We start from the raw sequence: 228909 nt of genomic DNA, 5'->3' as shown, positions 1-228909 counted from the left end.
AAGCATTTGCCAAGCTCTGCCCAAGGAGCTAGCGTGGGGGTCCGACCCCTCGAACGGCTGGTGGAATGACATGGTGGAGCAGCCTGCTTTCGGGCGCCGTCTCAGGGAACTGCGCACGGAACGGGGGCTGTCACAGGCCGCCGTCGCCGGCGATGACATGTCGACCGGATATCTGTCCCGGCTGGAGTCGGGAGCGCGGCAACCGACGGCACGCGTGATCGCCTACCTCGCCGAGCGGCTCCGGGTCGACCCGTCCGAGTTCGACGAACCGAGCGTCGGCTCGGTCGCCGAGGCCCTCGCACTGGCCACGTCCGCCGACGGCGACGAGGCGCTGCAGAAGCTGGCCGCCGCTCTCGAACTGTCGCCCGCGGTGGATCCGACGCTCCGCTGGCAGGCCCTCTGGCTGCTCGCCGCTGCCGCCGCCCGCCGTGGTGCGCGCCAGGAGGAGGTCGACCTCCTGGACGAACTGGTGCACACCTCGGAGGAGTTGATGCTCCCCGAGCTGCAGTGCCGGGCCCGGGCCCAGCTCGCTCGATGTCTGCGCACGCTCGGTGAGATCCCCAGGGCCCTCAAGGCCGGGCAGGAGGCGTGCCGTCTGGCCTACGACCACAAACTGTCGGTCCAGGACACAGGCGCGGCCCTGCTGACGCTGGTGTCGGTGGAGGCCGAGGCCGGCCGGCTCTCCGACGCGCGGGCCCACGCGGACGACCTCGTGGAGCTGGTGCCGGAGCATGCCGGCACGCTGCGGGCCGAAGCCCTGTGGGCGGCAGCTACCGTGCACTTCCGGCAGGGCGACTCGGCCGCCGCCCGCGAACTGCTGGAACGGGCCCTGGCGGAGTTCGACAGCCGTCTCGACCTGGTGCTGTGGATGCGGTTGCGCCTGGCCGCGGCCTCCCTGTACCTCCAGGCCTCGCCCCGCCAGCTCGACGAGTGCCGGCGGCGCCTGGACGAGGCCGAGCCCGCCCTCTCGCTCCTCGGCACCCCGGTGCACCACCAGGAGATGCTGACCCTGCGGGTGCACCTCGCCTTCGAGGAGGGCAGGTATGCCGACGCGCGGGCGGCGCACGACGAGCTCGTCCTCGACGATCTGCGGCTCACCTACCGGGACCGCATCAGGCTCGACATGCTGCACAACCGGCTGCTGATCCTGGAGGGCCACGCGCAGCAGGGCGTCCAGCAGCTTCGGGAGCTCGCCGAACGGGCTCAGCAGACGTCGAACATCGACCTGGCTGCCGAGATCTGGCGAACCCTGGCCGAGACGCCGAAGAGCTGATGTCGTAGGGGTACGGACGCGATCGGGCAGCAGGCGGCGGTGGCCCGTAGGCGGGCCTCAGTCGTCGAACTCCGGGATCAGTTCCCCCACCCGGCGGATGCTGCTCAGCACGCTCTCGTGGGGCAGCGCCCCGACCTGCTGGAAGCACATCAGCCGGTCGATGCCCAGGTCGGCGTAGGCGCGCAGCTTCTTACGGACGGTCTCGGGGCTGCCGACGATGAGGGAGTCCTGCTCGGCGAGGGCGTTGTAGACCTCGTCGTCGGGGACCGTCTCGCCCTGCAGGATGCGCCCGATGACGAGCATGGCGGCGCTCGGCCCGCCCGCTGCCGCCGCTTCCCGGCGCAGGAACTCACCGGCGAGGCCGCCGCCGGCCGGGTCGGCCATGAGCGCACGCTCCCTCTCCATGGTCTCCATGAAGGCGTCGGCCGCCTCGAAGAAGGTGAGCGCGCGGGCCGTGTACCAGGCCGCGGCGGCCGCCGCGCCGCCCCGCATGGCCTCCTCGTCGGTCTCGGCGCAGTGCACGAAGGTGAAGAAGGCCACCTGGTTGTTGACGGACACGCCGACCGGCTCCCGGCACTCCGCCGCGGCGGCCCGGTAGAGCTCGACCAGCCTCGCCACCCGGTCCAGCGGCTCCCACAGGGTCGTCCCCAGCACCCCGACCCCACGCCGCCCCGCCTCCTCGAAGGACGCCGGACTGGACGCCGCCTGCCACAGCGGCGGATGCGGTCGCTGGTACGGCGCCGGCACGACGGGCACTCCGCCGCTCACCGAGGTGTCCCCGGTCCACATCTTCGGTACGGCCTCGAAGGCGTCCCGCGTCCGCTCCCGCACCGTCGCCGGGTCGGCCCCGAAGAGCCGCCACTCGGGTGGGGTCGACCGGGTGAGCCCGATCTCGGCGCGTCCGCCGCTCAACTGGTCCAGCATCGCGGCCCGTTCGGCGATGCGGATGGGGTGGTTGATCTCGCGCGGGGCAAGGACGGCGGCGTGGCCGAGGCGTATGCGCGAGGTCCGCTGGGAGAGCGCGGCGAGGAGCAGTTCGGGCGCGGAGGAGAGGCTGAACTCCTCCGCGCCGTGGTGCTCGACCTGCCACCAGCAGCCGTAGCCCAGCTCGTCGGCGAGCACCGCCTGCTCGATCGCCTGCTGGATGCGGTGGTGTTGGTGGTCGTCGGCGGGCCACGGGCGGGGGTTCTGGATCTCGCTGAAGATGTCGAGTTTCATCGCTGTGGGGCGGCCTTTCGCAATTCGGAGCGTTGGATTCCGAATGTACGGGTTCAGCCCATGAAACGAGTACGAATTGCCTTGCGGCTACCGGCTCTTACCGGTCCTCTCCGCAGAACTCGGCCTCGATCACCGCGTCCGTGTCGCCCGCCCAGTTGCCGTTGAAGTTGAAGGCCAGGGAATGGCGGCCGTCGGCGGTCGTCACGGCCTCGGAGACGGAGCCGAGGATGCCGCCGCTGTGGCCCCAGACGTGGATGCCGCAGCTGAGCCGCCGGTCGATGAGGCCCAGGCCGTAGCCGGCGTGAGGGGCTTCCTCGACCTTCACGGTGGTCTTCATTTCCGCCAACTGGCGTGGCGGTAGCAGCCTGCCGCGCAGCAGGGCCGAGTAGAAGCGGTTCAGGTCGGCCGAGGTGGAGATCAGACCAGGGGCGTACGGCGAAGGTTGAGGAGCCGTACGGCAGTTGAGCGGCATTCAGCCCTTTTTCAGCACCAGCTCCGTGTTGCGGTCCTTCCGGTCGCCCGCCAGCGTCGTGCGGGCGCCGGGGGCGTTGAAGGACAGCTCGCGGTAGAGGGCGGCCAGGCCTGTCTGGGAGAGGTCCGTGAAGTCCGTGGCGTGCGGGGCCGAGGACTCGATCAGGGTGGTGAAGAGCGAGATCGTGCCGTCCTTGTTGTCCACCACCTCGATGATCCGGGCGAGCTGGGGGAAGTCGACGTGGGAGGCGGTGGAGATCTCCCAGAAGGAGCCGCCGTCGGCGCCGGAGCGCGGCGTGATGACGTTCTTGTGGATGTGGCCGTTCACCCAGGCCAGGACGTTGCGGTGACCGGCGAGCAGCTCGACCACCTCGGCGCCGCCCACGCGCCGCTCGTTCGGGCGGGCCGGGTCGCGGCGCAGGTTGTCCATCGTCTCGCTGGTGTGATGGCTGAAGATGATCGCGTACGAGTCCTTGTTGTCGCGCAGCGTGCGGTCCAGCCAGTTGAACTGGGCCGCCCCGATGGACCCTTCGTAGTGGCCGCCCGCGTCGGTGGTGTCGAGGCTGATGCCGATGACGTCGTCGGCGATGCGGAAGCTGTAGTACTGGGTGCCCGCGTCCAGGTTGGCCGTCGAGTAGCCGTGGCCGACCGGGCCGAGGCCCCGGTGGGCCGGGTTCAGGTGGGCCTGCAGATACTCCCTGGGCGTGAACGGGGCCCGGCTCTCGTCCGGCGTGACCGAGCGCATCGAGCGGGCGTGGGCCTTGAGGAACTCCTTGAAGACGGTGCCCCTCGGGTCCTTGTCCTGCTTCAGGGAGTCCTGGAGCTTCTTGGCGTCGGCCGCCGACACGCTCATCAGCTTCTTGCCGCCGACGGCGAGGTCGGTGAGGTAGGAGTCGGCGTGCGAGGCGTAGGTGCCGAGCGGCATCGCGTCGTGGTTGCCGACCGTCGAGTACCAGGGGATGTTCAGCCCGGGGCTGCGCAGTTCGCGGGTCGCGGCGGCGAGGAAGCCGTCGATGTGCGGGAAGCCGAGCTGCTTGTCGGCGTCGCGGACGCTGTCGTCGGCCTGCCAGTACAGCTTCAGACCGCTGTTCTGGACGCCCTCGTAACCGCGCGGGTCACCGGTGTTCGGGGTGACGCGCCCGCCGCTCATCACCGTCAGGAACCACTCCAGCTCGGACTTGCAGTTGTTGTCCGTGTTGTCGCCGGTGGTCATGGCGAAGTGGAACGGGGCGCCGGTGACGGGGGCGCCCCGCAGCGCGTTGATCCGCTCGACGAGCGCGACGGCGCCCGGCACGGTCAGCGCCTCCTGCGGCCGCCAGGCGTGCACATCGGTCGAGCGCAGGTACTCCAGCCGCAGCGGGTGCTGGGCGTCGATCAGGTGCAGGTCGGTGAGCTGCACGAAGGCGGCGAGCGCCGTACGTCGGCTCTCGCGGCCCGACTTGGCCGCCGCCAGGTTCTCGCGGACCACCCGCTTCCAGCCGGGACCGTGGCCGAGCCGACGGTAGCCGGAGGCGCCGCGCGGGGCGGCGACCGAGCTGAGGGTGGTGCCCCGGGTGTACGGCGCGAGCGCGACCGGCAGCTTGCGGGAGGCGCCGACGGGCGCCTCGGCGGCGGCGTTGCCCGCGTCGGCGCCCGGCGCGCCCGCGGGGCCCGTGGTGGTGGCGGCCTGGCTGTCGGTGGGCCGCAGGGCGTAGCCGACGCCCGCGGAGAGGGTCACCGCTCCGGTGGCGGCGAGCAGGGTACGGCGGTGGACCCCCAGCGCGGAGCTGGCGACAGAGCGTATGCGCGACATGGCGCGATCTCCCCGAGTGCGAACGCGTCGGCAGTGGTCGCGGGTGGTCGCCGAGGCGAACCTCCCGCTCACTGTGGATCGTTGGCAGCGGGGATGACCTGCGCATGAACATGACCGCAACGGGCAGCGCCGATCACCGTACGTCGATCTTGGACTACCTTCCGCGTCCACGGCCGCTCCTCGAACGGCCGGGACGCGGTCACTCAGTGTTCATCTTCCGGGGTACTCGTCCCGTCGCCGGGCGCTCACGCCACAGCGCCAGCCCCTTCACGACCATGGGGACCAGGGTCAGTTCGGTCACCGTGTCGAGCGGATGCCAGGCCGCCATGTCCGTGGAGCCGTTCGTCTCGTAGCGGAGTTCACCGCCGGTGATGCGGGCCTCGTACACCAGCCGCAGGCCTTGGTGGTCCACGGCCCGGCGGAGGCGGCGGCCCGGGAAGAGACGGTGGACGGAGTCCATGCCGAGCAGCCCGACCGGCTCGACGAGGTAGCCGGTCTCCTCCTCCACCTCCCGCACGACCGTGTCGTAGGGATCCTCACCGTGCTCCATGCCGCCGCCCGGCAGCACCCACTCGAAGCCGCCGCCGGGTGCCGGTGACCGCGCGAGGAGGAGCTGTCCGTCACGTACGCAAATGGCGTAGGCCGCCACCCTCAACTTCTTCCGCACGTACGGACGTTAGACGGCGGGAGCCACATTCGGCAGGCGATTATTCAGCTTGCGGGCGACTTGCCCCTTTCGCTCCTCACGCCCCAATTGCATAGGGGGTTTCCCCCATCCCTGCATTTCGATTCGGTCAACTCTTCCCAAACATCCTTGCCTTGCGTAAGGCTGTGCGGTCGTCCGGGGTCGCATACCGGACGCCTCATGCTCCTTTACCGACAAGGGATGCCGATGACCCTCACCCCCCAGCGCGAACCGAAGCCGGGCGCGAGACGCGCGGCCCGCATAGCCGTGGCCGCCGGTCTCGTCGCCGCGCTCTCCGCGGCCGGGCCGATACCCATGGCCATAGCCGCGGACCCCGCGCCGGTCGCGACGGACCCGAGCGTCAAGTCCGCGCACGACAAGCTCGGTGCGGACGACGCCGATCTGCTCGCCGAGGCCAAGGCCGACGGCGACAAGAACGTCACGATGATGATCGCGACCGCGCCCGGCCAGACCGAGAAGGTCGCCGAGCAGCTGGACGCGGTCGGCTCTGTGGGCCGTACCTACGACAAGCTCGGCTACGTCCGGGCCACCGTCCCCACCGGCAAGGCCGACTCGGCCGTCGCCGCCGCCGCGAAGCTCTCCTCGGTGCACGGCATCGACCTGCGCGAGGAGATCCCCCTGGACGACCCCGCCGTGGACACCAGGAAGTCGACGGCCGCGGCGACCTCGTACGCCGCCCCGGGCAAGAACACCCCGGCCGAGAACCCGTACAACCCGTCCTTCGAGACGGGCGCCGTCGACTTCGTGGAGGACAACCCGAAGGCGGACGGCCGCGGCATCACCATCGGCATCCTGGACAGCGGTGTGGACCTCGGGCATCCCGCGCTGCAGAAGACCACCACCGGTGAGCGGAAGATCGTCGACTGGGTCACCGCCACCGACCCGCTCCTCGACAGCGACCGCACCTGGCGCCCGATGGTGACCTCGGTCTCCGGGCCCACCTTCACCTACGGCGACAAGTCCTGGGCCGCGCCGGCCGGTTCGTACCAGGTCAGCACCTTCCTGGAGTCGTACACCACCGGCGGCGACGCGGCGGGCGACGCCAACCGCGACGGCGACACGACCGACTCGTGGGGCGTCCTGTACGACGCCGCGAACGGCACGGTCCGGGTCGACCTGAACAACAACAACGACTTCGGTGACGACACCCCGATGAAGCCGTACAAGGACGGCTTCCAGATCGGGTACTTCGGCACCGACAACCCGGCCACCGACGTCGCCGAGCGGCAGCCGTTCGTCGTGCAGATCCGCAAGGACGTGCCGATGGACCCGCTGGGCGGGACCTGGGTCGGCCAGAAGCGCGACTTCGTCAACATCGGCGTCATCGAGTCCGAGCACGGCACCCACGTCGCCGGCATCACCGCCGCGAACGGCCTGTTCGGCGGCAAGATGAACGGCGCGGCCCCGGGCGCCAAGCTCGTCGCGTCCCGTGCCTGCACCTGGACCGGCGGCTGCACCAACGTCGCGCTCACCGAGGGCATGATCGACCTCGTCGTCAACCGCGGCGTCGACATCGTCAACATGTCCATCGGCGGCCTCCCGGCGCTGAACGACGGCAACAACGCCCGCGCCGAGCTGTACACGCGCCTCATCGACACCTACGGCGTCCAGCTCGTCATCTCGGCCGGCAACTCCGGGCCCGGCGCCAACACCATCGGCGACCCGGCCCTGTCCAGCAAGGTCATCTCGGTCGGCGCGACCATCTCCAAGGAGACCTGGGCCGCCAACTACGGCTCGGTCGTGTCCAAGCCGTACGCGATGATGCCGTTCTCCTCGCGCGGCCCGCGTGAGGACGGCGGCTTCACCCCGACGCTGTCCGCGCCGGGCGCCGCGATCAACACCATCCAGACCTGGCTGCCGGGTGCCCCCGTCGCCGAGGCCGGCTACTCGCTGCCGGCCGGCTACGGCATGCTCCAGGGCACGTCGATGGCGTCCCCGCAGGCGGCGGGCGCGTCCGCGCTGCTGCTGAGCGCCGCCAAGCAGAAGGGCATCGCCCTGACGCCGGCGAAGCTGCGCACGGCGCTGACCTCAACCGCCGATCACATCAAGGGTGTTCAGGCGTACGAGGAGGGTGCCGGCCTCATCAACATCGAGGACGCCTGGGACTCGATCCGTGACGGCGCCACCGCCCACGAGTACACGGTGAAGGCGCCGGTCGACACCGCGATCGACCAGCTCCTGAAGACCCCGGGCTTCGGCACGGGCGTCTACGACCGCGAGGGCGGCCTCAAGGCCGGGCAGAAGAAGACGTACGACATCACCCTCACGCGTACGTCCGGCGCGGACAAGGCGATCCGGCACGAGCTGCACCTGGAGAACAACGCCGGTGACACCTTCCGCATCGTCGGCTCCGACGAGATCAGCCTCGGCCTGAACAAGCCGGTCACCGTCCAGGTCGCCGCCAAGCCGTCCTCGGCCGGCATCAAGAGCGCCATCCTGGAGGTCGACGACCCGCGCACCGAGGGCATCGACAAGCAGGTCCTCAACACGGTCGTGGTCGCGGCGCCGCTCAAGTACACCTACTCGGCGTCCGGTTCGGTCCAGCGCAACAGCAACAAGTCGTACTTCGTGACCGTCCCCGAGGGCGCGAAGTCGCTGGAGGTGGCGATCGGCGGGCTGAAGGACAAGAGCCAGACCCGGTTCATCGCCATCCACCCGTACGGCGTCCCGTCCGACCCGACCGGCACGCCGAACTGCTACACCAACTACGGCGACGGCAACGGCAACGGCTGCAAGCCGGACGTGCGCGCCTACGCCGACCCGAAGCCCGGTGTCTGGGAGATCGAGGTCGAGTCGCGCCGTACGTCGCCGCTGCTCGACAACCCGTACACCCTCGACGTCACCGTCCTGGGCGCGGCCTTCGACCCGGAGACCGTGACCGTGCCCGAGGCCAAGGTCGGCACCCCGGCCGCCGCCTCCTGGAAGGTGACCAACAACTACGCCGCGATCGACGGCAAGCTGGCCGGCGGCCCGCTCGGCTCGTCGAAGACGGCGCGTCCGACCATCGCCGAGGGCGCCACCCAGACCACCACGGTCGAGGTGGCCGCGGGCGCCACGTCGCTGGACGTCACCATCGGCAACGTCTCCGACGCGGCCGCCGACCTCGACCTGGTCGTCTACGACGCGGCCGGCACCAAGGTCGGCAGCTCCGCCGACGGTGACTCGGAGGAGTCGGTCAAGATCGCGAAGCCGGCCGCCGGGACGTACAGCATCCAGGTCATCGGCTACTCGGTGCCGGCCGGCTCGACGGCGTACGACTACCTGGACGTGTTCTACTCCACCGCGCTCGGCACCGTCACGGTCGACGAGTCGCCGGTGAAGCTCGGCACGGGTGACTCGACCACCGTCGCGGGCAGCGTCACCGCGCAGGCGGCCGCACCGCAGGGCCGTGAGTTCTTCGGCCAGGTCCAGCTGCTGAACGCGCGCGGCACGGTCGCGGGCCTGGGCAACGTGAAGATCGAGAAGGTCACGCCGTAGTCGTCGGTACGGCTGTGAGGGCGGGCGTCCGGTCCAGTACCGGGCGCCCGCCCTTCGTCATTCGCAGGCCAGTTTGCGCGCCTCGGGCAGCGATGCGGTGATCCAGGCTCGTTCGGGGGCGATGTCCTGCTCGCCGACGACCCAGACGTCCGGACCGGCGGCGTTCTTCGGGATGCCGACCAGGACGTGTTCGCCCTTGTGAACGGAGTCCTCCTCCATCACGAAGGTGACCTCGTCGTCGCTGTTCTCCGGCTGGTAGGACCGGGTCACGCTCAGGGTGATCCGCTCCTGCCCCGTCCCGGGCACCGGCACCACACCGGTGACGTCGCCCTCGGCGACCAACCGGGCGCAGGCGAGGTAGCGAGGGCTGCCGAAGTCGGCGTCGGCCTCCTGCTTGGAACTCGCCGTGTCAGCGCTGCCTCCCGAGGCCAGGCCCCCGTCCCCGGCCTGCGCCAGCAGCCAGCCCAGGCCGGCCACCACCGAGGCGACGGCAGCCACCGCGAGGGTGCCGAAGGCGAGGGTGAACGCACGCCGCCGGATGCGGGAGGGCTGTCGTACGGGAACGGGTTCGGGGGCCTGGGACGGCGGTTCGCCGAGCACCCGTCCGATGATCCCCAGCTGCTCGCGCAGCAGCGCCACATCGGCGACCGCCGCTTGGTGCCCGGCCATGAAGGCGGCGTCCGCGCGGGCCTCGTCCGTGAGCGGCTCGTCGGTGATCGCGGCCATCAGGGCATCGACGCCGTCGCAACCCTTGCGGCCTTCGTTCTCGGCGGTCACGTCACACCACCTCGTCCTCGTGCAGGCGGGCGCGCAGGGCCCGTACCGCCGTGTGCAGCCTGCTCTTGACCGTGCCCTCCGGGATGCCGAGCTCCTCGGCGATCCCGCGCACCGGCAGGTCGGCGTAGAAGCGCAGGACGAGGACCTGGCGCTGGGCGTCGGGCAGTTCGTCCAGGCCCTGGGCGACGGCGAGGGAGAGCAGGCTGGTGTCCTCGCCGGAGGGGTGTTCGAGCTGGCGCAGGGAGGCGAGCCGTTCCCGAGCCGCTCCTGGCGCTTCTTGGCCCGGTGCCAGTCCATGGCGAGGTTGGAGGCGACGACCGCCGCCCACGCCGAGACGTCCCGGGGCGCCTCGCGACCGCTCGCGGCCCGCTCCAGCAACCGCAGGCGGACCTGCTGTACCCCGTCCAGCAGGTCCGTCTGCGGCACCCCGCCCAGCGCGAGCACCGCCCGCACCCGACGCTCCTGGGCCGCGTCCAGAGGATCTCTGTGATCGTCCTCCTGGGCACGGCGGGCCTTTCTGCGCAGCACAAGCCACCCCCCTCACCGCGTTTCTCCTACGACGCCGCAGCGCACGGAAACGTTCGCCCGGGTCGCCGGGATTTTCTGCGAGGCGTACGTCACACCGCCGCGCGGCCGCAGCACAGCTTGCGGAACGAGGGCCTCGTAGGGCCAATTTCTGCAGCTCAGTGCGGGTGTGCACGGGAGTTCCGGTGCCGCCGGACGGGTCGGGGTGTCCCGCTCCTCGGGCATGGAACGCAAAGAATTGGACAGGCGGACCCGGGTCGGCCGCATGATGGAAAGGCCGCAGACATTCAAGAACGCGTAAGGGAGTCGCCGTGAGGGTCGGAATCGTCGGAGCCACCGGGCAGGTCGGCACGGTCATGCGCAGGATCCTCGCGGAGCGTGACTTCCCGCTCACCGAGCTGCGCCTGTTCGCCTCGGCCCGCTCGGCGGGGACGGTCCTGGACGGCGTGACCGTGGAGGACGCGGCCACGGCCGACTACTCCGGCCTGGACATCGTCCTGTTCTCAGCGGGCGGCTCGACCTCGAAGGCCCTGGCGCCGAAGGTCGCCGCGCAGGGCGCCGTCGTGATCGACAACTCCTCGGCCTGGCGCCGCGACCCCGAGGTCCCGCTGGTCGTCTCCGAGGTGAACCCGCACGCGATCGCCGACCGCCCCAAGGGCATCATCGCCAACCCGAACTGCACGACGATGGCCGCGATGCCGGTGCTGAGGCCGCTGCACGCGGAGGCCGGCCTTGAGGCGCTGGTCGTCGCCACCTACCAGGCGGTCTCGGGCTCGGGTCTCGCGGGCGTCGACGAGCTGTTCGACCAGGTCAAGAAGGTCGGCGACGACGCGCCCAAGCTGACCCACGACGGCTCGGCGGCGGAGTTCCCCGCACCGAACAAGTACGTCGCCCCGATCGCCTACAACGTCCTGCCGATGGCCGGCTCGATCGTCGACGACGGCCTGAACGAGACCGACGAGGAGCAGAAGCTCCGCCACGAGTCCCGCAAGATCCTGGAGATCCCCGGGCTGAAGGTCTCCGGCACCTGCGTGCGCGTCCCGGTCTTCTCCGGCCACTCCCTCCAGGTCAACGCCCGCTTCGCCCGCCCGATCAGCGTGGAGCGCGCCAAGGAGCTGCTCGCCGGCGCCCCCGGCGTGGCCCTCACCGACGTCCCGAACCCGCTCCAGGCGGCCGGCCAGGACCCGTCGTACGTCGGCCGCATCCGCACCGACGAGACGGTCGAGCACGGCCTCGCCCTCTTCCTCTCCAACGACAACCTCCGCAAGGGGGCCGCGCTGAACGCGGTGCAGATCGCGGAGCTGGTGGCGGCGGAGCTGAAGCGCTGACGCCCGGACCTACGTCGAAGGGGCGGCCACCGTTGAACGGTGGCCGCCCCTTTGTTGTTGCGGTCCTCGGCTAATCCCTGCGCACCTCGTAGAGGAAACACCCGTATTCCACGGCCCGCACGTGGACGACTGCCACCGCGGGGTCGGCGAACGCCTCCGCGAAAGCCTCCCCCAAGGCCCCCGGCCCGACGAGCCGTCCCCCGAGGATGCGCCCGTCGGCCGAGTAACGGCGGACGGTGCGGTGGGCGTTGGTGAAGGGCAGCGCGTCCCCGTCCGGGCCCCCGCACTCCTCCGCGTGGATGAACACCGGCCCCTGCTCGTCGTACGCCCCCGGATCGGCCCCGCTCTCGGCCGCCCAGCGGCGCAGAGGGGCGTAGGAGACGAGGGCGATCCGCTCGCCGGGCGCGCTGTGGCGCAGGCAGCAGCGCAAGGGCGAACCGCCTTCCTCGTCGGTCACGGGAACCATTCGGCGCCCCGCATCGTCAGCAGAGCGCAACTCCTTCAGGGCTGTCGGAGAGACGGGGCGTGCGAAGTACGTCGTCATGTCCCCAGCCTCACGCGCGTCCGCCCCGCCCACCGGCGGGAGACGGACATCGCGCTCCGTGCAGGTCCCGTGGAAGGATGACGCAACCCACACATATCGAGGAGATGACCGCGTGCCTGGCACAAACCTGACTCGCGAAGAGGCACAGCAGCGGGCGAAGCTGCTCACCGTTGACTCGTACGAGATCGATCTCGACCTCTCCGGCGCGCAGGAGGGCGGCACCTACCGGTCCGTGACCACGGTGCGCTTCGACGTCGCCGAAAACGGCGCCGAATCCTTCATCGACCTGGTGGCCCCGAGCGTCCACGAGGTGACCCTCAACGGTGACGCGCTCGATGCGGCCGAGGTCTTCAAGGACTCCCGGATCGCCCTGTCCGGCCTGCTGGAGGGACCCAACGTCCTGCGGGTCGTGGCCGACTGCGCCTACACCAACACCGGCGAGGGCCTGCACCGCTTCGTCGACCCGGTCGACCAGCAGGCCTACCTCTACACCCAGTTCGAGGTCCCGGACGCCCGCCGCGTCTTCGCGTCCTTCGAGCAGCCCGACCTGAAGGCCACCTTCCAGTTCACCGTGAAGGCGCCGGACGGCTGGACCGTCATCTCCAACTCGCCCACCCCGGAGCCCAAGGACAACATCTGGTCCTTCGAGCCGACGCCGCGCATCTCGACGTACATCACGGCGCTCATCGTCGGCCCGTACCACTCCGTGCACAGCGTCTACGAGAAGGACGGGCAGAGCGTGCCGCTCGGCATCTACTGCCGGCCCTCGCTCGCCGAGTACCTCGACTCGGACGCGATCTTCGAGGTGACCCGGCAGGGCTTCGACTGGTTCCAGGAGAAGTTCGACTACGCGTACCCGTTCAAGAAGTACGACCAGCTGTTCGTGCCGGAGTTCAACGCGGGCGCGATGGAGAACGCGGGCGCGGTGACCATCCGCGACCAGTACGTCTTCCGGTCCAAGGTGACGAACGCGGCGTACGAGACGCGCGCGGAGACCATCCTGCACGAGCTGGCCCACATGTGGTTCGGCGACCTGGTCACCATGGAGTGGTGGAACGACCTGTGGCTGAACGAGTCGTTCGCCACGTACACGTCCATCGCCTGCCAGGCGTACGCGCCCGAGTCGCGCTGGCCGCACTCCTGGACCACCTTCGCCAACCAGATGAAGACGTGGGCGTACCGCCAGGACCAGCTGCCGTCCACCCACCCGATCATGGCCGAGATCCGCGACCTGGACGACGTGCTCGTCAACTTCGACGGCATCACCTACGCCAAGGGCGCCTCCGTCCTCAAGCAGCTCGTCGCCTACGTCGGCATGGACGAGTTCTTCCAGGGCGTCCAGGCGTACTTCAAGCGCCACGCCTTCGGCAACACCCGCCTGTCCGACCTGCTGGGCGCCCTGGAGGAGACCTCCGGCCGCGACCTGAAGGCGTGGTCGAAGCAGTGGCTGGAGACGGCGGGCATCAACATCCTGCGCCCTGAGATCGAGACGGACGCCGACGGCGTGATCACGTCCTTCGCGATCCGCCAGGAGGCCCCCGCACTGCCGACGGGCGCCAAGGGCGAGCCGACGCTGCGCCCGCACCGCATCGCGGTCGGCCTGTACAACCTCGACGACGCGACCGGCAAGCTGCTGCGCGAGGAGCGCATCGAGCTGGACGTGGACGGCGAACTGACCGCCGTACCGCAGCTGTCGGGCACGCGCCGCCCGGACGTGGTCCTCCTCAACGACGACGACCTGTCGTACGCGAAGGTCCGCCTCGACGAGCGGTCCCTGGCCTTCGTCACCGAGCACCTCGGCGACTTCGAGGCCTCCCTCCCGCGGGCCCTGTGCTGGGCGTCGTCCTGGGACATGACGCGCGACGCGGAACTCGCCACCCGCGACTACCTCTCCCTTGTCCTGTCGGGCATCGGCAAGGAGTCCGACATCGGCGTCGTGCAGTCGCTGCAGCGCCAGGTGAAGCTCGCGATCGAGCTGTACGCCGACCCGGCCGCCCGCGAGGCCCTGCTGACCCGCTGGACGGACGCCACGCTGGCCCACCTGCGCTCGGCTGTGGCGGGCAGCGACCACCAGCTGGCGTGGGCGCGGGCCTTCGCTGCGACGGCGCGCACGCCCGAGCAACTCGATCTCCTGGAGGCCCTGCTGGACGGCTCCCAGTCGATCGAGGGCCTGGCCGTCGACACGGAGCTGCGCTGGGCGTTCGTCCAGCGCCTGGCGGCGGTGGGCCGCTTCGACGAGACGGAGATCGCCGGCGAGTACGAGCGGGACAAGACGGCGGCCGGCGAGCGCCACGCCGCCACGGCCCGCGCCGCCCGCCCGACCGCCGAGGCCAAGGCCGAGGCCTGGTCGTCGGTCATCGACTCCGACAAGCTCCCCAACGCCCTCCAGGAAGCGGTCATCGGCGGCTTCGTCCAGACCGACCAGCGCGAACTCCTCGCCCCCTACACGGACAAGTTCTTCGAGGTGGTCAAGGACGTCTGGGACGCCCGCTCCCACGAGATCGCCCAGCAGATCGCGGTCGGCCTGTACCCGACGCTCCAGGTCTCCGAGGAGACCCTGAGCAAGACGGACGCCTGGCTGTCCTCGGCGGAGCCGAACGCGGCCCTGCGACGCCTGATCTCCGAGTCCCGCGCGGGCGTGGAGCGGGCGCTGAAGGCACAGGCGGCGGACGCGGCGGCGGAGCAGTAACGGTCGTCGTACGTACGTCGATGAGGGCGCCCGGCGCAGCTTCACCGGGCGCCCTCGTCCACCTCAGCGCAACGCCGAAGACCTCGTGCCAGTGCTCTCGCTCTTCTTGCCCGCCTCGATCGGGGCGTAGCGCCGCCGTTGAAGCTCATCGCGTTCAGCGTCCGGGATCGTCATCGACTCGGCAAGTACGGCGGCGAGCGCGTCCACTTGGGTGTTGTCGATGTCAGCATGGAAGAGCCACCGGATGCTCTCGTCGCGCGTGATGAGGTCGATCACCAAGCGCGCGCTTCTGTCCTGTGCGGTCGCTGCACGGACATATCGCACTTGGTCGAGAGGGATGACTTGACGAATCTCGCCTTGCTCAAGGAATGCGTTCGTCTTGGCCGTGATGATGCGGCGATCCGTGACAGCGACCAGTGTCTTTGCCCCAGCCTTGTCCATCGCTGCCGCCAACTTCTCCTTCGCTCCGCCGAGGATCGCGGAAATCGGACCGAGGGCATCGAGCTGGTCGGGGAAGCCGAGGACGCGTAGGGTCTCGCCGTCCTCGAGGAACCATCGCAGGACGCGAAGGTTCGGCTCGAGATCCAGCGATTCAGGTGCGCAGACGACGTCCGGAGCCTTGAGCGGAGGGGCCGGCGGACGGAGAGCATCGGCAAGAGGCTCGATCGCCTCCAGAAGACGGGCGGAGGTTTGGCGAGCCGCCTTCGAGTCCCTCCGCTTCCCCGTCAGTGACTGTGCCAGTGTCTCGCGTCCGGGGAGCTCGGCGATGATTCGTAGCTCCCGCGTCAGCGAGGCGACGAGGCTCGTCGTCTCGGCGAGAGCGGAGTCGAGTTCCGCACGAGTGTCACGCGCGATGACGTCGACGAGCCGTGCCTCGTGAGCGTCTTCGCGTCCAGTGGCTCTCGCCCTTCCGGCGCGGAGCGCCTGATACCCGGTCCAGGCCTTGACGGAGGACAGGAGGGCGTAGGCGTCGAAGACGATGGCCTCGGTGTTCGTCTGAAGATACTCACGGTGGCGACGCGTGTCGGGCCGATCGATCTGCCCGACGTGGCGGCGGACGTTCTGTCGGTAGACGTCAAGCTGCTTGTCCAGCGACGCTCCACTACCCGCGACGCTGTCCCACAAGGAAGTGGGGACCGATTCGATCTCTCGCGCCTGGCCGACTGCGCGATCGACGGTGGCAACGAGCCCCGTCAGTTCGGCCCACTGCTCGTGGCGGATGGCTGTGAGTACCTGGCTTGTCAGCGCGATGTTGGTCCTGACAAGGCTCGTGACCTCACTCAGCTGCATCTGGAGGGCGACCATGGCCAGCGCCGGCCCGAGCGCGGCCGCGGTCTGCGCCGCGCTCACCGCAGTCACCGGGATGAAGCGGGCCTGACCAGCGATTCGACCGGAGAGGAACACTGCTCCGAGGTTCGCGCCGTCCTTGACGGCGAGCGTTCCGCCGGCCCTCAGCAGGGCCTGTGTCGCGTCGTTGATCCTGTAGAGCCCCTGCATGCCGGCGAATGCGTTTCCGAGGTTGCCGGCCACGGCCGCCGTGTTTCCGATCGAGGCGAGGACAGTGGAGATCTGCTTGCGGTCGGCGGCCGACACGAGCCCGAAGTCGATCAGATCGGGCTTGAGTTCCGCCGGGACCTCACCGAAGACGACAGCAACTCCTGGGAGCACCTCCGCCAGAACCGTCGATGCCGTCGCCGAGTCGATGTCCGAGTCGGGTGTCGGATCGTCCACAACAGGTGAGTCGGCGGTATCGCTCTGGCCGTTCTCCTCAGGCTCGGCGATCTCCGTCGAGTCCGAAGGGTCCTGCATGCGATCTCCTCCCCGCGAGGCGCACAACGGCCAGTCGGCGTCGGCGTTCACTGCCGAAGTCTAGGGTTCGACACCCTGCGATCCAGTGGGAACCGACATCCCGTCCCGTCGCCCGTGAACGCCAGAACAAGGATCGCCATGCTCGACTAACCGACGGCCGCCCCCCGCAGCGCCTCCAACGCCCTCCCCACCACCGGGGCATCCGCCCCACCCCTACGCACGGCCGCCACCACATGCCGAACGGGCCGCTCTTCCCCCCAGCTCCCGCATCACGACCCCACCGCAACCATCCGCGGCACCAACGCCACCCCCATCCCCGCCTCCACCATCGCCAGGATCGCCGTCCACCCGGCCGCCTCGCACGCGCCCCGGGCGACGTCGGACCACGGCCCGCTTCCGCCGAAGACCCAGTCCTCGGCGGCGAGGTCGTCAAGGACATCTGGGGCTCCCGCTCCGACGAGATCGCCCGGAAGATCGCGATCGGCCTCTACCCGGCGATCCAGGTCTCCGAGGAGACGCTGCGCAAGACGGACGCGTGGCTGTCGTCGGCAGAACCGAACGCGGCCCCGCGACGCCTCGTCTCGGAGTCCTGGGCGGCGTGGAACGGGCGCTGAAGGCGCAGGCCGCGGACGTGGCGGCGGAGCAGTAACGGTCGTCCTACGTACGTCGACAGGGGCGCCCGGTGCTGCTGCGCTGGGCGCCCTCATCGCAAAGGACCCACGTCAGCGCAGCGCCGCAAGTACTCGGCTGCGAAGCGTTTCGTTCTCGATCGTGTCGGCGTGGCGCCAAGCTGCGGCGGAGACTTCCTCGGTTTGCAGTTCGACCACGTCGGCCGAGGTGCGGAAGAGGAACCGGAAGTCGAAGTGCTGGTGATCCGGCTCGCCCTTGGCAGGGTTGGCCGGGATGGGGTGGGCGTCGATGTGGACAAACGGGATGAGTTGCATTGGATGCAACATTCCGTCTAGTGGTGAGGACGCCATTTTGGCTGCTCCGGCGCGTCGATGGAAAGGGAACGGTTGAAGCGGCATGGCCTTGACCTGGGCTGCTGCGTATTGATTCAACAATGATGCACCTGATACAACAGCGGCGTGAGTGCGACAGCGCCGGGTTCGGCCTCCCTTGTCCTCGCCCGGAATGTGGTTCATCTGGACCCGGCGGCCGCGGTGTTCAAGGCCATGCTCGATGGGTGGGCGAGGCAGCAGTCGGCTCGCTTTCTGAAGAGCTCGACGATCGGCCCGCGGCGGCGGCTGATCGAGCGGTTCGAGGAGTTCACCGGGCTCTATCCGTGGCAGTGGACGCCAGCGGAGGGCGAGGCATTCATCGCAGACTTGCGAGGTGGCCAGACGCCGATCCAGATGTCGACCGCCCGCGGCTACGAAGTCATCATCAGTCTCTTCGTCGAGTACCTGAGGGACAGTCGCTACCACTGGCTCAAGGTCTGCGAAGAGCGGTTCGGCGAGGTGCCTCAAGAGGTCTTCCACGAAGGCAACTCGGTGATGCACACGGTCGAGTACGAGGGAGACCCTCGGCGCCGGCCGCTGACCTACGACGAGGTCCAGGCCCTGTTCGACGCCGCTGACGCCCTGCCATCCAAGATCCGGGGACAGGGACGCAAGGGCGCCCTGACAGCGATGCGGGACGCGGCCGTCATCAAAACCGTCTACGCCTTCGGCATACGGCGAACCGAAGCGTCGCGTCTGGACCTCGTGGACCTGCGGCGCAACAGACAAGCGCCGGACTTCGGGAACTTCGGCTCGATGATGGTGCGCTTCGGCAAGTCGTCGAAGGGTGCTCCGCCGAAGCGGCGGATGGTCCTGACCGTCCCGGAGATGGACTGGGTGGTCGAGGTCCTGAAGCACTGGCAGGCCGAGATACGCCCACATCTGGTCCCGGGACGCCACCCGGCACTGTGGGTCACCGAGCGCGCGGGACGCCTGTCGCCTCGGTCGATCAACTCCGCCTTCACCGCCGCGCGCGAGGCGGCCGGGCTGGATCCGGATCTGGACCTGCACTGCCTTCGCCACAGCTACATCACCCATCTCACCGAGTTCGGATATCCGGCACGATTCGTCCAAGAGCAGGTCGGGCACTCTCACGCATCCACGACGGCGATCTATATGGGAGTGTCGAACGAGTACCGCAACAACCTGCTGGAGGCGGCGTTGAAGAACCGGCTGGGCGACGTCTGGGACGTGACCACGTGATCAAGAAGATGGGATACCACTGGCAGCTGCGTCAGCTGATGGCCGAACGCGGCATGTTCCAGACTACCGACCTGGTTCCCCTGCTCGCCGAACGCGGAATCCAGCTCTCGCGCGAACAGGTCTACCGCCTGGTCACCCAGGCCCCGCAGCGCATGAGCATGGACACCCTGGTGGCCCTCTGCGACATCCTCGACTGCACACCCAACGACCTCATCAAGCCCGAAGTCGTCAACGTTCAGGTCCGTAAGACCGCTGGCGGTGACTCCGACGTCGCCCCGCCCACGCAACCGCGCCGGACGGTCGTCCGCCGCCCAGGTACGTGAGCGCTCCAGTGAGCCGGCCCAGCCGGGCCAACACGAGGGTGCGCCGCAACCGGGCCGAACTGGCACGATGCAGAACCGACTTGATAGGACGCGTCCAGGCCGTTGCCGGATCACAACTCACCTCCAGCGACGCTCAGCGCATCCTGGAGACAGCCAACGCCTGGGAGCCTCGACCGGCCCGAGCTTTGGCAGCCCACCTGGCCGAACACCCTGACGCGCTCACCGCACCGAAATCTCACAGCCCGGCAGCTCTTCCCAGGCTCCTGCTGGAACTGGCTGCGGCAGGCTTCGCCGTCACCAGGCTCGCCTGCGCACTCTGCGGACGCACCGACGACCCGTTGCCTCGCAACTCGCCCGTCGGGCGTCTCTGTAACTGGTGCGTCGAACGTGACCGCCTTCAGCAATGCACCCGATGCGAACGTCAAACTCGCATCCACAGTCGTACGGCAGACGGCCCGGTCTGCCGCTCCTGCTTCCAGAAGGACCCCGTCAACCACCGTCAGTGCGACCGCTGCCAGCGACTTCGTCCCACCAGCCGGCGCCCGGACGGCACGAACCTCTGTTCCTCCTGTAGCCCTCGCCCCAAACGCTCCTGCGTCCACTGCGGCACCGTCGCCCGCGCCAGCACCATCACAGACGCCGGCCCGATCTGCCCCCGCTGCTACGAACGGCCGACGCGCCCATGCGGCATCTGCGGACAGACCACCACCATCAAGATCCGTGCCACGGACACGAGCCCCGACATCTGCGAGCCGTGCTCGCGCCATCACATCGCGGTCTGTGAGGCGTGCGGCCATCAACGCCGAGGTGCAGTTCGCAGAGGCGGCACCTTCCTCTGCCACAGCTGCCAGCCACGGACGCCAAGGACCTGCGCTGACTGCGGCAAGTCCAAGCCTGTGACCGCGACCTACCCGGTCGGCGTGCTCTGTAGCACCTGCTACCACCACCGCCGACGCAACCCCCGAACCTGCGTCGAATGCGGCAACACCCGCATAGCCGCGGGACGCACCTCGGAGGGCGGGGGCCTCTGCGGCCCCTGCAGCGGACGCCCTGACCTGCACACGACCTGCAGACAATGTGACTACCCCGGCGACATCTACGCCCACGGCCGATGCACCCGCTGTGCTATCACCGATCGAGTCGCCCAACTTCTCGCAGGGCCCGATGGCACGATCGCCCCGCCGTTTCAGCCCCTTGCCGACGCGCTCACCCGAGCGGAGAAGCCCTGGTCGGTCATGAGCTGGCTGCGGACCAGCGCCGCGGCTGGACTCCTCGATGAACTCACCACGGAGCACACCGAGATCAGTCATGAGCTCCTCGACCGGCTGCCTCAGAGCACGGTCACTCGCAACGTCCGGCACCACCTTGTCGTGACCGGAGCCCTCCCCGAACGCCACGAGACCTTCGCCCGGCTTGAGCTCTGGGCGAGAGCCACTCTCGAAGCCCTGCCCCCACACCAGTCCCGGATTGTCAGCCCCTTCGCGGAATGGCACGTCATCAAGGACGCACGCCGCCGAGCGGAGCGCGGACGCTACACTCCCGGCGCCGCGAAGGCCGACCGTGGCAACATCCGAGCCGCAATCCTGTTGCTGAACTGGCTCGACCAGCACCAGCTCACCCTCCCGGACGTGCACCAAGAGGACCTGGATCTGTGGTTCACGCAGAACCCCACCCGACGGCAAGCTGTCCACTCCTTCGTCCGATGGCTTACGAAGCGAAAGCTGACCCGACCGCTCGATACACAACTCGCCCGCAAGGGATTCCCTGCGAACTTCCAGACGGACGACGAGCACGAGCAACAGCTGCGGAGATGCCTCACAGACGAGGCTCTGCCCCGAGAACTTCGCATCGTGGGAGCCCTGATCCGCCTCTACGCACTCCCCATCTCGCGCATCAAAGAGATCACCACCTCCCAATTCCAACTGAACGACGCCGGCGCCTTCCTCACCATCGATCGCCACCCTGTGCTGCTGCCTCCGACGCTCGCCCGGCTCATCAAGGCCCACATAGCCAGCCCGCGGGCCAGCTCGATGCTCAAGCCCCGCGCGTCTTCCGGGCCCGACTACCTTCTCCCTGGTCGGCACGCAGGTCGCCCCCTGAGCGCCAGCCACCTCATCAAACGGCTGCGGAACCACGATCTCCCCACCCGTGCGGCACGCAACACGGCAATGATCACCGCCATCACCGAACTGCCGCCGATCGTGGTCAGTGACCTCTTCGGCCTCTCGGCCTCCACCGCCTTCCAGTGGGCCAAATTCGCCCAACAGAACTGGACCGACTACCTCGCGCTCCAGGAAGTGCAGGCATCAGACACTGCCCCCCTTCCCCCAGGCAAAAGGACCGACTCAAATTTCGATGCGCCGTTGCCACCAGGGAAGATCCTGTGGAGCGAACGGGTCGTTAACCGTTCTGCCGAGGATCCGGGCGTCGACGGGAGCCAGCGCGGCTCGCAGCTCTCGCCGCGCCCGTGAACGCAGGTTCCGAGCCGTCACTTCCAGCAGTGTGCGGATGTGCCCGGTTGGGACGTCGGAGTACCCGTAGCGCCACTCTTCAGCACTACGGGGTCGCCCGGCACGCAGAGCCCAGCGTCGGAAGGCGAGCGCGACATCGCCCCTCGGCAAGCCTCGCTCGCGCTCGAATGCAGCTATCTGTCGGTTCGCTGACGCTGACAGCCCTCGTATGACGGTTCGCCTGGCGTGCCTTGTGTCCCGAAGCGGCAGCTGAGACCTGATCTCGCCCGGTGTTCGGCGAGGCATGTCGACTTCCTGAAGGTGCTGGTACTGACAAGTCCTCGAACGCTAGCCCAGCCGCCAACGATCCTCAAGGCTCACCCGAGGCATAGGCAGTGAGCTTGTTCCGACCCGAATAGCGCAAGTTTGGAACACTGCCTCTTCCCCAGTCGGGACGATGCCCGGCCGGGATGACGACGGCGGCCGGGATGCCGGTCTCCTCGGACAGTTCCCGTTGTGCGGCGGCGAGGAGGCTGATGTCGTCCGCCTCAAGGTGTCCGCCGGGCAGGAGCCAGCGGTTCAGTGCGACATGCCTGACGTGGAGCACGCGGCCGGCGGGGTCGGCAAGGAGCGCCCCTGCCGTGACGTGCCCCCGGAACTCCTTACGGCTGGTGAGGGCGGCGGAAGCGTCGAGGAGCTCAAGAAGATCGACGAGCCGCCCCTTTTTGTCGCGCGGATGGACGTCGAGGTAGTCGTCGAGGGTCTCGCGGATGTGGTCGGCCGTGACGGTCATGGAGTGTCTCCTCACCGGTTGAAGTAGTCGAGCCAGGTCGCGGCGATGGCAGCACGGTCCGCCGGGCCGATCTCGTGCAGGCCGGGACCGAGTCCGCCGCGGGCCAGTACAGCGGAAGCGGCGAGTATCTCGGCCTGCACGAGGAAGATGAACGGCCCAACGCTGGCGCCGTGCAGGAAGTTGACGGCGTTTCCTCCGTTCAGAAGGTAGAAGTAGTGCCCGGTCGTCAGATACCGGGTGATGTGTCGGCCGACGTGGGCGCGCTCGTACACGTCGGGTAGACCGGCGAGTTCGAGCTCGTCCTCGCTGCTCGTCACGGTGGCGACATATGCGCCGTTGCGTAACCGTCCGAAGTCCTCACCTCGCAGCGAGAGCGCACCCGTGGCGCACAGGACGAGTCCCGCGCCCTCAAGGCCCTCCACGAGTGCACGCGCCACAGCGAAGCCCTGGGAGAGCGCCTGTGTGCGGCGTACCGGGTCGGTGTCGTACACCGTGACACGCACCCCTTTGGCGTGCAGCAGGCGGGCGATGCTCGACCCGAGCTTGCCGAAGCCGATCACCAGTGCCGTACGGCCGTGCAGGATGTCGCCCCGGCTGCGCATGAGTGCCTCGGTGGAGAACACCACCGACTGCCCGACGAGGAAGTCTTCGGGCTCCTTCAGGGGCGAGCGTGCCACCGAGACGACCGGACACGGGAGCTTGTCGAGGCCTGCGTAGCGGCGATGGCCGTTCTCGGTGTCCTCGACCAGGCCGAGGATCCGTCCCGAAAAACGGTCGCACAGTGTTTCGAGCGACGGGGCAAAGTAGCCGCCCACATCGAGCAGTACGACGGGGCGGCCTGCCGCGCGCGCCTCGACATATCCCACCGCCCGATCAGGATCGGCGAACAACTCACGCGACAGCTTGTCGCACACGTACCCGCTGCCCTCGATCTCGCGCAGTGCCTCGGCATGCACGGACTTGGGCTTGGGCAGCACCGCTCGCAGATCCGTCACCGCCGCCACGCCCCGCACGAAGGCGGGTCGCTCGGGTAACAGGTGTGTGATCAGGAGTGCGACCGGAGGCTCGGCCGACGGAGCGAAACGAGAGGCGATCCGACCGAAGTAGGCGTCGAGCCGGGCGCGTTCAGATGCTTCCATCGCAGGGCTCCTCGATCCTCGCGGCGGCAGTCTTGAACACCGACCACACTGTCTTTCCAGGGTTGTGTGCGGTGACTCCGAAGTCATCGGCCAGGGCGGTCACGAGACGAAGCCCCCGCCCCCCGCAGTCGTCGACTCGCCCCTCTGCCACCTCCGGACGCCCGTCCCCGCTGTCCCGGACCTCGACGCGGACCATCGAACCGTCGGTGACAACCGTCAGACAGAACTCACGCCCCGGCGGGACACCGTGCAGCAGGGCGTTCGTCGCGAGCTCCGAGACACAGAGCCGTACATCGTCATGCCGATCGGCGCAGCCCCACTCCGTCAGCGTCTGGAGGGCGAAGGCACGTGCGGCGCTCACGGAGCCGCGGGCGCGAGGAAAACGTCGTTGCCGTGACAAGGGCACGGTGAATCACCGCCTGTTTCGTGGGGTGTACGATCACCGGCGACTGTATCACTATTCGCGAAAAGCAGATAGGTTGGCCCCGCCGTTGGGGAAGCGGGCAATTGTGCGAGTCGCTTAACGTGTAAAGCAGCAAGGTTGGAATCCCGCCCCGCCGGAGGAAACCGTGAGCGACAGCGCGTGGGTCAGCATCTCGATGCCGTACCTGACACCACGGGAGAAGGGGCAGCCCGACGCCTGGGGAGCCGAAGCCGCCAGCCGCGGGGGCAAGGGCAGTCAGCGCATCGCCTTCGCCGGGGAAGTGCCCGCTCCGGACGAAGTCGCTGCCCTCCTCGGCCTGCACACGGGAGAGCCGGTTGTCGTACGCCGACGGATCATCCAACTGGATGGCAAGCCTTGCGAGTTGACGGACACGTACTACCCGCCGAGCATCGCCCGCGGCACCCGTCTCGCCGAGAAGGGAAAGATCCCCGGTGGTGCCGTGACCTTCCTCGCCGAGCTCGGGCACGTCGGCGCACGAGTGCGTGAGGACGTCACCGCGCGTATGCCCGGCAAGGACGAACGCGAGGCTCTTCAATTGGGCGCGGACGAACCAGTCCTCCGGCTGAGCAGGGTCACGCTGGACGGCGACGACAAGCCCATACAGGCCGACCTGATGGTCATGCCGGCCCATCGGCAGCGGCTGCGTTACGAGATCAAGATCGGATGACTGTGTCCACCATCGACAACGACCCCTCGGACCCGCGATCCCTCCATGAGCGTATCGCCGCCGATCTTCGGGACGAGATCATGAGCGGCGACCTGGCGCCGGGCGCCAAGCTGCCCTCCACCGCCCAGCTCAAGGCGAGATTCGACGCCTCCAACGCCACTATTCAGAAGGCACTCCAGGTCCTCAAGGACGAGCGCCTGGTCATCGGCCGCGCCGGAGCGGCGGTCACCGTCCGCGAGCATCGGCAGCGGACCATGCACCCCGCCGCGTTCATGGCTCCGGCCGGGGCGGGTGAGCCTTACCGGTGGCTGACCGAGGCAGCGAAGCACGGAACCCAGGCTCACAGCACGCTGTTGGATGTGGCGGAGGTCCGTCCCCCTGCCGACGTCTCAGCCGCCTTGAACCTCGCCGAGAGCGAGACAGCTCTGCTGCGGCATCAGGTGCTCTCCATCGACCGCGAACCGGTCGAGCTGGTCAAGTCCTACTACCCCATGGCCATCGTCCAAGGGACCGTCATCACGGACAAGCGGAAGATCAAGGGCGGCACTCCGACCCTCCTCGCCGAACTCGGCCACCCCCCGCGCCTCAGCGTGGACCGAGTCTCCGCCAGAGTCCCCACCCAAGAGCAGTACCAGGCCTTGAACCTGCCCAGCGACCTGCCGGTTCTCCGTACGCTGCGCGTCGTGTACAGCGACGAGCAGCGTCCCATCGAAGTCACCGTCATGGTCAAGGCTGGTCATCTCTACGAGCTTCAGTACGAGTTCACGCCTGAGTGACTCTCCATCGCACGCGATCAGCGGGGTCCGGCGTCCCCGCATGCGCGGTGGCAACGGTTCGCAGAGCGTTGAGCACCCTTCCGACCGCCGACCAGTCTTTTCCGCCCTTCCGCACCACCCCCACCACATGCCGAACGGGCCGCTCCTCCTCCAGCTCCCGCATCACGACCCCGCCCCCCACCGCAACCATCCGCGGCACCAACGCCACCCCCATCCCGGCCTCCACCATCGCCAGGATCGCCGTCCACCCGGCCGCGGAGTGGCCCTGCCGAGGGCTGAACCCGGCCGCCTCGCACGCGCCCCGAGTGATGTCGGACCACGGCCCGCTTCCGCCGAAGATCCAGTCCTCGGCGGCGAGGTCGGCCAGCCGCAGCGGTTCGGTGGTCGCCAGCTCGTGCCCCTGGGGAAGGGCGACGTCCAGCTGATCCGCCAAGCAACGGCACCCGTGTGAAGCGCAGGTCCCCCACGGTCGGGGCCTGCGCCGCGAGGGACAATGCGGGGTCCACCTCACCGGCGGCCAGCAGCTCGTACGCCTCTGCGGCCTCGGCCTCCCGCACCCGTACGACCACCCCGGGATGCGCCGCCCGCAGCGCCCGCACGGCCGGTACGACCAGCGCCGGGACCGCCGTGGAGAAGGCGCCCACCCGCACCTCCCCCACCTCGCCGTGCGCGTACGCCGCCAACTCGGCGTCCGCCCGCTCCAGTTGCTCGAACACGGCCTCGGCATGCCGCAGCACGAGCCGTGCCGCGTCCGTCAGCCGTACCCGCCGCCCCTGTGCCTCCAGCAGCGGCACCCCGAGCTGCTTGGCGAGATTCGTCAGCTGCTGCGACACCGCCGACGGCGTCATCCGCAGCGCCTCGGCCGTCGCCGTCACGGTCCCCCGTTCCCGCAGCGTCCGCAGGATCTGAAGCTTCCGGATGTCCCACTCGACCATGGCGGCAACCTACGTCACCGCCGCGCCGTCGCACCGAGGACGACCCCGCCGAGGATCAGCGCCATGCACAGCAACTGCGTCCAGCCAGTCGTCTCGCCGAGGAGCGCCCAGGACAGCAGGGACACGCACACCGGCTGGAGGTAGTAGACGACCCCGGCGCGGCTGGGACCGACCAGCGCGATCGCCCGGTTCCAGGCGAAGAAGGCGACGGCGGAGGAGACGACTCCCACGTACAGGATCGGCAGGACCGTCCCGGGCGTCGGCTCGAAGCCGCCCTGCACCGCCAGGCTGACTCCCTGCGCGGGCAACAGCAGGACCGTGCCCAGCAGGAACGTGGTGAACAGGAAGGCCGCCCCGCCCAGTTCGGCAGGCTTGCGTCGCAACAGACCGCTGTACGACGCGAAGCAGCAGGCCGCGGCCACCATCCACAGGTCCCCTGCCGCGAACCGGGCACCGCCCGCGCCACCTCCGATCAGCAGCACGCCGCCCGCACAGGCCGTCAGCAGACCGGCCACCCGGCGCGCGCCCAGCCGTATCCCCGCGGCCCGTTCGAACACGGCCATCAGGACCGGCGAAGCGGCCATGATCATGCCCATGTTGGCGGCCGGCGTGGTCAACCCGGCCTGGTTGACGAGGGTGTTGTATGCGGTGACGCCGAGGAGTGAGGCGAGGAGTACGAAGCCGAGGTGACGGCGGATCGCCTTCCGCTGCCCCCAGGCCTGCCGGGCGCCGAAGGGAGCCACCGCGACGAGCGCTACCAGCCATCTCCAGAACGCCTGCTGCACCGGCGGCACACTGTCGTGCAGCGTGCGGGAGGTGACGAAGCTGCCCGACCAGACGACGGTGGCGAGGGCGATGCCGAGGGCGGCCGCCCTGGGAAGGGGGGTCGGCGTGGCTGTGGCTGTCCTGGGGAGGACGACAGTCACGGAGATCCTTTCGCTGGTCGGTGATCGGGGTCGATCTACCGTCGCAGCGCCGGACCCGTCAGGTCCATCGAGTCTTTCCGATCTTTCTTTTCAGCAGAACCGAACATTCTCGGGGAAGCCTGTCCGGCCCGGCCCGCCCCGATCTGCCCCACGACCGTCGCCCCGAACGCCAGTGCCATGCCCGCCAGTTGGAGCGGGCTCAACGCCTGCCCCAGCGCGGCCCAGCCGACGACGGCGGCGGTCAGGGGGGACAGCGGGCCGAGGAAGGTGACCTGCGTGGCACTCAGGCGGCCGATGCCACGGAACCAGAGCCAGTACGCGACCGCCGTGTTCGCCAGCGCCAGATAGAGGTAGCCGCCGACCGCCCGGCCGTCGAGCGCGGGCGGGGCGCCCTCGACCAAAAGGGCGAGGGGCGCGATGAGCAGGCCGCCGGCGGTGAGCTGCCAACCGGTGAGGGCGAGCGGGCCGACACCCTCGGGGCGCCCCCACCGCTTGGTCAGTACGGTGCCGGTGGACATGGCCGCCGTGGAGGCCAGCGCCGCCAGCAGCCCGACGGGGTCGAGCGCACCGGCCGCCTTCAGCACCACCAGGCTGACACCGAACGCCGCCACGACCCCGATGAGCACGTTGCGCACTGTGGGCCGTTGCCCGAGAAACAGGGCCGCAAGACCCACGACGAACAGCGGGCCGACCGAGCCGACAACGGCCGCCATGCCCCCGGGCAGCCGGTACGCGGAGAGAAAGAGGAGAGGGAAGAAGGCGCCGATGTTCAGCGCCCCCAGCACCGCAGCCTTCCACCACCAGGCGCCGCGCGGCAGCACCCGGGCGAGGGCGAGCAGCAGCAGACCGGCGGGCAGGGCGCGCATCAGGCCGGTGAACAGGGGGCGGTCGGCCGGCAGGAACTCGGTGGTGACCGCGTAGGTCGTGCCCCAGGAGATGGGCGCGAGGGCGGTGAGGAGTATCAGGGCGGCACGGTTGGCGGCCACGGGATGCACCCTTCGAGTAGGTCGGCCGAGAGCAGGTCAGCGGGAAGTAGGCCAGAGGTGAAGTAGGCGTGAAGTAGGTAAGCAGGAAGTAGCTTAGCGCTAAGTCACTTTCCGTCAAGCTACTTTCTTGCAGGCCAGCATCAGACCGCCGATACTCGACGCATGAGCGAACGCCCGCAGCGCCCACAGCGCAAAGACCCCGTCGACGCGATCATCGACCAGTGGGCGACGGTGCGGCCCGACCTCGACACGAAGGCGATGGAGGTCTTCGGGCGGATCTACCGCCTCTCGCGCACGATGGGCGACCGCATCGAGAAGGCGTACGCGCCCTACGGCATCTCGCGCGGCGAGTTCGACGTCCTGGCGACCCTGCGCCGCTCCGGAGAGCCCTACACCCTCTCGCCCCGCCAGCTCTCGGCGACGCTGATGCTCACCACCGGAGGCATGACAGGCCGGCTCGACAAGCTGGAACGGGCCGGCCTGCTGCGCCGCTCCCCCGACCCGCACGACCGCCGCGGTCTGCAAGTCACGCTCACCGAGAAGGGGTTGACCATCATCGACCAGGCGGTCGGCGCCGGCCTGGCCGTCCAGACGGAGGCGCTGTCCGCCCTCGACGACGCACAGGCCTACCAACTGGCCGACCTGTTGCGGGAGTTGCTCGCGGGGACGCCCGACCACCGGTAGGCGGGGCTCCGCTCACCCCACGTGCGCGGCGACCGCCGCCTCGATCGCCCGCACGTCCGCGGCGTCCGACGCCCACGCCACGTACCCGTCGGGCCGCACCAGCACGGCCGTACGGCGGTCGCTCGCCCAGCGTTCCACGGCCGGCCGGTCCTTGCGGGAGGCTTGGCCCTCGGGCACTTCCGCCGCCTTCGGCGTGATCAGCACGAACCGTCCGCCACGCAGGGCCTCGTAGAGGCGGCCGCTCTCCAGAGCCACGTCCGGAACACGGGTGCCGACCAGGCGGTGGGAGCCGCGCGGGGCGGGGTACCTGTAGCCGATGCCCGAGATCTGGGCCAGCGCCTTCGCCTGGGCGGGCCGGGCCGCGTTGACGAAGGCGGAGACGAGGGCACGTACGGCGCGCAACGCCGGGTTCTGCGCCCTCGCCAGCCGGACCAGCCCGCCGCTGCTGCGCAGCACGGCCCTGCCGACCGGATGGCGTTCGGCCTGGTAGGTGTCCAGGAGCGCCTCGGGCGCCCAGCCCTTGACGACCGCGGCGAGCTTCCAGCCGAGGTTGGCCGCGTCCTGGAGGCCGGTGTTCATGCCCTGGCCGCCGGCCGGCGAGTGGACGTGCGCGGCGTCGCCGGCGAGGAAGACCCGACCGACCCGGTACCGCGGCGCCTGCCGCTCGTCGCTGTGGAAGCGGGAGAGCCAGCGCGCGTCGTGCATGCCGTAGTCGGTGCCCAGGGCGCGGCGGGTGACCTCCTTGACCTCGTCGAGGTCGAGCGGGGCGTCGTCGGGGACCTCGCGGTGGCGGTTCCAGCCCATGACGCGGTACCAGCCGTCACCGAAGGAGGCGATCATCGCGAAGGCGTCACCGGCGCCGTTGACGGTGAGCACACTCTCGGGCCGCTCGGCGAGCCGTACGTCCGCCAGGAAGAGGGACTTGATGACGGAGACGCCGGGGAAGGGCAGGCCGACGGCCTGTCGTACGGCGCTGCGGTGGCCGTCCGCGCCGACGACATAGGCGGCACGGCGCGTGCCGACCGTCCCGTCCGGGCCGCGCACATCGAGGTCGACCCCGCTGTCGTCCTGCCGCAGCCCCACGACCTCGCTCTCGAAGAGGAACTCGACACCGAGCTCACGCGCCCGCCGCTCCAGCAGCCGCTCGACCTCGTACTGCGGGGTGATGAGCAGGAACGGGAAGCGGGACGGCAGCGTGCCGAGATCGAGGGAGAGGCGACGGAAGAGACGCAGCTCGGTGATGGTGCTGCCGGTCGCGAGCAGGTCGTCGGCGAGGCCGCGGGCGTCCAGTTGTTCCAGGGTGCGGGCGTGCACGCCGAAGGCGCGGGAGAGGTTGCTGGTCTTGTGGGGGCGCTTCTCGACGAGGGTGACGGGGACGCCGGCGGCGGCGAGGTCACCGGCCAGGAGGAGACCGGTGGGGCCGGAGCCGACGACGAGCACGGGGTGGGCGGGGTCGGTGCCGGTGCCGGTGCCGTTCGTGGTGGTCATGGTGGCCTCCTGGTTGCCAACACTCGCGGGCCAACAACTGTTGGTCAACAGCCGTTGGTCAACGCTTGTTGGCAACAATAGGGCCGCCCCGAACAAGTCGTCAACGCTTGTAGGCCTACACTTGTTGGCATGACGCAGAGCAGGCTCCCCACTCCCACCCCAGCCCGCCGCTCCGAGGCAACCCGCACGGCGATCCTCGACGCGGCCCGCGAGCGCTTCGCGGCCGACGGTTACGACCGCGCCACCATCCGTGCCATCGCCAAGGACGCGAACATCGATCCGTCGATGGTGATGCGGTACTACGGCAACAAGGAGGGCCTGTTCGCGGCGGCCGTCGCCATAGATCTGAAGCTGCCGGACCCGGCGTCGTTCCCCCGGGACGAGGTCGGCCGGGCGCTGGTGACGCACTTCCTGGCCATGTGGGAGAAGAACGAGGTGCTCACGGCCCTGCTCAGGGTCGGCGCGACCAACCAGGCCGGGGCCGAGCGCATGCGGAGCATCTTCGGGGACCAGCTGCTGCCGGTCGCCCGCCGGGTGTGCCCCGACCCCGAGCAGGCCCCGGCGCGGGCGGCGCTGGTGTCGGCGCAGTTGCTCGGGCTGGCGCTCACGCGCTACGTACTGCGGTTTCCGCCCGCCGTGGACCTGGCCCCCGAGGAGGTCGTGGCATGGCTGGCGCCGACCGTGCAGCGGTATCTGACGGCGCCGTATCCGGCGTGAGTCACGCGTTCGTGAAGGTCACGTTCCTGAAGGTCACGCGTTCGTGAAGCCACGCGTTCGTGAAGGTCACCCGTCCGTGCGGGCCGCCCGCCTGTGAACACACCGAGGGCGCCGGCCTCGTCGTACGTACGGCGGATGCGCATACATACGACGGGGCCGGCGCCCTCGGGGAAGCTGTGACCGGACGGAGCCGCCCTGGTCAGGCCTTCGCCTTGACCTTCGCCTTCGGCTGGCGGTCCGTGGAGCGGTCCAGGACCATCACGAGGCCCGCGATGACCGCGAACAGCACGATCGGAGCCAAGACGAACTGGCCCAGCGTCTCCATGACGCTCAGGCCCGGACCGGGGTCGTCGCCGTCGTCACGCGTGAGCGCGAGCGCAGGGGACGACATGAGCAGCATCATCAGCGTCGTACCGGCAGCCAGGGCGCCGGCGCGCAGGGCGTTCTTCTTGTCCACGGGGCCAAAAGTACCGAACGCCGGGAGGGGCCGCGCGCCCGGGGTGCCGTAGGAGGCGCGGCCTGCCGCGCATGAGGCGCGCCCTGCCCGGCATGAGGCGCGGTCCGCCCGGTGTCACCCCCGCCGGGCCGCCTCGCCCCGCAGCACCTCCACCAGCGCCCGCACCCGAGCCGACGCCGTCAGTTCCTCCAACGCCACCGCCCGGCCCTCCGCGTCCGCGATCGGCAGTCGCCAGTTCGGGTACTGGTCCCAGGTCCCCGGCAGGTTCTGCGGGCGGCGGTCGCCCACGCCGTCCGGGAGCCAGATGCCGACCATGCGGGCCGGGGTGCGCAGCAGGAAGCGGTGGACGGCCTGGATCTCCGCCTCCTCCTCCGAGGTGCAGTGCCCGCCGTGCGTGCCGCGCAGCAGCCCGAGCCGGGAGAGCAGTTCCAGCCACTCGCCCGTGTCCGCCGACGCCGCCGCCTGCTCCTGCTCCAGAGGGCGGGTCAACAGGCCGAGGCTGTCGCGGAGTTGGACGTGTTCGCCGGTGAGGCGGGCCGCGGTGGGCGGCAGGTCGTGGGTGGTGGCGGTGGCGAGGCAGTCGGCGCGCCAGGAGTCAGGCGGCAGGGGGCGGCCGTCGCCGTCCCAGTCCCGCTCGAACCAGAGCACCGAGGTGCCGAGCACGCCCCGCGCGCGCAGCGTCTCGCGCACACCGGGCTCCACCGTGCCGAGATCCTCGCCGATCACCACCGCTCCGGCCCGGGAGGCCTCCAGCACCAGGATCGCGAGCATGGCCTCGGCGTCGTAGCGGACGTATGTCCCCTCGGTCGGCGCGTGCCCCTGCGGCACCCACCACAGCCGGAACAGCCCCATGACGTGGTCGATCCGCAGCGCGCCCGCGTACCGGAACAACGCCTGCAGCAGTCGGCGGTACGGCTCGTACCCGGACTCGGCCAGCCGGTCCGGTCGCCAGGGCGGCAGCCCCCAGTCCTGGCCGCGCGCGTTGAAGGCGTCCGGCGGTGCGCCCACCGACATCCCGGCAGCGAAGTACTCCTGCTGGGCCCAGGCGTCCGCGCCCCCGGGGTGCACCCCGACGGCCAGGTCGTGCACGATCCCGACGGGCATCCCGGACTCCCGCGCGACCCGCTGGGCGGCGGTCAGCTGGCCGTCGGTGAGCCACGCGAGCCGGCAGTGGAGGTCGACCCGGTCCATCAACTCGCCCCGCGCGCGGGCGGTTTCGGGCGACCGTGGATCGCGCAGCCCCTCCGGCCACCGCTGCCAGTCCGAGCCGTGCACCTCGGCCAGCGCGCACCACGTGGCGTGGTCCTCCAGCGCCTGCCCCTCCCGCGCGAGGAAGTCGACGTACGCGGCCCGGCGCCCCGGCCCGAGCGGCACCTCGCGCACCAGCTCCAGCGCCTGGCGCTTCGTCTCCCACACCGCGTCCCGGTCGATCAACTCCCCCTTCTCCAGCACCGCTTCCCGCAGCCGCCCGGCCCGCTCCCGCAGCACCCGCACCCGCTCGCGGTCCTCGACGTACGCGAACTCGGGCACGTCCTCGACCCGCAGGTGCACCGGGTCGGGGAAGCGGCGGGAGGAGGGCCGGTAGGGGGACGGGTCGGTGGGCGCCCCCGGTACGGCCGCGTGCAGCGGGTTGACCTGCACGAATCCGGCGCCGAGCGCCCGGCCGGCCCAGGCGGCGAGTTCGGCGAGGTCGCCGAGGTCGCCCATGCCCCAGGAGCGGCGGGAGAGGAGGGAGTAGAGCTGGACGAGGAGGCCGTACGAGCGTTCGGTGGACGTGGGCAGGCGGGGCGGGGCGACGACCAGATGGCTGGTCGCCGTACGGCCGTCGGGGGCGGTCGCCGTCAAGCGGTGGACGCCGGGCGGGAGTCGGTCGGGAGCGGCGCGGGCCTCGCCCTGTTCGGTCTCGATGTGCAGCCGGGTGCCGGACGGCAGGGAGGCCAGCGCCTCGGGCTCGGCCCCGCTCCAGCACACCACCGTCGGCGGCAGCAGCCGCTCGCGCAGCTCCCGCTCCCGCGCGGCGAGCGCGGCACCGACGGCCCCCGGGGTGCTCGTGTCGATGCCGAGGGCGGCCAGGGCGAGGGTGAGCGCGGTGGCGGAGGCCGTGACCGTACGGTCGGCGGACGGCTGGTAGGAGGTGGCGACGCCGTGCAGCTCGGCGAGCCGGGTCAGGTCGTCGGAGGGCGGGTCCTCGGGACTCCCAGGAGTCTCGGCAGGGGCTTCGGCCGACCGCTCTGCTGTCATCTACGACCTCGGGAAATCCATGTCCATGTCCATACCGGTGTCCATACCCGCATCCCAGACGGCCGCCTCACTGGTCAGTGGCGCGGCGTCGGCGAGCGGCGGTTCGCTGGTGAGGGGCTCGACGTCAGGGAGGGGCGGTTCGCTGGTGAGGGGGGTTGCGAAGCAGGCGCCCTCGGCGCTGAAGACGCAGGCGTGCATCTCGGGTTCGGTGAAGACGCCGTCGTACGTCTCGCGCTCGCTGGGCGCCTCGGGTTTGGACAGGGCCGATGCTGTGGGCACGGGGGCCTCCTCGTCTGGTTCGGCGTGCGGGTTATCGCAGCCCTACCCAGCAGACGCGGGGACAGACGTCCGGAGACAAACAACGTGCCTCTCGTCACATTCTGTTCCGCAGGTCCTGTTCCGCCGCAGAGTTTTCTGCCCGCTCACTATTCACTCAGTACATGTACTCAGTGCATAATGATCGCCATGAGCACCCGCCACATCCTGTTGGGACTGCTCGCCACGGGGCCGAGCCATGGCTACGACCTCAAGCGACGCCACGACGAACGCTTCCCGCAGGCCCGCCCGCTGGCCTACGGGCAGGTCTACACGACCCTGCAGCGGCTGGTCCGCGACGGGCTCGCCGAGATCGACGGCACCGACTCGGACGGCGGCCCGGAGCGCACCACGTACCGCTCGACGGACGACGGAGCGCGTGAACTGGCCAAGTGGGCCGGGGAGATCGCGCCGCCCGCGCCGTTCGTGACGAACGAGATCTTCGCCAAGGTCGTCGTGTCGATCCTGTCCGGCGGCGACCCCGAGGCCTATCTGCGCGCCCAGCGCGCCGCCCACATGGAGCGGATGCGAGAGCTCACGGCCGTCAAGACCGCGCAGGGCACCGATCTCGCGACCGTGCTCTCGGCGGACTACGCCCTCAACCACCTCGACGCCGACCTCCGCTGGATGACAACCACGGCGGCCCGGCTCACCACCCTGACCGCGGAGGTCGACGCAGCATGAGCAACACAGCGGGAAGCACGGTGCCACTGCTGGCGGCCCGTGACCTCGTCAAGGCACACGGCAGGACCGAGGCCCTGCGCGGCGCCTCGATCGAGCTGCGGGCCGGAGAGATCCTCGCCGTCATCGGCGCCAGCGGCAGCGGGAAGTCCACGCTGCTGCACTGCCTGGCCGGCATCGTCCGCCCGGAGACCGGCTCGGTGACGTACGACGGGCAGCGGCTGGACCAGCTGCCGGAGAAACGGTTGAGCGAGCTTCGGCGTACGGAGTTCGGCGTGGTCTTCCAGTTCGGCCAGCTGATCCCCGAGCTGACGGCGCTGGACAACGTCGCGCTGCCGCTGCTGCTCGCCGGTGCCCGCCGGCAGGAGGCGCAGGCGCAGGCCGGTGAGTGGCTGGAGCGGTTCGGGGTGCGCGGACAGGAGGAACTGCGGCCGGGTGAGATGAGCGGCGGCCAGGCGCAGCGGGTGGCCCTGGCCCGGGCCCTGGTCACCGGCCCGAAGATCGTCTTCGCGGACGAGCCGACCGGGGCGCTGGACTCGCTGGCGAGCGAGCAGGTGATGACGGCCCTGGCGCACACGGCCCGCGAGTCGGGTACGGCGGTGCTGCTGATCACGCACGACGCCCAGGTGGCGGCGTACGCGGACCGCGAGGTGCGGTTGAGCGACGGGACCGTGGCCCCGCTGGAGGTGGCCGCATGAGAGCCGATCTTCGGCTGGCCTGGCAGCTCATCCGGGGGTCCGACCGGCGCGAGTGGTGGCGGGTGGGGCTCACCGCACTCGGGGCGGCGCTCGCGACCGGTTTCGCGCTGGCGGGCGTCGCGCTGGCCTCGCTCGACGGGTACAACAGCGTGCCGCTCGCCCACGGCTTGCTGAACACCCCCGGAGGGCGCTCCGGGGTGATCTTCAGCCTGGCGCTCCTCCTCATTCCGGTGCTCGGATTCCTCGGCCAGAGCGCGCGGATCGGCGCCGTCCACCGCGACCGGCGGCTCGCCGGGCTACGACTGGCCGGGGCCACGCCGTGGCAGGTGCGCCGGATCGCCGCACTGGAGGCCGGGCTCGCCTGTCTGCTGGGCTCGGCGCTCGCCAGCGCGGTCGCGGTGCCGGTACTGCTGTCCCTCTGGACCAGTCCGGCCGTCCTCGCCTGGGCGGGGATGGCCCTGGTCGTCCTGGCGGTGCCGGCGCTGGGCGCGGCGGTGTCCGCACTGGCGTTGCGCCGGGTGGTGGCGTCACCGCTCGGCTGGGTGCGCCGGGTGCGGACCGCCCGGCGTCCGGGGCGGGTGTTCCTGGTGGCGACCGGACTGCTCGTGGTGTTGGCGGTACTGACCTTGCTGGCCCCGGTGTACGACAGGCCCCACCGGTTCTCCCCCGTTGCGCTGGTCGTCCTGGCCCTGGCCCTGCTGGTCGGTGCCGCGGCGGTGTGGCTGACCGGCTGGTCCTCCGGCCTGCTGGGCCGCACCCTCGCGGCCCGGGCCCAGCGCCCGGCCCTGCTGATCGCGGCGGAACGGCTGCGCGACGACCCGTGGGCGGCGGCCCGTACCCACGCGGCCGTATTGCTGGTGACCGTCGTCAGCACCGGCTTCGTGGGGGTGCGGCAGGTGTTTCTCGCCGATCTGCACGCCATGCGCCGCCTGGGCCGACTCGGCATGGACATGGAGTTCTATACGACGGGCCTCGATCTGACGGCGGCCGCGATCCTCGTCGCCCTCGGGATCGTCCTGTCGGCTCTCGCTGTCGGCACCGCCGAGTCCCTGGCCACCCGGCGCCGCGGCCTGGCCGTGCAGAACGCGGCCGGGGTGCCGCGCGGGGTGCTGGCCCGGGCGCTGTTCCTCGAGACCGCGCTCCCGCTGGTCCCGGCGGTCGTGGTGGCGGGCTCCGGCGGCATGGCGATCGGCGCCTGGTACGCATCGATCGCCACGGAGTGGACGGTGCCGGACGTGCCGTACGTCTCCCTGCTGGTCCCCCTCGCGGTGTACGCCTGCTGCCTGCTGGCCGCGGCCACCTCACTGCCCCTGCTGCACCGCTCGCTCCGCCCGGCGGAGCTGCGCTACGGGTGAGAACGGCCGGGCGGCGGCGCGACCGTCCGGCCCCGGGGGCACGGGGGACCCCCGGGGCCGGATGCCACACGTACCGGCCGCCAGGTATGCGAAAGCCCGGATCGTCAGGCGGAAATGCCGTCGATCCGGGCCATGGCGTCCTCCGCGCCGAACGGCTGCAAGTACGGCAGCCAGCGCGGGTCCCTATGCCCGGTGCCGATGATGCGCCAGGCGAGACCGGTGGGCGGGGCGGGTTTGTGGCGCAGCCGCCAGCCGATTTCGAACAGGTGTCGGTCGGCCTTCACGTGGTTGCAGCGGCGGCACGAGGCCACCACGTTGTCCCAGACGTGCTTGCCCCCGCGGCTGCGCGGGATGACGTGGTCGACGCTGGTTGCGACGCCACCGCAGTACATGCACCGGCCCCCGTCGCGCGCGAAGAGCGCCCTGCGGGTCAGAGGAACGGGCCCCCGATAGGGAACCCGGACGAATCGCTTGAGCCGGACCACGCTGGGTGCGGGGACTGTGACGGTTGCGCTGTGCATGAAGGCGCCGGACTCCTCGAGGCATACGGCCTTGTTCTCGAGGACGAGGACGAGCGCGCGGCGGAGCGGTACGACGCCGAGCGGCTCGTACGACGCGTTCAGGACCAGGACATGCGGCACGGATGCCTCCTTGGGCGTCGGCGGCGCGTGGCTCGCGCCGGGACGATCTGTAGTCAGTCTCCCCTCTTGCCTGGTGAAAGCGCCACCATGTCCCGGTAACGGGCTGGGAGTGTTTTCGACCACATCTGATTCATCCCCAGGATGGGGAACGGTTCATCCCTCCAGTTCATCCCCACGTGGGCACGGTTCCTCCCTTGAACATGGCGACGATCCACACACGATGCCCCGATAGTGTGGTGGGCCTGCCCCACCGGTGACCTTTTCGTGACCTTGACCGCCTGCCGGTGGGACGGACCGCTGCACCTGGAGGTACCTGCCGTGTCCTTGCCCGCCGACCTACTGGCCGCCGGTTCGTCCCCGTCGCCGTCCCCCTCGGAGACGACGACTCCGGCGGTGCCCTCGATCCAGGACGCCCAGGAGAGCGCGACCCAGGCCGCGAGCTGGTTCGAGGAGAACTGGTCGACCTGGCTCGCCACAGGTCTGAAGATCGTGCTGATCCTGGTGATCGCGGCGGTGCTGAGAATGGCGATCCGGCGGGCGATCACCAAGCTCATAGACCGGATGAACCGCACGGCGCAGGCGGTGGACGGCACGGCCCTCGGCGGCCTGCTGGTCAACGTCGAGCGCCGCCGTCAGCGCTCGCAGGCCATCGGCTCGGTCCTGCGCTCGGTGGCGAGCTTCCTGATCATGGGCACCGCGGCCCTGATGATCCTCTCCACCTTCGACATCAACCTGGCCCCGCTGCTGGCCTCCGCCGGTGTGGCGGGCGTGGCGATCGGCTTCGGCGCCCGCAACCTGGTCACCGACTTCCTCTCCGGCGTCTTCATGATCCTGGAGGACCAGTACGGCGTCGGCGACGCGATCGACGCGGGCGTGGCATCCGGCGAGGTCATCGAGGTCGGCCTGCGCGTGACCAAGCTGCGCGGCGACAACGGCGAGATCTGGTACGTCCGCAACGGCGAGGTCAAGCGGATCGGCAACCTCTCGCAGGGCTGGTCGACGGCCGGCGTGGACGTCACGGTCCGCTCCTCCGAGGACCTGGACAAGGTCAAGCGCAGCATCGGCGAGGTCGCCGAGAAGATGAGCAAGGAGGAGCCCTGGAACGAGCTCCTCTGGGGCCCGATCGAGGTCCTCGGCCTGGACAGCGTGCTGCTGGACTCGATGGTCGTACGGGTGTCCGCGAAGACGATGCCCGGCAAGTCCCTGACGGTGGAACGCGAGCTGCGCTGGCGCATCAAGCGCGCCTTCGACGCCGCGGACATCCCGCTCGTCGGCCGCGCCCCCCTCACCACGGAGGAGGCGGCCGCGACCGACCCGACGGCGGGCATGGCGGCTCCGTCGGCGTACGCCAACACGTCCTCTCCGCAGGCCCAGGCGGCTACGCCGCTGGCGCCGCCGAGCGTGACGAAGTAGGCGGGGGGACGGAAGCGGGGGCAGCCGTACGGCGACGGTCACGCGCGGTCAGCGGGCACGTACCTCAGTCGACCCACTCCCGCCACCGTGGCCAAGGCCGCTCACACCGCCCCTCAGCGATCGCCTTCTCGTACTCCCGCCGGCCGAGTTCCTCCAACTCACGCTCGGTCGCAGGCTTGCTGCCGATGGTGGTGACCTGGGAGAAGACGATCAAGCACTCGCCGTGCGATACGGGCCGTGTCGCCCAGAAGACGAAGGACACGCCCGCGATGATCACGGCGAGCGAGGCGAGGGCGAGCAGCGCACGGCGGCGGTCACGCGTCATCCGCGCAGCCTAGCCGCGCCCGATCACAGCGCCGCCAGAACCGGTCATCGCGCCCAGGGGGGCGTCCTGTACAACCTTTGGTTGTCCAACGTGAGGTGGGGCCGGGCATGGCGGGCAAGGGGTCGTTGGGGCAGGGTTTCGGGTGGCTGTGGGCGGCATACGGGGTCAGTACGTTCGGGACCCGGCTCGCCTTCGACGCGTTCCCGATCATCGCCGTCGTCGTGCTGCACGCCGGGGCGACCGAGGTGGCGCTGCTGGCGGCCTCGGGGCTCGCGGTGGGGGCGGCGATGGCGGTGCCGCTCGGGGCGTGGGTGGAGCTGCGCCGGAAGCGGCCGGTGATGATCGCGGCGGACCTGATCCGGTGCGCGGCGCTGCTGAGCATCCCCGCCGCCTTCGCGCTGGACGGGCTCGGCCTCGGCCAGTTGCTGGTGGTGTCGGTGGTGGTCGCCGCGGCGGACATTACGTTCACCGCGGCGAGCGGGGCGTATCTGAAGTCCCTCGTGGCGCCGGAGGACCTGCTCGTGGCGAACGGCCGCTTCGAGGCCACGACATGGACGGCCACCGCGCTCGGCCCGCCGCTCGGCGGGGTGGCGATCGGTGTCTTCGGCCCCATGGCGACGGTGCTGGCGGACGCGGCCAGCTATCTGCTGTCGGCGCTGGGGATCCGGGCGATCGGCGGTAAGGAAAGGCAACAGACCCGCCCTGACGCGCCCTCGGGCCTGCGGGTGAGCGACCTCCCGGCGGGCTGGCGGCACATCCTCACCCACCCCACACTGCGCCCGCTGTTCCTCAACACGATCCTGGTCAACGCCCTGATCATGGCGCCGGCCCCGGTGCTCGCCGTCCTCATGCTCGGCCAACTCGGCTTCACCCCCTGGCAGTACGGCCTCGCCTTCGCCGTCCCGTGCCTCGGCGGCCTGCTGGGCTCCCGCCTGTCGCGGCGCCTGGTCGCCCGGTGCGGCCGACACCGGGTCCTGCTCACCGCCGGTACCCTGCGCGCCTGCTGGTCCGTCGGCCTGGCCTTCGTCGGGCCGGGCACGTCCGGCCTCCTGCTCGTCATGGTCGTCGAGTTCGGCCTGATCACCTGCGTGGGCGTCTTCAACCCGGTGCTCGCCACCACCCGCCTCGACCGGACCCCGTCGGACCGGATCACCCGCACCTTGTCGGCATGGCAGGTCACGGGCCGGACCACGACCGCGGCCATGACGGCGCTGTGGGGCCTGCTGGCGGCGCTGACCGGCCCCCGCGCCGCGATCGCCCTCGCCGGGGTCCTGCTGCTGGCGACTCCGCTGCTGCTCCCCCGGCACGAGCGCGCACCGCAGCACAGCACCACCGGGTAACGACGGTCACGACGGTCACGACTCGGGTCCTGGTATAGACCTCTCTTGACGCCGCCTTCTCCTCGGGTCTACCTTCCTGGACAACACGATAGGAAACTTTCCTAACAGTGATCCGATGGACTTCCGTCGTAGATCGCTGAGAAGCTGGTCAGCCGAAAGGCAGGTGTCGCCCCCATGGCAGGAACCGCCGGTACGCCGGGCACCCCGCGCGTCCTGCGCGCCATGAACGACCGTGCCGCCCTGGACCTCCTCCTGGAGCACGGGCCGCTGTCCCGCACGCGGATCGGCAAGCTCACCGGCCTCTCCAAGCCGACCGCCTCCCAGCTGCTCGCCCGCCTCGAAGCCGCCGGCCTCGTCCTGGCCACCGGCACCACGGAGGGCCGGCCCGGCCCGGGCGCCCAGCTGTACGAGGTCAATCCGGCCGCCGCGTACGCCGCGGGACTCGACGTCACCCCCGAACGCATCCTCGCCGCCGTCGCCGACATCACCGGCCGCACGGTGGGGTCGTACGAACTGCCCACCCCCGGCAGGCGGCCGACGCAGCCCGTCGTCCGGCAGGTCACCGACGCCCTCGACGGCGCGGTGAAGGCGGCGGGCCTCGCCCGCGACGACGTCCGCCGGCTCGTCATCGGCACCCCCGGCGCCTTCGACCCCAACACGGGCCGGCTGCGCTACGCCTCCCACCTCCCCGGCTGGCACACCCCCGCGCTCCTGGACGAAGTCGCCGCCGCCCTGCCGATGCCGGTCGAGTACGAGAACGACGTCAACCTCGTGGCGGTGGCCGAGCAGCGGCTCGGCGCGGCTCGCGGCCACGAGGACTTCGTGCTGCTGTGGAACGAGGGCGGCCTCGGTGCCGCCCTGGTCCTCGGCGGGCGCCTGCACCGCGGCTGGACCGGTGGCGCGGGCGAGGTGGGTTTCCTGCCGGTTCCGGGCGCACCCCTGGTCCGCCAGGTAACCAAAGCCAACAGTGGCGGCTACCAGGAGCTGGCCGGTTCGCAGGCGATCCCCCGACTCGCACGCGAACTCGGCATGACGAACATCCCGTCGGGGCCGTACACCGAGGCCGCCGCCCAACTCGTCGAACGGGCCGCCGCGGAGGACACCGTCCTGAACCGGCTCCTCCTGGAGACCTACGCGACCCGGCTGGCCACGGGTCTCGCTTCCCTGGTCTCCGTCCTCGACCCCGAACTGGTCGTCCTCAGCGGCGCCTCCCTCACGTCCGGCGGCGAGGTGCTGCGCACCCTCGTCCAGGCCGAACTGGAGGAGCTGGCCGCGTCCCGGCCCCGGCTCGTCGTCGGCGACGTCCGTGAACACCCCGTGTTGCGGGGCGCGTTGGAGAGCGCGCTCGCGACCACGCGTGACGAGGTCTTCGACACCGCACGCTGAGCGCCCGCCCCGCCGGCGCACCTCAACACACCCACCGACCCACCCCCCGCCTTCCTTCACCCACACCTGTCCCGCCTTTGGGAGACCTCGCCATGCCCGGAAAGTCCTGGAAAGTCATACCCTCAGCGTCCCGCAAGGCGGCCACCGCCCTGGCCGCATCCGCCTCCCTGGCCCTCCTGGCAACGGCCTGTACCGGCCAGTCGGCGTCCGGTGCCGACGACGATCCCGACGCCAGGACGACGATCACCTTCTGGCACGGCTGGAGCGCTCCCGCCGAGGTCAAGGCGATCCAGGCGAACGTCGACCGCTTCGAGAAGGACCACCCGAACATCACGGTGAAGGTCGTCGGCAACATCAACGACGACAAGCTCAACCAGGCGCTGCGCGCGGGCGGTTCGAACGGGCCGGACGTGGTGTCGTCGTTCACGACCTCCAACATCGGCAAGTTCTGTTCCTCGGGCGCCTTCCTCGACCTGAAGCCGTTCATCGAGAAGTCGAAGCTCGACCTCGACAAGACCATCCCGAAGCCGATGCTGGACTACACCCAGTTCGAGGGCACCCGCTGCGCCCTGCCCCTGCTGGGCGACGCCTACGGCCTCTACTACAACAAGGACGCCTTCGAGAAGGCCGGCATCAAGTCCCCGCCGAAGACCTGGTCGGAGTTCGCGAAGGTCGCCAAGAAGCTGACGAAGACCAAGGGCGACAGTTACGAGCAGCTCGGGTTCATGCCGACGTACCACGGCTACGAGACGGTCGTCGATCACTACATGTCCCAGTGGGACCACGCCTACTTCGACGCCGACGGCAAGTCCAACATCGCCAAGGACCCGGCCTTCGCCGAGATGTTCACCTACCAGAAGAAGCTCGTCGACGACCTCGGCGGCTTCGCGAAGCTGGAGAAGTACCGCAACACCTTCGGTGACGAGTGGGGCGCCAAGCACCCGTTCCAGACCGGCCAGGTGGCCATGCAGCTCGACGGCGAGTGGCGCCTCGGCATGGCGAAGGACGCAGGCGTCGACTTCGAGATCGGCACCGCCCCGATGCCCGTCGCGGACGACGAGGTCGACGAGTACGGCAAGGGCTTCCTCTCCGGCACGATCATCGGCATCGCCCCGCAGAGCGAGAAGCAGAACGCGGCCTGGGAGCTGGTGAAGTACCTGACGACCGACACCGAGGCCGTCGTGTCCTTCGCCAACGCCATCCACAACGTGCCGTCCACCTTCGCGGCCCTGAAGTCGCCCGACCTGAAGGTGGACCCCGGTTTCAAGACGTTCCTGGAGATCGCCCAGAACCCGCACTCGAACACCCCGCCGGCCTCCGTCAACGGCTCGACGTACCAGACGACGCTCCAGGACTTCGGCTACCAGTACGAGTCGGGCAAGGTGAAGGACCTGAAAGCCGGTCTGGAGAAGACCGCCCGGCAGATCGACACCGACATCGAGCAGGCGAAGTAGCGCCCGATGTCCACGCACACTCTCCGCACTCTCCGCGCGAAGCGCCGCAGGTCGGCGCTTCGGACGGTGGCCTTCCTGTCACCGTGGCTCATCGGGTTCGGCGTCTTCTTCGCCTATCCGCTGGTGTCCACCGTGTACTTCTCGCTGATGAAGTACGACGGTTTCGGCACACCGGCCTTCCGCGGCCTGGGCAACTGGGCCTACGTCTTCGAGGACTACCCGCTGTTCTGGCCGGCGCTGCGCAACACGCTCTGGCTGGTGCTGGTGATGGTGACCTGCCGGGTCGTGTTCGGGCTCGGCATCGGCCTGCTGATCACGAAGATCAAGACCGGCCCGGGGGTCTTCCGCACCCTCTTCTACCTGCCGTACCTCGCCCCGCCGGTCGCCGCGACCCTGGCGTTCGTCTTCCTCCTCAACCCCGGCACCGGCCCCGTCAACTCGGTCCTGGACGGCCTGGGCCTGCCCACACCCGGCTGGTTCACGGACCCCGCCTGGTCCAAGCCGGCCCTCACCGCGCTGGCGCTGTGGGGCGTCGGCGACCTCATGGTCATCTTCATGGCCGCGCTGCTCGACGTGCCGAAGGAGCAGTACGAGGCCGCGGAGCTGGACGGGACGTCGGCCTGGCAGCGGTTCCGGTTCGTCACCCTGCCGAACATCTCGCCGATCGTCATGTTCGCCGTCGTCACGGGCGTGATCCAGACGATGCAGTACTACACACAGCCGCTGGTGGCCGGGAAGGTCGCCTCCGGCATCATCGGCGGCTCCGGCCAGCAGTTCGAGCCGGGCTACCCGGACAAGTCCACGCTGACCCTCCCCCAGCTCGTCTACAACCTCGGCTTCCAGCGCTTCGACTACGGCTCGGCCTGCGTGGTCGCGCTGGTGCTGTTCGCGCTGGCCATGGCGTTCACCGCGCTGCTGATGCGGCGCCGGGGCGGACTGATGCAGGCAGGTGACTGACCATGAGCCAGGTACTGGACAAACCAGTTCAGTTGGGAACCCCAACAGTCGCTGAGCGCACGGCCCGCCGCAGGGCGCTCCTGGAATGGATAGCAATCCATTCCCTCGGCATAGCGGCCGCGCTCTTCTTCACTCTCCCCTTCCTGTTCGTCGTCCTGACCTCGCTGATGAGCGACCAGCAGGCACTCACCCGCGACCTGGTCCCGGACACCTGGGAGTGGGGCAACTACACCAAGGTCTTCGACACACCCGGCTTCCTGACCTGGTGGAAGAACACCCTGGTCTACGCCGGTCTGGGCACGGTCCTCACCGTCGTGTCGTCGGTCCCGGTGGCGTACGCGCTCGCCAAGTTCCGCTTCCGCGGCCGGAACCTGTCCTTGATGCTGGTCATCTCGATGATGATGCTGCCGCCCCAGGTGATCATCATCCCGATGTACCTGTTCTGGGCGAAGCAGCTGGACCTCTCGGGGACCCTCTGGCCCCTGATCATCCCGATGGCGTTCGGAGACGCGTTCTCGATCTTCCTCCTGCGCCAGTTCCTGATGACGATCCCGAACGAGTACCTGGACGCGGCACGGGTCGACGGCTGCGGTGAACTCCGCACACTCCTGCGGGTGGTCCTTCCCATGGCGAAACCGGGCATAGCCGCTGTGGCCCTGTTCCAGTTCTTCTACGCGTGGAACGACTACTTCGGCCCTCAGATCTACGCGTCCGAGAACCCGGGCGCCTGGACGCTCTCCTACGGCCTGGAGTCCTTCAAGGGCGCACACCACACCGACTGGAACCTGACCATGGCCGCGACCGTACTGGTCATGGCCCCCGTGATCCTCGTGTTCTTCTTCGCCCAGAAGGCGTTCGTAGAGGGCGTCACGCTCACCGGAGTAAAGGGTTGAACCACCTATGAAACTCACTGTGGTCGGCGGAGGCTCGACCTACACCCCGAACTCATCGACGGCTTCGCCCGCCTCCGGGACACCCTGCCCATAGAGGAACTGGTCCTGATGGACCCGGCGACGGACCGCCTGGAACTGGTGGGTGGCCTGGCCCGCCGTATCTTCGCCCGCCAGGGTCACAACGGCACGATCACCACCACGACAGACCTGGACGCGGCGGTGGACGGCGCGGACGCGGTCCTCCTCCAGCTCCGCGTGGGCGGCCAGGCGGCCCGCGAGCAGGACGAGACCTGGCCCCTGGACTGCGGCTGCGTGGGCCAGGAGACGACGGGCGCGGGCGGCCTGGCGAAGGCCCTGCGCACCGTGCCCGTGGTCCTCGACATCGCGGACCGGGTCCGCCGTACCAACCCCACCGCATGGATCATCGACTTCACCAACCCGGTCGGCATCGTGACCCGGGCCCTGCTCCAGGCGGGTCACAAGGCGGTCGGCCTGTGCAACGTGGCAATCGGTTTCCAGCGCAAGTTCGCGGCCATGCTCGGCGTGACGCCCGCCGACGTCCACCTCGACCACGTGGGCCTGAACCACCTCACCTGGGAGACCGGGGTACGCCTGGGAGGCCCCGAGGGCGAGAACGTGCTGCCGAAACTGCTGGCCGGCCACGGCGACACCATCGCCGCCGACCTGCACCTCCCCCGCCCCCTCCTGGACCGCCTGGGCGTGGTGCCGTCGTACTACCTGCGTTACTACTACGCCCACGACGAGGTGGTGCGAGAACTGCGCACCAAACCCTCGCGCGCCGCGGAAGTGGCGGAAATGGAAAGAAGGTTGCTCACCCTCTACGCCGACCCCGCCCTCGACGTGAAGCCGGAGCTGCTCTCCAAGAGGGGCGGCGCGTACTACTCGGAGGCCGCGGTGGACCTGGCGGCCGCGCTGCTGAACGGCGCCGGCAGCCCGTACCAGGTGGTCAACACCTACAACAAGGGCACACTCCCCTTCCTCCCCGACGACGCGGTGATCGAGGTACAGGCCGGGGTGGGGCCGAGGGGCGCGCTCCCTCTCCCGATCCCGGCCCTGGACCCCCTGTACGCGGGCCTGATGGCCCAGGTGACGGCCTACGAGGACCTGGCCCTCGACGCGGCCCTGCACGGCGGCCGTACCCGAGTCTTCAAGGCCCTGCTCTCCCACCCCCTGATCGGCCAGTACGCGTACGCGGAGAAGCTCACCGACCAACTGATCGCACACAACCGGGAGCACCTCGCGTGGGCATGACCGCATGTGTCCTCGCCGTGGACGCGGGCAACAGCAAGACCGACGTGGCGGTGGTGGCGGCCGACGGAACCGTGCTGGCCACGGCCCGCGGAGGGGGATTCCGCCCGCCGACAGTAGGCGTGGAGCCGGCGATGGACACCCTCGCCGAAGCGGTGGCAGAGGCCTTCACCGCGGCAGGCGTCACCCGCGCCGACCACGTCTCGGCCTGCCTGGCGAACGCCGACTTCCCGGTGGAGGAGGAGCAACTGGCGACCGCGCTGCACGCACGCGCGTGGGGCGCGACCGTCGACGTCCGCAACGACACCTTCGCCATCCTCCGGGCGGGCGTGCCGGAACCCCGCGGTGTGGCCGTCGTCTGCGGCGCCGGCATCAACTGCGTGGGCATGCGGCCCGACGGCCGTACGGCCCGCTTCCCGGCGCTGGGCCGTATCTCCGGCGACTGGGGCGGCGGCTGGGGGCTGTCGGAGGAGGCCCTGTGGCACGCGGCCCGGGCGGAGGACGGCCGCGGAGGGCCCACGGCGTTGGCACACACCCTCCCCGCCCACTTCGGCCTGCCGACGATGTACGCCCTGATCGAGGCCCTGCACCTCGAACACATCGCCCCCGCCCGCCGCCACGAACTGACCCCGGTCCTGTTCAGCACGGCCGCGGCCGGGGACCCGGTCGCCCGCGAGCTCGTCGACCGCCTGGCCGACGAGGTGGTGACGATGGCAACGGTCGCCCTGACCCGGCTGGACCTGCTGGAGGAGGAGACACCGGTGCTGCTGGGCGGGGGTGTCCTGGCGGCGCGGCACCCCCGACTGATCGACGGCATCCGGGACTTGCTCAACTCCCGAGCCCCCAAGGCGGAACTGGGGGTGGTCACGGCGAGTCCGGTGCTGGGGGCGGCGTTGCTGGGACTGGACCGGGTGGGGGCGGAGGCGGAGGTGCATGAGCGGGTACGCACCCACTTCGAATCCTGAACGCCGGCCCGCATGTCTCGGCCCGTCCGGCGTTTGAGGACAAGGCCCGTTCAGGGCCGAAGCGGGGGTCTGGGGGCCGCAGGCCCCCAGGGGAACCGAACTGATTCCCGCCGCGTGTTCATGGGCAGGGGGTGTGCGGGGATCCCTGCCCAGCCGCCGGCAGGCATTCCGCTGCGATCCGATCAAGATCCAGTGAAGCCCGGTGCGGATGTCAGTCCCGGCAGCGATACTTGCCGCGACGGATGACCACGGGGGAGGTCAGCAGTGACACAGACGCCGAAGAGCGCGGCACCACCACCGGAACACGCCCCGGCGCCCGGCGCGCCCACCCTGACGTCCGTACCGCCACAGCCCGCCCGGCCCGCCACGCCCCCGGCCTCCCCCACCGCACCGGCCGCGGGGCCCCGCCGCACCGCCTTCGCCGAGGGCCTCGACCAGCTCCGCGCGGCCGCCACCACCGAGCCCGGCCGCCTGCGGATCATCGGCGCCCTGCTCGCCCTCCTCGTGGTCGCCTTCGGTGCCGTGGCCGCCTGGCAGATGACCGAGCGGGCGAGCGCCGCCGACGACGTTCTCCACCGCAGCCAGCCCCTCAGCTCGGACGCGGCCGACATCTACCGCTCCCTGGCGGACGCCAACACCGCGGCGGCCAGCGGCTATCTCGCGGGCCTGCAGGAAAAGCCCGCGATGCGCGAGGGCTACGAGAGGGACATCCGCACGGCGGCCTCGAAACTCGTCACCGCCGCCGCCAACTCCGAACCGGGTTCCACCTCGGCCAACACCATCGCCGAACTCAGCAGACTGCTGCCGCAGTACAAGGGCCTGATCGAGACGGCGAGGGCCAACAACCGCCAGGGCTACCCCGTGGGCGGCGCCTATCTGCGCGCGGCGAACGAGATGATGCAGCAGAAGATGCTGCCGGCCGCCGAGAAGCTCCACCAGACGGAGAACCAGCGCCTGCGCGACGACTACGCCGACGCGAAGTCGTTCCCCTGGGCCGCGGCCGGCCTCGGCCTCCTCGCCCTGGCCGCCCTCGCCTGGGCCCAGCGCCGCAACTACCGGCGCACCAACCGGGTCCTGAACCACGGCCTGGTCACCGCCACGGCCGCCTCCACCGTGGTCCTGCTGTGGCTGACCGTGGGCCACACCGTCGCGCGCGCGGGCCTGACCGACTCCTACGACCACGGCGTCCGCTCGCTCAACGTGCTGCACGAGGCCCGCATCGCCTCCCTGACCGCCCGCAGCGACGAGAACCTGAACCTGGTCCGCCGCGGCGCGGACACCACGACGCTCGACGACGGCACGGTGGTGGACGCGTACGAGTGGGGCTACGACCAGGAGATCGAACAGCTCGGCAAGGCGCTCGTCCGCGCCGAGGGCCTCGCCGACGACACGGCGGGGAAGAAGCCCGTTCAGGACGCGAACGGCTTCATGAAGATCTGGAAGGACCGCCACGTCATCGCCCGCGACGACAACAACTCGGGCAACTACCAGGCCGCCCGCGACCGCGTCATCGGTGCCGCGAAGGAGCCGACGAGCGTGTGCTTCGACAATGTCGACAAGGCAATCGCGGCGGCGCTCAAGCACGAGCAGAACGAGTTCAAGCAGGCCGCGAGCGACGGCCGTGACTCGCTGACCGGCCTCCCGACCGGCGCCGCGGTCCTCGCGGTCCTGGGCGCGGCCGGCGCGGTGCTCGGCATCGGTCGCAGGCTCTCGGAGTACCGGTGAAAGGGGGCAGGACGATGAACGTACGCGACGACTCGGTTCGCCTCCGGGGTGCGGGCAGCCCGTGGCGGCGTCTGCGGGCCGGCCTGCGCGGCTGGGGCGGGGTGGGCGCGATGGCGTCCGTCTGCGCCCTGGCGGTGGTCTTCGCGCTGCTGCTGCCCCTGTCCCAGTACGACGGGGACGGCGGTACGGCCCTCGGGGGCCGGGGTGTCGCCCACAGCAGCCAGGTGCGGGCCGGGGACTGCGAGAAGCCGCAGGACAAGAGCCTGTCGCCGTCCGGCGGCGACGGAAAGACCCCGACCGTCGACGCCATCAAGGACCGCAAGGACCGGCGCCTGATCGTCGGCGTCGACACCAACAGCTACCGCTGGGGTTACCTCGACCCGAACAACCCCTCGGGTGAGCTGGAGGGGTTCGACATCGACCTGGTCCACCGGATCGCCCAGGACATCCTCGGCGACCGTGACGCGGTGCGGTTCAAGGCCATCCCGACCAGCCGCCGTGTCGAGGCGATCCAGAAGGGCGAGGTCGACATGGTGGTCCGCACCATGACGATCAACTGCGACCGTATCGAGCAAGTCGCCTTCTCCGCCCCCTACTTCGTGACCGGCCAGCAGGTCCTGGCGCCCAAGACCTCGACCATCACGGGCTACAACGACACTCTCGCCGGCAAGCGCATCTGCTCGGCGACGGGTTCCACGGCGTACGACAACCTCGAAGCGGGCAGGAAGAACCGCGACCTCCCCGCCTCCGCCGACATCAGGACCACCGTCCCCAACCAGCTCGACTGCCTGGTGAAGTTGCAACTCGGCGAGGTCGACGCGGTCGTGACGGACGGTGCGCTCGCCGCGAGTCAGGCCGCGCAGGATCCCACGGTGGAACTCAAGGGCGGACTGTTCACCGACGAGTACTACGGCGTGGCGATGAAACGGGGCTCCGACGATCTGGTACGCCAGGTCAACCGGACCCTGGAGGACTACGTCAAGGACGGCGGCTGGGAGGCGTCGTACGAGAAGTGGCTGCACCCGACGATGGACCAGGGCGACAAGAAGTCGGCGTCGGCGACTCCTCCCACAGCCCGGTACAAGTGACCGATCATCAACTGACGAACTGCCCATGACGAACAACCGATGACGAAGACCGACGAACTGACGCAGACTGACGAAGACCACTGACACAGACCACTGACGGAACACAACGCAGCGAGAGGTGATCGATGGGCGTCACGGACCCCGCCGGGCCGGTGATGGACCGGGACGAGGTGGACCGTGCGCTGGCGCGGCTCGGCGCGGAGCACGAGGCGATCGAGACCTCGCTTCTCGCCCTGCAGGACCACGCGGGCCGCAGACTTCTCGAGGGCGCCGAGCTCACGGGCGTCACCAAAGAGCGCTGGACGGCCGCGGAGGCGTCGATCACGCTGCTGTGGGCGTACTTCGACGCGTACACGGACGCGTTGCGCTCCGCCCGCGAGATCCGCTCCCGGCGCCGCTGGTCCAGCCGCGACGACCTGGTGGAGCTGACGGAACTGCTGCGCGGCGAGTCCGTGACGGTCGCGGGCTCGGCGGGGGCCACGGCGAACGCCCCGACCCTGCACGGCGGTTCGGGCAAGCTCAGCGAACAGTTCACCCTGGTCACCCTGGTGGACCGGATGAACGAGCTGTACGCGACCTCGCTGGACATGGTCGTCGCCGCCGACGCGGTCTGGTCGGCGCTGCCCGCCCGTATCGATTTACTGGCCGCGGAGCTCCAGCGCACCCGCCGGCTCGCGCACTCCGTGGGCGTACGCCCCGGCGAGCACCCGGCGGGCGACGACCTGGAGCGCATCACGCGCACACTCACCCACCTGCGCGCGCAGGTGGTGTCCGACCCGCTCGCCTACTGGGTCCCCACGCAAGGGAGTTCGGCACCCGGCGGGGGCAAGCCGGACACCACGGTCTACGACCGGGAAGCGCGCGCCCTGGAGGACGTACGCCGGGAGATCGACGCCGTCCTGACGGTCCGTCAGGACGCCGAGCAGCGTCTGATCAAACTGCGCGACGTGCTCTCCCGCGCGGACCGCACACTCGCCGAGGCCCGCACCGCGCGCGGCGAGGTGCTGGCGAAGATCGCCGCCACGGAGGTGCCGGTCGTCAGCGGCCCGCCGACCGCGCTGCAGGAGCAGCTGGCGACGGCCGCCGAGTACCGCAGACACGCCCAGTGGCACCGCCTGTCCCCGCTCCTGGAGTCCCTGGAGCAGAAGGCGGAGGACGAACTGCTGCGCGCCCGCGAGTCGTTGACCGCGGTCACCGCGCCCCTGGCGGTCCGCGCCGAGCTGCGCGGCCGCCTCGACGCGTACAAGGCGAAGGTCGCCCGGCACGGCCTGGCGGAGGACCCGTTCCTCATCGAGCGGTACGACGCGGCCCGCCGCATGCTGTGGAGCGCCCCCTGCGACCTGCGCGTCGCCGAACAGGCGGTCCTGCGCTACCAGCAGGCGGCCGCCGAACTGCTCGGCAGCCCGCGCGTGCCGGGTCCGCGCGGGACCGAGGACCGGCAGGGGCCGGGATCATGAGGGGCAGGGGGAACAGGGGGGAGTCGTCGTCATGAGTCAGCCACAACAGACCTGCCAGCGGCCCGACTGCGGCGGGACGTACGAGGACGTGGGCGGCGGCGAGCTGTACTGCGACACCTGCGGCCTCGCCCCGGTCGTCTCGGCGACCGGCATGGTGGGCTCGCCGCCCACCGGGGTGACGGCCGGCGGCAAGGACTCGCGCGGCTCGGCGGGCAGCGGCAGCTCCCGCTCCACCGGCCGCGGCAGTTCGCGTACGTCGTCGCAGTCGTCGAAGTCCCGGCGCTCGGTGTCGGGACGGCTGTCGCGCTCACTGTCGGGCCGTTCCACGAGCCGCTCGGTGTCGGTGCGCAGCTCCGGCTCGACCGCCGGCTCCAGCGGCCGCGGCCGGCTCGGCGTCGGCCTGGTCCAGGTCCCGGACGTGCCGCGGCCCGACCCGCGCGCGATGGTGCTGGAGAACCCGGAGGTGCCCGAGCGCAAGCGGTTCTGCTCCCGCTCGGACTGCGGGGCGCCGGTGGGCCGGGCGCGCGGCGACCGGCCGGGCCGCACGGAGGGCTTCTGCACGAAGTGCGGTCACCCGTATTCCTTCGTCCCGAAGCTGAGGGCCGGCGACATCGTGCACGGCCAGTACGAGGTCGTGGGCTGTCTGGCGCACGGCGGCCTCGGCTGGATCTACCTCGCCGTGGACCGCGCGGTCTCCGACCGCTGGGTGGTGCTCAAGGGCCTGCTCGACACCGGCGACCAGGACGCGATGGCGGCGGCGATCTCCGAGCGGCGCTTCCTCGCGGAGATCGAGCACGCCAACATCGTGCGGATCTACAACTTCGTCGAGCACCTCGACCAGCGCACGGGCTCGCTCGACGGCTACATCGTGATGGAGTACGTCGGCGGCAAGTCGCTGAAGGAGATCGCCAACGGCCGCCGTACGCCCACCGGGAAGCGTGACCCGCTCCCCGTCGAGCAGGCGTGCGCGTACGGCATCGAGGCGCTGGAGGCCCTCGGCCACCTGCACAGCCGCAACCTGCTGTACTGCGACTTCAAGGTCGACAACGCCATCCAGACCGAGGACCAGCTCAAGCTGATCGACATGGGCGCGGTGCGCAGGATGGACGACGACGAGTCGGCCATCTACGGCACGGTGGGCTACCAGGCGCCGGAGGTCGCGGAGGTCGGCCCGTCGGTGGCGTCCGACCTGTACACCGTCGCGCGCACCCTGGCCGTCCTGGCCTTCGACTTCCAGGGCTACACGAACGTCTACGTCGACTCGCTGCCCGACCCCGACAACATCGAGGTCTTCCGCCAGTACGAGTCCTTCTACCGCCTCCTGGTCCGCGCCACCGACCCCGACCCGGCCCGCCGCTTCGCCTCCGCGCAGGAGATGACGGAGCAACTGACCGGCGTGCTGCGGGAGGTCGTGTCCCTGCAGACGGGTCGGGCCAGGCCGTCGCTGTCGACCCTGTTCGGCCCCGAGGTGCGGGTCACGGACACGGAGCTGTTCCCGAAGGCGGCCGGCGAGGTGTCGCGGTTGGGGGCGCGGGTCGTGCGTACCCAGAAGCAGCTCTCCCTCCCTGTGGCCAACCCGCCTGCTGTTTCCGCCGGCATCGTCAAGGTCGTCGACGCCGCCGTCGCCGCCCTCACGCTTCCGGTCCCCCGGGTCGACCCCTCCGACCCCAACGCCGGTTTCCTGGCGGGCCTGATGACCACCGCGCCCGCCGAGTTGCTCGGCGCTCTCGCCGCCGCTGCGGCGCCGTCGACCGAGACGCGGCTGCGGCAGGTGCGGGCCTGGCTGGAGAACGGCGACTCGGGCACCGCGCACGAGGCCCTGCTGAAGCTGGAGGACGAGCGGCCCGACGACTGGCGGGTCGTCTGGTACCGCGGCGTGGCCGCGCTCGTCACCGGCGACCACGAGGGCGCCGCGCTCGCCTTCGACGCGATCTACGACGCCTTCCCCGGCGAGATGGCCCCCAAGCTGGCCCTCGGCCTGTGCGCGGAGGTGCTGGGCCAGCTGGACAACGCCGCCGAGTACTACCGCCTGGTGTGGTCGACCGATCCGAGCTATGTGAGCGCCGCCTTCGGTCTCGCCCGCGTCCAGCTGGCGGCCGGCGACCGCCGTAGCGCCGTACGGACACTGGAGTCGGTTCCGGAGAGCTCCATTCACTACACGGCCGCACGCGTGGCGGCCGTCCGCGCCCGGCTGCGTGGGCGCACGGCGCTCGCCGCTGACGTACCGTTTCTTGACGACCTGACCGCGGCCGCGGGCCAGGTCGAGGCGCTGGACGCGTACGGTCTGGACCCGGCGCGCCGGGAGCAGTTGTCGGCGGAAGTCCTCGGCTGCGCGCTGGACTGGATACTCTCCGGTGGCCAGGGTTCCGCCCCTCCCGCCGCCACCGGAGGACGGACGCTGCTCGGCAGCGGCCTGGACGAGCGGGGACTGCGTTTCGGCCTGGAACGTTCGTACCGCACGCTGGCCCGGCTCGCACAGGGCGGCGAGGAGAGGATCGACCTGGTGGAACGTGCAAACCGTTACCGCCCCCGGACGTGGGTGTAGTTGATGTCGCAGATGCCCCAACTGTCCGCCTGCCCGAGCTGTGAATGGCCGCTCGAGTCGGGTGACCGTTTCTGCGGTGCGTGCGGATACGACCTGTCCGCCGTACCCGTACGGCCGGACGACAACCCGACCATCGTCATGAACGGCTCGGCGCCGCACCCCGCCACGGGCGCGCCCGGCACGGACTGGCCCGGCGCCGCCACGCCGGTCGGCTCCGGCGGACACGAACTGCCCCCGGGCACGCCCCCGCTCCCCCCGTCACCGCCGCACGCCGCACCGATGCCGCCGGCGGCGAGCGGTCCCGACGTGTCGCCCGGCGCCCCGGCCTCCGCCGACCCCGGCCTCCCGGGCGGCTTCCCGGCCCCCGGCCACCACGCACCACCCGGCTTCTCCACCGTCCCGGCCCCGGGCAGCCACGGCGCGCCGGCCGGCCCGGGGACGCCGCCCGCTCCCCACGGCCCGCCCGCCCCGACCGGCTCCCCCGACTCCCCGGCCTCCGGCGTCCGTTTCGACCGTCCTCCCGAGCCCGAGGAGTACCCCTTGCAGGCGCCCGATCCGCGCGTCGTCACCGACCTGCCGACCCCGCCCGAGGGCACCAAGGTGTGCGTGGCCTGCCGTGCGGGCCGCGTCGACCACGACGGGTACTGCGAGAACTGCGGTCACGCCCAGCCGCGCGAACGCGACCACATGGAGCTGGACGCCGGTCCGGTGGCCGCCGTCAGCGACCGCGGTCTGCGCCACCACCGCAACGAGGACGCGTTCACCGTGGCCTGCACCGCGCTGCCCGACGGCCGGCCCGCGGTCCTGGCGATCGTCTGCGACGGAGTGTCCTCGGCGACCCGCCCTGACGACGCGTCGATGGCCGCCTCCCGGACGGCGAGCGAGTCACTGCTGGCCGCCCTGCCGCGCGGCACGCACCCGCAGCAGGCCATGCACGACGCGATCGTCGCCGCCGCGAACGCGGTCAACGCGCTGGCCGCCGAGCCGGCCACGGTCCGCGAGCAGGGCCCGCACCAGAACGCCCCCGCCTGCACGATCGTCGGCTCCGTGGTGACGCCCGAGCTGCTGATCGTCGGCTGGGTCGGCGACAGCCGCGCCTACTGGGTCCCGGTGGACCGCAGCACACCCCCGGCCCGGCTCACCGAGGACGACTCCTGGGCCGCGCAGATGGTCGCCGCCGGCCTGATGAACGAGGCCGAGGCATACGCCGACGAGCGCGCCCACGCGATCACGGGCTGGCTCGGCGCGGACGCCTACGAACTGGAGCCGCACACCGCTTCCTTCAAGCCGGACCGTCCGGGTGTGGTGGTGGTGTGCACGGACGGGCTGTGGAACTACGCGGAGGCGGCCGACGACATGGCCGAGGTCGTGCCCCTCGACGCCGCCGCGCGCCCCCTGCACAGCGCCCAGGTGCTCGTCGGTCACGCCCTCGACGGCGGGGGCCACGACAACGTAACAGTGGCCGTCCTGCCGTTCCCGGCACCGCCGATGGGGGCAGGATCGGCCTGAGGCCGCACCGCGGGGACAGCCTGGACGAACGGCCTCATCGGACCGGAGGGGACCGGTCCGCCGACAGCCATGGCCCCACCACGGGGTTCTTTAGGGGGATTTGAGAACACATGGCCAATTTCTCGAAGTCGAACGTGCCGCAGTTCTCGGTGGACGTGTACCAGAACGAGTACCTGCCGGAGGGCGGTCGCGAGGTCAACGCGATCGTCACGGTGACCTCGACCGGCGGCGGCACGGTCGGGAGCGCGGTCGCCGCGCCCCACCTCTACTCGCCGGGGCAGGGCCCGTCCGCGGCGGTGGCGATCATGGTCGACTGCTCGGGTTCGATGGACTACCCGCCGACCAAGATGCGCAACGCCCGCGACGCCACGGCCGCCGCGATCGACACCCTGCGCGACGGCGTGCACTTCGCGGTGGTCGGCGGCACGCACGTGGCCAAGGAGGTCTATCCCGGCGGCGGCCGCCTGGCCGTGGCCGACGCCACCACCCGCGACCAGGCCAAGCAGGCCCTGCGCAGGCTCAGCGCGTGCGGCGGCACGGCCATCGGCACCTGGCTGCGCCTCGCCGACCGCCTGCTGTCCTCGGCCGACGTCGCCATCCGGCACGGCATCCTGCTCACCGACGGCCGCAATGAACACGAGTCGCCCGAGGACCTCAGGTCCGCGCTCGACGCCTGTGCCGGACGCTTCACCTGTGACGCCCGCGGCGTGGGTACGGACTGGGAAGTGAAAGAAGTCACAGCAATCGCCTCCGCCCTGCTCGGCAGCGCCGACATCGTCGCCGACCCGGCCGGTCTCGCCGCCGACTTCACGCGGATGATGGAGACGGCGATGGGCAAGGAGGTCGCGGACGTCGCGCTGCGCGTGTGGACGCCGGTCGGCACGACCATCAAGTTCGTCAAGCAAGTCGCGCCGACCGTCGAGGAGTTGACCGACCGCCGCACGGAGGCCGGCCCTCGCGCCGGGGACTACCCCACCGGCTCCTGGGGCGACGAGTCCCGCGACTACCACGTATGCGTCGAGGTTCCCGCCGCCGACCTCGGCCGGGAGATGCTCGCCGCCCGGGTCTCCCTGGTCATCCCGCAACCTGACGGCACCGCGCAGAACTTGGGCGCCCAGGGGCTCGTACGGGCCGTATGGACCGACGACATGGTCGCCTCGACGTCGATCAACCCCCAGGTTGCCCACTACACGGGCCAAGCTGAACTGGCACAAGCCATCCAGCAAGGTCTTGATCTACGCAAAGCGGGGGATATGGATGGAGCAACGGCCAAATTGGGCCGCGCCGTTCAGCTCGCCAGCGCCTCCGGAAACGCGGATACGGCGAAACTCCTTGCGAAGGTGGTGGACGTGGTCGATGCCGCGGCAGGTACTGTGCGACTGAAGGCGAAGGTCGCGGAGGCCGATGAGATGACTCTCGAGACACGGTCGACAAAGACTGTTCGTGTAAAGAAGTGACCGAGTAGCGCCCTAGTAGCGCCCTAGTAGCGCCCTAGTAGTGCCCTAGTAGCGCCCTAGTAGTGCCCTAGCAGGACCCTGAAAAGCAGCGAGCCTGACCCCTTGGGGTTGGAGAAAATCCGGTCGAACCGGCCGGAAAGGAGAGGGGGAAGCGCCGACATGCCGACCTGCCCGAACGGACACCAGTCGGGTTCCGACGACTGGTGCGAGGTCTGCGGTCACCGCATGGCCGGTGCCGTACCTCCACCCCCTCCGCCGCCGCCCCCGCCCGGCGGTGGCTACGGCTTCCCGCCACCCGGCGGCCCGTTCGGTGGCCCGAACGGCGGCCCGCCGCCCACGTCCGCCGTACCGGAGCCGGAGCTCTGCCCGCAGTGCCGTACCCCGCGTGAGGGCGGTGCGCCGTTCTGCGAGGAGTGCCGGTGGAACTTCCTGACCAACACGGCGACGTCGTACACGCCCGCCGCCCCGCGCACCCAGGCGCCCGGCGGCCCGGGCCTGCCCTCCCACTTCCAGCAGCAGTCGGCGCCGCCACCGTCGTTCGGCGGCGGTGACTCGTACGAGTACCAGGGCTCGCGCCCGTCCCAGGTGAACCGCCCGGCGGAACCGATCCCGCCGTTCGGCGCGGAGCCGCAGGGGCCGGGTGGCCATGGCGGTCCGGGTGGCCATGGCGGTCCGGGTGGCCATGGCAGTCCGGGTGGTCCGGGTAATCCTGGCGGCCCTGGTCCCGGTGGGTCCGGCGGTCCCGGCGGCCCCGGTCCTGGCCCTGGCCCGGGCGGCTTCGGCGCGGGTCCCGGCGGTCCGGGCAACCCCAACCCCGGCGGCCCTGGTGGCCCTGGCGGCTTCGGCTCAGGCCCCGGCAACCCCAACCCCGGTGGGCCCGGTGGGCCCGGCGGCCCTGGCGGCTTCGGCCCAGGCCCCGGCGGTCCGGGCAACCCCAACCCCGGCGGCCCTGGTGGCCCCGGCGGCTTCGGCGGTGACCCCTCGCGGCCCGTTCCACCGCCACCCGGCCCCACCCCGTCCGGCGGTCCCGGCGCGATCAGTGGTGCTCCGCAGGCGTTCCAGCAGCCCGGGCAGGCAGGCCCCGGCGGCCCGCCCGCCCCGCCCGGCTTCCCGCAGGAGACCCACCGTCCTCCGCAGCAGGGCGGCCCGTCCTTCGGTGGCGGTGACGACTGGGTGATCTCGCCGCCGTCGTCGGGCCCCGGTGGCCCTGGCGGTCCCGGTGGTCCCGGCGGCCCCGGCGGCCCCGCTCAGGGCGGCTACGGCTACCCGCAGCCCGGCTCGCCCCAGGCCCCGCCGCCCCCCGGCCCGGGTTACCCGCAGCAGCCGACGACGCCGACGACCTGGTCGGCGACCATCGGTCCGGACCGCGAGTACTTCATGGCGATGATGCAGCGCTCCGGCCCCGAGGCCGCGGGCCTGAACCTGCCCGCGTACTCGCCCGAGCAGCAGCGCGCCCTCACCGGCAACCAGGTCACCATCGGCCGCCGCCGCCACTCCACCGGCGACACCCCGGACATCGACCTGTCGGTGCCGCCGGAGGACCCGGGCGTCTCGCACCAGCACGCGGTCCTGGTCCAGCAGCCGGACGGCACCTGGGCTGTCGTCGACCAGAACTCGACGAACGGCACGACGGTGAACGGCTCCGAGGACCCGATCCAGCCCTTCGTGCCGGTACCGCTGCAGGACGGCGACCGGGTGCACGTCGGGGCGTGGACGACGATCACGATCCGACGCGGCTAGGTCTTCTCGATACCAGGAGGGGGCGGTCGTACGGCGAGCAAGTGCCGTACGACCGCCCCCTCCCGGTGTTTCAGCCGGGCAGTGCCCATGCGTACGGCCCCTCCGGATCGTCCAGCCACGCCCACTCGTGCTCGCCGCTCACGGTGATCCCGTACCGCTCCCTCTGCGGCTGCCCCTCGCGTTCCCACAGCGCGTACGCCTCCTGCGGATCGAGGCTGCCGCGGGTCAGGGCCAGCAGGAAGCGGAACAGCTCGTGCTCCCTGGCCCGGCGGGGCAGCCCGCCCACGTGAGCGGGCTCCGTTTCGGACAGGGTCCCGCCGCGCAGCGGCACGAAGTAGGCGGGTGTGTACAGGAAGCGCCCCTCGGCGTGCTCGGCGTCGTGCACGACGAGGGCGACCAGGCCGGTGGCGAGCGGAGTCAGGATGCGGGCGCCGGGGCGGCACTGGGCGAGCCAGGCGCGGGGGATCGACCGCAGGGTGCAGGTCGCGATGATCCGGTCGAAGGGGGCGCGTTCGGGTACGCCGCGGGCGCCGTCGCCGGTGACGACGACGGGGTGGTACCCGGCGGCGGCCAGGTGCTGCCGGGCCGACTCGGTGATCTCCGGCTCCAGGTCGACGGTGGTGACGAGGTCGTCGTCGCCGAGCCGGTGGGCGAGCAGGGCGGCGTTGTAGCCCGTGCCCGCGCCGATCTCCAGGACTCTGTTGCCGTCCTCCACCTCCAGCGCGACCAGCATCATCGCCATCAGCGACGGCTGACTGCTGGAGGAGAGCAGCTCGCCGTCGCGCAGCCGGGTGGCCAGCGGGGTGTCGAGGTACGCCCCGCGCCCCCAGCGCTCCCGCGCGGCCGGGTCGGGGCTCTGACCCCAGCGACGCTCGTAGCCGCCGGCGACGCCGACGTAGTAGTACGGCACGAACACATGCCGCGGAACGGCGGCGAAGACCTCCCGCCACACCGGGTCCTCGGCCCACGCCCCGCTCGCCTCGATCTCGCCGACCAGTGCGGCCCGCGCCGAGGCGGCGACGTCGGCGAGCTCCGCTGCCTCCCTGCCGAGCTCCTGCGCGCTCATACGTCCACTGTGCTGCGGCGGGCGGCACGAGGCGAGTGCCGCGGCCTGAATCCATGGCTCGGTGGGGGTGGTCCTAGGCCTTGAGTCCTCGGCCGCCCGGTCTGAGACCATGGGTGACGTACTGCATTTCCCGGGGGACAACCCCGGACCCCCGGCAGAACAGATTCGGGCGGACCGGAACGACACATGCGAGGCAGCCCACAGTGACCGAGATTCGGCGCGGCACGCTTCAGGAGCAGACCTTCTACGAGCAGGTCGGCGGGGAGGAGACCTTCCGCCGACTCGTCCACCGTTTCTACGAGGGTGTCGCCGAGGACCCGCTCCTGCGGCCCATGTACCCCGAGGAGGACCTGGGCCCGGCCGAGGAGCGCCTGACCCTGTTCCTGATCCAGTACTGGGGCGGCCCGACGACGTACAGCGAGAACCGCGGCCACCCCCGGCTGCGGATGCGCCACGCCCCCTTCACCGTCGACCGCGCGGCCCACGACGCCTGGCTGAAGCACATGCGGGTCGCCGTCGACGAGCTCGGCCTCTCCGAGGAGCACGAGCGGACGCTGTGGAACTACCTGACGTACGCGGCGGCGTCGATGGTGAACACGGCGGGCTGATCCTGCCGTATCGGCGTAGCAGCCGGAGCGCTCGTACGGCCGGGCTCAGCGGACGCTGACGTCCAGCGCCCCGAGCCCCGCCCTGCGTACGGCGATCGACCCGTACGGCGTGCGCAGCCGCAGCCACGCGCCCGACGAGAACAGCGCCAGGTGCGCCGCGTCGGGCGCCTGCGTGCCGCCTCGTACGCGCAGGAAGCCCAGCGACTGGGCCGCGTGCAGGGCCCGTACCGGAAGCCGGGTGTCCCCGACCGTCCGGGACCAGATCTCGCGCCCGATCCGGTCGAGTTCGGCCCGGGTACGCTGCTCGGGCGCCAACTCCTGCGTACGGGACCGGAATTCGGCGACCGCCGCGCCGACCATGGCCTGCAGCTCGCCCGGCGCCGGCAGTGCCGCCTCGCGCCGCCAGCCACCGCGCGGCGGCAGCACGCCGGCCCACGGCGGGCCGGTCACCGCGGCCGGGACGACGGCCGTGCCGGCCGCCTCGTCGACGGACTCCAGCAGCTCGCCCGCGGACACGGTCACGTCCAGCGTGACGTCGAGCCCGTTCTCGTACGGCTTCGCCAGTCGCACCGCGCGGATCGCCAGCACCTCGAAGGACGGCGGCCGCCCGAAGACGGCGAGCGCGGTGCCGGCCGCCTGCAGACGCACCGCGGCGGAACGGTCGTAGTGGAGCAGCCGGGAGAGGAAGGCCGCGAGATCCGCCGCCTCCCCCTCGTCGGCGAGGTGGAGCACCGTCATGCGGCGACGGCCTCCTCCTCGCTGTCGTCCCGGTACTCCCGCAGGAACTCCCGCTCCTCCGTGGTGAGCCTGCGCGGGCGCTGCGCCTCGAAGTCGAACGGCACAATCACCGTCGACGCGCACACATAGACGAGATCGTCGTCCTTCACCTCGTAGGTGATGGTGAAGGACGCCGCTCTGATCTCCGTGACCCACAGCTCGATGTCCACGGGGGTGTGCCGGTGGACGAGCTGCCGCTTGTAGTCGATCTCATGGCGCGCCACCACGGACCCCTGCTTGAAGTCCTTCTCCGGGCGGAACAGGAAATCGATACGGGCTTCCTCCAGGTAGCGGAGGAAGACCACGTTGTTGACGTGGCCGTACGCGTCCATGTCCGCCCAGCGCAGCGGGCAGCGGTAGATGTGCCGCAAGATCGATCAGCCCCGGGTCAGCTTCTTGTAGGTGGCGCGGTGCGGACGCGCGGCGTCCGGTCCGAGCCGCTCGATCTTGTTCTTCTCGTACGACTCGAAGTTGCCCTCGAACCAGAACCACTTGGAGTCACCCTCGTAGGCGAGGATGTGGGTGGCGACCCGGTCGAGGAACCACCGGTCGTGGGAGACGACCACGGCCGCGCCCGGGAACTCGAGCAGCGCGTTCTCCAGGGAGCCCAGCGTCTCGACGTCGAGGTCGTTCGTCGGCTCGTCGAGGAGCAGCAGGTTGCCGCCCTGCTTGAGGGTGAGGGCGAGGTTGAGACGGTTGCGCTCACCACCGGAAAGCACACCGGCCGGCTTCTGCTGGTCGGGGCCCTTGAAGCCGAAGGCGGAGACGTAGGCCCGCGACGGCATCTCGACCTGACCCACATTGATGTAGTCGAGCTCGTCGGAGACGACCGCCCACAGGGTCTTCTTCGGGTCGATGTTCGCGCGGCTCTGGTCGACGTACGAGATCTTGACGGTCTCGCCGACCTTGATCTCGCCGGAGTCGGGCGTCTCCAGACCCTGGATCATCTTGAAGAGGGTGGTCTTGCCGGCGCCGTTGGGGCCGATGACACCCACGATGCCGTTGCGCGGCAGCGTGAAGCTGAGGTCGTCGATGAGGACCTTGTCGCCGAAGCCCTTGGTGAGGTTGGAGACCTCGACGACGATGTTGCCGAGCCGCGGGCCCGGCGGGATCTGGATCTCCTCGAAGTCCAGCTTCCGCATCTTGTCGGCCTCGGCCGCCATCTCCTCGTAGCGGGCCAGACGCGCCTTGGACTTGGCCTGCCGCCCCTTGGCGTTCGACCGCACCCACTCCAGCTCTTCCTTGAGCCGCTTGGCGCGCTTGGCGTCCTTCTGACCCTCGACCTTGAGACGGGTCTGCTTGGTCTCCAGGTACTTGGAGTAGTTGCCCTCGTAGCCATGCAGCCGACCGCGGTCGACCTCGCAGATCCAGCCGGCGACGTTGTCGAGGAAGTACCGGTCGTGGGTCACGGCCACGATGGTGCCCTCGTACTTGGCGAGGTGCTGCTCCAGCCAGTTCACCGACTCGGCGTCGAGGTGGTTGGTGGGCTCGTCGAGAAGCAGCAGGTCGGGGGCCTCCAGCAGCAGCTTGCACAGCGCGACGCGGCGCCTCTCACCACCGGAGAGGTTGGTGACGGCCCAGTCGCCGGGCGGGCACCCGAGCGCGTCCATGGCCTGCTCCAGCTGGGCGTCGAGGTCCCAGGCGTTGGCGTGGTCGAGCTCCTCCTGGAGCTTGCCCATCTCGTCGAGCAGCGCGTCGGAGTAGTCGGTCGCCATCAGCTCGGCGATCTCGTTGAAGCGGTCGAGCTTGCCCTTGACCTCGGCGACACCCTCCTGGACGTTCTCCAGGACGGTCTTGTCCTCGCTCAGCGGCGGCTCCTGCAGCAGGATGCCGACGGTGTACCCCGGCGACAGGAAGGCATCGCCGTTCGACGGCTGCTCCAGCCCCGCCATGATCTTCAGAATGGTCGACTTACCGGCACCGTTCGGGCCGACCACACCGATCTTCGCGCCGGGCAGGAAGTTCAGCGAGACGTCGTCAAGGATGACCTTGTCGCCGATTGCCTTACGCGTCTTGCGCATGGTGTAGATGTACTCAGCCAAGAGAAACCGTCCGGCAGCTTGAAATCAGGCAGTGGGCAGATACACCCCATCTTGCCGTACCGCCACCCCTGGGTGGAAACGCGTATGACCGGCGGGCTCTGACCTGGGGATTCGCTGCCTGTGGGGCCTACGCCACGGCAGTCACCCGGCCGCGACCGGCCGGTACCGCACGTTCACCCCGGCCGAGCGGTCGTCGCCGTTGAGCAGCTCCAGCTGTACGGGGAAGCCGCCGGGGTTGTCGAACAGCCGGATCCCGTCGCCGAGGAGCACCGGCGCGATGTGCAGGTCGATCTCGTCGATCAGTCCGCGGTCGAGGAGCCGGCGGCCGATGGTGGGCGAGAACACTTCGCGGTTCTTGCCGCCGGCCGCCTCCAGCCCGATCCGGACGGCGTCGGCCACATGGCAGCTCAAGAACGTCACGCCCTCGGCGGGCTGCGCGTCGTCACCTTGCCGTCCGCGGTCTGTCGTTCCGTGTCGGCGACTCGGCGGGCCGGGTGTGGTGTCGATTCGCTGCGGGCTGTCTGCGGTGGGCATGATCAATCCCTCGGGGCGGGCTTCGAGCGACCGTCGTGCCCATGGACCCGCGGCTTCCGAAACTCATCGAGATCGATGACACACCCACCGCCGGCTCGGCTGCGACGGCCTTGCCGTCACCCCGCTCTGAATCTTGCTGTCCTGCAGGCCGGCTGCCGAGAGCCGCGGAGTCGGTCAGCTGCGGCGGTCAGGTGAGTCGGTCAGCCGACCCGGGCCGCGATGGTGCGCGCACACGCCAAGGACTCGGTGTGCGTCGTGTCCACCTCCACGTCGTAGGCGACGCCCTCGTGAACCACCTCCGCCTGCAGCGCGGCCATCCCCGGGACCCGGTCTCCCCGTGCGATCTCACGGCCCGCGGCGACCGCGCTCTCGCACCTGACGCCGACCCACAGCACGGTCAGTCCGCCGAGAGTCTTCTCCCAGCGCTGCCGGGACGCCGCGCCGCCGAGGAAGACGTCGTCGACGATGATCCTGGCGCCTGCGCGGGCCATCGCCGCGATGCCCTCCATCCAGGCCGCCTGCAGCGCCATGAAGTCCGCTCCGACGCTCACGCCGCCGTCGGCAGCGAACGCGATCCCCGCGTCCGAGGCCTGCATCTTCGCGGGCAGGGCGTCGACGAACGAGTCGACCCCGAACGCCGGCCACGGATCCGGCAGTACGGCCTGCAGGCACCGTACGATCCCGGACTTCCCCGAGCTGGAACCACCGTTGAGGATGATCACCTGAGTCGCCACCGCTCCACAGTAGGGCGCATACCGCTCGGCACGAAGCGAATTTCGGCAGGCGCTCGGGAGCCTGCGCGACAGGCGGCTTCGAGGGGGCCTGGGCCACGGCGGCCCGCGCCCCCTCCGCGAGTTGCCTCGCGCTCATTCGCTGCCGCGCCGATGCTCAGCCCTGCGTCCGCGCTTCCTTCTTCCGTACGAGGACCAGAGCCGCGCCGCCGATCAGGACCAGGCCGATGGCGATGCCCGCGATCAGGGGGGTCATGGCGGAGCCACCGGTCGCGGCGAGGTTGGTGTCGTCGGACGTGGTGCCGACCGTGGCGGGGCTCGGCTCACTGACGGTCTGGGTGACGGCGCCCGCCTGGTCGGCCTCGGTCGCCTGCGTCATGCAGTCCAGCACACCGGTGAAGCGCTGCTCGAAGCCGGCCGGGCCCTGGATGGTGAAGTCGTAGGCCTGGTCCTCCTGGAGCGGAACCGTCACCGTCCGCGATTCACCCGCCGGGATGCTGTACTCGATCCCGAGCAGCTCGAAGGTGAAGGCCTCGTCGCCCTTGTTGGCCGCGGTGATGTCGACACCGCCCTTGGCGCAGTTCTCCGCCGCGGACAGTGCGGGTATCGCACCGGTCCCCGCCCAGGTCGCGCTCGCCGTCGCCGAGACGGTCGACTCGCTGGAGCCGGCCAGGATCTGCGTCTGGCTGCGGCTCTCCGCGGCGAAGGCCCGCCCCACCGGCACGGTCGTCGAGGCCTGCACGGTCAGCTCGGCCTGGCCGTCCGCGGCCTTCTCGGGCACCTCGAAGAACACCTGACCGCCGTCGGCCGCGGAGGTGACGGCCTTGCCGTCCTTGTCCACGATCCGCACCCCGCTGGTGGCGGCGTCCGCGGGCGGCGTCACCGTGACGCTGCCGGCGTTGGTGTGCACTGTCACCGGACCGAGCCGCTCGCCGGGGTGGCCGGAGACCGCGGGCGGGTCGAGCGTCAGCGACGCCTGGGGCTCGGCCACGGCGCGTGCGCTGTGCTCCAGGTAGTCCGCGAGCTTCTCGGCCTGCGGGTCGGCGGCGTCGACGTCCACGCCGTCGGAGTAGCGCCAGATGGCCACCTGGGTGCCGGCCGCCGCGTCCTGCTCGGTGAGGCCGCCCTCGACGCCCGCCTTGCCGGCGAGTGCCGCGAGGTCGTTCACCTGCGGGTAGGAGTTCTGCAGGATCCAGCGGATCCTGCCCGCGTCCTTGTTGGCGCCCAGCGAGGTGCCGCCCCAGGACGTCTCGTGATACTTGGCGTCGCGCTGCGTGGGGTTGTGGATGTCGACGCAGTACGTCTGCAGGGTGCCGCCGCCGTCGACGGACATCTCGAACAGGCCCGCCGAGATCTCCTGGTCGCCGGAGTCGGCGTGGACGACCGCCGCGCCGTATGTCTTCAGGCCGCCTATGGTGGCGGTCGCCCCGCCCTGGCTCCGCGCCGTCGCGTCGGCCGCTGCCGTGCCCGCGCCGGCCATCACCGAGGCGGCGACGAGGCCGGACACCAGGGTCGAGGCGGCGAGGCGGGCAGCCGTCCCTCGTCCGCGCACCGACAGCGCGGAGAACGCAGAAAACACAGAATTCCCCTTCGAGCAGGACCCGTTGACGTGGGGGATAAGGTCCCACCAGCAGAATCAGAAGCCCCTAGAGCTATGTCCGGCATCCTAGGGACGCGCCGCACCACGCTTCCCTGTGATCCCGTCGGAGGGCCGATCCGACTCGGAATCGTTATCGCCAAGATCCGTTCCGAGCAGGGCTTATCGACAAATCCACCGGGGCCGTTCGGAACGCATTCGTCGATAAGCCGCAGTTCGGTCAGCTTCGGCGCCGACGGCCGCGCGTGACTGACGTCACGTCACTGCCGCTGGTTCCGGGGTCTGTTGGGCTTCACCCTCCGAGGGTTGCGTCTCCCAGTCGGGCTCGGGGCGGTCCGGTGCGGCGGCGGCTCCCGCCTCCGGCCTGGGGGTGCGCCGGAAGGCCGAGGTGCCGCGGGCGAGGTCGTGGCCGATCGCCACCGCGTCGATGTCGGCCGAGGTCCAGCTCTGCCCCTCGCGTACGTCCGAACGCACCTTCAGCCTGCCCTGCACCACGACGGGATCGCCCACGTTCAGCGACCCGGCGGCATTGGTGGCGAGCTGCCGATTGGCCCACACCGTGAAGAAGTTGGTGTGCCCGTCGGTCCACTCGTTCTTCCCGCGGTCCAGGTAGCGCGCGGTCACCGCCAGCCGGAAGCGCGCGGACGGTCCCGTCGCCAGTTCCCGGTACACGGGCTGTGTCGCCACGTTGCCCACCGCGCAGACGATCGTCTCGTTCATCTCGAACCCCTCCCTCACCCGGCCGCGCCGGCCGGGCGGATACACGTACGGGCCCGTCCCGTACGGCTGCGTCCGATGTGACGGCCGCGCACCCCGGGCACGTCCCCGGGACGTCTCTCGTACGTCCCCGATACGTCCCCGGTACGTCCCTGCGCCGCCGTCACCGCGATCGACCGCTTCCGTCGCGATCGCCGCGAAGCCAGACTGCCTCCGCCGGGCCGAGCCCGCTGAGCCCTGTGGATCACCGCCCGCCTGTGGATATCTCGGCCACCCGAACGAGTGAGCCACCGGCCCGTGCCCGAGGTCGCCCGGGGCCCGAGCCACCGCGCCCTCAGTTCACCTCGCCGTTGGCCTCGTCGTTCACCTCGTCGCGACCCCCGCCCCCATCACGCGCCCGTACTGCTCCCGAACCTCCCGATAGCGCAACAGCTCCGCCGCCACCGGATCCAGCACCCGGGCCCGCCCGCACCCGGCCGCCGCCTCCCGCAATCGCCGCTCCGCCTCCAAGCCGTACCGCCGTGCCGGTCCCCGTGCCGCGATCCGGCACCCCCACTCGACGAGCGGACCGCCGACGATGCCGGCCACCATCAACAGCACCGGCACGCCCAGGTTGGGCGCCATGACCCCGATGATCTGCCCCACCAGCCAGAGTCCGCCGATGACCTGAAGGATCGTCATGGCGGCCTGCACCAGGACCGCCGCCGGCCACCAGCCCGGCCGCGGCGGCCGCCCCGGCGGCAGTCCGGCCCGCGCGGCCAGGTCGTCCAGCGCCTCGGGCAGCCCCTGGGCCCCCCGTACGGCCGCCTCGCGGACCGCCTGCGCCCAGGCCGTGGGCAGCCCGGCCGACGCGTGGTCGGCGACCGTCCGCACCGCCTGTTCGACGCGCTGGCGCGCGGTGGCCTCCTCGTCCGTCTGACCGCGCAGGGTCAGGCGTCCCGTCGGGGCTTCGCCCCGGTCCTGGTACCAGCGCCACAGCCGCAGCCAGGGCGTCCCGCACGCGCGGTTGGCGTTGCGCAGCCATGCCCGCTCGGCGGCCTCGCCCGCGGCCGTGGCACCGATCGCGTCCGCGAGCCGGGCGGAGAACTCGTCCCGCGCCTCCTCGGTGAGCCCCGTCCGCCGACGCGCCGCGTACGCCGGCCGCAGCCGCCACCCCGCGGCGTCCACGTCGGCCGAGATCCGGCGCGCCGCGGCCCCGCGCTCCGCCACGAACTGGCCGAGCGCCTCGCGCAGGTCACCGACGCCGTCCCCGGTGAGCGCGGACAGCGCCAGCACGGTCGCGCCCGGTTCGCCGTGCTCGCCCAGCGCGATGCCGTCCTCGTCCAGCAGCCGCCGCAGGTCGTCGAGGACCTGGTCGGTGGCCTCCCCGGGCAGCCGGTCGGTCTGGTTCAGGACGACAAACATGATCTCGGCGTGCCCCGCCATGGGCCGCAGATAGCGCTCATGCAGCATGGCGTCGGCGTACTTCTCGGGGTCGACCACCCAGATGACCGCGTCGACGAGCGCCAGGACGCGGTCGACCTGCTCGCGGTGCTGTACGGCCGCCGAGTCGTGGTCGGGCAGGTCGACCAGGACGAGCCCGCGCAGCTGCCCGTCCGCGGTCGCGTTCTGTGCCGGGCGCCGCCGCAGTCGTGGCGGGATGCCGAGCCGGTCGATGAGGCCGGCCGCGCCGTCGCTCCAGCTGCACGCGAGGGGCGCGGCGGTCGTCGGACGCCGTACGCCCGTCTCCGAGATGGTCACTCCGGCGAGCGCGTTGAAGAGCTGCGACTTGCCGCTGCCGGTGGCGCCGGCGATGGCGACGACGGTGTGCTGACCGGAGAGCCTGCGCCGCGAGGCCGCCTCGTCGAGCACCTTGCCCGCCTCGGCGAGCGTCTTGCTGTCGAGCCGGGTGCGGGAGAGCCCGACCAGTTCACGCAGCGCGTCGAGCCGGGACCGCAGCGCCCCGTCGTACGCGAGCGGCGTCACGACCGGCGAGCCGACGGCCCGGGGCTCCACGACGGCGGGCGGCTCGGAGGCGGCGGTCTCGTTCACCCGCCGCGCGATGAGCCCGTCGTCCCAGGGGGCCGCGGATTCCGTACCGGAAGGGGTGTCCGTGCGCGAGGAGGGCTCCGTGCGCGAGGGGGACTCCGTACGGGAGGGCTCCGCGCGAGACGAGGACTCCGCACGCGAGGAGGGCTCCTTGCGCGATGAGGGCTGCGGACGCGAGGAGGGTTCCGTACGAGAGGAGGGTGGCTGCGGACGCGAGGAGGGCGGCGTACGGGACGAGGACGGCTCCTTGCGTGACGAGGGCGGCGTACGACGTGAGGCGTCACCGGCCTCCTGGCCGCCGGCGTCGCGGCCGCCCACGCGCGCGTCGGTGTCACCGTCCCCCACGCGCGCGTGGTCGCCGTCCGGCCGGCCCTCCGCGCGGCCCTCTCCAGGGAGGCCGCGTTCGGAAGGACTCTCTGCGCCGCAAGCGTCCGCGGCGTCGCATGCGCCCGCCGTATCGGAAGCGCCCCCTGAAGAGACGTTCACAGGGATGTCCACAGGGGCGCCTTCAGGGACATGTGCAGGGACGTCGGTTGCGCGTTCGTCGTCCATGGTGACGCCGTCCTCCCGCTGATCGACGTGCTCCGTGTGGTCCTGGTCAGTGACGGCAGTCACCGGTCACCTCTCCTTCAGCAGTACGGACAGCGCGGCGATGAGCTCGGCCTGGGGGTCCGGATGGATCTCCAGGGCGTCGAGGGGAGCGAGCCGGCGCTCGCGTTCGTTGTGCATGACCCGGTCCAGGTGCTCGGCGAGCAGCCGCCCGGCCCGGTCGCGCAGCCGCAGCGCCCCGTGCGCCCCGATCCGCTCGGCGAGCCCCTCCCCCGCGGACCGGGCCCGGCGGGCGCCCAGCAGCGCGGTGGCGACGAGGGCGGTGACGACCTCGGAGTCGGGGACGACGCTGCGGTCGTGGACGCTCACCTCGTCCTCGGCGTACTCCTCGAGCTCCCGCCGCCATCGCCGTACGGCCAGCCCGATGCGGTGCTCGACACTCTCCGGCCTCGGGTCACGGTTGGCCAGTTCGGGGGCGGCGGCGGCCGGTTCGCGCCGCCAGGCGTCGTCGACGCGCTCGTCGGCGGCGGTGACGGCGCACAGCAGGAGGGTGCTCAGGCTGTCCACCAGCGAGTCGAGGAGCTCCCCGGCGGAGCAGTCGAGCGGGAAGGCGCGCCAGCGCTTCAGGGCGTCCCCGGCGAGTACGGCGCCGGCCTGCAGCCGGCTCCGCACGCGCGCGTACTCGCTGTCGTACGCGCTGTCCACGGCGGCGGTGAGCCGCAGCGCGGCCGCGTACTGGGCGGCGGCGGCACTGGCGAGCTCGGGCATGCGGGCCTTGAGGGAGTCGAGAAGCCCGTATGCCGTACGGGCCACGACGTGCTCCCGGGCCGCCGGGTCCTGGGCCTGCTGGATGAGCCAGGTGCGCAGCGCCGCCACCGCGCTGGCCGGCAGCAGTCCGCCTCCCCAGGCCGACTCGGGCAGCTCGGGCACGGTGAAGCGGGGTACCTCGCCGAGGCCGGCCTTGGTGAGGAGCGCGCCGTACTGCCGCGACACCTCGGACACGACCTGATGAGGAACCCTGTCGAGAACGGTCACCAGGGTGGCGTCGTACTCCTTGGCGGTGCGCAGCAGGTGCCAGGGGACGGCGTCGGCGTACCGCGCGGCCGTGGTGACCATGACCCAGATGTCGGCCGCGCAGATCAGTTCCGCGGCGAGGGCGCGGTTGTCGGCGAGCAGGGAGTCGATGTCGGGCGCGTCGAGGAGGGCGAGCCCGGCCGGCAGCGTGTCGGCGGTCTCGACGCGCAGCACGCGCGCGCCGTCCTCGCCGGGCAGCATCAGTTCCTCCGCCGGCTCGTGCTCGGGCTTCCACACGCGTGTGAGGTCGGGCAGTACGCGCATCCCGCTGAACCAGTGATGGTCCTCCGGATGGCAGACGAGCACCGGATTTCGCGTCGTCGGCCGCAGCACGCCCGCCTCGGTCACGCGTCTGCCCACGAGGGAGTTGACGAGCGTCGATTTCCCGGCCCCGGTGGATCCTCCCACCACGGCCAGCAAGGGCGCTTCGGGCTCTCTCAGGCGGGGCACCAAATAGTCGTCGAGCTGCGCGAGCAGTTCGTCGCGGTTGGCACGCGCGCGTGGGGCCCCCGCCAGGGGCAGCGGGAAGCGTGCGGCAGCGACACGGTCGCGCAGGGCGGAGAGTGCGTCGAGCAGCTGAGGCCGTACGTCCAAGGTCACCACATGCGAAGAATGCCCAATTTTAGGGGAATTCTGAAGCATATGAGCATGTCTGCGCGCCGACAGGACACAAGGGACGGAAGGGGCGACTGGGACACAGGCACAGTCCAGGCATAACGAGTGCACAACACCCGGGGCGCAGGAGGCCAAAAGCGGTGCGCGATTCGCACCTGCCTGCGATTATCAGGACCGCTTCACCGAACCTCCACATCGAGCCACGGAGGCGAAGCAACTGGGACATGGACGCGGGAGCCCTATCCTTGTCCCCGGCATCGTCACGGGTCAGCCCACACCCCGGGCACCACGACCGAGGCCACCACAACCGGCCCCCGTAGCTCAGTGGATAGAGCAGGCGCCTTCTAAGCGCTTGGCCGCAGGTTCGAGTCCTGCCGGGGGCGCCCATGCTCCGCCCTCCCATCGGGAGGGCGTTTTTGCTGGTCAGAGGCCGTTTACCGGGCTCGGCGGAGCGGCTTCGCGAATGCGGATGAACCCCTGGCGAAGTCGGCGGGTGGGGCTCATGGCAGCGCACCAGCTCACTCTCTCCGGGGGGCGGGCCTCGCCCGGTGTGCGCCAGGCTGAGACGCAATGATCCTCACGGGTCCCGAGATCACCGCCCCGTCGGCGACATCGGTTCCCACGGCCAGTGGACGCTGATGCTCACGCCCATCCGCCCTCTGCGCGTCTACGCGGGGATGAGGATCGGGCAGATCATGTTCTTCGCCTCCGCCGGCCCCGTCGCGCTGTACCGCGGCAGGCGCGTGGGCGGGATGGTTACGACCGCACGACGACGGCGGCGAGGGGCGCCGCGAGAATCCGGTGTCCCCGCCGAACGCGGCACCTCGTCCTCTCAAGCATCCTCTCAATCGTCCTCTCACCGTAAGTCGTGCGCCTCCGCACCGGCTGCGCTCGCCGGCGGTGCCGGACTCGATACCTCTCGGTAAAGTGCCTGCTCACGTGCCTGCTCACGAGCGCGCCCCTGGGCCTCGGAGCGGCGTAGAGTGAAGCGGACGGGAGCACTTCGCACACCGGCCGCCACGTCGGTGTCGTTCCCGGCGAGCAACAACACCGACCTCCAGGAGGAGGCCGGGGACAGGTCCGCGTCATGACCGCGACCATCGAACCTACGATCGTCAAAGAGCGCCTGCCTTCGGCGTCGGCCAGGCTGTCCCTGGCCCCGGCCGGCTCGGTTCCAGGTCTCCTGGACGGTGCCTGGTGGCCCCGCTCCCGTGATCTCCTCCGGGAGATCCCCACTCTGACGAACGCGCTGGACGCGTGCTGGGGCCGGATCACCCACGTCACCGTGAACCCGGCCCACTGGCCCGTCATCCCGCGCAAGCTCCCCGGCACAGGGCACACGGTGCATTCAGGGCACACGGTGCATGTCGGCTGGTTCGCCGACGAGCAGGACCCGAACAAAGTGATCCTCCTCTCCAGCACGGTGGGCCGCCTGGACCTGCTGGTGATCCCTCCGGAGACGGAGCCGGCCGCCGCCGCCCGGCTGATGGCAGCAGCAACCGTCCCAGGAGGTATCCGCACCGCCAGCGGTCTGATGGCCGACGAGGCCATCGGCCACGACGCGGCGGAGGCTCGGAGCCGGGAAGAGGAATGGGGGACCGACGGCGGAGCCAGTCGCTTCGGCGGCCGGAGCCGCGATCGGGAATCTTGAGTTCCGCCCTGAGGAGGTGAGGACGTGGAGACAGCCGTCACCGTCGCCGTGATCATCTTCGTGATCATCGCGGGAATGTTCCTGATCCACCGGCTCAACGCGCAGCATGACGAAAGGATCGGGGCGTTCCGCTACAGCGACGCCCTACCGGGAATCGGTCGGCGAACCCGTAAGAGTTCACATGCGACCGCACCGAAGGCTCCTCCTGCCGACACCACACGCCGTGAACATCGCGAGGGGAGCCGCTGATGACGCAGACCTGCTTCCAGCCGGGGTGGGCATGGGGCGACGGCCGTCGCACCCACTGACACGTCGCCCCTGATGCACGTGGCCCTGCATGAGCAAGGGGTCACCACGAATTCCCGGAAACTGCCGTCGGCCGGGCACGCGGAGGTTCGTATCGTCGCCGCGGACCCGGAGGCGGCTCGCCATGTCGTGGAGCTTCTCCGCCGTTGTTTCGCCGCCACCGAAGCGCGCAGCAACCCCGCAGGCGCTGGTGGCGGAACACGCCTCCACCTCACCGTGGACACCACGCGCATGGCGGAGCCGGTGCGCTCCTGGCTGCTGACCAGCCAGTCCTCCCGGGACGATCACACACAGCCGGACGAAATCCGAGGAGACGACCCTCAGCGGGGGAAGGTGGATACCGCCCGGACGTCCGGGTTTCCGTCAGTGCCGGCACGAGAGGCAGGCGACCATGGCGACACTGCACGAGCGGCAGCATTACCGCGAGGCGATCATGAAGAGCCTGTACGAGGCCATGGAAGGCAATCGCCTCCTCGGCCTCACCGGGGCGCAGTTGCGCGAGGACCTGGCCATGCCCGAGGAGGACCTGGCCGCCGCCTGCACGTACTTGGCGGCCGAGGGACTGATCCAGGTCGACTGGGCGAGAGGAAACACACCCGCGATGGTCACGCTGAAGCACAAGGGGATCCAGTTCATGGAGACCGAGGAGAAGGACAGCGACTGACACGGCACGGGCCGCCCTCAGGGCTCCGGCCGGTCACGTGACAGCCATTTTCTCCCATGCGACCGATATGACTGAAATGATGCCCCGGCATACCCTGGTGAGTGGGTCCGCGCACTCTCACGTGCAACGACCCGGAAGGGCGGCCCCGGTGTGTATACGCCGGGGCCGTTGCGTCACCGGTACATGCCACCTGGAGAAGGCGTGATCCACTCGGCCGATCTCCGCGAGTGACGCAACTGCGTCGTCGTTGACCGACCGCCCCCTCTGCGTGGGATGTCACCGCCGTCTCTTGGCGCAGTGCCCGACATCGCTCACATGCCACTTGCCTGAGCGAGGTCGGGCATTCGCCGTTAGCGTGAAGGAAAAGGAAGGGGCACGACAGGCTGCCTGTGGCGTCGGAAAGTGGTGACCGAAGATGACGGATACCGGACTGCCGAACCGGCCCGAGACCCCTCGCGCGGGATCATTGGGCGAGCGCGGCGGGAAGAGTGCGGGGGTGCCGCACGGAAGCGATCCGGGGTCGCGCGGCCATACGACCATCGCCGATGGTGTGGTGGCGAAGATCGCCGGGCTGGCGGCCCGGGATGTGCCGGGCGTCCATGCGATGGGCGGTGGGTTCGCCCGTGGCATGGGGGCCATGCGTGAACGTGTGCCCGGTGCCGGCGGGAAGTCCGTCACCAGCGGGGTGAAGGTCGAGGTCGGCGAGGTACAGACCGCGGTCGACCTGGAGCTCGTCGTCGAGTACGGCGTCTCCATCATGGAGGTCGCGGGCGACGTCAGGGAGAACGTGATCGCTGCCATCGAGCGGATGACCGGTCTGGAAGTTGTCGAGGTCAACATCGCGGTCGGCGATGTGCATTTGTTCGACGAGGACGAGGACAAGGACGAGGAACGACCAGAACGGCGGCTCGAGTAATCGCTTGCCGGAGCCAAAGCGAGCGAGGAGCGCGCGATGGGTATATGGCCGCGGTTGGCGGCGGTGAGACGAGCCGCTGCTCGGAGGACGACCGCCGACAGAAGTGAGCCGACGTCCAGGAGCGGTCCGTTCGGCCTCTTCGGGGAGTAGCGTGAATGCATCGGGAGCATTTCGCACACCGGCTCCGATGCCGGTGTCGTTCCCAGTGAGCAACGACACCGGGCAGCTGCACTCGCGCAGAGGTCCGGAGACAGGTTCGCGCGATGTCCGCGACCGCCTCTCCTCCCCCGCTACGGGCCGTTCCCTTCAGGACCCCGACCGCGCGCCTCGCGCTGAAATCCGTGAGTCCTTCACCAGGGCACGTGGAGTTGGACGGCGCCTGGTGGCCTCGGTCACGTGACCTGACACACGAACTCTCCGCTCTGGCGGACGTACTGGATCCGCTGTGGGGACGGATCACCCATATCGCCGTCAACCCGCGCTACTGGCCGACACTCCCGCGCGAGATCCTCGTCAACGGCCATGTGGTGGAGGTCGGTTGGTTCACGTCGGAGCAGGATCCGCACAAGATCCTGCTCCTGTCTTACACCGCGGGCCGCTGGGACCTCCTGGTGATCCCGCCGGAGACGGGCGCCCCCTCGGCCGCCCGGCTGATGGCCGCCGCGAGCGCGAACACCGGCCCGCCGACGACCGCGACCGCCCTCGTGGCGGCGGCACAGGCCGGCGAAACCTCCTCGTCGTGCGAGGCCACCACCCGCCGGCCCGGCCGACTGGTGGTGGGGATGTGACGGTCGTCGTCGCCGAACCCGGCCGTCGGTGCCCTGATGAATTCGCCGGGCAGTCCGTGGTGGGCGGGATCAGTCGTGGCCACTTGCCGCGGCCGCCATGAGCGGTTCCGCGGCTTCCTCGGTCGTATCCGGAGGCAGGACCAGCAGGTCCCAGCGCCCCCGGCCGGGGGCGAGCAGGACGATCGTGTGCGGGGCGGATGCCGCCACGGTCCTGCGCAGTCGTACGACCTGGTTGAAGACGAGCATCCGGCCGGGCACCGCGGACCACGTCGCCCCGTGGACGGTGACGCTGGTGATGTGGCCCCAGGCGCGCGGCAATCCAGCCAGCAGCTGGGGGAGTTCGGCGAGCAGGTCGTGCGAACGGGGCCACCACGCTCCGTCGATGAGCCGGGGCATGCCGCTGCGGGATGCGAGACGCAGCCGGAGGACGGGGCGGGAGGGAGGCGGGGACTGCAGTGCGGTGGCCATGAAGACTCCTGCCAACTGCCTTGAGGATTGAGTGGTCGACGTCAGGCGCGACGGGCCGCGACCCGGTCCGCAGTGGGCCAGCGCACGTCGTGCACCCAGCCGAGGCGTTCGAGGAGGCGGATCACGGCGGCGGAGGGGTCGAGCTGGCCGCGGTCGACGCCGTGGCGCGCGCTGGTGGGGTCGGCGTGGTGGAGGTTGTGCCAGCTCTCGCCGAACGAGAGCAGGGCGAGGGGCCACAGGTTGGTGGCCCGGTCGTGGCGCCGGGTACGGAACGGGCGGTCACCGATCATGTGGCAGAGGGAGTTCACGCTCCAGGTGACGTGGTGGAGCAGCGCGATGCGCACAAGTCCGGCCCACAGCAGGGCGGTTACGCCGTACAGCCACGTACCGCCGATGGCCCAGCCCACCACGAACGGCAGGGCGAGCGTGAGGAGGCACAGTGCCGGGAAGGCGCGCGCGACGGCCCGGATGTCGCGGTCGGCCAGCAGGTCGGGGGCATAGCGCTCCGGCGGCGTACGGTCGTTGCGGAACAGCCAACCGACGTGCGCGTGCAGCAGACCGCGCAACTGGCCGCGCAGATGCGTGCCGTAGCGGTACGGAGAGTGCGGGTCGCCGGGCCGGTCGGTGAAGGCGTGGTGGCGTCGGTGGGTGGCGACCCAGCCGATGACGTCACCCTGGAAACTCATCGATCCGGCCACCGCGAGCGCGATCCGCACGGGACGGACGGCCCGGTAGCCGCCGTGGGTGAGGCCGCGGTGGAAGCCGACCGTGACGCCGAGACCCGTGATCGTGTAGAGGACGAGCGCGAGCACGATGTCGGCGGGATGGATGAGACTGCCCCACAGCAGCCAGCCGGCGAGACCGATCGCCACGAACGGCAGGATGACGATCGCCGCGGTCACTGTGACGTACAGCCGGTCACTGCCGCTACGCGCGGGCGCCGGGCCGTCGGGCGGGAACGGGGACGTCCCGTCGTAGCCCTGGGGCGGCGGGGCGGGGTCCGACGGTGTGACCGTCGGGGACGTGGTGGGACTGAGTCGCATACGTGACTCCTCGGCCTGGATGCGGATGGCGCGGCCGGGGTCACGGGCTGCCCATGGGATGGGGTCGCGAGGAGGGGGCCGGACACCGGCCACGAAGAGCCTCGCTTTCTCCACCGTACTCCCGCACGCTCCGAGACGAGGTGGGCCGGATCGCACGGCGACCGCGTTGACACGGACCGTGGCCGGACGTTGACTGGCAGCACGGTGCAGGGCCATGCCACCCCGGAACACACGGCGAAGCATTCCGCCTTCCCGCCTCGCCCAGACCCCGCGGGAACCCACCTACCGGACCACAGTGAGGCCGGCCATGACCGTTTCACGGACCATCAAGAACCAGGCACAGGCGATGAAGGGCAGGATCACGGAAGAACTCGGCCGAGTCACCCGCAACAGGCGACTGCAGCGCCGAGGCAGGACCGACCGGGTCTCCGGAAGCCTGAAACAGGCCGCGGAGAAGGCCAAGGGCGCCTTCAGGCGGAGTGGAAGCGGCCCCCGATGATGTACGACCAGACGCGCGCCCAGCAGCCCGCGGGCCAGGCCCGGGGCCCCGCCGAGCGACGTACCCCAGGCCCGGAGCCGCTGCTCCCGTCGGACGAACAGGACAAGATCGTCCAGTCCCTCCGGCACGCCCTCAACACCTTCGCCGACACTCCGCTCGAGGCACTGGAAGAGGCCGAGAGCGCCTATGACGAAGCCACCGCCCAGCTCGTGAACGCCCTCGCGGAACGGCGGCGTCTCCTGCGCGCCGGCTGGCAGGACCAGGCCCCCGAGGCACAGTCCGACGGACTCCGGCTCGCGCTGAGGCAGTACCGGGAGATCATCCAGCGACTGCTCCACATCTAGGCAGCCACTACTCCGCGCCGCGGCGTTGCGCGGAGTAGTGTGGACAGCACCGAGGGCATTTCGTACACCGGCTACCATGCCGGGTCGTTCTTGGCGCAAGATGAAACCCGGGCCGCCGCAGAGGCGGCCCGGAGACGGGTCCGCATCATGTCGGCGACCTTGCTTCCACCCCTGCCGCACCCCGAGCCCGTCGCAGCCCCGGCCGCGCGTCTCGCCCTGAAGACCGACGGCACCTCCCGTGGACTCCTGGACGGTGCCTGGTGGCCCCGCTCCCGGGATCTGCTGAGCGAACTGCCGGAACTGACCGACGTGTTGGACCCCTTGTGGGGCCGCATCACCCGCGTCGCCGTCAACCCGGAGCACTGGCCGGTCATCCCCCGCCAGGTTCCCGTGGACGGCCACGTCGTCAAGGTCGGCTGGTTCACCCCGGAAATCGACCCGCACAAGCTGCTGCTGCTCTCCTACGGCACCGGACGCTGGGACCTGCTGGTCATCCCGCCCGAGACCGGCGCGGAGTCGGCGGCCCGTCTGATGGCTGCCGCGTCCGACTACGACGGCCCGCCGCTGACCGCGAGCGCGCTCATCGCCGCGGACGAGGCCCGACACGGCGTTTCCGCGACCGACGGGCCACTGGCCCCGGACGAGGCATGGGAGTACGAGGGCGGCGCCTCCGCGGTGTCCGCGGCCGTTCCGGAACAGACCGGCCCGCCCAGCTGGGCCAGCCACCTGATCAGCGGTATGTGAGGCGGCCGCCATGAACGCCTTCCTGACAGCCGCCGCCTTTGTGGTTCTCATCGCAGTGGCGGCGTACGTGATCCACCGGCTCAACATCCAGCACGCCGAGAGAATCGCCGTGCACCGGTACAGCGCCCCCCTGCCCGGCCGCCGCGGCCGCGCCACACCGGAGCCCCCGGTGGGTCCGGACCGGTCCGAGTCGCCGACCACCGGCGAACGACGGGACCACCGCGACGGGGGCGGCCGGTTCCCGCCGCGCCGCCGCCGCAGCCGTACGACTCACCACAGGTGACCAGGCGGTTTCCGTCGCCGGGCCACTGACTGTGCGAGGAGCGGCCGGCCCCCATGAACCGAGGCGTCATGACTCTTCCGCAGCTGAACATCTACCGGCACGACCGGGGCAGGCGAGCACTGATCACCCTGGCCGGTGAGATCGGCCCGGCCACCGCGCCCCAGGTGCGCGCCGCTCTGGAGCGGTGCCTGCTTGACGGCATCACCACCATCGACGTCGATCTGACCACCGTCGGCCTCTGCGACAACAACGGCCTGAGCGTCTTCCTCGACGCGTCGCGGCACGCCGCCGAGACCCACGCGTGCCTGCGACTGCACCACCCGTCCCCGCAAACCGCACGGCTCCTCGCGGACACCGGCTCCGATCTTCTGCTCCTGTGAGGGCTCCGGGAGAAATGTGGTGCACAACGGGACCCAGAGCCATCTGTTCCGACCGTGTGTGACATGCCACCTCTGGCGTAATGGGCTGTTCGGCGCGGCCCGCCGCGTCACGCTGGGCGGGTTGATCGCGGTCGTGTCAGGAGCCCATGTGTACAGATCACGTGAGCGGGTCGAGCGCATCCGCCGTGACCGCGGGACGGACCGCGCGTGTCGGTGCGGGCGCTGGACTCGCGGCACGAGGTGAGCATGGACACGGCGGCCGAAGCTTCGACGACGCCGGTGCGGGAGTGCGGTTATGGCGGAAGGTGAGCGCCGACCCGACGAGGGCGTGCTGGACCGGTCGGAAGGGTTCGGTGAGCGGCTGCTGGGGGTGCTGCTGGACCGGGCACACGAGATGCCGCCGCAGCTGATCGCCCCGCTGATCGCGGAAGAGGTGGCCAGGGTCGGTGGCCGCGACGTCTCGATCCTGCTGCAGGACTATGGCCAGCTGGTGTTGGTGCCGTTGCCGGGTCAGCGGCTGATGGTCGGCGAGCCTGAGCCGATCGGTGACTCTCCCGCCGGCACAGCCTTTCTGCACGCGACCACTGTCGAGGTGCCGCAGTCCGACGGCGTCCGGATGTACCTGCCGTTGCTGGACGGCAGCGACCAGGTGGGCGTAATGGCCCTCACCCTGGACACCGTCGATGACGACGACCGGCGGCTGCTGCGCAGGCTCGCCGGCCTGGTCGCCGACATGCTGGTCACCAAGCACAGCTACACCGATCAGTTCTTCTTCGCCCGGCGCCGCGAACCGATGAGCTTGGCCGCGGAGATCCAGTGGTCCCTGCTGCCGCCGCTGGCGATGTCCGTCCCGCAGGTCGCGGTTGCCGGAATCCTGGAGCCCGCCTACGACGTCGCAGGCGACAGCTTCGACTACGCCCTCAATGAGGACATCCTGCACGTGGCCATGGTCGATGCGATGGGCCACGGCCTGGACGCCGCCACGATGGCGACCGTCGCCGTCGGGGCCTACCGGCACGCCAGGCGTGCCGGCATCGGCCTGTCCGAGATCTACACGTTCATGGACCGGGCCATCGCCGAGCAGTTCGGGCCCGACCACTTCGTCACCGCCCAGATGATGCGTCTGAACATCACGACGGGCCACCTGCAGTGGGTCAACGCGGGCCACCCCGCACCGCTGCTGATCCGTGACCACAAGGTCGTCCGGCAACTGGGCGGCCCGACCACCTTGCCCGTCGGCTTCGGCGGTGAAGAGCCCCGGATCAGCCGGCAGAGGCTCCAACGCGGCGACCGAGTGCTGTGCTTCACCGACGGCCTGATCGAGGAGCACGAAGCCGGCGAAGAACAATTCGGCGAAGAACAACTCATCCACTGGGTCAACCGCATCGAACACACAGAGAAGGGAGTACGAGCGGTGGTGCGCTCACTCTCCCACGCCCTGAAGCAGCAACGGGGCGGCCGCACCACCGACGACGCGACCCTCTTCCTGATCGAATGGCGAGGGGGCGCCGCCGACCACCTCGTGCTCCTGGAGTGAGCCGGCAACCGCACGACCGGCTCCGTCATGCGAGCCACCGCGTGTTTTGCACCGTCCATATCCTGGGATTGGGCTGCTTCGGACCGTCCGTCACCCGATGCGAGGACTACGCTGCTGTGTAGACGTCCCAGACCCCGGCGGCATGCTGTTGCTGAACACAGATGGCTGCGGGGTGCGGACTCTTCGTCTGTCACCCGGAGCTTCCCCGGAGGGAACCGGGTGGGTCCTCTGTCCTGCTGCGCAGGCTGGGTCGGACCGGCCGATGCTCTGCCTCCGCCGAAAGTACGCCCCTGCCGAGAGCGCGCCCAGGGGGCCGGAACTCCGGCTCACCGTGCCGCTGCCGGATGCTCTTCCGAACCGAGGCGTCATGCCCCTCTCACAGCTCACCGTCCACCGCCATGACCAAGGGAAACAGGCGCTGATCACCCTGTCCGGTGAGATCGACCTCGAATCCGCGCCGTTGGTGCGCGAGTCCCTGGAGCGGTGCCTGCGGGACGGTATCCGCACCATCGACGTCGACCTCACCCCCGTCACCTTCTGCGACTGCAGCGGACTCAACGCGTTCCTCCACGCCGCGCAGCAGACCACCGTGGCCGGTGGGACCCTGCGACTGCACCATCCGCCGACGACACTGGCTCGGATTCTCGACCTCGCCGGCTGCGGGCTCCTGCTCCTCGGCCTTCCGTGCGGCCACCTGCCACCACCTCTCGGCGACACCCCGACCGCGCCCCGTCCAGCCCCGCCGCACCGGTCTCTCCCGCCTGCGCCTGTTCTCTCGGGTGATGTGCGATGACGGCCGAACCCGGGCGGGGACAGTCACGGAAGCCGGGGGACGGCGAGCCGTCCGCCGTGGCTCCGGCGCGGTTGCGTCGGCTGAGCCGTTGGCTGGTGGAGGGCCTGCGTGAGGATCTGGTGGCTCTGTATGTGGAGTCCCGCGCAACGCCGCCGGGTGAGCCATACCGCCGTCCCAGCCGCCAGGACTACCTGAACCGTCTCACCGTGGACATGCGCCGCCCAGGATTCGCCATGGTGATCGCCGAGACGGACAGCCTGACGGGATGCGCCTTCGGATTCCCCGTAGGCGGCGACGGCTCCTGGTGGCTCGGCTTCGACGGAGTTTTGCCGCGCAGCATCGAGCAACTCACAGCGTCCGGCAGTGTCTTCGCGTTCGCCGCCATTCTGATCCGGCCGCATCCGCAGGACCGGGAACTGGCCCGCCGCGTGCAGGAGCGGCTGCTGACGGACCATCAGGCGTCGCTCGGCGCCACCCTGGTGGACCGGGCCGATCGCCCAACCCTCGCTGCGCTCCGCTCCTGGGGGTGGCTGGACATCGGAGAGCTTCGCAGGCCGGCGGGCGCCACCCCATTCCGCGCGCTGGTACTTCCCTTCGGGGAACGCACCACGGCGAGGCTGGAGGGCCTTGTCACGATGCCCGGAGACGGTGGCCCCAGTGGGGCCTGACAGGCGGTCGACCCGCATTCGGATGCTGGTGGCCGAGCAGGCGGTCCGACGAGGTGCCCCGGTGAGTGTGGTGGACGTATGCACCGCGGCCGTGGCCGCGCTGCCGGTCGGCGGGGCCGGGCTGTCGGCGATGTCCCCGACCGCGCCGAGCCATCCGTTGTGCAGCACCGACGACATCAGCGAGCAACTGGAGGAACTCCAGCTCACGCTGGGAGAGGGGCCCTGCGTGGACGCCTTTGTACGCGGCTCGGCCGTCCTGACACCCGATCTGCTCACCACTGAACTTCAGGATCACTGGGCCGTGTTCGCCGATGCGGCCCTGGAAGCCGGAGCCCGCGCGGTGTTCTCGCTGCCCCTGCAGGAGGGGGCGATCAGCCCGGGAGTTCTGGACCTGTACGCCAACATTCCGACCGTACTGGACGCGGAGGAACTGGCCGACGCTATGGCGTTCGCCGATCTCGCGACGCTTCTCCTGCTCGACGCAAGGATCGACGAGGCGGGCGTGTCGGCCGGCGGGCCGATGGCGGACCGCGGCTTCGAGGACCTGGGCGCATACCGAGCGGAGATCGACCAGGCCAGCGGAATGCTCACTACTCAGCTCGGAGTCGGCATCGAAGAAGCCTTCGTCCGGCTCCGTGCCTACGCCTATGCGCAGGGACGCCGGCTCGCGGACGTGGCCGCCGACGTGGTGGCCCGACGGCTTCGTTTCCCCCGGACGGGGAGCCGTATCAGGCCGAGGAGGAAACCTGACGCCTCGGTGCCGGCCGAGGAACGTGCCGTACTTCCCGCCCCTGCGGGCAGGGACTAGTCTCAATCGAGGGTGCCCACGATGGATCAACAGCTTCTGGCCAAGACCTTCGTCGAGTTGGCCGACAATCTGGTCGCCGACTTCGACCTCATCGATTTCCTGCGCCTGCTGACCGATCGCTGTGTCGACATGCTCGACGCGAGCGCCGCCGGGGTGCTGCTCGCCGACCGGGACGGCAAACTCCGCGTCATGGCCGCCTCCGACGAACAGGTGCGCCTGCTGGAGCTCTTCCAGCTCCAGAACGACGAAGGCCCCTGCCTCGAGTGCTTCCGCACCGGTGCACCGGTGATCGTCCCCGACCTCGGTACGGCGACCGCTCGCTGGCCGCGCTTCGCGGTGGCGGCCCAGCGCAGCGGGTTCGGGTCGGTCCAGGCCCTGCCCATGCGTTTGCGGGACGAGATCGTCGGCGCCCTGAACCTCTTCCGCACCGCCTCCGGCCCCTTCGACCCGGCCGCCGCACCCGTCGCCCAGGCCCTGGCCGACGTCGCCACCATCAGCCTGCTGCAACAACGCACCGCTCAGCGCAGCACGGTGCTCAACGAACAACTGCAGACGGCGCTGAACAGCCGGGTACTGATCGAACAGGCCAAGGGGAAGCTCGCCGAACGCCAGGACATCGACATGGAGCAGGCGTTCACCGCGCTGCGCAGCTACGCCCGCGCCCACAACCGGCGCCTGGCGGATGTGGCCCGCGCCCTCATCGACAGCTCCGAACCCCTCACCGGCCTGGGGTCCTGACCCACGCCTTGCCGGAGCCGGCTACTGCTCTGCGTCGAAGCGGTGTTTGAGATCCACGAGGCGGACTACACAACACAGGCGTCCGACGGCCGTCCTGGACGAAGGCACCGGAGAGTTGAGCTCACACCTCCCGGTGCCGTTCGCCGGGTGCGCACGCCGTCATCTCCGGTCCGCCGCGTGGAGGCGCCTCAGTGCTCGGCGAAGCTCCCGCTGTATCGGTTCCGGGAGTATCCGGCCCTTGGTCGTGGCGACCAGGGCCGCGGCCACGTCACGGAGCTTGATGTTGCAGTGCTGCGACACGTCCACCAGCAAGTCCCAGGCCCTCTCGCTGGAACACGGCGCCAGGGCCATCACCATGCCTCGTGCCTGGTCGATGACCGCACGGCTCGCCAGCGCCCGACCCAACTGATCGTTCCTGGCCCGCAGTTCGACGACCTCGGCCAGCAACACCGCGTCCCCCTCAGAGGGCACAGTCCTCAACAGCCGCTGTTCTTCACTGGGCGGGGTCATTCGGTGCATGGTCCGTACCTCACAGGGCAGTCATCCCGTCCGTGGGTGATCAGCGGCGCGCCAGTTGCCGTTCGTCGGCCGCACCGGGCTTGTAGGGCAGTCCGTAGTGCTTGAAGACCGCTTCCTCCTGCTCGGCGGGCAGCACATCGTCGGTACCGATCGAGGGGGCCTCCTTCACCGTCGTGAGTCACCCCCCGTGGTTCTCCGCGTGAAATCGCCGCAGAGCACGCTGCATCCGCATCGGGAGCGACCTGCCCTCCCAGGCGGCGACCAGGGCCCGGCCGCCTCCGAACGCAACCCGTGGCTACCCGGCCACTTCACGGGTACCCGCGGTGTTCGCGGTCCCGACGGTCCTCGCGCCGCCAGCGCGCCCGGTTCTGACGGTTGTAGCGGCGGTCCCAGCGTTCCTGGCGATTCCGGCGCTCCTGGTAGTCCCGGTAGTGCCCGAGATCGGAACTGCCGCTGCGGCTCCGGCCGCCGCCACGATCGCGGCCGTGTCGGGTGGCGGCATAGACCAGCACCGCCGCAGCCACCCACCAAATGGGATCGAGGAAGCCGAAGCCGAACAGGACCGCGATGAGGATGAGGAGCAGGACGAACACGGTGGGCCTCCCCGGGAGCGGGACACAGCATCGATACCGGGGACTGGGGCCTCACCCCACAGCGTAGTCCTGCCCAATGGTTGCGGATAGCGTGCGACGTGAGCGCGTCCTGCCCGGCATGGATGGCTGCTTGAGACCTGTTCGGGAGCTACGGCGAGGTCTAGCGTGCGACATGCCGCCCCTGCCCCCCGGCAGCGACGCGCCGCCAGCGCGCTCTCCAGGGGGCGCACCCTGCGCATCGGTGCCGGAACCCGCCGCGTCACGAGCGAGGCCGGTCCGTACGCGCCCATCGCCACGCGATCCGGTCGCGCCCCGATGCGCCCCGAGCGGGTACCGGTCTGCCGCCCGCCGCGTCGCACGCATCCCCCACCAGGCGGTACACATGTACGCGCTGATCGTTCCCGCTTCGCCCCCCTTCGTCCTCCTGCTCGCCACCGTGATGGCCCTGTCCTGGTGGGAGGACCACACCCTGCCGACGCCGCCGACCGAGTCCGCCGAAGCCCCCGCCGAAGCCCCGTTCACGCCGGCGGCTCCTGCCCGGCTCCCAGAACTCCTCAGTGCCGGCGCTGCGTTGACAACGGACGTTGCCAGCTTTCCCGCTCGCCCGGCCCCCGCGGAATCAAGGAAATCCCCGCTACCTGAAGGCCCGGCAGTGCTCTGGATTCGTCTCCCTCTGGTGATCCTGGTGGCCCTCTGGATCGTCGGCTTCGCAGTGCGTGGAGGCAGCGGTGGCAGGCACCGGTACAGCCGCAGCCGCAGATAATCCACTCCACGCCCCATCCCACGCGGGAACGACCCTGTACGGCGATCACTCGCGGGAGCCCGTCCAGCGGACACGCGGGACCGGCCTGCTCTCCGGAAGCCTGAAACAGGCCGGCGACAAAGCCAAGGACGCGCCCGTGCCCTCGGCCCGTCACGACGGCGATGTCCGGGCAGCACCACTAGGCCGCCATCCAGGAGCAGTTCGTCGGTGCCGGTGGCCCAGGAGCCGCCTCGCATGACCAGTTGCAGGGCCGCACCTCATCTGCGCCGTTTCAGTGCGTGTGCCGTGCGTGGGAGTTCCTCGTACAGCAGTCGGCCGACCAGCGCCCCGCCGAAGACGACGACACCCACGCCGACCAGCCAGGACTGGATGACCAGGACAGTTCCGACAGGTCCGAAGGTGACTGCGTTGGATGCGATCAATGGCGAGAAGACGAGCCTGGAGAAGACCCTCAGGCCGATCAGCCCGATCACGGTGGCCACGGCGCCGGGCAACAGGGCACGCCAGCGGATCCTCCCGCCGAGGAGCAGGCGCTGGGACCACCACAGCAACAGCACGGCACTCAGCGACGCGACGGCCCCACCTGCCAGAGGTTCACGCCGCAGCGTGGTGGTGGCGGAGACGTAGAGGTATCCGGTGAGGACACCGAGCCACACCGCATGCCGCCACCTGGCCCACCAGCGGGCCGGAGGCAGGTCCCAGACCTTCTCATAGCCTGTCTGCACCGCCGCCCCGAAGCTCAGACCGAACACGGCAAGGGCGGCGATACCGAACGCGGTCGTGGTCCGCAGTGCCTGGCCGGGCCGGATGAACAACTGCTCGACCTGCTGCCTGGAGGACGTCGACACGCCAAGCCCTTCCCCCAGCCACTGTGCGAACCCCCGCCCGTGCTCGGGGTCGGCAGAGGAGACAATGATCAGCAGCGGCACCAGCGTGAGAAACCCCAGCGCGGCAAAGCCCAGCGAGCGCGACCACAGCTCCGTTTCCCTGCTCCGCCGCCATCCGCGCCCGACGGGCGAACGGCTGATCATTTGGCGCAGCGGCCCGAACCGAGATGAACGGTCCGCGGCACCGGAAGGCTTCATCGACATGCCTGTCGACTACCACGTTCGGAACCCTTGCCGCGCGAGGGCGCGACGCAGAGATTCCCGGATAACCTGGAAGAACAAAGGGCTACCGGGCTCAGCGGGCTGCGACTGCCCGAGGGGGCGGCTCGCACCGGCCCGGATCAACGGCTCAGGAGGCAAGCCATGATCCATTCAGCCGATATCCGTGAGTGGCGCAACCGCAGCGTCGTCGACCCGAAGGGCCACAAGATCGGCGTGCTCGAAGCGGTCTACGTCGACACCACCACCGACGAACCGGCCATGGCCACGGTCCGCACCGGCCTCCCCACCCGCCACCACCTGGCCTTCGTTCCCCTCGACGAGGCGACCCTCGGACCGGACTACGTCAAGGTCTCCTACACCAAGACGCTGGTGAAGAAAGCGCCCTCGGTCGGCATGGACGACATCCTGCCCGCCGAGTCGGAGGAAGCGATCTTCCAGCACTACCACATGCCCTACCAGGCAGGCGCAGGCGGCGAGCGGCAACTCGCGCGCCGCTGATCCCCCACGCTCAGCCACCCAAGGGAGGTGTACGCGTCATGGCCCTCTTGCTGTTTCTCCTTCTGGTCGCCGTCGTGCTGGGAATCATCGGAGTGGCGGCGGAGGGGCTGGGCTACTTGTTGATCATCGGCATCGTGATCCTTGTGGCTGCGCTGGGCCTCATCGCCGTCCGCTGGTCCCGGCGCACCGGTCACCGCCCCCTCCGATGACGAACGACACCCTGCACTCCATGGAAATGCAGCGAGCCCTGCCGGGGGCGCCCAGTCTCCGCCCTCCCCCAGGGAGGGCGCCCTTTTGCTCTCCGGGTTGCCGTCGTCACAAGTCGGTGCCCCCGCTGACGTCCAGGTACTGACCGGTGATCCAGCGGGAGTCGTCGGAGGCGAGGAACGCCACCACGTCCGCCACGTCGGAGGGCCTGCCGATCCGGTCGAAGACGGACCGTGCGGCCAGGGCGGCCCGCGCCTCGGGCGTGGTTCTGCGCCGGGCGTTCATGTCCGTCTCGATGAAACCCGGCCCGACCGTGTTGACGGTGATGCCGCGACCGCCGAGTTCCTTCGCCAGGCACAGGGTCATCGTGTCCAGCGCGCCCTTGGACATGGCGTACGCGACGGACTCGGGAAAGGCCCGCCGTGAGGCGAGCGAGGAGATGTTGATGATGCGCCCGCCGTCACGCATCCGCGGCAGCGCGCCCTGCACGAGGAAGAACGGCGCCTTGGCATTGACGGCGATCATGCGGTCGAAGACCTCGGGAACCGCCTGACCCACCGGCCCCGAACCGCTCACCCCCGCGTTGTTCACCAGGATGTCGAGCGAGCCCCCGACGCCGGCGCCCACGTCGCTTCCCTCCAACCCGGCGTCGAAGGCCGCGAAGACCGCGGCGGCGTCGCCCGGCACCCCGAGCTCCGCCTCCACCGGGAAGGCACGCCCGCCGTTCTCGCGTATCTCCGCCACGACCTCCTGGGCGGCGGCCGCGCTGTGGCCGTAATGGACGCCGACGAGCGCCCCGTCGTGGGCGAGCCGCCCGGCGATGGCTCTGCCGATCCCCCGGCCGGCCCCGGTGACCAGTGCGATCTTGCCCGTCAGTGTGCGTTGGATATCCACGTGGACCTTGTGTGTCGAAGGAAGAAGAGAACGAAGAGAGACCGTAGAGGGACCGAAGAAGGCTCGAAGAAGGACCGAAGGACGAACAACGAGGAAGGAACAAGGAAGGAACGAAGAAGGAATCAGGGGAGAGAAAGCACGCCCGTCACCGGCCCACGAACTGCCGATACCACAGGGCATGTTCGGCCAGGCTCCGCGCGTACCCCGCTCCGGGATCGGCCCCGACACCGCCCCAGAACCCGTCGTCCGCGAACCAGTGGTCCACGGCGAGCATGCCGAGGTGGTGCAGTGCGCGCGGCTGTCCCGCGAGCCGGGTTCGGGCCTCGTCGATGTCCAGGGGTGCGCCCGGCAGACGCAGGCCGAGTCGGTGGGCCAGCGTGTCCAGGAGTTCCGAACAGTCCACCGGATCCGGGTGGTTGACGTGATGTACGCCCGCCAGGTCCCGGTCCGACAGTCCGGCGGCGACCACCGCGCGCCCCAACGCCCGTACGTCGACCATGGAGTGCCGGGCGGTGCAGCCCTTCAGGCCCGCCGACAGCAGCCCCAGCAGTCGGACCAGCCCGGGCACCACCCATCGGTCGCCGGTCCCGAGCACGAGGTGCGGGCGCAGCACGACTCCGCCGGCGTCCAGCACATGCCGCTCGGCGGCGGCGCGGGAACGGCTGGTCGGCGAGACCGGGGCGAGCGGCAGCCGGCCGGGGAGCGCGGCGGTGAAGGGACCTCGACCGTATACGGCGGCCGTACTCACGTAGACGACACGAGACGCACCCGCGCGCGTCGCCTCCTCGACGAGGGCGCGGGTGCCGTGGTCGTTGACGGTCTCGGTGCGGTGGTCGTCGTCGCCGATGTGGGAGGCGCAGTGCAGTACGACGTCGATGCCGTCGCAGATGCCGCGCAGGGACGCCGGGTCGGCGAGGTCCGCGCGTACGACGTCCGCCGCCGGGGCCCCTGCGCCGGGGCCGCCGCCCGGTGGCAGCTTCCCGGGGTCGCGCAGCAGGAGCCGGATCCGGGACGGCGGCACGTCCTGCGACTCCCCGAGGGCCGCGACGACATGGCCTCCGATGAAGCCGCCGGCACCGGTGACGAGGATGCGTGGTGACAAGGTGAGTTCCTCCCTGCCGGCCGACGGACCGCCTCGGCCGACGAACCGCGCGCAGCGGTCAACGATCGGTGACGGACCCGCTCCAGGGGCCGCCGAGGACGATGGCGGCTACGCCGGGCTCAGGCGCCGTGACCGTCACGGTACTGCGGAAGACCTCGCGCCCGCCCTGCAGGCCCCGTACCCGCACCCGGGCCGGGTCGAGGTCGTCCTTCGCCAGGGCACAGGCCTCGATCCAGCAGGGGCTGTGCACCTGCCGAGCATCTCCACGCCCGCGATGCTGTCCGCGCTGGACCTCTCCCCGGAGCGGGGTGAGCGGGTGTTCCTCGAATGCGAGGCGGACTGCGAGGCGGACTCCGCCGGGGGCGCCGCACCCGTGATGCAGAGTCAGCGAACACCGGCCCGTAACTAAACCGGCCAGTCGGTTTTAACCGCCCCCCACCACGCGACCCACCGCTCCACGCGGCGCCCCTCCGCCCCGCTTCCGTACAGTCGTTCCACCTGGCCATGGAAAGGAACCACCGTGCGGCTGCGCTGTGCTGTGCTCGACGACTTCCAGAACGTGGCGACCGAGGTCGCCGACTTCTCGCCGCTCGCGGACGACGTGGAGGTCGTCCCCTTCACGACCCACTTCCCCGACGAGGACGCCCTCGCCGCGGCCCTGGCCGACTTCGACATCGTCGTCACGCTGCGGGAACGCGTCCCCTTCCCCGCCTCCCTGATCGCCCGTCTCCCCCGGCTGAAGCTGCTGATCGCCTCCGGTATGCGCAACTCGGTCATCGACTACGCCGCCGCCGAGGCGCACGGTGTCACCGTCTGCGGTACGGCGAGCTCCTCGACCCCGCCCGTCGAACTCACCTGGGCCCTGCTGCTCGGCCTCGCCCGCGGCATCGTCCGGGAGAGCAACGCCGTGCGCACCGGCGGCCCCTGGCAGCAGACGGTCGGCGCCGATCTGCACGGGCGCCGCCTGGGACTGCTCGGTCTGGGCAAGATCGGCAGCCGGGTGGCCCGGGTCGGCCTCGCCTTCGGCATGCACGTCGGCGCCTGGAGCCAGAACCTCACCAAGGAGTACGCCGACGAGGTGGGCGTCCATCTGGCCGCGTCCAAGGAGGAGTTGCTCGCCGACAGCGACTTCGTCTCCGTCCACCTGGCCCTGAGCGACCGCACCCGAGGCCTGCTCGGCGCGCCCGAACTCGCCCTGCTCAAGCCGACGGCGTATCTGATCAACACCTCGCGCGCGGCGATCGTCGACCAGGACGCCCTGCTCACCGCCCTGCACGAGGGCCGCATCGCCGGCGCCGGCATCGATGTCTTCGACGTCGAGCCCCTCCCCGCCGACCACCCGATGCGCACGGCCCCGCGCCTGCTCGCCACACCCCACCTGGGCTATGTCTCGCAGGCCAACTACGCGACGTACTACGGCCAGGCGGTCGAGAACATCCAGGCGTACCTGGCGGGTTCACCGGTACGACGGCTGCCCTGACCCGGCGATCCGGCGGCGGTCAGTCGAGGTCGTCGACGTCCTCGCCTCCGGCTGCACGTGCCGACGAGCCCCCGCGCCCGAGCGCCGGGGCTCTTCCCGTGAAGGGCCGGCCTCAGGCGTACCGGTAGATCTCGGACATGTCCTCCAGCTCGTCCGGAGTCACGTCCCACGGCGGCAGCCGCTCGTGCCGGGCGACGATCCGGCCGTACTGCGCGCTGCTGCGGCCGGGTGGCTTCGCCGGCAGGTAGCGGTGTTTGCGGTGGCGCCGCTGCCAGCGTTGCCACTGCATGTCCATGAAGGCGTGGACCAGCCAGAAGACGGGGTCGTTGACGGACGCGCCGCCGAGCATGACTCCCCCGACCCAGCGATGCACCCGGTTGTGGTTGCGCCAGACGACCCGGCCGTTGCCCCACCCCTCCATCTTGTTCCGGAAGCCCTTGGTGACCGTCGAGTCCCACGGGGCGACGTCATAGACGGGGTCCTTCAGCGCCCAGTTCAGATCGTCCCGGGTGGGCAGGTCGATCGGATCGCGCGGGCGGCCCAGGCTCCGGGTGAGGAACTCGACGTTGGTGATGCTCTCTGTGATGGTCCAGTTGCCCGTCCGGTAGGCGAACGGCCCGGTCATCACCTGCCGGTCCACGGGGCGCCCGGTGCCGCCGAGCAGATCGTCGGTCCACGGCACCGAGGTGGTCGAACGGTCCCGGGTCCAGTCCCAGTACGGCACCGTCACCGAGGAGTCGACACGCTGCAGGGCGCTCTCCAGGTCCAGCACGAACCGGCGGTGCCAGGGCAGGAAGGAGGGCGACATATGGGCGGCGCGCAGGCCTCGGTCGCCGTCACCGACGAAGTACTCGATGTGCAGCCGTACGAACTCGTCGTACTCACCGGTGCGTTTGAGTTCGAGCAGCGCCTCGACGAACCGCCGCCGCTCGGTGCGGGTCAGCTTGCTGACGTTCTTACGCACGTACACCATGCTGCGCCTCCATGTGCAGATGCCCGCCGTGGAACGGTCCGGGAGCCAGGTCGAGCAGCCGTCGGCGGGGCCCGAGCTCGTCGACGGCCGCGCGGGTCGCCTCCAGCGGGGTCCGGTACCAGCTGTAGTGGTCGATCATGCTCAGCCAGGTGCCGTCGGCACGGCGCATCAGGTGCAGCGGGCGGCCGTCCACGGTGACGCGCCATTCGGCGCCGAGAGCGCTGAGGCCCTCGAAGGGAAGCGGGGCGCCCTGGATACGGCGGCCGCGGTAGGTCTCGTCGAAAGGGGTGTCGGACTCCCGCTGCCCCTCCACGGACCGCGAGGGCCGGGAGGCGGCGAGCACCGGCGTGAGCGCCACCGCGGCGGAGGCGAGCAGCATCCGCGCCGCCTCCCGCCGTGTCCGCCGCTCCGGCTCCCCGCTCACCGGGGTGCCCGCCCCCTGTACAGCACCCACCGACACTCCGTCTGCGCTGACGGCCATCGCTCACTCCTCGTACGGTTCGGCTGTTCGTACGAGTAACCGTCCAGGACGCCGCACGGTCACCGCCGGAAGCCCATACGGCGGTGTCACCCGGTCGGCCTCAACTCGTCCAGAAGTCCCACCAACGGGTCAGGATCAGCATCCCGACGATCCCGATGTGCAGCAGCGCAAGCACCCAGGTGAACTCCGCGAGGAAGGCCTTCACCGGACCCGGCGCGGGCAGGAAGGAGTTCCGCACGAGGAAGGAGGTGACATACCAGAACAGCGGGATCGTCGCGAGCCAGGCCAGGCAGCACCACAGGCACAGCGCGTTGATCCGGTACAGGGACTCGAACTGCAGCCAGGAGACGAACCCGATCCCGAAGAGACATCCGGCCTCGAAGGTCAGCCAGTACCAGCGCGGGAAGGCGGCCCCGGCCAGCAGGCTCATGCCGACGCAGATCACGATGCCGTAGGCCACCAGGCCCAGCATCGGGTTGGGGAACCCGAAGGCCTCGGCCTGGTCGCTCTCCATCACACTGCCGCAGGACACCACCGGGTTCAGGCTGCAGCCCGGGGTGAAGTCCGGGTCTTCGAGGAGCTTGAACTTGTCGAGGGTGATGACCCAGGAGGCCAGCAGCCCGGCCGCCCCGGTGAGCACCAGCAGCAGGGCGAACGCCCGGCCGCCGCCCACGGCCTGCCGCGTGCCCGGCGCCGGGGTCACCACCGCGCGGCCTCGCGGTGGACGCGGAGGTGGTCGACGCCTAAGGTGATCGGGGCCGAGCCGCAGGGCGCCGGGTGGTACCGGCCGGCGCACACCGACAGGTTGAGGATCAGGTACGCCGACCAGTCGGCGCCGACGCCGGTGCCGTCGGAGAAGACACCCGCGCCATTGACGTACCACTCGACGGAACACGCGCCGTAGCGGGTGCCGATGGTGACCCACCGGTCCGGGGCGATCGCGTCCGCGTCGGTGTAGTACGTCGCACCGCGGTTGACGTGGTTGGACAGCTCCAGCAGGTGCGGATTGTCCGGGTGGTACTCGAAGGAGTCGACCTCGTTCTCGCCGTCCTTCCAAGTCCACAGCGCCGGCCAGGCTCCGGTCCCGGAGGGCAGTCGGACGCGGGTCTCGACGTAGTCGCCGGTCCTCACCCGGAAGCCCTCGTCGGAGTACTCGGTGGTGAGCAGGCCGGTGTGCCAGGCCTGCCGGCCGTTCTCCAGGGTGTGGCCGGACGGTGTGGCGGTGAAGGTCGCCACACCGCCCGAGACGGTCACGCAGCCGGGGGTGAGCCAGTCGAGCTTGTTGTCGTCCGGGTTGTGGTCGCGGTAGCGGTAGGCGCTCGACCGGTCGCCGACCCATTTGGCGCCCCAGGCGATCGGGGCGCTGAACTCCTCCGACCAGATGAGCGACCTGTCGGCGGTCACGGCCGGAGTGGACTTGACGCTGTCGGTGGTCATGGCGCCGAGGGTAATTCCTCTTTCGGATCGCGCAGGCGGTCGACCGAGCCGGACGCACCATACGATCAATGGATTCGTGGACCAGATGCCAATCCCTCCGAATGCCTCTGTGCATTCCATTCTTCACCCCTGCGTTTTTCACGCGTATGGAGCAACGCGTCGCTTTTGCAGCGGTCTTGGACTGCTATGTTCTCCAACCGTTGGATCAGAGGTACTTTCAAGCGAGGTGAATCATGAAGAAGGCAGTTTTCACCACGGCTGCGTTGGCGATCGGTGCGGGTCTTGTGGGTGGCTCCGCCGCTGCGGCGTCGGCCGCCGGGGGATCGGGAATCTCCACCAGCCCGCTCGGCGGGCTCATGTCCCCGACCAAAGTGAGCCCGGCGGTCCTGCCCGCGGCCGATGCCGTGACGCGACTGGCCCGCGAAGGCGGGGTTGCGAAGGGCAGCGCGTTCGACAAGAACAAGTCCGGGGGAATGTCCGGCATTTACCTGGACGGAATGGACCCGAATGCCGCCAAGAAGCCCACGATTCCGGTGAAGAACCCGGCCGGGAGCGGCACGGTCCAGGTGCACCCGCTGCATGCGCCGACCGCCGCGGGCCTCGGCACCTTGCTCCCGAAGAAGTGAAGCCCTTGGTCCCGCCCGTTCGCGGGACAGAGCTGGGCCCGGAATTCTGAGACTCTGATCCGGTTCTCGGGAGCCGGAGACCGACAGCAGGCCCAGACGCTGGATCCGGACCCGCAGCTCCACCTCCGCACACGGCGGGCCCACGGGCCCGCGCCCCCGCGAACCATTCTGTCCGGCCCACCGGCCCTCCCCCTGCCGGTGGGCCGGACGCATGTCGGCCCGCTCTCCGGCCGGCTCCATTCGGCCCAACGCACCGGAATTCCCCCGGAACACCACGCGGATTCCGCCTCGGTTCCGCCCGTCCCGGACCTTCTCGGACCTTCCCGGGAATGAGCGTAAAGCGGGTCGGCGGCTGGGACGCTGCGTTGCGCCATCCGAAGGAATCTGGCCACGTTTGAATGTTCCCGCCGTGACTTATGCATGCATATACGGGTTTCCTTTTCGTAAGCGTGCGCAACCGTGAATTCAGGAAGGAACCGAGTTGCCCAAGAAGTTCGCGGTCATCACGGCCCTCGCCCTCAGCACCGTCGTCGGAACTGCAGGCCTTGCCTCTGCTGGTGAATACGACGGCAACGGCAAGACCACCACCGTCAAGGGCGGTGGCGGATTCTCGACTGCCCCCGTCGTCGTGAACGCGCCCCAGCAGGGCGTTCTCATCGTCAACGGCACCGTCGTCGACGGTCGCTGCCTCGCCCCGTGGTCCAACGGAGCCGTTCTCGGCGGCGTCGTCCCACCGAACTCGCACTACGCCGCCTGCAACACGGCCGAGGTCAACCAGTCGCAGAACGCCCCGTACGCGGGCGGCCTGCTGTTCTGACCTCTGCTGTTCGCAGCACCTGAATCACCCCAACGCAGCCCGAAAGGCGCAACTCATGCGTAAGAAGGTTACGGCCATCTCCGCGCTCGCGGCAGGCATCGCCCTCGCGACCGGCGGCACCGCCGCGGCCGACGCCGACACCACCACCGTCAAGGGCGGTAGCGGCTTCTCGACGTCCCCGGTCGTCGTGAACGAGCCCCAGCAGGGCGCTGTCATCGTGAACGGCACGGCCGTCGACCTGCGCTGTGCCGTGCCGTGGTCCAACGGAGCCGTCCTCGGCGGCGTCGTGGCGCCGAACTCGCACTACGCCGCCTGCAACACGGCCAAGATCGACCAGTCGCAGAACGCCCTGTACAAGGGCGGCCTGCTGTTCTGACTCCTGCTCCGAGCATTCGGAGCAGGTAAATCCCGAACGCAGCCCGGAAAGGCTCAACTTATGCGTAAGAAGGTTACGGCCATCTCCGCCATCGCCGCGGGCATCGTCCTCGCGACCGGCGGCACCGCCGCGGCCGACGGTGACACCACCACGGTCAAGGGCGGTAGCGGCTTCTCGACGTCTCCGGTCGTCGTGAACGAACCCCAGCAGGGGATCGCCGTCGTCAACGGCGCCCTCCTCGACGCTCGCTGCCTCGCCCCGTGGTCCAACGGAGCCGTTCTCGGTGGCGTCGCTGCTCCGAACTCGCACTACGCGGCCTGCAACACGGCCAAGGTCGACCAGGCGCAGAACGCCCCGTACGTGGGCGGCCTGCTGTTCTGAGCAGTGGCTCCAGCCGATGGCGGCCCGCCGGAATCCCGGCCGGCCGCCATCGGCTTTTGTGCGCGGAGATTTTCGGTACCGAGCCGTACCAAGCTCGTGGGCCCTGTCTGCGTCGGTGTGCAGACAGGGCCCGGATGAGGGAGCGCCAACAAGGAGGAATGAGCGCCCATTCGACAGGAACAACGAAGCTGGGCCATCCGTGGTCACCCTGATTCCTTCGTTTGGCCCAATGCGGCAAGCTCCATGCGGCGAAGAGCACGGGTAATTCCCGAACATGCCGAAGGGCCGGCTCCGGGAGAGATGGAGCCGGCCCGGAACGTCGAGCCGATGGGCGACGAAGTCGAGGAAACGAATCGCCTACCTGATCGCCTACCTGATCGGAAGTCCGCCGAGCAGCTGGCCGTCGACGGGGTTCGGCAGGGTGCCGCCGAAGACGGGGGTCTTCACCACGGAGGACTTCTTCACGCCCTGCTTCACGCCGTCCGCCGTGCGCTTCACGTTGTTGCCCACGTAGCCCGTCGGCAGCTTGGCGGCGTTGGGGAGGCTGCGGGCGACGGTCTTCCCGTTGTCGACGAGGCCCGACGCCGGCATGTCCACCGCGGCGGCGGGGCCGGCGACTCCGGCGACAGCGAGGGAGCCGACGACGACGGCAGCAGCCTTCAGGTTCTTCATCATGTTCCTTTCGTGGGGACTCGACTTCCGTAACTCGCGTCCGCCGGAAGGGATTTCGCGCCTGGCGCGTCGCGAGTGACTCGGTCTCGGTTCTCCTGGGCTAACGAGAGGGGATCCCGGTGGAAACTCTGCTGCCGACAAGTTCCAGGAACTCATACGAAAAGACCCGCTGCGCCGCGGGTGCGGGAGTTTCACATCATGTGATCACCCGCCGGTCACCCCGAACGGCCCATGGCCCCAAACGGGTGGTCCCGTACGAGAAACCACTCAGAAAACGCGATCATTCCGACACCGTTGGCCGGTTGGCAGATAAATATGGATAAGTGGCTGGTGCTGCTCGTCCCATGACTCCAGGAAGCCGAACGCGAGCCACACATCGTGTTGCTGGTTCGGACTCTCTCCTTCGGAAGGGCAGCCTCGCTCATGCGCAGTTCCGTGCCGCACATTCTGCATGTCGCCCAGCCCGTCGAGGGCGGAGTCGCGCGGGTCGTGACGGACCTGGCGACGGCACAGCTCGCCGAAGGGCTGCGCGTGACGGTCGCCTGTCCCGAGGGCGGCACGCTGGCGGACGCCCTGCGCGGGCCGGAATGCACGGTGCTCCGCTGGGACGCCACCCGCTCACCGGGGCCCCGGCTTCCGGGCGAGGTGCGGCTGTTGGCGCGGCTGGTGGGCGAGGTGCAGCCGGACCTGGTGCACGCGCACAGCGCGAAGGCCGGGCTCGCGGCCCGGCTCGCGGTGCGCGGCCGCCTTCCGACCGTCTTCCAGCCGCACGCCTGGTCGTTCGAGGCCGCGAACGGTGTCGTGGCGCACCTGGCGCGGGGCTGGGAGCGGCTCGGGGCGCGGTGGGCGACGCGCGTTCTGTGTGTGAGCGAGGCCGAGCGGCGTACCGGGGAGCGGTGCGGGATCAGCGCCGCGTGGCGGGTGGTCCCCAACGGCGTGGACACCCACAGGTTCCGGCCGGAGGGAGCCAGAGCCCGGTCCGGGGCGAGGCCGCTCGTGGTGTGCGTGGGCCGGCTGTGCCGCCAGAAGGGGCAGGACGTGCTGCTGGCGGCCTGGCCCGAAGTGGCACGGCAGGTGACCGGCGCCCGGCTGGTGCTGGTCGGCGACGGTCCGGACGCGGACCGGCTGCGCTCGGGGGCGCCCGCGTCGGTGGAGTTCGCCGGCGCGACGTCCGACGCCGCCCCCTGGTACCGGGCCGCCGACGTGGTGGTCCTGCCGTCCCGCTGGGAGGGCATGGCGCTCGCCCCGCTGGAGGCCATGGCGTGCGGTCGGCCGGTCGTCGTCACGGATGTGGCCGGGGCGCGCGAGAGCCTTCCGCCCGGCCGTCCGCCGTCCTGCCTGGTGCCGCCGGAGGACCCCGGTGCGCTGGCCCGGGCGCTCACGGCACTGCTTGGGGACGAACCGCTGCGCACGGCGCTGGGCGCACGGGGCCGGGCCCATGTGCTCGCTGCCCACGACCTGCGGCGCGCCACGGACGCAGTGACCGATGTGTACCGCGAGCTGCTCGGCTTCGCCACCACGTCGGTCGTCACCGACGAGGGCAGGAAGTACATCACCCCATGACCGCGGACAGCACCGTCGCCTCGCCCGCGGGGCAGCAGCCGGCGCCCGAGGGCGCCGGCTCCGTTCTCGGCCCGCGCGGCCTCGCCGCGGGACCCCGGGCGCCCGCCGGGCGGGGTGCCCGGCGTCCGCGGCGGGTCTCCGGGGCGCTCCTGGGGCTCGTCGACGGCGGCGCCGGCCTGCTGGGCGCCCTGGTCGTGCCCGCGCCGCACAGGTATCCGCTGGTCTTCGCGCTGCTGGCCCTCGGTGTGATCGGTCTGAACCGGCGGGCCTCGTTGTACGACACCTCGGTCGTCCCCGGCGTGTTCGACGAACTCCCGGCCGTCTGTGGCCGGATCGCCGTCGGCTGGGCGGCCGTCGTGGCGCTGTCGCCGCTGCGGTCGCTGTCGATGACCGTGCTGGTCGTCGCGGTCACCGTGCACTGCGTGGCGGCCTGCGCGGGCCGTGCGGCGGTGCACGGCGGTCGGCGCCGGGCACTGCGGCGCAGGCCCTGTCCCGCCCTGGTGGTCGGGCCGGTCACGGAGGCCCGGCGGGTCGCGGCCGCGTTGTTGCGCCGACCGGACTGCGGGGTACGGCCGGTGGGTGTCGTGGCCGACACCCCGGAAGTCCTCGGTGCCATGGACGACGAGCCCGGTCTGCCGGTACTCACCACGGCGCAGGACGCGCGTCGGGCGCTCGTCCAGAACGGTGTGGAGACGGTGCTCGTCGTGGGGGCCGCGACCCGGGTGGAGAAGGCCGCTGTGCTGCGGGGGCTGGCCGCGTACGGATGTGTGCTGTGGGAGCTGGACGCCGACTCCCCCTGGTACGGACTCGGCGGGGGCCGCCAGGGGGTGGGGCATCTGGCCGGTTTCTCGCGGAGGTTGCTGTGGCCGAGGGGCGGACGGCGGCGCGGCAGCGTGGGCAAGCGGGCGCTGGACGTGGTGCTCTCGGGCTCGCTGCTGGTGCTGGCCGGCCCGGTGCTGCTGGTGTGCGGGGTCGTGCTGCGGGTCATGGAGGGGCCGGGCGTGGTGTTCCGGCAGGAGCGGATCGGCAAGGACGGGCGGCCGTTCACGATGCTGAAGCTGCGCACCCACCGGCCCGCCAGCGCGCACGAGGCGGCGACCCGCTGGAGTGTGGCCAACGAGCAGGACATGAGCCGTTTCTGCCACTTCCTGCGCCGGACCTCGCTGGACGAGCTGCTGCAGCTGTGGAACGTCTTCCGCGGTGACATGAGCCTGGTCGGCCCGAGGCCCGAACGGCCCTATTTCGTCGCCAAGTTCAGCCAGGCCCATCCGGGCTACCCGGCCCGCCACCGGATGCGCACCGGGATGACCGGGCTCGCCCAGATCCACGGGCTGCGCGGCGACACCTCGATCGAGGACCGGTGCCGCTACGACAACGCCTACATCGACAACTGGTCGCTGTGGCAGGACGTCTGCATCCTGTTGCGCACGGCGGCACAGTTCGTACGGCCGACGGGGAGCTGAGCACCGGTGAGTACTTCCTCGGCGGCCTCTCCCCCGCTCGCACCGCCGCTGCCGGCGCCGCCGCCGTCGCCGTCGCGGCGGGCCGGATCCGTCGTGTCCGTCCTGCCGGTCGTGGCGGTCGTCGTCCTGCTGGGGCTGCCGGTCGCACCGGACAGCGCCGCCACACCCGCCGACGCGGCCTCGGGGCTGCTCGTGCTGTGGGCGGTCGTGGACACCGTACGGCGGGCGCGGCGCCCGCTGACGCGGACGGCGGCTGTCGTGCTGGGGCTGCCCGTGGTGGGTATCGCGGTCGCCGCGGCGGGGGCCTTGACCACCGGCGACGCGATTGCGGGACTGGGTCGTTACCTGCAGGTGTTCGTGCTCGTCCCGGTCGCGGTGGTGCTGCTGGTGCGTGACCGGCGGGGCGCGCGGCTGGTGCTGTGGTCCCTGGTCGGCCTCGCGCTGTGGCAGGGCGCGGTCGGGGTGCGCCAGTACCTCACCGGGACCGGGGCCTTGTACCAGGGAGCGGACATCCGGGCGGTGGGCACGTTCGGGCCGTCCGACGTGATGGGGATGGCGAGCGTCGTCGCCTGCGGCGTGGTGGCGGCGACCGGTCTCGCCCTCGGGACGCGGGCGCGGCGGCAGCGGGCCGTGGCGGTCGGATGTGCGCTGGTGCTGCTCGTGCCGCTCGCGCTGTCCTTCAGCCGGGGTGCCTGGATCGCCACGGCGGTCGCCTGCGGGGCGCAGCTGGTGCTGGCCGGGGTGCGGCTCGCGGTGAAGGTGTTCGCGGCGGCGGTGGCGGCCTCGGTGGTGCTGGTGGGAGGGCTCGGCGTGGGCGCCGCGGCGTTGCAGGAGCGGCTGACCAGCATCACGCAGGTCGCCGAGGCGCCGGACCAGTCGGTCGTCGACCGGTACACCATGTGGGCGGCGGCCGCCGACATGTGGCGCGGGCACCCGGTGACGGGCGTGGGGCTGAAGGCCTTTCCCGCACACCGGGACGGCCATGCCTCGCTGGCGCTGTCGTCGGGCAGCGACACTCAGGGAGCGGGCCAGGCCTTCCGGCGCCAGCCCCTGCTGTCCCCGCACAACATGTACCTGCTGCTGCTCAGCGAGCAGGGCCTGCTGGGGCTGCTCACGGTGGCGGGCGGCTGGCTGGCCCTGCTGGTGTGCGCACTGCGCCGGCTGCGGCGGAGCGGACGCGTGGGCCGGGACTGCGCGCTCCCGGCCTGCGGGCTGCTGCTGTGGCAGCTCGTCAACTTCCTGTACGCCGACATCGGCGGGCCCTCCACCGTCCTTACGGCGATCTGCTTCGGCCTCGCCGCCTGGTGGGCGCTGGCACGCGACGCGACGACGCCCCCGGCCGCGGAAGCGGGCCCGCGATGAGGCTCCGCCCGGTGCCGCCCGGCGACGCTCCCGGCATGGACGCCGGGCTCCTCGACGGAGGCAAGGGCGATACGGCAGGGCCCCGCCCCGGGGCGGCCCCCTCGGGGCGCTTTCTCGCCAGGGCGACCTTGTTGTCCGCCGCGCTGTCGATGGTCGGGGCGCTGCTGGGGCTGGGGCGGGATCAGGCGCTGGCGCACCTCTTCGGGGCCGGGGCGGACACCGACGCGTTTCTGGTGGCCTGGACGTTGCCGGAGATGGCGTCGACGCTGCTGATCGAGGACGGTATGGCGTTCGTGCTCGTACCGGCGTTCAGCATGGCGCTGGCCCGGCGGGCGGGCGGCATCGGCGCCCCCGACCCCGTGCAGGCCCTGGTCGCCGCCACGCTGCCGCGGCTGTGCCTCGCCCTCGCCGGCGCGGCCGCCCTGCTCGCGGCCGGGGCGCCGCTGCTGGTCTCCGTCCTCGCGCCCGGGCTGCCCGACCCGTCCCTGGCCGTGTCCTGCACCCGGCTGACCGCGACCTGCGTGCTGAGTTTCGGGCTGGCCGGGTACTGCAGCGCGGCGCTGCGGGCGCACCGCAGCTATTTCGCGCCGGGCTCGATCTACATCGCGTACAACGCCGCGATCATCGCCACGATGGTCGTGCTCGCCGCCCGCTGGGGCGTGCGCTCCGCCGCTCTCGGGGTCGCGCTCGGCGGGTGCCTCATGGCCGCCGTACAGGCACCGTCGCTGTGGCGGCGGATCGCCGGGCGGCTTGGCCGGTCCGCGTCCGGGGCGCCGTACGACGGGGACGGGGGTCGGCGGCTCGCGGTCGGCCTCGTCTGCGCGGTCCTGCTCTTCGCCCTGTGCCGGCAGTCGCAGGTCCTCATCGAGCGCTACTTCGCTTCCGGGCTGCCCGCCGGTGCCATCTCGCACCTCAACTACGCCCAGAAGGTCGCCCAGTTGCCGATGTCGCTGTCGCTGATGGTGTGCGTCGTCACCTTCCCGGTGGTGGCGCGGGCCCTCGCCGACGGCGACACGCGGCGGGCCAGGGACCGGGTCGAGCGGGACCTGGTGCTGACGGCCTGTCTGGTGCTGCTCGGCGCCGCCGTGGTCGTGGCCTGCGCGCCGCAGATCACCCAACTCCTGTTCCAGCGCGGCGCGTTCACGGCCCAGGACACCGCCGCGACCGCCGCCGTCATGCGGGTGTACGCGGTCGGGCTGCTCGGGCACACGCTGGTGGGGGCGCTCGTCCAGTCGTACTTCTCGACCGGCCGTACCACCTGGTACCCGCTGGGCGCGATGGGCGCGGGCACGCTCGCCACCGTCGTCCTCAGTGTCTGGGCCGTGGGTCCCTGGGGGGCGCGCGGCATCGCCGGGGCCAACGCGGCCGGCATCACCCTCACCGCGCTGCTCCTGCTGCACGGCCTGGGCCCGCGCACCGTGCCCGTGCGCGTGCGCCGGGTCGTCGCCGGACTGGCCGGACCGGTGTACGCGGCCGTGTGCGCCACCGGAGCCGGGCTGGTCTGCGCGGGGATGTTCGCCTCGCCCGTGGCGGCCGTCGCCGTCTGCGGCACCTGCGTGACCGCCGTCTTCCTGCTGCTGACCTGGATCCTCGACACGGCCGACGCCCGGTCCCTGCTCCTTTCCGTCGCACGTTCCGTCGCGCATTCGTTCCGTCGCTCCGTCACACGAAAGCCCCGCCATGGTCACTGACATCTCCGCCGCGCCACGCGCGGACGAGCCCGCTCCCCCACCGATCGCGGAAGGACGCCGAAAGCGGCGCCCCGCCGCCTGGGTGGCCATGTACCACTCCGTCTCGGACTGCCGGGACGACCCGTACAACGTCACCGTCACGCCCGCGCGCCTGGAGCGGCAGCTCACCTGGATGGCCCGCCGCGGCCTGCGCGGGGTGAGCGTCCGTGAGCTGCTCGCGGCGCGCGCCCGTGGCGCCGAGGGCGGGCTGGTGGGGCTCACCTTCGACGACGGGTACACCGACTTCGTCACCGCCGCCCTGCCCGTGCTGCGCCGCCGGGGTTTCACGGCGACCGTGTTCGTGCTGCCCGGGCGGCTCGGCGGCGCGAACGCGTGGGAGCCGACCGGCCCGCGCAAGCCGCTGCTCGACGCCGACGGCATCCGCCGAGCCGTGGCCGCGGGCATGGAGATCGCCTCGCACGGCCTGACCCACGTCGATCTGACCGAGGCCACCGACCAGGTGCTGCACAGCGAGGTCAACGACAGCCGGAACCGGCTCGCCGGGATCGTCGGCGAGGACATCGAGGGGTTCTGCTACCCGTACGGCCGTCTCGACGAGCGTGCCGCCGACGCCGTACGCCGGGCCGGTTACCGCTACGCCTGCGCGATCGACCCCGGCCCGGCCGGCTCCGGCGACTTCGCGCTGCCCCGCATCCACCTCGGGGAGGCGGACACCTCGGTGCGGCTGGAGCTGAAGCGGCGCCTGGCCCGGTTCTACGGCCGTGCCCTGGAGGCCGTGTGAGGGCCCTGCACATCATCACCGGCCTCGGCGTGGGCGGGGCGGAACAGCAACTGCGGCTCCTGCTGCGGCATCTCCCCGCGCAGTGCGACGTGGTGGCGCTGACCAACCCCGGCCCGGTCGCCGCGGGCCTGGCCGCCGACGGCGTCCACGTCACCCACCTCGGGATGGACGGCAACCGCGACCTGCGCGCACTGCCGCGCCTGGCCCGGCTGATCCGCGCCGGCGGCTACGACCTCGTCCACACCCACCTGTACCGGGCCTGCCTCTACGGCCGGATCGCGGCGCGGCTCGCGGGAGTCCGGACCGTCGTGGCCACCGAGCACTCCATCGGCGCCACCCGGCTGGAGGGCCGGCCGCTGACCGGGGGCGTCCGCGCGCTGTACCTGGCCGGCGAGCGCCTCGGCCGCGCCACGGTCGCCGTCTCGCCGACGGTGGCGCAGCGGCTGCGGCACTGGGGTGTGCCCGGACCGCGCATCCGGGTCATCCCGAACGGCATCGACGCGCCCCGGTTCCGCTTCGACGAGGCGCGCCGCAGGGAGGCACGGGCGTTCTACGGGCTGCCGGACGACGCGTACGTCGTCGGGGGTGTGGGGCGCCTCGCCCCCGGCAAGCACTTCGACGTACTCGTCCGGGCTCTCACCCAACTCCCGGGTGATGTGAGGCTGTTGCTGGTCGGCGACGGCCCCGCTCAGTGGCCGCTGCGGCGCATCGCCCTGGGGCTGGGGGTCGCGGACCGCTTGGTGCTGACCGGCGAGCGGCCGTATCTGCCCGACCCCGGTGACGACGCACCCGACCTGGTCGCCCTGCTGTCCGCGATGGACGTGCTCGCCTCGCCGTCGCCGGAGGAGTGCTTCGGCCTGGCCGTGGTGGAGGCCCTGGCGGCCGGGCTCCCCGTGCTGTACGCGAGCTGCCCCGCCGTCGAGGACCTGCCGCCGGACGCGGCACCCGGTGCCCGGCGCGTCACGGGCGGCACCGAAGCGTACGTACGTGAACTGCTGCGGCTGCGAGCGGCAGGGCCGGGCGAGCGGACCGCCCCGGACGTCGTACGCCGCTACGACATCGCGTGCACCGCCCGGCAGCTGATGGATCTGTACACGGCCGCTCTGTCCGGCTCGACCCTGGAAGTGAGTTCCTGATGACCGACAACCCCGATCAGCGTGCCCCGCTGTCCGACCGTACGGGCACCTCTGTGAAGCGGCGGCCCTCGTGGTGGCTGCTGCCCGCCGGCGCGCTGCTCGGTGCCGTGGCCGGCGGCGCGTACGGCCAGCTGAGGCCGCCGCAGTACACGGCGACCAGCTCCGTCGTCGCGGTGGCGACCGGCGAGACCGAGGCCGACTGCACCGATGCGCTCGGCTTCGCACAGGCGTACGGCCGGGTGGCCCCCCAGCTCGCGGTGCTCGGGGACGCCCAGATGTGGGCGGGCGTTCCGGTCGCGACGCTGCGCGAGAGCGTGCAGGTCGCGACGTCGCCGGACGCGCCGATGGTCGCGGTCTCGGCGACCTCGTCGAAGCCCGCCCAGGCCGTCGACATGGCCAACGCCGTGTCCCGCGCGCTGGTGACGCAGGCGGACCACACCAAGGCCGACACCGGCATCAAGCTGGAGCGCCTCGCCCGTGCCCTGAAGCCCACCGAGCCGTCGTCCGCGTCACCGGCGCTGACCTCGCTCGTCGGCGCGAGCGCCGGAGGTCTGCTGGGCGGCCTCGCGCTGCTGGCCCGGCCGCGGCGGCCCGCCGAGGACGACGACCGGTGCGTGGCCTCCGTACCCGGCCCGGCCAACGCCGCCGAAGCCCGCGGGACGCTTGGATGACCGCCTCCGGCCGTGCGCTGTCGGTGGAGGTGTGCACCGAGGAGCGCGCCTTCGCGGAGCTGGCCGGGGAGTGGGACCGCCTGTACCGGGCGTGCCCGTCGGCGACGCCGTTCCAGAGCCATGCCTGGCTGCACTCGTGGTGGCTGTCGTACGGCAGCCCCGGCAGGCTGCGGCTCGTCCTGGTGCGCAGGGGCGGTGAACTGGTGGCGGTGGCCCCGCTGATGCGGGTGCGTCGCCCGCTGCCGGCGCTGGTGCCGATCGGCGGTGCCATCACCGACTTCTGCGATGTGCTCATCGACGCGGCGGCGGCCCCTCAGGGCGCCGGGGCGCTGGCGGACGCCCTGGCCGACATGGCGCGCACCGCCCTGATCGACTTCCGTGAGGTGCGGCCGGGCGGTGCGATGGAGCGGGTCTACCTGTGCTGGCGCGGCCCGCGTCACCGGGTGCGCGACTCCGTGTGCCTGGAGTTGCCGGCCGTCCCCATGGGCGAGTTGGTCGAGCGGCTGTCGTCGCGGCACGCCCAGCGGGTCCGCAACAAGGTGAACCGGCTCGCCCGGCTCGGCGTCGAGTGGCACGACGTGAGCCCCGACGACGCCGGGGACGCGCTGCGCCGGCTCCTCGCACTGCACCGACTGCAGTGGCAGGGCCGGGGGATGTCGCCGGAGCACGCCCGGCCGCGGTTCCTGGAGCACCTGGTCCGCTCGGTGGTCCCCATGGCCCGGTCCGGCGAGGCGGCGGTGACGCAGTTCCGGCTCGACGGGGAGGTGGTGGCGGTCAATCTGAACGTGGTGTCAGGACGGCTGGCGGGCACGTACCTGTACGGCTTTCACCCGCGGTTGCGGGAGGAGCGGAAGGTGGACGTGACGGCGATGCTGCTGCACGCGTCCACCGAGCGCCTCGCGTCCGGCGGCGGGCCCCGGGTGCTGAGCCTGTTGCGCGGCGACGAACCGTACAAGTACCGCTGGCACCCCGAGACGGTCCCCAACCAGCGTTTTCTGCTGGCCCGGCGCCGCACCGTCCCGCTGCTGGCGGCCGCGGCCGGCGAGGCGGCCGCGCGGCACCGGGCCAAGCAGGTCCTGCGCCCGAACGCCGGTCCGCCCGGTCGCCGTTAGCGCTCCGCCCCCTGCAGGCAGGCGGTGGGTCTGCCGCCGATCTGCTGCCCGGACCACTGCGCGAGGTCCAGCGGCGTGCAGTAGGGCAGCTTGGAGGGCATCGGTGTGGGCGTCGTGGGCGCGGTCGGGACGGGGGCCGACGGTTCCGGTTCCGGTTCCGGCCGCGGTCGCGGCCCCGGTTCCGGGTGTGGTTCCGGCTCCGGGACGAAGGGGCTGGACAGCAGCAGGCGGTACAGGGCGGAGGCGCGGGGATTGTCGGAGCACAGCCAGACGCCGTGCGGGCAGTAGTCGGTGATCGTGTTGTACAGCGGTTTGTGCTCGTCCATCCACGCGAGCATGCGCAGCATCCACCTGATGTTGTCGCCGTTGCGGAACAGGCCCCATTCGGGATACGAGATCGGCTTGTCGTGCGCCCGCGCGAAGTCCACGTGGTGCTGCAGGCCGTAGGGCTCGGACACCTGCTCGTCGAAGCTGAGTCCGCGTGGCTGGTCGTAGGCGTCCATGCCGACGATGTCGACGAAGTCGTCGCCGGGATAGCACTGGGTCCAGGGAATGGCGTCCCTGCCCCGGCTCGGGGCGAAGTCGAACCTGAAGTCCTGTCCGGGGACCGAGCGCATGACGGTGACGATGCGCCTCCAGTACTCCTTCCAGCTCTCCGGGTCGGGGGCGCAGCGATGGGTGTAGGTGACGCCGTTCATCTCCCAGCCGAGCACGATGACCGTGTCCTGCACACCGAGATCGACCAGCCGCTCGGCGAGCACCTCGAAGTGGTCGTCGAACTCGCCGTCCGCGGCGCGCCGCAGCAGGTGCCTGACCTCCGCGTCGGGGACGTTCTCCTCGTTGCGTTCCATCATCGGGACGTTGAGCACGAGCATCCGGTCGGCCTTGTCCTGCCGCCACTCGGCCCAGCTGTCGAGGAAGCCGTGTCCGCCCTCGATGTTGCGCCACAGGTCCCCCGGCAGATACGTGTGCCCCACGCGCGGTTCGTGGCCGCCCAGCCAGCGGCCGAGCTCCTTCATGCGCTCCAGTCCGGCGGGCCCGTAGTGGAGGTACGCGCCGAACGCGGGCAGGCGCGCGATCCTTTCCTCAGGCGAGTGCCCGGCGTCCGGCGCGGGGCGCGGCGGGTCGGGGTGGGATGCGGCCCCGGCGGGGAAGGCGGGGCCCGGAACGAGAACCGCCGACACGGCCATCGCGGCGGTGATGGACGCCAGCCGCCTGACGACGGACCGGCGGTGGTCAGGGGCCATGCATCCTCCCTCGGGCGGCTCCTCCCTCATTGATGACTCATGGGCATATATACGCTTATTCCACCGATTGAGTACGGTGGCTTGGCAGGGATCGCCCGCACGAGTGACCCGGCGAGCGCCGGGGGTGTGTGCCGCTGAGGGGCCCTCAGTTGCCGTACAGCTCCTCGATCTCCCGCGCGTACGCCGCCGTCACCGCGTGCCGTTTGACCTTCAGGGACGGGGTGAGCATGCCGTTGTCCTCGGTGAACTCGCCCTCGACCAGGGTGAACGCGCGGATCGACTCGGCCCGGGAGACGGCCTCGTTGGCGTAGTCGACGGCCTTCTGGACGTCGGCGCGCATCCGGGGGTCCTGGATCACCTCGGCGAGCGGGGTGTCGGTGGGCATCTTGCGTACGGCGAGCCAGTGGGTCACCGCGTCCGGGTCGAGGGTGATCAGGGCGGCGACGAAGGGGCGGTTGTCGCCGACGACGACGCACTGGCCGACGGGCGGGCGGCTGCGCAGGCGGTCCTCCAGGACGGCCGGGGAGACGTTCTTGCCGCCGGAGGTGACGAGGATGTCCTTCTTGCGGCCGGTGATGGTGAGGTAGCCGTCCTCGTCGAGGGAGCCGAGGTCGCCGGTGGCGAACCAGTCGTCCCGCAGGACGGCGTCGGTGGCGGCCGGGTTGTTCCAGTACGAGCCGAAGACGATGCCGCCCTTGATGAGCACCTCGCCGTCGTCGGCGATGCGGACGGCGGCGCCGGGGCAGCTAAACGCGAAGACTCGGGTTTTCCATGTTCGAATATGGAGATATGAAAGGCCGGGTAGCATCGCGGGTGTGAAGCTGGTTGTGCAGGTAAAGCTGCTGTTGAAACCCGTTCAGGCGACGGCGCTTCAGGCGACCCTGCGCGCCTGCAATGAGGCGGCGACGTGGGCCAGCCAGATCGCCTTCGAAAAGGATGTGAAGAATAACTTCGCGCTTCGCAGGCTCACCTACGACGAAGCGAAGGCGCGTTGGGGGCTGGGGGCGCAGGCGGCCCAGCATGTGATCAAGAAGACGTGTGACGCGTACGCCACTCTCAAGGCGAATCTGAGGGCCGGGAACCTGGGCATGCCCGGCTCCAAGCGGTACCGGAAGGCCAACGAGAAGCCTGTCGCTTTCCGACCTGAGAGCGCACAGCCGTACGACGACCGGATGCTGTCCTGGCAGATCACGGAGCGCCGGGTGTCGATCTGGACCGTGTACGGCCGGGTGAAGGACGTGGCGTTCACCGCCGGCCCAGAGCAATTGGCCACACTGGCGCTGTATCGCAAGGGCGAGTCCGATCTCGTGTGCCGGGACGGCATGTGGTTTCTGCTGGCCACCTGTGAGGTTCCCGAAGTGCCGCCGAGCACTGAGCCGGTGGACTTCCTTGGAGTCGACCTGGGCATCGCGCTGCAGAAGAGGAACACTCCGTCCGCCAAACGGCGTCTGAAGAAGCGACGACGCAAGGAGGCACGGCGGGCGAAGGACATCAACCACAAGATCGCGAAACATGTGGTGGCCGAGGCAGAACGCACCGGTCGCGGAATCGCCCTGGAAAACCTCACAGGGATCCGCGAGCGGGTACGGCTTCGCAAGCCCCAACGGGCCACCCACTCCAGCTGGTCGTTCGCCCAGCTGGGGCAGTTCATCGCGTACAAAGCCCGCCGAGCGGGAGTGCCGTTGGTGTACGTCGATCCGGCGTACACCTCCCGCACCTGCGCCGAGTGCGGCCACATCGACAAGGCGAACCGGGTCTCCCAGGCCTGGTTCGCGTGCCGGTCCTGCGGCGTCGTTGCGCACGCGGACCGGAACGGCTCCCGCAACATCCGCGCCCGCGCGTGGGAGTTGTGGCGACGCGGGGCCGAGTCAACGGCCCCTGCCCCACCGGAGGGCACACGCCCGGGCGGGGTTGGACGCGAACGCAGCATCACCGCCAGTGATGCCCGTTGCGCAAGCCCGCTGACTTAGCAGGCGGTTGACGTCCTTGCGTACGCCCATGACGGCTCCCGGTGCCCGGTCAAACCTACCGAGAGGTCAACTTCCTCGTGCGTAACGGAAGGTCAATGGGTCGGGACGTCGCAAAGGAGTGGGCATCTGTACATTGCTGTACGCCCCCCACGGAAGGAACCCCTGTGCAGTCCCCGATGCACTCCCGACGTCTCCGGTCCGCCCTGGTCGCCGTCTGCGCCGTCGCGGCCGTGTCCCTCGCCGGCGCCGCACCGGCCGCCGCCCACACCTCGCCTCCGGTTCGCGCGGCCGCCGTCGCCCCCGGACTCACCCCGCTGACCGACCTGTTCGCCGAGCGGCTGCTGGTCGCCGACAAGGTGGCCGCCGCCAAGTACGGCACGGACAAGCCGATCGACGACCCGGTGCGCGAGCAGCAGATCCTGGACGACGTCGGCGCGCGGGCGACCGGGCTCGGGCTGGACCCGGAGGCGGTGCGGGCCGTCTTCCGGGACCAGATCGAGGCGAACAAGCTGGTGCAGCGCGGGCTGTACGCGCGCTGGGACGCGCATCCCGAGGAGCGGCCCACCGAGCGACCGGACCTGGTCAAGGAGGTGCGCCCGGTGCTCGACCGCATCACCACGCAGGTGCTGGACGCCCTGAAGGACACCCGGCGGCTGCGGACGTCGCCGTCGTGCGAGCCTCGGCTGGGGGTCGCCGCCGTCCGGTCCGCGTACGGCCATGAGCTGGACGCGCTGCACGAGGAGGGGCTCGTGCGGGCGCTGCCCTCGGTCTGCGCGGGCTGAACCGCCGGCGCGTGCCTCAGTCCATCGCCCGGTCCGCCCGGCCGATGGTCTCGGCGAGCCGGCGCACCGCGCCGTCCTCCGTCTTCTTCGCCAGGTCCTCGGCGGTCTCCTTGAGTTCGCGGAGGGACGGGGCACCGGGCAGGGAGCTGCGGGGGTCGTCGCCGTCGCGCAGGACGTCGGCGAAATAGGCGGCGGTCGCGGTCACCTGGAACCTCGGGGAGGCGTCGCCCAGGGAGTCGTGCAGGGCGCCGGTCTCCAGGCGGCCCGACTCCTCGTGCGGGGCGCGGGTCTTCGGGTCGAGCCAGCGGACGCTCGCCGTGGCGAGGTGGCCTGAGGTGCCGGGCCTGGTGTGGACGGCGTAGAGGGCGGTGACCGTGTGGCCGGGGCCGATCTCGCCGCCGTCGACGCTGTCGTCACGGAAGTCCTCGTCGGCGACCTGGCGGTTGTCGTAGCCGATGAGGCGGAAGTCGGAGACGGTGGCCTGGTCGAACGCGACCTGGGCCTTGGCGTCGCGGGCGGTCAGGTCGATGTTGCGGGGGAGGTCGTCGCAGAAGACCTTCCGGGCGTCGTCCTCGTCGGAGACGTAGACCGTGTGGCCGTCGCCCTTGTCGGCCAGGCGTTCCATGAGGGCGTCGCCGTAGTCGCTGCCGACCCCGACGCCGAAGAGGGTGATGCCGTGTTCGCGGCGTTCGGAGGCGATGCGTTCGAGGATGGTGTCCGCGTCGGTGTCGCCGGTGTTGGCCAGGGCGTCGGAGACGAGTACGACGCGGTTCGTGGCGCCCTCTCGAAGACCCTCCTCGGCCGTTTCGTAGCCCGTCTCCATGCCCGCTCCCAGGTTGGTGGAGTCGGTGGGCTCCAGGCTGTCGATCGCGTCGTGGATGTCGTCGCGGTTGCCGTCGAGGCGGGTCATCGGCAGGACCGTCTCGGCCTCGTCGCTGAAGGTGACGATGGCGACCGAGTCGTCGTCGCGGAGTCGGTTCGTCATGACGCCGAGGGAGTCCTTGGCGAGGTCGAGGCGGCCCGGTTCGGCCATGGAGCCGGAGATGTCGATGACGAAGGTGAGGGCGGCGGGCGGGCGTTCCCCGGCGTCGGCGGCGGGGCGGGTGGCCAGGCCCACGCGGACCAGGGACCAGTCCTCGCGGTCGGTGCGGGCGCCGTCGACGGTGACCGTGAAGCCGTTGCCGTCGGGGCGGTCGTAGTCCTGGCGGAAGCTGTTGACGAACTCCTCGGGGCGGACCGTCGACGGGTCGGGCAGCCGGCCCTCGGCGAGGGTGCGGCGGGCGTAGCCGTAGGAGGCGGTGTCGACGTCCAGGGCGAAGGTGGAGAGGTAGTCGGGGGCGGGCGCGAACTCGCGGGAGTCCGGGTCGTCGGTGTCGTCGGAGCCGTCGGTGTCCTTCTGCTCGCCCGTTCCGCCGCCGCTGTCGTAGTCGGGGGCGGGGAAGGCGCCGTTGCTGCCGTCCTCCGCCTGGTGGCCCCCGCTGTCGCTGCCCTCTCCGGCGCCGCAGCCGGTGAGCAGCAGGCCGCCTGCCGCGGTGAGTGCGAGCAGGGCGGCGCGCAGCCTTCGTATGCGGTACCGCTCCATCATCCGTGCTCCCTTGGTCCGTTGACGTCGACTTCTGTGACTGTGACGGGCCAGGGGGCCGGAACGTGCGCTACGGAGCGTTGCGGATGAGTCTCGAAGAGGGCACGGAGGCCGCCTGTCGAGACCGGTGGGTGATCTTCCGTTGACCTACGACACGATGTCCTTGCGGGCGAAACCGCGGAAGGCCAGCGCGAACAGCACGAGGGCGTACGTTACCGACAGGGACGTGCCCTGGATCATGTCGGACCAGTCCAGTTGGGGCCGCACGGCGTCGAGCCAGGCGTACTGCCAGTGCGCGGGCAGGAAGTGGCGCCAGTCGCCGAGGGCCGTCACCTCGTCGAGGACGTTGCCGATGATGGTCAGGAACACCGCGCCGCCGACCGCGCCGAGCGGTGCGTCCGTCCGGGTCGACAGCCAGAACGCCAGGGCGGCGGTGACCAGTTGGGACACCATGATGTAGGCGACGACGATCAGCAGGCGCTGCGCCGCGGTGCCGGTGTCCAGGGCGCCGCCGGTGGGCAGCTGGAGCGGGCCCCAGCCGTAGGCCGCCGTGCCGACGGCGAGGGCGACGACCGGGAGCAGGACGAGCGCGGCCAGGCTGAGGCTCAGTCCGACGGCGAGCTTGGACCACAGCAGCCGGCCCCGGGGCACGGGCGCCGCGAGCAGATAGCGCAGGGACGACCAGCTCGCCTCCGAGGCGACCGTGTCCCCGCAGAACAGCGCCACGGGGATGACGAGCAGGAAGCCCGCGGAGGCGAAGAGGTTGACGGCCGCGAAGTTGGCCCCGGACACCGTGGCCGTGTCCATGAGGTTCGTGCGGGCGTTGCCCTGGCCCGGCTCGCCGCCCACCTGGAAGGCGACGAGCAGGACGATCGGCAGGGCGAACAGGATGCCGCCCATGACGAGCGTGCGGCGCCGCTTCAGCTGCCGGACCAGCTCGACCCGCACGGGCAGGGTGCGGCCCGCGCGGTAGCCGTCGGCGACCTCGACGGGCGGCTCGGCGAGCTTGCTCATGCTTCGGCTCCGATCAGGGTGAGGAAGGCGTCCTCCAGGCGGCGGTGCGGGCCGACCGACCGCACGGGCACGTCCAGTCGTACGAGGTCGGCGACCAGGCGTTGCGGGGTGCCGTCGGCGTCGAGCTGGACCAGCAGGCCCTCGTCGGCGCGCACGGCGGAGGCGACGCCGGGCAGGGCGGCGACCTTCTCCAGGACGGGCTCCTCCACGGGCGTGGCGGTGCCCACGAGGAGGGTGTCGCCCGAGCCGACGATGTCCTCGACCGGGCCCGCCTGGACGAGCTGTCCGTGGTCCATCACGACCAGGTGGGTGCAGGTCTGCTCGACCTCCGCGAGGAGGTGGCTGGAGACGATGACCGTGCGCCCGGCGGCGGCGTAGCGGATCATTACCTCGCGCATCTCGCGGATCTGCGGCGGGTCGAGCCCGTTGGTGGGTTCGTCGAGGATGAGCAGGTCCGGCAGGCCGAGCATGGCCTGGGCGATGGCGAGGCGCTGGCGCATGCCCTGCGAGTAGGTGCGCACCGCGCGGGCGAGCGCGTCGCCGAGTCCCGCTATCTGCAGGGCCTCGTCCAGGTGGGCGTCCTCGGGCGGGCGGCCGGTGGCACGCCAGTACAGGTCCAGGTTCTCCCGGCCGGACAGGTGCGGGAGGAAGCCCGCGCCCTCGACGAAGGCGCCGACGCGGGAGAGCACGGGGGCGCCCGGCGCGATCGCGTGGCCGAAGACGCGGATCTCGCCGCCGTCCGGCTTGATCAGGCCCATCAGCATGCGCAGGGTCGTCGTCTTGCCAGCGCCGTTCGGGCCGAGCAGGCCGAGCACCTGGCCCTTCTCCACCCGGAAGGACAGGTCCTTGACGGCGTAACGGTCGGCGGACTTGGCGTAGCGCTTGCTCAGGTCCGTGATCTGGAGCGGCACTTCGGCCAGTTCCGGGTCGGGCGCGGCGGGTGCCGCGGTCCGGCGGCGTCCGGTCACCAGCAGTGCGAGCGCGATCAGGGCGCCGGTGAGCGGCAGCCACCACACCCAGGCGGGCAGCGACGCCGGCCCGTTCGTGTCGCCGAGCGACGTCGGCACCTTCAGGTCGCCCTTGAGGGAGACGGTGTACGTCGCCGGGGCCGCCGGTGAGGCGTAGCCGAGGTCGGTGGAGGCGAGGACCAGGCGCAGGCGGTGGCCGTCGTCGACCTCGTGGTCGATCGCCGGGAGGGTGATCGTGACGTCCTTGCCGGCCTTCGCGCCCTCGACGCGGATGGGCTCGACGAGCTGCGAGGGCAGCACCTGCGCGCCCTGGCCGCCCGGGCCGACGTCGTACACCTTGGCGAAGAGCACCGCGTCGTCGCTGGTGGACCTCACATGGACGGTGACCTTGGGCGACCCGGTGATCTGCACGTCCTCCTGGACGGGCGCCGACTCGAACGCGGCGAACTGGCCCGGGAAGTCGAGGGAGACGCCGATGCCGAGCGAGGACAGCTGGGCGAGGCCGCCGGCGCTGCCGAATCCGGGCAGGGCCGACACGGCGGGCGGGTTGGCGCCGGCCGGGTTGGCGAAGCTCTGCTCCCGCCCGGTGAGGGCGATCGAGCGCGCGCTGCCCTCCAGGCCGGGGTACTCGTCCTCGCTCACGCCGCTCAGCCGGGTCTCGCCGTCTCCGGTACCGGCGCCGAGGGTGCGGGTGACGCGGAAGGCGGGGCCGGTGTCGACGCTCTTGTCGTCCTTGAGGTAGCGGTCGAACCAGGAGTTCACGCGCTCCTGGATCCGGCCCGTCTCCATGTCGCCGCCGTCGTGCCCGCCCGCGATCCAGTCGACGTCCACGGGCGCGCCGTTGGCGCGGATCGCCTTCGCGGCGGCGTCGGCCTGGTCCAGCGGGAAGAGGGAGTCGGTCTGGCCCTGCATCAGCAGGGTGGGCACGTCGATGCGGTCGCCGACCGCGGACGGCGAGCGCTCCTCCAGCATGGTGCGGGCCTCGGCGTCCGGGGTGCCGGACTCGGCGACCCGGTCGTACATCTCGCAGATCCGCGTCTCGAACTTGTCGCAGCCGCCGCCGGAGTTGACGAAGATGCCCGCCCAGAGCTTCTTGAAGACGCCGTTCGGGAACAGGGCGTCCGCGAGGTTCCAGTACGTGATCGCCGGGGCGATGGCGTCCACCCGGGCGTCGTGGCCGGCGGCGAGCAGCGCGATGGCGCCGCCGTAGGAGCCGCCCGCCATGCCGACCCGCGGGTCGCCGGTCTTGTCGAGTTCGACCTGGGGCTGCTTCGCCAGCCAGTCGAGCAGCTTGGAGACGTCGGCGACCTCGCCCTTGGGGTCGTTCAGCCCGATCTTGCCGGTGGACTTCCCGAAGCCGCGGGCCGACCAGGTCAGTACGGCGTAGCCGTCCCGGGCGAGGTCCTCCGCCTGCTGCCGTGCGTCGTCCTTGCTGCCGCCGAAGCCGTGTCCCAGCAGGACGGCCGGGCGGCGTCCGGAGGGACCCGACGTGAAGTACGAGGTGTCGACGCGTACCCCGTCTCCCATGTCCATGACCCGGTCGGCGCGGCGCACCTGTGGCGCGTCGTCGTCGGCGACGGCCGTCCATGTACCGGCGCCGGCGAGGACGACGACGGAGGCCGCGGCGGCGAGCCACCGTCGCGGCCTCCGTACGCGCCCTCGCAGGGCGGGCAGTCGAAGATCCATGCTTCAACCGTACGGGGTGAACCTGTCGGACAGTTATCGACCGGGGGCTGAATCCCGGGCCCTTCCGTGGGGGTACGGCGGGGGATTTGTCTACCGCGTTCGTGGTAGCGCGGGGGAGAGCTCGGGCCGTCCTGTGGTCTGCCGGGTGCGGGTTCGTCGGGGCTTGTCGCGCCCACGCGGCGGAGCCGCAAATCGGTACAGCCCCGCGCCCCTATGGGGCGCGCTCACGCCTCCGGGATCGATACCAACCAGCGGGTTTCCCTACGGGGGCGGAGGTACAGCGCCCAGTACAGGGTCGCTGCGGCCGTTATGCCGCCCGTCCACAGCAGGTAACTCGTCTCCTGCCGGCTCAGGATGTACACCAGCACCACGATCAGCAGCACCGGCATCGCCGGCCACAGCGGCATACGCCAGGCGGACGTGTGCTGGTGGGCGCCTCGGCGGGACAGCAGTGCGGCGATGGCGACGAGCAGGTACATGCCCGTCACCGAGACGCCCGTGATGCCGTACAGGGTGTCGAGGTTCACGAAGCACAGGGCGGCGCCGGGGACGCCGACCGTGAGGGTGGCGACCCACGGGGAGCCGAAGCGGCCGAGCTTGGCGAGGACGTTGTTGACCGGCTCGGGCCAGGCCTTGTCGCGGGCCGAGGCGAACAGGACGCGGGAGTTCTGGATGACCATGACGATGCCCGCGTTGATGATCGCGAGGGCCACGCAGAGGCTGACGAAGGTGCCGACGGCGGAGTTGGACCAGGCGGTGACCATGGTGCTGATGTCGCCGCCGGTCAGTTCGTCGAGGTTCGACGCGCCCAGGGTGATGGCGGCGACCGGGACCAGGATGATCACGGCGGAGATGCCGAGGGTGGCGAGGACCGTGCGGGCGACGTTGCGGCGCGGGTTCTCCATTTCCTCGGAGAGGTAGACGGCGGTCGAGAAGCCCTGCGTGACGAAGAGGGCGATCGCGAGGCCGGAGACGATCAGCAGCGCCGTCACGGTGTCGGTACGGCCGTCCGCGCCGGCCACCTCCATCGAGACCAGGCTGCCGGGGCCGCGCTCGGCGTGCGCGAAGCCCAGCACCGCCACGACGGCCGCCGCGATGACCTCCAGGACCAGGAAGACGCCGGTGATCCAGGCGTTGGCGCGCAGGTCGAGCAGGCCGGCGAGGGTGGCGAGCAGCATGACGCCGGCACCGGCCATGGACGGGTCGAGGTGGACGATCGGGGCGAGGTAGTCGGCCGTGCCCATCGCGATCACCGGCGGGACGATCATGACGACCAGCAGGGAGAGCACGAAGACCAGCCAGCCCGCGAGCCGTCCGGCCAGCGTGGAGACCATCGCGTACTCGCCGCCCGCGCTGGGGATCAGGGTGCCCAGCTCCGAGTAGCAGAACGCCACGGCGATACAGAGCAGGGAGCCGATGGCGATCGTCAGGGCGGTGGCGGTGCCGAGCGAGCCGAACAGGTCGGGGACGACCACGAAGAGGGTGGAGGCGGGGGTCACGCAGGAGAGCGTGAGCAGGGTGCCGCCGATGACGCCGATCGAGCGCTTGAGCTTCTGAGGGCTGTCCGACGCCTCGACGACGGCGCCCTCGACTGGGGTGAGGGTGTCGGTCACGAGGGGGATGCAACATCGACGGAAACCGTCACGTCAATGGGTGTTTACCTACGGAATTCGTTGCTGGAGATCGACTTTACGCGCGTTAGCGTCGCATCAAGGCCACCCTCAGGGCGACTTCCGGACGTGCGGGAACCGCAGCGCGTGCCCGCAGAAAAATGGGGCCGTCCGCGATGCGGACGGCCCCGGACGCCGGCGCCGGTAGCGACGCTCGGTGTCAGTGGTTGCGCGGGAAGCCCAGGTCGACGCCGGAGGGGGCGTCCGCCGGGTCCGGCCAGCGGGTGGTGACGACCTTGCCGCGGGTGTAGAAGTGCGTGCCGTCGTTGCCGTAGATGTGGTGGTCGCCGAAGAGCGAGTCCTTCCAGCCACCGAAGCTGTGGTAGCCGACGGGGACCGGGATCGGGACGTTCACGCCGACCATGCCCGCCTCGATCTCCAGCTGGAAGCGACGGGCGGCGCCGCCGTCCCGGGTGAAGATCGCGGTGCCGTTGCCGAACGGCGAGCTGTTGATCAGCGCCACGCCGTCCTCGTACGTCTCGGCGCGCAGCACGCACAGGACCGGGCCGAAGATCTCGTCCTGGTACGCCTTCGCGCTGGTCGGCACCTTGTCGAGGAGCGAGATGCCGATCCAGTGGCCGTCCTCGAAGCCGTCGACCGTGTAGCCGGTGCCGTCGAGGATCACCTCGGCTCCCTCGGCCGCCGCGCCCGTGACATAGGAGGCCACCTTGTCACGGTGCGCGGCGGTGATCAGGGGACCCATCTCGGAGGTCGGGTCGTTGCCGGGGCCGATCTTGATCTTCTCGGCGCGCTCGCGGATCTTCTCCACCAGCTCGTCGCCGATGGCGCCGACCGCGACGACGGCGGAGATGGCCATGCAGCGCTCGCCCGCGGAGCCGTAAGCGGCCGATACGGCGGCGTCGGCGGCCGCGTCCAGGTCGGCGTCCGGCAGGACCAGCATGTGGTTCTTGGCGCCGCCCAGGGCCTGGACGCGCTTGCCGTTGGCGGAGGCGGTGGTGTGGATGTAGCGGGCGATCGGGGTCGAGCCGACGAACGACACCGCCTTGACGTCCGGGTGCTCAAGGAGGCGGTCGACGGCCACCTTGTCACCGTGGACGACGTTGAAGACGCCGTCCGGCAGGCCGGCCTCGGCCAGCAGCTCGGCGATCTTGATGGAGGCCGACGGGTCCTTCTCGCTCGGCTTCAGCACGAAGGTGTTGCCGCACGCAATGGCCATCGGGAACATCCACATCGGCACCATCGCCGGGAAGTTGAACGGCGTGATGCCCGCGACGACACCCAGCGGCTGCCGGATCGACGAGACGTCCACCCGGCTCGCGACCTGCGTCGACAGCTCGCCCTTCAGCTGCACGCTGATGCCACAGGCCAGGTCGACGATCTCCAGACCGCGCGCCACCTCACCGAGGGCGTCGGAGTGCACCTTGCCGTGCTCGGCGGTGATCAGCTCGGCGATCGCGTCCCGGTTGGCGTCCAGCAGCGCGCGGAACTTGAACAGGATCGAGGTGCGCTGGGCCAGCGAGGACTGGCCCCAGGTCACGTAGGCCTCCTTGGCGGCCGCGACCGCCGCGTCCACCTCGTCGACCGAGGCGAACGCGACCTTCGTGGTGACCGCGCCGGTCGCCGGGTCGGTGACCGGCCCGAACGTGCCCGACGCGCCTTCGGCGGTCTTGCCGCCGATCCAGTGGTTGACGATCTTCGTCATGCCCAGATACTCCTTCACTCAGGTGTGCCTCGCGATGTCCGCGCCGGTCACGGCGGCCAACCTGCTTTTCTGCTGGGGGTCCGGGGGCCGCGCGGCGGTAGCCGCACATCGAATGCAGCCCCCGGGAGATTCAGCACAGATGGCGGCGTCGGGTCGAGACGTGCCGTTCGTACAGCTCACGCGCCTTGACCGCCGACGCTCGGGTCGCGGTCTCGGCCACAGGAACATCCCACCAGGCCTGCGCGGGCGGCGGGCCCGACACAGTGTCTGCCGTTTCGGTCTCGACGTAGACACATGTGGGAGTGTCGGCCGCGCGGGCCTGAGCGAGCGCCTCGCGCAGGTCCCGTACGGTCTTCGCGCGCAGCACCCGCATGCCGAGGCTCGCGGCGTTGGCGGCCAGGTCGACGGGGAGCGGGGCGCCCGTGAAGGCACCGTCCTCCGCGCGATACCGGTACGCCGTACCGAAGCGCTCGGCGCCCGTCTCCTCCGACAGTCCGCCGATGGACGCGTACCCGTGGTTCTGCACGAGCAACACCTTGATCGCGACGCCCTCCTGCACGGCCGTCACGATCTCCGTCGGCATCATCAGATAGGTGCCGTCGCCGACCAGCGCCCACACGGGCCGCTCCGGGGCGGCCATCTTCACGCCGATGGCGGCCGGGATCTCGTAGCCCATGCAGGAGTAGCCGTACTCCAGGTGGTACTGGTCCCGCGAGCGCGCCCGCCAGAGTTTGTGCAGGTCGCCGGGGAGGGAACCGGCCGCGTTGATGATCACGTCCGACTCGTCGACGATCGCGTCCAGCGCGCCCAGGACCTGCGGCTGGGTCGGGCGTACGTCGGGCTCGTCCGCCTCGTAGCAGGCGTCGACGCGGTGCTCCCAGCGGTCCTTGTCCTCGGTGTACTCGGTGACGTAGGAGTCGGCGACCCGGTGGCCGTGCATCTCCAGCCTCCCGGTCAGCTCCTCCAGGCCGGTGCGGGCGTCCGCGATCAGCGGCATCCCGGCGAGCTTGTGGCCGTCGAAGGGCGCGATGTTGAGGTTGAGGAAGCGGACGTCCGGGTTGCTGAACAGGGTGCCGGAGGCGGTGGTGAAGTCGGTGTACCTGGTCCCCACGCCGATCACCAGGTCGGCGGTGCGGGCGAGTTCGTCGGCGGTGGCGGTGCCGGTGTGGCCGACTCCGCCGACGTCCTGGGGGTGGTCGAAGCGCAGGGAGCCCTTTCCGGCCTGGGTGGAGGCGACCGGGATGCGGGTGACCTCCGCGAACTCGGCGAGCGCTTCCTCGGCGCGGCTGTGGTGGACGCCGCCGCCCGCGACGACCAGGGGCCTGCGGGCGGACCTGATCGCCCGGACGGCCTGGGCGAGTTCTGTCGGGTCGGCGCCCGGCCGGCGGACCACCCAGGTGCGCTCGGCGAAGAACTCGTCCGGCCAGTCGTACGCCTCGGCCTGCACGTCCTGCGGGAGCGCCAGCGTCACGGCGCCGGTCTCGACGGGGTCCGTCAGCACGCGCATGGCGTTCAGGGCGGAGGGGATCAGGGCTTCCGGCCGGGTGATCCGGTCGAAGTACTTCGACACCGGGCGCAGACAGTCGTTGACCGACACATCGCCCGCGTACGGCACTTCGAGCTGCTGCAGGACCGGGTCGGCGGGGCGGGTGGCGAAGATGTCGCCGGGGAGGAGCAGGACCGGGAGGTGGTTGATGGTCGCGAGCGCGGCGCCGGTGACGAGGTTGGTCGCGCCGGGGCCGATGGAGGTGGTCACGGCGTGGGTGGAGAGACGGTTGGACTGGCGGGCGTAACCGACGGCCGCGTGCACCATGGCCTGTTCGTTACGGCCCTGGTGGTACGGCATCTCATCGCCGTACTCGATCAGCGCCTGGCCGATCCCGGCCACGTTGCCGTGGCCGAAGATGCCCCAGGTGGCGCCGATCAGGCGCTGTCGTACGCCGTCGCGCTCGGTGTACTGGGCGGACAGGAAGCGGACGAGCGCCTGTGCGACCGTGAGCCTCGTCGTTGAGGTCATCGATAACCCCCTGTGCCTTCTACGTGGGCCGGATGGAAGCAGATCCACCACTCCCGTACGGCTCCACCGCCCCGTACGACTCGACGGACCTCCGGCGCGGGGCCGTAGCGGGCGGGGAGTCTTCGCTCGCACTTCGCTCCTGCCAAAGCAAAGCGGCCACCCGCGCCGGAGGCGATCTGTGCGCCGGCGCTCCGCGGGGAGAGCCGACGGGGAACTACGCGTCGTGCATGTACGGGTCGTTCTTGGTCGAACGTACGGCTCGTGGACATGGGGACCTCACAGCAGTCCTACGGCAGTGTCCACCGCGGCGACAACGTCCCCGTCCGCCGGGTAGAGCAGTGAACGGCCGACCACCAGGCCCCGCACGGTGGGCAGTTGGAGAGCGCCCCGCCACTTCTCGTATGCCCCGTCCTGGTCGTCGCCGACCTCGCCGCCCAGCAGCACGGCCGGGAGCGTCGAGGTCGCCATGACCTCGGCCATGTCGTCGGGGTTGTCGGTGACCGGCACCTTCAGCCAGGTGTAGGCGGAGGTGCCGCCCAGGCCGGAGGAGATGGCGATGGATTTGGTGACCGCCTCGGCGGCCAGGTCGTTGACGACCTTGCCCTCCGGGGTGCGGCGGCTGATGAACGGCTCGACGAAGACCGGGAGCCTGCGTGCGGCCATCTCGTCGATGGCGCGGGCGGTGGACTCCATGGTGGTGAGGGAGCCCGGGTCGTCGTAGTCGATGCGCAGGAGCAGCTTGCCGGCGTCGAAGCCGAGGCGCTGGATGTCCTCGGGGCGGTGGCCCGTGAAGCGGTCGTCGAGTTCGAAGCTCGCGCCCTGGAGGCCGCCGCGGTTCATGGAGCCCATGACGACCTTGCCGTCGAGGGCGCCGAGCAGCAGCAGGTCGTCGAGGATGTCGGCGGTCGCGAGAACGCCGTCGACACCGGGGCGGGCCAGCGCGAGGCAGAGGCGTTCGAGCAGGTCGGCGCGGTTGGCCATGGCGAGCCGCCGGTCGCCGACGCCGAGGGCGCCGCGGGCCGGGTGGTCGGCGGCGACGATCATCAGCCGGCCGGAGTCGCCGAGGAGGGACCGCCGGGTGCGGCGGGCGGCGGCCTCCGCGATCGCCTCGGGGCGCTGGGTGCGGAGACGGACGAGTTCCGCGATGTCGACGGTCACTTGACGGCCCCCGCGGCGATGGCGGCCTCGATCTCGTCCGGCGTCGGCATCGCGGAGGAGCACTCCAGGCGGGAGGCGACGATGGCGCCGGCGGCGTTGGCGTGCCGCATGATCTTCTCCAGGTCCCAGCCCTCCAGCAGGCCGTGGCAGAGCGAGCCGCCGAAGGCGTCACCGGCGCCGAGGCCGTTGAGGACGTTCACGGGGAGGGGCGGGACCTCGGCCTGGTCGCCCTTGCTGTTGACGGCGAGGACACCCTTCGGGCCCTGCTTGACGACGGCGATCTCGACGCCGGCGTCGAGGAGCGCGCGGGCGGCGGCATGGGGCTCGCGCACGCCGGTCGCGACCTCCACCTCGTCGAGGTTGCCGACGGCGACGGTGGTGTGCTTCAGGGCCTCGGCGTAGAAGGGGCGGGCCGCGTCCGGGTCGCTCCAGAACATGGGGCGCCAGTCGAGGTCGAAGACCGTCGTACCGGACTTGGCTCGGTGGGCGAGGGCCGCGAGCGTCGCCGTACGGCTGGGCTCCTCGCTCAGACCGGTGCCGGTGATCCAGAAGATACGGGCGTCGCGGATGGCGTCCAGGTCGAGCTCGTGGGCGTCGATCTCCAGGTCCGGGGCCTTGGGCCGCCGGTAGAAGTACAGCGGGAAGTCGTCCGGCGGGAAGACCTCGCAGAAGGTGACCGGGGTGGGCAGGCCCGGGACCGGGGTGACCCAGCGGTCGTCGACGCCGAAGCCCTGGAGGGCCTCGTGCAGGTAGGTGCCGAAGGGGTCGTCGCCGGTGCGGGTGATCACCGCGGTACGCCGTCCCAGGCGGGCCGCGGCGACCGCGACGTTCGTCGCCGAGCCGCCGAGGAACTTGCCGAAGGACGTGACCTGCGGCAGCGGGACGCCGGTCTGCAGCGGGTAGAGGTCCACTCCGATCCGCCCCATGGTGATCAGGTCGTAGGCCATCGCGTTCCCTTCGTATCGGCTCTCCCGGCTTTGTAGTCCGCCGCACACAGCCCTGTCAATGTTTTGTCCAGACATTCGGACCAGACCTTTGGGGTGCGTGGTCCGGCCGGGGCGGCGTCTGCCAAAACGCCGCACCCTCGCGCCCGCGTGCATTTGCGGCAGCTGTGTCACAAACGCACCTTTCCTGTCACGCATGTCGCAAGTACGCGGGTCTTGTGTCACACCCGGCGCACAGGCCCTTGCTCCTCCTCACGCCGCGTCGTTTCACGGGACACAGGCTTTGTGATCGCCAGCGCAGCGCCCGGTACCCCCGACGACCGCTCCTGGTCGCCGCCGCGGCGCGCGCAGGGAGGTGCAACTGATGACCGACCGAAGGCTCTGGTCCTACAAGGAGATCGCGGCGCACATCAAGGTGCAGCCGGACACCGTGCGGTCGTACCGCAAGCACGGGCTGCTGCCGCCGCCGGACCACGTGGAGGGCGGCAAGCCCTTCTGGTACGCCGACACGGTCCGGGCCTGGGTGGCGTCCCGGCCGGGAAACCGAGGGCGCAGATCGGACTGACCTCCCGGAAAAACCAGCTGTGCCCCACCGGCCGTGTGGGGCACAGTCGCCCGATGGACTTCTCCGTCAAACCCACGCTCACCGGCGACAAGACCGTCCTCCGGCCGTTCACGGAGGCCGACGCCGACGTCATGTGGGAGATCATCGAAGACCCCGAGGTCATCCGCCTCACCGGCGAGCCCTCCCGTGAACTCACCCCGGCTCGGGTGCGTTCCTGGTACGGCTCCCGGTCCGACCAGCCCGACCGCCTCGACCTCGCCGTCACCGACCGCGCCACCGGCGAACTCGTCGGCGAGGTCGTCCTGCACGAGTGGGACCCTCAGACGCGCGGTTGTACGTTCCGCACGCTCATCGGACCCAGGGGGCGCGACCGGGGACTCGGCACCGAGGCCACCCGCCTCATCGTCGGCCACGGATTCGAGCAACTCGGGCTGCACCGCATCGAGTTGGAGGCGTACAGCTACAACCACCGCGCCCTGCGGGTGTACGAGAAGGTCGGTTTCGTGGTGGAGGGGGTTCGGCGGGAAGCCGAGTTGAGGGACGGCGAGTGGGTCGACTCGGTGGTCATGGCCATACTCGACCGCGAGTGGGCGGCCCTGCCCCGGCGGTGAGGGAGCCTCAGCTCCACGGCTCGATCACCGTCACCCCCGCCCCCGGTGCCGTCCCGATCGCCGTCAACGCCTGCGGCACCGCCTCCAGCGGGATCGTCGACGTCACCAGCAGATCCGGCCGCAGCACACCCGCCCGTACCAGCTCCAGCATCGGCGGGTAGGTGTGCGCCGCCATGCCGTGGCTGCCCAGGAGTTCCAGTTCGAGGGCGATCGCGCGGGCCATGGGGACGGGGGTCGTGCCGGACGTCGAGGGCAGCAGGCCCACCTGGACGTGCCGGCCCCGGCGGCGCAGGGCGCCCACCGACGCGGCGCAGGTGGCGGGTGAACCGAGGGCGTCCAGGGAGAGGTGGGCGCCGCCGCCGGTCAGGGCGTGGATCGCCGCCGCCGTGTCCGGCGTGCTCGACGCGTCCAGGCGCTCGGCCGCCCCGAACTTCCGGGCCAGGTCCAGGGCCTGTGGTGAGACGTCCACCGCGACGACCCTCGCCCCCGACGCCGCCGCGATCATCACCGCCGACAGGCCCACCCCGCCGCAGCCGTGGACCGCGACCCACTCCCCCGCCGCCACCCGGCCCTGCTGCACGACCGCCCGGAACGCGGTGGCGAACCGGCAGCCGAGCGAGGCGGCGGTCGCGAAGGACATCTCCTCGGGAACGGCGACCAGGTTGACGTCGGCGTGGTCCAGCGCCACGTACTGGGCGAAGGAGCCCCAGTGGGTGAAGCCGGGCTGGGTCTGGCGCTCACACACCTGCTGGTCGCCCGCAGCGCACGCCCCACAGCTGCCGCAGGCGCACACGAAGGGCACGGTGACCCGGTCGCCGGGGGCCCAGCGCGTCACCCGGTCGCCCACCGCCTCGACGACACCGGCGAGTTCATGACCCGGCACATGCGGCAGCGTGATGTCCGGGTCGTGGCCCTGCCAGCCGTGCCAGTCGCTGCGGCACAGCCCCGTCGCCTCGACGCGCACGGTCACTCCGTGGGGGGCGGGGTGGGGGTCGGGCACCTCACGCACCTCGGCCTGTTCCCCGAACCGCTCGAACACCACTGCCCGCATCCCCGTCTCCTTTCGACCGCGCCCCTTGCACGGAGATCATCGCGAACGCTAGACGCTCCGCCCGGCCTGCGGCACGGCACGCGTGCCCTGCCGGCCCGGGCCGACCGGCAGGCCCGGGCCGACCGGCAGGGCAGGGCTGACCGGCCGGGGTGAGCTGCCGGGGTGAGCTGCCACCGGGTGCGCCCACGCGGCGAAGCCGCGAGTCGACACAGCCCCGCCCGCCTGACTTCCCCCGTCCTCCGGGGAGGTCAGCCGTGCGCGCTCACCTTGTCCCGCTCCTGTGCGGGCTCGGCTGCCGGGGCCGCCGCCGGCTCGCCCTCGCTGAGGCCGAAGCGGCTGTGGAACCGGCGCAGCGGGCCCGGGGCCCACCAGGTCGCCCGGCCCGTGAGGCGCATGACCGCCGGGACCAGGAGGCTGCGGACGATCATCGCGTCCATCAGTACCGCCAGGGCGATACCGAGGCCGAGCATCTTGGTGTTGGTCACCCGGGAGGTGCCTATCGCGACCATCACCACCGCGAGGATCACGGCGGCCGCGGTGATCAGCCCGCCCGTGCGCTGAAGGCCGTACCGGACCGCCTGGTCGTGGTCGCCGGTCGCGTCGTACTCCTCCTTGATGCGGGACAGCAGGAAGACGCCGTAGTCCATGGACAGGCCGAAGGCGACACAGAACATCAGCACCGGGAGGGTCGTCTCGATCGAGCCGGGGCTGGTGAAGCCGAGCAGGCCGGACAGATGGCCGTCCTGGAAGACCCAGACCACCGCGCCGAACATCGCCGTCAGGCTGAGCGCGTTGAGCACCACCGCCTGGATCGGGATCAGCACGCTGCCCGTCAGCAGAAACACCAGCAGCAGGGTGACGATCGCTATGAAGGCGGCCGCCAGGGGCAGGCGTTCGGCTATCGCGTCCTTGGAGTCGACCAGGACCGCCGCGGCGCCGGTCACCTTGGTGTCGAACGGGGCCTGCGCGGCGCGCAGTTCATCCACCAGGCCCTGGGCCGGGTCGTCCACCACCTCGCCTTTCGGCAGCACCGTGAAGTACGCCGACTCGCCCTGCACCAGTGGCCCGTCGACCCGCAGCACTTCCGGCAGGGCGGCGATCCGCTCCTTGTACGCGGCGTACTGCGCCGGCGTGGCCCGGCCCTCGGCGAGCACCTCCAGGCCGCCGCCGGGGCTGCCCGGGAAGCCGTCGCGGATGTGCTGCTGCACGACATGGGACTCGGCGCTCGACGGCAGCTGGCGGTCGTCGGCGGTACCGAACTTCACGCCCAGGAAGGGCAGTCCGAGCAGGACCAGGACGGCGGTGGTGCCCAGGGCGAAGAAGGGGGCGCGGCGCATCACGAGGCTCGCGGTGCGGGTCCAGGCCCTGCCCTCCGTCGTACCGGACACGTCAGCGGACGGCTCATCGGACGGCTCATCGGACGCCTCGTCGAACGCCTCGTCGAACGCCTCGTCGGACGCCTCGTCGGACGGTTTCGGCCGCCCGCGGCGGAACAGGCGGCGCAGATCCAGGGAGTTGACCCGGTGGCCGAGCAGGATCAGTGCCGCCGGGAGCAGGATCAGCGCCGCCGCCGCGGCCAGCAGCACCACGGCGATCCCGGCGTAGGCGAAGGACCGCAGGAAGTACTGCGGGAAGAGCAGCATCGCCGCGAGGGACACCGCGACCGTGAGGGCCGAGAACAGGACCGTACGGCCGGCCGTGCGCAGGGTCGTGCCGACCGCGGTCAACGGTTCGGCGCCGGTGGCGAGTTCCTCGCGGAAGCGGCGCACGATGAACAGGGCGTAGTCGACGGCGAGACCGAGGCCCAGGGCCGTGGTGAGGTTCATCGCGAAGACGGACACGTCGGCGAACTCGGTCAGGCCGCGCAGCACCGCGTTCGTGCCGAGGATCGCGACGATGCCGATGCCGAGCGGCAGCAGGGCCGCGACCGCGCTGCCGAAGACCATGACCAGCAGCACCAGGGTGACCGGCAGGGCGATCACCTCGGCGCGGACCAGGTCCTCCTGGATGATCGTCTGCATCTCGTGCCGCACGGCGACCGGACCGCCGACGCCGACCTCCACCGGGCCGTGCGCGCCCCGGAACTCGGGCGCGATGCGGTCCAGGGTCTCCCCCGCCCGCTTCTCATCGCCGGTGATGCGGGCGGCGATCAGCGCCTCATGACCGTCCTCGGCACGCAGGGCGGGAGCCGTCGAGGCGTCCGCCTGCCAGTAGGAGCCGACCCCTGTGACGCCCTTCTCTCCGGCCAGCCGCGCCGCGAGCCGCTGGGCCTCGGCGGCGACCGCGGGATCGTCCACGGAGGCGCTGCCCGCGTCCACGAGGAGCAGGAGGTTGGGCTGGGACGCGGGGAACTCCCGCTCCAGCGCCTTGGTCGCGTAGGTCGACTCGGCCTGTGGGTCTTCCCAGCCGCCACTGCCCAGGCGGTCGGCGACCCCGCTGCCGGCCAGCACGGCGAGCGCGGTGATCACCAGGGCCACGAGCAGCGACAACCGGGGGCGGGCCGTCACGAAGCGGGTCCAGCCTCCGACCCGGGGCGGCCTGTTGACTTCGGTCATGGTGCGGTGTCCCCTTCAGCCTGATCCATGCTGTGCGCGGTCGGGCAGCATGAAGCCGTCACTGCCATAGACTGACAAACACGAGCCATCGCTCGCGTTTCTCCAGAATGCGAGCGACCACTCGTGTTTGTCAATCGCGTTCGGAGAACTGGGGATAACGCGTGCCCGCCAACCGGGAGAAGGACAACCAGGACCAGCAGGAGAAGGACCAGCCGCGCCGCCGACAGGCCCGCGGCGAGCGCCGTATCGCCCAGCTGCTCGAGGCCGCGGCCGCCGTCTTCACCACCACCGGCTACACGGCCGCCAGCACCAACGCCATCGCCCGCGAGGCGGGCGTCTCACCGGGCACGCTGTACCAGTTCTTCCCGAACAAGGAAGCGATCGCCATCGAGCTGGGCGACCGGCTCATGCACGAGATGCGCGAGACGTACGGCGAGGCACTCACCCCGGTCGACCCCACGACTCCCCTGGAGGAGGCCGTCGGCGCGGCCGTGGACCGGTTCATCGCCTTCAACTGCGAGCACCCGGTGTTCTTCGCGCTGATGCACGGCCCCGACATCCCCGGCCGCATCACCGAGGAGCACGACGCCCTGCACGCGACGCTGCTGTCCCGGATCGAGGGCCTGCTCGCCTCACTCCTGCCCGATGCCACCCCGGCCGACCTCACCCGGACCGCCCACATGTGCCTGGGCCTGTACAAGGCGGGCCTGGAACTGGTTCTCGCCCATGAGGGCGCCGAGCGCGAGGCCTACGTCCAGGAGCTGAAGAACGCCCTGTTCCGTTACCTCGACCCACTGGTGGGCACCCGACTCGGACGCGGCGACACGACGCGAACTGCAACCTGACGCACATCGCCTTCCGCAAGGGGCGCATGAATCAGCTCCCGGGTTCGAGGCAACCCCACCGCGATCCACTCTCCACCGCCGGGCACAGCCCCGCATCTCAAGCTTGGAGAAATACCCCGTGGGGGTATAGCGTGGTAGTAGAGGGACCCCCCTGGTCCCGTCGGCCCCACATGCCGCGGCCCCGCGCGCCTCGACCCCACATGCCTCGACGAGGAGAACGACATGACCGCCCAGACCGACACCACCCCGGGTTCCGCCACCGCCGTCTACAAGGTGAGCGGCATGAGCTGCGGTCACTGCGAGGGTGCCGTCTCCGGCGAGATCTCCGAGCTCCCCGGTGTGAGCTCGGTGAAGGCCGTAGCGGCGACGGGTGAGGTCACCGTCGTCTCCGCGGCCCCGCTGGACGAGGAAGCCGTGCGCGCGGCCGTCGACGAGGCCGGCTTCGAACTGGTCGGCACGGTCTGAGCCTGGCCATGACCCGCACCACCGAAGAACCGCCGATAGCCGAGACGGCCGAGACGGCCGACACGACCGGCGCGACCGGCGCAACCGGCACGACCGGCACCTCCCAAGTGGAGCTGCTCATCGGCGGGATGACCTGCGCCTCCTGCGCGGCCCGCGTCGAGAAGAAGCTCAACCGCATGGACGGCGTGACCGCCACGGTGAACTACGCGACGGAGAAGGCGAAGGTCAGCTACCCCGCGGGCATCCGGGTCGCCGACCTGATCGCCACCGTGGTGAAGACGGGCTACACGGCCGCGGAGCCGGCGCCGCCGGAACCCGCGCCGCAAGCGGCGCCGGAAGAACCCGAACTGCCGGAAGACCCCGAACCGGTGGGGCTACCGCCGGCGCCATTGCCCGCGCCAAGGAGGAGGCCGAGAGGGACGGTCGTACGGCCGTCGTGGTCGGGTGGGACGGAGCGGCACGCGGTGTCGTCGCCGTCGCGGACGCGGTGAAGGAGACCAGCGCCGAGGCGGTGCGCGAGTTGCGCGCGCTGGGGCTCGCTCCGGTGCTGCTGAGCGGGGACAACCGGGCGGTCGCCGAAGCGCTGGCGGACGCGGTCGGTATCGGTCAGGTGATCGCTGAGGCCCTGCCCGAGGACAAGGTCGAAGCGGTACGGCGACTGCGGCGCGAGGGGCGGTGCGTCGCCATGGTCGGCGACGGCGTCAACGACGCGGCCGCGCTCGCCACCGCCGATCTGGGTCTCGCCATGGGGACCGGGACTGACGCGGCGATCGAGGCGGGCGATCTGACGCTGGTGCGCGGGGATCTGCGGGTGGCGGCGGACGCGATCCGGCTGTCCCGGAAGACGCTGGCCACGATCAAGGGCAACCTCGTGTGGGCCTTCGGGTACAACGTCGCCGCGTTGCCGCTGGCCGCGGCGGGGTTGCCGAACCCGATGATCGCGGGGGCCGCGATGGCCTTCTCGTCGGTGTTCGTGGTGACGAACAGCTTGCGGCTGAGGACGTTCCGGTGAATTCGTAGTAAGAACCCCACTGGGCCCCTCTGGAGTCCGACGCCCAGCTCACATAAGCTCTTCACAAGGCTCACGCATCATCCTTACGCTTGGGTCCCGATCGCCGTATCGGGGCTCTTGCGCATCTAACGGACATATGCAAGAGACGCAGATCACAGTGATGTGAAGGTAACCATCGAAGGGGTTCGAAGGTCTAAGTTGACGATGTCAGGCGGCGTCTTGGGGGGCACTTCCTGGCATCTGGGGATGTCTTGGGGGACTTCCTCAGAGTTGCGTTGCCGGGGCACGCACTTCGGGAAGCTTTGAGCGGCCCTCCCGAGTGTGCGCTGTCCCGGCAGACCGCACACCCATGAGTACGACGAGTTTTGCTCGTTCTGCTCAACGGCAGTACCGAAAGACAGCGATTCAGGCGTTGGTCTCTCAGACGCCCGGCCGGATCCCGTGGGGGGAATCCGCACCGGGACATGGGAAGGCGCCCTGGACGTCGGCCCGTGGGGGGACCGCCGCCAGGGCGCCTTCTGCTATCCGCGCATATCCGCCGGCCGCACATGCACAAGAGCCCCACACCCGGCCGAAGCCGTGCGCGGGGCTCTCTACGCGAAACCCGAGAAGCGGGGGCCCAAAACGCGGGGACGATCCCGCCCACGGGGCGCCAGTGACCCGGCGCCCCTCACCGGCAGGTGTCAGCGCTCCTCGACCGGCACGAAGTCGCGCTCCACGACGCCCGTGTAGATCTGGCGCGGGCGGCCGATGCGGGAGCCCGGCTCCTTGATCATCTCGTGCCACTGGGCGATCCAGCCCGGGAGGCGGCCGAGGGCGAACAGGACCGTGAACATCTCGGTCGGGAAGCCCATGGCCCGGTAGATCAGGCCGGTGTAGAAGTCGACGTTCGGGTAGAGGCTGCGCGAGACGAAGTAGTCGTCGGAGAGCGCGTGCTCCTCCAGCTTCAGGGCGATGTCCAGCAGCTCGTCGGACTTGCCGAGGGCCGAGAGGACGTCGTGCGCGGCGGCCTTGATGATCTTGGCGCGCGGGTCGAAGTTCTTGTAGACCCGGTGGCCGAAGCCCATCAGGCGGACGCCGTCCTCCTTGTTCTTCACCTTGCGGATGAAGGAGTCGACGTCGCCGCCCGCGTCGCGGATGCCCTCGAGCATCTCCAGCACGGACTGGTTGGCGCCGCCGTGCAGCGGGCCCCACAGCGCGTTGATGCCGGCCGAGATCGACGCGAACATGTTGGCCTGGGACGAGCCGACCAGGCGGACCGTGGACGTCGAACAGTTCTGCTCGTGGTCCGCGTGCAGAATCAGCAGCTTGTCCAGGGCGGAGACGACGATCGGGTCGAGGTCGTACTCCTGCGCCGGCACCGAGAACGTCATGCGCAGGAAGTTCTCGACGTAACCGAGGTCGTTGCGCGGGTAGACGAACGGGTGGCCGATCGACTTCTTGTACGCGTACGCGGCGATCGTCGGAAGCTTGGCGAGCAGCCGGATCGTCGAGAGGTTGCGCTGCGTCTCGTCGAACGGGTTGTGGCTGTCCTGGTAGAACGTGGACAGCGCGGAGACGACCGACGACAGCATGGCCATCGGGTGGGCGTCGCGCGGGAAGCCCTTGTAGAAGTTCTTGACGTCCTCGTGCAGCAGGGTGTGCTGCGTGATGTCGTTCTTGAAGGTCGAGAGCTCGTCGACGGTGGGCAGCTCACCGTTGATCAGCAGGTAGGCCACCTCCAGGAAGGTGGAGCGCTCGGCCAGCTGCTCGATCGGGTAGCCGCGGTAGCGGAGGATGCCCGCCTCGCCGTCGAGGTAGGTGACGGCGGATTTATAGGCGGCGGTGTTGCCGTAGCCGCTGTCCAGCGTCACCAGACCGGTCTGGGCGCGCAGCTTGCCGATGTCGAAGCCCTTGTCGCCGACGGTGCTGTCAATCACCGGGTAGGTGTACTCGCCGTCGCCGTACCGCAGTACTACAGAGTTGTCGCTCACGTCTTCCCTCACCGACGTTGTGCCTCATCTTCGAGGTTGCCCTGACTGTCTCTACCCTCCCCCATTCGGCTCAGGAGAGTGCACTCGGGGTCGACCATTGGGCCTATTGGCGGCACTGAGTGCCGCCAACTTGTCATCCTGCCCCCTGTTTTCCCCATCCGGAAGTGCTCTGTGACCTTCACGACTCGTTTGATCGATCATTTTTTTCGATGCCTCACGAACCGCCAGGTCAGAAGGGGGCCCGCCGACGGGCCGGACAGGGTCAGGAGCCCGCGAGGCGGAAGTCGAGCGCCGTGCAGCGCCGCCCCGCCGACACCGTGCGCACCGCCTGGCCGATCGCCTTGCGTGAACCCACGAGGACGACCAGTTGCTTGGCGCGGGTCACCGCCGTGTACAGCAGGTTCCGCTGGAGCATCATCCATGCTCCGGTGGTGACGGGGATCACCACGGCGGGATATTCACTTCCCTGTGAACGGTGGATCGTCACCGCGTACGCGTGCACCAGTTCGTCCAGTTCATCGAATTCGTACGGAACCTCCTCGTCCTCGTCCGTCAGCACCGTCAGGCGCTGGTCGACCGGGTCGAGCGAGGTGACCACGCCCACGGTGCCGTTGAAGACCCCGTTCTTCCCCTTCTCGTAATTGTTGCGAACCTGGGTGACCTTGTCGCCGACGCGGAAGACCCGCCCGCCCAACCGCTTCTCCGGCAGATCGGGGCGCCCGGGGGTGACGGCCTGCTGGAGCAGGCCGTTCAGGGTGCCCGCGCCGGCGGGCCCGCGGTGCATGGGAGCCAGGACCTGGACGTCCCGGCGCGGGTCGAGGCCGAACTTGGCCGGAATGCGACGGGCCGCCACGTCCACCGTGAGCCGTCCGGCCGCCTCCGTGTCGTCCTCGACGAAGAGGAAGAAGTCCTTCATGCCGTCCGTGACCGGGTGCTGCCCGGCGTTGATCCGGTGCGCGTTGGTCACCACGCCGGATTGCTGGGCCTGGCGGAAGACCCGGGTCAGCCGCACGGCCGGGATCGGGCTGCCGTCCGCCAGGAGGTCCCTCAGCACCTCCCCCGCGCCGACGCTCGGCAACTGGTCCACGTCCCCCACGAAGAGCAGATGGGCACCGGGCGGTACGGCTTTGACCAGCTTGTTGGCGAGCAACAGGTCCAGCATGGACGCCTCGTCGACCACCACCAGGTCGGCCTGGAGCGGACGGTCCTTGTCGTACGCCGCGTCGCCGCCGGGCTTGAGCTCCAGGAGGCGGTGGACGGTGGAGGCCTCGGCGCCGGTGAGCTCGGCGAGGCGCTTGGCGGCGCGGCCGGTGGGGGCGGCCAGCACGACCCTGGCCTTCTTGGCGCGGGCCAGCTCCACGATCGACCGGACCGTGAACGACTTTCCGCAGCCGGGCCCTCCGGTGAGGACGGCGACCTTCTCGGTGAGCGCGAGGCGGACGGCCTGCTCCTGCTCGGGGGCGAGGTCGACGCCGGTACGGCCCTTCAGCCAGCCCAGCGCCTTGTCCCAGGCCACGTCACGGAAGCCCGGCATCCGGTCCCCGTCGGTGCGCAGCAGGCGCAACAGCTGGGCGGAGAGGGAGAGTTCGGCCCGGTGGAAGGGGACGAGGTAGACGGCGGTGACGGGCTCGCCCGAGCCGCCGTCGGGACCGGGGACCTTCTCCCGTACGACACCGGGGTCGCCGCCCTCCTCCGGCACCTGGGCCAGCTCCGCCAGGCACTCGATGACGAGCCCGGTGTCGACCTGGAGCAGCTTCACCGCGTCCGCGATCAACCGCTCCTCGGGGAGGTAGCAGTTGCCCTGGTCGGTGGCCTGCGACAGCGCGTACTGCAGGCCCGCCTTCACGCGCTCCGGACTGTCGTGCGGGATGCCGACGGACTGGGCGATCTTGTCGGCGGTGAGGAAGCCGATGCCCCAGACGTCGGCCGCCAACCGGTACGGCTGGTTCTTCACGACGGAGATCGAGGCGTCGCCGTACTTCTTGTAGATGCGCACCGCGATCGACGTCGAGACCTCGACCGTCTGGAGGAAGAGCATGACCTCCTTGATCGCCTTCTGCTCCTCCCAGGCGTCGGCGATCTTCTTCGTCCGCTTGGGGCCGAGGCCGGGGACCTCGACGAGCCGCTGGGGCTCCTCCTCGATGATCTTCAGGGTGTCCAGGCCGAAGTGCTGGGTGATGCGGTCGGCGAAGACCGGCCCGATGCCCTTGACCAGCCCGGAGCCGAGGTAGCGGCGAATGCCCTGGACGGTGGCCGGGAGGACGGTCGTGTAGTTCTCCACGGTGAACTGCTTGCCGTACTGCGGGTGGGAGCCCCAACGGCCCTCCATCCGCAGCGACTCGCCGACCTGGGCGCCGAGCAGCGCGCCGACGACCGTGAGGAGGTCGCCGCCGCCGCGCCCCGTGTCGACGCGGGCGACCGTGTAGCCGTTCTCCTCGTTGGCGTACGTGATCCGCTCCAGGACGCCTTCGAGTACCGCAAGCCGCCGTTCGCCCGTGGAAGCCCCCGCCTGATTGGACATGATCCGACGGTACCGCCCGGCACCGACAGGACCCCGCGGCCCGTGCCGCCGGCGGTCGTAGGGTGGCCCGGTGTTCGATCGGCTGGAGATCAGGGTGTTGCCACCGGGGCCCCGGTGGGGTGCCCAGCTTCGGTTCCGGGTCAACGGCGAGGAAGTGGTGGCGGGCGCGACCGGCGTGGGGGGCCGCGGGCCGCTCGTGGCGGACGTACTGTTGTCCGCCGGCGGCCCCAGCCCGCTGCGGGGAACCGGCGAGGGCGGCCGTGTGGAGCTGGGGGAACCCGAGTGCACAGGCGGCTGCTGCGGCTTCCTGTCCGTGGTCGTACAGCGCGTCGGGGACACCGTGCAGTGGACGGACTGGCAGGTTCCGCACCTGGCGGCCGCTCCACCGGAGTTTCGCTTCGAAGCCCGCCGGTACGACGCCGAACTGGCGCGCGTGGAGGGGGACCAGGGCGGACGGGGCCACCCGCCGGCCGTCACCCCGCCTGCGCCGTGATGTGGTCGATCACCTGCTGGAAGTCCTCGGTCGGCGAGAACTCCACGAACTCGGTGTCCTCCAGGGCCACGGGGACATGGCCGGGCGCCCAGTAGTACGTCTGTCCCGCCTCGTAGTACTCCTCGCCCTCGGCCGTCAGCACCCGCAGCCGGCCCTTCAACAGCAGGCCCCAGTGCGGGCACTGGCAGGCGTCGCCGTCGAGGCCCTTGAGGGCGGGGCCCATGTCCGTGCCCTCGGGCAGGCGGATGTAGCCGACGGACATGCCGCCGCCCATGGGCTTGGTGCGCACCTCCACGCCGTCACCGGCGAGGGCGACGGGTACGTCGTCGCGCGTCGCTGCCGTCATGACTCCTCCGCTCCGGCCCGCACGGGGCCCTGAGGAAACGATCCCCGCACGTCCAGCCTGGACCGGCACGGAGTGCGCCGCGACATCACGATCCGGTCTCGGGATGTGGTTGAGGGCTTGATTAACCCCGGTGTAATCGATTCCAATCCTCCGTACACGTCGATGTAATCGATTCCACGAGGCCCATCGACCATCGGTTTCCACGAACGATCGAACGATCCACAAGGAGGTGGAGCGGCGATGGCGAGCATCAAGGACGTCGCTGCCGAGGCGGGCGTCTCCGTCGCCACGGTCTCGCGCGTCCTGAACGACCATCCGTCGGTCAGCGCCGAGGCACGCACGCGCGTGCTGGCCGCCGTCGAGACCCTGGGCTACCGCCCGAACGCCGTCGCCCGCTCCCTGCGCACCGACCAGACCCACACCCTCGGCCTGGTCATCAGCGACGTGTTGAACCCCTACTTCACCGAGCTGGCCCGCTCCGTCGAGGAGGAGGCCCGTGCGCTCGGCTACAGCGTCATCATCGGCAACGCCGACGAGCGGCCCGATCTCCAGGACCACCACGTACGGAACCTGCTGGACCGCCGTATCGACGGCCTGCTGGTCTCCCCCACCGACGGCGGCTCGCCGCTGATGCTGGACGCCGCGCGCGCGGGGACGCCGATGGTCTTCGTGGACCGGTGGATCCCGGGCGTGGACGTGCCGGTGGTGCGATCGGACGGGCGGGCGGCCGTACGGGATCTCGTCGCGCATCTGCACGGGCTGGGGCATCGCAGGCTCGCCATCATCGCGGGCCCCGCGGCCACCACCACCGGGCGGGAGCGTGTCGAGGCCTTCCGGGAGGCGCTCGGCACCTACGGACTCGAACTCCCCGACGCCTACATAGGGCAGGGCGACTTCCAGGCCGAGAGCGGGCGCCGGGTCACCGAGGGCTTCCTCGACCTGCCCGAGCCGCCCGAGGTCGTCTTCGCGGCCGACAACCTGATGGCGCTCGGCGCGCTGGACGCCGTACGCGCGCGTGGGCTGCGCGTGCCGGACGACCTCGCGCTGGCGGCGTTCGACGACATCCGGTGGTTCGTGCACACCGATCCGCCGATCACCGCGATCGCCCAGCCGACGGACGAGCTGGGCCGGGCCGCCGTACGGGCCCTGGTCGACCGCATCGAGGGCCGGCCCGGCGAGTCGGTCACCCTCCCCACCCGTCTCGTCGTACGCCGCTCCTGCGGCGAACCACCGGCTTCGTCGGAGCCGTCCCCCGTAACGAACAGGAGCCAGTCGTGAGCAACGCGGACGAGTTGCTGCGCATCGAGGGCATACGCAAGACCTTCCCGGGCGTGGTCGCGCTGGACGGCGTCGACTTCGATCTGCGCCGGGGCGAGGTGCATGTGCTGCTCGGCGAGAACGGCGCGGGCAAGAGCACCCTCATCAAGATGCTCTCCGGCGCCTACACGCCCGACGCCGGGCGGATCCTGGTCCGCGGCGAGGAGACACGCATCCATGGTGCGCAGGACTCCGAGCGCCTCGGGATCGCCACCATCTACCAGGAGTTCAACCTCGTTCCCGATCTGACGGTCGCCGAGAACATCTTCCTGGGGCGCCAGCCGCGCCGTTTCGGGATGATCGACCGGAAGCGGATGGAGGCCGACGCCGAGGTCCTCCTCGCGCGCGTGGGCGTGAACGTGTCGCCACGCGCGCGTGTCCGCGAACTCGGCATCGCCCGCCTCCAGATGGTCGAGATCGCGAAGGCGCTCAGCCTGAACGCGCGTGTGCTGATCATGGACGAGCCCACCGCCGTGCTCACCTCCGAGGAGGTCGAGAAGCTCTTCGGAATCGTGCGCAAGCTGCGCGAGGACGGCGTCGGGATCGTCTTCATCACGCACCACCTGGAGGAGATCGCCGCGCTGGGCGACCGGGTGACGGTCATCCGGGACGGCAGGAGCGTCGGGCAGGTCCCGGCCGCCACGCCGGAGGACGAGCTCGTACGGCTCATGGTGGGGCGCTCCATCGAGCAGCAGTACCCGCGTGAACGGGCCGACCGCGGTGCCGCGTTGCTGTCGGTCGAGGGGCTGACCCGGGACGGCGTCTTCCACGACGTCAGCTTCGAGGTGCACGCCGGTGAGGTGGTCGGTATCGCTGGGCTCGTCGGCGCCGGCCGTACCGAGGTCGTGCGGGCCGTGTTCGGGGCGGACCCGTACGACAAGGGGGCCGTGAAGGTCGGCGGTTCCTCCCTCCCCAAGTACGACGTCAACGCGGCGATGACCGCGGGCATCGGGCTGATCCCGGAGGACCGCAAGGGCCAGGGCCTGGTGCTGGACGCGTCGGTCGAGGAGAACCTCGGCCTGGTGACGCTGCGTTCGGCCACGCGCGCGGGGCTCGTCGACCTCAAGGGCCAGCGCGAGGCGGCGGCGCGGATCGCGGGGCAGCTCGGCGTGCGGATGGCGGGCCTCGGTCAGCACGTGCGCACGCTCTCCGGCGGCAACCAGCAGAAGGTCGTCATCGGCAAGTGGCTGCTCGCCGACACCAAGGTGCTGATCCTCGACGAGCCGACGCGCGGCATCGACGTCGGCGCCAAGGTCGAGATCTACCAGCTCATCAACGAACTCACCGCTCAGGGCGCCGCCGTCCTGATGATCTCCAGTGATCTGCCGGAGGTCCTCGGCATGAGCGACCGGGTCCTGGTGATGGCCCAGGGCCGGATCGCGGGCGAACTCCCGGCAGCCGAGGCCACCCAGGACGCCGTGATGGCGCTCGCCGTCAGCAACCCCACCACTGAGAAGAACTCTGAGAAGAACTCCGAGAAGACCGGAACGGAGGCCTCCCGTGGCCACTGACACGCTCAAGAGCACGACGGGCGCGAGTGGCGCCTCGGGGCTTCGCCGCCTCCTCCTCGACAACGGCGCGCTGACCGCGCTGATCGTCCTCGTCATCGCCATGTCGGCGCTGTCCGGCGACTTCATGACGACGGACAACCTCCTCAACGTCGGCGTCCAGGCGGCCGTGACCGCCATCCTCGCCTTCGGCGTGACCTTCGTGATCGTCTCGGCGGGCATCGACCTGTCCGTCGGCTCGGTCGCCGCCCTGTCGGCCACCGTCCTCGCCTGGAGCGCGACTTCGCAGGGCATGCCGGTCGTCCTGGCGGTCGTCCTCGCGATCGCGACCGGCATAGCGTGCGGCCTGGTCAACGGCATCCTGATCTCGTACGGCAAACTCCCGCCGTTCATCGCGACGCTCGCCATGCTGTCGGTGGCCCGTGGCCTGTCCCTGGTGATCTCGCAGGGCTCCCCCATCGCCTTCCCCGACTCGGTCTCGCACCTCGGCGACACGCTCGGCGGCTGGCTGCCGGTGCCGGTGCTCGTGATGGTCGGCATGGGTCTGATCACGGCGTTCGTGCTGGGGCGGACGTACATCGGCCGCTCGATGTACGCGATCGGCGGCAACGAGGAGGCGGCCCGGCTCTCCGGTCTGCGGGTGAAGAAGCAGAAGCTCGCGATCTACGCCTTCTCCGGGCTGTTCGCCGCCGCCGCGGGCGTCGTGCTCGCCGCCCGCCTCTCCTCCGCGCAGCCGCAGGCCGCGCAGGGCTACGAGCTCGACGCCATCGCGGCGGTCGTCATCGGCGGCGCCTCGCTGGCCGGCGGCACGGGCAAGGCGTCCGGGACGCTGATCGGCGCGCTGATCCTGGCGGTGCTGCGCAACGGCCTCAACCTCCTCTCGGTGTCCGCGTTCTGGCAGCAGGTCGTCATCGGTGTCGTGATCGCGCTGGCGGTGCTGCTGGACACGGTGCGGCGCAAGGCGGGGGCGACTCCCGTGGCGGCCGGTACCGGGGGCAACAAGGGCAAGCAGGCGGCAACCTATCTGCTCGCGGCCGTCGTCGCGGCGGCGATCGTCGGCGCCACCTCCTTCCTGCACAGCGGCACGTCGGAGGCGAAGAGCCAGAAGATCGGGCTGTCGCTGTCGACCCTCAACAACCCGTTCTTCGTGCAGATCCGGGCGGGTGCGCAGGCCGAGGCGAAGAAGCTGGGCGTGGACCTGACCGTCACCGACGCGCAGAACGACGCCTCGCAGCAGGCCAACCAGCTGCAGAACTTCACCAGTGAGGGCCTCGGCACGATCATCGTCAACCCGGTGGACTCCGACGCGGTGACCCCGGCGGCGAAGGCCGTCAACAAGTCGGACATCCCGCTCGTCGCCGTCGACCGCTCGGTCAACAACGCCGCCACCGCCGCGCTCGTCGCCTCCGACAACGTCACCGGCGGCAAGCTCGCCGCCAAGTCGCTCGCCGAGAAGCTGGGCGGCAAGGGCAAGATCGTGATCCTGCAGGGCCAGGCGGGCACCTCCGCCAGCCGTGAGCGCGGCTCCGGCTTCGCCGAGGGCCTGAAGGCCTACCCGGACATCGAGGTCGTCGCCAAGCAGCCCGCCGACTGGGACCGCACCAAGGGCCTGGACGTCATGACGAACCTGCTCCAGGCCAACCCCGACATCGACGGCGTCTTCGCGGAGAACGACGAGATGGCGCTCGGCGCGATCAAGGCGCTCGGCTCCAAGGCCGGCAAGTCCGTCCAGGTCATCGGCTTCGACGGAACCGCGGACGGTCTCAAGGCCGTCGAGGCGGGCACGCTCTACGCGTCGGTGGCGCAGCAGCCGACGGAGCTCGGCAGGATCGCCGTCCAGAACGCGGTGAAGGCCGCCGCGGGCGACAAGGTCGAGAAGTCGGTGATGGTGCCGGTGAAGGTGGTCACGAAGGAGAACGTGGCCGGCTTCACGGGCTGAGACGAACGGGCGGGCGGTGCTTGCGGAGGACGATCGTTTCCTTCCGGCACCGCCCGCCTGAAGTCACTTACGGGGACCGCTACTAGGGGAGCAATCTCATGTACGACTACGACCTTCTGGTCGTGGGGTCGGCCAACGCCGACCTGGTGATCGGCGTCGAGCGTCGGCCGGGGGCCGGCGAGACCGTGCTCGGCTCCGATCTGGCCGTCCACCCGGGCGGCAAGGGCGCGAACCAGGCGGTCGCGGCCGCCCGGCTCGGTGCCCGTACGGCCCTCCTGGCCCGCGTCGGCGACGACGCGTACGGCCGGCTGCTGCTCGACTCGCAGCGGGCGGCCGGCGTCGACACGGTGGGCGTCCTGGTCGGCGGCCCGCCGACCGGGGTCGCGCTGATCACGGTGGACCCGTCCGGGGACAACAGCATCGTGGTCTCGCCCGGCGCCAATGCACGGCTCACGCCGCAGGACGTACGGGCCGCCGCGAGCCTCTTCCAGGCGTCGCGGGTGGTGTCGGCCCAGCTGGAGATCCCGCTGGAGACGGTCGTCGAGGCCGTACGCAGCCTGGCGGACGACAGCCGCTTCGTCCTCAACCCCTCTCCGCCCCGCCCGCTGCCGGCCGAGGTGCTGGCGGCCTGCGACCCGCTGATCGTGAACGAGCACGAGGCGAAGGTGATCCTCGGCGACTCCGCGGTCGGCGACACCCCCGAGGACTGGGCGCGGATCCTGCTCGCCAAGGGCCCTCGCTCGGTGGTCGTGACCCTGGGCGCGGAGGGTGCGCTGGTGGCCTCCGCGGACGGTGTGACGCGGGTTGCCTCCGTGAGGGTGGACGCGGTGGACACGACAGGCGCGGGCGACGCGTTCACGGCCGCGCTGGCCTGGAAGCTCGGGACGGGCTCGTCCCTGGCGGAGGCGGCGGCGTACGCGGCCCGGGTCGGGGCGGCGGCGGTCACGAAGGAGGGCGCGCAGGAGTCGTTCCCGGCGGCGGCGGAGGTCGAGGCGCTGTGCTGTGCCAATCCGGGGGACGCCCCCCGGACCCCCGGCAGAGGGTCGGCCGGCGCACCCGGCGCGTCGGGGCAAGGTGAGGCGCTGTGAAGAAGGCCGGAATCCTGAACCGTCACCTCTCCGGCGCCCTGGCCGAGCTGGGCCACGGCGACGGGGTGCTGGTGTGCGACGCCGGCATGCCGATACCCGACGGTCCGCGAGTGGTCGACCTGGCGTTCCGGGCCGGGGTGCCGTCGTTCGCCGAGGTGCTGGACGGTCTGCTGGCCGAGCTGGCGGTGGAGGGCGCGACGGCGGCGCGGGAGGTGCGCGAGGCCAATCCGGCGGCGGCCGCGCTGCTGGCGGGCGAGTTTCCCGAGCTGGAGCTGGTCACGCACGAGCGGCTCAAGGAGCTGTCGGCCGGGGCGCGGCTGGTCGTACGGACCGGGGAGGCACGGCCGTACGCGAATGTGCTGCTGCGCTGCGGGGTCTTCTTCTGAGGGGCCGGCGTACGAACGTTTCGAGGGGCCCGGTCCGTCGACCGAGCCCCTCGGGGTTTCCCCTCCCCATCAGAACCCCCGCGATCCCCCCGGATCCCCCTCCAAGAGTCCTGATGCCAAGTACGACCGGCGGGGTGGAGGAAGGGTTGTACGGTCTCCGCGGATTTTTTTCCGGCGCGTCCCGCCACCTTCGGCATGCCCGGAAATACGAACAGACGTAGCGTTTCAGATATGTCAGAAGTAGACGCAAACCCCCTCACATCTCTCCAGAACGACGTACTCGACGAGCTCGGTGACGACCGGATCGGCGACATCGCGGGGCTGCTGGGCACCGACGAGCCGGGTGCCCGGCAGATGGTGTGTACGACGGTGTCGGCGCTGTCCGGCGAGGCGGAGGCCGTGGCGACCCCGCACGACGCCCCGCTCACCGGCGTGGCCACCGTGGGCGGCTTCGCGACGGGCGGCCTGATGGCCGGGCTGCTGGCCGAGGAGGCCAAACCGGTCGCGCATGCGGTGGCCCGGAAAACGGGGCTGGCGCCCGGTGCCGTGTCCCGAGTGGTGGAGATGGTGATCCCGGTGGTGCTGACGGTGCTCACGAAGCGGGCGGCCGGGAAGTAGTGGCGTCCACGGCCGCTTCGGCGAACGGGCGTCAGCAGCGCGGAATCCTCGCTGGTGTGTCGGCGTTGTAGCACAGGTTGCCGTTGTCCACGGGGTCGGTCAGAAGTTCTCGCCTAGTCCCCGGCGGCCGGCCGGTAGACGCACACCTGTACGCCCGTCTTCCCGGTGACCGTGGACACGAGCTCGAACGGCCGCTTCCCGCCGTCCTCGGGGAAGATCGACTTGCCGCCGCCCAGCAGCACCGGCATCACGATCAGCTGGAGCTCGTCGACCAGACCCTCCTGGATGAGGGTCCGCACGAGGGTGGGGCTGCCCATCATCGCCAGGTCGCCGCCCTCGCGCTCACGCAGCTCACGGATCCGCGCGACGGCCTCGCCGCCCGCTATGCGGGTGGTGTTGTTCCAGGTCAGCTCGTCGTCACCGAGGGTGTCGGTCACGACGTACTTCTTCAGGGAGGTCAGCCGGTCGGCGAAGGGGTCACCGGCCCGCTCGGGCCAGGCCCCCGCCATCGTCAGATACGTACGGCGCCCGTACAGCAGCGCCTCGGCCTTCTCCAGCCCCTCGCTGAACGCGGCGCCGAGCACCTCCGGGTCGAAGTACGGGTGCGACCAGCCACCGTGCGCGAAGCCGCCGTCGGTGTCCTCCTCGGGGCCGCCGGGGGCCTGGACGACGCCGTCGAGGCTGATGAACTCGGTGATCACGATGCGCATGGAAGACACTCCTGGTTCTTGCGCTCGGGTGCCGCTCGGAAGCTGCTCGGGTGATTACGGCGATGGAGACCGGAGCGGGGCCCGGAAATCATCGGTGGGGCCAGTGATAGACGCGGAACGGGGGATTCGGCAGGGGGTGCGCACCTCAAGTGGCCGTTGGGCAGGTGCTCAGCGGAACGCTGGTCACGTCGTCGCCGTATTCGCCGCCGAGGTCCCGGACGAACCGGTAGCACTGCTTGGCTGGGGCGTGCGCCTCCGCCCCGTATTTGTCTTCGATCAGGACGGTGACGGTGGCGGTACGTCCCCTGCGCTCGGCGCTCCTGACGTCGAAATGGCCGAGTTTGCCGGTGGGGTCGAGAGCGCGCTGTACTCCGGTGGGTGTCAGCTCCATGGTGCTCATCTCCGCGATGCGGCTCCGCGCGGTGTCGGCCCAGCTGCCGATCCGCGTGCCCGGCAGGCACTCGTCGTAGTTCCGCACGGCGACGGCGGACGTCCAGGCCGCACCGGAGCCGCGAGTGAAGGTGAAACGCAGGCAGCGTGCGACCTGAACAGAGCCGCTCCCCAGAATCACCCCCTCGCTCTCGTAGAAGTCGGTCCTGCGCGCGGTGGCGGTGAACCGGTGACGTGCCGGGTCGTAGCTGATGAGCGGCGTTTCGCTGTGCCGCCAGATCACCCCGGTCAGCGTGTCGGCATCGGCGCCGAAGCCGCTCTCGGTGAGCGCACGGCTGGTGTCGTCCGCCTGCTCATGGGCGCGCCGGAGAAGGGAGTTCAGGGCGTCCTGCCGGCGCTCGCTGTTCACCTGGTCGGCGTGCCAGACCGTGTACCAGAAGTACGCGACCAGGGCGGTCGGAATCATCAGCAGCACGAGACAGCAGGTGGCCGCACGCCGGGTTATGGGTCCGGCACCCTCTGGTCTTCCCCCGTTGCTCATCCGGATGATGTACCAGCCGCCGTCGGCACCGGGGAAGTCACCGGCCCGGAAAAGACGGTGACGGCGCATCACCTCCATGGCCAGACTGACCCGATGACGACCGGATCGGACCCCAAGGCGGACCTCCGCCGCTGCCTCCAGGACGCGCGCGACGTCCTCCTCTGGAAGCTCGAAGGCCTCTCGGAGTACGACATTCGCCGCCCGCTGACCCCCACCGGCACCAACCTGCTGGGCCTGGTCAAGCACGTGACCGGCGCGGAGGCGTTCTACTTCGGCGACACCTTCGGCCGCCCCTGCCCGGCACCCCCGCTCTGGATCACCGGCGACGCTCCCGAGCCGAACGCCGACCTGTGGGCGACCGCCGACGAGACGCGCGAGCGGATAGTCGACGACTACCGCCGGGTCTGCGCCCACGCCGACGAGACGATCGAGACCCTGCCTCTGGACGCGGTCGGCCGAATCCCCGGGGACCCGCCCATCGACCTCACGCTCCACCGCGTCCTCGTCCACATGATCGGCGAGACCCATCGGCACGCCGGCCACGCGGACATCGTGCGCGAACTCGTCGACGGGGCCACGGGGTTGCGCACCGGGGACTCCAACATGGCGCCGGGGGACGTGACGTGGTGGGAGAAGCACCGGGAGCGGGTGGAGGAGGCGGCTCTTGCGGCCGAGGGGGTGCAGGGGGTGGAGGAGGCGGAGCACACCGGGAACCGGCTGCGCTGAGCGACGCGTCGTCGCAGCAGGAGTCACTGGCCCTCGTCAGGGCGACTGCAGTCCTCGGGCCAGGCGCGCGAGCGTCTCGGGGACCCTGCGCACGGTCATGCTCTGTCGCAGGAGTTCCAGGTCGGCGCCGTGAGCGCCGAGGTGGGTCAGTAGCGGCTGGTACCGGTCAGGGCGATCGCGGAGGGACTCGGTGGTCAGCCGGAGCTCCAGCCGCACGCATTCGATGCGGTGCCCGCCGCAGTCCACGGTGACGTAGTGCCTCCAGGGGCCGGGGCCCTGGCACTCCCATCCGTCCTCGCCGCACGGTACTTCCACGGTGCTGACGCTGAATCCGACGCCGTCCAGGCTGTGGCAGGCGAAGTACTGCGGGGCCGATGCGAGCCATTGCGGAGCGGTCACACACGGCAAGTCCGCCAGTGCTTCGGCAACGGCGTCGACGTCGTCGCGTCGGTCGACGAGGATGTCGCCATCGCCCACCGGCAGATCGACGCCCTGCGGGCAGGCCGCTGCCGTGCCGACGAGCCGGTACCGCAGTCCCGGAGCGACAGTCCTGATCCGGTCAAATCCGGTGCGCAGCACCGCGTCCAGTTCGTGGCGATCGCGCAGCGGCCGAGTTTTCGATCCTCTCCATGGTCGACAGGATGCCCGTCGGGTCTGACATCCTCGCTCCCGCCGACGAGCCAGGCATAAGCGATGGCGCTCCCAACGCCTCGACGGCAGCCTTGACTTCATGCCCCCGCATCCCGCTGCCGCCCCACCCGACGACTCCTGGCTCGGCCCTCCCATAGACGCCCGCCCCCTCTTCGCCCCCGAGCACACCGCCCTGATCGCCACCCTGCGCGCACTGGCCCCGGCCGACTGGGCCCGGGAGGCGGTGCCCGGCTGGAGCGTGCGTGATGTCGCCGCGCACGTGCTGGGCGACTGCTACGGGCGCCTCGCCCGGCACCGCGACGGGTACCGGCAAGGGCCCGCCTTCGCGCCCGGCGAGACCCTGGAGGCGTACATCCACCGCATCAATCAAGAGTGGGTCGACGCCCACAGCCGCGTGAGCCCCACCGCGCTCGCCGACACCCTGGAGCTCGTCGGCGGGCAGGTCGCCCGCCTCTTCGAGGGCGCCGACCCGGCGGCCCCCTCGCTCGGGGTCTCCTGGGCCGGCGTCGATCCGGCGCCGATGTGGCTGGACAGCGCACGGGAGCTGACCGAGTACTGGACACACCGCCAGCAGATCCGTCACGCCACCGGCCAGGGCACCGACCCCGACCCGAGGCACCTCTCCGTGGTCCTGGACACCTTTCTGCGCGCCCTGCCGCACACCCTGCGCGACACCACCGCGCCCGTCGGCACCCAGGTCCAGGTCCACGTGGACAGCCCCGCCGGCGGCATCTGGACAGCCACCGCCACTACCGCCGAAGGCAACTGGTCCCTGGCCGAACCGCCCACCGGCAGCCCCGCCGCGCTCCTCCGCCTCGACGCGGAGAGCGCCTGGCGCCTGTGCGTCCGCGGCATCGAACCGGCCGACGCGCTCACCCGTGCCCACATCGACGGCGACGCCCGACTCGCGGAAGCCGCCTGCCAGATCGTGTCCATCGTGTACTGACGGGCCAGCCTCGCCTCACCGGGGCGCGCCGCGCAGGAACCGCAGGAACCGCAGGAACCACAGGAACCGCAGGAACCGCAGGAACCGCAGGATCGCGTCCTACCGGGCTACTCCCGAGGCCCCCCGGAAGAACCCCGAACCATCAGCTCCCCCGGATCGTCGCGATCCCCCCGGGCGGCGGCTCCTCCCGCCCCATCGCGATCCGCCCGGCCCGCGCCCCCGCGTCCGACAGCGGCAACCGCACCGTCGTAAGAGAAGGCACCGCATCGATGCTGAACGGAAGGTCGTCGAAGCCCGCCACCGACACGTCGTCCGGAATCCGCAACCCCGAATCCCGCAGCGCCGCACAGGCCCCCAGCGCGACGGAGTCGTTCGCCGCGACCACGGCCGTCAGCGACGGGTCCCGGCGCAGCAGCTCCAGCGTCGCCTCGTAGCCCGACTGCCGGTCGTACCGGCCGTAGACCGTCCAGCGCGGGTCCTCCTCGATGCCGTGCGCCTCCAGCGCCGCCCGGTGGCCCTCCAGCCGGTGCCGGGTCGTCGTCCGCTCCTCCGGACCCGCGATGTAGCCCAGCCGCCGATGGCCCAGGCCGATCAGGTGCTCGGTCAGTTCGCGTCCGCCCCCGCGGTTGTCGAAGGTCAGCGCGATCGCGCCGGTGTCCGGCGCCGGCGGCCGACCGCACAGCACCACGCGCGTCCCGGCGTCGGCCAGCTTCCGCAGCTTCGCCGCGACCGCCGCCGCGTGCGGGGCGTCCTCGACGGCGCCGCCGGTCAGGACGACCGCGGCCGCCCGCTGCCGCTGGAGCAGGGTCAGGTAGGTCAGCTCGCGCTCGGGCGAACCTCCCGTGTTGCAGACGACGGCCAGCCGTTCGCCGCCCGCCCGGCCGCCCGGGCCCCCGATCTCCAGCTGGATCGCGCTCGCCATGATCCCGAAGAAGGGGTCGGCGATGTCGTTGACCAGGATGCCGACCAGGTCGGACGTGGCCGCGGCCAGCGCGCTCGCGGGACCGTTCAGGACGTAGTCCAGCTCGTCCACGGCCCGCAGCACCCGCTCGCGGGTGGAGGCCGCCACGGGATAGTTCCCGTTCAGCACGCGCGACACCGTCGCGGGGGAGACCTGGGCGCGGGCCGCCACGTCCGCCAGGGTCACCGTCATCTCGTCGTCCTCCGGTCGCGCATCTCGTCGTACCACCTCGTACGTAGTCACCACGTGCTCACAGGACAGGGCCTGCGTCCTCGTAGACAGGCCGCCAGTGGCCACGGTTCCGTGTATGTCGAGCAGACCTTACGGCCAACAACCCCGCTTGTTCGTCCCCTCGAACAACTCAACCCCGTCACGGTCTTGTCTGCACCGCTGCTCAGAGGCTAGCTTCTCATCAGATAGAAAGCGCTTGCTGTGACGCTCAACAGGGTAGGGCGTACGCGGCGCGCACAACCGCGTACGAAGCGCGCACAAACGCTGCGCAGACACCTACGAAGGGAACGACGTGACACGCAAGACGGTGCGTATCGCCATGAACGGTGTGACCGGGCGCATGGGCTACCGCCAGCACCTGGTCCGCTCCATCCTGGCCATCCGGGAGCAGGGCGGCCTCGACCTCGGCGACGGCACCGTGCTGTGGCCGGAGCCGATCCTGGTCGGCCGCCGCGAGCACGCCCTGAAGGCGCTCGCCGAGCAGCACGGCCTGGGCCTGGAGAACATCTCGACCGACGTCGACGCGGTCCTCGCCGACCCGACCGTGGACATCTACTTCGACGCCCAGGTCACCTCCGCCCGTGAGGAGGCGATCCGGAAGGCGATCGCCGCGGGCAAGCACATCTACACCGAGAAGCCGACGGCCACGGGGCTGGAGGGCGCCCTGGAGCTCGCGCGCCTGGCCGCCGACGCCGGCATCAAGCACGGCGTCGTCCAGGACAAGCTCTTCCTCCCGGGCCTGCTGAAGCTGAAGCGCCTCATCGACGGGGGCTTCTTCGGGCAGATCCTCTCCATCCGCGGTGAGTTCGGCTACTGGGTCTTCGAGGGCGACTGGCAGGACGCGCAGCGCCCGTCGTGGAACTACCGCGCCGAGGACGGCGGTGGCATCGTTGTCGACATGTTCCCGCACTGGGAGTACGTGCTGCACGAGCTGTTCGGCCGCGTGAAGTCCGTCCAGGCCATCGCCACCACCCACATCCCGCAGCGCTGGGACGAGAACGGCAAGCCGTACGACGCCACGGCCGACGACGCCGCGTACGGCATCTTCGAGCTCGACGGCGGCGCCATCGCCCAGATCAACTCCTCCTGGGCCGTGCGCGTCAACCGCGACGAGCTCGTCGAGTTCCAGGTCGACGGCACGGAGGGTTCCGCGGTCGCGGGTCTGCGCAACTGCCGCGTCCAGCACCGCTCCCTCACCCCCAAGCCGGTCTGGAACCCGGACATCCCGGCCACCTACTCCTTCCGCGACCAGTGGCAGGAGGTGCCGGACAACGCCGACTTCGACAACGGCTTCAAGGCCCAGTGGGAGCTGTTCCTCAAGCACGTCTACGCCGACGCGCCCTACCACTGGGACCTCCTCGCCGGTGCCCGCGGCGTCCAGCTCGCCGAGCTGGGCCTGAAGTCCTCGGCCGAGGGCCGCCGTCTCGACGTCCCGGAGATCGCGCTGTGACCATCCGACTGCCTGACTTCAAGGGCGGCTTGCGGGCGTACGAGTCCCGCACCGAGCCGCTCGCCCTCACTCCGGGCGCGCCCCTCACCTCCCGTACGGTCTTCTCGGCGGCGCACGTCGTCGCCGACCCGTACGCCGATGTGTCGCCCGACTCGGCCGCCGCCGTGGACTGGGACGCCACCCTCGCCTTCCGCCGGCACCTGTGGTCCCACGGGCTCGGTGTCGCCGAGGCCATGGACACCGCGCAGCGCGGGATGGGCCTGGACTGGGCGGGCGCGGCCGAGCTGATCCGGCGCAGCGCCGCCGAGGCCAAGTCGGTCGGCGGGCTGATCGCCTGCGGTGTCGGCACCGACCAGCTCACCGGCCCGGCGTCCCTGGCCGAGGTCCGGGCGGCCTACGAGGAGCAGCTCGCCCTCGTCGAGGAGTCCGGCGCCCAGGCCATCCTGATGGCGTCCCGGGCGCTGGCCGCCGCGGCTTCCGGGCCCGAGGACTACCTGGAGCTCTACGGCCACCTCCTCCGCCAGTCCGCCGAGCCCGTGATCCTGCACTGGCTGGGCCCGATGTTCGACCCGGCGCTGGAGGGCTACTGGGGGTCGAGCGACCTCGACGCGGCCACCGACACCTTCCTGGAGGTCATCGCCGCGCACCCCGACAAGGTGGACGGCATCAAGGTGTCGCTGCTGGAGGCCCAGCGGGAGATCGACATCCGCCGCCGCCTGCCCCAGGGCGTGCGCTGCTACACGGGCGACGACTTCAACTACCCCGAGCTGATCGCGGGCGACGAGAAGGGCTTCAGCCACGCCCTGCTCGGCATCTTCGACCCGCTGGGGCCGCTGGCGGCCGAGGCGGTGCGGGTGCTGGACACGGGGAATGTGGCCGGCTTCCGGGGGCTGTTGGACCCGACGGTCGAGTTGTCCCGCCACCTCTTCCAGGCGCCGACCCGCTTCTACAAGACGGGCGTGGTCTTCCTCGCCTGGCTGGCCGGCCACCAGTCGCACTTCACCATGGTCGGCGGCCTGCAGTCGGCCCGCTCCCTCCCGCACTTCGCCCGCGCCTACGAACTCGCCGACGGACTGGGCCTCTTCCCGGACCCGAAGCTGGCCGAGGAGCGGATGAAGAACCTGCTCGCCCTGTACGGAGTGGCCCAGTGAGCACCGGACTTGAACGCTTCTCCATCAACCAGATGACGGTGAAGCAGCTGAGCATGCCCGAACTGGTCGAGGCGTGCGGCGAGTTGGACGTGGCGAACGTCGGCCTGTGGCGCGAACCCGTCCAGATGTACGGCCTGGAGGCGACGGCCAAGCTGGTGCGCGACGCCGGTCTGACGGTCACCACCCTGTGCCGCGGCGGCTTCTTCACGGCGATCGACCCGCAGGAGCGGGCCACGGCGCTGGACGACAACCGCCGAGCGGTCGACGAGGCGGCGACGCTGGGCACGGACGTGCTGGTGCTGGTGTCCGGCGGGCTGCCCGCCGGGTCCAAGGACCTGCACGGCGCGCGGGAGCGGATCGCCGACGCGCTCGGCGAGTTGGGCCCGTACGCCGAGGAGCGCGGCGTGAAGCTGGCCATCGAGCCACTGCACCCGATGTACGCCGCCGACCGCTGCGTGGTGTCGACCCTGGCCCAGGCCCTGGACCTCGCGGAACGCTTCCCGGCCCACCAGGTCGGCGTCACGGTGGACACGTACCACATCTGGTGGGACGACACGGCGCCGGAGCAGATCGCACGGGCGGGGGCGGGTGGCCGTATCCACACCTTCCAGCTCGCCGACTGGACGACGCCGTTGCCGGAGGGCGTCCTGACCGGCCGCGGTCAGATCGGCGACGGTGCGATCGACATGCGGGAGTGGAAGGGGTACGTGGAGGCGGCCGGGTACACGGGCGCCATCGAGGTCGAGCTGTTCAACGACGGGCTGTGGGCGCGGGACGGGCGGGAGGTGCTCGCCGAGACGGCGCGGCGCTTCGTGGAGCACGCCGCGTAACGAGGCGGGGTGGTCCGCCCCCGCCGGGAGGGCGGACCACCTCGTGCCCCGGTCGCCGGTGCGGGTCAGGCGCGGCAGCGCAGCATCTCCAGTGGGGGGTTGGCGAGGTAGTCCGCCCAGAAGTCCGCGCCGAACTCGCGCACGCCGGCGTCGGAGACCTCCAGCGGGACCCAGGTCAGGTCGCTGAATCCGGCCGCCCGCAGGGAGGCTTCGTAGACCTCGCGGCGCGGGGCGGCGGCGAGGATGCTGATCGGCGGGTCGAGCAGCGCCGTGACCCGGAAGCGCGGCCCGGTCTCGGCCTCCTCACCGGTCGGCTCGCAACGGAAGCCGTACTTCTCCAGGGACGGCCCGTCGGTACGGTAGTCGGGTGACTGGGCGAGCAGGAAGAACTCGGCGCCGGGTGCCAGGCTCCGGTGCGTGTTGCGGCACATGCGCTCCATGTCGGCGATGTCCCGGGCGTAGTTGAGCATCTGGACTCCCGTCGCGACATCGAAGCGCCGCTCCAGCGGCCGCAGTTGGGACACGTCGCCCACCTCGTAGCGCACACCCAGCGGACTGCCCTCCTCCGACTTCCGTGCGGCGGCGATCATTTCGCCGGAGATGTCGATACCGAGCACCTCCGTGGCGCCGCGCCGCTTGAACTCCCGGCTGTAGAAGCCGGTGCCGCAGGCGAGGTCGAGGACCGCCTTGCCGCGCACGTCCCCGACCATGGCCAGGAAGCCGGGCACCTCCGTGTACCGCGTCAGCGGCAGGGACTTGAAGCCTTCGAACGCCTCACCGATCTCGTCGTACTGCTGCACGCTCATCGTGGTGTCCTCCCCTGTGCTTCGTCATGTCCTTGGCCGCGTCCGCCCGTCCCCGGGCGACACCGCGGCCTCCGGCGGGCAGTCTGGTCGCACCCCGGGAGAGGGGCGTACTGGCAGAAGCCACGAAGATGCGGGCACCGCCCCGGCCTCCCGTACGAACGGCCCACCGCGTACAGGTGCGCGTCTACCGGCCCGCCGCCGAGGGGCAGCCGCGCGGGCGCGGGTGTCCTAGGCCCTGTCGTCAAGTTCCCGTCGTCCGCCCGAAGGGCGGGCCGCGCGGCGTCAGGTGCGTGCTCTCGGCGTGCCGCGTACCGACGCGGCCGATCTGCGCGCCGAACTCTCGCTGGACGCCGGGCACTTGAGCCGGATTCCGAACAAGTTCGAGCAGGACGGGCTCATCGAGCGCACGGCCTCCCGGGAGGACCCCCGGCGCCGTCGCGTCACGCTCACGGCACGCGGCCGGGAGACCGGCAAGCTGCTGGAGGAGCGGGCGACCGAGTCGGTCGGCTCGCTGCTGTCGACCGTGCCGGCCGCCGAACGACCGCTGCTCGCCGAGGCGATGACGACCGTCCGTACGATCCTGTCCCACGGCCGCCCTCCCCGCCGCGAGGACGTCCTGCTGCGCGAGCCCGGCCCCGGCGACCTCGGCTGGATCGTGCAGCGCAACGCCGCGCTGTACGCCGCCGAGTACGGCTTCAACGCCGACTACGAGGGGCTGGTGGCGAGGATCGTCGCGGACTTCGCGGAGGACCACGATCCGCATCTGGAGCGGGTGTGGATCGCCGAGCTGGACGGGCGGCCGGTGGGCTGCGTGATGTGCGTACGGGACGAGGCGCCCGCCACGGCCCGGCTGCGGCTGCTGCTGGTCGAGCCGGACGCGCGCGGCCTCGGCATCGGCGACCGGCTCGTCGCGGCCGTCGTCGACTTCGCCCGCGAGGTCGGCTACCGCGAGCTCGTGCTCTGGACCAACGACATCCTGGCCGCCGCATCTACCAGCGCCACGGCTTCGTCCTGGCCGCCGAGAAACCGCACCGCTCCTTCGGCAAGGATCTGAACGGCCAGGACTGGCGGCTTGATCTGTACGGCACGCAGGAGTGAGGCGACGACCGGCCCGGGGCACCCCGGGCCCGCCTGCCGGATGGGCTTGCCCTCGTTTTCTGGCAAGGTGGGATGCATGAAACTGGCGTTCTCCACCCTCGGCGTCCCCGGTCTTCCGCTCCCCGACGTGCTGCGGCTCGCGACCACGCACGGCTATCACGGTGTCGAGTTGCGCACGCACCCCGAGGAGCCGGTGCACACCGGCCTGGATGCCGCCCAGCGGGCGGACGTGGTGGGCGAGTTCAAGGCGGCCGGCATCGAACTGCTCGGCCTCGCCGGGTACGCGCGCGTGGCCGCGCCGGGAGACGACGAGCCCGTGATCGAGGAGATCCGCACCCTCCTCGACCTCGCCCACGACCTCGGCGCCGGCTTCGTCCGCGTCTTCCCCGGCGCCGACCCCGAGCAGAGCCGGCAGGAGGCGGACGCGACCGCCGCGCGGCGCCTGGGTACGGCCGCGGAGTACGCCGCCGACATCGGCGTACGGATCCTGCTGGAGACCCACGACTCGCACCGCACCGGCGCCGACGCGATCCGCGTCCTCGGCCTGGTCGGCCACCGCCACGTCGGCTCGCTGTGGGACGTCATGCACACCTGGCTGGGCGGCGAGCAGCCCTCCGAGAGCTACGCGGCCCTCGCCCCGTACCTCGGCTACGTCCAGGTCAAGGACATCGCCTCCGCCGACGACACGACCCCGCTGCCGCTCGGCGCGGGGGTGCTGCCGCTCGCCGAGTGCGTGGAGGTGCTCTCCCGGCACGGCTGGGACGGCTGGCTGTGCTGGGAGTACGAGAAGCGGTGGTACGAGGAGGCCGCGCCGCTCGACGGACTGCTGGCCGCCGGCCGCGAACACCTCTCACGGCTGCTGAACGAGTCGGCCTAGGCCCGGCCGGAGCCGTAATTCGGTGGCCCGGCACGAGGGCCGCCGTATAACGTCCCCCCTCGTGCCCGAACCCATTCCGCGCCCCGCCATGCCCTCATGAGCCTCGCCCGTACGTTGATGGACGTACGGCCGCTGCGTACCTCCCCGGTCTTCCGGCGGCTGCTGATCGGGCGGGCGGTGTCCGTGCTCGGCAGCTTCATGACCATGGTGACCGTCCTGTTCCAGGTCTGGGACATGACGCACAGCGCGGTCTGGAGCGGTGCGGTCGGTCTGGCGCAGGCGCTGCCCATGGTGGGTGTGGGTCTGTTCGCCGGGTCGTGGGTGGACCGGGGCGACCGGCGGCGGATCTTCCTGGTCGCCACCGTCGGGCAGGCGGTGTGCGTGCTGCTCCTCGCGGTGCAGGGCTTCACCGGAGGTGTGCCGGTGGCCGGGATCCTCGCCCTGGTGGCGGCCGGCTCCTGCTTCGGCGCGGTCGGCGGCCCGGCGGCGGGCGTGTTCGTGCCGCGGCTGCTGCCCAAGGAGCAGGTGGCGGCCGGGCTGGCCCTCAACCAGGTCACGGGCCAGGCGATGATGCTGCTCGGCCCGGCGCTGGGCGGACTGTTCCTCGGCTGGTTCGGCATCGGCGTCTGCTATCTGCTGGACGCCCTGAGCTTCGGTCTCGCCTTCTACGGCGCCTTCGGCCTGCCCGCGCTGCCGCCCGAGGGCGAGCCGTCGCGGGCCGGGCTGCACGGCGTCCTGGACGGGCTGCGCTTCCTGGCCGGCAACCGGGTGGTGCGCGGCGCGCTGATCACCGACCTCGCCGCCACGGTCCTCTCCATGCCGGTCAGCCTCTTCCCCCTGATCAACGCCGAACGCTTCGGGGGCAACCCGCGCACCCTCGGCCTGTTCCTTTCGGCCGTCGCGGTGGGCGGCGTCACGGCGACGGCCCTGTCGGGCTCGGTCACCCGCCTGGGCCGCCCCGGCCTCGTGATGCTGTGCGGGGCGGCGACGTGGGGCGTGGCGCTGGCGTTGTTCGGCCTGACGACCAGCCCGTGGGTGGGGCTGGGGCTGCTGGTGGTGGCGGGTGCCGCCGACGCCCTGTCGGTTGTCTCGCGCGCCACGATCGTCCAGACCCGCACCCCTGACGCCCTGCTCGGCCGTGTGACGGCCGCCGAGCAGATCGTCGGCCAGGGAGGCCCGCACCTCGGCAATCTGCGCGCCGGCCTGGTCGCCGGCTGGTCGTCCGGCGCGACCGCCCTCGTCACGGGCGGGCTGCTGTGCGTGCTGGCGGTGGCCTACGTCGGTGCGAGCACGCCGGAACTGCGGGACGGCACGGCTACTCCGGACGGGCCATGAGCGGCACGGTGGGGTCCAGGCACCATCCCAGGACGGCGGGCCACAGCCCGTAACCGGCGTCCAGGTCGAGGTGGGCGGCGCCGGGGAGGATGTCGGTCGGGAGGGCGAGGGGGTGGCCGTAGAGGGTGTCGGCGCCCTCCTCGCAGTACGGGTCGTCGTCGCCGGCGACCAGGCGGGTGGGGCCGGGGAGGGGGAAGTCCAGGGGTGGCGGGGCGAATCGGGCGACCTCCGGGTGGCGGGCGAGCACGGTGCCGGACGGCGGGGCGACGAGCAGCACCCGGTTCACGGCGTCGAGGCCCGGCAGCCCGCGCGCGGCAGCGTGCAGCCACAGCACGGCGGACAGGCTGTGCGCGACGACGACCCGCTCCGACGCCGTGCCGAGCTTGCCGAGGTGCCGGGCCAACTCCTCCAGCCAGACCTCGAGTTCGGGGTCGTCGGGGTCGGGCAGCTGCGGGTAGACGACCTGGTGGCCGAGGTCGGTGAGACGGTCGGCGAGCCAGTGCTGCCAGTGGTCCTTGGGGCGGTGGTTCTGCCAGCCGTGGAGGATGAGGTAGGCGGTCATGGCCGCGATGGTTTCCGATCATCGCCGCCCCGGTCCAGTGGTCTTTCGCCCCCGCCGCCCCTACCCGTCCCATCCCGAAGGGGCTCCGCCCCCTTCCACCCCGCCAGGGGGCTGCCGCCCCCTGGACCCCCGCTTCGGCCCTGAACGGGCCTCGTCCTCAAACGCCGGACGGGCTGGAGATGCGGGCCGTCTCGCCAACTGTCGTCCCCGGCCAGGAAGTTGGTGTCACGCGCGGCAAGAGCGCGAGGCCACCCGCTTCTCCAGCCGGCCCCGGCACTGCGGCCACTCCTCCGCCGTGATCGAGAAGATCGCGGAGTCACGCAGCCGCCCCTCCTCCCCCGGCGCCCAGGAACGGGACCAGTTGCGCAGCACCCCCTCGAAGCGGGCCCCCACACTCTCGATGGCCGCGCGGGAGCGCTCGTTGCGGGCGTCCGTCTTCAGGTCCACCCGGGACACGCCCCACTCCTCGAAGGCGTGCCGGAAGAGGAGCAGCTTGGCCTCGGCGTTCACGCCCGTGCCCTGCGCCGAGCGGGCGAGCCAGGTGAAGCCGACCTCTATGGCGTCGAGTCGGTCGTCGGAGAGCCAGTGGCGCGGCTCCCAGTAGGAGGTGGCGCCCACCGCCCGGCCCGAGGCGACGGAGACCTGCGCGTAGGGCGCCAGCCGCCCCGTCGCCGCGCGGGCGAGTTGCGCGTCGACGTAGTCGCCGACCTCATGGGCCCTAGGCACCCACGTGAACGCGTAGGTGCCCCGGTCCTCCTCCGCCGCCACCGCCAGATCCGCCGCATGCCGATGCCCCAGCGGCTCCAGGCGCACCAGCGCGCCCTCCAGGACCGGCCCCACCAGCTTGAAGCTCACCCGACAACCTCCGTCACAACCTCGCGCGCAGCGCCCCGAACTCCTCGTGGAAGCCCGGGAAAGTCTTCCGTACGCACCCGGGGTCGTCGAACGAAATACCGGGCACCCGCAGCCCGGTCACCGCGAAGGACATGACGATGCGGTGGTCGCCGTACGACTTGATCCGCGCCCCGCTCGCGGCAGGCGTACCCGGCTGGATCTCGATCCAGTCCGGGCCCGTCGCCACCTGCACCCCCAGCCGCCGCAGATTCTCCGCGCACGCCTCCAGCCGGTCGCACTCCTTCACCCGGGTGTTCGCCACGTCCTCGATCCGCACCGGCCCGGAGGCGAAGGGCGCGAGGGCGGCGAGTGTCGGCATCGTGTCGGAGATGTCCCGCATGTTGACCGTGATGCCGCGCAGTTCGCCGGTTCCGCGGACCGTCGTGCCGTCCGCGCCGCTCTCGACTTCCGCGCCCATGCGCCGCAGTACGTCCACGAAGCCCAGGTCCCCCTGCAGGGCGCCCTCGCCCAGCCCGCGGACCGTCACCTCGCCGCCCGTGACAGCCGCCGCCGCGAAGAAGTAGCTCGCGGTCGACGCGTCCGGCTCCACCGCGTAGGTCGTGGCGCGGTAGCCGCCCGGCGGCACCACGAAGACGTCCCCCTCCCGCCGTACCTCCACCCCGAACGCCCGCATCATCGCGATGGTGATCTCCACGTACGGCACCGAGACGAGGTCGGTGACGGTGATGCGCAGGCCCTTCCGGGTCAACGGCCCGAGCAGCAACAGCGCCGTCAGGTACTGCGACGACTGTCCCGCGTCCAGCGTCACCTCCCCGCCCTCGACGCCGGCCGCCGTGACCGTCAGCGGGTGGTGGCCCTCCTTCTCCTCGTGCCGCAGGTCCACGCCCAGGTCGCGCAGGGCCGAACTCAAAGGTCCCAGGGGGCGGCGGCGCATCTGGGGCGAGGCGTCGAAGCGGTAGGTGCCGTGGCCGGTCGCGGCCAGCGTCGGCAGGAAGCGGGCCGTCGTCGCGCCGTCGCGGCAGTAGACGTCCGCCTCCGCGACCGCGGGGCCCTGCGGGCGGCCGTCGACCTGCCAGGTGTCCGGGGTCCGGCCCACGCGGTAGCCGAGCCGGGTCAGCCCCTCGGCGAAGCCCTCCGTGTCGTCGGAGCGCAGCGGCCTTACGAGGGTGGTGACACCGTCGGCCGCGGCGGCCAGGAAGAGGGCGCGGGCGGTGATGGACTTGGAACCGGGGATGTCGACTGCGGACATGGCCTCATGATCACCCGGGCGTCGGCCTCGGCGCCGCGACGTCCACGGGATGGACCCGCGCGGGGCCTCTCCTGTTGCCCCCGCGTCACGCGCACGCCCCTGCCCACGCGTCACGTGGAACCCGGCGATCCCGCGCCTACCGACTTCGCGGATTCCGGCCACCCCCGGGAACCCAGCCCCACCCCCGACCGTCCAACCCGCGAGCTGTCGGAGAGTCACCACGGTGCGGTGTCGGCCCTCGCTGCTGGCTGCGATCGCTGACCACCCTCTCCGCCGTACCGCGGCCGGCAGCACGCCGTCATCGGCGCGCCCCCTCCAACTGCGCCGATGGCGGCCCCTCTGCTCTCTGCTTCCCGTCTTCTTCCCGTCTTCGGTTGCGGCCCGTTCCCTTGACCGGCAGAAACTTCCCGGTTATTGGTGACTTCTCGGAAGTTTCCTTCAGCGCACCACCTCCGGAAGGAGCGCACGTGCCCGACACCAGCACGGGGAGCACAGGAAGCACGGGAAACACCGCGACCCCTTCAAGACGTACGGTCCTCGCGGCCACCGCCGGCGTCACCACCGCCCTGGCCGTCGGCGGCACCGCCCACGCCGGCGCCCCGGACGACAGGAAACTGCGCGCCCTCATCGCCCGGATGACCCTGCCGGAGAAGGTCGGCCAGCTCTTCGTCACGCGGGTCTACGGCCACTCCGCGACCGCCCCCGACCAGGCCGACATCGACGCCAACCTCAAGGAGCTCGGCGTCCGCACAGCCGCCGAGCTGATCGCCGGATACCGCGTGGGCGGCATCATCTACTTCACCTGGGCGCACAACACCCGCGACCCCCATCAGATCGCCGACCTCTCCAACGGCATCCAGAAGGCGTCCCTCACCCAGCCCCGCGGCCTGCCGGTCCTCGTCTCCACCGACCAGGAGCACGGCATCGTCTGCCGCGTCGGTGAGCCCGCCACCCTCTTCCCGGGCGCCATGGCCATCGGTGCGGGCGGCTCGCGCGCCGACGCCCGCACCCTCGGCCGGATCGCCGGTCGGGAACTCGAAGCGCTCGGCATCCGGCAGAACTACTCCCCCGTGGCCGACGTGAACGTCAACCCCGCCAACCCCGTCATCGGCGTCCGCTCCTTCGGCGCCGAACCGGCCGCGGTGGCCGGCCTGGTCGCCGCCGAGGTGGCCGGATACCAGCGGTCGCGGCAAGTGGCCGCCACCGCCAAGCACTTCCCGGGCCACGGCGACACCGCCGTCGACAGCCACTACGGCTTCCCGGTCATCACGCACACCCGCGAGCAGTGGGACGAGCTGGACGCGCCGCCCTTCCGGGCCGCCGTCCGTGCCGGCATCGACTCGATCATGACCGCGCACATCATGGTCCCGGCCCTCGACGACTCCGGCGACCCGGCCACCCTCTCCCACCCGATCCTCACCGGCATCCTGCGCGAGGAACTGGGCTACGACGGGGTCGTGGTGACCGACTCACTCGGCATGGAGGGCGTACGGACGAAGTACGGCGACGACCGCGTTCCCGTCCTCGCGCTCAAGGCGGGCGTGGACCAGCTCCTCAACCCGCCCTCCCTCGACATCGCGTGGAACGCGGTCCTGAAGGCCGTCCAGGGCGGCGAGTTGACCGAGGCGCGGCTCGACGAGTCGATCCTGCGGATCCTGCGGCTGAAGGCGAAGCTGCGGCTGTTCGAGGAGCCGTACGTCAGCCAGGACGGGGTCGACCGCAACGTCGGCACCCCGTCCCACCTGGCGACCGCCGACCGCATCGCCGAGCGGACGACGACCCTGCTGGTCAACGAGGGCTCAGTGCTCCCGCTGTCACGCCGGGCCCACCCCAAGGTCCTCGTCGTCGGCGCCGACCCGGCCTCCCCGTCCGGCACGACGGGACCACCGACCGGCGTGCTCGCCGCCGCCCTCACCGACCTGGGCTTCACGGCGACCGCCCTGTCCACGGGTACGGCGCCCTCCGCCGACACCATCGCCCGGGCCGTGACGGCGGCCCGGGCGGCGGACGCGGTGGTGGTCGGGACGTACAACGTCACGGCGAGCAGTACGCAGAAGACGCTGGTCGGGCAACTCCTCGCGACGGGGCGGCCGGTGGTGGCGGTCGCGATCCGCAACCCGTACGACGTCGCCCATCTGCCCGCAGTCCCCGCCTACTTGGCCGCGTACTCCTGGACCGACGTCGAGCTGCGGGCGGCCGCGCGGGTGATCGCCGGACGGGTGGCACCGCGCGGGAGGCTGCCGGTGCCGGTGCAGCGGGCGGACGATCCGACGCGGGTGCTGTACCCGATCGGACACGGGCTGTCGTACGGGAGCGGCTGGCGGCCGTAGCACTTCGGACGTAGTACCCGTACGCCATATACCGCCCCCACTCACCCCTGACCGGCGCAAAGGACCCCACATGTCTGGCGTGCGCCCGTGGTCGCGGGCCACGCTGGACGGGGGTACCGGGGGGAGTGCAATGCGTGGGAGAAGTGCCGTGGGGGTGGCCTGTGCGTTGCTGGGGCTGCTCAGCACGCTGTTGACGGGCTGTCAGAGTCCGTCAGGGGCGGCGCAGGAGGAGGACGGGCGGCTCGACAGGACCGCGAGCGAGCAGCAGGTGACGCCGACCCGGCCCGCCGGATACGGCGCCGTGTTCCTCGGCGTCGACGAGTGCAGTTCCTTCGGGACGTCGAGCTTCACCGAGGTGTCCTGCACCAGTGAGCGGGCGGCGGCGCGGGTCGTGGCGCGGCACGACGGCAAGGTGGGCGACGGACCGCTGTGTCCCGGGACCACGGACTTCGTCCTCCACATCAGCGAACAGAGCCGCACGTCCGACGAGGACGGCGACGGCGCCGTTCCGCAGGGCTACGCCTGTATGCGCAACCTGACGTCGCCCCACCCCGGTGATCCCGGCGGCGGAGGCGGCCCCCGCACGATCGTCGGCGATTGCGTCTACGGCTCCGGCGACGGCCAGGTCCGCGAGACGTCCTGCGACGGCGAGGGCAAGCGGAAGCCGCAGTACAAGGTGACCAAGTCCGTCGGCGAACGGGCCGACTGCCCCCTGTCGACGGCCCTGTACGTCCAACTGGGCGGCGAGAAGCCGGTGGGGTGCGCGCGGCCGGTGTGAGCGGTCAGCAGAGGATCCAGCCCTTGCTCACCGACCCGCTGCCCACCCGCCCCTTCACCCACACACACCGCTGCCCGGCATGCACCGTCACCGGTCCCGCCCGGTGGCTGTAGTACCACTCGTCGACGACCGCGTTGGCGCGGCGGGCCTGCACGCTGACCATCATCCACTGCTCGCGGCCGGGATCCTTGGGCTTGGTGATGGCGCAGACGTAGCCGCCCCGCTTGTAGACGTACAGCGTGCCGGTGGAGAACGGGTACGTCTTGACCTTGCGCCCCTCGCAGCGCGTGGGGGCGGCGGCCTGCGCCTCGGCCGGGGCCGCGACCGCGAGCAGTCCGGACGCGGTCAGCAACGCCAGGCCGACCGCCAGTCGTCGGCGTATCGCACCTCTGTCCACAGTGTTGTCCTCCCCGTACACCGGCAATGAGCGTACTGGTGTACGGACGCACGGCGTATGCCGGATGGTTGCACGACCGTCACGCGGACACGTTCACGGGACCTATCGGGACGCCCCGACCGGCTCCTCCGGCTCGGACTGCCCCACGAACACCCGCCACAACCGCGCATACCGCCCGCCCCGCGCCAACAACTCCTCGTGCGTACCGTCCTCGGCGACCTCACCGTGGTCCATCACGACGACCCGGTCCGCCCGCGCGGCCGTGGTCAGACGGTGGGCGACCACCAGTGTCGTCCGGCGGCCCGCGAGCCGGTCCGTGGCCTGGTTGACCTGGGCCTCCGTGGCCAGGTCCAGCGCGGCCGTCGCCTCGTCGAGGAGCAGGATGTCGGGGTCGACCAACTCGGCGCGGGCCAGGGCGATCAGCTGGCGTTGCCCGGCGGAGAGGTTGCGGCCGCGCTCGGCGACCTCGTGGAGGTAGCCGCCGTCGAGGGTCGCGATCATCTCGTGGGCGCCCACCGCCCGGGCGGCGGCCTCGACCTCGGCGTCCGTCGCGTCCGGGCGGCCGTAGGCGATGGCGTCCCGGACGGTGCCCTGGAAGAGGTACGCCTCCTGCGGGACGACGCCGAGCCGGTGCCGGTACGACGTGAGGTCCAGGGAGCGCAGGTCCGTGCCGTCGACGGTGACCCGTCCGCCGGTCGGGTCGTAGAAGCGGGCGACCAGCTTGACGAGGGTCGACTTGCCCGCGCCGGTCTCGCCGACGAAGGCCACCGTCTGCCCGGCGGGTATGCGCAGGTCGATGCCGCTGAGTGCCTCCTCCTCGTCGCCGTACTTGAAGTGCACGTCCTCGAAGGCGACTTCGCCCCGCAGCGACAGCACCTCCAGCGGCTCGTCGGCCGCCTTCGTCGACGTCGGCTCCCGGAGCAGTTCCTGGATCCGGCCGAGCGAGACCGTGGCCTGCTGGTAGCCGTCGAAGACCTGGGAGAGCTGCTGGACCGGGGCGAAGAACAGGTCGATGTAGAGCAGGTACGCCACCAGCGCACCGGTCGTCAGCGTCGCGTCGTCGATCCGGGCCCCGCCCGCGATCAGCACCGCCGCCGCGGCCGCCGACGACAGGAACTGCACGAAGGGGAAGTAGATCGAGATCAGCCACTGGCCCCGGATACGGGCCTGGCGGTAGCTGTCGCTGCGCTCGGCGAACCGCGCGCCGCCGTCCCGCTCGCGCCGGAAGGCCTGCACGATCCGCAGCCCCGACACCGACTCCTGCAGGTCGGCGTTGACCAACGACACACGCTCCCGGGCGAGTTCGTACGCCTTCACGCTCGCCCGACGGAAGAAGTACGTCGCGACGATCAGCGGCGGCAGCGTCGCGAAGACGACGAGCGCGAGCTGAAGGTCGAGCACCAGCAGGGCGACCATGATGCCGAAGAAGGTGACGACGGAGACGAAGGCGGTGACCAGGCCCGTCTGAAGGAAGGTCGACAGCGCGTCGACGTCCGTCGTCATCCTCGTCATGATCCGGCCGGTCAACTCCCGCTCGTAGTAGTCGAGTCCGAGCCGCTGGAGCTGGGCGAAGATCTTCAGACGGAGGGAGTACAGGACGCGCTCGCCGGTGCGCCCGGTCATGCGGGTCTCGCCGACCTGCGCCGCCCACTGGGCCGTGACGGCGAGCAGGGCGAGCAGGGAGGCCGCCCAGACCGCGCCGAGGGCGGCCTGCGTGACGCCCGAGTCGATGCCGTGCCGGATCAGGATCGGGAGCAGCAGTCCCATGCCGGCGTCCACGGCGACGAGGCCGAGGCTGATCAGCAGCGGGCGCCCGAAGCCCCGTAGCAGCCGTTTCAGGCCGTACGACTCCTCCGGCCGGACCGCACCGGCCTCGTCGATGTCGGGGGTGTCGGCCGCCGGGGGCAACGCCTCCACCTGGGCGAGGAGCTCGGGGGTGGCCGGGGACTCGGTCAGCGCCAGGTCCTTGCGCTCGCGGTCGCCGGTCCACAGCCTCGGCGTCACCCCGCGTTCGGCGTCGAACTCGGCGTCCAGTTCGTCGCGTACGGAGCTGTCCTCCCGGGGGGAGGCGGGCTGGACGTGGCCGGGTGAGACGCCGCCGAGTTCGTCGGGGTCGGTGAGGAGGCGGCGGTAGAGGGCGGACCGCTCCTGGAGTTCCTCGTGCGTGCCGATGTCGGCGAGGCGGCCGGCGTCGAGGACGGCGATGCGGTCGGCGAGGTTGAGGGTGGAGCGCCGGTGGGCGATCAGCAGAGTCGTCCGGCCCTCCATGACGTGCCTCAGCGCCTCGTGGATCTCGTGCTCGACCCGGGCGTCCACCGCCGAGGTCGCGTCGTCGAGGACGAGGAGTCGGGGGTCGGTGAGGATCGCGCGGGCGAGCGCGACGCGCTGACGCTGGCCTCCGGAGAGGGTGAGGCCGTGCTCGCCGACCTTGGTGTCGTAACCGTCGGGGAGCTCGGCGATGAAGCGGTCGGCCTGGGCGGCGCCGGCGGCTTTACGGATCTCCTCCTCGGTCGCGTCGGGGCGGCCGTACGCGATGTTGTTGCGGACCGTGTCCGAGAAGAGGAAGGAGTCCTCGGGCACCAGCCCGATCGCGGCCCGCAGCGAGTCGAAGGTCAGCTCGCGGACGTCGTGGCCGCCGACGAGGACGGCGCCGCGCGTGACGTCGTAGAAGCGCGGGAGGAGGAGGGAGACGGTGGACTTGCCGGAGCCGGAGGAGCCGACGACGGCGAGGGTCTCGCCGGGCTGGATCACGAAGGAGAGCCCGTCGAGGACGGGACGGGTCTTGCCGGAGGCGTCGTCGTATCCGAACGAAACGTCGTCGAACTCGACGGTCGCGGGCGCGTCGGCGGGCAGCGTCTTGGTGCCGTCCTTGATCGACGGCTCGGTGTCGATCAGTTCGAGGACGCGCTCGGTGCCCGCGCGGGCCTGCTGCCCCACCGTGAGGACCAGGGCGAGCATCCGGACCGGCCCGACCAGCTGGGCGAGGTAGGTGGAGAAGGCGACGAAAGTGCCCAGGGTGATGTGCCCGCGGACCGCCAGCCACCCGCCGAGCGCGAGCATGGCGACCTGGCCGAGCGCCGGCACGGCCTGGAGCGCCGGGGTGTACCTGGAGTTGAACCGGATGGTGCGCAGCCGCCCCGCGAAGAGCCGCCGGCTGACCTCCCTGAGCTTCCCGGTCTCCTGCTCCTCCTGACCGAACCCCTTCACCACGCGCACGCCGCTGACGGCCCCGTCGACCACGCCGGCGACGGCGGCGGCCTGGGCCTGGGCGTACCAGGTGGCCGGGTGCAGCTTGGTGCGGCTGCGCCCCGCGATCCACCACAGCGCGGGTGCCACGGCGAGGGCGACGAGCGTGAGCGGCAGCGACAGCCACGCCATGACGACCAGGGATATCAGGAAGAGCGCGAAGTTCCCGATGGTCATCGGGAGCATGAAGAGCAGGCCCTGGATCAGCTGGAGGTCGCTGGTGGCCCGCCCGACGACCTGCCCGGTGGACAGCTCGTCCTGCCGCCGCCCGTCGAGCCGGGTGATCGTCCCGAACATCTCCGTGCGCAGATCGTGCTGGACGTCGAGGGCGAGGCGGCCGCCGTAGTAGCGGCGGATGTAGGTGAGGACGTAGACAGCGAGCGCGGCGGCGATCAGCAGGCCCGCCCAGACGGCCATGCTGCGGCTGTGGTCGCCGATGACGTCGTCGATGATCACCTTCGTGATCAGCGGGACGATCGCCATCACGGCCATACCGCCGAGCGAGGAGCCGAGGGCGAGGATCACATCCTTGGGGTAGCGCCACGCGTAGCCCCACAGTCGTCTCGCCCACCCCTGCTGCGCTGCCACGCCGGTGCCCTCCGTTCGCCCTGATCTACCGGAAGGCACCAACACGGACAGAGGCGGATTTCATCCCGCTGTAACGATCGGCGACCGATCAGATACGGACACGCAGGGAGTAGAACCGTGTGGTCTGTACGGCGTTCTGGTTGTCGTCGCTGACCAGGAGCACCTTCAGGCGAGCGTTCGTACGGCCCGTGATCGTCATCCCCTCGATGTTGTCGAGGAGCGGGTTCGGCTGGGGCTGCTTGGCCGTGGCGCCCAGGGACGGGCACGCGGCGATGTCCGCCAGGAGGGTCTTCTTGATCAGACGTACGCCGTCCTGACCCGTGGGGTCCGTGAGGTTCTCGACGCCGCTCGTGTCCGTCGCGCGGCGCGGGTCGGCCAGGTAAAGGCGGACCGTGTTGCCGACACCGGAGGTGAAGCCGCGCTCCAGGACGAGGAGGCGGCCGTCGGGGGTCGCCTGGACCTCGGGGACGCCGAGACCGGTGTCGGTGCGGTAGGCGTACTGGGCGCCGAGCTCGAAGTGGCCGCCCGCCGTCCGGGTCCGCTGCCAGGTCTGGAAGCGGACGAGACCGGCGCTGTCGCCGTTCAGCGCGTACTCCATCGACGCGAGCAGGGTGCGGCCGCCGGGGAGCAGGGTCAGCCCCTCGAAGGTGCCGTTGGAGACGGCGCGGCCCGCCGGGGCGACCAACAGCTCGTCCGGCACGGGGAGGCGGTCGAGGATCTTGCCGTCGCGGGAGTAGCGGCGTACGGAGGGCTCGGTCTCGGACGAGATCAACCGCGTCCCGTCCCGGTCGACGACGAGCCCCTCGGAGTCGAGGGCGGCACCGCTCTCGTCGGCGAGCGGGACGACGGCCCGCGGCGCGAGCGTCTCCCGGTCGAGGCTGAAGAGGGCCGAGCGGTCGGAGACGGCGGCGAGCGAACCGTCGCGGTCGACGGCGAGCGCGGAGAAGTTGCCGACGAAGGTGCCCTCGTAGGTCGTCTTGTCGAGCGCGTCGGAGAAGCGGTCGATGGAGACGGAGGGCGAACAGGCGTTGCTCTGCCCGGCGTTGGCGGGCCCGGCGGCAGACAGGCAGGTGGCCGCCGCCAGGGACGCGGTGACGGTCGCGAGTACGGTTCTCAGGCGCATGGCCGTCACCGTAGGACGACACGGTGACGGACGGGAGGCTGCCACGTGAAACGTCAGCTTGCCGCCAGGTCCCGGTGGATGACCTTGGCGACGCCCTGGATGGTCGCGATGCCGTAGTTCATGGTGCTGTTGCCGTGCGTGAGGACCGTGATCATGTAGTCGTGGCCGCCGCCCTTGAAGGCGCCGACACTGTGCACCCGCCAGCCGTGGGTGGACCGTGACAGCCAGCCGTTCTTGACGGCCACGGTGACACCGGACGGCACTCCGTACGGCGTCCCCCAGCGCTGCGAGGAGATGACCTGGCCCATCAGCTTCAGGATGTAGGCGCGGGCGTTGTCGCTGAGCACCGTGTTCTTGGCGGTGATGAGCTTGAGCAGCTTCTGCTCGTCCGTGACGGTGATCTGGGTCAGGCCCCAGTAGCCGTTCGCGCCGGGCTTGGTCTGGGTCATGCCGGCGGCCGTGAGGAAGCCCTTGATCTTCGTCAGACCGAGCTGCTTCCAGAGCGTGCTGGTCGCCGCGTTGTCCGACTTGGTGATCATGGCCTTGGCGAGGGACACCTCACGGTCGGTGAGATACCGGTTGTGCTTCTTCGCGTCCCACAGCAGCGCGGCGAGGACGGTGACCTTGACGACGCTGGCGGAGTCGTAGGCACTGGAGGCCCTGAGCGCGCAGGTGGTGTTCGTGGAACGGTCGTACAGGCCGACCGCGATGGTCCCCCTGCGGTTGGCCAGGGCGGCGGTGATGTCCTTCTTCAGCTTGTCGGCCAGGCCGGCCTTGGCGGACGTGCAGCTGACGGTGGGTGTGGTCGCCGCGGCGGCGGGCGAGGCGGCCGCGACGCCCGTTATGAGCACGCCGGCACCCACGCCGGCCGCGACGAGCGCTCTGGCCCGCCTGGAAAGGTCTCTCGGCTTCTTGCTCGATGTCCCGCTCGATGTCTCGTGAGTCATGCCCCTCTTGACTCGCGAGGCCGAGAGAAAGGTTGTACGGGCGTGAGAGGTTGTGAGAGTGATGACAGCTGACGACGTGTTGACCGTCCTGACCTTGCTGCGCGAGGCGGAGACCGACATCTGGGTCGGCGGCGGCTGGGGCATCGACGCCCTGCTCGGCGAGCAGACCCGCGACCACCGGGACCTGGACCTGATGCACCGCAAGGAACAGGAGGCGGCGGTGGTGGCGGCCCTGGCGGACGCGGGTTTCGCGGAGACCGTGGACTGGCGTCCCGTCCGTTTCGTGGTCACGGCGCCGGACGGCCGGGAGATCGATCTGCATCCGCTGGTCTTCGCCGAGGACGGCTCGGCGGTGCAGGCGTCACTGGAGCCGTCGCGGCCGTTCGTCTACCCCGCGTCGGCCTTCGTGACGGGCGCCCTCGGCGGGACGCCGGTCCCGTGCCTGTCCGCCGAGCAACAGGTCCACTTCCACCAGGGCTACGAGCCGTCGGACCGTGACCGGCACGACATGGCTCAGTTGCGGCGGGTGTTCGGGATCGCCACGCACTTCTGATCCTGGTCGGGCTCGTCGCAGGGAGGTACGGGGAGACGCGCGCCCCGGCTCTCCGCGATCCGACGGACATCGCTCAGCGCCTCGCTCATCCGGGCCAGCAGGAACCGGAGCTGTGCGGGTGTCGGCGGCGTCCGGCGGTCGGCGAGCATGTCGGCCACGTGGTCGAGGAGGTCGCCGGCCATCCCGAGCTGTACGCGCTCGATGGTGTCGGCCACGCGGGAGACGTGGCCGGTACCGTCGGTGTCGAGGTAGCACGGCTTGCCGCCTTCGCCGGTCCAGGGAAGCAGGCGAACGTCGTTCATCGAGTGACCACCATGCACGACGCGGGGATGCCGCAGGACCCGACACCGACGCCGGGTACGGCGACCAGGGGTGCCGCCTCCTTCGGCGTGTGGACGCCGGTTTGGCGGACGGTCGGGCCGTCGAGAACGCGCCTTCGCTTCCGGACCGGGCAGCCCAGAAGACGTAGCAGCGGCGCGCAGAGAAGGGCGATACGGTGACTCATGTCGTCGGCTCCTAGCGATTGTTGATGACCACGCCCCCGGACCGGTTGGACGGTCGCGGGGGTATCGCGTTCTGTAGCGATCAACTCACAGACTGAGACGGATCGGGCTAGCCTCGCCAGAGGGAAGCGTGTGACAGAGCATTTGTCACAAGGGGGTTGATCCAATGGGCACGATGTACGGCGACTGGCTCAAGGCGCGACGCGAGGCGGCAGGGCTGACGCAGCAACAGTTGGCGGACCAGGCGGTCATGACGCGTTCGCACATCGCGCATATCGAGGCGGGGCGGCGGGTGCCGTCCAAGGAGGATGCTCGGCGGCTGGATACGGCTCTGGGCACGGGGGATGTGCTGAGCAGCTTTCTGCCGCAGGACGACGAGAAGTCGATCGCCGAGTACTTCGAGAAGGTGCTCGTACTCGAACAGCAGGCAGTGACGATCCGCGAGTTCGCCTTGGCGTACTTCCCGGGCATCCTCCAGACGAAGAGGTACGCGCGTGCGGTTCTGGGCGCGGCGTACCCCCCGGTGAGTGAAGAGGAATGTGACAGGCGCGTTGTCACACGCCTTGAGCGGGCGAAGATCCTCGAAGACCCGTTGACGCCCGTAGTGTGGGCGCTGCTGGACGAGACACTGTTGCGACGCCCGGTGGCCGGCGGGGACGTCATGACGGAGCAGATCATGCACGTCGTTCAGCTCGCCGAGACTGGACGTATCCGCGTGCATGTGCTGCCGTTTGACGTGGGCCATCATCCGCTGATGACCAGCATGATCACGCTGATGTGGTTCGAGGACCAGCCGCCGCTGGCATACACCGAGGGCGGGCACGTGGGAAAGCTGCACGATTCCCCGTCCATGGTCCGGAAGTTGCAGCACCGCTACGATCTCGCGATGAGCGACGCACTGCCGCTGAAGGAGTCACTGGCCCTGCTCAGGGCCACTGCGAAGGGGTACGGGCACCATGACTGAGCGCACCATCCCGGACGCGGCCACGCTGAGCGGCTGGCGCAAGTCGTCGCACAGCGATGACAACGCCGGGAGCTGCCTCGAAGTCCTCGACAACCACCCCTCCGGCATCCCCGTCCGCGACTCCAAGGCCCCGCACGGCCCGGCGCTGGTCTTCTCCGCCGCCGACTGGTCTGCCTTCGTCACGTCCATCAAGGCATCTCAGCCCTGAGGACGGCAAGGTGGCGGGGTACGGCACGCCGCCCCCGCCCACCGTCCGCAACAGTCGGCGATCAATACTCGATCTGTCCCATGAAGTTGTCTTCGCCATCCACCTCGAAGGTGCTTTCGTACTGACGGGTGTTCCAGTAGAAGCAGCCGGAAGAGAAGCCCATGGACTTCTTGCTGCTGTCCTTGCCGGCCACGTACTTCTCACCCCGTTCGGTGCCGCCACCTCCCTGGTTGGCGGAGGCTATGTGGCGCGTGCCGTCACCGTCGGGCCACTTGTCGAGGTAGAACTTCACCGGATCCGTGGCACACCGCCGATTGCTGTAGTGCGACCAATCGTCGTCGTACAGCAGCCCGGAGAATCGCTCCACAGTCAGCGCCGCGGACGCCGGGGAGGAGGTCAGCACGACGGCAGCGAGGGCACAGACGGCCCCTGTGACCAGTCGGCCGGTTACTGTCTTGGTTCGCATATATTCGATCTCTCATTTCCGGGCACGACTCGCCGTCACGTGCGAATCGCGCGAATGATGTCCAGCCGCGCGGCGCGCAGGGCCGGTACCAGCGCCGAGACGACGCCGATGAGAATGGCGGCCGCACTTCCGATGAGGGCCGCCGTGACGGGGAATTGAATTCCGCCGGAGAAGTCCGGCACCATGAACAGGGCGGCGTTGAATACGCCTGCCGACAGGAGCGTTCCAAGCAGGGACGAGACCGCCGTGAGGATGACGGATTCCCACAGGATGATGGCGAAGATGTGGGACTGGGACGCGCCGAACGCGCGGCGCACTCCGAACTCGTGGACACGCGACTGTATTTGCGAAAGCGTCAGGTTCATCAGGCCGATTCCGCCGGTGACGAGCGAGATTCCCGCAATGGCTCCGAGTACAGCCTGCAGGAGTTTGAGGATTCGCTCGTACGCGGAGAAATCGTCCACCCGCTGGACTCGTTCGCTGCCTGTAAGGCCAGCCGATGCCAGGTGGTGCAGAACAGCGGAGGTCACGTACTCGGCCTCCGACGGCGCGACGGTCAGAAGGATCTCGGCCGTCTCGGGAGCCGTGGACTCCGAGTACCACTTCCGCAGCGACCGGATGTCCGTGTAGGCGACCGGCTCGTTGCGGGAGTCGTCGACAACGCCGAGGACGATTCCCCGGGTCGGGGTGTCCGCCTCGATCGAGAGGCGGGAGCCCAGGGCGTTGTGGTCGACACCGAAGTGTTCGGCTGCCTCGGCGTTGAGGTAGAGCGGCGGAGCCCAGGGCTCTGCCTTCCTTTCCGGGAGCCACTGCCCGGCGAGGAGGTCCATGCGCTTGACGGACCCATAGGCCCCGTCGACACCCATGACCGTCACGCCGAGCGGCGGGACCGGAGAGGACGACACCGCATCGAGTTGCGCCTGGCGCACCTCCACACGTGATAGCGCCCGTACCCCCAGCTGCCTGATCCACGCCGCGTTGCGGTCCACCGATGGCCTGGACGCGGTCTGCTCTCCATCCGCCGTCAGATGGACCGAGAGGGTCGCGGGACGGCCGACCGTACGCTCCACCTGCTCCTGGACAGCGGCCCGTCCGAGGTCTCCCATGGCGACGACGGCCACCAGGGCCGCAACTCCGATCACCACGCTCAGCCCTGCGAGGAGCGAACGCACCCGGTGCACCCGCAACTCCTGCCAGGCGGAGGAGAGTAGGGGAAGGACACTGTTCACCGCATCTTCCCCTCCGGCACCAGAGGTGCCAACGTTCCTTCGTCGAGCCTGAGTTGTCGTTCGGTTGCGGTGGCATGCTGGGCGTCGTGGGTCACCAGGACGAGCCCGGCCCGCTGGGAGCGGGCCACGTCGAGGAGCAGGTCCATGACACTGTGGGCGGTCTCACCGTCCAGCGCCCCGGTGGGCTCGTCGGCGAGGACGTACCGCGGCCGGTGGACCAGCGCGCGAGCAATGGCCACTCGCTGCTGTTCACCACCGGAGAGGGTCTCCGGCATCGCGTCTTCCTTGCCGGTCAGGCCGACCCGGGCCAGCGCCTCGGCAGCCAGTTCACGGCGCTGCCGCCACAGTGCGCGGTCCCGAATGTGAGCGAGGGGCGTCCACACGTTCTCCAGCGCGGTCCGTCTGGGCAGCAGGTGGAACTGCTGGAAGATGAACGAGATGTGCCGTCCCCGGATCGTCGAGAGCTTGCGGTCGGGCAGGCCGAGCAGGCTCTGGCCGTCGAGTTCCACCTGTCCGCTCGTCGGCCGGTCGAGCAGTCCCAGGATGTTCAGGAGGCTGCTCTTGCCGCTGCCGGAGCGGCCCACGACGGACACCGAGTCACCCGGCGCCAGGTCGAAGTCCAGGTCCCTGATGAGATCGACGTGCCGCCCGTCGCCGAGGGGGATTGTCTTGGTGACACCCCGCAGAGACAGCGTCACCCGCTCTCCCCCACACCGGCGCCGACCAAGGCGTCCGCCACTGGATCCTGCACCTTCTCGCCGGCTTCGAGTCCCTTGGTCACCTGGGCCACGACACCGTTGACGACACCGACGACGACCTGCCGCTGCTTGCGGCCGCCCTGGTCGTCGACGACTGTGACGTGAGCCGATCCCACTGTTCCGGACAGCGCGCTGACCGGCACCGTAACCGCGTTGTCGGCGTGCCCGGTGGCCACCGCCACCTTGATCGGGAGCCCGGTGAACACCTTGACGGACGTGGGCACGGTGCAAGTGAACAGGACGTCACCGGAGGGGTCGGACGGGTCAGCGCCGACGGTGACGTCACCACAGGTGAAGGCCTCGGGACCATCCACGATCTTCACCTTGGCGGTACGCGGGGTGTCGATGAAGCGGTACAGGTGGGCCGGCGCGACAGTGGCCTGTGCGACATGGCGCCCGGACTCCTTCGCGATCCGACCCTCCATGGTGAGCACGCTGGTGACGTCGGCCGTACGGACCGTCACCACGGCGGGCTCGACATGGTTTTCGCCCTGTTCCTGGACAGGTACGCTCGCCTGGCCCTGCTGGGCCGTGCCCAACAAGGCCCAGGACGCAATGCCACCGATCACACCGAACAGCGCGGCCACGGCGGCGGGGCCGAGGCCGATGCGCCGCAGCCTCACTGGTAGTCGCTGCCTTCCTGCATGCCCTCGCAGTTGTCCCGGACGAATCCCTGGACTCCGCTCGGGTCACCCAGTTCCGCCGCGTCCTCGACGGACTGCACGACTTCCCGGTACGACTTGTCGTTGGCTTTGTAGGCCGGCATGTCATGCAGGACGACGAAGTGCTTCAGTGCCGTCGCCGCGGCCTTGTCGTCGGACGACTCGGTGCGATCGAGCCAGTACGCGTACCACTCGCACTGTGCCTCGTCCAGGACGAGGGCATCGGCCGATCCCGTCTGGTAGTGGTCGTCGTCCGAGCCCGACACCTCCGCGTTCCACTTGCCGCCGGGAGGCAGTTCGGTGTCCGCACGAAGCTTCTTGACCTCGGCGGTCACCTCCTGCTTGCTCTCCCAGCCGTCGGAAGCCTCAGACGTGCCGCCACAGGCGGAGAGTGCGGGGCCCATCACCAGGAGACAGGACAGGAGTACGTACTGGCGCGTTTTCATGCTTGCTCCACGCTGATCGTTCAGGCCGGGGCTGTCAGTAGTCGATCTCCCCGTACCAGACGTCCTCCCAGTCCGTTTCGATGAGGCCCTCCTCTTGGCGGGAGTTCCAGTAGAAGCAGCCGGAGCGGAGCCCCATGTACTTGGCCCCGGTGAACTCGTCGACCTGCTTGGTGCCGTAGGACCCGCCACCACCCTGACTCTTGGACGCGTAGTGGTACATGTCGTCGTCGTCAGGCGAACTCTGCACATCGAGAACGACGTCGCGCTGTGCGCACCGCTTGATCTTGTAGTGGGACCAGCCGTCGTCGTACACGGTGCCCGAGATCTTCTCGTCGATCACAGCCGAGGCCGGGGCCGCGCCGAACGTCAGCGTGGCGAGGAAGGCCGCACCGGCTGCGGCCATGGCAAAGGTAGCGCGCTTGCGCATGATTCCCCCTGCATGTGGTGGAACCGAGTGGTCACATCGGTTCACTTGGTGCGGCCGTGATCATGACACGAGGGAGTCTTTACTTCAACTCTCAATCTTCTGGCTCCTCTTCAGCACCCCATTGCGGACTACTTTGAGTTTTCACAGCCAGCCGCCAGGTCCGGCACAGCCCGCACCCACCCCCACCTCACACGATGCCCGGGTGACAGCAGCCACCGATCCCCACGCCCACCCGACCGTGCCCCCCGACGTGCCACCGCAGGCCCCACCGGCGGCCCCGCCCGCCGCACCCCCGGACAAGGCCCCCCGCTGGTCGCTCCCCGCGCTGATCGCGATCCTGATCCTGGCGGCGGTGCTGTACTCCTGGAACCTCTCCGGGTCCAGCCTGAACAGCTTCTACAGCGCGGCCGTCCTGAGCGGCACGCAGAGCTGGAAGGCGTGGTTCTTCGGGTCGCTGGACGCGGGGAACTTCCTCACCGTCGACAAGCCGCCGTTCGCCCTGATGGTCATGGGACTGTCGTGCCGGGTCTTCGGCTACGGCACCTGGCAGATGATGCTGCCGATGATCCTGGTCGCGCTGGCGACGATCTGGATCGTGCACGCCTCGGTGAAGCGGGTGTGGGGCCACGGCGCGGCGACGGTCGCCGCCCTGGTACTGGCCCTGACGCCGATCACCGTCGCCATCAACCGTGACAACAACCCCGACACCCTGCTGGTGTTCCTGATGACCGGCGGCGCGGCGCTCGCCCTGCGGGCCGTGCACAACGGCAAGTTGCTGCCGCTGGTCGGCTCCGCGGTGTGCTTCGGCCTCGCGTTCAACACGAAGATGCTCCAGGGCTACATCGCGCTGCCCGCCGTCTTCGCGGTCTACCTGTACGCGGCCAGGCCCAAGCTCGTGAAGCGGATCGTGAACCTGCTGATCGCGGGGGTGGCACTCGCCGTCTCCAGCTTCTGGTGGGCGGCGGCCGTCTCCCTCGTGCCCGCCGACGAGCGCCCGTACATCGGCGGTTCGACGGACGGCACGGCCTGGGACCTGATCATGGGCTACAACGGCCTCGGCCGGATCCTCGGCGGCGAGGGCAACGGCGGAGGCGGCGGTGGCGGAGGCGGAGGCGGAGGATTCTCCGGGACCGCCGGGATCGGGCGTCTCTTCAACGACATCCTCGGCGGCCAGATCTCCTGGCTGATCCCCTTCGCGGCCATCGCCTGCATCGGTGGTCTCATCCTGCGCGGGCGCGCCCCGCGCACCGACCTCACCCGCGCCGCACTGCTCCTCTGGGGCGGCTGGACCGCGCTGCACTACCTGACCTTCGCCATGGCCGAGGGCACGATGCACCCGTACTACACGACCGCGCTCGCCCCGGGCATCGCGGCTCTGTGCGGAGGCGGCGGCGTGATGCTGCTGCGCGCGTTCCGCGCCGACAAGCGGTGGGCGTGGGTGCTGCCGGCGGGCCTCGCGGTCACCGCGATCTGGGCCGTCGTACTCCTGCGGCGGGCCTCCGGCTGGAACACCTGGCTGTGGCCGGCGATCGCCGTCGTCATGGCGCCGGCGATCGTGGGGCTGCTCGTCTTCCGGTCCGCGTCCGGGAACCGGCTGCGGCTGCTGGCGGCCTCCGTGACGGCGGCGGTCGTCGCCGCGGTGGCGGGTCCGGCGGCGTACGCCTGGTCGGTGCCGTCCGGTTCGGGCGGCGGCATGGGCGGTACGAACCCGACGGCCGGGCCCTCGACGGGGAGCGGCTTCGGCGGCGGTCCCGGTGGGGGCGGTGGCGGCGGCCGGGGTGGCTTCGATGGCGGTGACGGTCAGATGCCGGGGGGCGGCACTCAGCAGGGCGGGCAGAACACCCAGGCCGGCGGCCAGAACGGGCAAGCCGGTGGTCAGTACGGCCAGAACGGCCAGGCTCCCGGCGGCACCGGCGAGATGGGCGGTACGCCCCCGAACGGCACCGGCAACAGCGGCATCGCCCCCGGCGAGACGGGCACCGGCAACAGCGGGGGAGGCAGGGCCCTGCGGGGCGGCATGGGCGGAGGCGGCTTCGGCGGAGGCGGCGGTATGGGCGGCGGCGCGAGCAGCGAGCTCGTCACGTACCTCAAGAAGCACCAGGACGGCGCCAAGTGGCTGCTGGCGGTGTCGAGTTCGCAGAGCGCGGCCCAGCTGATCCTGAGCAGCGGCGAACCCGTCATCTCCATGTGGGGCTGGTCCGGCTCCGACAACGCGATGACCCTGGCCAAGCTCAAGGAGCTGGTGAAGAAGGGCGAGTTGCACTACATCCAGCTCGGTGGCGGCGGCAGGGGCGGCGGCCCCGGCGGCGGCAGCGTCAGCTCCGAGGTCACGGAGTGGGTGCAGAAGAACGGGACGGCGGTGAAGGAGAGCGAGTACAGCTCGACTGCCGGCTCGGACACGGACGCGGAATCCGACTCCGGCTCGGACAACTCCTCGCAGACCAACCAGTCGACCGTCTACCGTCTGGACCCGTCGGACGTGAACTGACACCGGCCGACTCCACGCCCAACGGCCCCCGACCCTCCCGTCGGGGGCCGTTTCGCGCCCTCGACCGCCCCCACGGGGTGCGTCAACTCGCGTAGACAAGCCCCGATTTGCCGTTTCCCGTCACCCAATGGACACGCGCAAGCTCTCGACACGCCCGCATGTCCATGCCACTCTCCCGTTTGCCGCCTCCATTCAACCCGCGTAGATGGGACACCCCACATGCTGGCGACACGCACACGCCCCCGCTGGAAGTCAGTGGCACTGACGACGGCCGCCGTCCTGGTCGCTCTCACCCCGGCGCTGACGGCGACCCCGGCCGCGGCGACGACGACCGAGTACGACGACACGTACTACGCCGACGCGATCGGCAAGTCCGGCACGGCCCTGAAGGACTCGCTGCACACGATCATCAGCGACCAGACGACGATCTCGTACTCGGCCGTCTGGAACGCCCTGAAGGTCACCGACCAGGACCCGAACAACAGCAGCAACGTGAAGCTGCTCTACTCGGGCATCTCCCGCAGCAAGTCCCTCAACGGTGGCAGCACCGGCAACTGGAACCGCGAGCACGTGTGGGCCCAGTCCCACGGCGACTTCGGCACCTCGGCCGGCCCGGGCACCGACCTGCACCACCTCCGCCCCGAGGACGTGCAGGTCAACAGCATCCGCGGCAACAAGGACTTCGACAACGGCGGCAGCAGCTTCACCAACTCCGGTGGCAGCCTGACCGACTCCAACTCCTTCGAGCCCCGTGACGCCGTCAAGGGCGACGTGGCCCGCATGATCCTCTACATGGCCGTCCGCTACGAGGGCGACGACAGCTGGCCCGACCTGGAGCCCAACGACGCCGTCACCAACGGCAGCGTCCCCCTCCACGGCCGCCTCTCGGTCCTGAAGGCCTGGAACGACGAGGACCCGCCGGACGCCTTCGAAGAGCGCCGCAACGAGGTCATCTACGACAGCTACCAGGGCAACCGCAACCCGTTCATCGACCACCCGGAGTGGGTCGAGGCGATCTGGTAGGCGACCGAACCCTGTTCAGTCGCCGTAGCGCGCCAGGGGCCTCGTCGGCCCCTGGCGCTCTCGGTCACCACCTGTACAGCGGAATGACCTGCGCCGATCCGATGCCGTTGACCCGGCTATGAAGAAGATCAGCGCGCTCGCCGCGCTCACCATGGCAGCCCTCGTACTCGCCACCCCGGCCCACGCCGACGACGGCGACCGGGGCCGTATCAACATCGCCGGCTACTCCGCCGCCAACCTCTGCAGGCAGGCACTCGCGCTCGTCCCGGCAGCCGCACCGTGGACCGGCCCCGCGGTGGACGACGCCTGCTACGACCGCGACCACATCCACGACACGCGTGACCAGGGCCTCTGAGGTATCACCTCGTGAGGTGCGTCGGCGCGAACATCCGCAGCACCGCCGGGAGTACGACCACCGAAGGCCCCGGCTCGGACAGCGCCTTCGCCAGGTCGGCCTCCAGTGTCTCCGGGGTCGTACGCACCCCGGGGACGCCGAAGGACTCGGCGAGGGCCGCATAGTCCGGCCGCGTCAGCTCCGTCGCCGCCGCCGTCGCCTCGCCGAACGCGTCCGTCATGTACTCGCGCAGGATGCCGTAGCCGCCGTCGTCGACGATGAGCCAGGTGACGTTCAGGTCGTACTGGCGGGCCGTGGCGAGCTCGGCGATCGAGTACAGGGCCCCTCCGTCGCCGGACACCGCGAGCACCGGGCGGGTCGGGTCCGCGACCGCCGCGCCGAGCGCCGCCGGGAAGCCGTAGCCGAGGCCGCCGGCGCCCTGGGCGGAGTGCATGTGGTTGGGGCCCTTGGCGTCGAAGGCCGACCAGGCCCAGTAGGCGAGGATCGTCATGTCCCAGAAGGACGGGGAGTCGGCGGGGAGGGCACGGCGTACGGACGCCAACACCGCCTGCTCCAGGGTGAGTTCCTGGGCGGCGATGCGGTCGGCGACCTTGGCGAGCACCTCACGTACGCGTTCCCCGGCCCCCGGGTCCTCCCGCTCCGTCACCGTCTCCAGCAGCGCCTGCAACGCCGGCCGCGCGTCCGCGTGGATGCCCAGCGCGGGGTGGTTGGACTCCAGCTTGCCGAGGTCGGCCTCGATCTGGATGACCCGGCCGCGCGGCTTGAACGTGTGGTAGTTCGAGGAGAGTTCGCCCAGACCCGAGCCGACCACGAGGAGTACGTCGGCGTCCTCCAGGAAGTCCGTCGTGTGCCGGTCCTCGATCCACGACTGGAGGGACAGGGGGTGCTTCCAGGGGAACGCCCCCTTGCCGCCGGGCGTCGTGACGACCGGTGCCTGGAGCGCCTCCGCCAGCTGCCTCAGCTTGCCCGAGGCGTCCGCCCGTACCACTCCCCCGCCCGCGATGATCGCCGGGCGGGCGGCTCGCGACAGCAGGTCGGCCGCCACCGCCGTCAGTTCGGGGCGTGGCGGCAGCTCCTCGGGGAAGGCGTCGCCGCCCGTCACGACCGGGATCGACGTCTCGGCCAGCAGTACGTCCTGCGGGATCTCCACCCACACCGGGCCGTGCGGGGCCGTCAGCGCCGACTTCCAGGCCGCCTCGATGGCGGAGGGGATCTGGGACTGGGTGCGGACCGTGTGGACGGACTTCACCACGCCCCTGAACGATGCCGCCTGGTCCGGGAGTTCGTGCACATACCCATGCCTGCCACCACCCAGTCCCGCCGTCGGGACCTGGCTGCTGATCGCCAGGACGGGGGCCGACGCCGCGGCCGCCTCCTGCAGCGCCGCCAGCGAGGTCAGCGCCCCCGGGCCCGTCGACAGCAGCAGCGGGGCCGCCTCGCCCGTGATCCGGCCGTACGCGTCCGCCGCGAACCCGGCGTTGTTCTCCACCCGCAGGCCGATGTACCGCAGGTCGGAGCGCCGTAGCGCGTCGAACATGCCCAGCGCGTGCTGGCCGGGCAGCCCGAAGACCGTCGTCGCGCCGAGCGCCGCCAGCGTCTCCACGACCAGGTCCCCGCCGTTGCGGCCGGCGGGAGGGTTCAGAGCGGCGGCGATCTGCGCCTGCGTCGGGCGGAGCACCAGGTCGTGGTCGTGGGTCACTTGCCGTCGTTCTCCCTCCGGGCCGCCGCGATCTGGCGGGACATGATGGTGGTCAGTTCGTACGCCGTGTGGGACGCGGCCACCGACGTGATCTCGGCGTGATCGTACGCGGGCGCCACCTCGACGACATCCGCCGAGACCAGGTTGCAGGACGCGAGGCCGCGCAGGATCTCCAGCAGCTCGCGGGAGGTCATGCCGCCCGCCTCGGGGGTGCCGGTGCCGGGGGCGTGCGCCGGGTCGAGGCAGTCGATGTCGATGGAGATGTACAGGGGCCGGTCGCCGATGCGCTGGCGCAGCTGGTCGGCGACCTCGTCGGCGCCGCGGCGGTAGACGTCCGACGACGTGACGATGCCGAAGCCCATCTTCTCGTCGTCGGTCAGGTCCTGCTTGCCGTACAGCGGGCCGCGGATGCCGACGTGGGAGAGCGCCTCGGTGTCGAGGACGCCCTCCTCCACCGCGCGGCGGAACGGGGTGCCGTGCGTGTACTCGGCGCCGAAGTACGTGTCCCAGGTGTCGAGGTGGGCGTCGAAGTGGAGCAGGGCGACCGGGCCGTGCTTCTTGGCGACCGAGCGGAGCAGCGGGAGGGCGATGGTGTGGTCGCCGCCCAGGGTCATCAGGCGGGCGCCGGTGCCGATCAGGTCGTCGGCGGCGGCCTCGACGGTCTCGACGGCCTCGTTGATGTTGAACGGGTTGACCGCGATGTCGCCGCCGTCCGCCACCTGGGCGAGGGCGAAGGGCGAGGCGTCCTGTGCCGGGTTGTACGGGCGCAGCAGCCGGGAGGCCTCGCGGATCGCGTTGCCGCCGAAGCGGGCGCCGGGCCGGTACGAGACTCCTGAGTCGAACGGCACGCCGACCACGGCCACGTCGGCGCGGCCGACCTCGTCGAGGCGGGGCAGCCGGGCGAAGGTCGCGGGTCCGGCGTACCGCGGGATGCGGGAGGAGTCGACGGGGCCGCGGGGCGTCTCGTTGCCAGTCACTGTGAAATGCCTTCTTTTCTAAGCTTCCATCGCGTATGCGGGTTTTATGCCTACGCCTACGACTCTACGGGTGAGCCGGCACCGGTTCCGATGCGAGTCCGGGAGCCAACCTAGGTGTCCGGAAGGCGGCTGCGAAGTGTACGTTTCATCCATCCCGGGACGACTGGACGGAGGGAACGTACATATGCCGGAGCCGACCGTTCCCCCCACCCCGCCCGTAACGCTCTCGGCCCTCCTGGCCCGCGAGGACCTGGCCCTGCGCCAGATCGCCGGACCGACGGACGCGGACACGGTGATCCACTGGGCCCACACTTCGGAGATGGCCGACCCGTACCCCTACCTGCTGGGCGGCGAACTGCTGCTGACGGCGGGCGTGCACATCCCCGAGGCGGCGGGCTCGGGCACGTACTTCGACGACTACGTGTCCAGGATCGTGGCGGCGGGCGGCGCGGCGCTCGGCTTCGGGCTCGCCCCCGTGCACGACACGGTGCCGCGCGCCCTGGTGGCGGCGTGCGACGCGTACGGCCTCCCGCTGGTGGAGGTCCCGCCCCGGACGACCTTCTCGGGCGTGGCCCGCGCGGTCTGGCAGCTCATGGCCCAGGCCCGGCACGCCGAACTGCGCCGTGTGACGGAGGCCCAGCAGAGCCTGGCCGCGGCGGCCTCGCGCCCGGATCCGGTACGGGCGGTCCTGCGGCAGCTGGCTCAGCGGGTGGGGGGCTGGGCGGTGCTGTACGGGTCGGAGGGGGCGGTGGTCGCGGCGGCGGGGCGGGGGCCGCAGGAGGCGGTGACCGGGTCGCTGGCCGAACTCGCGGAGGTCGTACGTCCCTCGGGTCCGGGGACGCCCGCCTCCGCCACCGACACCGCCTCCGGCACCCACCTCGCCGCCTACGCCCTCGGCGCCGAGCAGGGCTTCGTCCTCGGCGTCGCCGCCCCGCACCGCGACCCCGGCGACCACACCATCGCCTCCGTCGCCGCCGTGCTCCTCTCCCTGCTCACCGGCGAGCACCAGAGCGGCTCGGGGACGGCCCGCTCGTCGGCGCTCGTACGGCTGCTGCTGGGCGCCGAGCCGCAGGCGGTGGCCCCGCTGCTGGGTGCCGACCGGTGGCTCGTGGTACACGGCCGCCCCGACACCCAGCCCTGCGACCCCGTGGCGGCCTCTGCGCTGGGCGCGGCGCTCGGCTCCCCGCTGGTCGACCTGGCGCGGGACGTCGTACGCGTCCTCGTCCCGGCGGACCGCGAACCGTCCCCGCTGCCCGGCTGGACCCTGGGCGTCAGCGCTCCCGCGACCGCCCAGGACTGGCCGGCGGCCGACACCCAGGCGGCCCGTGCCCTGTCCCGGGCGAGGGCCACCCGCACGCCCCTGTTCCGGCACGGCACCCACCGCCCGGCCCTGGTGGACCTGCTCTCCCCCGACGAGGCGCAGGCCCACGCCCGCACCCTCCTCGCGCCCCTCACCACGCCCCTCACCGAGACGCTGCGCACCTGGCTCTCCCTGCACGGCAGTTGGGACCGCACAGCCGTCGCCCTCTCCGTGCACCGCAACACCGTCCGGCAACGGATCGCCCGTTGCGCGGCGCTTCTCGGCACGGACCTGGACGACCCGGACGTACGGATGGAACTCTGGTTCGCCCTGCGGCACATCGAGCGGTGATCCGCACAGTGACCCGCGTCGCACGCGCACCGGACGCGGGCGTTCCCACAGTTGTCTGCCTCACAATGGGGACCATGCCGATACCCGGGACACCCAGCCGCGCCGAGCTCGTCGACCACCTCGTCAGAACCCGTATCGCGGGCGACGTCGCCACTCCCCGCGAGAACAACCTCTCCCACTACCGCAAGCTGGCGAACGGCGACCGCCACTACTGGCTCGGCCTGGAACTCGGCGACCGCTGGAGTGACGAGCAGGACGTCCTCGCGGTGATGGCGGAGCGCGTCGGGGTGAACGACGACGCGGAGCACCGCCACGGCCAGGACACCATCGACCCCGAGCTGACGGTGGCCGCGCTGGAGCGCATGGCGGCCCGCCTGCGCAAGGCGGCCGACGGGCAGCAGCGGGTGCTGTTCGCGACCGGCCACCCGGGCGGCCTGCTGGACGTCCACCACGCGACGGCGGCGGCGTTGCGCGCGGCGGGCTGCGAGATCGTCGTCATCCCGGAGGGCCTGCAGACGGACGAGGGCTACGTCATGCAGTTCGCCGACGTGGCGGTCCTGGAACACGGCGCCACCCTGTGGCACACCCACTCCGGCGAGCCGATGAAGGCCATCCTGACGGGCCTCGAACGCGAGGGACGCCCGCTGCCGGACCTGGTGGTCGCCGACCACGGCTGGGCGGGGTACGCCGGGCAGCACGGGGTGGACTCCGTCGGGTACGCCGACTGCAACGACCCGGCACTGTTCCTCGCGGAGGCGGAGGGGACCGTCCAGGTCGTGGTGCCGCTGGACGACCACGTCATCAGCCCGCGCTACTACGACCCGATGACGGCCTTCCTGCTGAGCGAGGCGGGTCTGGTCGAGTAGGGGTCGAGCAAGGGGTCGAGTAGAGGGTTGTGCTCGACCGCGTTGACCGGACACGTCCTTCGCGCGCCCGCGGAACGCGCGTGGGTGACTTTCCGGCCCCGAGATCAGTGAGCCGTCACCGCGGAATCCGGACCACGCCCTCCTGGATCACCGACACCGCCAGCTGCCCGTCCTGCGTGTAGATGCGGGCCTGTCCGAGGCCGCGTCCGCCGTGCGCCGACGGCGACTCCTGGTCGTACAGCAGCCACTCGTCCGCCCGGAACGGCCGGTGGAACCACATCGCGTGGTCCAGGGAGGCACCGACCACGTCTCCGACGGCCCAGCCGCCCCGCCCGTGCGCCAGCAGCACCGAGTCGAGGAGGGTCATGTCCGAGACGTACGTGGCGAGTACGACGTGCAGGAGCGGTTCGTCAACGGCGCCGTCCAGCTTGCCGTTGGTGCGGAACCAGACCTGGGAGTGCGGATCGCGGGGCTCGCCGAACCTGCCGTACGGCGGCTCGTCGACGTAGCGCAGGTCGACCGACTGGCGGGCCTCCAGGAACCGCTCCACCACCACCGGGTCGAGATGGTCGTAGTCGCGCAGCCGTTCCTCGGAGGTGGGAAGCGTCTCCGGGTCCGGCGCGGGCGGCATGACGGCCTGGTGGTCCATCCCCTCCTCGTGGACCTGGAAGGAGGCCGACAGGGCGAAGATCGGCTTGCCGTGCTGGACGGCGACGACGCGGCGGGTGGTGAAGGAGCGGCCGTCGCGCATGCGCTCCACGTTGTAGACGATGGGCGCGCCCGGGTCGCCCATGCGCAGGAAGTACGCGTGAAGGGAGTGGGCGTGGCGGTCCTCGGGGACCGTACGCCCGGCGGCGACCAGCGCCTGGGCCGCGACCTGACCGCCGAAGACACGCGGGACGACGGCGGAGCGGGACTGGCCGCGGAAGATGTTCTCCTCGATCTGCTCGAGGTCGAGCAGATCGAGGAGACCCTGTAGTGCCTGGTTCATGGCACCTTTTCTACTGACTGGTAATTTCGCGGTCCTTACGGACCCGTGTCCTACAGGCCCATGTCCTTCGCGATGATCGACTTCATGATCTCGCTGGTACCGCCGTAGATGCGGTTGACGCGGTTGTCCGCGTACAGGCGGGCGATCGGGTACTCGTTCATGAAGCCGTAGCCGCCGTGCAGCTGCAGGCAGCGGTCGATCACGCGGTGCGCGACCTCGGTGCAGAAGAGCTTCGCGGACGCGGCCTCGGCCGGGGTCAGCTCACCGGCGTCGAGGGCCTCCAGCGCGCGGTCGGCGACGGCCTCGGCCGCGTCGACCTCGGCCTGGCAGGCGGCCAGCTCGAACTTGGTGTTCTGGAAGGCGGCGACCGGCTTGCCGAAGACGGTGCGGTCCTGGACGTACTCCTTGGCGAACCGCACGGCGGCCTTGGCCTGCGCATAGGCGCCGAACGCGATGCCCCAGCGCTCGGAGGCCAGGTTGTGGCCGAGGTAGTAGAAGCCCTTGTTCTCCTCGCCGAGCAGGTCCTCGACCGGGACCTTCACATCGACGAACGCCAGCTCGGCGGTGTCGGAGGTCTTCAGGCCGAGCTTGTCGAGCTTGCGGCCGACGGAGTAGCCCTCGGACTTGGTGTCCACGGCGAACAGCGAGATGCCGTGGCGGCGGTCCTCGGCGCTGGGCGCGTCGGTGCGGGCACAGACGATCACGCGGTCGGCGTGGACGCCGCCGGTGATGAAGGTCTTGGCGCCGTTGAGGACGTAGTGCGTGCCGTCCTCGGAGAGCTTGGCGGTGGTCTTCATGCCCGCGAGGTCGGAGCCGGTGCCCGGCTCGGTCATCGCCAGCGCCCACATCTCCTCACCGGAGACGAACTTCGGCAGGAACCGCTTCTTCTGCTCGTCGGTGGCGAGCATCTTGATGTACGGCAGACCGAGCAGCACGTGCACGCCGGAGCCGCCGAACTGGACGCCCGCGCGAGCGGTCTCCTCGTACATGACGGCCTCGAACTTGTACGACTCGATGCCCGCGCCGCCGTACTCCTCGTCGACGCGGATACCGAAGACGCCGAGCTCGGCGAGCTTGTAGTAGAAGTCGCGCGGCGCCTGGCCGGCAGCGAACCACTCGTCGTAGACCGGGACGACCTCGGCCTCGATGAAGGCGCGGATGGTCTCCCGGAACGCCTCGTGATCCTCGTTGAACACCGTACGGCGCACCGCCGCCACCTCCATACGTCCATGTCTAAGCGCTTGCTCACTCAACCGTACCGGCGAGTATCCACAGGCGTCCAGAGGTCAAGGTCCGTAACGCTCGTCACGCTCGACACGCTCAGAGCCGCACCTCCTCCTCGCTCCGCCGGACCGCTCGCCGCCGCTCTCCACGCCCCGCCCGCAGCAGCCGTACGCCCACGAAGGCCAGGCCCGCCACGGCCACGGTCGCCAGGATCACCTTGGAGTAGAGGCCCACCAGGTCGGTGACCTCGTGCCAGCGGGCGCCCAGTGCGTAGCCGGCCGCGATGAAGGCGGTGTTCCAGATGAGGCTGCCGGCCGCGGTGAGGGCGAGGAACAGGGGGAGCCGCATGCGTTCGACTCCGGCCGGTATCGAGATCAGGCTGCGGAAGATGGGCACGAAGCGGCCGAAGAACACGGCCTTGGTGCCGTGCCGGACGAACCACGCCTCGGTCCGCTCCACGTCCGCGACCTTCACCAGCGGCAGCCGCGCCGCCGCCGCGATCAGCCGGTCCCGGCCGAAGAGCGCACCGATCAGATACAGGGCCAGTGCGCCCACCACCGAACCCGCCGTCGTCCAGACGACGGCACCGACGACGTCCATCCGGCCCTGGCTCGCCGTGAACCCCGCCAGCGGCAGGATCACCTCGCTCGGCAACGGCGGAAAGAGGTTCTCCAGGGCGACGGCCAGCCCGGCGCCGGGACCGCCCAGGTTCTCCATCAGGCCGGAGGCCCAGCCGGCGACTCCACCGACGGGCGCTTCGGAAGCGGCAGCGATGATCATGCGCGTCATTTTACGAAGTCTTGACCTAAAGGCGGAGTGAGGAGGGCCGCCCCGTCGTGACCGGACTCACCGAGCGCACGCCGACTCCGCCTCACCACCGGACCGCTGCCGGACCGCCGCGGTCGGCGGGATGCGCAGGGTGTCGAGTCCGGCGACCCAACGCCCGCCGTCCACCCCCGCGAGCGCGCTACGGCACCCGCCTGTACGGCTCACGCCACCCCGGCCGCCCCGAACGCCCCCCGCGCCATCCGGTGCAGCAACTCCGCCGTGACCCCCCGCCCCGGCAGCGACCCCGGCCGCCCGAGGTGTGGCGTCGAGTTGAGCAGCCCGAACACCGAGTGCACCGCCGAGCGGGCCGTCGGTTCCGTCAGTTCCGGGTAGACCTTGCGGACCACCTCCACCCACAGCTCGACGTACTGCCGCTGGAGCTGCCGCACCAGCTTGCGGTCGCTGTCGCGCAGGCGGTCCAGCTCGCGGTCGTGCAGGGTGATGAGGGGCCGGTCGTCGAGGGCGAAGTCGATGTGGCCCTCGATGAGGGAGTCGAGAACCGCCTCGGCCGGCACCCCGTCGGCCTCCGCCAGGCGCCGCTTCGCGCCCGTCAGCAGCTGGCCGCTGATGCCGACCAGCAGCTCGGCGAGCATCGCGTCCTTGCCGGCGAAGTGCCGGTAGAGACCGGGGCCGCTGATGCCCACGGCGGCGCCTATCTCGTCGACACCGACGCCGTGGAAACCGCGCTCGGCGAAGAGCCGCGCGGCCTCCTTGAGGATCTGTTCGCGGCGGGTGGGGGCGTCGGTTCTGGTGGCCATGGAAGCAATTCTAGACAGGGAGGTTAGCGGTCGTTAACCTGGAGGAAATGCGTTAACGCTCATTAACTGGTGGACCACTGGTGAGGGGACCGCAGGATGCACGAGGCACCGGAGCTTGCGAGCGCGGCAGATCCCGCGTCTCAGGCCTGGCGGGCCAACGAGGAGGCCCATCGGGCGTTGGTGGAGGAGCTGCGCGGCAAGCTCGCCGCCGCCCGGCTGGGAGGCGGCGGGAAGGCGCGCGCCCGGCACACCGCGCGCGGCAAGCTGCTGCCCAGGGACCGGGTCGACACCCTCCTCGACCCGGGCTCGCCCTTCCTGGAGCTCGCTCCCCTCGCCGCCGACGGCATGTACGACGGCCAGGCCCCGGCCGCCGGTGTCATCGCCGGGATCGGGCGGGTCAGCGGGCGCGAGTGCGTGATCGTCGCCAATGACGCCACGGTCAAGGGCGGGACGTACTACCCGATGACCGTGAAGAAGCACCTGCGCGCGCAGGAGGTGGCCCTGGAGAACCGCCTGCCGTGTCTGTATCTGGTCGACTCCGGGGGCGCCTTCCTGCCCATGCAGGACGAGGTCTTCCCGGACCGGGAGCACTTCGGGCGGATCTTCTACAACCAGGCCCGGATGTCGGGCGCCGGGATCCCGCAGATCGCGGCCGTGCTCGGCTCGTGCACCGCCGGCGGCGCCTACGTCCCCGCCATGAGCGACGAGGCCGTCATCGTCCGCGACCAGGGCACGATCTTCCTCGGCGGCCCCCCGCTGGTGAAGGCCGCGACCGGTGAGGTCGTCACGGCGGAGGAGCTCGGCGGCGGTGACGTCCACGCGCGCGTGTCCGGCGTGACCGACCACCTCGCCGAGGACGACGCGCATGCCCTGCGGATCGTGCGGAACATCGTCGCCACGCTCCCCGCGCGCGGGGCCCTGCCGTGGGAGGTCCAGCCGGCCATCGAGCCCAAGGTCGACCCCTACGGTCTCTACGGCGCCGTCCCCGTCGACTCCCGCACCCCCTACGACGTACGCGAGATCATCGCGCGCGTGGTCGACGGCTCCCGTTTCGCGGAGTTCAAGGCCGAGTTCGGGCAGACCCTGGTCACCGGCTTCGCCCGCGTCCACGGCCACCCGGTCGGCATCGTCGCCAACAACGGCATCCTGTTCTCCGAGTCCGCCCAGAAGGGCGCCCACTTCATCGAGCTGTGCGACCAGCGCGGGATCCCGCTGGTCTTCCTGCAGAACATCTCCGGGTTCATGGTCGGCAAGGACTACGAGGCCGGCGGCATCGCCAAGCACGGCGCCAAGATGGTCACGGCGGTGGCCTGCACGCGCGTGCCGAAGCTGACGGTGGTGGTCGGCGGTTCGTACGGCGCCGGGAACTACTCCATGTGCGGGCGCGCGTACTCGCCCCGCTTCCTGTGGATGTGGCCGGGCGCCAAGATCTCCGTCATGGGCGGCGAGCAGGCCGCCTCGGTCCTCGCGACCGTCAAGCGGGACCAGTTGGAGGCGCGGGGCGAGGACTGGCCGACGGAGGACGAGGAGTCCTTCAAGGCGCCGATCCGTGAGCAGTACGAGCGCCAGGGGAACGCCTATTACGCGACGGCCCGCCTCTGGGACGACGGTGTGATCGACCCGCTGGAGACCCGCCAGGTGCTGGGCCTCGCCCTGACCGCCTGTGCCAACGCGCCCCTGGGTGAGCCCCAGTTCGGCGTCTTCCGGATGTGAGGGGGACTGTGACGATGACGACGACAATGACGATGCCGCAGACCATGTTCGACACGGTCCTCGTGGCCAACCGGGGCGAGATCGCCGTCCGCGTGATCCGCACGCTCCGCTCGCTGGGCGTGCGCTCGGTGGCCGTCTTCTCCGAGGCGGACGCCGACGCGCGGCATGTGCGGGAGGCCGACACGGCGGTACGGATCGGTCCGGCGCCGGCGACCGAGAGCTATCTGTCCGTGGAGCGACTGCTTCAGGCGGCGGCCCGCACCGGCGCCCAGGCCGTCCACCCCGGCTACGGCTTCCTCGCGGAGAACGCCGGCTTCGCGCGCGCGTGCGCCGACGCCGGGCTCGTCTTCATCGGGCCGCCCGCGGACGCCATCTCCCTGATGGGCGACAAGATCCGGGCCAAGGAGACGGTGAAGGCCGCCGGGGTGCCGGTCGTTCCGGGCTCCAGTGGCAGTGGGCTCACGGACGGCCAACTCGCCGACGCCGCCCGCGAGATCGGCATGCCCGTGCTGCTCAAGCCCTCCGCCGGTGGAGGCGGCAAGGGCATGCGGCTGGTGCGGGACGCGGCCGTGCTGGACGACGAGATCGCCGCCGCCCGCCGCGAGGCCCGCGCCTCCTTCGGCGACGACACGCTCCTCGTCGAGCGGTGGATCGACCGGCCCCGGCACATCGAGATCCAGGTGCTGGCCGACGGCCACGGGAACGTCGTCCACCTCGGCGAGCGCGAGTGCTCCCTCCAGCGCCGGCACCAGAAGATCATCGAGGAGGCACCGAGTGTGCTGCTCGATGAGCAGACCCGGGCGGCGATGGGCGAGGCGGCCGTGCAGGCGGCGCGCTCGTGCGGCTACCGGGGCGCGGGCACGGTGGAGTTCATCGTGCCGGGCGGCGACCCTTCCTCGTACTACTTCATGGAGATGAACACCCGCCTCCAGGTGGAGCACCCGGTCACCGAGCTGATCACAGGGCTGGATCTGGTGGAGTGGCAGCTGCGGGTGGCGGCGGGTGAACAACTGCCGTACCAGCAGGACGACATCACGCTCACCGGGCACGCCATCGAGGCCCGTATCTGCGCCGAAGACCCCTCCCGCGGGTTCCTGCCGTCCGGCGGCACGGTCCGCAAGCTCCGCGAACCCCAGGGCGACGGCATCCGCACCGACTCCGGGCTCAGCGAGGGCACGGAGGTCGGCAGCCTGTACGACCCGATGCTGTCCAAGGTGATCGCGTACGGCCCCGACCGCGCCACCGCGCTCCGCAAGCTCCGGGCGGCCCTCGCGGAGACGGTCACGCTGGGCGTGCAGACGAACGCCGGGTTCCTGCGGCGGCTGCTCGCGCATCCGGCGGTCGTGGCGGGCGAGTTGGACACGGGGCTGGTCGAGCGCGCGGTGGAGGACCTGGTCTCCACCGACGTACCGGACGAGGTGTACGAGGCGGCGGCGGCCGTACGGCTGGAGGCGCTGCGACCGAAGGGCGACGGCTGGACGGACCCGTTCTCGGTGCCCAGCGGCTGGCGGCTGGGGGGTGTCGCGAAGCCCGTCGCCTTCCCGCTGCGGGTGCAGGAGCCGGTGGAGTACGTCCCGCGCGGCGCGCACACCGTCACCCCGGACGACGTGTCCGTCACGCTCGACGGCGTCCGCCACACCTTCCACCGGGCCGGCGACTGGCTGGGCCGGGACGGCGAGGCGTGGCACGTACGCGACCACGACCCGGTGGCCGCGTCGCTGACCGGTGCCGCCCACGCGGGCGCCGACTCCCTGACCGCACCGATGCCCGGCACGGTGACCGTCGTGAAGGTCGCCGTCGGCGACGAGGTGACCGCCGGTCAGAGCCTGCTGGTGGTGGAGGCGATGAAGATGGAGCACGTCATCTCCGCCCCGCACGCCGGCACGGTCGCCGAACTGGACGTCACGCCCGGCACGACGGTCGCCATGGACCAGGTCCTGGCGGTCGTCACCCCGGCGGAGGAGGAGCAATGACGTTGCCCATGGCCGTATCGGCACCGAACCTGCCCGCCCGCGTCCGTATCCACGAGGTCGGCGCGCGCGACGGCCTGCAGAACGAGAAGTCGACCGTGCCGACGGAGGTCAAGGCGGAGTTCATCCGCCGGCTCGCCGACGCGGGTATGACGACGATCGAGGCCACGAGCTTCGTGCACCCCAAGTGGGTGCCCCAACTCGCCGACGCGGAGCAGCTGTTCCCGCTCGTCGCCGGTCTGCCGGGCGTGCACCTGCCCGTCCTGGTCCCCAACAACCGCGGCCTGGACCGCGCCCTGGCCCTCGGCGCCCGCCGTGTCGCCGTCTTCGCCAGTGCCACGGAGTCCTTCGCGAAGGCCAACCTCAACCGGACGCTGGACGAGTCGCTGGCGGTGTTCGACCCGGTCGTGAAGCGGGCGAAGGACGAGAACCTCCATGTCCGCGGCTATGTCTCCATGTGCTTCGGCGACCCCTGGGAGGGCGCGGTCCCGATCCACCAGGTGGTGCGCGTCTGCAAGTCGCTGAGGGACATGGGCTGCGACGAGCTGAGCCTGGGCGACACGATCGGTGTCGCGACGCCCGGCCATGTGCGGGAGCTCCTCTCCATGCTCAACGAGGAGGGCGTACCGACGAACGTCATCGGCGTCCACTTCCACGACACCTACGGCCAGGCACTGGCCAACACCTACGCCGCCCTCGAACACGGCGTCACCACCATCGACGCCTCCGCCGGCGGCCTCGGCGGCTGCCCCTACGCCAAGTCCGCCACCGGCAACCTCGCCACCGAAGACCTCGTGTGGATGCTGCGGGGCCTCGGCATCGACACCGGGGTCGACCTCGACCGCCTCGTCGCCACGAGCGCGTGGATGGCCGGACAACTGGGCCGTCCCAGCCCGTCCCGCACCGTACGAGCCCTCTCCCACAAGGAGCAGTGAACAGCCATGGACCACCGTCTCTCTTCCGAGCTGGAGGAACTCCGCCGCACGGTGGAGGAGTTCGCCCACGATGTCGTGGCGCCCAAGATCGGCGACTTCTACGAGCGTCATGAGTTCCCGTACGAGATCGTGCGGGAGATGGGCCGCATGGGCCTGTTCGGCCTGCCGTTCCCGGAGGAGTACGGCGGCATGGGCGGCGACTATCTGGCGCTGGGCATCGCGCTGGAGGAGCTGGCCCGGGTGGACTCCTCGGTCGCCATCACCCTCGAAGCGGGCGTCTCGCTCGGCGCCATGCCGATCCATCTCTTCGGCACGGAGGAGCAGAAGCGGCAGTGGCTGCCGCGCCTGTGCGCCGGCGAGATGCTGGGCGCGTTCGGCCTCACCGAGCCGGACGGCGGCAGCGACGCGGGCGCGACCCGCACGACGGCCCGTCTCGACCCGGAGACGGACGAATGGGTGATCAACGGCTCCAAGTGCTTCATCACCAACTCGGGTACGGACATCACGGGCCTGGTCACGGTCACGGCGGTCACCGGCCGGGGGCCGGACGGCAGGCCGCGGATCTCCGCGATCATCGTCCCGTCCGGCACCCCGGGCTTCACGGTCGCGGCCCCGTACTCCAAGGTCGGCTGGAACGCCTCCGACACCCGCGAGCTGTCCTTCGCGGACGTCCGCGTCCCGGCGGCCAACCTGCTGGGCGAGGAGGGCCGCGGCTACGCCCAGTTCCTGCGCATCCTGGACGAGGGCCGCATCGCCATCGCGGCGCTGGCGACGGGCCTGGCGCAGGGCTGCGTCGACGAGTCGGTGAAGTACGCCAAGGAACGCCACGCGTTCGGCCGCCCCATCGGCGCCAACCAGGCCATCCAGTTCAAGATCGCCGACATGGAGATGAAGGCCCACACGGCCCGCCTGGCCTGGCGCGACGCGGCATCGCGCCTGGTGGCCGGTGAGCCCTTCAAGAAGGAGGCGGCGCTGGCGAAGCTGTACTCGTCGACGATCGCGGTGGACAACGCCCGCGACGCGACGCAGATCCACGGCGGCTACGGCTTCATGAACGAGTACCCGGTCGCCCGCATGTGGCGGGACTCCAAGATCCTGGAGATCGGCGAGGGCACGAGCGAGGTGCAGCGGATGTTGATCGCCCGGGAGTTGGGGCTGGCGGGCTGATGGCTCGGGAAGGTGCACTCGGGGTCGACCGGAAGAAGGTCGGCCCCATGTGCCCGCTTCTTCACCACATGGTCACCGCGCGCCACCCGAGGCTCAACTTCGCTCGATTGCAAGGAAGTTAGGACTCACCGGCCGAGCGCCGGCGCTCCACAGGGTGCCCACAGCTTGGAAAGCAAGGCCCCCACCCCTGGACATCAGCTCAGGTTAGGCTAACCTACCTTCGAATTGTCCGGCGGGTGATCCGCCCTGTTCGAAAGCAGCGTACCCATGCCCAACGCCAGAGCCACCCACCTCACCCGCCGCGGCATCCTCGCCGCGGGCGGCGCCCTCGGCCTCGGTGCCGCGCTCGCAGCCTGCGGAGACGACAACGCGAACAGCGAGGGCTCCAGCGAGGCCACGACCGCTGCCAAGTCCGGCCCCTGGACGTTCAAGGACGACCGCGGCACCACGGTGAAGCTCGACAAGGTGCCCACGAAGATCGTCGCCTTCGTCGGTGTCGCCGCGGCCCTCTACGACTACGGCATCGAGATCAAGGGCGTCTTCGGCCCGACCAAGACGCAGGACGACAAGGCCGACGTCCAGGCCGGCGACATGGACGTCAGCAAGCTGACCGTCTTCGGCAACGTCTGGGACCAGTTCAACGTCGAGAAGTACGCCGCGTTCGCCCCCGAGGTCCTCATCTCCACGACCTTCGACAGCGCCGGCACCCTCTGGTACGTCCCCGAGGCCTCCAAGGACAAGATCGCCAAGCTTGCCCCGAGTGCCGCCATCTCCGTCTACGACCGCCAGCTGACCAAGCCGCTGGAGCGGATGTGGGAGCTGGCCGAGTCGCTCGGCGCGGACATGAAGGCCGACAAGGTCACCCAGGCCAAGAAGGACTTCGAGGCGGCCGCCGAGCGGCTGCGCAAGGCCGCGAAGGCTCGTCCCGAGATCAAGGTGATGGCCGGCTCCGCCAGCCAGGACCTGTTCTACGTCTCCGGCACCAACCTCTCCATCGACCTTGAGTACTTCAAGGCCCTCGGCGTGAACTTCGTCGAGCCGCCGGAGAGCGCCAAGAAGCAGGGTGGCGGCTGGTTCGAGTCGCTGAGCTGGGAGAACGTCGACAAGTACCCGGCCGACGTCATCATGATGGACGACCGGTCCTCGACGATTCAGCCGGCCGACATCACCGAGGCCACCTGGAAGAAGCTGCCCGCGGTGAAGGCCGGGCAGGTCATCGCCCGGTCGCCCGAGCCGATTCTGTCGTACGACAAGTGCACGCCGCTGCTGACCAGCCTTGCCGAGGCCATCGAGAAGGCCAAGAAGGTCAGCTAGCCGGCTCAGCGCCGTGGGGCGTCGCTCAGTGGGTGACTGCGGGCCCGTCGTGGCTTGTCGCGCAGTTCCCCGCGCCCCTGAGGGGCGCGCCGGCCCCGCCCCCCGATCAGGACCCAGGAGCCCACATGACTACGGCCGTAGCCGCCCCGTTCCGCTTCTTCTCCCTGCAAGTCGTACGGACGAGGCGGATCGGTCCGTCCATGGTCCGGGTCACCTTCGGCGGTGAGGATCTGGAGTACTTCTTCTCCGACGGGCATGACCAGTCCCTGTCGCTCTTCCTCCCCCACCCCGGCCAGAGCGAGCCGCAGGTTCCCCTTGAGCTCGGTGACGGCTGGTGGCAGGGGTGGCGTGAACTGCCGGACGACGTGCGGGCCGTGATGCGGTCGTACACGCTGCGGGCGCTGCGCCGGAACCCCGACGAGATCGACGTCGACTTCGTCCTGCACACCCCGGCGGGCCCCGCCTCCCGCTGGGCCTCCCGCGCCGCCGCCGGTGACCGGGTCCTGCTGCTCGGGCCGGCCATCGCCGACAACCGGGCGATACGGTTCCGGCCGTCCGAGGACACCGACCTCGTGGTGATCTGGGGCGACGAGACCGCCGTACCCGCCGTCTCCGCCATCCTCGAGTCCCTGCCCGCCGGCACCCGCGCCCGGGTGTGGCTGGAGGTGCACGACGCCGGGGACATCCAGGACCTGGTGACCGAGGCCGACGCAGAGATCACCTGGCTCGTTCAGGAGGGGACGCACGCCGAGGGGTCTCCCCTGGCCCTCGACGCCATCCGGGCCGCCGAACTCCCCGCCGCCGAGCGCCCGTACGTCTGGATCGCGGGCGAGTCCGGCTGCGTCAAGGCGCTGCGCCGGCACTTCGTCGGCGAGCGCGGTGTCGACCGCCGCCGGGTCACCTTCGTGGGGTACTGGAGGCAGGGGCTGAGCGAGGAGCAGCTGCGCGAGCAGGAGTGACAGCCCCTCAGCGGTAACAGCCCCTGAAAGCAAGGCGATCGGGCGGCGACTGCGACCCAAGTGATCGTAGTCACCCTTGATGCTGCCCTGATTCCAAGGAACTTAGGTTAGGCTAACCTAAGTTGCACCGCCGGATCCCCGCACTTCACGGCCCGTCCCCACCGGAGGACCTCCCCATGCGCTCGCACCTGCTCAACGACACGACCGCGGAGCAGTACCGCCGCTCCGTGACCGAAGGAATCGAGCGGGTGGCCGCCAAACTCGCCGCCACCGACCGTCCGTTCACCGGCGTCACGGTCGACGCCCTCGCTCCCGCCATCGACGCGATCGACCTCGACAAGCCGCTGCTGGACACCGCCGCGGTCCTGGACGAGTTGGAGGACGTCTACCTCCGGGACGCGATCTACTTCCACCACCCCCGCTACCTCGCCCACCTCAACTGCCCGGTCGTCATCCCGGCCGTGCTCGGCGAGGCGATCCTCTCCGCCGTCAACTCCTCCCTGGACACCTGGGACCAGTCGGCCGGCGGCACCCTGATCGAGCGCAAGCTCATCGACTGGACGACCGCGCGAATAGGCCTCGGGGAGAACGCCGACGGTGTCTTCACCTCCGGCGGCACCCAGTCCAACCTGCAGGCCCTGCTCCTCGCCCGCGAGGAGGCCAAGTCCGACAGCCTGGCCGAACTGCGCATCTTCGCCTCCGAGGTCAGCCACTTCAGCGTGAAGAAGTCGGCGAAACTGCTGGGCCTCGGCCAGGACGCCGTGGTCTCCGTTCCCGTCGACCACGACAAGCGCATGCAGACCGTCGCCCTCGCCCACGAGCTGGAGCGCTGCAAGAAGGACGGCCTGGTCCCCATGGCCGTCGTCGCCACCGCCGGCACCACCGACTTCGGCTCCATCGACCCGCTGCCCGAGATCGCCGAGCTGTGCGAGCAGTTCGGCGCCTGGATGCACGTCGACGCCGCCTACGGCTGCGGGCTGCTCGCCTCCGTGAAGTACCGGGGCCGCATCGACGGCATCGAGCGCGCCGACTCGGTCACCGTCGACTACCACAAGTCCTTCTTCCAGCCGGTGAGTTCCTCCGCCGTGCTGGTCCGCGACGCCTCGACCCTGCGCCACGCGACCTACCACGCCGAGTACCTCAACCCCAAGCGCATGGTCACCGAGCGCATCCCCAACCAGGTCGACAAGTCCCTGCAGACCACCCGCCGCTTCGACGCCCTCAAGCTGTGGATGAGCCTGCGGGTGATGGGCGCCGACGGCATCGGGCAGCTCTTCGACGAGGTCTGCGACCTGGCGGTGGAGGGCTGGCAGCTGCTGGCCGCCGACCCGCGCTACGACGTCGTGGTCGAGCCGACCCTGTCCACCCTGGTCTTCCGCTACATCCCCGCGGCCGTCACCGACCCCGCCGAGATCGACCGCGCCAACCTCTACGCCCGCAAGGCCCTGTTCGCCTCCGGCGACGCGGTGGTCGCGGGCACCAAGGTGGGCGGCCGTCACTACCTGAAGTTCACCCTGCTCAACCCCGAGACGACGACCGAAGACATCGCCGCCGTCCTCGACCTGATCGCCGGCCACGCCGAGCAGTACCTGGGAGAGTCCCTTGACCGCGCGTCCTGAAAACCCGACCAAAACCCATGATTTCGTGGGGATCGGGCTCGGCCCGTTCAACCTCGGCCTGGCCTGCCTGACCGAGCCGATCGACGAGCTCGACGGTGTCTTCCTGGAGTCGAAGCCGGACTTCGAGTGGCACGCGGGCATGTTCCTGGACGGCGCCCACCTCCAGACCCCGTTCATGTCGGACCTGGTCACCCTCGCCGACCCCACCTCGCCGTACTCCTTCCTCAACTACCTGAAGGAGAAGGGCCGGCTGTACTCGTTCTACATCCGTGAGAACTTCTACCCGCTGCGGGTCGAGTACGACGACTACTGCCGCTGGGCCGCGAACAAGCTGAGCAGCGTCCGCTTCAGCACGACGGTCACCGAGGTGACGTACGACGAAGGGGCCGAGCTGTACGTCGTGCGGACGGCCGCCGGTGACACCTACCGCGCCCGTCACCTCGTCCTCGGCACCGGCACCCCGCCCTACATACCCGAGGCCTGCCAGGGCCTGGGCGGCGACTTCATCCACAACTCCCGTTATCTGCAGCACAAGCAGGAGTTGCAGAAGAAGGACTCGATCACGCTGGTCGGCTCGGGCCAGTCGGCCGCCGAGATCTACTACGACCTGCTCAGCGAGATCGACGTCCACGGCTACCGGCTGAACTGGGTCACCCGCTCCCCGCGCTTCTTCCCGCTGGAGTACACCAAGCTCACGCTGGAGATGACGTCCCCGGAGTACGTCGACTACTTCCGCGAGCTGCCGGAGGCGACCCGCTACCGCCTCACCGCCGAGCAGAAGGGCCTGTTCAAGGGCATCGACGGCGACCTGATCAACGAGATCTTCGACCTGCTCTACCAGAAGAACCTTGGCGGCCCGGTCCCCACCCGTCTGCTCACCAACTCCTCGCTGAACGGCGCGCGGTACGAGAACGGCACGTACACCCTCTCCTTCCGCCAGGAGGAGCAGGAGAAGGACTTCGAGCTCGACTCGCAGGGCCTGGTCCTGGCCACCGGCTACAAGTACGCCGAGCCGGAGTTCCTGAGGCCCGTGCGCGACCGCCTGGTCTACGACTCCCGGGGCAACTACGACGTCGCCCGCAACTACGCCATCGACGTCACCGGCCGCGGTGTCTTCCTCCAGAACGCCGGCGTCCACACGCACAGCATCACCAGCCCCGACCTGGGGATGGGCCCGTACCGGAACGCGTACATCATCCGCGAGCTGCTCGGCACCGAGTACTACCCGGTCGAGAAGACGATCGCGTTCCAGGAGTTCGCCGTATGAGCACCACCGACACAGGCACCTTCACCTTCCGCCCGCTCGACCCCCTGAAGGACGCCGAGCTGCTGCACCGCTGGGTCACCCACCCCAAGGCGGCCTTCTGGATGATGCAGGACGCGAGCCTGGTGGACGTCGAGCGCGCCTACATGGAGATCGCGGCGGACGAGCACCACCACGCGCTGCTCGGACTCCAGGACGGCGAACCGGCCTTCCTGATGGAGTACTACGACCCCGCCCACCGCGAACTGGTCGGCCTGTACGAGCCGCAGCCGGGCGACATCGGCATGCACTTCCTCACGCCGCCCACCGACAAGCCCGTCCGCGGCTTCACCCGGTCCGTCATCACCGCCGTGATGGCGCATCTCTTCGAGGACCCGGCGGTCGAGCGCGTCGTCGTCGAGCCGGACGTGGCCAACAAGGCCGTGCACGCCCTGAACGAGGCCGTCGGGTTCGTGCCCGAACGGGAAATCCAGAAGCCGGAGAAGACGGCGCTGCTGAGCTTCTGCACGCGCCAGCAGTTCTTGGCCGCCCGAGGAGTAGCCGTATGACCCTGTCCGACGCCGTAGCGCACCTGTCCCCCCACCGCTGGGCGCGGGCCAACCGCCTCCTGATCCGCAAGGCACTCGCCGAGTTCGCGCACGAGCGCCTCATCACACCGGAGGCCACCGGCGACGGCACGTACGTCGTCCGCAGCGACGACGGCCTGACCCGGTACACCTTCACGGCCGTGCTCCGCGCCCTCGACCACTGGCAGGTCGACGCCGACTCGATCACCCGCCACCGCGACGGCGCCGAACTCCCGCTCGCCGCCCTGGACTTCTTCATCGATCTGCAGAAGTCCCTGGGCCTGAGCGACGAGGTCCTGCCGGTCTACCTGGAGGAGATCTCCTCCACCCTCTCCGGCACCTGCTACAAGCTCACCAAGCCGCAGACCCCGGTCGCCGAACTCGTCAAAAGCGATTTCCAGGCCATCGAGACCGGCATGACCGAGGGCCACCCCTGCTTCGTCGCCAACAACGGGCGGCTCGGCTTCGGCATCCACGAGTACCTGTCGTACGCCCCGGAGACCGCGAGCCCGGTCCGGCTGGTGTGGCTGGCGGCGCACAAGTCGCGCGCCGCGTTCACGGCGGGTGTCGGCATCGAGTACGAGTCCTTCGTACGGGACGAGCTGGGCGAGGAGACCGTCGAGCGCTTCCACGGCGTCCTGCGCGAGCAGGACCTGGACCCCGCCGACTACCTCTTCATCCCCGTCCACCCCTGGCAGTGGTGGAACAAGCTCACCGTCACCTTCGCCGCCGAGGTCGCCCAGAAGCACCTGGTCTGCCTGGGCGAGGGCGACGACGAGTACCTGGCCCAGCAGTCCATCCGGACCTTCTTCAACCAGTCCAGCCCCGAGAAGCACTACGTGAAGACGGCCCTGTCCGTCCTCAACATGGGCTTCATGCGCGGACTCTCGGCCGCCTACATGGAGGCCACCCCCGCCATCAACGACTGGCTGGCCCAGCTCATCGACAACGACCCGGTGCTGAAGTCGACGGGCCTGTCGATCATCCGCGAGCGCGCGGCCGTCGGCTACCGGCACCTGGAGTACGAGAAGGCGACGGACCGCTACTCGCCGTACCGCAAGATGCTGGCGGCCCTGTGGCGCGAGAGCCCGGTGTCGTCGCTGCGGGACGGCGAGTCGCTGGCCACCATGGCCTCCCTCGTCCACGTCGACCACGAGGGCGCGTCCTTCGCGGGCGCGCTGATCGAGCAGTCGGACCTGCCCCCGACGGAGTGGCTGCGCCGCTACCTGCGGGCGTACTTCACCCCGCTCCTCCACAGCTTCTACGCCTACGACCTGGTCTTCATGCCGCACGGCGAGAACGTCATCCTGGTCCTGAAGGACGGCGTCGTGGAGCGCGCGATCTACAAGGACATCGCCGAGGAGATCGCCGTCATGGACCCGAACGCGGTGCTGCCGCCGACGGTCGAGCGGCTGCGCGTGGAGGTCCCGGAGGACAAGAAGCTCCTGTCCGTCTTCACGGACGTCTTCGACTGCTTCTTCCGCTTCCTCGCCGCGAACCTCGCCACCGAGGGAATCCTGGAGGAGGACGACTTCTGGCGCACGGTCGCCGAGGTCACCCGGGACTACCAGCACTCGGTGCCCGAACTCGCCGACAAGTTCAAGCAGTACGACATGTTCGCCCCCGAGTTCGCGCTGTCCTGCCTCAACCGCCTCCAGCTGCGCAACAACAAGCAAATGGTCGACCTGGCGGACCCGGCCGGCGCCCTCCAACTGGTCGGCAACCTGAAGAACCCCATCGCGGGGCTGTAGCCACGACCCCCACACAGACGGGCGGGCAGCCCCGGAGTACGGTCCTCCGGGGGTGCCCGTCTTCTTTTGCTCGGCCGTCTCCGGCCCTGCGACATGTGTACTTCATGTCGAGTTGCAGCTCTCTCCGACGCTCGGCCGGAGACTCTCCCCTGGATCGCTCCGGTGAGTTGGACGGCACGTGCGTCCGCCTGACGACTGCCCTGCCGGCAACCGGGACGGGTCAGGGACCCCTCCGAGGCGTCCGCCAACTTGGTTGTCGCCAGCGGACTTTCGCCACACTAGGCGCTGCCTGCCGCATCCGTGCCGCTTTCCCGACGATACGCCCACCTCTCACCCGTACGAGTGATGCGCCCACGGACTCACCGTCCCCGTAGGTGGGCCGGGGACAGGTTGACCCCCGTCCCGTTCTGCGCCGCCTTGGCAACCTGCGCCTTCTCCTCCGCACCGGTGTCATCGAGCCCCCAGTACTGCGCCAGAGCCCCCCGCGAGGGGTTCGCCCCGGTCAGCTGATGCCAGCCGACCACCGTCTTGCCGTACTCGGCGACGATCGGCTGCACCCGGTCCATGAACCGCACATAGTCCTCGTGGCTGGTGGAGTGCGCCTCGTCGCCCCCGATGTGAAGGTACTTGCCCGGCGTGAGCGCGGCGAGTTCCCGGATCACGTCGTCCACGAAGTCGTACGTGATCTCCTTGCCGACGCACAGCGAACTGAAGCCGACCTCGGTGCCGGTGTAGAGCGGGGGTGCCACGCCGTCGCAGTTGAGCTCGGCGTACGAGGCCAACGCCGCGTTGGTGTGGCCCGGCATGTCGATCTCGGGGACGACCTCCAGGAAGCGGGAGGACGCGTACCGGACGATCTCCTGGTAGTCGGCCTTGGTGTAGTAGCCACCGGGGCCGCCCCCGACCTGCGTCGAGCCTCCGTACGTCGCGAGGCGCGGCCAGGAGTCGAGGGCGATGCGCCAGCCCTGGTCGTCGCTGAGGTGCAGATGCAGCTTGTTGATCTTGTACAGGGCGAGTTGGTCGATGTAGCGCTTGACCTGGTCGACGGTGAAGAAGTGCCGGGACACGTCGAGCATCGCGCCCCGCCAGCCGTAGCGCGGGTTGTCCTTGATCGTGCCGCCCGCGACCAGCCAGGGGCCGGGCTGGACGGAGTCCTTCTCGACGGCCGCCGGGAGGAGTTGGCGCAGGGTCTGCACGCCGTGGAAGAGGCCGGCGGGCCCCGCCGCCGTGATGGTGACGCCGGTACGGCCGCTGTCGAGGCGGTAGCCCTCCGCGCCGAACGGGCCCTGCGCCAGGCGCGATCGGAGGCCACCCCGGCCGTGCGAGGTGACCGGCAGGGGGTACCCGGTGGACGGCCGCAGGACGCCCGCGAGGTACTCGCCGACGCGCCGGGCCTCCCGGGAGTCGTCGACGAGGATGCGGGTGCCGTCGGTGATGCGGTACGGGGATCCGCCCGGCGCCACCGACGCGGGTGCCGGGACCACCCGGCCCAGGGGTATGGGCTCGCCGGACGCCGGTGCCGCGCCGGCCGTGAACGCGCCGACCGCCGCCACCAGCAGCAGGGATCCGAGGATCCGGGTCATACGGGTCATACGGGGAGTCGTTCTGTGGTGCCGTCTCACATGCGCTCCCTTCAGGATTGGTAGAGACCACTCTCCCGCAGAACCGATGAAACAATCCCCCCATGGCGGAAATCATCCAGAAGGACGGCACGTGGGTCTTCGACGGCGACGCCCTGCGGCTGACCCCCGGACGGGACAAGAACGTCAGCCTTTTCCGCAAGACGCTGGGTGAACTGGTCGTCCCCCTGGGGGCGTTGGCGGGGGTCTCCTTCGAGCAGGGCAAGAAGGCCGGGCGGCTGCGGCTGCGCCTGCGCGACGGCGCCGACCCGCTGCTGCACGCCACGGGCGGTCGGCTCACCGAGCCCAACGACCCGTACCAGCTGATCGTCGAGTCCGACCGGTACGGCGTCGCCGAGTACTTCGTGGACAAGGTACGCAACGCCCTGCTGCTGGACGAGGTGCCGGGCGACCCGGTCGACGAGTACCTGCTGCCGGGGCCCTCCCTGCCCCTGTCGGTCTCCGCCGGTGACGGCACCGCGACCTTCGACGGCGAACACATCCGCCTGGAGTGGAACTGGAAGACGGAGGACGCCAAGGCCGCCGCCGGCATCCGCTCCCTCGCGCTGACCGACATCGCGGCCGTGGAGTGGCATCCGGCGGCGGGCCTGGAGAACGGCTGCCTCCGCTTCACCGTCAGGAACGCGCCCACCAAGGCCCCGCCCAAGTACGACGCCAACTCCGTGGAGCTGTGGGGCTTCAAGAAGGACCCGCTGATGGCCCTGGTCGCGGCGGCGGTCCAGGCCCGCCTCCCGCATCCGGCCAGGGCCGGCGCCACGGACGTACAGGGCGCGCGACCGGAACTGCCTTCCTCTCCGGTCGCGTCCGCCGAGGACGACCACGACGCCCTCCTGCGCCGCCTGCGCGAACTCGGCGAGCTGCACCGCACGGGCGTGCTCACGGACGAGGAGTTCACGATGGCCAAGCAGGCGGTGCTCAAGCGGATGTAGTGGGCCTACTTGGCCCGGCGGGCCACCGTGAAGTGGTCGATCCGGTCACCCGTCTCGGCGATGCCCTGGACCTTCAGCGTGGCGTAGTGGCCCCTCGGCGCGGGCTGGACGTCGACACGCAGGAACGAGTAGTTGAGGTAGCGCACCCGGGACCAGGCGACCGTCTCGTTCTGCTTGCCGTCCTTGACGTTGACGAACGAGGCCACGGACTCCTGCTCGTGCTCGTGCCCCTCGTAGGAGTCCGGCGCGCTGAACGCGTACAGGCTGCGGCCCGCCGCCCCCGCCGTCACGTACACCACGCCCTCGGTCTCGGGGTACGCCGTGCCGCCGATCGGCAGCTTCTTGGCGACCTCGTTCCCCTTGATCACATCCGTCCGCTCGTACTGGTGGTTGTGCCCGTTGATGACGAGGTCGACCGTGTACTTCTCGAACAGCGGCACCCACTCCTGGCGCACGCCGCCTTCCGAGGCGTGCGCCGTGGAGGTGCAGTACGCGCAGTGGTGGAAGAACACGACGATGAAGTCGATGTCCTGCGCGGCCCGGTACTTCTTCAGCTGCGCCTCGAACCACTTGGTCTGGGTGCCGCCGGAGAGGCCGAGGTTGGCCGGGATCTCGAAGGAGACGTCGTTGGGGTCCAGCGAGATGATCGCCGTGTTGCCGTGGACGAAGGAGTAGACGCCCGGCAGGTGCTTCTTGTCCGGCCCGTTGTCGGGGAGCGTGAAACGGGCCTCCTCGCCGCCGTAGCCGTTGGGCGAGTACCAGGCCTCCATGTCGTGGTTGCCGTACGACACCATCCACGGCACGGACTTGGCGACCGACTCGGTCTGGGCGAGGAACTGGTCCCAGGTGCGCGCGTCGAAGCCGGTGTCGGAGGCCTTGCCCTGGCCGGTGGGGTCGCCGTACGCGATGTCACCGGCGTGCAGGTGGAAGACCGGGTTCTGGCCGAGGATCAGGCTGTCGTTGGCGAGCGCGTGGTAGCTGACGCCCTGGTCGCCGAAGGCCGTGAAGGTGAAGGGGACCTTGTGGGCGGGGGCGGTGGTGAAGGTGCCGAGGGTGCCGAGGAGGTGCGGCTCGGCGGGGTCGAAGCCCTGGTGGCCGACGCCGTAGTAGTACGTCCGGCCGGGGCGCAGCTGGGTCAGCTTGGCGTGGACGTAGTACTGGGTGTGGTCGGCGCTCGCGCCGACGCCGGCCGGGGTGTAGAGGGTGCGCACCTCGGCCTCGATCTTGCGGGAGAGGTCCCAGGGGTGCGCGCCGATGCGGATGAACGGCTTCTGCACGGCGACCGGGACTTGCCAGGAGACGGTCATCTCGGTGCGCGGGTCGTTGCCGTAGGCGAGGTGGCGGCCGAAGGGGGCGACGAGGGCCCCGTCGACGGCCTCGGTGGCCGCGGCGGTGCGCTGCGTCGGTACGGCGGCGGCCTGGGCGGTGGCGCCCGGCACGAACGCCCCACCCGCGACGGCGCCCAGCGTGACGGCGCCGCCCCTGATCATCGTGCGCCGCGAGAATCTGGCGCGCAGGTACTCGTACTGCTCGGCCATGCTCATACGCTCGGCGAGCCGCGGGGGTACTCCCATGCGAGGAATGTCCATGGCGTCCGAAACTCGTCCCCTCAGGCAACGGGATGCGAGCCGACGCATGGACAGCTCCGGAACGGGCCCCCATGAGACCCCCAATGTTCTTCCAAGAGTTTCAACAGCGGGTTGCCGGCCAGTTGCCCGAAATCGGGCAGGATTCTTGCGGACGAGTCTCCGATAACCCAGGATCTACCGAGTGCACGACGACCTTGTTGATCATCTGACCCGCACCACGCCCCTCAACCGGGGCGAGGCGCTGCGGGTGATCCAGGATGTGCTCGCCTACTTCGACGAGACGACCGAGGAGTACGTCCGTCGCCGCCACCGCGAGCTGCAGGCCCAGGGCCTGGTGAACGCGACGATCTTCGAACAGATCGAGGCGGACCTGAAATACCGGGCAGTGGCCCCGGCGGAGCTCACCCTCCGCCAGCTGCGCCGGATCGTCTACGGCTAGGGATACATATATATGTGCGGAATCGTCGGATACATCGGGAAGCGTGACGTGGCTCCCCTGCTGCTGGAGGGTCTGCAGCGCCTGGAGTACCGCGGCTACGACTCGGCGGGCATCGTCGTCACGTCCCCGAAGGCGGCGGGCCTGAAGACGGTCAAGGCCAAGGGCCGCGTCCGCGACCTCGAAGCCAAGGTCCCGGCGCGCTTCAAGGGCACGACCGGCATCGCCCACACCCGCTGGGCCACCCACGGCGCCCCCTCCGACGTGAACGCCCACCCGCACCTGGACGCCGAGGGCAAGGTCGCCGTCGTCCACAACGGCATCATCGACAACGCCTCCGACCTGCGCCGCAAGCTGGAGGCGGACGGCGTCGAGTTCCTCTCCGAGACCGACACCGAGGTCCTCGTCCACCTCATCGCCCGCTCGCAGGCGGAGAAGCTGGAGGACAAGGTCCGCGAGACCCTGCGCCTCATCGAGGGCACGTACGGCATCGCGGTCCTGCACGCCGACTTCCCGGACCGCATCGTCGTGGCCCGCAACGGCTCGCCGGTCGTCCTCGGCATCGGCGAGAAGGAGATGTTCGTAGCCTCGGACATCGCGGCTCTGGTGACCCACACACGCCAGATAGTGACGCTGGACGACGGCGAGATGGCGACGCTGAAGGCCGACGACTTCCGCACCTACACGACGGAGGGCACCCGTACGACGGCGGAGCCCACGACCGTCGAGTGGGAGGCGGCGTCGTACGACATGGGCGGCCACGACACCTACATGCACAAGGAGATCCACGAGCAGGCCGACGCCGTGGACCGCGTCCTGCGCGGCCGCATCGACGACCGCTTCTCCACCGTGCACCTCGGCGGCCTCAACCTGGACGCCCGCGAGGCCCGCCAGATCCGCCGCGTGAAGATCCTCGGCTGCGGCACCTCGTACCACGCGGGCATGATCGGCGCCCAGATGATCGAGGAGCTGGCCCGCATCCCCGCGGACGCCGAGCCGGCGTCGGAGTTCCGCTACCGCAACGCTGTCGTGGACCCCGACACCCTCTACATCGCCGTCTCCCAGTCCGGTGAGACGTACGACGTCCTCGCGGCCGTCCAGGAGCTGAAGCGCAAGGGCGCGCGGGTGCTGGGCATCGTGAACGTCGTGGGCTCCGCGATCGCCCGCGAAGCCGACGGCGGCATCTACGTCCACGCGGGCCCCGAGGTCTGCGTGGTCTCGACGAAGTGCTTCACGAACACCACGGTGGCCTTCGCGCTCCTCGCCCTGCACCTGGGCCGCACCCGCGACCTCTCCGTCCGCGACGGCAAGCGCATCATCGAGGGCCTGCGCAAGCTGCCCGCCCAGATCTCCGAGATCATGGAGCAGGAGGCGGAGATCGAGAAACTGGCCCAGCAGTACGCCGAGGCCCGCTCGATGCTCTTCATCGGCCGCGTCCGGGGCTACCCGGTGGCCCGTGAGGCCTCCCTCAAGCTCAAGGAGGTCTCCTACATCCACGCCGAGGCCTACCCCGCCTCCGAGCTCAAGCACGGCCCGCTGGCCCTGATCGAGCCCGCCCTCCCGACGGTCGCCATCGTCCCCGACGACGACCTCCTGGAGAAGAACCGCGCCGCCATGGAGGAGATCAAGGCCCGCAGCGGCAAGATCCTCGCGGTCGCCCACCAGCCCCAGGAAAAGGCCGACCAGACGATCGTCGTCCCCAAGAACGAGGACGAACTCGACCCGATCCTGATGGGCATCCCCCTCCAACTCCTCGCCTACCACACGGCCTTGTCCCTGGGCAGGGACATCGACAAGCCGAGGAACCTCGCCAAGTCGGTAACGGTGGAGTAGTCGCCCTGCTTTCAAGGGCGCAGCCCCTGGTCTTTCAGGGGCGCGGGGAACTGCGCGACCAGCCCCCACGCACCCGCAGCGGCCACACAACGCGACGGACCCCCACGTGATGCCACCATTCACGGGGGGTCCGTTTTCAACGCCGGGGGCCGCCCAACCCCCAGCCGGCGCAGCTAACCGGTGGCCGTCACGCCCCGGCCCGCAGCGCGTCGCGGAAGCGCGGTCGGCCAGTGAGCCAACGCCGCAGTCGCCGCATACCAAGCCACCGCACCCGCGGCGACGGCGAACCAGCCACCCACCTTGGTGAGCCCGTCATTGCCCGTGAAGGCGGCGATCGCCATGAGCACCAGGGACACGAAGAACAACCCGTACGCCCCCTGCCCGAGCTGATCCCCACCCGCGAGCGTGAGGGACAGCGCCACAAGGGCGAACAGCAGCAGGAACAGTCCCGCCGCATTGTCGGAGACGGCCGCGTCGACAGAGGCCGCCCAGGTGAACCAGAGGGCACCGAGCGTCACGAACGCGGTCCCGTTCGCGGAGTCACGGTCGCGCAGGGCCATCAGCCCGGCGACGAAGAGGGCAATTCCGCCCACGTACTGGGCGATTGATACGGCGTCAGCGGCTGACACACCGTCGATCACGTCGGTGTACCCCAGCCCGAAGGCCAACAGGGTGATTCCGAGGGCGAGTCGGCCGACCACGGTAGTGGTTCCGCTTCCCGCAGAGACGTCGTTGTCCACGGCGGGCTCCCTTCATGCATGTGCAGTTGTGCGGTGAGCGTTATATGCCCTTCACAAGGGCACAAACACCTCTACGCGCGAGTAAGTTCACACACCGCAAGAAGGAGGCAAGAGGGAGAGCGACGCCCCGAACGGCTCATCTCACCTGGGGCAACGGCGAGTTAGGGAATAACAACTCACGGGATGACAACGACGGGACGCTTGGCCCGCTTGGCGAGCCGCCCCGCGACCGACCCGAAGATCCGCCCGACGATGCCGTGCGTGGAGCCGACGACGATGGCGTCCGCCTCGTACTCCCGCCCGACCTCTTCGAGCTCGTGGCAGATGTCACCGCCGCGCTCGACGAGGATCCACGGCACCTCGGCGAGATAGTCGGCACAGGCGAGTTCGAGGCCGAGCACCTCGGTGCGGTGGTCCGGGACGTCCACGAAGACCGGCGGCTCGCAGCCGGCCCACACCGTGGTGGGCAGCCGGTTGGCGACGTGGACGATGATCAGGCCCGACCCGGAGCGATGGGCCATGCCGATGGCGTACGCGAGGGCGCGCTCACTGGAAGTGGAGCCGTCGAAGCCGACGACCACGCCGTGCTTGAAGGCGGGGTCGCAGGCTTGGCGGGACTCGTCCGCCGCCAGGGGATCGGCCGCAGTCGGGTCGGCGACCTGGCGCTTGCGGTCCGCGGGTTCGAAGAATTCGTGACCGGCCATGGCTGTCTCGGCGTATTGATCCTTTATGGGTGGGCCCGCGAGCGGAGCTCGATGCAGCAGTGTGCGGCGGAGCTGTGTCCGGGAATGGTCTTCCCAACCCCATACCCCCAAGGGTACGGCGGCACGCCTCCTTAGCCCAGATCCCCGCTCACGGTCGTACGGGTTCCAGGGAGCATGCACGAGTAGACGCCCGTAACGCAATGGTTGCTGCGGTGTACAGGCGGTTTGCACAGGGTTCACCTGTGCCCATAGCCGGAACGTTCCCGCGCCAGTGACCGACCGCTCGAACAGGCGTTGAACCCCCTGAGCCACCACCCCAGGGAACCCAGGAGTACCCACCCATGCCCGGACCCCGCACGCCCTCCGACGACAGCGCCACCGACGTGGTCCGCTGGGCGGCCTTCAGCTGCGTCCTGGTCCCCGTGGTCCTCCTCTGGTACGGCACCTCCCTCGCCGGCGCCGCGGGCACGGCCTTCGGCCTCGCCGCCGTGACGGCCGTCTGCCGTCTGCTGCTGCGCCAGTCGGAACGCGGCGCGGCACGCCTGAAGGACGAGGAGCGCACCACTCCGTCACCCTCCCGTCGCGGACGCCACCACAGGACGGGAACCGGGGCCCACAGAGGCGGACGTCACACTGGTTGAAATACACCGGTCGGCTGACCGGTTTCCGCGCACGGGCACGCTGCTTTTCAGCCAACTTCTGGCGCGCATGCATCCCCTGCCCAGAACACCCCCCAACCCCCGTTCCACCTGCACGGAAAGGGCCTCAGGGGCCCTGCGCACCCTACGTGGATTGGCCACTGCGACAAGGCGCACTTCCCTGCACGGCCCGTGAGTGCAACGCTTCGTGATCGAATGCTTCACGCCAAGTTGCCAAGTCGACAATGTGCCGAGTGCCGAACCGGCCACTGCGGCGCGACGCGACACAGTAGATTCGATCTTGACTGTCTACGGCGGGGGACTCGTGCAGGACCGAGGGGAAACGTGCAGGAGCGACACAACCGAGGAGCCGCGACCACCGAGGGGGGCTTAGCAGTATGAGCCACGACTCCACTGCCGCGCCGGAAGCCGCGGCCCGGAAACTTTCCGGGCGACGCCGCAAGGAGATCGTCGCGGTGCTGCTGTTCAGCGGCGGCCCCATCTTCGAGAGTTCCATACCGCTGTCGGTGTTCGGGATCGACCGCCAGGACGCCGGCGTGCCGCGCTACCGCTTGCTGGTGTGCGGCGGCGAGGAAGGCCCGCTGCGGACCACAGGGGGCCTGGAACTCACCGCGCCACATGGCCTGGAGGCGATCTCACGGGCGGGCACGGTTGTCGTGCCGGCCTGGCGTTCGATCACCTCTCCACCGCCCGAGGACGCGCTCGACGCACTGCGCCGGGCGCACGAGGAAGGCGCCCGCATAGTCGGGCTGTGCACCGGTGCCTTCGTCCTCGCCGCGGCGGGCCTGCTGGACAGCCGCCCCGCGACAACGCACTGGATGTACGCACCGACGCTGGCCAAGCGCTACCCGTCGGTGCACGTCGATCCGAGAGAGCTGTTCGTCGACGACGGCGACGTCCTGACGTCGGCGGGTACGGCGGCCGGAATCGATCTCTGTCTCCACATCGTGCGGACGGACCACGGCAACGAGGCGGCAGGGGCCCTGGCCCGCCGTCTGGTGGTCCCGCCGCGCCGATCCGGCGGCCAGGAGCGCTACCTCGATCGATCTTTACCGGAGGAGATCGGCGCCGACCCGCTGGCCGAGGTCGTCGCCTGGGCGCTGGAGCACCTCCACGAGCAGTTCGACGTGGAGACGCTGGCGGCACGCGCGTACATGAGCCGCCGCACCTTCGACCGCCGCTTCCGCTCGCTGACGGGCAGCGCCCCGCTTCAGTGGCTGATCACCCAGCGGGTCCTGCAGGCACAGCGCCTGCTGGAGACGTCGGACTATTCGGTGGACGAGGTGGCGGGCCGCTGCGGCTTCCGCTCGCCGGTGGCGCTGCGCGGCCACTTCCGCCGCCAGCTCGGCTCGTCGCCGGCCGCCTACCGGGCGGCGTACCGTGCTCGGCGCCCCCAGAGCGAAAGGCCGACGGACGCGGAGCCCCCGACGGGCCCCGCGCTCCAGCAGGGCCCACCGCCCGCCCCGTACCCGGAGAGCGGCCCGGTCCCGCTGCAGACCCGCCGCACCCCGGCGCCCGTCGGCACGTCCGCGCCCTCGGAGAACGGGCGCGAGCTGTACGTCGGCGGCCGGGCGACCCTGCCGGGGCAGCGCAGCGGAGCATGACCTCGTAACGCCGGACGGGCGCATTTCAGCCCGTCCGGCGTTTGAGGACGAGGAACCGGGGCGCCCCAACAGAGGACGTCAGCCGTAGGGTGTTCGCATGAACGATCGCATGGTGTGGATCGACTGCGAGATGACCGGCCTCTCGCTGTCCGACGACGCGCTCATCGAGGTTGCCGCCCTCGTCACCGACTCCGAGCTGAACGTACTCGGCGAAGGAGTGGACATCGTCATCCGCCCGCCGGACGCGGCGCTGGAGACGATGCCGGAGGTGGTGCGTCAGATGCACACCGCGTCCGGACTCCTCGACGAACTGGCCGGCGGCACGACGCTGGCCGACGCCGAGGAGCAGGTCCTGGCGTACGTACGCGAGCACGTGAAGGAACCCGGCAAGGCCCCGCTGTGCGGCAACTCCGTCGGCACGGACCGCGGCTTCCTGCTGCGCGACATGCCGACACTGGAGGACTACCTCCACTACCGCATCGTCGACGTCTCGTCGGTCAAGGAGCTGGCCCGCCGCTGGTACCCGCGCGCCTACTTCAACAGCCCCGAGAAGAACGGCAACCACCGCGCCCTCGCCGACATCCGCGAGTCCATCGCCGAACTCCGCTACTACCGCGAGGCCATCTTCGTACCGCAGCCCGGCCCGGACTCGGACACCGCGAAGTCGATCGCCGCGAAGCACGTTCTGCCTGCTCAGTAGGCGTACGCGCGGGATTACCCGGGGGCGCCGCAAAAGCTGTGCGCGAGCACCCCTTCGGACCCTGTACACTTTTTCTCGGCCGGTCGGGGACTTCCCAGAAGTCGATCGCCGGTCATGGTGGGTGTAGCTCAGCTGGTAGAGCACCTGGTTGTGGTCCAGGATGCCGCGGGTTCGAGTCCCGTCACTCACCCTGGTCTTCAGCCGGTGACTTCGCGAACGAGGTCACCGGCTGAAGCTTTTTCTGCGGCGCCGTAGGCTGCGCACGATGTCCGAGCCCCGCGTACCCGCCGAGCCCCTCACCACCGCACGCCTCGACCTCCTCCCGCTGCGCGTCGAGCACGCCGAGGAGATGGCCGTCGTCCTGTCGGACCCGGCGCTGCACACCTACATCGGCGGCACGCCCCACTCCCCCGGCGAACTGCGCGCCCGCTACGAGCGGCTCGTCGCCGGGTGCCCCGCCCCGGGTGTCTCCTGGTGCAACTGGGTACTGCGGCTGCGCGCGGAGTCCTGTCTCGTGGGCACCGTCCAGGCCACGGTCACCGGGGACCACAGCGCCGAGATCGCCTGGGTGGTCGGCACACCCTGGCAGGGGCAGGGGTTCGCGTCCGAGGCGGCGCGGGGGCTGGTCGCCTGGCTCGGGCGACGGTCCGTGCGTACGGTCGTCGCACACATCCACCCCGACCACCCGGCCTCGGCGGCGGTCGCCGCGGCGGCCGGGCTCGCCCCGACCGAGGAGGCGCAGGACGGGGAGAGGCGGTGGCGGCTGGCGCTACCCCGCTGACGTCGCCTCCCGCCACGCCCGCACCAACTCCCGTACGCTCCCGAAGCGTTCGCCGGGGTCGGCGCGGGTGGCCCGGTCGAGCACCGCCAGCTGGGCCGGCGTCCCCCGCCAGGCCCGCTCCTCGTCGCCGGCGTCCAGCAGGAGGCGGGTGGCGCGGCCGAGGGCGTGGACCGTGGTGCGGAGGTCGATCAGCGCGCCGCGGCGGAACTCCTCCGGGGCCATGAAGCGGCGTGAGCCGGGGAGCCGGTCCGCGTCCAGTGTGAACGGGCCGGGGCGGTATTCGTCCAGGTCGATCAGGCGGAGTTCGTCGCCCTCGAAGTCGTACAGGAACGCGCCGTCGTAGAGGTCCACGGCGACGTGTCCCGCGGCCTCCACCGCCAGGTGGGCGTCCAGTACGCGGTCCACGGCACGGTGGACCCGGTCGAGCGGCAGGGAGCGGAAGCGGGCCAGGGGGCTGTCGGGGTGGGCGCGGCCGCCGTGGGTGCGGAGGGTGGGGTGGTAGAGGACCTCGCCGGCGTGCCACGGCATCACCACCGCCGTACCAGCACCGCCCCGCACTCCGAACCGGTGCAGCTGCGGGACGATCACGGGATGGCGTACCGCCCGGTGGAACGCCCAGGCCCGGTCCAGGGAGCGCCGGGCCGGTTCCGTCGCCGCCTCCTTCACGAACCAGCGGTCGCCGTCCGGGAGTCGGACGCCGTACGACACACAGCCCGAGTCCTGGTCGCGGAAGGCACGCAGCACCTCGCCCACGGAACGCAGGTACGGCTCGACCTCGCCGACCTCGGTGAGGTCCAGCAGGGCGTGGCCGCTCACGACGACGCCCGCACCGCCAGTTCCGTCGCCAGCACCATCTGCGGGCGTTCCAGTCCCCGCGACACCGCCGGCCGGCGATCCGCGATCTCGGCGAGGAGGAGGTCCAGCATCCGGCGGCCCATCTCCTCGATCGGCTGGCGGACGCTGGTGAGGGGCGGGTCCATGTGGCGGGCGATGGCCGAGTCGTCGTAGCCGACGAGGGCCACGTCGTCGGGGATACGGCGACCCGCCTCGCGCAGGGTCTGGCGGGCGCCCGCCGCCGTCACGTCCGACGCCGCGAAGACCGCGTCCAGGTCGGGGCGGCGCTCCAGGAGTACCTTCATCGCCCGAACACCGCCCTCCTCCGTGAAGTCGCCCGCCTCGATCAGCCCCTCGTCCACCTCGTGCCCCGCGTCACGCAGGGCGTCGCGGTAGCCGTCGACGCGGCGCTGGGCACCGTAGACGTCGAGGCGGCCGGTGATGTGGGCGATCCGCGTGCGACCTCGGGACAGCAGGTGCTCGACGGCCGAGCGGGCGCCGCCGTAGTTGTCGGAGTCCACCGAGGTCAGGGTCTCCGCGGCGGAGCGAGGGCCGCTGATCACCGCCGGGATCTCCAGCTGGGCCAGCAGGTCCGGCAGGGGGTCGTCCGCGTGGACCGAGACCAGCAGGACGCCGTCGACGCGGTGGGCCGCCAGGTACTGGGCCAGGCGGCGCCGTTCCCGGTCGCTGCCCGCGAAGATCAGCAGCAGCTGCATCTCCGTCTCGGAGAGCTCGGCGCCCACGCCCTTGAGCATGTCCGAGAAGTACGGTTCCGCGAAGAACCGCGTCTCGGGCTCGGGCACGACCAGCGCGATCGCGTCCGTGCGGTTCGCCGCCAGGGCTCGGGCCGCCGTGTTCGGGACGTAGCCGAGCTCCGTCACCGCCGCCTCCACCGCCGCGCGGGTCGCGTCACTGACCCGGGGCGAGCCGTTGATCACCCGGGAGACGGTGCCCCGGCCCACGCCGGCGCGGGCCGCCACCTCTTCGAGGGTGGGCCGACCGCCACTTCGGCCCCGCGCTCCGTGGGTTGCCATGGGCTCCGCCTTCCCGCCGATCCTTACGCCGGCCCTGGAATCTAACAGTCCCGTCTGTTGCACTGACCCCACCCGGGGGCTGCCGCCCCCGGACCCCCACTTCGGCCTGAACGGCCTCGTCCTCAAACGCCGGACGGGCTCAGGTGGGTCCAGTTAACAGCCCGATAACTGAACGCATCTCTCCGCTCCGAGTCCCTTGACACCCCCGCCCGGACCGACGAACCTTCAACTCATCACCTGTGGGAGCGCTCCCACAGTACCTGACACATACACATCCCGCACGTTCCCCGCCCGAGCCGCAGCGAGTTCAACGAACGGGCCCAACAGTGCAGTTGGCCGGGGGGTCGGCACGTCAGGCAACAGGAGGACGCAATGCGCACGAGTACCCGCGGGTCCCGCAGGCTGATGGCCCTCGCGGCCGTCGCCGCGCTGACGACAGGGCTGCTCGCCGGCTGCGCCGAGGACTCGGACGACGGCTCTTCGGGGGAGGGCGGTGGCAACGGCGGCGGTGGCAAGACAACCCTGACCGTCGGCACCTTCGGCACCTTCGGCTACAAGCAGGCCGGCCTCTACGACGAGTACATGAAGCTCAACCCCGACATCACCATCAAGGAGAACGTCACCACCCGTACCGACGTCTACTGGCCGAAGGTCCTCACCCGGCTGCAGGCCGGCGCGGGTGCCGACGACATCCAGGCGATCGAGGTCATGAACATCACCGAGGCCGTGCAGACGCAGGCCGACAAGTTCGTCGACCTCGGCAAGGAGGTCGACAAGTCCCAGTGGCTGGACTGGAAGAACGCCCAGGCCACCACCGAGGACGGCAAGCTGATCGGACTCGGTACCGACATCGGCCCGATGGCGATCTGCTACCGCAAGGACCTGTTCCAGAAGGCCGGCCTGGAGACCGACCGCACCAAGCTCGCCGCGCAGTGGAAGGGCGACTGGGGCAAGTACGTCGACCTGGGCAAGGAGTACATGAAGAAGGCGCCGAGCGGCACCAAGTTCGTGGACTCGGCCTCCTCCGTCTACAACGCGGCCCTCGGCGGCGAGCCCGAGCGCTACTACCAGACGGACGGCACCGTCACCTGGGACAAGTCGGACAGCGTCAAGACGGCCTGGGACGTCGCCATGGACGTGGCGACCAGCGACATGTCGGCGAAGCTGAAGCAGTTCGACAAGCCGTGGGACCAGGGCTACGCGAACGGCACCTTCGCCACGGTGGCCTGCCCGGCCTGGATGATGGGCTACATCCTGGAGAAGTCCGGTGAGTCGGGCAAGGGCCAGTGGGACGTGGCGGCGGCGCCGACCGCGGCCAACTGGGGCGGTTCGTTCATCGGCGTGCCGACGGCGAGCAAGCACCAGAAGGAGGCCATCGCGCTGGCGAAGTGGCTGACCGCGCCCGAGCAGCAGGCGAAGGTCTTCGCCAAGCAGGCCAGCTTCCCGTCGACCCCGTCGGCGTACTCGACGCTGAAGCCGGCGGCCGCCACCACGGAGTACTTCTCGAACGCGCCGATCACCCAGGTCTTCTCCGACTCGGCGAAGACCATCCCGAGCCAGTACTTCGGCATCAAGGACCAGGCGATCAACACCGCGCTGACCGACGTCGGCATCCTCCAGGTCGAGCAGAAGGGCAAGAGCCCTGACGAGGGCTGGGACGCGGCCTCCGAAGAGATCAAGGACGTGCTCGGCCAGTGAGCAGTTCCAAGGAGGCCCTCGCGCATCCCGCGTCGAGCGCCGACGCCGCGCCCGGTGACAAGCCGGGCGCGGCCGGCCGCGCTCACGGTCGCGGTACGCCGCCGCCGGGCAACGGTTCCTGGCGCAGCCGGCTGTACCGCTGGGACATGAAGGCGTCGCCGTACGCGTTCATCGCCCCCTTCTTCATCGTCTTCGGGGCGTTCTCGCTGGTCCCGCTGCTGTACACCGCGTGGTACTCACTCCACAACGTGCAACTGTCCAACCTGGACGGCCAGACCTGGACCGGCCTGGACAACTACCAGAACCTGCTGTCCTCGGACTTCTTCTGGAACGCGCTGTGGAACACCTTCACCATCGGCGTGATCTCCACGGTGCCGCAGCTGCTGATGGCGATCGCTCTGGCGCACCTGCTCAACTACAAGCTGCGCGGCTCGACCGTGTGGCGGGTCGTGATGCTCACCCCGTACGCCACGTCGGTGGCGGCGGCGACGCTGGTGTTCGTGCTGCTGTACTCGTGGGACGGCGGCATGATCAACTGGCTGCTGGAGTTCGTCGGCATCGACCCGGTCAACTGGCGTGAGTCCGACTGGGGTTCGCAGTTCGCGGTGTCGTCGATCGTGATCTGGCGCTGGACCGGCTACAACGCGCTGATCTACCTGGCGGCGATGCAGGCGATCCCGGCCGACCTCTACGAGTCCGCGGCGATCGACGGTGCCAACCGCTGGCAGCAGTTCCTGCATGTGACGGTCCCGCAGCTGCGGCCGACGATCCTGTTCACGGTGGTCGTCTCGACGATCGGCGCGACCCAGCTCTTCGGTGAGCCCCTGCTGTTCGGCGGAGTGAGCGGTTCGAAGGGCGGCTCCGAGCACCAGTACCAGACGCTCGGCCTGTACATGTACGACCAGGGCTGGATCATCGGCAACCTCGGCAAGGCGTCCGCGATCGCCTGGTCGATGTTCCTGATCCTGCTGATCGTCGCCGTGATCCAACTGCTGGTGACCCGACGGCTGAGGAAGTCCCTATGAGCACAAGCGAACTGACGTCTCCTCAGACCTCCAAGGCTTCGAAGGACGCGAAGGACTCGAAGCCGCGGCGCGAACGGTCCCGGGTCATGGGCGCCGGCAAGCAGCTGCACGCCGGCCCGCTCACCTACGTCGTCCTGTCCGTCTTCGCCCTGGTCTCGCTGGCCCCGCTGGTGTGGACGGCGATCGCGGCCTCGCGCACCGACCGGCGGCTCGCGGAGACCCCGCCGCCGCTGTGGTTCGGCGGGAACCTGTTCAAGAACATGGACCGGGCGTGGGAGGAGGCCGGGCTCGGAAAGGCGATGTTCAACACCACGTTCGTGGCGGGCACGATCACCATCAGCACGGTGCTGTTCGCCACGCTCGCCGGTTTCGCCTTCGCCAAGCTGCGGTTCCGGTTCTCCGGCGTCCTGTTGATGCTGACGATCGGCACGATGATGATCCCGCCGCAGCTGGCGGTCGTACCGCTGTATCTGTGGATGGCGGACCTCGGCTGGTCGAACCAGCTCCAGACGGTCATCCTGCCGACGCTGTGCACGGCCTTCGGTACGTTCTTCATGCGGCAGTACCTGCTGCAGGCGCTGCCGAGCGAGCTGATCGAGGCGGCGCGGGTGGACGGTGCGAGCAGTCTGCGGGTCGTCTGGCACGTGGTCTTCCCGGCGGCGCGGCCCGCGATGGCCGTCCTCGGCCTGCTGACCTTCGTGTTCGCCTGGAACGACTTCCTGTGGCCGATCATCGCCCTCAACCAGGAGAACCCGACCGTGCAGGTCGCTCTCAACTCCCTCGGCACCGGCTATGTCCCCGACCAAGCGGTGATCATGGCGGGCGCCCTGCTCGGCACGCTGCCGCTGCTGATCGCGTTCCTGCTGTTCGGCAAGCAGATCGTGGGCGGCATCATGCAGGGCGCGATCAAGGGTTGACGCCCACTCCTTCGCCTCGGCCGCATCAGTCGTACGTCCGCGGGGGCCGGGTCACCGCCGCCCCGGCTCCCGCGCACCACCTTCCCCCCTCCTCTACACCCGTCGGTCTCCACGACCCCCTATGGGAGCGCTTCCATGCCTGAACCCATGTCCTCCGTGTCCTTTCCCCCCGCCTTCCTCTGGGGCGCGGCGACGTCCGCGTACCAGATCGAGGGGGCGGTGCGGGAGGACGGCCGTACCCCGTCCATCTGGGACACCTTCAGCCATACGCCGGGCCGGACCGCCGGCGGCGAGCACGGTGACATCGCTGTCGACCACTACCACCGCTACCGCGAGGACGTGGCGCTGATGGCCGAGCTGGGGCTGTCGGCGTACCGCTTCTCGATCTCCTGGTCGCGGGTGCAGCCGACGGGCCGGGGCCCGGCGGTGCAGCGGGGCCTGGACTTCTACCGCCGCCTGGTGGACGAGCTGCTCGCGCACGGCATCAAGCCCGCCGTCACCCTCTACCACTGGGACCTCCCCCAGGAGCTGGAGGACGCGGGCGGCTGGCCGGAGCGCGACACCGCGTACCGGTTCGCCGAGTACGCGCAGATCGTCGGCGAGGCGCTCGGCGACCGCGTGGAGCAGTGGATCACGCTCAACGAGCCGTGGTGCAGCGCGTTCCTGGGCTACGGGTCGGGGGTGCACGCGCCGGGCCGCACCGAGCCGGCGGCGACGCTGCGGGCGTCCCACCACCTCAACCTGGCGCACGGGCTCGGCACGTCGGCCCTGCGCTCGGTGATGCCGGCCCGCAACTCGGTGGCCCTCAGCCTCAACTCCTCGGTGGTGCGGCCGGTTTCGCAGGACCCCGCGGATCTGGCGGCGGCCCGGAAGATCGACGACCTGGCCAACGGGATCTTCCACGGCCCGATCCTGCACGGCGCGTACCCGGAGAGCCTGTACGCGGCGACGGAACTGGTGACCGACTGGTCGTACGTCCTGGAGGGCGACCTGGCGGCGATCAACCAGCCGTTGGACGCGCTGGGGTTGAACTACTACACCCCGACGCTCGTCTCGGCGGCCGAGACCGAGGTCAACGGCCCGCGCGCGGACGGCCACGGGGCGAGCGAACACTCCCCGTGGCCCAGCGCGGACGACGTGCTCTTCCACCAGACCCCGGGCGACCGCACGGAGATGGGCTGGACGATCGACCCGACCGGCCTGCACGAGCTGATCATGCGGTACACGCGCGAGGCACCGGGCCTGCCGCTGTACATCACCGAGAACGGCGCGGCCTACGACGACAAGCCGGACCCCGACGGCCGCGTCCACGACCCGGAGCGCATCGCCTACCTGCACGGCCACCTCTCCGAGGTCCGCCGCGCGATCGCCGACGGCGCCGATGTCCGGGGCTACTACCTGTGGTCCCTGCTGGACAACTTCGAGTGGGCGTACGGCTACGGGAAGCGGTTCGGGGCGGTCTACGTCGACTACTCGACGCTCGCCCGCACGCCGAAGTCGAGCGCGTACTGGTACGGGAAGGCGGCGCGGACCGGGGTGTTGCCGGCGGTGGAGACGCAGGTCTAGCGGAGGACAGCCGGCCGGGGGCGGGGCGTGGCACGCGGAGGGGACGTGCCGCGCCTCGCGGTTTCTCGGTCACGGAGACGGACGACGGCGCGCAGTGGCCGGCCTACGCGCTGATCGCCCTGGGCTGGGTGCTGACGACGGCCGTCACGCGGGAGTGACCCGCACCCCGCGGAAGAGCTGAGCGGGCCCCGCCTGCCCTCACCTGCCGTAGGCCGCGAACGCCTTCGAGAACGCGAACTTCTCCTGGAGGATCGAGCTGCACGTCGCGTCCGCCGCCGGCTTCTCGCCTCCCGCGCACTGCTTGTCGCGGGTCGCCGACCACATCGACAGCCGGCCGAGCCCCTTGGATTTGGCGAAGTTCACCAGCTGGGTGGCGTCGTCGACCTTGAAGATCTCGGTCGTGACGTCGTTGACGCCGATCATCGGGGTGCCGGCGACCGTCTTCCAGGCCGCGCTGTCGGAGAGGCCGAGCACGCTCTTGACCTGCGCCTGGGTGGCGGTGGCCGCCTGCTCGGCGTACGTGCCCATGTCGCCGCTGTACGCGGGGCCGTAGTCCATCGCCATGATGTTGACGGTGCCGATCTTGACGCCGTTGCGCTTGGCGTCGGCGAGGAGGTCGACGCCCGGCTGGGTGAGGCCCTCCGGCATGACGGGGAGGGTGAAGGAGACGTCCAGGCCGGGGTGGGCCGCCTGGAGCTTGGCTATCGCCTGGGCGCGGCGAGTGTTGGCCGCCGTGTCCGGCAGTGCGCCGCCCTCGACGTCGAAGTCGACCTTGGTCAGCTGGTACGCGTCCACGACCTTGCCGTACGCCGCCGCCGGCGCGTCCGCCGAGGAGCAGGTCGTCGCCAGCTCGCTGCCGGCCGCGCCGCCGAAGGAGACGCGGACGTCGCCGCCCTTGGCGCGCAGGTCGACGATCTGCGCGCCACCGCGTCACCGCCGAGGTCCGTGACGCCGCCCCACTTCGGGGTGCAGCCGCCGCCGTCGGTGACGAAGGCGAGGTTGTAGTCCTTCACACCGGTCGCCTCGGCGCTCGCCGGCAGGTCGAAGGCCGGGGAGAGGGAGGTGTCGATGTACGGGGCGAAGCCGGCGGTGTCTCCGGTGCCGGTGCCGGGGCTCTCCGAGGGCTTGGTGGTGGGGGTCGCGCTCTGGGTCGGGGTCCCCGTCGGCGTCGGGGTCGGGGTCGGGGTGGCGGGTGCGGTGGACGTCGGGCGGCCGCTGGGCTCGGGCGTCGCGCTGTCGTCCGTGGAGCAGTTCACGTCGCCGATCAGACAACCCGTCGGCGCGCCCGTGCCGTTGACCACGAAGCCGACCGTCACCGACTCACCGGCGGCCAGCCCGTCCGTGTCCCACTTCGGCGGCGTGACGGTGACGTGCTGCCCGCTCACACTCGACTCGGCGTTCCACAGGGAGCTCAGCTTCGAACCCGACGGCAGGTCGAACTCCAGCGTCCAGTCCTTCTCCGCCCCGGCGTTGTTGTTGGTGACGACGTACTGCGCGGTGTAACCAGTCGACCAGTCACTGGTCTTCGCGTACGCCGCTCCGATCCCGGCCGCCTGGGCAGTACCCGTGAACAGGATCGCGCCACCGCCGGCCACGGCCGCGGTCACCAGGCCGCCCATCGCCTTGTTCCTGCCACTGACCGTGCGCCGGTGGGTGCTCATTGGCGTGCCTGCCTTCACTGCTCAGGGGTGGGGTGCGGCAGCACGCTGGCGATTCGGAATCGGGCAAAGTGCCTGATCCGGACGGTGGTTGGGGACCTTGGGGTGCGCTTAAGGAAGGGATCGGGGACGGTTAAAGGTCGAGACCAATCTGCCGGGACGGCGTCTTCGGACCGCCCCGCGATGCCCCCTTCGCACGGGCGCCCGCTCGCCCAGCTGGATCCAGATCCGCACCTCGGTCCCGCCGAGCACCGACGACCCGATCCGCACGTCGCCGCCCGTCGACTCCGCGAGCCGCCGCACGATGTCGAGCCCGAGGCCGGTCGAACCGGCGTTGCCCGAACCCCGTCCGCGCGCCATCGCCGCCTCGGGGTCGGATATGCCGGGCCCCGCGTCCGAGACGAGCACGATCACCGCGTCCTCGCCGTTGTGCACGTCGACCGCGAAGGCCGTGCCCTCGGGCGTGTGCCGGAAGACGTTGCCGAGCAGGGCGTCCAGCGCGGCGGCCAGATCCGCCCGGGCCACCGGTATCCGCACCGGTCGGTCCACGCCGGCCACCCGCACCTTGCGGCCCTCGTCCTCCGCCAGCGCCGACCAGAACGCCATGCGCTCGCGCACCACCTCGGCCGCGTCGCACCCGGCGCCGGGACCGGCCGCCACCGTCTGCGGCTTGGCGTCCCGGGCCGTACGGATGATCGTGTCGACCTCGCGCTCCAGCTGGGCGACGGCGGCCCGGGTCTGCTCGGCGGCCGGACCGTCCCCGAGCGAGGCCGCGTTCAGGCGCAGCACGGTCAAAGGAGTACGGAGGCGATGGGACAGGTCGGCCGCCAACTCCCGCTCGTTCGCGAGGAGTTGCACCACTTGGTCGGCCATCGAGTTGAACGCGACCGCCGCCAGCCGCAGTTCGTTCGGCCCCTCCTCCGGCACCCGGGCGCCCAGCTTGCCCTCCCCCAGCTCGTGCGCGCCCTCGACCAGGCGCTGCGCGGGTCGCACCATCCGCACCCCCAGCCGGTCGGCGACCGCCACCGACCCGACGATCAGCGCGATACCGACCCCGGCGAGCACCGCCCAGGCCGTGGTGAGGCCGTTGGTGACCTCCGCGTCGGGGACGTACACCTCGACGACGGCGATCTCGCCGGAGCTCAGCGCGACCGGCTGGAGCAGGGTGGACCCGCCGGGCACCTCGCTGGTCGAGGCACGCCCCAGCCGCCGTACCGTCGCGATGTCGTCGGCGGCGGCGCGCTGCCGGCCGAGGTCGACGGCGGCCGTGTCACCGGAGGCCGGTATGTGCACGGCCATGCCCGCGTCCGAGCCGGCCGAGGCGACGACCCGCTCCAGCTGGTCCCGGTCGGTGGTGATGGACAGCGCCGGGGCGACCGCCGCTGCCTCCCGCTCGGCGTTGGAGAAGGCGCGGTCGCGGGCCATCTCCCGGATGACGAGTCCGAGCGGGACGGCGAAGGCGACCACGACCATGGTGGTGACCGCCAGACAGACCTTGACCAGTGCCCACCTCATCGCGGTGGCTCCCCCACGGGCGGTTCCAGCTTCACGCCGACGCCCCGCAGGGTGTGCAGATAGCGCGGGTTGGCGGCCGTCTCGCCCAGTTTGCGGCGCAGCCAGGACAGATGGACGTCGATGGTCTGGTCGTCGCCGTACGACTGCTGCCACACCTCGGCGAGCAGTTCCTTGCGCGGGACGACGACCCCCGGCCGCCCGGCCAGGAAGGCGAGCAGGTCGAACTCGCGGCGGGTGAGGTCCAGGCGCACGCCGTCCAACTCGGCCTGGCGGCTCAGCGGGTCGACGGTCAGGCCGCCGACGCGGAGCACGCTGGAGGGGGCGGCCTCCCCGCTGCCCGACCGGGCCCGGCGCAGGACGGCGGCCATCCGGGCCGACAGGTGCTCGACCGAGAACGGCTTGGTCAGATAGTCGTCCGCCCCGGCGTTCAGCAGCCGGACGATCTCCGCCTCGTCGTCCCGTGCCGTGGCGATGATCACCGGCACGTCCGTGATGCCGCGCAGCATCTTCAGGGCCTCGGAGCCGTCCAGGTCGGGCAGTCCGAGGTCCAGGATCACCACGTCGAAACGGAAATGGGCGACCTCGCGCAGCGCCTCCAGTGCCGTGCCGACACTGCGCACCGTGTGGGCGGCGTCGGTCAGGTGCCGGATGAGCGCCGAGCGTACGAACTGGTCGTCCTCGACCACGAGCACACTTGCCATGCGCCGCACCGTACGCCATGCGAGCGAGCCGGGCCGGGGCCTGTGGACAACTCACCAGCTGTGGACAACCGCACCCCTGTGGGCAACTCCACCCCCACGCACAACCGCGCGACACGCCCGGGACGCGTGAGGCAGTATGGCCCGCGATGCGCAGAGGACTCGTACACGTACTCGCTTGGTCGCTCGCCACGGGCGCGGCGGTCACGCTGTCGTGGTGGGGCGTCCACACGGTGATGGCGGGCACGGCGTACGACCCACCGCGCGCCCTGCCCATCACGGCGGCCGACGCGACCACACAGGAGTCGAAGCCACTGGCCTCGTCGACGCAGCGGCCGACCCCGTCGGGGAGTCCCTCACCGAAGCCGAGCAGGACGCCGCGGACCACCCCGCCCCCCTCGAAGACGCCCCCGAGAACCGCCAGTCCCTCCCCGACCCCCACCGCCTCCGGCCAGGTCAAGGGCTACGACACCGACGGCGGCCGCGTGGTCTTCGACATCGGCGAGACCTCCGCGACCCTCGTCTCCGCCACTCCGGGCGCGGGCTGGTCGATGCAGGTGTGGAAGACGGAGACGTGGATCCGGGTGGAGTTCGGCTCGGGCGCGGACCGGGTGTCGGTGTTCTGTACGTGGCACGACGGGCCGCCGCGGGTGGAGATCGGGAACTACTGACTCACCCGAAGGACGCCGAACTACCTGAAAACTGAAGGCGGCGGCGCCGGTGACGCGACCGCGGCCGCGTCCGTGACCGGTACGGCGCCACCCGTGAAGTCGGTGAGGGACCTGCCGTGTTCGACCCGGCCGGGGTGCGGGTCGGACGCGGCGCGGCGGGTCAGTTCCGCGACCGGGAGCGGCAGGTCGGCGGCGAGGAGGACGGCGTTGCCGAAGCGTTTGCCGCGCAGCACGGTCGGGTCGGCGACCAGTGCCAGTTCGGCGAACCGGGCGGCGGCGGTGGCGATCTGGCCGCGCAGATGCGCCAGCGGCGGCCCGTCGGCGAGGTTGGCGGCGTACCAACCGCCGGGTTTCAGCGTCCGGCGGACCTCGTCGAGGAACTCGGTCGAGGTGAGGTGGGCCGGGGTGCGGGCTCCGCTGAAGACGTCGGCGATGACGAGGTCGGCCCATCCGTCGGGCACCTTGGCGAGCCCTTCGCGCGCGTCGACGGATCGCACCCGGATGCGGGCGCCGCGGTCCAACGGCAGCTCGCGGCGGACCAGTTGGACGAGGGGCGCGTCGCGTTCGACGACCTGCTGGGTGGAGCGGGGGCGGGTGGCGGCGACGTAACGGGCGAGGGTGAGGGCGCCACCGCCGAGGTGTACGGCCTGTACGGGTTTGCCGGGCGGGGCGACGAGGTCGATGACGTGGCCGAGGCGGCGCTGGTACTCGAAGGAGAGGTAGGCGGGGTCGTCGAGGTCGACGTGCGACTGCGGGGCCCCGTCGATCAGCAGCGTCCAGGCCCGTGCCCGGTCCCGGTCGGGTATGAGCTCGGCGAGCCCGCCGTCGACGGTCTCGACGACGGAGGCGACGGCCGCGCCGGAGCGCCTCGGGTTCCTGGACTTTCCCACGAGGCCATTATCAGGGGGTACGGGCGCTCCCACCCGCCGTCGGGCCGTGCCTCACCGGCGGCCACGCGTCACCGGCAGTTGTCGGCCGCCTCGATCAGCCGCGCCGCCTCGCCCAGCGCCGCCCGCAGCACCGCGGGGTCGGTCGCCAGGTCCGCCTCACCGGGCGGCAGGAGCCAGTCCGAGCCCTCGACGGGCGGCTCGGGGTTCAGGTTCAGGCTGAGTCCCCGGCCGTCGGTCTCGGTGCAGGTGCTGCCGGGCACGTCCCAGGCGGCCGCCGTGCCCGGCGGGACGACGAAGCCCAGTGTGTCGCTGCCGTCGTCGTGCAGCACGGGCCCGACCCCGTCGCAGGCGCCCCGTCGCAGGATGTCGACCGCCTCCAGGCCCTGCCGCGCCGGAACCGTGACCACGTCGCAGCCCACCTCCGGCGGCTCGCTGAACTCTGCTGTCGGCGCGTGCCCGGCCGTTGTCGACGGCGTACGAGGAACGACGCTCTGGCTGGTCTCCATCTCGACCTCCACCACGGAACCCCTTGTGCAGTCCGAAGAGTTCAACGCGTCGTGACGTCAACGGCTACGGCGGAAGTCCGCCGCAAAGGATGGCAGTTCATGGCAGATCACGTATGAGATATCCGGTTTGTAGCCAAACACAGCGTGGCGGGTCCGCTACAGCAGGTACGTTCTTGCCCGCCGGAGACAAGGGCACCACACGGATATTCGGTTCAACTCGTCCTCGTTCCGGCATGGTTCGACGGTTCGCACGGGAGGACCCGGCCATGGCGTTGTCAGAGCTGACCTCGTCCCAGCAGTACCCCAGACCACCGCGGCCGAATCTCACGTTCCGGGAGTTGCGCGGACAGCGCTCGCCGGCCGAGTTCGCCGCGGCGGTACGACGGGCCGCCCGCGAGATCGGCGAGCGGGTCAGCTGTGACGCGCGTTATGTCGGACGGGTCGAGGCCGGTGAGATCCGGTGTCCCAACTATGCGTACGAACGGGTGTTCCTGCACATGTTCCCCGACCGCACGCTCACCGACCTCGGCTTCGCGCCCCGCTCGTCCGTACGCGGACGCCGGGCGCGCACCGACGAGGACGCGCCCCTCGTGCACACCACGAGCCCGGCGCACACCACGAGTGAGAAGTGGGGGGCCGACGAGCCGTATGTCCCACGAGACCCGCAGGACCCGTACGAGCCGTACGAGCCGTACGAGCCGTACGAGCCGTACGGCGCACAGCAGAACCACGAGAACGACGAGATCCACGAGGAGAGCGACGTGCTGCGTCGCGCATTCATGACCGGCGGGGGCGCCACGGTGGCCGCCGCCTCGCTGGGCCCCTTGGGGCTCACCTTCGACGCCGCGGCCGCGGCGCGTCCCGTCAGGCGTGCCGGGGGGCACGAGGCGGACGCGCTCGAGGAAGCCGTACGCCGCATCCGGGTGCTCGACGACCGGCACGGCGCCGACGGCCTCTACCGGCGGGCGGCCGCCCCGCTGCGCGCCGCCTACGCACTGCTCGACGCCGCCACGACCCGGCAGGCGATCGGCGACCGGCTCCACTCGGGCGCGGGTGAACTGGCCATCTCGGTGGGGTGGCTGGCGCACGACTCGGGGCGGTTCGACGACGCGCGCTCGCACTACGCGGAGGCGTTGGCGACCGCCCGGATGGCGGGCGACCCGGCGCTGGAGGCGCACGCCTTCTGCAACACGTCGTTCCTCGCGCGGGACGCGGGACGGCCACGCGAGGCGGTCCGGGCGGCGCAGGCCGCGCAACGCGTCGCGCGCCCCCTGGGCTCCCCCCGTCTGATGTCGCTGCTCGCGCTGCGTGAGGCGGGCGGCTGGGCGGGGCTCGCCGACCGCACCGGCTGCGAACAGGCCCTCGCCCGCGCGGTGGCCTTCTTCGAGCGGGGCCGCTCGGACGCCGACCCCGAGTGGATGAGCTTCTACGGAGAAGCCGAGCTGGAGGCCCTGGAGGCGCAGTGCTGGTCGACGCTGGGCAACTGGCGGCGGGCGGCGCGGCACGCCGGGCGCGCGGCCCAGCTCCAGGATCCGCACTTCACGCGCAACATCGCGCTGTACACGGCGGAACTGGCGGACGACCTGGCCCGCGGGGGCCTTCCCGACGAGGCCGCCGCGGCCGGGATGCGGGTGCTGGACCTGCTGGACCTGGTGCAGTCCTCGCGGGTGCAGACGATGCTGGCGGGAACGGCACGGGTGCTGCTGCCGCACCGTCGGGCCAGTGGGGTGTCGGTCTTCCTGGAGAGGCACGCGAGCGTGCCGCGCACGGCATAGCCGACGGCCCCCTGTCGGCACCCGGCCCCCTTTACGCTTACGCCGCCAAGTGCCCCAGGTCGTTCCAGCTCTCGATCGCCGGCTCCCCGTACGCCCATCCCAGCACCGACAGCGACGTCGGGTTGAGCCGGATGCGCGCCGCGAAGTCGAGCGGCAGGCCCAGCCAGCGCGCGCCTATGGAGCGGAGTATGTGCCCGTGCGCGAACACCAGCACGTCCCGGTCCGCCTCGCGCGCCCACGTCACCACCTCGTCGGCCCGGGCGGTCACCTCGGCGAGGCTCTCGCCCTCGGGCACGCCGTCGCGCCAGATGAGCCAGCCGGGCCGTACGGCCTGGATGTCCGCCGGGGTCATGCCCTCGTACGCGCCGTAGTCCCACTCCATGAGCGTGTCCCAGGTACGCGCGCGTTCGCCGAAGCCGGCGAGTTCGCACGTCTCACGCGCGCGTGACAGGGGGCTGGTGCGGACCTCGATCCCTGCCAGCCCGTCGAACGGGGGCCGGTGCAGGCGTTCGCCCAGCAGCTTCGCGCCCCTGCGGCCCTCCTCCAGGAGCGGCACATCGGTCCTGCCCGTGTGCTTGCCGGCCAGCGACCATGCCGTCTGTCCGTGCCGGGCCAGCAGGATGCGCGGTGCCATGGAGCGGCCTTCCGGGAGAAATGAGAGGCGGAACCCGTCCATCATCGCGCACGCTGTGCGCGGGCAACCCGGGGGGCGATCTTTGCGTCTTGAGGTCCGGGGCGCCCGAAGGAGGCGCACGCGTACACCGTAAAGTGGTTCGACCGGTCCACCGGGCGCCGCGACAAGAAGGGGGAGGCGATCGGATGCCACACGCCGAGACAGCTGGCGTGGAGGCGACGCCGCGGACCCGCCTGCGCTGGTGGACCGAGCTGCCGCTGATACTGCTGGTCTACGCCTGCTATTCGGCGGGCCGGCTCCTGGCCCGGGGTGATGTCAGCACGGCCGTCGACCACGGTCTGGCGATCCTGGACATCGAGAAGGCTCTGTACCTCAACGCGGAGCACCCCCTCAACCGCCTCTTCACCCGAGAGCCCTGGCTCGGCGTCCCGGCCGACTTCTGGTACGCGTCGCTGCACTACCTGGTCACACCCGTGCTCCTGGTCTGGATCTTCAGGTCCCGCACCGTGCACTACCGCGCGGCCCGCACCTGGCTGATGACGTCGACCTTCATAGGTCTGATCGGCTTCACCCTGCTGCCCACCTGCCCGCCCCGGCTGCTCGCCGAGAGCCACGGGTTCGTGGACACGATGGCCCAGTACAGCTCGTACGGCTGGTGGGGCGGCGCGGCGAGCGCGCCGAAGGGCATGGGCGGCATGACGAACCAGTACGCGGCCATGCCGAGTCTGCACGTCGGCTGGGCGCTGTGGTGCGGGGTGATGCTGTGGCGGTACGGCGGGACGCGCCTCACGAAGGTGGCGGCCGTCGCCTACCCGCTGATCACCACGATCGTGGTGATGGGCACCGCCAACCACTACTTCCTCGACGCGGCCGCGGGCGCCGCCGTGATGGGCGTCGGGCTGCTGCTGGCGCCGTACGTCATGCGGACCGCGGACCGGGTCCGGGCGCGGTTCGGGGCGGAGGTCGCACCCGTCGCGACGGCCTCCGGCGGCACGGTCGCAATCGGTACGCGCGAGACCGTCACCGTGGCCTCCGACGACGCTTCTTCCTCAATTGTCAGTGGCGGATGCCAGACTTCCGCGGGTGAGCGAATTCCACGGCAGCGCGAGTCCCGGTTCGGATCGGGAGCCGAGCCGAGTGCCTCTCCCCAGGACGCGGGGGACGGCGCTCCGGCACCGGCTCGCTGAGCTGCGCGGTCCCGACGTACCGGCCAAGGCGCTGGACGCGCGCGCCCTGGCCGCCCTCGCCGCCAACCCCGGCTGCAAGCGGCGCGCGATCCTGGACGGCGCCGGGGTGAACAAGGCGGCACTGGCGAGCGCGCTGGGCTCGCCGTCGGTGTTCGGGCAGTCGCAGTTCGCCTTCACGCGCGGCAACGCCTTCGAGGCCAAGGTCAAGGCGGACGGCGGCGCGGAGCTGCTGCGGCTGGTCCACGAGAGACTGGACCGCTCGGCCGAACCGCCCGCCCACGCGCGCGTGCCCGAGCTCACCGCGACCGGCCCCGAGGGCCGCACCGCCCGTACGGCACTGGCGCTGCGGGAGGCCACCGAGGCGCGCGGCGAGTGGACCCTGCTCGACCATCCGATGCTCGCGCTGGACGTCGCCGGCTCGCCCGCCTTCCTGGAGCCGGACGCGGTGGTCGTGCACCCGGACGGCAGCTGGACGGTCGTGGAGATCAAGTCCTTCCCGATGCTGGACGGTTCGGCGGACCCCGCCAAGGTGGGCGCGGCCGCCCGGCAGTCGGCGGTGTACGTGCTGGCACTGGAGCGGATCGCCGCCCGGCTGGACCCCTCTCCGCGCGTGCGCCACCGCGTCCTCCTCGTCTGCCCCAAGGACTTCTCCAACCTCCCCACCGCCTCGGCCGTGGACGTCCGCAAGCAGCGTGCGGTGACCTCGCGCCAGCTGGCCCGGCTCACCCGCATCGAGGACATCGCCGACACCCTCCCCGCCGGTACCTGCTTCTCCCCCGACCTGCCCACCGCCGACCTGACGGCAGCCGTCGAGTCGGTCCCGGCGACCTACGCGCCCGAGTGCCTGTCCGC

Annotated in this window: 206 protein-coding genes, 2 tRNA genes and 15 pseudogenes (1 of these 223 cut by a window edge); 123 read left to right on the top strand and 100 right to left on the bottom strand. The window is 70.7% G+C overall.

The features are described 5' to 3' along the window. The first annotated feature begins 70 nt into the window (after positions 1-70). The gene (locus tag QQM39_RS30125) at positions 71-1273 is read left to right on the top strand and encodes a helix-turn-helix domain-containing protein (protein WP_302000690.1); all 1203 of its coding nucleotides are present in this window, start codon (positions 71-73) and stop codon (positions 1271-1273) included. A gap of 57 nt (positions 1274-1330) precedes the next feature. On the opposite strand, the gene QQM39_RS30120 is transcribed toward QQM39_RS30125, so the two are convergent. The 4 genes and pseudogenes from QQM39_RS30120 to QQM39_RS30105 form a co-directional block, all read right to left on the bottom strand. After that, complete coding sequence (locus tag QQM39_RS30120; RefSeq protein ID WP_302000689.1) at positions 1331-2491, bottom strand: LLM class flavin-dependent oxidoreductase; 1161 nt, start codon at positions 2489-2491, stop codon at positions 1331-1333. A gap of 97 nt (positions 2492-2588) precedes the next feature. Further along, positions 2589-2912: pseudogene (locus QQM39_RS30115) on the bottom strand (peptidase); the annotation flags it as partial. A gap of 51 nt (positions 2913-2963) precedes the next feature. Continuing rightward, positions 2964-4754 carry a TIGR03767 family metallophosphoesterase gene (locus QQM39_RS30110; RefSeq protein WP_302000688.1) on the bottom strand — a complete coding sequence of 597 codons (1791 nt, stop codon included), beginning with the start codon at positions 4752-4754 and terminating at the stop codon, positions 2964-2966. A 199-nt stretch (positions 4755-4953) separates the two neighbouring features. After that, positions 4954-5421: an NUDIX hydrolase gene (locus QQM39_RS30105; RefSeq protein WP_302000687.1), complete on the bottom strand. Its 468-nt coding sequence runs from the start codon at positions 5419-5421 to the stop codon at positions 4954-4956. A 225-nt stretch (positions 5422-5646) separates the two neighbouring features. Between QQM39_RS30105 and QQM39_RS30100 the strand changes: the two genes are divergently transcribed. Further along, a complete protein-coding gene (locus QQM39_RS30100) occupies positions 5647-8937 on the top strand; it encodes a S8 family serine peptidase (protein ID WP_302000686.1) in 3291 nt (1096 codons plus the stop codon). Between the two features lie 57 nt (positions 8938-8994). Here QQM39_RS30100 and QQM39_RS30095 read toward each other — a convergent pair whose 3' ends face one another. Beyond that, the gene (locus QQM39_RS30095; protein WP_302000685.1) at positions 8995-9714 is read right to left on the bottom strand and encodes a hypothetical protein; all 720 of its coding nucleotides are present in this window, start codon (positions 9712-9714) and stop codon (positions 8995-8997) included. A 1-nt stretch (position 9715) separates the two neighbouring features. Continuing rightward, positions 9716-10242: pseudogene (locus tag QQM39_RS30090) on the bottom strand (RNA polymerase sigma factor). Positions 10243-10550: 308 nt separating this feature from the next. On the opposite strand from QQM39_RS30090, the gene QQM39_RS30085 reads away from it, so the two are divergent. Next, positions 10551-11567, top strand: coding sequence for an aspartate-semialdehyde dehydrogenase (locus QQM39_RS30085; RefSeq protein WP_302000684.1), 1017 nt, complete (start codon positions 10551-10553; stop codon positions 11565-11567). 70 nt (positions 11568-11637) lie between these two features. Here QQM39_RS30085 and QQM39_RS30080 read toward each other — a convergent pair whose 3' ends face one another. Next, on the bottom strand, positions 11638-12111 hold the full coding sequence (locus QQM39_RS30080) for a DUF1203 domain-containing protein (RefSeq protein WP_302000683.1): 474 nt from the start codon (positions 12109-12111) through the stop codon (positions 11638-11640). A 112-nt stretch (positions 12112-12223) separates the two neighbouring features. Here QQM39_RS30080 and pepN point away from each other — a divergent pair, with 112 nt between their 5' ends. Next, complete coding sequence (pepN, locus tag QQM39_RS30075; protein ID WP_302000682.1) at positions 12224-14800, top strand: aminopeptidase N; 2577 nt, start codon at positions 12224-12226, stop codon at positions 14798-14800. A 63-nt stretch (positions 14801-14863) separates the two neighbouring features. Here pepN and QQM39_RS30070 read toward each other — a convergent pair whose 3' ends face one another. The 3 genes and pseudogenes from QQM39_RS30070 to QQM39_RS46295 form a co-directional block, all read right to left on the bottom strand. After that, positions 14864-16660, bottom strand: a complete 1797-nt coding sequence (locus tag QQM39_RS30070) for a hypothetical protein (protein ID WP_302000681.1) — start codon at positions 16658-16660, stop codon at positions 14864-14866. Positions 16661-16755: 95 nt separating this feature from the next. Next, positions 16756-17061: pseudogene (locus QQM39_RS30065) on the bottom strand (LysR substrate-binding domain-containing protein); the annotation flags it as partial. A gap of 270 nt (positions 17062-17331) precedes the next feature. Beyond that, entirely contained in the window at positions 17332-17670 is a 339-nt protein-coding gene (locus QQM39_RS46295) for a hypothetical protein (RefSeq protein WP_367669237.1), read from the bottom strand. Positions 17671-17784: 114 nt separating this feature from the next. Between QQM39_RS46295 and QQM39_RS30055 the strand changes: the two genes are divergently transcribed. The 3 genes from QQM39_RS30055 (at position 17785) to QQM39_RS30045 (ending at position 21607) form a co-directional block, all read left to right on the top strand. Then, on the top strand, positions 17785-18813 hold the full coding sequence (locus QQM39_RS30055) for a tyrosine-type recombinase/integrase (protein WP_302003776.1): 1029 nt from the start codon (positions 17785-17787) through the stop codon (positions 18811-18813). Continuing rightward, complete coding sequence (locus tag QQM39_RS30050; protein ID WP_302000680.1) at positions 18810-19136, top strand: helix-turn-helix transcriptional regulator; 327 nt, start codon at positions 18810-18812, stop codon at positions 19134-19136. The genes QQM39_RS30055 and QQM39_RS30050 overlap by 4 nt, the downstream gene beginning before the upstream one ends. Positions 19137-20371: 1235 nt before the next feature. Next, positions 20372-21607 carry a hypothetical protein gene (locus tag QQM39_RS30045; RefSeq protein ID WP_302000679.1) on the top strand — a complete coding sequence of 412 codons (1236 nt, stop codon included), beginning with the start codon at positions 20372-20374 and terminating at the stop codon, positions 21605-21607. Positions 21608-21956: 349 nt separating this feature from the next. Here QQM39_RS30045 and QQM39_RS30040 read toward each other — a convergent pair whose 3' ends face one another. The 3 genes from QQM39_RS30040 to QQM39_RS30030 are packed head-to-tail and all read right to left on the bottom strand — an operon-like array spanning position 21957 to position 23879. Continuing rightward, the gene (locus QQM39_RS30040) at positions 21957-22379 is read right to left on the bottom strand and encodes an NUDIX domain-containing protein (RefSeq protein WP_302000678.1); all 423 of its coding nucleotides are present in this window, start codon (positions 22377-22379) and stop codon (positions 21957-21959) included. Between the two features lie 11 nt (positions 22380-22390). After that, entirely contained in the window at positions 22391-23518 is a 1128-nt protein-coding gene (locus QQM39_RS30035; protein ID WP_302000677.1) for an adenosylhomocysteinase, read from the bottom strand. Next, positions 23505-23879, bottom strand: a complete 375-nt coding sequence (locus tag QQM39_RS30030; RefSeq protein ID WP_302000676.1) for an ATP-binding protein — start codon at positions 23877-23879, stop codon at positions 23505-23507. Before QQM39_RS30030 ends, QQM39_RS30035 begins: the two co-directional genes overlap by 14 nt. A gap of 208 nt (positions 23880-24087) precedes the next feature. Between QQM39_RS30030 and QQM39_RS30025 the strand changes: the two genes are divergently transcribed. Both QQM39_RS30025 and QQM39_RS30020 read left to right on the top strand, forming a co-directional pair. After that, complete coding sequence (locus QQM39_RS30025) at positions 24088-24630, top strand: GntR family transcriptional regulator (protein WP_302000675.1); 543 nt, start codon at positions 24088-24090, stop codon at positions 24628-24630. Then, positions 24627-25406, top strand: coding sequence for a GntR family transcriptional regulator (locus QQM39_RS30020; RefSeq protein WP_302000674.1), 780 nt, complete (start codon positions 24627-24629; stop codon positions 25404-25406). Before QQM39_RS30025 ends, QQM39_RS30020 begins: the two co-directional genes overlap by 4 nt. Here QQM39_RS30020 and QQM39_RS30015 read toward each other — a convergent pair. The 3 genes and pseudogenes from QQM39_RS30015 to QQM39_RS30005 all read right to left on the bottom strand — a co-directional run bounded on the left by QQM39_RS30015 (position 25393) and on the right by QQM39_RS30005 (position 28253). Continuing rightward, positions 25393-26341: pseudogene (locus QQM39_RS30015) on the bottom strand (LysR family transcriptional regulator). The gene QQM39_RS30020 and the pseudogene QQM39_RS30015 overlap by 14 nt on opposite strands. 14 nt (positions 26342-26355) lie before the next feature. Then, entirely contained in the window at positions 26356-27267 is a 912-nt protein-coding gene (locus QQM39_RS30010) for a DMT family transporter (protein ID WP_302000673.1), read from the bottom strand. A 35-nt stretch (positions 27268-27302) separates the two neighbouring features. Then, entirely contained in the window at positions 27303-28253 is a 951-nt protein-coding gene (locus tag QQM39_RS30005) for an EamA family transporter (protein ID WP_302000672.1), read from the bottom strand. 162 nt (positions 28254-28415) lie between these two features. Between QQM39_RS30005 and QQM39_RS30000 the strand changes: the two genes are divergently transcribed. Next, a complete protein-coding gene (locus QQM39_RS30000) occupies positions 28416-28937 on the top strand; it encodes a MarR family winged helix-turn-helix transcriptional regulator (RefSeq protein ID WP_302000671.1) in 522 nt (173 codons plus the stop codon). A 12-nt stretch (positions 28938-28949) separates the two neighbouring features. On the opposite strand, the gene QQM39_RS29995 is transcribed toward QQM39_RS30000, so the two are convergent. Beyond that, on the bottom strand, positions 28950-30425 hold the full coding sequence (locus QQM39_RS29995; RefSeq protein WP_302000670.1) for an FAD-dependent monooxygenase: 1476 nt from the start codon (positions 30423-30425) through the stop codon (positions 28950-28952). A gap of 129 nt (positions 30426-30554) precedes the next feature. Here QQM39_RS29995 and QQM39_RS29990 point away from each other — a divergent pair, with 129 nt between their 5' ends. After that, positions 30555-31142 carry a TetR family transcriptional regulator gene (locus QQM39_RS29990; protein ID WP_302000669.1) on the top strand — a complete coding sequence of 196 codons (588 nt, stop codon included), beginning with the start codon at positions 30555-30557 and terminating at the stop codon, positions 31140-31142. A 199-nt stretch (positions 31143-31341) separates the two neighbouring features. Here QQM39_RS29990 and QQM39_RS29985 read toward each other — a convergent pair whose 3' ends face one another. The 3 genes from QQM39_RS29985 to QQM39_RS29975 form a co-directional block, all read right to left on the bottom strand. Then, the gene (locus QQM39_RS29985) at positions 31342-31599 is read right to left on the bottom strand and encodes a hypothetical protein (protein ID WP_302000668.1); all 258 of its coding nucleotides are present in this window, start codon (positions 31597-31599) and stop codon (positions 31342-31344) included. Positions 31600-31713: 114 nt separating this feature from the next. After that, positions 31714-33840, bottom strand: coding sequence for a 4-alpha-glucanotransferase (malQ, locus tag QQM39_RS29980; RefSeq protein ID WP_302000667.1), 2127 nt, complete (start codon positions 33838-33840; stop codon positions 31714-31716). After that, entirely contained in the window at positions 33841-34119 is a 279-nt protein-coding gene (locus QQM39_RS29975; protein ID WP_302000666.1) for a hypothetical protein, read from the bottom strand. 186 nt (positions 34120-34305) lie between these two features. On the opposite strand from QQM39_RS29975, the gene QQM39_RS29970 reads away from it, so the two are divergent. The 3 genes from QQM39_RS29970 to QQM39_RS29960 are packed head-to-tail and all read left to right on the top strand — an operon-like array spanning position 34306 to position 36889. Continuing rightward, positions 34306-34839 (top strand): PadR family transcriptional regulator, encoded by a 534-nt coding sequence (locus QQM39_RS29970; protein WP_302000665.1) that lies wholly within the window; start codon positions 34306-34308, stop codon positions 34837-34839. Beyond that, positions 34836-35534: an ABC transporter ATP-binding protein gene (locus tag QQM39_RS29965; protein ID WP_302000664.1), complete on the top strand. Its 699-nt coding sequence runs from the start codon at positions 34836-34838 to the stop codon at positions 35532-35534. Before QQM39_RS29970 ends, QQM39_RS29965 begins: the two co-directional genes overlap by 4 nt. Continuing rightward, entirely contained in the window at positions 35531-36889 is a 1359-nt protein-coding gene (locus QQM39_RS29960; RefSeq protein ID WP_302000663.1) for an FtsX-like permease family protein, read from the top strand. The genes QQM39_RS29965 and QQM39_RS29960 overlap by 4 nt, the downstream gene beginning before the upstream one ends. A gap of 104 nt (positions 36890-36993) precedes the next feature. On the opposite strand, the gene QQM39_RS29955 is transcribed toward QQM39_RS29960, so the two are convergent. After that, positions 36994-37530: an HNH endonuclease gene (locus QQM39_RS29955; RefSeq protein ID WP_030049754.1), complete on the bottom strand. Its 537-nt coding sequence runs from the start codon at positions 37528-37530 to the stop codon at positions 36994-36996. A 318-nt stretch (positions 37531-37848) separates the two neighbouring features. On the opposite strand from QQM39_RS29955, the gene QQM39_RS29950 reads away from it, so the two are divergent. Continuing rightward, a complete protein-coding gene (locus QQM39_RS29950) occupies positions 37849-38943 on the top strand; it encodes a mechanosensitive ion channel family protein (protein WP_302000662.1) in 1095 nt (364 codons plus the stop codon). Positions 38944-39007: 64 nt separating this feature from the next. Here QQM39_RS29950 and QQM39_RS29945 read toward each other — a convergent pair whose 3' ends face one another. After that, complete coding sequence (locus QQM39_RS29945; protein WP_302000661.1) at positions 39008-39268, bottom strand: hypothetical protein; 261 nt, start codon at positions 39266-39268, stop codon at positions 39008-39010. Positions 39269-39375: 107 nt separating this feature from the next. Between QQM39_RS29945 and QQM39_RS29940 the strand changes: the two genes are divergently transcribed. The 14 genes and pseudogenes from QQM39_RS29940 (at position 39376) to QQM39_RS29875 (ending at position 59053) form a co-directional block, all read left to right on the top strand. Then, positions 39376-40608: an MFS transporter gene (locus QQM39_RS29940; RefSeq protein WP_302000660.1), complete on the top strand. Its 1233-nt coding sequence runs from the start codon at positions 39376-39378 to the stop codon at positions 40606-40608. A 174-nt stretch (positions 40609-40782) separates the two neighbouring features. Beyond that, positions 40783-41994, top strand: a complete 1212-nt coding sequence (locus QQM39_RS29935) for an ROK family transcriptional regulator (RefSeq protein ID WP_302000659.1) — start codon at positions 40783-40785, stop codon at positions 41992-41994. Between the two features lie 116 nt (positions 41995-42110). Beyond that, complete coding sequence (locus tag QQM39_RS29930; protein ID WP_302003775.1) at positions 42111-43448, top strand: ABC transporter substrate-binding protein; 1338 nt, start codon at positions 42111-42113, stop codon at positions 43446-43448. Between the two features lie 6 nt (positions 43449-43454). Continuing rightward, complete coding sequence (locus tag QQM39_RS29925; protein WP_302000658.1) at positions 43455-44405, top strand: carbohydrate ABC transporter permease; 951 nt, start codon at positions 43455-43457, stop codon at positions 44403-44405. A 2-nt stretch (positions 44406-44407) separates the two neighbouring features. After that, on the top strand, positions 44408-45298 hold the full coding sequence (locus QQM39_RS29920; protein ID WP_302000657.1) for a carbohydrate ABC transporter permease: 891 nt from the start codon (positions 44408-44410) through the stop codon (positions 45296-45298). Between the two features lie 7 nt (positions 45299-45305). Continuing rightward, a pseudogene (locus QQM39_RS29915) lies at positions 45306-46570 on the top strand (6-phospho-beta-glucosidase). Further along, on the top strand, positions 46561-47532 hold the full coding sequence (locus QQM39_RS29910; protein ID WP_302000656.1) for an N-acetylglucosamine kinase: 972 nt from the start codon (positions 46561-46563) through the stop codon (positions 47530-47532). The pseudogene QQM39_RS29915 and the gene QQM39_RS29910 overlap by 10 nt, the downstream one beginning before the upstream one ends. A gap of 264 nt (positions 47533-47796) precedes the next feature. Then, positions 47797-49257 carry a hypothetical protein gene (locus tag QQM39_RS29905; protein ID WP_302000655.1) on the top strand — a complete coding sequence of 487 codons (1461 nt, stop codon included), beginning with the start codon at positions 47797-47799 and terminating at the stop codon, positions 49255-49257. A gap of 14 nt (positions 49258-49271) precedes the next feature. Next, entirely contained in the window at positions 49272-50345 is a 1074-nt protein-coding gene (locus QQM39_RS29900; protein ID WP_302000654.1) for a glutamate ABC transporter substrate-binding protein, read from the top strand. Between the two features lie 125 nt (positions 50346-50470). Then, positions 50471-51802, top strand: a complete 1332-nt coding sequence (locus QQM39_RS29895; protein WP_302000653.1) for a hypothetical protein — start codon at positions 50471-50473, stop codon at positions 51800-51802. A 31-nt stretch (positions 51803-51833) separates the two neighbouring features. Next, positions 51834-54347: a serine/threonine-protein kinase gene (locus tag QQM39_RS29890; RefSeq protein WP_302000652.1), complete on the top strand. Its 2514-nt coding sequence runs from the start codon at positions 51834-51836 to the stop codon at positions 54345-54347. A gap of 3 nt (positions 54348-54350) precedes the next feature. After that, complete coding sequence (locus QQM39_RS29885; RefSeq protein WP_302000651.1) at positions 54351-55856, top strand: PP2C family serine/threonine-protein phosphatase; 1506 nt, start codon at positions 54351-54353, stop codon at positions 55854-55856. Positions 55857-55966: 110 nt separating this feature from the next. Then, on the top strand, positions 55967-57313 hold the full coding sequence (locus tag QQM39_RS29880; protein WP_302000650.1) for a VWA domain-containing protein: 1347 nt from the start codon (positions 55967-55969) through the stop codon (positions 57311-57313). 159 nt (positions 57314-57472) lie between these two features. Further along, the gene (locus QQM39_RS29875) at positions 57473-59053 is read left to right on the top strand and encodes an FHA domain-containing protein (RefSeq protein WP_302000649.1); all 1581 of its coding nucleotides are present in this window, start codon (positions 57473-57475) and stop codon (positions 59051-59053) included. A 70-nt stretch (positions 59054-59123) separates the two neighbouring features. On the opposite strand, the gene QQM39_RS29870 is transcribed toward QQM39_RS29875, so the two are convergent. Continuing rightward, positions 59124-60119, bottom strand: a complete 996-nt coding sequence (locus QQM39_RS29870; protein WP_302000648.1) for a methyltransferase domain-containing protein — start codon at positions 60117-60119, stop codon at positions 59124-59126. Positions 60120-60322: 203 nt separating this feature from the next. Between QQM39_RS29870 and QQM39_RS29865 the strand changes: the two genes are divergently transcribed. After that, positions 60323-60727, top strand: coding sequence for a globin (locus QQM39_RS29865; RefSeq protein WP_031476728.1), 405 nt, complete (start codon positions 60323-60325; stop codon positions 60725-60727). Positions 60728-60772: 45 nt separating this feature from the next. Here the strand turns inward: QQM39_RS29865 and QQM39_RS29860 are convergent, their stop codons facing one another. From QQM39_RS29860 to QQM39_RS29820, 9 genes are all read right to left on the bottom strand, one after another. After that, on the bottom strand, positions 60773-61465 hold the full coding sequence (locus QQM39_RS29860; RefSeq protein WP_302000647.1) for a hypothetical protein: 693 nt from the start codon (positions 61463-61465) through the stop codon (positions 60773-60775). Beyond that, entirely contained in the window at positions 61462-61875 is a 414-nt protein-coding gene (locus QQM39_RS29855; protein WP_302000646.1) for a thioesterase family protein, read from the bottom strand. The genes QQM39_RS29860 and QQM39_RS29855 overlap by 4 nt, the downstream gene beginning before the upstream one ends. A gap of 6 nt (positions 61876-61881) precedes the next feature. Beyond that, positions 61882-63546 carry an energy-dependent translational throttle protein EttA gene (gene ettA / locus QQM39_RS29850; RefSeq protein WP_302000645.1) on the bottom strand — a complete coding sequence of 555 codons (1665 nt, stop codon included), beginning with the start codon at positions 63544-63546 and terminating at the stop codon, positions 61882-61884. 141 nt (positions 63547-63687) lie between these two features. Further along, positions 63688-64080, bottom strand: a complete 393-nt coding sequence (locus tag QQM39_RS29845) for a dihydrofolate reductase family protein (protein WP_302000644.1) — start codon at positions 64078-64080, stop codon at positions 63688-63690. Between the two features lie 200 nt (positions 64081-64280). Then, positions 64281-64814 (bottom strand): chloramphenicol phosphotransferase CPT, encoded by a 534-nt coding sequence (gene cpt / locus QQM39_RS29840; protein ID WP_302000643.1) that lies wholly within the window; start codon positions 64812-64814, stop codon positions 64281-64283. A 154-nt stretch (positions 64815-64968) separates the two neighbouring features. Next, positions 64969-66390, bottom strand: a complete 1422-nt coding sequence (locus QQM39_RS29835) for a Cys-Gln thioester bond-forming surface protein (RefSeq protein ID WP_302000642.1) — start codon at positions 66388-66390, stop codon at positions 64969-64971. A 273-nt stretch (positions 66391-66663) separates the two neighbouring features. After that, entirely contained in the window at positions 66664-67128 is a 465-nt protein-coding gene (locus tag QQM39_RS29830; RefSeq protein WP_302000641.1) for a single-stranded DNA-binding protein, read from the bottom strand. A 360-nt stretch (positions 67129-67488) separates the two neighbouring features. Beyond that, entirely contained in the window at positions 67489-69768 is a 2280-nt protein-coding gene (locus tag QQM39_RS29825) for a YfjP family GTPase (RefSeq protein WP_302000640.1), read from the bottom strand. A 3-nt stretch (positions 69769-69771) separates the two neighbouring features. Further along, positions 69772-71379, bottom strand: a complete 1608-nt coding sequence (locus QQM39_RS29820) for a dynamin family protein (protein WP_302000639.1) — start codon at positions 71377-71379, stop codon at positions 69772-69774. 322 nt (positions 71380-71701) lie between these two features. Between QQM39_RS29820 and QQM39_RS29815 the strand changes: the two genes are divergently transcribed. From QQM39_RS29815 to QQM39_RS29780, 8 genes and pseudogenes are all read left to right on the top strand, one after another. Beyond that, positions 71702-71774: transfer RNA gene (locus tag QQM39_RS29815), tRNA-Arg, on the top strand. 216 nt (positions 71775-71990) lie between these two features. Next, a pseudogene (locus QQM39_RS29810) lies at positions 71991-72131 on the top strand (dCTP deaminase); the annotation flags it as partial. Between the two features lie 347 nt (positions 72132-72478). After that, positions 72479-73042, top strand: coding sequence for a DUF5994 family protein (locus QQM39_RS29805; protein WP_302000638.1), 564 nt, complete (start codon positions 72479-72481; stop codon positions 73040-73042). A gap of 24 nt (positions 73043-73066) precedes the next feature. Next, positions 73067-73291: a hypothetical protein gene (locus QQM39_RS29800; RefSeq protein WP_302000637.1), complete on the top strand. Its 225-nt coding sequence runs from the start codon at positions 73067-73069 to the stop codon at positions 73289-73291. 72 nt (positions 73292-73363) lie between these two features. After that, positions 73364-73633 (top strand): annotated as a pseudogene (locus QQM39_RS29795) (hypothetical protein); the annotation flags it as partial. A gap of 106 nt (positions 73634-73739) precedes the next feature. Next, positions 73740-74012, top strand: coding sequence for a hypothetical protein (locus QQM39_RS29790; protein ID WP_302000636.1), 273 nt, complete (start codon positions 73740-73742; stop codon positions 74010-74012). Positions 74013-74427: 415 nt separating this feature from the next. After that, a complete protein-coding gene (locus tag QQM39_RS29785; protein WP_302000635.1) occupies positions 74428-74928 on the top strand; it encodes an Asp23/Gls24 family envelope stress response protein in 501 nt (166 codons plus the stop codon). A 341-nt stretch (positions 74929-75269) separates the two neighbouring features. After that, positions 75270-75716, top strand: a complete 447-nt coding sequence (locus QQM39_RS29780) for a DUF5994 family protein (protein ID WP_367669225.1) — start codon at positions 75270-75272, stop codon at positions 75714-75716. 69 nt (positions 75717-75785) lie between these two features. On the opposite strand, the gene QQM39_RS29775 is transcribed toward QQM39_RS29780, so the two are convergent. Together QQM39_RS29775 and QQM39_RS29770 are read right to left on the bottom strand one after the other, a co-directional pair. After that, on the bottom strand, positions 75786-76184 hold the full coding sequence (locus tag QQM39_RS29775; protein ID WP_302000634.1) for a DUF5994 family protein: 399 nt from the start codon (positions 76182-76184) through the stop codon (positions 75786-75788). A gap of 41 nt (positions 76185-76225) precedes the next feature. Continuing rightward, a complete protein-coding gene (locus tag QQM39_RS29770) occupies positions 76226-77227 on the bottom strand; it encodes an acyl-CoA desaturase (protein ID WP_302000633.1) in 1002 nt (333 codons plus the stop codon). A 307-nt stretch (positions 77228-77534) separates the two neighbouring features. On the opposite strand from QQM39_RS29770, the gene QQM39_RS29765 reads away from it, so the two are divergent. The 10 genes from QQM39_RS29765 (at position 77535) to QQM39_RS29720 (ending at position 84021) form a co-directional block, all read left to right on the top strand. Beyond that, complete coding sequence (locus QQM39_RS29765; RefSeq protein WP_302000632.1) at positions 77535-77726, top strand: CsbD family protein; 192 nt, start codon at positions 77535-77537, stop codon at positions 77724-77726. Then, positions 77723-78070 (top strand): hypothetical protein, encoded by a 348-nt coding sequence (locus QQM39_RS29760; RefSeq protein WP_302000631.1) that lies wholly within the window; start codon positions 77723-77725, stop codon positions 78068-78070. Before QQM39_RS29765 ends, QQM39_RS29760 begins: the two co-directional genes overlap by 4 nt. Positions 78071-78109: 39 nt before the next feature. After that, positions 78110-78814, top strand: coding sequence for a DUF5994 family protein (locus QQM39_RS29755; RefSeq protein ID WP_302000630.1), 705 nt, complete (start codon positions 78110-78112; stop codon positions 78812-78814). A gap of 10 nt (positions 78815-78824) precedes the next feature. After that, the gene (locus QQM39_RS29750; protein ID WP_302000629.1) at positions 78825-79097 is read left to right on the top strand and encodes a hypothetical protein; all 273 of its coding nucleotides are present in this window, start codon (positions 78825-78827) and stop codon (positions 79095-79097) included. A 68-nt stretch (positions 79098-79165) separates the two neighbouring features. Next, positions 79166-79477, top strand: coding sequence for an STAS domain-containing protein (locus QQM39_RS29745; protein WP_302000628.1), 312 nt, complete (start codon positions 79166-79168; stop codon positions 79475-79477). Between the two features lie 295 nt (positions 79478-79772). After that, entirely contained in the window at positions 79773-81014 is a 1242-nt protein-coding gene (locus tag QQM39_RS29740) for a PP2C family protein-serine/threonine phosphatase (RefSeq protein WP_302000627.1), read from the top strand. Between the two features lie 367 nt (positions 81015-81381). After that, on the top strand, positions 81382-81807 hold the full coding sequence (locus QQM39_RS29735) for an STAS domain-containing protein (RefSeq protein ID WP_302000626.1): 426 nt from the start codon (positions 81382-81384) through the stop codon (positions 81805-81807). Next, positions 81804-82475 carry a hypothetical protein gene (locus tag QQM39_RS29730; protein WP_302000625.1) on the top strand — a complete coding sequence of 224 codons (672 nt, stop codon included), beginning with the start codon at positions 81804-81806 and terminating at the stop codon, positions 82473-82475. The genes QQM39_RS29735 and QQM39_RS29730 overlap by 4 nt, the downstream gene beginning before the upstream one ends. A 61-nt stretch (positions 82476-82536) precedes the next feature. Further along, entirely contained in the window at positions 82537-83283 is a 747-nt protein-coding gene (locus QQM39_RS29725; RefSeq protein WP_302000624.1) for a GAF and ANTAR domain-containing protein, read from the top strand. 21 nt (positions 83284-83304) lie between these two features. Beyond that, positions 83305-84021 (top strand): GAF and ANTAR domain-containing protein, encoded by a 717-nt coding sequence (locus QQM39_RS29720; RefSeq protein ID WP_302000623.1) that lies wholly within the window; start codon positions 83305-83307, stop codon positions 84019-84021. A 159-nt stretch (positions 84022-84180) separates the two neighbouring features. On the opposite strand, the gene QQM39_RS29715 is transcribed toward QQM39_RS29720, so the two are convergent. The 4 genes and pseudogenes from QQM39_RS29715 to QQM39_RS29700 form a co-directional block, all read right to left on the bottom strand. Then, entirely contained in the window at positions 84181-84531 is a 351-nt protein-coding gene (locus QQM39_RS29715) for an ANTAR domain-containing protein (protein ID WP_302000622.1), read from the bottom strand. A 49-nt stretch (positions 84532-84580) separates the two neighbouring features. Next, positions 84581-84709 (bottom strand): annotated as a pseudogene (locus QQM39_RS29710) (PRC-barrel domain containing protein); the annotation flags it as partial. A gap of 139 nt (positions 84710-84848) precedes the next feature. Further along, the gene (locus QQM39_RS29705; protein ID WP_302000621.1) at positions 84849-85133 is read right to left on the bottom strand and encodes a hypothetical protein; all 285 of its coding nucleotides are present in this window, start codon (positions 85131-85133) and stop codon (positions 84849-84851) included. Between the two features lie 1020 nt (positions 85134-86153). Further along, entirely contained in the window at positions 86154-86927 is a 774-nt protein-coding gene (locus QQM39_RS29700) for a ribonuclease BN (protein WP_302000620.1), read from the bottom strand. A gap of 219 nt (positions 86928-87146) precedes the next feature. Between QQM39_RS29700 and QQM39_RS29695 the strand changes: the two genes are divergently transcribed. Together QQM39_RS29695 and QQM39_RS29690 are read left to right on the top strand one after the other, a co-directional pair. Then, positions 87147-87503 (top strand): PRC-barrel domain-containing protein, encoded by a 357-nt coding sequence (locus QQM39_RS29695; RefSeq protein WP_302000619.1) that lies wholly within the window; start codon positions 87147-87149, stop codon positions 87501-87503. A 38-nt stretch (positions 87504-87541) separates the two neighbouring features. After that, a complete protein-coding gene (locus QQM39_RS29690; RefSeq protein ID WP_302000618.1) occupies positions 87542-87712 on the top strand; it encodes a hypothetical protein in 171 nt (56 codons plus the stop codon). Positions 87713-87818: 106 nt separating this feature from the next. On the opposite strand, the gene QQM39_RS29685 is transcribed toward QQM39_RS29690, so the two are convergent. From QQM39_RS29685 to QQM39_RS29675, 3 genes are all read right to left on the bottom strand, one after another. Then, on the bottom strand, positions 87819-88604 hold the full coding sequence (locus tag QQM39_RS29685; protein ID WP_302000617.1) for an SDR family NAD(P)-dependent oxidoreductase: 786 nt from the start codon (positions 88602-88604) through the stop codon (positions 87819-87821). Positions 88605-88749: 145 nt separating this feature from the next. Beyond that, on the bottom strand, positions 88750-89706 hold the full coding sequence (locus QQM39_RS29680) for an NAD(P)-dependent oxidoreductase (RefSeq protein ID WP_302000616.1): 957 nt from the start codon (positions 89704-89706) through the stop codon (positions 88750-88752). Positions 89707-89764: 58 nt separating this feature from the next. Beyond that, positions 89765-89956, bottom strand: coding sequence for a hypothetical protein (locus QQM39_RS29675; RefSeq protein ID WP_302000615.1), 192 nt, complete (start codon positions 89954-89956; stop codon positions 89765-89767). Between QQM39_RS29675 and QQM39_RS29670 the strand changes: the two genes are divergently transcribed. Both QQM39_RS29670 and QQM39_RS29665 read left to right on the top strand, forming a co-directional pair. Next, positions 89951-90115, top strand: coding sequence for a hypothetical protein (locus tag QQM39_RS29670; RefSeq protein WP_302000614.1), 165 nt, complete (start codon positions 89951-89953; stop codon positions 90113-90115). The genes QQM39_RS29675 and QQM39_RS29670 overlap by 6 nt on opposite strands. 111 nt (positions 90116-90226) lie before the next feature. Further along, positions 90227-91186, top strand: a complete 960-nt coding sequence (locus tag QQM39_RS29665; RefSeq protein WP_302000613.1) for a D-2-hydroxyacid dehydrogenase family protein — start codon at positions 90227-90229, stop codon at positions 91184-91186. 112 nt (positions 91187-91298) lie between these two features. Here the strand turns inward: QQM39_RS29665 and QQM39_RS29660 are convergent, their stop codons facing one another. From QQM39_RS29660 to QQM39_RS29645, 4 genes are all read right to left on the bottom strand, one after another. Then, the gene (locus QQM39_RS29660; RefSeq protein ID WP_302000612.1) at positions 91299-92159 is read right to left on the bottom strand and encodes a tyrosinase family protein; all 861 of its coding nucleotides are present in this window, start codon (positions 92157-92159) and stop codon (positions 91299-91301) included. Continuing rightward, the gene (locus tag QQM39_RS29655; RefSeq protein ID WP_302000611.1) at positions 92143-92640 is read right to left on the bottom strand and encodes a tyrosinase cofactor; all 498 of its coding nucleotides are present in this window, start codon (positions 92638-92640) and stop codon (positions 92143-92145) included. Before QQM39_RS29655 ends, QQM39_RS29660 begins: the two co-directional genes overlap by 17 nt. 100 nt (positions 92641-92740) lie before the next feature. Next, positions 92741-93343 (bottom strand): vitamin K epoxide reductase family protein, encoded by a 603-nt coding sequence (locus QQM39_RS29650; protein WP_302000610.1) that lies wholly within the window; start codon positions 93341-93343, stop codon positions 92741-92743. Then, positions 93340-94077: a beta-glucanase gene (locus QQM39_RS29645; RefSeq protein WP_302000609.1), complete on the bottom strand. Its 738-nt coding sequence runs from the start codon at positions 94075-94077 to the stop codon at positions 93340-93342. Before QQM39_RS29645 ends, QQM39_RS29650 begins: the two co-directional genes overlap by 4 nt. Before the next feature lie 233 nt (positions 94078-94310). On the opposite strand from QQM39_RS29645, the gene QQM39_RS29640 reads away from it, so the two are divergent. From QQM39_RS29640 to QQM39_RS29625, 4 genes are all read left to right on the top strand, one after another. Further along, entirely contained in the window at positions 94311-94703 is a 393-nt protein-coding gene (locus QQM39_RS29640; protein WP_302000608.1) for a hypothetical protein, read from the top strand. A gap of 481 nt (positions 94704-95184) precedes the next feature. Further along, positions 95185-95520 (top strand): hypothetical protein, encoded by a 336-nt coding sequence (locus tag QQM39_RS29635; protein ID WP_302000607.1) that lies wholly within the window; start codon positions 95185-95187, stop codon positions 95518-95520. 55 nt (positions 95521-95575) lie between these two features. Next, on the top strand, positions 95576-95896 hold the full coding sequence (locus QQM39_RS29630; protein WP_302000606.1) for a hypothetical protein: 321 nt from the start codon (positions 95576-95578) through the stop codon (positions 95894-95896). Between the two features lie 60 nt (positions 95897-95956). Continuing rightward, positions 95957-96277, top strand: coding sequence for a hypothetical protein (locus tag QQM39_RS29625; protein ID WP_062714413.1), 321 nt, complete (start codon positions 95957-95959; stop codon positions 96275-96277). 369 nt (positions 96278-96646) lie between these two features. Here the strand turns inward: QQM39_RS29625 and QQM39_RS29620 are convergent, their stop codons facing one another. Beyond that, positions 96647-96949 (bottom strand): hypothetical protein, encoded by a 303-nt coding sequence (locus tag QQM39_RS29620; RefSeq protein ID WP_367669705.1) that lies wholly within the window; start codon positions 96947-96949, stop codon positions 96647-96649. A gap of 423 nt (positions 96950-97372) precedes the next feature. Between QQM39_RS29620 and QQM39_RS29615 the strand changes: the two genes are divergently transcribed. The 8 genes from QQM39_RS29615 to QQM39_RS29580 all read left to right on the top strand — a co-directional run bounded on the left by QQM39_RS29615 (position 97373) and on the right by QQM39_RS29580 (position 106728). Continuing rightward, positions 97373-98512 (top strand): glycosyltransferase, encoded by a 1140-nt coding sequence (locus tag QQM39_RS29615; protein WP_302000604.1) that lies wholly within the window; start codon positions 97373-97375, stop codon positions 98510-98512. Further along, positions 98509-99975 (top strand): sugar transferase, encoded by a 1467-nt coding sequence (locus tag QQM39_RS29610; protein ID WP_302000603.1) that lies wholly within the window; start codon positions 98509-98511, stop codon positions 99973-99975. The genes QQM39_RS29615 and QQM39_RS29610 overlap by 4 nt, the downstream gene beginning before the upstream one ends. A gap of 48 nt (positions 99976-100023) precedes the next feature. Beyond that, entirely contained in the window at positions 100024-101337 is a 1314-nt protein-coding gene (locus QQM39_RS29605; RefSeq protein WP_302003774.1) for an O-antigen ligase, read from the top strand. A 35-nt stretch (positions 101338-101372) separates the two neighbouring features. Then, entirely contained in the window at positions 101373-103028 is a 1656-nt protein-coding gene (gene murJ, locus QQM39_RS29600; RefSeq protein ID WP_302000602.1) for a murein biosynthesis integral membrane protein MurJ, read from the top strand. 88 nt (positions 103029-103116) lie between these two features. After that, positions 103117-103809, top strand: a complete 693-nt coding sequence (locus tag QQM39_RS29595; protein ID WP_302003772.1) for a polysaccharide deacetylase family protein — start codon at positions 103117-103119, stop codon at positions 103807-103809. Then, on the top strand, positions 103806-104945 hold the full coding sequence (locus QQM39_RS29590; RefSeq protein ID WP_302000601.1) for a glycosyltransferase: 1140 nt from the start codon (positions 103806-103808) through the stop codon (positions 104943-104945). Before QQM39_RS29595 ends, QQM39_RS29590 begins: the two co-directional genes overlap by 4 nt. Beyond that, entirely contained in the window at positions 104945-105616 is a 672-nt protein-coding gene (locus tag QQM39_RS29585) for a lipopolysaccharide biosynthesis protein (RefSeq protein WP_302000600.1), read from the top strand. Before QQM39_RS29590 ends, QQM39_RS29585 begins: the two co-directional genes overlap by 1 nt. Beyond that, on the top strand, positions 105613-106728 hold the full coding sequence (locus tag QQM39_RS29580; protein ID WP_302000599.1) for a GNAT family N-acetyltransferase: 1116 nt from the start codon (positions 105613-105615) through the stop codon (positions 106726-106728). Before QQM39_RS29585 ends, QQM39_RS29580 begins: the two co-directional genes overlap by 4 nt. On the opposite strand, the gene QQM39_RS29575 is transcribed toward QQM39_RS29580, so the two are convergent. Together QQM39_RS29575 and QQM39_RS29570 are read right to left on the bottom strand one after the other, a co-directional pair. Continuing rightward, entirely contained in the window at positions 106725-107975 is a 1251-nt protein-coding gene (locus QQM39_RS29575; protein WP_302000598.1) for a glycoside hydrolase family 26 protein, read from the bottom strand. The genes QQM39_RS29580 and QQM39_RS29575 overlap by 4 nt on opposite strands. A 145-nt stretch (positions 107976-108120) precedes the next feature. After that, positions 108121-108717, bottom strand: a pseudogene (locus QQM39_RS29570) (long-chain fatty acid--CoA ligase); the annotation flags it as partial. Between the two features lie 73 nt (positions 108718-108790). Between QQM39_RS29570 and QQM39_RS29565 the strand changes: the two are divergent. Next, positions 108791-109945, top strand: coding sequence for a transposase (locus tag QQM39_RS29565; protein ID WP_302000597.1), 1155 nt, complete (start codon positions 108791-108793; stop codon positions 109943-109945). A 176-nt stretch (positions 109946-110121) separates the two neighbouring features. Beyond that, a complete protein-coding gene (locus QQM39_RS29560) occupies positions 110122-110727 on the top strand; it encodes a chorismate mutase (protein WP_302003771.1) in 606 nt (201 codons plus the stop codon). A gap of 16 nt (positions 110728-110743) precedes the next feature. Here QQM39_RS29560 and QQM39_RS29555 read toward each other — a convergent pair whose 3' ends face one another. The 9 genes and pseudogenes from QQM39_RS29555 to iolC all read right to left on the bottom strand — a co-directional run bounded on the left by QQM39_RS29555 (position 110744) and on the right by iolC (position 123432). Continuing rightward, positions 110744-112309 (bottom strand): VWA domain-containing protein, encoded by a 1566-nt coding sequence (locus QQM39_RS29555; RefSeq protein ID WP_302003770.1) that lies wholly within the window; start codon positions 112307-112309, stop codon positions 110744-110746. A 147-nt stretch (positions 112310-112456) separates the two neighbouring features. Then, positions 112457-113323, bottom strand: a complete 867-nt coding sequence (locus tag QQM39_RS29550; RefSeq protein WP_302000596.1) for an ABC transporter permease — start codon at positions 113321-113323, stop codon at positions 112457-112459. Continuing rightward, positions 113320-115977, bottom strand: coding sequence for a CocE/NonD family hydrolase (locus tag QQM39_RS29545; RefSeq protein WP_302000595.1), 2658 nt, complete (start codon positions 115975-115977; stop codon positions 113320-113322). Before QQM39_RS29545 ends, QQM39_RS29550 begins: the two co-directional genes overlap by 4 nt. Before the next feature lie 224 nt (positions 115978-116201). Further along, positions 116202-117590 carry an APC family permease gene (locus QQM39_RS29540; RefSeq protein WP_302000594.1) on the bottom strand — a complete coding sequence of 463 codons (1389 nt, stop codon included), beginning with the start codon at positions 117588-117590 and terminating at the stop codon, positions 116202-116204. A 217-nt stretch (positions 117591-117807) separates the two neighbouring features. Continuing rightward, the gene (gene mmsA, locus QQM39_RS29535; protein ID WP_302000593.1) at positions 117808-119310 is read right to left on the bottom strand and encodes a CoA-acylating methylmalonate-semialdehyde dehydrogenase; all 1503 of its coding nucleotides are present in this window, start codon (positions 119308-119310) and stop codon (positions 117808-117810) included. 130 nt (positions 119311-119440) lie between these two features. Further along, positions 119441-121327, bottom strand: coding sequence for a 3D-(3,5/4)-trihydroxycyclohexane-1,2-dione acylhydrolase (decyclizing) (gene iolD / locus QQM39_RS29530; RefSeq protein ID WP_302000592.1), 1887 nt, complete (start codon positions 121325-121327; stop codon positions 119441-119443). Between the two features lie 62 nt (positions 121328-121389). Continuing rightward, a pseudogene (locus tag QQM39_RS29525) lies at positions 121390-121524 on the bottom strand (5-deoxy-glucuronate isomerase); the annotation flags it as partial. Positions 121525-121603: 79 nt separating this feature from the next. Next, positions 121604-122485: a deoxyribose-phosphate aldolase gene (locus tag QQM39_RS29520; protein ID WP_302000591.1), complete on the bottom strand. Its 882-nt coding sequence runs from the start codon at positions 122483-122485 to the stop codon at positions 121604-121606. Next, positions 122482-123432 carry a 5-dehydro-2-deoxygluconokinase gene (gene iolC / locus QQM39_RS29515; protein WP_302000590.1) on the bottom strand — a complete coding sequence of 317 codons (951 nt, stop codon included), beginning with the start codon at positions 123430-123432 and terminating at the stop codon, positions 122482-122484. The genes QQM39_RS29520 and iolC overlap by 4 nt, the downstream gene beginning before the upstream one ends. A 361-nt stretch (positions 123433-123793) precedes the next feature. Here iolC and QQM39_RS29510 point away from each other — a divergent pair, with 361 nt between their 5' ends. Beyond that, positions 123794-123994 carry an AlpA family transcriptional regulator gene (locus QQM39_RS29510; RefSeq protein WP_302000589.1) on the top strand — a complete coding sequence of 67 codons (201 nt, stop codon included), beginning with the start codon at positions 123794-123796 and terminating at the stop codon, positions 123992-123994. Between the two features lie 53 nt (positions 123995-124047). Then, positions 124048-124605, top strand: coding sequence for a GNAT family N-acetyltransferase (locus tag QQM39_RS29505; RefSeq protein ID WP_302000588.1), 558 nt, complete (start codon positions 124048-124050; stop codon positions 124603-124605). 7 nt (positions 124606-124612) lie between these two features. On the opposite strand, the gene QQM39_RS29500 is transcribed toward QQM39_RS29505, so the two are convergent. Both QQM39_RS29500 and QQM39_RS29495 read right to left on the bottom strand, forming a co-directional pair. After that, the gene (locus QQM39_RS29500) at positions 124613-125656 is read right to left on the bottom strand and encodes a zinc-dependent alcohol dehydrogenase family protein (protein ID WP_302000587.1); all 1044 of its coding nucleotides are present in this window, start codon (positions 125654-125656) and stop codon (positions 124613-124615) included. 248 nt (positions 125657-125904) lie between these two features. Beyond that, positions 125905-128211, bottom strand: coding sequence for an MMPL family transporter (locus QQM39_RS29495; protein ID WP_302000586.1), 2307 nt, complete (start codon positions 128209-128211; stop codon positions 125905-125907). 161 nt (positions 128212-128372) lie between these two features. Between QQM39_RS29495 and QQM39_RS29490 the strand changes: the two genes are divergently transcribed. From QQM39_RS29490 to QQM39_RS29475, 4 genes and pseudogenes are all read left to right on the top strand, one after another. Next, on the top strand, positions 128373-129056 hold the full coding sequence (locus QQM39_RS29490; RefSeq protein WP_302000585.1) for a TetR/AcrR family transcriptional regulator: 684 nt from the start codon (positions 128373-128375) through the stop codon (positions 129054-129056). 222 nt (positions 129057-129278) lie between these two features. Then, positions 129279-129521 (top strand): heavy-metal-associated domain-containing protein, encoded by a 243-nt coding sequence (locus QQM39_RS29485; protein ID WP_302000584.1) that lies wholly within the window; start codon positions 129279-129281, stop codon positions 129519-129521. A gap of 8 nt (positions 129522-129529) precedes the next feature. Further along, entirely contained in the window at positions 129530-130012 is a 483-nt protein-coding gene (locus tag QQM39_RS29480) for a cation transporter (protein ID WP_367669218.1), read from the top strand. Beyond that, positions 129910-130533 (top strand): annotated as a pseudogene (locus QQM39_RS29475) (HAD-IC family P-type ATPase); the annotation flags it as partial. The gene QQM39_RS29480 and the pseudogene QQM39_RS29475, both read left to right, overlap by 103 nt. A 683-nt stretch (positions 130534-131216) precedes the next feature. Here the strand turns inward: QQM39_RS29475 and QQM39_RS29470 are convergent. Together QQM39_RS29470 and QQM39_RS29465 are read right to left on the bottom strand one after the other, a co-directional pair. Then, a complete protein-coding gene (locus QQM39_RS29470) occupies positions 131217-132506 on the bottom strand; it encodes a citrate synthase (protein WP_302000583.1) in 1290 nt (429 codons plus the stop codon). Between the two features lie 262 nt (positions 132507-132768). Next, complete coding sequence (locus QQM39_RS29465) at positions 132769-135027, bottom strand: ATP-dependent RecD-like DNA helicase (protein WP_302000582.1); 2259 nt, start codon at positions 135025-135027, stop codon at positions 132769-132771. Positions 135028-135097: 70 nt separating this feature from the next. On the opposite strand from QQM39_RS29465, the gene QQM39_RS29460 reads away from it, so the two are divergent. Further along, positions 135098-135520: a hypothetical protein gene (locus QQM39_RS29460; protein ID WP_302000581.1), complete on the top strand. Its 423-nt coding sequence runs from the start codon at positions 135098-135100 to the stop codon at positions 135518-135520. Here QQM39_RS29460 and QQM39_RS29455 read toward each other — a convergent pair. Continuing rightward, entirely contained in the window at positions 135501-135866 is a 366-nt protein-coding gene (locus QQM39_RS29455) for a hypothetical protein (RefSeq protein WP_302000580.1), read from the bottom strand. The two genes, QQM39_RS29460 and QQM39_RS29455, sit on opposite strands and share 20 nt — an antisense overlap. 240 nt (positions 135867-136106) lie before the next feature. Between QQM39_RS29455 and QQM39_RS29450 the strand changes: the two genes are divergently transcribed. The 6 genes from QQM39_RS29450 to QQM39_RS29425 all read left to right on the top strand — a co-directional run bounded on the left by QQM39_RS29450 (position 136107) and on the right by QQM39_RS29425 (position 142722). Then, complete coding sequence (locus QQM39_RS29450) at positions 136107-137144, top strand: LacI family DNA-binding transcriptional regulator (protein ID WP_302000579.1); 1038 nt, start codon at positions 136107-136109, stop codon at positions 137142-137144. Further along, the gene (locus QQM39_RS29445; RefSeq protein ID WP_302000578.1) at positions 137141-138694 is read left to right on the top strand and encodes a sugar ABC transporter ATP-binding protein; all 1554 of its coding nucleotides are present in this window, start codon (positions 137141-137143) and stop codon (positions 138692-138694) included. The genes QQM39_RS29450 and QQM39_RS29445 overlap by 4 nt, the downstream gene beginning before the upstream one ends. Further along, positions 138684-140630, top strand: coding sequence for a substrate-binding domain-containing protein (locus QQM39_RS29440; RefSeq protein WP_302000577.1), 1947 nt, complete (start codon positions 138684-138686; stop codon positions 140628-140630). The genes QQM39_RS29445 and QQM39_RS29440 overlap by 11 nt, the downstream gene beginning before the upstream one ends. A gap of 98 nt (positions 140631-140728) precedes the next feature. Beyond that, positions 140729-141718: a ribokinase gene (locus QQM39_RS29435; protein WP_302000576.1), complete on the top strand. Its 990-nt coding sequence runs from the start codon at positions 140729-140731 to the stop codon at positions 141716-141718. Beyond that, positions 141715-142104 carry a D-ribose pyranase gene (rbsD, locus tag QQM39_RS29430; protein ID WP_302000575.1) on the top strand — a complete coding sequence of 130 codons (390 nt, stop codon included), beginning with the start codon at positions 141715-141717 and terminating at the stop codon, positions 142102-142104. Before QQM39_RS29435 ends, rbsD begins: the two co-directional genes overlap by 4 nt. Before the next feature lie 231 nt (positions 142105-142335). Beyond that, entirely contained in the window at positions 142336-142722 is a 387-nt protein-coding gene (locus tag QQM39_RS29425; protein ID WP_302000574.1) for a DUF937 domain-containing protein, read from the top strand. 113 nt (positions 142723-142835) lie between these two features. On the opposite strand, the gene QQM39_RS29420 is transcribed toward QQM39_RS29425, so the two are convergent. Both QQM39_RS29420 and QQM39_RS29415 read right to left on the bottom strand, forming a co-directional pair. Further along, a complete protein-coding gene (locus QQM39_RS29420; RefSeq protein WP_302000573.1) occupies positions 142836-143432 on the bottom strand; it encodes a dihydrofolate reductase family protein in 597 nt (198 codons plus the stop codon). Positions 143433-143577: 145 nt separating this feature from the next. Further along, positions 143578-144432 carry a hypothetical protein gene (locus tag QQM39_RS29415; RefSeq protein ID WP_302000572.1) on the bottom strand — a complete coding sequence of 285 codons (855 nt, stop codon included), beginning with the start codon at positions 144430-144432 and terminating at the stop codon, positions 143578-143580. A gap of 24 nt (positions 144433-144456) precedes the next feature. Here QQM39_RS29415 and QQM39_RS29410 point away from each other — a divergent pair, with 24 nt between their 5' ends. Next, entirely contained in the window at positions 144457-145089 is a 633-nt protein-coding gene (locus tag QQM39_RS29410) for a DinB family protein (protein WP_302000571.1), read from the top strand. A 36-nt stretch (positions 145090-145125) separates the two neighbouring features. Here the strand turns inward: QQM39_RS29410 and QQM39_RS29405 are convergent, their stop codons facing one another. Continuing rightward, a complete protein-coding gene (locus tag QQM39_RS29405) occupies positions 145126-145668 on the bottom strand; it encodes a hypothetical protein (RefSeq protein WP_302000570.1) in 543 nt (180 codons plus the stop codon). Positions 145669-145819: 151 nt separating this feature from the next. Between QQM39_RS29405 and QQM39_RS29400 the strand changes: the two genes are divergently transcribed. Further along, positions 145820-146686 (top strand): maleylpyruvate isomerase family mycothiol-dependent enzyme, encoded by an 867-nt coding sequence (locus QQM39_RS29400; RefSeq protein ID WP_302000569.1) that lies wholly within the window; start codon positions 145820-145822, stop codon positions 146684-146686. 107 nt (positions 146687-146793) lie between these two features. Here the strand turns inward: QQM39_RS29400 and QQM39_RS29395 are convergent. Next, positions 146794-147839 (bottom strand): annotated as a pseudogene (locus QQM39_RS29395) (LacI family DNA-binding transcriptional regulator). A gap of 331 nt (positions 147840-148170) precedes the next feature. On the opposite strand from QQM39_RS29395, the gene QQM39_RS29390 reads away from it, so the two are divergent. From QQM39_RS29390 to QQM39_RS29380, 3 genes are read left to right on the top strand one after another with little or no spacing between them, the layout of a single operon-like run. Continuing rightward, a complete protein-coding gene (locus tag QQM39_RS29390; RefSeq protein WP_302000568.1) occupies positions 148171-149328 on the top strand; it encodes a Gfo/Idh/MocA family protein in 1158 nt (385 codons plus the stop codon). Next, positions 149325-150479 (top strand): dihydrodipicolinate synthase family protein, encoded by a 1155-nt coding sequence (locus tag QQM39_RS29385; RefSeq protein ID WP_302000567.1) that lies wholly within the window; start codon positions 149325-149327, stop codon positions 150477-150479. The genes QQM39_RS29390 and QQM39_RS29385 overlap by 4 nt, the downstream gene beginning before the upstream one ends. A gap of 32 nt (positions 150480-150511) precedes the next feature. After that, the gene (locus tag QQM39_RS29380) at positions 150512-151309 is read left to right on the top strand and encodes a sugar phosphate isomerase/epimerase (RefSeq protein WP_302003767.1); all 798 of its coding nucleotides are present in this window, start codon (positions 150512-150514) and stop codon (positions 151307-151309) included. A 65-nt stretch (positions 151310-151374) separates the two neighbouring features. Here the strand turns inward: QQM39_RS29380 and QQM39_RS29375 are convergent, their stop codons facing one another. Next, positions 151375-152115: a class I SAM-dependent methyltransferase gene (locus QQM39_RS29375; RefSeq protein ID WP_302000566.1), complete on the bottom strand. Its 741-nt coding sequence runs from the start codon at positions 152113-152115 to the stop codon at positions 151375-151377. Positions 152116-152419: 304 nt separating this feature from the next. On the opposite strand from QQM39_RS29375, the pseudogene QQM39_RS29370 reads away from it, so the two are divergent. The 3 genes and pseudogenes from QQM39_RS29370 to QQM39_RS29360 all read left to right on the top strand — a co-directional run. Next, positions 152420-153213 (top strand): annotated as a pseudogene (locus QQM39_RS29370) (GNAT family N-acetyltransferase); the annotation flags it as partial. Between the two features lie 76 nt (positions 153214-153289). Further along, positions 153290-154090 carry a sugar phosphate isomerase/epimerase gene (locus QQM39_RS29365; RefSeq protein WP_302000565.1) on the top strand — a complete coding sequence of 267 codons (801 nt, stop codon included), beginning with the start codon at positions 153290-153292 and terminating at the stop codon, positions 154088-154090. A 96-nt stretch (positions 154091-154186) separates the two neighbouring features. Next, positions 154187-155425: an MFS transporter gene (locus QQM39_RS29360; RefSeq protein ID WP_302000564.1), complete on the top strand. Its 1239-nt coding sequence runs from the start codon at positions 154187-154189 to the stop codon at positions 155423-155425. Here QQM39_RS29360 and QQM39_RS29355 read toward each other — a convergent pair. The 3 genes from QQM39_RS29355 to aroA all read right to left on the bottom strand — a co-directional run bounded on the left by QQM39_RS29355 (position 155406) and on the right by aroA (position 158091). Next, positions 155406-155987: an alpha/beta hydrolase gene (locus tag QQM39_RS29355; protein WP_302000563.1), complete on the bottom strand. Its 582-nt coding sequence runs from the start codon at positions 155985-155987 to the stop codon at positions 155406-155408. The genes QQM39_RS29360 and QQM39_RS29355 overlap by 20 nt on opposite strands. A gap of 225 nt (positions 155988-156212) precedes the next feature. Then, on the bottom strand, positions 156213-156842 hold the full coding sequence (locus QQM39_RS29350) for a GNAT family N-acetyltransferase (RefSeq protein ID WP_302000562.1): 630 nt from the start codon (positions 156840-156842) through the stop codon (positions 156213-156215). 13 nt (positions 156843-156855) lie between these two features. Next, positions 156856-158091 (bottom strand): 3-phosphoshikimate 1-carboxyvinyltransferase, encoded by a 1236-nt coding sequence (gene aroA, locus QQM39_RS29345; protein WP_302000561.1) that lies wholly within the window; start codon positions 158089-158091, stop codon positions 156856-156858. 467 nt (positions 158092-158558) lie between these two features. Here aroA and QQM39_RS29340 point away from each other — a divergent pair, with 467 nt between their 5' ends. Together QQM39_RS29340 and QQM39_RS29335 are read left to right on the top strand one after the other, a co-directional pair. Next, entirely contained in the window at positions 158559-160421 is a 1863-nt protein-coding gene (locus tag QQM39_RS29340) for a glycoside hydrolase family 3 protein (RefSeq protein WP_302000560.1), read from the top strand. Positions 160422-160551: 130 nt separating this feature from the next. Beyond that, complete coding sequence (locus tag QQM39_RS29335; protein WP_302000559.1) at positions 160552-161199, top strand: hypothetical protein; 648 nt, start codon at positions 160552-160554, stop codon at positions 161197-161199. Between the two features lie 4 nt (positions 161200-161203). Here the strand turns inward: QQM39_RS29335 and QQM39_RS29330 are convergent, their stop codons facing one another. The 4 genes from QQM39_RS29330 to QQM39_RS29315 all read right to left on the bottom strand — a co-directional run bounded on the left by QQM39_RS29330 (position 161204) and on the right by QQM39_RS29315 (position 167500). Then, entirely contained in the window at positions 161204-161596 is a 393-nt protein-coding gene (locus QQM39_RS29330; protein WP_302000558.1) for a hypothetical protein, read from the bottom strand. A 102-nt stretch (positions 161597-161698) separates the two neighbouring features. After that, positions 161699-165430 (bottom strand): ABC transporter ATP-binding protein, encoded by a 3732-nt coding sequence (locus tag QQM39_RS29325; RefSeq protein ID WP_302000557.1) that lies wholly within the window; start codon positions 165428-165430, stop codon positions 161699-161701. Positions 165431-165518: 88 nt separating this feature from the next. Next, complete coding sequence (locus QQM39_RS29320) at positions 165519-166553, bottom strand: esterase-like activity of phytase family protein (protein ID WP_302000556.1); 1035 nt, start codon at positions 166551-166553, stop codon at positions 165519-165521. 53 nt (positions 166554-166606) lie between these two features. Next, on the bottom strand, positions 166607-167500 hold the full coding sequence (locus QQM39_RS29315) for a serine hydrolase (protein ID WP_302000555.1): 894 nt from the start codon (positions 167498-167500) through the stop codon (positions 166607-166609). A gap of 61 nt (positions 167501-167561) precedes the next feature. Between QQM39_RS29315 and QQM39_RS29310 the strand changes: the two genes are divergently transcribed. After that, positions 167562-168053 (top strand): amino acid transporter, encoded by a 492-nt coding sequence (locus QQM39_RS29310; protein ID WP_302000554.1) that lies wholly within the window; start codon positions 167562-167564, stop codon positions 168051-168053. Here QQM39_RS29310 and QQM39_RS29305 read toward each other — a convergent pair. Next, positions 168014-168355: a hypothetical protein gene (locus QQM39_RS29305; RefSeq protein ID WP_302000553.1), complete on the bottom strand. Its 342-nt coding sequence runs from the start codon at positions 168353-168355 to the stop codon at positions 168014-168016. The genes QQM39_RS29310 and QQM39_RS29305 overlap by 40 nt on opposite strands. A gap of 367 nt (positions 168356-168722) precedes the next feature. Here QQM39_RS29305 and QQM39_RS29300 point away from each other — a divergent pair, with 367 nt between their 5' ends. Further along, positions 168723-169520 (top strand): helix-turn-helix transcriptional regulator, encoded by a 798-nt coding sequence (locus QQM39_RS29300; RefSeq protein ID WP_302000552.1) that lies wholly within the window; start codon positions 168723-168725, stop codon positions 169518-169520. After that, positions 169513-169728: a DUF397 domain-containing protein gene (locus tag QQM39_RS29295; protein WP_302000551.1), complete on the top strand. Its 216-nt coding sequence runs from the start codon at positions 169513-169515 to the stop codon at positions 169726-169728. The genes QQM39_RS29300 and QQM39_RS29295 overlap by 8 nt, the downstream gene beginning before the upstream one ends. Positions 169729-169789: 61 nt before the next feature. Here the strand turns inward: QQM39_RS29295 and QQM39_RS29290 are convergent, their stop codons facing one another. Genes QQM39_RS29290 through QQM39_RS29265 form a run of 6 tightly spaced genes read right to left on the bottom strand, consistent with a single transcriptional unit; the run spans position 169790 to position 173716 of the window. Beyond that, positions 169790-170194, bottom strand: a complete 405-nt coding sequence (locus QQM39_RS29290; RefSeq protein ID WP_302000550.1) for a hypothetical protein — start codon at positions 170192-170194, stop codon at positions 169790-169792. 35 nt (positions 170195-170229) lie between these two features. Then, complete coding sequence (locus QQM39_RS29285; protein WP_302003764.1) at positions 170230-171366, bottom strand: ABC transporter permease; 1137 nt, start codon at positions 171364-171366, stop codon at positions 170230-170232. 53 nt (positions 171367-171419) lie between these two features. Next, positions 171420-172121: an ABC transporter ATP-binding protein gene (locus tag QQM39_RS29280; RefSeq protein WP_302000549.1), complete on the bottom strand. Its 702-nt coding sequence runs from the start codon at positions 172119-172121 to the stop codon at positions 171420-171422. Further along, positions 172118-172804: a hypothetical protein gene (locus QQM39_RS29275; protein WP_302000548.1), complete on the bottom strand. Its 687-nt coding sequence runs from the start codon at positions 172802-172804 to the stop codon at positions 172118-172120. Before QQM39_RS29275 ends, QQM39_RS29280 begins: the two co-directional genes overlap by 4 nt. Then, positions 172801-173289: a hypothetical protein gene (locus tag QQM39_RS29270; RefSeq protein ID WP_302000547.1), complete on the bottom strand. Its 489-nt coding sequence runs from the start codon at positions 173287-173289 to the stop codon at positions 172801-172803. The genes QQM39_RS29275 and QQM39_RS29270 overlap by 4 nt, the downstream gene beginning before the upstream one ends. Before the next feature lie 34 nt (positions 173290-173323). Further along, entirely contained in the window at positions 173324-173716 is a 393-nt protein-coding gene (locus QQM39_RS29265; RefSeq protein WP_274239138.1) for a hypothetical protein, read from the bottom strand. A 202-nt stretch (positions 173717-173918) separates the two neighbouring features. On the opposite strand from QQM39_RS29265, the gene QQM39_RS29260 reads away from it, so the two are divergent. The 3 genes from QQM39_RS29260 (at position 173919) to QQM39_RS29250 (ending at position 177582) form a co-directional block, all read left to right on the top strand. Then, entirely contained in the window at positions 173919-176204 is a 2286-nt protein-coding gene (locus QQM39_RS29260; RefSeq protein WP_302000546.1) for a glycosyltransferase family 39 protein, read from the top strand. Positions 176205-176423: 219 nt separating this feature from the next. Then, complete coding sequence (locus tag QQM39_RS29255; RefSeq protein WP_302000545.1) at positions 176424-177227, top strand: endonuclease I family protein; 804 nt, start codon at positions 176424-176426, stop codon at positions 177225-177227. A 118-nt stretch (positions 177228-177345) separates the two neighbouring features. Then, entirely contained in the window at positions 177346-177582 is a 237-nt protein-coding gene (locus QQM39_RS29250) for a hypothetical protein (protein WP_302000544.1), read from the top strand. A 4-nt stretch (positions 177583-177586) separates the two neighbouring features. Here QQM39_RS29250 and QQM39_RS29245 read toward each other — a convergent pair whose 3' ends face one another. Continuing rightward, entirely contained in the window at positions 177587-179281 is a 1695-nt protein-coding gene (locus QQM39_RS29245) for a thiamine pyrophosphate-binding protein (RefSeq protein WP_302000543.1), read from the bottom strand. Further along, on the bottom strand, positions 179278-180258 hold the full coding sequence (gene speB / locus QQM39_RS29240) for an agmatinase (RefSeq protein WP_302000542.1): 981 nt from the start codon (positions 180256-180258) through the stop codon (positions 179278-179280). Before speB ends, QQM39_RS29245 begins: the two co-directional genes overlap by 4 nt. A 184-nt stretch (positions 180259-180442) precedes the next feature. Between speB and QQM39_RS29235 the strand changes: the two genes are divergently transcribed. Both QQM39_RS29235 and QQM39_RS29230 read left to right on the top strand, forming a co-directional pair. Then, on the top strand, positions 180443-181909 hold the full coding sequence (locus QQM39_RS29235; RefSeq protein ID WP_302000541.1) for a PucR family transcriptional regulator: 1467 nt from the start codon (positions 180443-180445) through the stop codon (positions 181907-181909). A gap of 74 nt (positions 181910-181983) precedes the next feature. Then, positions 181984-182775 (top strand): phosphatase, encoded by a 792-nt coding sequence (locus QQM39_RS29230; RefSeq protein ID WP_302000540.1) that lies wholly within the window; start codon positions 181984-181986, stop codon positions 182773-182775. Positions 182776-182890: 115 nt separating this feature from the next. On the opposite strand, the gene QQM39_RS29225 is transcribed toward QQM39_RS29230, so the two are convergent. From QQM39_RS29225 to QQM39_RS29205, 5 genes are all read right to left on the bottom strand, one after another. Next, complete coding sequence (locus QQM39_RS29225) at positions 182891-183766, bottom strand: acyl-CoA thioesterase II (protein ID WP_302000539.1); 876 nt, start codon at positions 183764-183766, stop codon at positions 182891-182893. Between the two features lie 50 nt (positions 183767-183816). After that, entirely contained in the window at positions 183817-184974 is a 1158-nt protein-coding gene (locus QQM39_RS29220; protein WP_062703099.1) for an acyl-CoA dehydrogenase family protein, read from the bottom strand. A gap of 112 nt (positions 184975-185086) precedes the next feature. Continuing rightward, positions 185087-185707 (bottom strand): DedA family protein, encoded by a 621-nt coding sequence (locus tag QQM39_RS29215; RefSeq protein ID WP_302003763.1) that lies wholly within the window; start codon positions 185705-185707, stop codon positions 185087-185089. Positions 185708-185836: 129 nt separating this feature from the next. Then, positions 185837-185983, bottom strand: coding sequence for a hypothetical protein (locus tag QQM39_RS29210; protein WP_302000538.1), 147 nt, complete (start codon positions 185981-185983; stop codon positions 185837-185839). Next, positions 185980-186576, bottom strand: a complete 597-nt coding sequence (locus QQM39_RS29205; RefSeq protein ID WP_302000537.1) for a TetR/AcrR family transcriptional regulator — start codon at positions 186574-186576, stop codon at positions 185980-185982. The genes QQM39_RS29210 and QQM39_RS29205 overlap by 4 nt, the downstream gene beginning before the upstream one ends. 96 nt (positions 186577-186672) lie before the next feature. Here QQM39_RS29205 and QQM39_RS29200 point away from each other — a divergent pair, with 96 nt between their 5' ends. From QQM39_RS29200 to QQM39_RS29155, 10 genes are all read left to right on the top strand, one after another. After that, on the top strand, positions 186673-188289 hold the full coding sequence (locus tag QQM39_RS29200; RefSeq protein WP_302000536.1) for a carboxyl transferase domain-containing protein: 1617 nt from the start codon (positions 186673-186675) through the stop codon (positions 188287-188289). Between the two features lie 44 nt (positions 188290-188333). After that, positions 188334-190262 (top strand): acetyl/propionyl/methylcrotonyl-CoA carboxylase subunit alpha, encoded by a 1929-nt coding sequence (locus QQM39_RS29195; protein WP_302003762.1) that lies wholly within the window; start codon positions 188334-188336, stop codon positions 190260-190262. Next, the gene (locus QQM39_RS29190; RefSeq protein WP_302000535.1) at positions 190259-191194 is read left to right on the top strand and encodes a hydroxymethylglutaryl-CoA lyase; all 936 of its coding nucleotides are present in this window, start codon (positions 190259-190261) and stop codon (positions 191192-191194) included. The genes QQM39_RS29195 and QQM39_RS29190 overlap by 4 nt, the downstream gene beginning before the upstream one ends. Positions 191195-191200: 6 nt before the next feature. After that, positions 191201-192361 carry an acyl-CoA dehydrogenase family protein gene (locus tag QQM39_RS29185; RefSeq protein ID WP_302000534.1) on the top strand — a complete coding sequence of 387 codons (1161 nt, stop codon included), beginning with the start codon at positions 191201-191203 and terminating at the stop codon, positions 192359-192361. 267 nt (positions 192362-192628) lie between these two features. After that, the gene (locus QQM39_RS29180) at positions 192629-193675 is read left to right on the top strand and encodes an ABC transporter substrate-binding protein (RefSeq protein WP_302000533.1); all 1047 of its coding nucleotides are present in this window, start codon (positions 192629-192631) and stop codon (positions 193673-193675) included. A gap of 125 nt (positions 193676-193800) precedes the next feature. Next, the gene (locus QQM39_RS29175; protein ID WP_302000532.1) at positions 193801-194634 is read left to right on the top strand and encodes a siderophore-interacting protein; all 834 of its coding nucleotides are present in this window, start codon (positions 193801-193803) and stop codon (positions 194632-194634) included. A gap of 176 nt (positions 194635-194810) precedes the next feature. Beyond that, positions 194811-196253 carry a lysine decarboxylase DesA gene (gene desA, locus QQM39_RS29170; protein WP_302000531.1) on the top strand — a complete coding sequence of 481 codons (1443 nt, stop codon included), beginning with the start codon at positions 194811-194813 and terminating at the stop codon, positions 196251-196253. Further along, on the top strand, positions 196237-197520 hold the full coding sequence (locus QQM39_RS29165) for a lysine N(6)-hydroxylase/L-ornithine N(5)-oxygenase family protein (protein ID WP_302000530.1): 1284 nt from the start codon (positions 196237-196239) through the stop codon (positions 197518-197520). The genes desA and QQM39_RS29165 overlap by 17 nt, the downstream gene beginning before the upstream one ends. Continuing rightward, the gene (locus QQM39_RS29160; RefSeq protein ID WP_302000529.1) at positions 197517-198065 is read left to right on the top strand and encodes a GNAT family N-acetyltransferase; all 549 of its coding nucleotides are present in this window, start codon (positions 197517-197519) and stop codon (positions 198063-198065) included. The genes QQM39_RS29165 and QQM39_RS29160 overlap by 4 nt, the downstream gene beginning before the upstream one ends. Beyond that, positions 198062-199834, top strand: coding sequence for an IucA/IucC family siderophore biosynthesis protein (locus tag QQM39_RS29155; RefSeq protein ID WP_302000528.1), 1773 nt, complete (start codon positions 198062-198064; stop codon positions 199832-199834). The genes QQM39_RS29160 and QQM39_RS29155 overlap by 4 nt, the downstream gene beginning before the upstream one ends. A gap of 377 nt (positions 199835-200211) precedes the next feature. Here the strand turns inward: QQM39_RS29155 and QQM39_RS29150 are convergent. Beyond that, a pseudogene (locus QQM39_RS29150) lies at positions 200212-201417 on the bottom strand (beta-N-acetylhexosaminidase); the annotation flags it as partial. 101 nt (positions 201418-201518) lie between these two features. On the opposite strand from QQM39_RS29150, the gene QQM39_RS29145 reads away from it, so the two are divergent. Further along, complete coding sequence (locus QQM39_RS29145) at positions 201519-202403, top strand: DUF4429 domain-containing protein (RefSeq protein WP_302000527.1); 885 nt, start codon at positions 201519-201521, stop codon at positions 202401-202403. 5 nt (positions 202404-202408) lie between these two features. Here the strand turns inward: QQM39_RS29145 and QQM39_RS29140 are convergent, their stop codons facing one another. Continuing rightward, the gene (locus tag QQM39_RS29140) at positions 202409-203977 is read right to left on the bottom strand and encodes a metallophosphoesterase family protein (RefSeq protein ID WP_302000526.1); all 1569 of its coding nucleotides are present in this window, start codon (positions 203975-203977) and stop codon (positions 202409-202411) included. Between the two features lie 196 nt (positions 203978-204173). On the opposite strand from QQM39_RS29140, the gene QQM39_RS29135 reads away from it, so the two are divergent. Both QQM39_RS29135 and glmS read left to right on the top strand, forming a co-directional pair. Continuing rightward, complete coding sequence (locus QQM39_RS29135) at positions 204174-204431, top strand: hypothetical protein (RefSeq protein ID WP_062703128.1); 258 nt, start codon at positions 204174-204176, stop codon at positions 204429-204431. A gap of 12 nt (positions 204432-204443) precedes the next feature. Next, positions 204444-206261, top strand: a complete 1818-nt coding sequence (glmS, locus tag QQM39_RS29130) for a glutamine--fructose-6-phosphate transaminase (isomerizing) (RefSeq protein ID WP_302000525.1) — start codon at positions 204444-204446, stop codon at positions 206259-206261. A gap of 173 nt (positions 206262-206434) precedes the next feature. Here glmS and QQM39_RS29125 read toward each other — a convergent pair whose 3' ends face one another. Together QQM39_RS29125 and QQM39_RS29120 are read right to left on the bottom strand one after the other, a co-directional pair. Continuing rightward, the gene (locus QQM39_RS29125; protein WP_302000524.1) at positions 206435-207001 is read right to left on the bottom strand and encodes a GPR1/FUN34/YaaH family transporter; all 567 of its coding nucleotides are present in this window, start codon (positions 206999-207001) and stop codon (positions 206435-206437) included. A 176-nt stretch (positions 207002-207177) separates the two neighbouring features. Then, a complete protein-coding gene (locus tag QQM39_RS29120) occupies positions 207178-207705 on the bottom strand; it encodes a universal stress protein (RefSeq protein WP_302000523.1) in 528 nt (175 codons plus the stop codon). A 341-nt stretch (positions 207706-208046) separates the two neighbouring features. On the opposite strand from QQM39_RS29120, the gene QQM39_RS29115 reads away from it, so the two are divergent. The 5 genes from QQM39_RS29115 to QQM39_RS29095 all read left to right on the top strand — a co-directional run bounded on the left by QQM39_RS29115 (position 208047) and on the right by QQM39_RS29095 (position 211449). Beyond that, the gene (locus tag QQM39_RS29115) at positions 208047-208346 is read left to right on the top strand and encodes a hypothetical protein (protein ID WP_302000522.1); all 300 of its coding nucleotides are present in this window, start codon (positions 208047-208049) and stop codon (positions 208344-208346) included. Positions 208347-208741: 395 nt separating this feature from the next. Continuing rightward, the gene (locus QQM39_RS29110) at positions 208742-209968 is read left to right on the top strand and encodes a GlxA family transcriptional regulator (RefSeq protein ID WP_302000521.1); all 1227 of its coding nucleotides are present in this window, start codon (positions 208742-208744) and stop codon (positions 209966-209968) included. Positions 209969-210065: 97 nt separating this feature from the next. Further along, complete coding sequence (gene orn / locus QQM39_RS29105; RefSeq protein ID WP_302000520.1) at positions 210066-210668, top strand: oligoribonuclease; 603 nt, start codon at positions 210066-210068, stop codon at positions 210666-210668. A gap of 117 nt (positions 210669-210785) precedes the next feature. After that, a tRNA-His gene (locus QQM39_RS29100) sits at positions 210786-210858 on the top strand. Between the two features lie 75 nt (positions 210859-210933). Beyond that, positions 210934-211449, top strand: coding sequence for a GNAT family N-acetyltransferase (locus QQM39_RS29095; RefSeq protein ID WP_302000519.1), 516 nt, complete (start codon positions 210934-210936; stop codon positions 211447-211449). On the opposite strand, the gene QQM39_RS29090 is transcribed toward QQM39_RS29095, so the two are convergent. Next, positions 211438-212265 (bottom strand): serine/threonine protein kinase, encoded by an 828-nt coding sequence (locus tag QQM39_RS29090; protein ID WP_302000518.1) that lies wholly within the window; start codon positions 212263-212265, stop codon positions 211438-211440. The genes QQM39_RS29095 and QQM39_RS29090 overlap by 12 nt on opposite strands. Then, entirely contained in the window at positions 212262-213317 is a 1056-nt protein-coding gene (locus QQM39_RS29085; protein WP_302000517.1) for a LacI family DNA-binding transcriptional regulator, read from the bottom strand. Before QQM39_RS29085 ends, QQM39_RS29090 begins: the two co-directional genes overlap by 4 nt. 372 nt (positions 213318-213689) lie before the next feature. On the opposite strand from QQM39_RS29085, the gene QQM39_RS29080 reads away from it, so the two are divergent. The 4 genes from QQM39_RS29080 to QQM39_RS29065 all read left to right on the top strand — a co-directional run bounded on the left by QQM39_RS29080 (position 213690) and on the right by QQM39_RS29065 (position 218523). Further along, positions 213690-215015, top strand: coding sequence for an ABC transporter substrate-binding protein (locus tag QQM39_RS29080; protein WP_302000516.1), 1326 nt, complete (start codon positions 213690-213692; stop codon positions 215013-215015). After that, positions 215012-216040: a carbohydrate ABC transporter permease gene (locus tag QQM39_RS29075; protein WP_302000515.1), complete on the top strand. Its 1029-nt coding sequence runs from the start codon at positions 215012-215014 to the stop codon at positions 216038-216040. Before QQM39_RS29080 ends, QQM39_RS29075 begins: the two co-directional genes overlap by 4 nt. Continuing rightward, the gene (locus tag QQM39_RS29070) at positions 216037-216957 is read left to right on the top strand and encodes a carbohydrate ABC transporter permease (RefSeq protein ID WP_302000514.1); all 921 of its coding nucleotides are present in this window, start codon (positions 216037-216039) and stop codon (positions 216955-216957) included. The genes QQM39_RS29075 and QQM39_RS29070 overlap by 4 nt, the downstream gene beginning before the upstream one ends. A gap of 135 nt (positions 216958-217092) precedes the next feature. Further along, positions 217093-218523 (top strand): GH1 family beta-glucosidase, encoded by a 1431-nt coding sequence (locus QQM39_RS29065; protein WP_302000513.1) that lies wholly within the window; start codon positions 217093-217095, stop codon positions 218521-218523. Positions 218524-218721: 198 nt separating this feature from the next. Here the strand turns inward: QQM39_RS29065 and QQM39_RS29060 are convergent. The 3 genes and pseudogenes from QQM39_RS29060 to QQM39_RS29050 all read right to left on the bottom strand — a co-directional run bounded on the left by QQM39_RS29060 (position 218722) and on the right by QQM39_RS29050 (position 222397). Further along, a pseudogene (locus QQM39_RS29060) lies at positions 218722-220184 on the bottom strand (cellulose binding domain-containing protein). A 108-nt stretch (positions 220185-220292) separates the two neighbouring features. Continuing rightward, positions 220293-221696, bottom strand: a complete 1404-nt coding sequence (locus QQM39_RS29055) for a HAMP domain-containing sensor histidine kinase (protein WP_302000512.1) — start codon at positions 221694-221696, stop codon at positions 220293-220295. Further along, positions 221693-222397, bottom strand: coding sequence for a response regulator transcription factor (locus tag QQM39_RS29050; protein ID WP_302000511.1), 705 nt, complete (start codon positions 222395-222397; stop codon positions 221693-221695). The genes QQM39_RS29055 and QQM39_RS29050 overlap by 4 nt, the downstream gene beginning before the upstream one ends. 146 nt (positions 222398-222543) lie before the next feature. Between QQM39_RS29050 and QQM39_RS29045 the strand changes: the two genes are divergently transcribed. After that, the gene (locus QQM39_RS29045) at positions 222544-223065 is read left to right on the top strand and encodes a hypothetical protein (RefSeq protein ID WP_302000510.1); all 522 of its coding nucleotides are present in this window, start codon (positions 222544-222546) and stop codon (positions 223063-223065) included. A 20-nt stretch (positions 223066-223085) separates the two neighbouring features. On the opposite strand, the gene QQM39_RS29040 is transcribed toward QQM39_RS29045, so the two are convergent. Beyond that, positions 223086-223955: a spermidine synthase gene (locus QQM39_RS29040; protein ID WP_302000509.1), complete on the bottom strand. Its 870-nt coding sequence runs from the start codon at positions 223953-223955 to the stop codon at positions 223086-223088. Positions 223956-224023: 68 nt separating this feature from the next. Beyond that, the gene (locus QQM39_RS29035) at positions 224024-224476 is read right to left on the bottom strand and encodes a hypothetical protein (RefSeq protein WP_302000508.1); all 453 of its coding nucleotides are present in this window, start codon (positions 224474-224476) and stop codon (positions 224024-224026) included. Between the two features lie 251 nt (positions 224477-224727). On the opposite strand from QQM39_RS29035, the gene QQM39_RS29030 reads away from it, so the two are divergent. Further along, complete coding sequence (locus QQM39_RS29030; protein WP_302000507.1) at positions 224728-226236, top strand: hypothetical protein; 1509 nt, start codon at positions 224728-224730, stop codon at positions 226234-226236. Positions 226237-226273: 37 nt separating this feature from the next. Here QQM39_RS29030 and QQM39_RS29025 read toward each other — a convergent pair whose 3' ends face one another. Next, the gene (locus QQM39_RS29025) at positions 226274-226870 is read right to left on the bottom strand and encodes a histidine phosphatase family protein (protein WP_302000506.1); all 597 of its coding nucleotides are present in this window, start codon (positions 226868-226870) and stop codon (positions 226274-226276) included. Between the two features lie 185 nt (positions 226871-227055). Between QQM39_RS29025 and QQM39_RS29020 the strand changes: the two genes are divergently transcribed. Together QQM39_RS29020 and QQM39_RS29015 are read left to right on the top strand one after the other, a co-directional pair. Then, on the top strand, positions 227056-228057 hold the full coding sequence (locus QQM39_RS29020) for a phosphatase PAP2 family protein (protein ID WP_302000505.1): 1002 nt from the start codon (positions 227056-227058) through the stop codon (positions 228055-228057). Continuing rightward, positions 228008-228909: the 5' portion of a hypothetical protein gene (locus QQM39_RS29015; protein ID WP_302000504.1), read on the top strand. Its footprint extends 295 nt past the window's final position; only the first 902 of its 1197 coding nucleotides appear in the window; it begins with the start codon at positions 228008-228010; its stop codon lies off the right edge, out of view. Before QQM39_RS29020 ends, QQM39_RS29015 begins: the two co-directional genes overlap by 50 nt.

Origin of the sequence: Streptomyces sp. DT2A-34 (genome assembly GCF_030499515.1) — a bacterium.
Lineage (GTDB): Bacteria > Actinomycetota > Actinomycetes > Streptomycetales > Streptomycetaceae > Streptomyces.
This window is presented reverse-complemented; position numbering and strand designations above follow the sequence as displayed.

Coding starts and splice junctions, on each gene's coding strand:
- QQM39_RS30125 (WP_302000690.1), top strand. CDS start 71: ATGGTGGAGCAGCCTGCTTTCGGGCGCCGTCTCAGGGAACTGCGCACG.
- QQM39_RS30120 (WP_302000689.1), bottom strand. CDS start 2,491: ATGAAACTCGACATCTTCAGCGAGATCCAGAACCCCCGCCCGTGGCCC.
- QQM39_RS30110 (WP_302000688.1), bottom strand. CDS start 4,754: ATGTCGCGCATACGCTCTGTCGCCAGCTCCGCGCTGGGGGTCCACCGC.
- QQM39_RS30100 (WP_302000686.1), top strand. CDS start 5,647: ATGACCCTCACCCCCCAGCGCGAACCGAAGCCGGGCGCGAGACGCGCG.
- QQM39_RS30080 (WP_302000683.1), bottom strand. CDS start 12,111: ATGACGACGTACTTCGCACGCCCCGTCTCTCCGACAGCCCTGAAGGAG.
- QQM39_RS30055 (WP_302003776.1), top strand. CDS start 17,785: ATGCTCGATGGGTGGGCGAGGCAGCAGTCGGCTCGCTTTCTGAAGAGC.
- QQM39_RS30045 (WP_302000679.1), top strand. CDS start 20,372: ATGAGCTGGCTGCGGACCAGCGCCGCGGCTGGACTCCTCGATGAACTC.
- QQM39_RS30040 (WP_302000678.1), bottom strand. CDS start 22,379: ATGACCGTCACGGCCGACCACATCCGCGAGACCCTCGACGACTACCTC.
- QQM39_RS30035 (WP_302000677.1), bottom strand. CDS start 23,518: ATGGAAGCATCTGAACGCGCCCGGCTCGACGCCTACTTCGGTCGGATC.
- QQM39_RS30020 (WP_302000674.1), top strand. CDS start 24,627: ATGACTGTGTCCACCATCGACAACGACCCCTCGGACCCGCGATCCCTC.
- QQM39_RS30000 (WP_302000671.1), top strand. CDS start 28,416: ATGAGCGAACGCCCGCAGCGCCCACAGCGCAAAGACCCCGTCGACGCG.
- QQM39_RS29995 (WP_302000670.1), bottom strand. CDS start 30,425: ATGACCACCACGAACGGCACCGGCACCGGCACCGACCCCGCCCACCCC.
- QQM39_RS29990 (WP_302000669.1), top strand. CDS start 30,555: ATGACGCAGAGCAGGCTCCCCACTCCCACCCCAGCCCGCCGCTCCGAG.
- malQ (WP_302000667.1), bottom strand. CDS start 33,840: ATGACAGCAGAGCGGTCGGCCGAAGCCCCTGCCGAGACTCCTGGGAGT.
- QQM39_RS29970 (WP_302000665.1), top strand. CDS start 34,306: ATGAGCACCCGCCACATCCTGTTGGGACTGCTCGCCACGGGGCCGAGC.
- QQM39_RS29965 (WP_302000664.1), top strand. CDS start 34,836: ATGAGCAACACAGCGGGAAGCACGGTGCCACTGCTGGCGGCCCGTGAC.
- QQM39_RS29960 (WP_302000663.1), top strand. CDS start 35,531: ATGAGAGCCGATCTTCGGCTGGCCTGGCAGCTCATCCGGGGGTCCGAC.
- QQM39_RS29945 (WP_302000661.1), bottom strand. CDS start 39,268: ATGACGCGTGACCGCCGCCGTGCGCTGCTCGCCCTCGCCTCGCTCGCC.
- QQM39_RS29940 (WP_302000660.1), top strand. CDS start 39,376: ATGGCGGGCAAGGGGTCGTTGGGGCAGGGTTTCGGGTGGCTGTGGGCG.
- QQM39_RS29935 (WP_302000659.1), top strand. CDS start 40,783: ATGGCAGGAACCGCCGGTACGCCGGGCACCCCGCGCGTCCTGCGCGCC.
- QQM39_RS29925 (WP_302000658.1), top strand. CDS start 43,455: ATGTCCACGCACACTCTCCGCACTCTCCGCGCGAAGCGCCGCAGGTCG.
- QQM39_RS29920 (WP_302000657.1), top strand. CDS start 44,408: ATGAGCCAGGTACTGGACAAACCAGTTCAGTTGGGAACCCCAACAGTC.
- QQM39_RS29900 (WP_302000654.1), top strand. CDS start 49,272: ATGAACGTACGCGACGACTCGGTTCGCCTCCGGGGTGCGGGCAGCCCG.
- QQM39_RS29895 (WP_302000653.1), top strand. CDS start 50,471: ATGGGCGTCACGGACCCCGCCGGGCCGGTGATGGACCGGGACGAGGTG.
- QQM39_RS29890 (WP_302000652.1), top strand. CDS start 51,834: ATGAGTCAGCCACAACAGACCTGCCAGCGGCCCGACTGCGGCGGGACG.
- QQM39_RS29885 (WP_302000651.1), top strand. CDS start 54,351: ATGTCGCAGATGCCCCAACTGTCCGCCTGCCCGAGCTGTGAATGGCCG.
- QQM39_RS29880 (WP_302000650.1), top strand. CDS start 55,967: ATGGCCAATTTCTCGAAGTCGAACGTGCCGCAGTTCTCGGTGGACGTG.
- QQM39_RS29875 (WP_302000649.1), top strand. CDS start 57,473: ATGCCGACCTGCCCGAACGGACACCAGTCGGGTTCCGACGACTGGTGC.
- QQM39_RS29870 (WP_302000648.1), bottom strand. CDS start 60,119: ATGAGCGCGCAGGAGCTCGGCAGGGAGGCAGCGGAGCTCGCCGACGTC.
- QQM39_RS29860 (WP_302000647.1), bottom strand. CDS start 61,465: ATGACGGTGCTCCACCTCGCCGACGAGGGGGAGGCGGCGGATCTCGCG.
- QQM39_RS29845 (WP_302000644.1), bottom strand. CDS start 64,080: ATGCCCACCGCAGACAGCCCGCAGCGAATCGACACCACACCCGGCCCG.
- QQM39_RS29830 (WP_302000641.1), bottom strand. CDS start 67,128: ATGAACGAGACGATCGTCTGCGCGGTGGGCAACGTGGCGACACAGCCC.
- QQM39_RS29805 (WP_302000638.1), top strand. CDS start 72,479: ATGACCGCGACCATCGAACCTACGATCGTCAAAGAGCGCCTGCCTTCG.
- QQM39_RS29790 (WP_302000636.1), top strand. CDS start 73,740: ATGGCGACACTGCACGAGCGGCAGCATTACCGCGAGGCGATCATGAAG.
- QQM39_RS29785 (WP_302000635.1), top strand. CDS start 74,428: ATGACGGATACCGGACTGCCGAACCGGCCCGAGACCCCTCGCGCGGGA.
- QQM39_RS29775 (WP_302000634.1), bottom strand. CDS start 76,184: ATGGCCACCGCACTGCAGTCCCCGCCTCCCTCCCGCCCCGTCCTCCGG.
- QQM39_RS29770 (WP_302000633.1), bottom strand. CDS start 77,227: ATGCGACTCAGTCCCACCACGTCCCCGACGGTCACACCGTCGGACCCC.
- QQM39_RS29765 (WP_302000632.1), top strand. CDS start 77,535: ATGACCGTTTCACGGACCATCAAGAACCAGGCACAGGCGATGAAGGGC.
- QQM39_RS29760 (WP_302000631.1), top strand. CDS start 77,723: ATGATGTACGACCAGACGCGCGCCCAGCAGCCCGCGGGCCAGGCCCGG.
- QQM39_RS29750 (WP_302000629.1), top strand. CDS start 78,825: ATGAACGCCTTCCTGACAGCCGCCGCCTTTGTGGTTCTCATCGCAGTG.
- QQM39_RS29745 (WP_302000628.1), top strand. CDS start 79,166: ATGACTCTTCCGCAGCTGAACATCTACCGGCACGACCGGGGCAGGCGA.
- QQM39_RS29740 (WP_302000627.1), top strand. CDS start 79,773: ATGGCGGAAGGTGAGCGCCGACCCGACGAGGGCGTGCTGGACCGGTCG.
- QQM39_RS29735 (WP_302000626.1), top strand. CDS start 81,382: ATGCCCCTCTCACAGCTCACCGTCCACCGCCATGACCAAGGGAAACAG.
- QQM39_RS29730 (WP_302000625.1), top strand. CDS start 81,804: ATGACGGCCGAACCCGGGCGGGGACAGTCACGGAAGCCGGGGGACGGC.
- QQM39_RS29720 (WP_302000623.1), top strand. CDS start 83,305: ATGGATCAACAGCTTCTGGCCAAGACCTTCGTCGAGTTGGCCGACAAT.
- QQM39_RS29715 (WP_302000622.1), bottom strand. CDS start 84,531: ATGACCCCGCCCAGTGAAGAACAGCGGCTGTTGAGGACTGTGCCCTCT.
- QQM39_RS29700 (WP_302000620.1), bottom strand. CDS start 86,927: ATGATCAGCCGTTCGCCCGTCGGGCGCGGATGGCGGCGGAGCAGGGAA.
- QQM39_RS29695 (WP_302000619.1), top strand. CDS start 87,147: ATGATCCATTCAGCCGATATCCGTGAGTGGCGCAACCGCAGCGTCGTC.
- QQM39_RS29690 (WP_302000618.1), top strand. CDS start 87,542: ATGGCCCTCTTGCTGTTTCTCCTTCTGGTCGCCGTCGTGCTGGGAATC.
- QQM39_RS29660 (WP_302000612.1), bottom strand. CDS start 92,159: ATGGTGTACGTGCGTAAGAACGTCAGCAAGCTGACCCGCACCGAGCGG.
- QQM39_RS29655 (WP_302000611.1), bottom strand. CDS start 92,640: ATGGCCGTCAGCGCAGACGGAGTGTCGGTGGGTGCTGTACAGGGGGCG.
- QQM39_RS29645 (WP_302000609.1), bottom strand. CDS start 94,077: ATGACCACCGACAGCGTCAAGTCCACTCCGGCCGTGACCGCCGACAGG.
- QQM39_RS29640 (WP_302000608.1), top strand. CDS start 94,311: ATGAAGAAGGCAGTTTTCACCACGGCTGCGTTGGCGATCGGTGCGGGT.
- QQM39_RS29630 (WP_302000606.1), top strand. CDS start 95,576: ATGCGTAAGAAGGTTACGGCCATCTCCGCGCTCGCGGCAGGCATCGCC.
- QQM39_RS29625 (WP_062714413.1), top strand. CDS start 95,957: ATGCGTAAGAAGGTTACGGCCATCTCCGCCATCGCCGCGGGCATCGTC.
- QQM39_RS29620 (WP_367669705.1), bottom strand. CDS start 96,949: ATGAAGAACCTGAAGGCTGCTGCCGTCGTCGTCGGCTCCCTCGCTGTC.
- QQM39_RS29615 (WP_302000604.1), top strand. CDS start 97,373: ATGCGCAGTTCCGTGCCGCACATTCTGCATGTCGCCCAGCCCGTCGAG.
- QQM39_RS29610 (WP_302000603.1), top strand. CDS start 98,509: ATGACCGCGGACAGCACCGTCGCCTCGCCCGCGGGGCAGCAGCCGGCG.
- murJ (WP_302000602.1), top strand. CDS start 101,373: ATGGACGCCGGGCTCCTCGACGGAGGCAAGGGCGATACGGCAGGGCCC.
- QQM39_RS29595 (WP_302003772.1), top strand. CDS start 103,117: ATGTACCACTCCGTCTCGGACTGCCGGGACGACCCGTACAACGTCACC.
- QQM39_RS29585 (WP_302000600.1), top strand. CDS start 104,945: ATGACCGACAACCCCGATCAGCGTGCCCCGCTGTCCGACCGTACGGGC.
- QQM39_RS29580 (WP_302000599.1), top strand. CDS start 105,613: ATGACCGCCTCCGGCCGTGCGCTGTCGGTGGAGGTGTGCACCGAGGAG.
- QQM39_RS29575 (WP_302000598.1), bottom strand. CDS start 107,975: ATGGCCCCTGACCACCGCCGGTCCGTCGTCAGGCGGCTGGCGTCCATC.
- QQM39_RS29560 (WP_302003771.1), top strand. CDS start 110,122: ATGCACTCCCGACGTCTCCGGTCCGCCCTGGTCGCCGTCTGCGCCGTC.
- QQM39_RS29555 (WP_302003770.1), bottom strand. CDS start 112,309: ATGGAGCGGTACCGCATACGAAGGCTGCGCGCCGCCCTGCTCGCACTC.
- QQM39_RS29550 (WP_302000596.1), bottom strand. CDS start 113,323: ATGAGCAAGCTCGCCGAGCCGCCCGTCGAGGTCGCCGACGGCTACCGC.
- QQM39_RS29545 (WP_302000595.1), bottom strand. CDS start 115,977: ATGGATCTTCGACTGCCCGCCCTGCGAGGGCGCGTACGGAGGCCGCGA.
- mmsA (WP_302000593.1), bottom strand. CDS start 119,310: ATGACGAAGATCGTCAACCACTGGATCGGCGGCAAGACCGCCGAAGGC.
- iolD (WP_302000592.1), bottom strand. CDS start 121,327: ATGACCTCAACGACGAGGCTCACGGTCGCACAGGCGCTCGTCCGCTTC.
- iolC (WP_302000590.1), bottom strand. CDS start 123,432: ATGGCCTACGACCTGATCACCATGGGGCGGATCGGAGTGGACCTCTAC.
- QQM39_RS29510 (WP_302000589.1), top strand. CDS start 123,794: ATGACCGACCGAAGGCTCTGGTCCTACAAGGAGATCGCGGCGCACATC.
- QQM39_RS29505 (WP_302000588.1), top strand. CDS start 124,048: ATGGACTTCTCCGTCAAACCCACGCTCACCGGCGACAAGACCGTCCTC.
- QQM39_RS29500 (WP_302000587.1), bottom strand. CDS start 125,656: ATGCGGGCAGTGGTGTTCGAGCGGTTCGGGGAACAGGCCGAGGTGCGT.
- QQM39_RS29495 (WP_302000586.1), bottom strand. CDS start 128,211: ATGACCGAAGTCAACAGGCCGCCCCGGGTCGGAGGCTGGACCCGCTTC.
- QQM39_RS29485 (WP_302000584.1), top strand. CDS start 129,279: ATGACCGCCCAGACCGACACCACCCCGGGTTCCGCCACCGCCGTCTAC.
- QQM39_RS29480 (WP_367669218.1), top strand. CDS start 129,530: ATGACCCGCACCACCGAAGAACCGCCGATAGCCGAGACGGCCGAGACG.
- QQM39_RS29465 (WP_302000582.1), bottom strand. CDS start 135,027: ATGTCCAATCAGGCGGGGGCTTCCACGGGCGAACGGCGGCTTGCGGTA.
- QQM39_RS29455 (WP_302000580.1), bottom strand. CDS start 135,866: ATGACGGCAGCGACGCGCGACGACGTACCCGTCGCCCTCGCCGGTGAC.
- QQM39_RS29450 (WP_302000579.1), top strand. CDS start 136,107: ATGGCGAGCATCAAGGACGTCGCTGCCGAGGCGGGCGTCTCCGTCGCC.
- QQM39_RS29435 (WP_302000576.1), top strand. CDS start 140,729: ATGTACGACTACGACCTTCTGGTCGTGGGGTCGGCCAACGCCGACCTG.
- QQM39_RS29425 (WP_302000574.1), top strand. CDS start 142,336: ATGTCAGAAGTAGACGCAAACCCCCTCACATCTCTCCAGAACGACGTA.
- QQM39_RS29420 (WP_302000573.1), bottom strand. CDS start 143,432: ATGCGCATCGTGATCACCGAGTTCATCAGCCTCGACGGCGTCGTCCAG.
- QQM39_RS29415 (WP_302000572.1), bottom strand. CDS start 144,432: ATGCGCCGTCACCGTCTTTTCCGGGCCGGTGACTTCCCCGGTGCCGAC.
- QQM39_RS29410 (WP_302000571.1), top strand. CDS start 144,457: ATGACGACCGGATCGGACCCCAAGGCGGACCTCCGCCGCTGCCTCCAG.
- QQM39_RS29400 (WP_302000569.1), top strand. CDS start 145,820: ATGCCCCCGCATCCCGCTGCCGCCCCACCCGACGACTCCTGGCTCGGC.
- QQM39_RS29380 (WP_302003767.1), top strand. CDS start 150,512: ATGACGGTGAAGCAGCTGAGCATGCCCGAACTGGTCGAGGCGTGCGGC.
- QQM39_RS29375 (WP_302000566.1), bottom strand. CDS start 152,115: ATGAGCGTGCAGCAGTACGACGAGATCGGTGAGGCGTTCGAAGGCTTC.
- QQM39_RS29365 (WP_302000565.1), top strand. CDS start 153,290: ATGAAACTGGCGTTCTCCACCCTCGGCGTCCCCGGTCTTCCGCTCCCC.
- QQM39_RS29360 (WP_302000564.1), top strand. CDS start 154,187: ATGAGCCTCGCCCGTACGTTGATGGACGTACGGCCGCTGCGTACCTCC.
- QQM39_RS29355 (WP_302000563.1), bottom strand. CDS start 155,987: ATGACCGCCTACCTCATCCTCCACGGCTGGCAGAACCACCGCCCCAAG.
- aroA (WP_302000561.1), bottom strand. CDS start 158,091: ATGTCCGCAGTCGACATCCCCGGTTCCAAGTCCATCACCGCCCGCGCC.
- QQM39_RS29335 (WP_302000559.1), top strand. CDS start 160,552: ATGCGTGGGAGAAGTGCCGTGGGGGTGGCCTGTGCGTTGCTGGGGCTG.
- QQM39_RS29320 (WP_302000556.1), bottom strand. CDS start 166,553: ATGCGCCTGAGAACCGTACTCGCGACCGTCACCGCGTCCCTGGCGGCG.
- QQM39_RS29315 (WP_302000555.1), bottom strand. CDS start 167,500: ATGACTCACGAGACATCGAGCGGGACATCGAGCAAGAAGCCGAGAGAC.
- QQM39_RS29310 (WP_302000554.1), top strand. CDS start 167,562: ATGACAGCTGACGACGTGTTGACCGTCCTGACCTTGCTGCGCGAGGCG.
- QQM39_RS29305 (WP_302000553.1), bottom strand. CDS start 168,355: ATGAACGACGTTCGCCTGCTTCCCTGGACCGGCGAAGGCGGCAAGCCG.
- QQM39_RS29300 (WP_302000552.1), top strand. CDS start 168,723: ATGGGCACGATGTACGGCGACTGGCTCAAGGCGCGACGCGAGGCGGCA.
- QQM39_RS29295 (WP_302000551.1), top strand. CDS start 169,513: ATGACTGAGCGCACCATCCCGGACGCGGCCACGCTGAGCGGCTGGCGC.
- QQM39_RS29290 (WP_302000550.1), bottom strand. CDS start 170,194: ATGCGAACCAAGACAGTAACCGGCCGACTGGTCACAGGGGCCGTCTGT.
- QQM39_RS29270 (WP_302000547.1), bottom strand. CDS start 173,289: ATGAAAACGCGCCAGTACGTACTCCTGTCCTGTCTCCTGGTGATGGGC.
- QQM39_RS29265 (WP_274239138.1), bottom strand. CDS start 173,716: ATGCGCAAGCGCGCTACCTTTGCCATGGCCGCAGCCGGTGCGGCCTTC.
- QQM39_RS29255 (WP_302000545.1), top strand. CDS start 176,424: ATGCTGGCGACACGCACACGCCCCCGCTGGAAGTCAGTGGCACTGACG.
- QQM39_RS29250 (WP_302000544.1), top strand. CDS start 177,346: ATGAAGAAGATCAGCGCGCTCGCCGCGCTCACCATGGCAGCCCTCGTA.
- QQM39_RS29235 (WP_302000541.1), top strand. CDS start 180,443: ATGCCGGAGCCGACCGTTCCCCCCACCCCGCCCGTAACGCTCTCGGCC.
- QQM39_RS29230 (WP_302000540.1), top strand. CDS start 181,984: ATGCCGATACCCGGGACACCCAGCCGCGCCGAGCTCGTCGACCACCTC.
- QQM39_RS29225 (WP_302000539.1), bottom strand. CDS start 183,766: ATGAACCAGGCACTACAGGGTCTCCTCGATCTGCTCGACCTCGAGCAG.
- QQM39_RS29215 (WP_302003763.1), bottom strand. CDS start 185,707: ATGGAGAACCTGGGCGGTCCCGGCGCCGGGCTGGCCGTCGCCCTGGAG.
- QQM39_RS29205 (WP_302000537.1), bottom strand. CDS start 186,576: ATGGCCACCAGAACCGACGCCCCCACCCGCCGCGAACAGATCCTCAAG.
- QQM39_RS29200 (WP_302000536.1), top strand. CDS start 186,673: ATGCACGAGGCACCGGAGCTTGCGAGCGCGGCAGATCCCGCGTCTCAG.
- QQM39_RS29195 (WP_302003762.1), top strand. CDS start 188,334: ATGTTCGACACGGTCCTCGTGGCCAACCGGGGCGAGATCGCCGTCCGC.
- QQM39_RS29190 (WP_302000535.1), top strand. CDS start 190,259: ATGACGTTGCCCATGGCCGTATCGGCACCGAACCTGCCCGCCCGCGTC.
- QQM39_RS29185 (WP_302000534.1), top strand. CDS start 191,201: ATGGACCACCGTCTCTCTTCCGAGCTGGAGGAACTCCGCCGCACGGTG.
- QQM39_RS29180 (WP_302000533.1), top strand. CDS start 192,629: ATGCCCAACGCCAGAGCCACCCACCTCACCCGCCGCGGCATCCTCGCC.
- QQM39_RS29175 (WP_302000532.1), top strand. CDS start 193,801: ATGACTACGGCCGTAGCCGCCCCGTTCCGCTTCTTCTCCCTGCAAGTC.
- desA (WP_302000531.1), top strand. CDS start 194,811: ATGCGCTCGCACCTGCTCAACGACACGACCGCGGAGCAGTACCGCCGC.
- QQM39_RS29160 (WP_302000529.1), top strand. CDS start 197,517: ATGAGCACCACCGACACAGGCACCTTCACCTTCCGCCCGCTCGACCCC.
- QQM39_RS29155 (WP_302000528.1), top strand. CDS start 198,062: ATGACCCTGTCCGACGCCGTAGCGCACCTGTCCCCCCACCGCTGGGCG.
- QQM39_RS29145 (WP_302000527.1), top strand. CDS start 201,519: ATGGCGGAAATCATCCAGAAGGACGGCACGTGGGTCTTCGACGGCGAC.
- QQM39_RS29140 (WP_302000526.1), bottom strand. CDS start 203,977: ATGGGAGTACCCCCGCGGCTCGCCGAGCGTATGAGCATGGCCGAGCAG.
- glmS (WP_302000525.1), top strand. CDS start 204,444: ATGTGCGGAATCGTCGGATACATCGGGAAGCGTGACGTGGCTCCCCTG.
- QQM39_RS29120 (WP_302000523.1), bottom strand. CDS start 207,705: ATGGCCGGTCACGAATTCTTCGAACCCGCGGACCGCAAGCGCCAGGTC.
- QQM39_RS29115 (WP_302000522.1), top strand. CDS start 208,047: ATGCCCGGACCCCGCACGCCCTCCGACGACAGCGCCACCGACGTGGTC.
- QQM39_RS29110 (WP_302000521.1), top strand. CDS start 208,742: ATGAGCCACGACTCCACTGCCGCGCCGGAAGCCGCGGCCCGGAAACTT.
- orn (WP_302000520.1), top strand. CDS start 210,066: ATGAACGATCGCATGGTGTGGATCGACTGCGAGATGACCGGCCTCTCG.
- QQM39_RS29095 (WP_302000519.1), top strand. CDS start 210,934: ATGTCCGAGCCCCGCGTACCCGCCGAGCCCCTCACCACCGCACGCCTC.
- QQM39_RS29085 (WP_302000517.1), bottom strand. CDS start 213,317: ATGGCAACCCACGGAGCGCGGGGCCGAAGTGGCGGTCGGCCCACCCTC.
- QQM39_RS29080 (WP_302000516.1), top strand. CDS start 213,690: ATGCGCACGAGTACCCGCGGGTCCCGCAGGCTGATGGCCCTCGCGGCC.
- QQM39_RS29070 (WP_302000514.1), top strand. CDS start 216,037: ATGAGCACAAGCGAACTGACGTCTCCTCAGACCTCCAAGGCTTCGAAG.
- QQM39_RS29065 (WP_302000513.1), top strand. CDS start 217,093: ATGCCTGAACCCATGTCCTCCGTGTCCTTTCCCCCCGCCTTCCTCTGG.
- QQM39_RS29055 (WP_302000512.1), bottom strand. CDS start 221,696: ATGAGGTGGGCACTGGTCAAGGTCTGTCTGGCGGTCACCACCATGGTC.
- QQM39_RS29050 (WP_302000511.1), bottom strand. CDS start 222,397: ATGGCAAGTGTGCTCGTGGTCGAGGACGACCAGTTCGTACGCTCGGCG.
- QQM39_RS29045 (WP_302000510.1), top strand. CDS start 222,544: ATGCGCAGAGGACTCGTACACGTACTCGCTTGGTCGCTCGCCACGGGC.
- QQM39_RS29030 (WP_302000507.1), top strand. CDS start 224,728: ATGGCGTTGTCAGAGCTGACCTCGTCCCAGCAGTACCCCAGACCACCG.
- QQM39_RS29025 (WP_302000506.1), bottom strand. CDS start 226,870: ATGGCACCGCGCATCCTGCTGGCCCGGCACGGACAGACGGCATGGTCG.
- QQM39_RS29020 (WP_302000505.1), top strand. CDS start 227,056: ATGCCACACGCCGAGACAGCTGGCGTGGAGGCGACGCCGCGGACCCGC.